235 protein-coding genes, 3 tRNA genes and 2 pseudogenes (1 of these 240 cut by a window edge) are annotated in these 221,266 nt (G+C 64.1%); 99 read left to right on the top strand and 141 right to left on the bottom strand.

What is annotated here, in order from left to right:
* Positions 1–550, top strand: the end of a protein-coding gene (locus tag D2V07_RS04830; RefSeq protein ID WP_119585316.1) for a putative bifunctional diguanylate cyclase/phosphodiesterase. It extends 1,763 nt beyond the left edge of the window; 550 of the gene's 2,313 nt are visible here — the last part of the coding sequence; the start codon falls outside the window, past its left edge; it ends in the stop codon at positions 548–550.
* 63 nt (positions 551–613) lie between these two features.
* On the opposite strand, the gene purQ is transcribed toward D2V07_RS04830, so the two are convergent.
* Both purQ and purS read right to left on the bottom strand, forming a co-directional pair.
* A complete protein-coding gene (gene purQ / locus D2V07_RS04825; protein WP_119585314.1) occupies positions 614–1,285 on the bottom strand; it encodes a phosphoribosylformylglycinamidine synthase subunit PurQ in 672 nt (223 codons plus the stop codon).
* The gene (gene purS / locus D2V07_RS04820) at positions 1,285–1,518 is read right to left on the bottom strand and encodes a phosphoribosylformylglycinamidine synthase subunit PurS (protein ID WP_119585312.1); all 234 of its coding nucleotides are present in this window, start codon (positions 1,516–1,518) and stop codon (positions 1,285–1,287) included. Before purS ends, purQ begins: the two co-directional genes overlap by 1 nt.
* Before the next feature lie 41 nt (positions 1,519–1,559).
* Here purS and D2V07_RS18530 point away from each other — a divergent pair, with 41 nt between their 5' ends.
* Together D2V07_RS18530 and D2V07_RS04815 are read left to right on the top strand one after the other, a co-directional pair.
* Entirely contained in the window at positions 1,560–1,718 is a 159-nt protein-coding gene (locus tag D2V07_RS18530) for a hypothetical protein (protein ID WP_158586767.1), read from the top strand.
* Between the two features lie 76 nt (positions 1,719–1,794).
* Positions 1,795–3,015, top strand: a complete 1,221-nt coding sequence (locus tag D2V07_RS04815) for a bifunctional alpha/beta hydrolase/OsmC family protein (protein ID WP_119585310.1) — start codon at positions 1,795–1,797, stop codon at positions 3,013–3,015.
* Between the two features lie 85 nt (positions 3,016–3,100).
* Here the strand turns inward: D2V07_RS04815 and D2V07_RS04810 are convergent, their stop codons facing one another.
* A complete protein-coding gene (locus D2V07_RS04810) occupies positions 3,101–5,950 on the bottom strand; it encodes a M16 family metallopeptidase (protein WP_158586766.1) in 2,850 nt (949 codons plus the stop codon).
* 163 nt (positions 5,951–6,113) lie between these two features.
* On the bottom strand, positions 6,114–6,935 hold the full coding sequence (gene purC, locus D2V07_RS04805) for a phosphoribosylaminoimidazolesuccinocarboxamide synthase (RefSeq protein WP_119585306.1): 822 nt from the start codon (positions 6,933–6,935) through the stop codon (positions 6,114–6,116).
* Between the two features lie 265 nt (positions 6,936–7,200).
* Here purC and D2V07_RS04800 point away from each other — a divergent pair, with 265 nt between their 5' ends.
* The 4 genes from D2V07_RS04800 (at position 7,201) to D2V07_RS04785 (ending at position 10,321) form a co-directional block, all read left to right on the top strand.
* Positions 7,201–7,947 (top strand): hypothetical protein, encoded by a 747-nt coding sequence (locus D2V07_RS04800; RefSeq protein ID WP_119586060.1) that lies wholly within the window; start codon positions 7,201–7,203, stop codon positions 7,945–7,947.
* A complete protein-coding gene (locus tag D2V07_RS04795) occupies positions 7,947–9,143 on the top strand; it encodes a M48 family metallopeptidase (RefSeq protein ID WP_119585304.1) in 1,197 nt (398 codons plus the stop codon). The genes D2V07_RS04800 and D2V07_RS04795 overlap by 1 nt, the downstream gene beginning before the upstream one ends.
* A gap of 5 nt (positions 9,144–9,148) precedes the next feature.
* Complete coding sequence (locus tag D2V07_RS04790) at positions 9,149–9,736, top strand: hypothetical protein (protein WP_119585302.1); 588 nt, start codon at positions 9,149–9,151, stop codon at positions 9,734–9,736.
* 183 nt (positions 9,737–9,919) lie between these two features.
* Positions 9,920–10,321: a hypothetical protein gene (locus D2V07_RS04785; protein ID WP_119585300.1), complete on the top strand. Its 402-nt coding sequence runs from the start codon at positions 9,920–9,922 to the stop codon at positions 10,319–10,321.
* An 84-nt stretch (positions 10,322–10,405) separates the two neighbouring features.
* On the opposite strand, the gene D2V07_RS04780 is transcribed toward D2V07_RS04785, so the two are convergent.
* Both D2V07_RS04780 and D2V07_RS04775 read right to left on the bottom strand, forming a co-directional pair.
* Positions 10,406–11,722, bottom strand: coding sequence for a cation:proton antiporter (locus tag D2V07_RS04780; protein ID WP_233548245.1), 1,317 nt, complete (start codon positions 11,720–11,722; stop codon positions 10,406–10,408).
* Positions 11,723–11,742: 20 nt separating this feature from the next.
* Positions 11,743–14,325, bottom strand: coding sequence for a DEAD/DEAH box helicase family protein (locus D2V07_RS04775; RefSeq protein ID WP_119585298.1), 2,583 nt, complete (start codon positions 14,323–14,325; stop codon positions 11,743–11,745).
* A 166-nt stretch (positions 14,326–14,491) separates the two neighbouring features.
* Between D2V07_RS04775 and D2V07_RS04770 the strand changes: the two genes are divergently transcribed.
* Positions 14,492–16,099 (top strand): FAD-dependent oxidoreductase, encoded by a 1,608-nt coding sequence (locus D2V07_RS04770; protein ID WP_119585296.1) that lies wholly within the window; start codon positions 14,492–14,494, stop codon positions 16,097–16,099.
* A 3-nt stretch (positions 16,100–16,102) separates the two neighbouring features.
* Here the strand turns inward: D2V07_RS04770 and wrbA are convergent, their stop codons facing one another.
* The 6 genes from wrbA to infA form a co-directional block, all read right to left on the bottom strand.
* Positions 16,103–16,708 (bottom strand): NAD(P)H:quinone oxidoreductase, encoded by a 606-nt coding sequence (gene wrbA / locus D2V07_RS04765; protein ID WP_233548244.1) that lies wholly within the window; start codon positions 16,706–16,708, stop codon positions 16,103–16,105.
* 161 nt (positions 16,709–16,869) lie between these two features.
* Positions 16,870–16,944 (bottom strand) — tRNA-Phe (locus tag D2V07_RS04760).
* A gap of 89 nt (positions 16,945–17,033) precedes the next feature.
* The gene (locus tag D2V07_RS04755) at positions 17,034–17,207 is read right to left on the bottom strand and encodes a DNA gyrase inhibitor YacG (RefSeq protein WP_119585292.1); all 174 of its coding nucleotides are present in this window, start codon (positions 17,205–17,207) and stop codon (positions 17,034–17,036) included.
* Positions 17,207–18,181: a ribonuclease E/G family protein gene (locus tag D2V07_RS04750; RefSeq protein ID WP_119585290.1), complete on the bottom strand. Its 975-nt coding sequence runs from the start codon at positions 18,179–18,181 to the stop codon at positions 17,207–17,209. The genes D2V07_RS04755 and D2V07_RS04750 overlap by 1 nt, the downstream gene beginning before the upstream one ends.
* Complete coding sequence (locus D2V07_RS04745) at positions 18,174–18,755, bottom strand: Maf family protein (protein WP_119585288.1); 582 nt, start codon at positions 18,753–18,755, stop codon at positions 18,174–18,176. The genes D2V07_RS04750 and D2V07_RS04745 overlap by 8 nt, the downstream gene beginning before the upstream one ends.
* 19 nt (positions 18,756–18,774) lie before the next feature.
* Positions 18,775–19,026, bottom strand: a complete 252-nt coding sequence (infA, locus tag D2V07_RS04740; protein WP_119585286.1) for a translation initiation factor IF-1 — start codon at positions 19,024–19,026, stop codon at positions 18,775–18,777.
* Positions 19,027–19,260: 234 nt separating this feature from the next.
* Between infA and D2V07_RS04735 the strand changes: the two genes are divergently transcribed.
* Positions 19,261–22,107 carry a TonB-dependent receptor plug domain-containing protein gene (locus D2V07_RS04735; RefSeq protein WP_233548243.1) on the top strand — a complete coding sequence of 949 codons (2,847 nt, stop codon included), beginning with the start codon at positions 19,261–19,263 and terminating at the stop codon, positions 22,105–22,107.
* Here the strand turns inward: D2V07_RS04735 and D2V07_RS04730 are convergent.
* On the bottom strand, positions 22,104–23,285 hold the full coding sequence (locus D2V07_RS04730; RefSeq protein ID WP_119585282.1) for a BaiN/RdsA family NAD(P)/FAD-dependent oxidoreductase: 1,182 nt from the start codon (positions 23,283–23,285) through the stop codon (positions 22,104–22,106). The two genes, D2V07_RS04735 and D2V07_RS04730, sit on opposite strands and share 4 nt — an antisense overlap.
* On the bottom strand, positions 23,285–24,562 hold the full coding sequence (locus D2V07_RS04725; protein WP_119585280.1) for an APC family permease: 1,278 nt from the start codon (positions 24,560–24,562) through the stop codon (positions 23,285–23,287). Before D2V07_RS04725 ends, D2V07_RS04730 begins: the two co-directional genes overlap by 1 nt.
* A gap of 98 nt (positions 24,563–24,660) precedes the next feature.
* Here D2V07_RS04725 and uvrC point away from each other — a divergent pair, with 98 nt between their 5' ends.
* Positions 24,661–26,604, top strand: a complete 1,944-nt coding sequence (gene uvrC / locus D2V07_RS04720) for an excinuclease ABC subunit UvrC (protein WP_119585278.1) — start codon at positions 24,661–24,663, stop codon at positions 26,602–26,604.
* 219 nt (positions 26,605–26,823) lie between these two features.
* Positions 26,824–27,066 (top strand): annotated as a pseudogene (locus D2V07_RS04710) (energy transducer TonB); the annotation flags it as partial.
* 87 nt (positions 27,067–27,153) lie between these two features.
* Here the strand turns inward: D2V07_RS04710 and D2V07_RS04705 are convergent.
* Positions 27,154–27,897, bottom strand: coding sequence for an EcsC family protein (locus D2V07_RS04705; protein ID WP_119585272.1), 744 nt, complete (start codon positions 27,895–27,897; stop codon positions 27,154–27,156).
* 251 nt (positions 27,898–28,148) lie between these two features.
* Between D2V07_RS04705 and D2V07_RS04700 the strand changes: the two genes are divergently transcribed.
* On the top strand, positions 28,149–28,781 hold the full coding sequence (locus tag D2V07_RS04700; protein ID WP_147366907.1) for a universal stress protein: 633 nt from the start codon (positions 28,149–28,151) through the stop codon (positions 28,779–28,781).
* A 24-nt stretch (positions 28,782–28,805) separates the two neighbouring features.
* Here the strand turns inward: D2V07_RS04700 and D2V07_RS04695 are convergent, their stop codons facing one another.
* From D2V07_RS04695 to hisG, 8 genes are all read right to left on the bottom strand, one after another.
* Positions 28,806–29,693: an acyl-CoA thioesterase gene (locus tag D2V07_RS04695; RefSeq protein WP_119586056.1), complete on the bottom strand. Its 888-nt coding sequence runs from the start codon at positions 29,691–29,693 to the stop codon at positions 28,806–28,808.
* 47 nt (positions 29,694–29,740) lie between these two features.
* Positions 29,741–30,625 (bottom strand): cupin-like domain-containing protein, encoded by an 885-nt coding sequence (locus tag D2V07_RS04690; RefSeq protein WP_119585268.1) that lies wholly within the window; start codon positions 30,623–30,625, stop codon positions 29,741–29,743.
* The gene (locus tag D2V07_RS04685) at positions 30,622–31,806 is read right to left on the bottom strand and encodes a GNAT family N-acetyltransferase (protein WP_233548242.1); all 1,185 of its coding nucleotides are present in this window, start codon (positions 31,804–31,806) and stop codon (positions 30,622–30,624) included. Before D2V07_RS04685 ends, D2V07_RS04690 begins: the two co-directional genes overlap by 4 nt.
* A gap of 159 nt (positions 31,807–31,965) precedes the next feature.
* Positions 31,966–34,119, bottom strand: coding sequence for a sodium-translocating pyrophosphatase (locus tag D2V07_RS04680; RefSeq protein ID WP_119585266.1), 2,154 nt, complete (start codon positions 34,117–34,119; stop codon positions 31,966–31,968).
* A 135-nt stretch (positions 34,120–34,254) separates the two neighbouring features.
* Entirely contained in the window at positions 34,255–35,124 is an 870-nt protein-coding gene (gene thiL / locus D2V07_RS04675) for a thiamine-phosphate kinase (RefSeq protein ID WP_119585264.1), read from the bottom strand.
* Positions 35,125–35,147: 23 nt separating this feature from the next.
* Positions 35,148–35,600 carry a transcription antitermination factor NusB gene (gene nusB / locus D2V07_RS04670; protein ID WP_119585262.1) on the bottom strand — a complete coding sequence of 151 codons (453 nt, stop codon included), beginning with the start codon at positions 35,598–35,600 and terminating at the stop codon, positions 35,148–35,150.
* Positions 35,600–36,892 carry a histidinol dehydrogenase gene (hisD, locus tag D2V07_RS04665; protein ID WP_119585260.1) on the bottom strand — a complete coding sequence of 431 codons (1,293 nt, stop codon included), beginning with the start codon at positions 36,890–36,892 and terminating at the stop codon, positions 35,600–35,602. Before hisD ends, nusB begins: the two co-directional genes overlap by 1 nt.
* Positions 36,892–37,572: an ATP phosphoribosyltransferase gene (hisG, locus tag D2V07_RS04660; RefSeq protein WP_119585258.1), complete on the bottom strand. Its 681-nt coding sequence runs from the start codon at positions 37,570–37,572 to the stop codon at positions 36,892–36,894. Before hisG ends, hisD begins: the two co-directional genes overlap by 1 nt.
* Before the next feature lie 42 nt (positions 37,573–37,614).
* Here hisG and D2V07_RS04655 point away from each other — a divergent pair, with 42 nt between their 5' ends.
* Complete coding sequence (locus D2V07_RS04655; protein ID WP_119585256.1) at positions 37,615–38,688, top strand: DUF2332 domain-containing protein; 1,074 nt, start codon at positions 37,615–37,617, stop codon at positions 38,686–38,688.
* A 2-nt stretch (positions 38,689–38,690) separates the two neighbouring features.
* Here the strand turns inward: D2V07_RS04655 and D2V07_RS04650 are convergent, their stop codons facing one another.
* From D2V07_RS04650 to D2V07_RS04630, 5 genes are read right to left on the bottom strand one after another with little or no spacing between them, the layout of a single operon-like run.
* Complete coding sequence (locus D2V07_RS04650) at positions 38,691–39,590, bottom strand: alpha/beta fold hydrolase (RefSeq protein ID WP_119585254.1); 900 nt, start codon at positions 39,588–39,590, stop codon at positions 38,691–38,693.
* A gap of 2 nt (positions 39,591–39,592) precedes the next feature.
* The gene (locus D2V07_RS04645) at positions 39,593–40,093 is read right to left on the bottom strand and encodes an FKBP-type peptidyl-prolyl cis-trans isomerase (RefSeq protein ID WP_119585252.1); all 501 of its coding nucleotides are present in this window, start codon (positions 40,091–40,093) and stop codon (positions 39,593–39,595) included.
* 26 nt (positions 40,094–40,119) lie between these two features.
* The gene (locus D2V07_RS04640; RefSeq protein WP_199698731.1) at positions 40,120–41,022 is read right to left on the bottom strand and encodes a pirin family protein; all 903 of its coding nucleotides are present in this window, start codon (positions 41,020–41,022) and stop codon (positions 40,120–40,122) included.
* Positions 41,023–41,037: 15 nt separating this feature from the next.
* Positions 41,038–41,745: a glutathione S-transferase gene (locus D2V07_RS04635; protein ID WP_119585250.1), complete on the bottom strand. Its 708-nt coding sequence runs from the start codon at positions 41,743–41,745 to the stop codon at positions 41,038–41,040.
* The gene (locus D2V07_RS04630; protein ID WP_199698730.1) at positions 41,742–42,020 is read right to left on the bottom strand and encodes a BolA family protein; all 279 of its coding nucleotides are present in this window, start codon (positions 42,018–42,020) and stop codon (positions 41,742–41,744) included. Before D2V07_RS04630 ends, D2V07_RS04635 begins: the two co-directional genes overlap by 4 nt.
* A 54-nt stretch (positions 42,021–42,074) precedes the next feature.
* Between D2V07_RS04630 and D2V07_RS04625 the strand changes: the two genes are divergently transcribed.
* Positions 42,075–42,665 (top strand): J domain-containing protein, encoded by a 591-nt coding sequence (locus tag D2V07_RS04625; protein WP_119585246.1) that lies wholly within the window; start codon positions 42,075–42,077, stop codon positions 42,663–42,665.
* Here D2V07_RS04625 and D2V07_RS04620 read toward each other — a convergent pair.
* The 6 genes from D2V07_RS04620 to D2V07_RS04595 are packed head-to-tail and all read right to left on the bottom strand — an operon-like array spanning position 42,662 to position 46,316.
* The gene (locus D2V07_RS04620; protein ID WP_119585244.1) at positions 42,662–43,540 is read right to left on the bottom strand and encodes an oxygenase MpaB family protein; all 879 of its coding nucleotides are present in this window, start codon (positions 43,538–43,540) and stop codon (positions 42,662–42,664) included. The genes D2V07_RS04625 and D2V07_RS04620 overlap by 4 nt on opposite strands.
* 39 nt (positions 43,541–43,579) lie before the next feature.
* The gene (locus tag D2V07_RS04615; protein ID WP_119585242.1) at positions 43,580–44,185 is read right to left on the bottom strand and encodes a glutathione S-transferase family protein; all 606 of its coding nucleotides are present in this window, start codon (positions 44,183–44,185) and stop codon (positions 43,580–43,582) included.
* Between the two features lie 52 nt (positions 44,186–44,237).
* Entirely contained in the window at positions 44,238–44,678 is a 441-nt protein-coding gene (locus D2V07_RS04610; protein ID WP_119585240.1) for an SRPBCC domain-containing protein, read from the bottom strand.
* Between the two features lies 1 nt (position 44,679).
* The gene (locus tag D2V07_RS04605; protein WP_119585238.1) at positions 44,680–45,165 is read right to left on the bottom strand and encodes a VOC family protein; all 486 of its coding nucleotides are present in this window, start codon (positions 45,163–45,165) and stop codon (positions 44,680–44,682) included.
* Complete coding sequence (locus D2V07_RS04600; RefSeq protein ID WP_119585236.1) at positions 45,162–45,956, bottom strand: VOC family protein; 795 nt, start codon at positions 45,954–45,956, stop codon at positions 45,162–45,164. The genes D2V07_RS04605 and D2V07_RS04600 overlap by 4 nt, the downstream gene beginning before the upstream one ends.
* Positions 45,957–45,959: 3 nt before the next feature.
* Positions 45,960–46,316 carry a DUF1428 domain-containing protein gene (locus tag D2V07_RS04595; protein ID WP_119585234.1) on the bottom strand — a complete coding sequence of 119 codons (357 nt, stop codon included), beginning with the start codon at positions 46,314–46,316 and terminating at the stop codon, positions 45,960–45,962.
* A 65-nt stretch (positions 46,317–46,381) separates the two neighbouring features.
* Here D2V07_RS04595 and D2V07_RS04590 point away from each other — a divergent pair, with 65 nt between their 5' ends.
* The 4 genes from D2V07_RS04590 (at position 46,382) to D2V07_RS04575 (ending at position 52,071) form a co-directional block, all read left to right on the top strand.
* The gene (locus tag D2V07_RS04590; protein ID WP_119585232.1) at positions 46,382–47,086 is read left to right on the top strand and encodes a winged helix-turn-helix transcriptional regulator; all 705 of its coding nucleotides are present in this window, start codon (positions 46,382–46,384) and stop codon (positions 47,084–47,086) included.
* 60 nt (positions 47,087–47,146) lie between these two features.
* Positions 47,147–48,127 carry an AAA family ATPase gene (locus D2V07_RS04585; protein WP_119585230.1) on the top strand — a complete coding sequence of 327 codons (981 nt, stop codon included), beginning with the start codon at positions 47,147–47,149 and terminating at the stop codon, positions 48,125–48,127.
* A 92-nt stretch (positions 48,128–48,219) separates the two neighbouring features.
* Positions 48,220–49,830 carry a M28 family peptidase gene (locus D2V07_RS04580; protein WP_119585228.1) on the top strand — a complete coding sequence of 537 codons (1,611 nt, stop codon included), beginning with the start codon at positions 48,220–48,222 and terminating at the stop codon, positions 49,828–49,830.
* Between the two features lie 75 nt (positions 49,831–49,905).
* Positions 49,906–52,071 carry a transglycosylase domain-containing protein gene (locus tag D2V07_RS04575; RefSeq protein WP_119585226.1) on the top strand — a complete coding sequence of 722 codons (2,166 nt, stop codon included), beginning with the start codon at positions 49,906–49,908 and terminating at the stop codon, positions 52,069–52,071.
* Positions 52,072–52,082: 11 nt separating this feature from the next.
* On the opposite strand, the gene D2V07_RS04570 is transcribed toward D2V07_RS04575, so the two are convergent.
* From D2V07_RS04570 to fmt, 3 genes are read right to left on the bottom strand one after another with little or no spacing between them, the layout of a single operon-like run.
* Positions 52,083–53,195 (bottom strand): alcohol dehydrogenase catalytic domain-containing protein, encoded by a 1,113-nt coding sequence (locus tag D2V07_RS04570; RefSeq protein ID WP_119585224.1) that lies wholly within the window; start codon positions 53,193–53,195, stop codon positions 52,083–52,085.
* Positions 53,196–53,199: 4 nt separating this feature from the next.
* Positions 53,200–53,949, bottom strand: coding sequence for a tRNA pseudouridine(38-40) synthase TruA (truA, locus tag D2V07_RS04565; RefSeq protein WP_119585222.1), 750 nt, complete (start codon positions 53,947–53,949; stop codon positions 53,200–53,202).
* Positions 53,946–54,851 (bottom strand): methionyl-tRNA formyltransferase, encoded by a 906-nt coding sequence (gene fmt, locus D2V07_RS04560; protein ID WP_119585220.1) that lies wholly within the window; start codon positions 54,849–54,851, stop codon positions 53,946–53,948. The genes truA and fmt overlap by 4 nt, the downstream gene beginning before the upstream one ends.
* A 114-nt stretch (positions 54,852–54,965) precedes the next feature.
* Between fmt and recR the strand changes: the two genes are divergently transcribed.
* Genes recR through D2V07_RS04545 form a run of 3 tightly spaced genes read left to right on the top strand, consistent with a single transcriptional unit; the run spans position 54,966 to position 56,374 of the window.
* The gene (recR, locus tag D2V07_RS04555) at positions 54,966–55,562 is read left to right on the top strand and encodes a recombination mediator RecR (RefSeq protein ID WP_119585218.1); all 597 of its coding nucleotides are present in this window, start codon (positions 54,966–54,968) and stop codon (positions 55,560–55,562) included.
* Between the two features lie 51 nt (positions 55,563–55,613).
* Entirely contained in the window at positions 55,614–56,177 is a 564-nt protein-coding gene (gene def, locus D2V07_RS04550; RefSeq protein WP_119585216.1) for a peptide deformylase, read from the top strand.
* Entirely contained in the window at positions 56,177–56,374 is a 198-nt protein-coding gene (locus D2V07_RS04545; RefSeq protein ID WP_119585215.1) for a hypothetical protein, read from the top strand. The genes def and D2V07_RS04545 overlap by 1 nt, the downstream gene beginning before the upstream one ends.
* Before the next feature lie 54 nt (positions 56,375–56,428).
* Here the strand turns inward: D2V07_RS04545 and D2V07_RS18985 are convergent, their stop codons facing one another.
* Together D2V07_RS18985 and D2V07_RS04540 are read right to left on the bottom strand one after the other, a co-directional pair.
* On the bottom strand, positions 56,429–56,563 hold the full coding sequence (locus D2V07_RS18985; protein ID WP_267899737.1) for a hypothetical protein: 135 nt from the start codon (positions 56,561–56,563) through the stop codon (positions 56,429–56,431).
* A 115-nt stretch (positions 56,564–56,678) separates the two neighbouring features.
* Positions 56,679–57,083 (bottom strand): four-helix bundle copper-binding protein, encoded by a 405-nt coding sequence (locus D2V07_RS04540; protein WP_119585213.1) that lies wholly within the window; start codon positions 57,081–57,083, stop codon positions 56,679–56,681.
* A gap of 84 nt (positions 57,084–57,167) precedes the next feature.
* Between D2V07_RS04540 and D2V07_RS04535 the strand changes: the two genes are divergently transcribed.
* Positions 57,168–57,554 carry a DUF1622 domain-containing protein gene (locus D2V07_RS04535; protein WP_233548241.1) on the top strand — a complete coding sequence of 129 codons (387 nt, stop codon included), beginning with the start codon at positions 57,168–57,170 and terminating at the stop codon, positions 57,552–57,554.
* 16 nt (positions 57,555–57,570) lie between these two features.
* On the opposite strand, the gene D2V07_RS04530 is transcribed toward D2V07_RS04535, so the two are convergent.
* Positions 57,571–59,232 (bottom strand): formate--tetrahydrofolate ligase, encoded by a 1,662-nt coding sequence (locus D2V07_RS04530; RefSeq protein ID WP_119585211.1) that lies wholly within the window; start codon positions 59,230–59,232, stop codon positions 57,571–57,573.
* Between the two features lie 169 nt (positions 59,233–59,401).
* On the opposite strand from D2V07_RS04530, the gene rmuC reads away from it, so the two are divergent.
* From rmuC to D2V07_RS04515, 3 genes are read left to right on the top strand one after another with little or no spacing between them, the layout of a single operon-like run.
* The gene (rmuC, locus tag D2V07_RS04525) at positions 59,402–60,844 is read left to right on the top strand and encodes a DNA recombination protein RmuC (RefSeq protein ID WP_119585209.1); all 1,443 of its coding nucleotides are present in this window, start codon (positions 59,402–59,404) and stop codon (positions 60,842–60,844) included.
* Positions 60,841–61,575 (top strand): hypothetical protein, encoded by a 735-nt coding sequence (locus D2V07_RS04520; protein WP_119585207.1) that lies wholly within the window; start codon positions 60,841–60,843, stop codon positions 61,573–61,575. The genes rmuC and D2V07_RS04520 overlap by 4 nt, the downstream gene beginning before the upstream one ends.
* A 32-nt stretch (positions 61,576–61,607) precedes the next feature.
* The gene (locus D2V07_RS04515) at positions 61,608–61,940 is read left to right on the top strand and encodes a hypothetical protein (protein ID WP_119585205.1); all 333 of its coding nucleotides are present in this window, start codon (positions 61,608–61,610) and stop codon (positions 61,938–61,940) included.
* Here the strand turns inward: D2V07_RS04515 and D2V07_RS04510 are convergent, their stop codons facing one another.
* The 7 genes from D2V07_RS04510 to D2V07_RS04480 all read right to left on the bottom strand — a co-directional run bounded on the left by D2V07_RS04510 (position 61,941) and on the right by D2V07_RS04480 (position 67,287).
* Positions 61,941–62,771, bottom strand: coding sequence for a TrmH family RNA methyltransferase (locus D2V07_RS04510; RefSeq protein WP_119585203.1), 831 nt, complete (start codon positions 62,769–62,771; stop codon positions 61,941–61,943). It abuts the gene before it with no gap.
* Entirely contained in the window at positions 62,771–63,046 is a 276-nt protein-coding gene (locus D2V07_RS04505) for an HPr family phosphocarrier protein (RefSeq protein ID WP_119585201.1), read from the bottom strand. The genes D2V07_RS04510 and D2V07_RS04505 overlap by 1 nt, the downstream gene beginning before the upstream one ends.
* 12 nt (positions 63,047–63,058) lie before the next feature.
* On the bottom strand, positions 63,059–63,463 hold the full coding sequence (locus tag D2V07_RS04500) for a PTS sugar transporter subunit IIA (protein WP_119585199.1): 405 nt from the start codon (positions 63,461–63,463) through the stop codon (positions 63,059–63,061).
* Between the two features lie 55 nt (positions 63,464–63,518).
* Positions 63,519–64,442, bottom strand: coding sequence for an RNase adapter RapZ (gene rapZ / locus D2V07_RS04495; protein ID WP_119585197.1), 924 nt, complete (start codon positions 64,440–64,442; stop codon positions 63,519–63,521).
* A gap of 66 nt (positions 64,443–64,508) precedes the next feature.
* Positions 64,509–64,916 (bottom strand): HPr kinase/phosphorylase, encoded by a 408-nt coding sequence (locus tag D2V07_RS04490; RefSeq protein WP_233548240.1) that lies wholly within the window; start codon positions 64,914–64,916, stop codon positions 64,509–64,511.
* Positions 64,917–64,955: 39 nt separating this feature from the next.
* Positions 64,956–66,524, bottom strand: a complete 1,569-nt coding sequence (locus D2V07_RS04485; protein WP_119585193.1) for a sensor histidine kinase — start codon at positions 66,522–66,524, stop codon at positions 64,956–64,958.
* Entirely contained in the window at positions 66,517–67,287 is a 771-nt protein-coding gene (locus tag D2V07_RS04480) for a response regulator transcription factor (RefSeq protein WP_119585191.1), read from the bottom strand. Before D2V07_RS04480 ends, D2V07_RS04485 begins: the two co-directional genes overlap by 8 nt.
* A 230-nt stretch (positions 67,288–67,517) precedes the next feature.
* On the opposite strand from D2V07_RS04480, the gene D2V07_RS04475 reads away from it, so the two are divergent.
* Together D2V07_RS04475 and D2V07_RS04470 are read left to right on the top strand one after the other, a co-directional pair.
* Positions 67,518–69,128 (top strand): phosphoenolpyruvate carboxykinase, encoded by a 1,611-nt coding sequence (locus D2V07_RS04475; RefSeq protein WP_119585189.1) that lies wholly within the window; start codon positions 67,518–67,520, stop codon positions 69,126–69,128.
* Positions 69,129–69,245: 117 nt separating this feature from the next.
* Positions 69,246–69,566 (top strand): hypothetical protein, encoded by a 321-nt coding sequence (locus D2V07_RS04470; RefSeq protein WP_119585188.1) that lies wholly within the window; start codon positions 69,246–69,248, stop codon positions 69,564–69,566.
* Positions 69,567–69,613: 47 nt separating this feature from the next.
* Here D2V07_RS04470 and D2V07_RS18525 read toward each other — a convergent pair whose 3' ends face one another.
* The 4 genes from D2V07_RS18525 to D2V07_RS04455 all read right to left on the bottom strand — a co-directional run bounded on the left by D2V07_RS18525 (position 69,614) and on the right by D2V07_RS04455 (position 73,865).
* The gene (locus D2V07_RS18525) at positions 69,614–69,772 is read right to left on the bottom strand and encodes a hypothetical protein (protein ID WP_158586764.1); all 159 of its coding nucleotides are present in this window, start codon (positions 69,770–69,772) and stop codon (positions 69,614–69,616) included.
* A 176-nt stretch (positions 69,773–69,948) separates the two neighbouring features.
* A complete protein-coding gene (locus D2V07_RS04465; protein WP_119585186.1) occupies positions 69,949–71,019 on the bottom strand; it encodes a polysaccharide deacetylase family protein in 1,071 nt (356 codons plus the stop codon).
* A 125-nt stretch (positions 71,020–71,144) separates the two neighbouring features.
* Positions 71,145–72,017, bottom strand: a complete 873-nt coding sequence (locus tag D2V07_RS04460) for a hypothetical protein (RefSeq protein ID WP_119585184.1) — start codon at positions 72,015–72,017, stop codon at positions 71,145–71,147.
* A 9-nt stretch (positions 72,018–72,026) separates the two neighbouring features.
* Positions 72,027–73,865 (bottom strand): DUF885 domain-containing protein, encoded by a 1,839-nt coding sequence (locus D2V07_RS04455; RefSeq protein WP_119585182.1) that lies wholly within the window; start codon positions 73,863–73,865, stop codon positions 72,027–72,029.
* A 98-nt stretch (positions 73,866–73,963) separates the two neighbouring features.
* Between D2V07_RS04455 and D2V07_RS04450 the strand changes: the two genes are divergently transcribed.
* On the top strand, positions 73,964–74,191 hold the full coding sequence (locus D2V07_RS04450) for a hypothetical protein (RefSeq protein WP_119585180.1): 228 nt from the start codon (positions 73,964–73,966) through the stop codon (positions 74,189–74,191).
* A gap of 23 nt (positions 74,192–74,214) precedes the next feature.
* Here the strand turns inward: D2V07_RS04450 and D2V07_RS04445 are convergent, their stop codons facing one another.
* Positions 74,215–74,901, bottom strand: coding sequence for a TonB family protein (locus D2V07_RS04445; protein ID WP_119585178.1), 687 nt, complete (start codon positions 74,899–74,901; stop codon positions 74,215–74,217).
* Positions 74,902–75,052: 151 nt separating this feature from the next.
* The gene (locus D2V07_RS04440) at positions 75,053–75,709 is read right to left on the bottom strand and encodes an alpha/beta hydrolase (protein ID WP_119585176.1); all 657 of its coding nucleotides are present in this window, start codon (positions 75,707–75,709) and stop codon (positions 75,053–75,055) included.
* Between the two features lie 108 nt (positions 75,710–75,817).
* On the opposite strand from D2V07_RS04440, the gene D2V07_RS04435 reads away from it, so the two are divergent.
* The 4 genes from D2V07_RS04435 (at position 75,818) to D2V07_RS04420 (ending at position 79,722) form a co-directional block, all read left to right on the top strand.
* Positions 75,818–76,894 carry a cysteine desulfurase family protein gene (locus D2V07_RS04435; RefSeq protein WP_119585174.1) on the top strand — a complete coding sequence of 359 codons (1,077 nt, stop codon included), beginning with the start codon at positions 75,818–75,820 and terminating at the stop codon, positions 76,892–76,894.
* On the top strand, positions 76,891–77,964 hold the full coding sequence (locus D2V07_RS04430; RefSeq protein WP_119585172.1) for a cysteine desulfurase family protein: 1,074 nt from the start codon (positions 76,891–76,893) through the stop codon (positions 77,962–77,964). Before D2V07_RS04435 ends, D2V07_RS04430 begins: the two co-directional genes overlap by 4 nt.
* 5 nt (positions 77,965–77,969) lie before the next feature.
* A complete protein-coding gene (locus tag D2V07_RS04425) occupies positions 77,970–78,299 on the top strand; it encodes a 2Fe-2S iron-sulfur cluster-binding protein (protein ID WP_119585170.1) in 330 nt (109 codons plus the stop codon).
* 130 nt (positions 78,300–78,429) lie between these two features.
* Positions 78,430–79,722 (top strand): class I SAM-dependent methyltransferase, encoded by a 1,293-nt coding sequence (locus tag D2V07_RS04420; protein WP_119585168.1) that lies wholly within the window; start codon positions 78,430–78,432, stop codon positions 79,720–79,722.
* Positions 79,723–79,745: 23 nt separating this feature from the next.
* Here D2V07_RS04420 and D2V07_RS04415 read toward each other — a convergent pair whose 3' ends face one another.
* Both D2V07_RS04415 and D2V07_RS04410 read right to left on the bottom strand, forming a co-directional pair.
* Positions 79,746–81,461, bottom strand: coding sequence for a mechanosensitive ion channel family protein (locus tag D2V07_RS04415; RefSeq protein ID WP_119585166.1), 1,716 nt, complete (start codon positions 81,459–81,461; stop codon positions 79,746–79,748).
* A 175-nt stretch (positions 81,462–81,636) separates the two neighbouring features.
* Entirely contained in the window at positions 81,637–82,188 is a 552-nt protein-coding gene (locus D2V07_RS04410) for a type 1 glutamine amidotransferase domain-containing protein (protein ID WP_119585164.1), read from the bottom strand.
* 106 nt (positions 82,189–82,294) lie between these two features.
* On the opposite strand from D2V07_RS04410, the gene parC reads away from it, so the two are divergent.
* Entirely contained in the window at positions 82,295–84,595 is a 2,301-nt protein-coding gene (parC, locus tag D2V07_RS04405; protein ID WP_119585162.1) for a DNA topoisomerase IV subunit A, read from the top strand.
* 9 nt (positions 84,596–84,604) lie between these two features.
* On the opposite strand, the gene D2V07_RS04400 is transcribed toward parC, so the two are convergent.
* From D2V07_RS04400 to D2V07_RS04370, 7 genes are all read right to left on the bottom strand, one after another.
* A complete protein-coding gene (locus D2V07_RS04400) occupies positions 84,605–85,462 on the bottom strand; it encodes a phytanoyl-CoA dioxygenase family protein (RefSeq protein ID WP_119585160.1) in 858 nt (285 codons plus the stop codon).
* Between the two features lie 130 nt (positions 85,463–85,592).
* Positions 85,593–86,099 (bottom strand): hypothetical protein, encoded by a 507-nt coding sequence (locus D2V07_RS04395; protein WP_119585158.1) that lies wholly within the window; start codon positions 86,097–86,099, stop codon positions 85,593–85,595.
* Between the two features lie 245 nt (positions 86,100–86,344).
* A complete protein-coding gene (locus tag D2V07_RS04390) occupies positions 86,345–87,526 on the bottom strand; it encodes a CCA tRNA nucleotidyltransferase (protein ID WP_119585156.1) in 1,182 nt (393 codons plus the stop codon).
* A 118-nt stretch (positions 87,527–87,644) separates the two neighbouring features.
* Positions 87,645–88,247: a CoA pyrophosphatase gene (locus D2V07_RS04385; RefSeq protein WP_119585154.1), complete on the bottom strand. Its 603-nt coding sequence runs from the start codon at positions 88,245–88,247 to the stop codon at positions 87,645–87,647.
* A gap of 10 nt (positions 88,248–88,257) precedes the next feature.
* The gene (locus D2V07_RS04380; protein WP_119585152.1) at positions 88,258–88,815 is read right to left on the bottom strand and encodes a DUF1285 domain-containing protein; all 558 of its coding nucleotides are present in this window, start codon (positions 88,813–88,815) and stop codon (positions 88,258–88,260) included.
* Between the two features lie 25 nt (positions 88,816–88,840).
* Entirely contained in the window at positions 88,841–89,359 is a 519-nt protein-coding gene (locus D2V07_RS04375; protein ID WP_119585150.1) for a GNAT family N-acetyltransferase, read from the bottom strand.
* Between the two features lie 60 nt (positions 89,360–89,419).
* Positions 89,420–90,622: a PQQ-dependent sugar dehydrogenase gene (locus tag D2V07_RS04370; protein WP_119585148.1), complete on the bottom strand. Its 1,203-nt coding sequence runs from the start codon at positions 90,620–90,622 to the stop codon at positions 89,420–89,422.
* On the opposite strand from D2V07_RS04370, the gene D2V07_RS04365 reads away from it, so the two are divergent.
* Both D2V07_RS04365 and D2V07_RS04360 read left to right on the top strand, forming a co-directional pair.
* The gene (locus D2V07_RS04365) at positions 90,621–91,256 is read left to right on the top strand and encodes a ribonuclease HII (protein WP_119585146.1); all 636 of its coding nucleotides are present in this window, start codon (positions 90,621–90,623) and stop codon (positions 91,254–91,256) included. The genes D2V07_RS04370 and D2V07_RS04365 overlap by 2 nt on opposite strands.
* The gene (locus tag D2V07_RS04360; protein WP_119585144.1) at positions 91,256–92,161 is read left to right on the top strand and encodes an oxidoreductase; all 906 of its coding nucleotides are present in this window, start codon (positions 91,256–91,258) and stop codon (positions 92,159–92,161) included. Before D2V07_RS04365 ends, D2V07_RS04360 begins: the two co-directional genes overlap by 1 nt.
* Before the next feature lie 15 nt (positions 92,162–92,176).
* On the opposite strand, the gene D2V07_RS04355 is transcribed toward D2V07_RS04360, so the two are convergent.
* On the bottom strand, positions 92,177–92,872 hold the full coding sequence (locus tag D2V07_RS04355) for a sulfotransferase family protein (protein ID WP_119585142.1): 696 nt from the start codon (positions 92,870–92,872) through the stop codon (positions 92,177–92,179).
* A 221-nt stretch (positions 92,873–93,093) separates the two neighbouring features.
* Between D2V07_RS04355 and D2V07_RS04350 the strand changes: the two genes are divergently transcribed.
* Positions 93,094–94,230 (top strand): site-specific DNA-methyltransferase, encoded by a 1,137-nt coding sequence (locus tag D2V07_RS04350; RefSeq protein ID WP_119586048.1) that lies wholly within the window; start codon positions 93,094–93,096, stop codon positions 94,228–94,230.
* 177 nt (positions 94,231–94,407) lie between these two features.
* Positions 94,408–95,520 (top strand): dihydropteroate synthase, encoded by a 1,113-nt coding sequence (folP, locus tag D2V07_RS04345; protein ID WP_119585140.1) that lies wholly within the window; start codon positions 94,408–94,410, stop codon positions 95,518–95,520.
* A 7-nt stretch (positions 95,521–95,527) separates the two neighbouring features.
* On the opposite strand, the gene D2V07_RS04340 is transcribed toward folP, so the two are convergent.
* Both D2V07_RS04340 and D2V07_RS04335 read right to left on the bottom strand, forming a co-directional pair.
* Entirely contained in the window at positions 95,528–96,115 is a 588-nt protein-coding gene (locus D2V07_RS04340; protein WP_119585138.1) for a hypothetical protein, read from the bottom strand.
* A 100-nt stretch (positions 96,116–96,215) separates the two neighbouring features.
* Positions 96,216–97,640 (bottom strand): sigma-54-dependent transcriptional regulator, encoded by a 1,425-nt coding sequence (locus D2V07_RS04335; RefSeq protein WP_119585136.1) that lies wholly within the window; start codon positions 97,638–97,640, stop codon positions 96,216–96,218.
* 168 nt (positions 97,641–97,808) lie between these two features.
* Here D2V07_RS04335 and D2V07_RS18980 point away from each other — a divergent pair, with 168 nt between their 5' ends.
* The 11 genes from D2V07_RS18980 (at position 97,809) to D2V07_RS04290 (ending at position 106,107) form a co-directional block, all read left to right on the top strand.
* Positions 97,809–97,931 carry a hypothetical protein gene (locus D2V07_RS18980; RefSeq protein ID WP_267899736.1) on the top strand — a complete coding sequence of 41 codons (123 nt, stop codon included), beginning with the start codon at positions 97,809–97,811 and terminating at the stop codon, positions 97,929–97,931.
* Positions 97,932–97,947: 16 nt separating this feature from the next.
* Positions 97,948–99,066 (top strand): NAD(P) transhydrogenase subunit alpha, encoded by a 1,119-nt coding sequence (locus tag D2V07_RS04330; protein ID WP_119585134.1) that lies wholly within the window; start codon positions 97,948–97,950, stop codon positions 99,064–99,066.
* The gene (locus tag D2V07_RS18975; RefSeq protein ID WP_267899735.1) at positions 99,063–99,191 is read left to right on the top strand and encodes a hypothetical protein; all 129 of its coding nucleotides are present in this window, start codon (positions 99,063–99,065) and stop codon (positions 99,189–99,191) included. Before D2V07_RS04330 ends, D2V07_RS18975 begins: the two co-directional genes overlap by 4 nt.
* A 2-nt stretch (positions 99,192–99,193) precedes the next feature.
* A complete protein-coding gene (locus D2V07_RS04325) occupies positions 99,194–99,475 on the top strand; it encodes an NAD(P) transhydrogenase subunit alpha (protein WP_119585132.1) in 282 nt (93 codons plus the stop codon).
* 2 nt (positions 99,476–99,477) lie between these two features.
* Positions 99,478–100,935 (top strand): NAD(P)(+) transhydrogenase (Re/Si-specific) subunit beta, encoded by a 1,458-nt coding sequence (locus D2V07_RS04320; protein ID WP_407641578.1) that lies wholly within the window; start codon positions 99,478–99,480, stop codon positions 100,933–100,935.
* Between the two features lie 152 nt (positions 100,936–101,087).
* Positions 101,088–102,239: a S8 family serine peptidase gene (locus D2V07_RS04315; RefSeq protein ID WP_199698728.1), complete on the top strand. Its 1,152-nt coding sequence runs from the start codon at positions 101,088–101,090 to the stop codon at positions 102,237–102,239.
* 107 nt (positions 102,240–102,346) lie between these two features.
* A complete protein-coding gene (locus D2V07_RS04310; RefSeq protein WP_119585130.1) occupies positions 102,347–103,039 on the top strand; it encodes an aspartate/glutamate racemase family protein in 693 nt (230 codons plus the stop codon).
* A 93-nt stretch (positions 103,040–103,132) separates the two neighbouring features.
* Positions 103,133–104,293, top strand: a complete 1,161-nt coding sequence (locus D2V07_RS04305; RefSeq protein WP_119585128.1) for a deoxyguanosinetriphosphate triphosphohydrolase — start codon at positions 103,133–103,135, stop codon at positions 104,291–104,293.
* The gene (locus D2V07_RS04300; protein WP_119585126.1) at positions 104,286–104,999 is read left to right on the top strand and encodes an NAD(P)H-binding protein; all 714 of its coding nucleotides are present in this window, start codon (positions 104,286–104,288) and stop codon (positions 104,997–104,999) included. The genes D2V07_RS04305 and D2V07_RS04300 overlap by 8 nt, the downstream gene beginning before the upstream one ends.
* A 53-nt stretch (positions 105,000–105,052) precedes the next feature.
* Entirely contained in the window at positions 105,053–105,511 is a 459-nt protein-coding gene (locus tag D2V07_RS04295) for an ABA4-like family protein (protein ID WP_119585124.1), read from the top strand.
* Complete coding sequence (locus tag D2V07_RS04290; protein WP_119586043.1) at positions 105,508–106,107, top strand: DUF938 domain-containing protein; 600 nt, start codon at positions 105,508–105,510, stop codon at positions 106,105–106,107. Before D2V07_RS04295 ends, D2V07_RS04290 begins: the two co-directional genes overlap by 4 nt.
* Before the next feature lie 56 nt (positions 106,108–106,163).
* On the opposite strand, the gene D2V07_RS04285 is transcribed toward D2V07_RS04290, so the two are convergent.
* The 3 genes from D2V07_RS04285 to D2V07_RS04275 all read right to left on the bottom strand — a co-directional run bounded on the left by D2V07_RS04285 (position 106,164) and on the right by D2V07_RS04275 (position 107,452).
* Positions 106,164–106,289, bottom strand: a complete 126-nt coding sequence (locus D2V07_RS04285) for an entericidin A/B family lipoprotein (RefSeq protein ID WP_119585122.1) — start codon at positions 106,287–106,289, stop codon at positions 106,164–106,166.
* Positions 106,290–106,330: 41 nt separating this feature from the next.
* Entirely contained in the window at positions 106,331–106,459 is a 129-nt protein-coding gene (locus tag D2V07_RS18675) for an entericidin A/B family lipoprotein (protein WP_119586041.1), read from the bottom strand.
* A 63-nt stretch (positions 106,460–106,522) separates the two neighbouring features.
* Positions 106,523–107,452, bottom strand: a complete 930-nt coding sequence (locus tag D2V07_RS04275; RefSeq protein ID WP_119585120.1) for a DMT family transporter — start codon at positions 107,450–107,452, stop codon at positions 106,523–106,525.
* 77 nt (positions 107,453–107,529) lie between these two features.
* Between D2V07_RS04275 and D2V07_RS04270 the strand changes: the two genes are divergently transcribed.
* A complete protein-coding gene (locus D2V07_RS04270) occupies positions 107,530–107,760 on the top strand; it encodes a hypothetical protein (RefSeq protein ID WP_119585118.1) in 231 nt (76 codons plus the stop codon).
* Positions 107,761–107,771: 11 nt separating this feature from the next.
* Here the strand turns inward: D2V07_RS04270 and D2V07_RS04265 are convergent, their stop codons facing one another.
* The gene (locus D2V07_RS04265) at positions 107,772–109,298 is read right to left on the bottom strand and encodes a CpaF family protein (RefSeq protein ID WP_119585116.1); all 1,527 of its coding nucleotides are present in this window, start codon (positions 109,296–109,298) and stop codon (positions 107,772–107,774) included.
* Between the two features lie 153 nt (positions 109,299–109,451).
* Between D2V07_RS04265 and D2V07_RS04260 the strand changes: the two genes are divergently transcribed.
* A complete protein-coding gene (locus tag D2V07_RS04260) occupies positions 109,452–110,600 on the top strand; it encodes a glycosyltransferase (protein ID WP_158586763.1) in 1,149 nt (382 codons plus the stop codon).
* Positions 110,597–111,547: a glycosyltransferase family 2 protein gene (locus D2V07_RS04255; protein WP_147366906.1), complete on the top strand. Its 951-nt coding sequence runs from the start codon at positions 110,597–110,599 to the stop codon at positions 111,545–111,547. The genes D2V07_RS04260 and D2V07_RS04255 overlap by 4 nt, the downstream gene beginning before the upstream one ends.
* Here the strand turns inward: D2V07_RS04255 and D2V07_RS04250 are convergent.
* From D2V07_RS04250 to D2V07_RS04225, 6 genes are read right to left on the bottom strand one after another with little or no spacing between them, the layout of a single operon-like run.
* The gene (locus D2V07_RS04250; protein ID WP_119585110.1) at positions 111,544–112,800 is read right to left on the bottom strand and encodes an oligosaccharide flippase family protein; all 1,257 of its coding nucleotides are present in this window, start codon (positions 112,798–112,800) and stop codon (positions 111,544–111,546) included. The genes D2V07_RS04255 and D2V07_RS04250 overlap by 4 nt on opposite strands.
* A complete protein-coding gene (locus tag D2V07_RS04245) occupies positions 112,797–113,693 on the bottom strand; it encodes a hypothetical protein (RefSeq protein WP_119585108.1) in 897 nt (298 codons plus the stop codon). The genes D2V07_RS04250 and D2V07_RS04245 overlap by 4 nt, the downstream gene beginning before the upstream one ends.
* Entirely contained in the window at positions 113,690–114,268 is a 579-nt protein-coding gene (locus D2V07_RS04240; RefSeq protein WP_119585106.1) for an acyltransferase, read from the bottom strand. The genes D2V07_RS04245 and D2V07_RS04240 overlap by 4 nt, the downstream gene beginning before the upstream one ends.
* A 28-nt stretch (positions 114,269–114,296) precedes the next feature.
* Positions 114,297–115,502 (bottom strand): dTDP-4-amino-4,6-dideoxygalactose transaminase, encoded by a 1,206-nt coding sequence (gene rffA / locus D2V07_RS04235; protein WP_233548238.1) that lies wholly within the window; start codon positions 115,500–115,502, stop codon positions 114,297–114,299.
* Positions 115,489–117,153, bottom strand: a complete 1,665-nt coding sequence (locus tag D2V07_RS04230) for a hypothetical protein (RefSeq protein ID WP_119585102.1) — start codon at positions 117,151–117,153, stop codon at positions 115,489–115,491. The genes rffA and D2V07_RS04230 overlap by 14 nt, the downstream gene beginning before the upstream one ends.
* Complete coding sequence (locus D2V07_RS04225) at positions 117,150–118,163, bottom strand: glycosyltransferase family 2 protein (protein ID WP_119585100.1); 1,014 nt, start codon at positions 118,161–118,163, stop codon at positions 117,150–117,152. The genes D2V07_RS04230 and D2V07_RS04225 overlap by 4 nt, the downstream gene beginning before the upstream one ends.
* A 158-nt stretch (positions 118,164–118,321) precedes the next feature.
* Between D2V07_RS04225 and D2V07_RS04220 the strand changes: the two genes are divergently transcribed.
* Positions 118,322–119,227, top strand: coding sequence for a DMT family transporter (locus tag D2V07_RS04220; protein ID WP_119585098.1), 906 nt, complete (start codon positions 118,322–118,324; stop codon positions 119,225–119,227).
* A gap of 3 nt (positions 119,228–119,230) precedes the next feature.
* Here the strand turns inward: D2V07_RS04220 and D2V07_RS04215 are convergent, their stop codons facing one another.
* Positions 119,231–120,724 (bottom strand): ArnT family glycosyltransferase, encoded by a 1,494-nt coding sequence (locus D2V07_RS04215; protein ID WP_119585096.1) that lies wholly within the window; start codon positions 120,722–120,724, stop codon positions 119,231–119,233.
* Positions 120,725–120,762: 38 nt separating this feature from the next.
* Between D2V07_RS04215 and D2V07_RS04210 the strand changes: the two genes are divergently transcribed.
* Positions 120,763–121,047, top strand: coding sequence for an HNH endonuclease (locus D2V07_RS04210; RefSeq protein WP_119585094.1), 285 nt, complete (start codon positions 120,763–120,765; stop codon positions 121,045–121,047).
* Here the strand turns inward: D2V07_RS04210 and D2V07_RS04205 are convergent.
* From D2V07_RS04205 to D2V07_RS04170, 8 genes are all read right to left on the bottom strand, one after another.
* A complete protein-coding gene (locus tag D2V07_RS04205) occupies positions 121,044–121,613 on the bottom strand; it encodes a methyltransferase domain-containing protein (protein ID WP_119586039.1) in 570 nt (189 codons plus the stop codon). The two genes, D2V07_RS04210 and D2V07_RS04205, sit on opposite strands and share 4 nt — an antisense overlap.
* Before the next feature lie 124 nt (positions 121,614–121,737).
* Positions 121,738–121,995 (bottom strand): ATP synthase F1 subunit epsilon, encoded by a 258-nt coding sequence (locus D2V07_RS04200; RefSeq protein ID WP_119585092.1) that lies wholly within the window; start codon positions 121,993–121,995, stop codon positions 121,738–121,740.
* Positions 121,996–122,000: 5 nt separating this feature from the next.
* Positions 122,001–123,458: a F0F1 ATP synthase subunit beta gene (gene atpD, locus D2V07_RS04195; RefSeq protein ID WP_119585090.1), complete on the bottom strand. Its 1,458-nt coding sequence runs from the start codon at positions 123,456–123,458 to the stop codon at positions 122,001–122,003.
* 50 nt (positions 123,459–123,508) lie between these two features.
* Positions 123,509–123,859, bottom strand: coding sequence for a hypothetical protein (locus D2V07_RS04190; protein WP_233548237.1), 351 nt, complete (start codon positions 123,857–123,859; stop codon positions 123,509–123,511).
* A 14-nt stretch (positions 123,860–123,873) separates the two neighbouring features.
* Positions 123,874–124,743, bottom strand: coding sequence for a F0F1 ATP synthase subunit gamma (locus D2V07_RS04185; RefSeq protein ID WP_119585088.1), 870 nt, complete (start codon positions 124,741–124,743; stop codon positions 123,874–123,876).
* 32 nt (positions 124,744–124,775) lie between these two features.
* Positions 124,776–126,305 (bottom strand): F0F1 ATP synthase subunit alpha, encoded by a 1,530-nt coding sequence (atpA, locus tag D2V07_RS04180; protein ID WP_119585086.1) that lies wholly within the window; start codon positions 126,303–126,305, stop codon positions 124,776–124,778.
* A gap of 29 nt (positions 126,306–126,334) precedes the next feature.
* Entirely contained in the window at positions 126,335–126,892 is a 558-nt protein-coding gene (locus D2V07_RS04175; RefSeq protein ID WP_119586035.1) for a F0F1 ATP synthase subunit delta, read from the bottom strand.
* 246 nt (positions 126,893–127,138) lie between these two features.
* Positions 127,139–128,728, bottom strand: a complete 1,590-nt coding sequence (locus tag D2V07_RS04170) for a S1 family peptidase (RefSeq protein WP_119585084.1) — start codon at positions 128,726–128,728, stop codon at positions 127,139–127,141.
* An 81-nt stretch (positions 128,729–128,809) separates the two neighbouring features.
* On the opposite strand from D2V07_RS04170, the gene D2V07_RS04165 reads away from it, so the two are divergent.
* Complete coding sequence (locus D2V07_RS04165) at positions 128,810–129,853, top strand: bifunctional transcriptional activator/DNA repair enzyme AdaA (protein WP_119585082.1); 1,044 nt, start codon at positions 128,810–128,812, stop codon at positions 129,851–129,853.
* A gap of 40 nt (positions 129,854–129,893) precedes the next feature.
* Here the strand turns inward: D2V07_RS04165 and D2V07_RS04160 are convergent, their stop codons facing one another.
* From D2V07_RS04160 to D2V07_RS04140, 5 genes are all read right to left on the bottom strand, one after another.
* Positions 129,894–131,471, bottom strand: coding sequence for a cryptochrome/photolyase family protein (locus D2V07_RS04160; RefSeq protein WP_119586033.1), 1,578 nt, complete (start codon positions 131,469–131,471; stop codon positions 129,894–129,896).
* 136 nt (positions 131,472–131,607) lie between these two features.
* Complete coding sequence (locus tag D2V07_RS04155; protein WP_119585080.1) at positions 131,608–133,233, bottom strand: tetratricopeptide repeat protein; 1,626 nt, start codon at positions 133,231–133,233, stop codon at positions 131,608–131,610.
* Between the two features lie 208 nt (positions 133,234–133,441).
* The gene (locus tag D2V07_RS04150; protein ID WP_119585078.1) at positions 133,442–134,641 is read right to left on the bottom strand and encodes a sensor histidine kinase; all 1,200 of its coding nucleotides are present in this window, start codon (positions 134,639–134,641) and stop codon (positions 133,442–133,444) included.
* An 86-nt stretch (positions 134,642–134,727) separates the two neighbouring features.
* Positions 134,728–135,738, bottom strand: a complete 1,011-nt coding sequence (locus tag D2V07_RS04145) for a phytanoyl-CoA dioxygenase family protein (protein WP_119585076.1) — start codon at positions 135,736–135,738, stop codon at positions 134,728–134,730.
* Between the two features lie 57 nt (positions 135,739–135,795).
* Complete coding sequence (locus D2V07_RS04140) at positions 135,796–137,967, bottom strand: primosomal protein N' (protein ID WP_119585074.1); 2,172 nt, start codon at positions 137,965–137,967, stop codon at positions 135,796–135,798.
* A 53-nt stretch (positions 137,968–138,020) separates the two neighbouring features.
* On the opposite strand from D2V07_RS04140, the gene D2V07_RS04135 reads away from it, so the two are divergent.
* The 5 genes from D2V07_RS04135 to D2V07_RS04115 all read left to right on the top strand — a co-directional run bounded on the left by D2V07_RS04135 (position 138,021) and on the right by D2V07_RS04115 (position 143,566).
* Positions 138,021–138,728 carry a DUF4197 domain-containing protein gene (locus D2V07_RS04135; RefSeq protein WP_119585072.1) on the top strand — a complete coding sequence of 236 codons (708 nt, stop codon included), beginning with the start codon at positions 138,021–138,023 and terminating at the stop codon, positions 138,726–138,728.
* Between the two features lie 55 nt (positions 138,729–138,783).
* Positions 138,784–140,604 (top strand): cobaltochelatase subunit CobT, encoded by a 1,821-nt coding sequence (gene cobT, locus D2V07_RS04130; protein ID WP_119585070.1) that lies wholly within the window; start codon positions 138,784–138,786, stop codon positions 140,602–140,604.
* Positions 140,604–141,104: a DUF2939 domain-containing protein gene (locus D2V07_RS04125; protein WP_119585068.1), complete on the top strand. Its 501-nt coding sequence runs from the start codon at positions 140,604–140,606 to the stop codon at positions 141,102–141,104. The genes cobT and D2V07_RS04125 overlap by 1 nt, the downstream gene beginning before the upstream one ends.
* An 87-nt stretch (positions 141,105–141,191) precedes the next feature.
* Positions 141,192–142,631, top strand: a complete 1,440-nt coding sequence (cysS, locus tag D2V07_RS04120; protein ID WP_119585066.1) for a cysteine--tRNA ligase — start codon at positions 141,192–141,194, stop codon at positions 142,629–142,631.
* On the top strand, positions 142,619–143,566 hold the full coding sequence (locus tag D2V07_RS04115; protein ID WP_119585064.1) for a D-2-hydroxyacid dehydrogenase: 948 nt from the start codon (positions 142,619–142,621) through the stop codon (positions 143,564–143,566). Before cysS ends, D2V07_RS04115 begins: the two co-directional genes overlap by 13 nt.
* A gap of 54 nt (positions 143,567–143,620) precedes the next feature.
* On the opposite strand, the gene D2V07_RS04110 is transcribed toward D2V07_RS04115, so the two are convergent.
* Positions 143,621–143,977 carry a hypothetical protein gene (locus D2V07_RS04110; protein WP_119585062.1) on the bottom strand — a complete coding sequence of 119 codons (357 nt, stop codon included), beginning with the start codon at positions 143,975–143,977 and terminating at the stop codon, positions 143,621–143,623.
* Complete coding sequence (locus D2V07_RS04105; RefSeq protein WP_119585060.1) at positions 143,967–144,155, bottom strand: hypothetical protein; 189 nt, start codon at positions 144,153–144,155, stop codon at positions 143,967–143,969. Before D2V07_RS04105 ends, D2V07_RS04110 begins: the two co-directional genes overlap by 11 nt.
* Before the next feature lie 144 nt (positions 144,156–144,299).
* Here D2V07_RS04105 and D2V07_RS04100 point away from each other — a divergent pair, with 144 nt between their 5' ends.
* Positions 144,300–144,932 carry a S24 family peptidase gene (locus D2V07_RS04100; RefSeq protein WP_119585058.1) on the top strand — a complete coding sequence of 211 codons (633 nt, stop codon included), beginning with the start codon at positions 144,300–144,302 and terminating at the stop codon, positions 144,930–144,932.
* Positions 144,933–144,996: 64 nt separating this feature from the next.
* On the opposite strand, the gene D2V07_RS04095 is transcribed toward D2V07_RS04100, so the two are convergent.
* Entirely contained in the window at positions 144,997–145,458 is a 462-nt protein-coding gene (locus D2V07_RS04095) for a GNAT family N-acetyltransferase (RefSeq protein ID WP_119585057.1), read from the bottom strand.
* A gap of 51 nt (positions 145,459–145,509) precedes the next feature.
* Here D2V07_RS04095 and D2V07_RS04090 point away from each other — a divergent pair, with 51 nt between their 5' ends.
* Positions 145,510–146,187 carry an MBL fold metallo-hydrolase gene (locus D2V07_RS04090; RefSeq protein WP_325048997.1) on the top strand — a complete coding sequence of 226 codons (678 nt, stop codon included), beginning with the start codon at positions 145,510–145,512 and terminating at the stop codon, positions 146,185–146,187.
* Here the strand turns inward: D2V07_RS04090 and D2V07_RS04085 are convergent.
* Positions 146,184–146,579: an MAPEG family protein gene (locus D2V07_RS04085; protein ID WP_119585055.1), complete on the bottom strand. Its 396-nt coding sequence runs from the start codon at positions 146,577–146,579 to the stop codon at positions 146,184–146,186. The two genes, D2V07_RS04090 and D2V07_RS04085, sit on opposite strands and share 4 nt — an antisense overlap.
* A 195-nt stretch (positions 146,580–146,774) precedes the next feature.
* Here D2V07_RS04085 and rpmF point away from each other — a divergent pair, with 195 nt between their 5' ends.
* The 5 genes from rpmF to D2V07_RS04060 all read left to right on the top strand — a co-directional run bounded on the left by rpmF (position 146,775) and on the right by D2V07_RS04060 (position 149,834).
* On the top strand, positions 146,775–146,957 hold the full coding sequence (gene rpmF / locus D2V07_RS04080) for a 50S ribosomal protein L32 (RefSeq protein WP_082126465.1): 183 nt from the start codon (positions 146,775–146,777) through the stop codon (positions 146,955–146,957).
* Positions 146,958–146,987: 30 nt separating this feature from the next.
* On the top strand, positions 146,988–148,058 hold the full coding sequence (gene plsX, locus D2V07_RS04075) for a phosphate acyltransferase PlsX (protein WP_119585053.1): 1,071 nt from the start codon (positions 146,988–146,990) through the stop codon (positions 148,056–148,058).
* Complete coding sequence (locus D2V07_RS04070; protein ID WP_119585051.1) at positions 148,055–149,023, top strand: beta-ketoacyl-ACP synthase III; 969 nt, start codon at positions 148,055–148,057, stop codon at positions 149,021–149,023. Before plsX ends, D2V07_RS04070 begins: the two co-directional genes overlap by 4 nt.
* A gap of 104 nt (positions 149,024–149,127) precedes the next feature.
* Positions 149,128–149,427: an integration host factor subunit alpha gene (locus D2V07_RS04065; RefSeq protein WP_119586030.1), complete on the top strand. Its 300-nt coding sequence runs from the start codon at positions 149,128–149,130 to the stop codon at positions 149,425–149,427.
* Positions 149,428–149,480: 53 nt separating this feature from the next.
* Positions 149,481–149,834, top strand: coding sequence for a MerR family transcriptional regulator (locus tag D2V07_RS04060; protein ID WP_119586028.1), 354 nt, complete (start codon positions 149,481–149,483; stop codon positions 149,832–149,834).
* A gap of 33 nt (positions 149,835–149,867) precedes the next feature.
* Here the strand turns inward: D2V07_RS04060 and D2V07_RS04055 are convergent, their stop codons facing one another.
* Together D2V07_RS04055 and D2V07_RS04050 are read right to left on the bottom strand one after the other, a co-directional pair.
* Entirely contained in the window at positions 149,868–150,401 is a 534-nt protein-coding gene (locus tag D2V07_RS04055) for a SixA phosphatase family protein (protein WP_119585049.1), read from the bottom strand.
* A complete protein-coding gene (locus D2V07_RS04050) occupies positions 150,398–153,145 on the bottom strand; it encodes an ATP-dependent DNA helicase (protein WP_119585047.1) in 2,748 nt (915 codons plus the stop codon). Before D2V07_RS04050 ends, D2V07_RS04055 begins: the two co-directional genes overlap by 4 nt.
* Before the next feature lie 258 nt (positions 153,146–153,403).
* Between D2V07_RS04050 and D2V07_RS04045 the strand changes: the two genes are divergently transcribed.
* A complete protein-coding gene (locus D2V07_RS04045; RefSeq protein WP_147366905.1) occupies positions 153,404–154,321 on the top strand; it encodes a hypothetical protein in 918 nt (305 codons plus the stop codon).
* A 16-nt stretch (positions 154,322–154,337) separates the two neighbouring features.
* On the opposite strand, the gene D2V07_RS04040 is transcribed toward D2V07_RS04045, so the two are convergent.
* Positions 154,338–155,213, bottom strand: coding sequence for a mechanosensitive ion channel family protein (locus tag D2V07_RS04040; protein WP_119585043.1), 876 nt, complete (start codon positions 155,211–155,213; stop codon positions 154,338–154,340).
* Between the two features lie 111 nt (positions 155,214–155,324).
* Between D2V07_RS04040 and D2V07_RS04035 the strand changes: the two genes are divergently transcribed.
* Positions 155,325–156,953: a lysine--tRNA ligase gene (locus D2V07_RS04035; protein WP_119585041.1), complete on the top strand. Its 1,629-nt coding sequence runs from the start codon at positions 155,325–155,327 to the stop codon at positions 156,951–156,953.
* 7 nt (positions 156,954–156,960) lie between these two features.
* Here the strand turns inward: D2V07_RS04035 and D2V07_RS04030 are convergent, their stop codons facing one another.
* The gene (locus D2V07_RS04030) at positions 156,961–157,644 is read right to left on the bottom strand and encodes a prolyl hydroxylase family protein (protein WP_119585039.1); all 684 of its coding nucleotides are present in this window, start codon (positions 157,642–157,644) and stop codon (positions 156,961–156,963) included.
* A gap of 74 nt (positions 157,645–157,718) precedes the next feature.
* Here D2V07_RS04030 and D2V07_RS04025 point away from each other — a divergent pair, with 74 nt between their 5' ends.
* Positions 157,719–158,273 carry a cytochrome b gene (locus tag D2V07_RS04025; protein ID WP_233548235.1) on the top strand — a complete coding sequence of 185 codons (555 nt, stop codon included), beginning with the start codon at positions 157,719–157,721 and terminating at the stop codon, positions 158,271–158,273.
* Positions 158,274–158,355: 82 nt separating this feature from the next.
* On the opposite strand, the gene D2V07_RS04020 is transcribed toward D2V07_RS04025, so the two are convergent.
* Entirely contained in the window at positions 158,356–159,360 is a 1,005-nt protein-coding gene (locus D2V07_RS04020) for an RcnB family protein (protein ID WP_199698727.1), read from the bottom strand.
* 173 nt (positions 159,361–159,533) lie between these two features.
* Between D2V07_RS04020 and D2V07_RS04015 the strand changes: the two genes are divergently transcribed.
* Positions 159,534–160,115, top strand: a complete 582-nt coding sequence (locus D2V07_RS04015; protein WP_233548234.1) for a PNPOx family protein — start codon at positions 159,534–159,536, stop codon at positions 160,113–160,115.
* A 36-nt stretch (positions 160,116–160,151) separates the two neighbouring features.
* On the opposite strand, the gene D2V07_RS04010 is transcribed toward D2V07_RS04015, so the two are convergent.
* Positions 160,152–160,661: a hypothetical protein gene (locus D2V07_RS04010; protein WP_119585035.1), complete on the bottom strand. Its 510-nt coding sequence runs from the start codon at positions 160,659–160,661 to the stop codon at positions 160,152–160,154.
* A 63-nt stretch (positions 160,662–160,724) separates the two neighbouring features.
* Positions 160,725–161,000: an acylphosphatase gene (locus D2V07_RS04005; protein ID WP_119585033.1), complete on the bottom strand. Its 276-nt coding sequence runs from the start codon at positions 160,998–161,000 to the stop codon at positions 160,725–160,727.
* Positions 161,001–161,038: 38 nt separating this feature from the next.
* Between D2V07_RS04005 and D2V07_RS04000 the strand changes: the two genes are divergently transcribed.
* On the top strand, positions 161,039–161,917 hold the full coding sequence (locus D2V07_RS04000; protein ID WP_119585031.1) for an amidohydrolase family protein: 879 nt from the start codon (positions 161,039–161,041) through the stop codon (positions 161,915–161,917).
* A gap of 32 nt (positions 161,918–161,949) precedes the next feature.
* Here D2V07_RS04000 and ettA read toward each other — a convergent pair whose 3' ends face one another.
* A complete protein-coding gene (gene ettA, locus D2V07_RS03995) occupies positions 161,950–163,623 on the bottom strand; it encodes an energy-dependent translational throttle protein EttA (protein WP_119585029.1) in 1,674 nt (557 codons plus the stop codon).
* A gap of 245 nt (positions 163,624–163,868) precedes the next feature.
* Here ettA and D2V07_RS03990 point away from each other — a divergent pair, with 245 nt between their 5' ends.
* The 6 genes from D2V07_RS03990 to D2V07_RS03965 all read left to right on the top strand — a co-directional run bounded on the left by D2V07_RS03990 (position 163,869) and on the right by D2V07_RS03965 (position 168,490).
* A complete protein-coding gene (locus D2V07_RS03990; protein WP_119585027.1) occupies positions 163,869–165,092 on the top strand; it encodes a GGDEF domain-containing protein in 1,224 nt (407 codons plus the stop codon).
* Between the two features lie 50 nt (positions 165,093–165,142).
* Positions 165,143–166,078: an NAD(P)/FAD-dependent oxidoreductase gene (locus D2V07_RS03985; protein WP_119585025.1), complete on the top strand. Its 936-nt coding sequence runs from the start codon at positions 165,143–165,145 to the stop codon at positions 166,076–166,078.
* Positions 166,068–166,433 (top strand): thiol-disulfide oxidoreductase DCC family protein, encoded by a 366-nt coding sequence (locus D2V07_RS03980; protein ID WP_119585023.1) that lies wholly within the window; start codon positions 166,068–166,070, stop codon positions 166,431–166,433. Before D2V07_RS03985 ends, D2V07_RS03980 begins: the two co-directional genes overlap by 11 nt.
* Positions 166,430–166,927, top strand: coding sequence for a DUF427 domain-containing protein (locus tag D2V07_RS03975; RefSeq protein WP_119585021.1), 498 nt, complete (start codon positions 166,430–166,432; stop codon positions 166,925–166,927). The genes D2V07_RS03980 and D2V07_RS03975 overlap by 4 nt, the downstream gene beginning before the upstream one ends.
* A 39-nt stretch (positions 166,928–166,966) precedes the next feature.
* Positions 166,967–168,349, top strand: a complete 1,383-nt coding sequence (locus tag D2V07_RS03970; protein WP_119585019.1) for a M28 family peptidase — start codon at positions 166,967–166,969, stop codon at positions 168,347–168,349.
* Between the two features lie 65 nt (positions 168,350–168,414).
* A tRNA-Ile gene (locus tag D2V07_RS03965) sits at positions 168,415–168,490 on the top strand.
* Positions 168,491–168,508: 18 nt separating this feature from the next.
* Here the strand turns inward: D2V07_RS03965 and D2V07_RS03960 are convergent.
* Entirely contained in the window at positions 168,509–168,895 is a 387-nt protein-coding gene (locus D2V07_RS03960; protein ID WP_119585017.1) for a thermonuclease family protein, read from the bottom strand.
* A 197-nt stretch (positions 168,896–169,092) separates the two neighbouring features.
* On the opposite strand from D2V07_RS03960, the gene D2V07_RS03955 reads away from it, so the two are divergent.
* A tRNA-Pro gene (locus tag D2V07_RS03955) sits at positions 169,093–169,169 on the top strand.
* A gap of 85 nt (positions 169,170–169,254) precedes the next feature.
* Here the strand turns inward: D2V07_RS03955 and D2V07_RS18520 are convergent.
* The 24 genes from D2V07_RS18520 to D2V07_RS03840 all read right to left on the bottom strand — a co-directional run bounded on the left by D2V07_RS18520 (position 169,255) and on the right by D2V07_RS03840 (position 194,419).
* Positions 169,255–169,422, bottom strand: a complete 168-nt coding sequence (locus D2V07_RS18520) for a hypothetical protein (protein WP_158586762.1) — start codon at positions 169,420–169,422, stop codon at positions 169,255–169,257.
* A gap of 37 nt (positions 169,423–169,459) precedes the next feature.
* Positions 169,460–169,834 carry a hypothetical protein gene (locus tag D2V07_RS03950; protein ID WP_119585015.1) on the bottom strand — a complete coding sequence of 125 codons (375 nt, stop codon included), beginning with the start codon at positions 169,832–169,834 and terminating at the stop codon, positions 169,460–169,462.
* Positions 169,831–170,292, bottom strand: a complete 462-nt coding sequence (locus tag D2V07_RS03945; protein ID WP_119585013.1) for a D-Ala-D-Ala carboxypeptidase family metallohydrolase — start codon at positions 170,290–170,292, stop codon at positions 169,831–169,833. Before D2V07_RS03945 ends, D2V07_RS03950 begins: the two co-directional genes overlap by 4 nt.
* Positions 170,279–170,701, bottom strand: coding sequence for a hypothetical protein (locus D2V07_RS03940; RefSeq protein ID WP_119585011.1), 423 nt, complete (start codon positions 170,699–170,701; stop codon positions 170,279–170,281). Before D2V07_RS03940 ends, D2V07_RS03945 begins: the two co-directional genes overlap by 14 nt.
* Positions 170,698–171,111 (bottom strand): hypothetical protein, encoded by a 414-nt coding sequence (locus D2V07_RS03935; RefSeq protein ID WP_119585010.1) that lies wholly within the window; start codon positions 171,109–171,111, stop codon positions 170,698–170,700. The genes D2V07_RS03940 and D2V07_RS03935 overlap by 4 nt, the downstream gene beginning before the upstream one ends.
* Before the next feature lie 100 nt (positions 171,112–171,211).
* The gene (locus D2V07_RS03930; RefSeq protein ID WP_119585008.1) at positions 171,212–174,187 is read right to left on the bottom strand and encodes a hypothetical protein; all 2,976 of its coding nucleotides are present in this window, start codon (positions 174,185–174,187) and stop codon (positions 171,212–171,214) included.
* Positions 174,184–176,631 carry a hypothetical protein gene (locus D2V07_RS03925; protein ID WP_119585006.1) on the bottom strand — a complete coding sequence of 816 codons (2,448 nt, stop codon included), beginning with the start codon at positions 176,629–176,631 and terminating at the stop codon, positions 174,184–174,186. The genes D2V07_RS03930 and D2V07_RS03925 overlap by 4 nt, the downstream gene beginning before the upstream one ends.
* On the bottom strand, positions 176,631–176,882 hold the full coding sequence (locus D2V07_RS03920) for a hypothetical protein (RefSeq protein WP_119585004.1): 252 nt from the start codon (positions 176,880–176,882) through the stop codon (positions 176,631–176,633). The genes D2V07_RS03925 and D2V07_RS03920 overlap by 1 nt, the downstream gene beginning before the upstream one ends.
* Before the next feature lie 18 nt (positions 176,883–176,900).
* On the bottom strand, positions 176,901–180,086 hold the full coding sequence (locus D2V07_RS03915) for a hypothetical protein (RefSeq protein WP_119585002.1): 3,186 nt from the start codon (positions 180,084–180,086) through the stop codon (positions 176,901–176,903).
* Positions 180,083–182,056 carry a hypothetical protein gene (locus D2V07_RS03910; RefSeq protein WP_119585000.1) on the bottom strand — a complete coding sequence of 658 codons (1,974 nt, stop codon included), beginning with the start codon at positions 182,054–182,056 and terminating at the stop codon, positions 180,083–180,085. Before D2V07_RS03910 ends, D2V07_RS03915 begins: the two co-directional genes overlap by 4 nt.
* Positions 182,049–182,501 carry a hypothetical protein gene (locus D2V07_RS03905; protein WP_119584998.1) on the bottom strand — a complete coding sequence of 151 codons (453 nt, stop codon included), beginning with the start codon at positions 182,499–182,501 and terminating at the stop codon, positions 182,049–182,051. Before D2V07_RS03905 ends, D2V07_RS03910 begins: the two co-directional genes overlap by 8 nt.
* Positions 182,498–183,043 carry a hypothetical protein gene (locus D2V07_RS03900; RefSeq protein WP_119584996.1) on the bottom strand — a complete coding sequence of 182 codons (546 nt, stop codon included), beginning with the start codon at positions 183,041–183,043 and terminating at the stop codon, positions 182,498–182,500. The genes D2V07_RS03905 and D2V07_RS03900 overlap by 4 nt, the downstream gene beginning before the upstream one ends.
* Positions 183,036–185,321, bottom strand: a complete 2,286-nt coding sequence (locus D2V07_RS03895; RefSeq protein WP_119584994.1) for a hypothetical protein — start codon at positions 185,319–185,321, stop codon at positions 183,036–183,038. The genes D2V07_RS03900 and D2V07_RS03895 overlap by 8 nt, the downstream gene beginning before the upstream one ends.
* Positions 185,306–185,908 (bottom strand): hypothetical protein, encoded by a 603-nt coding sequence (locus tag D2V07_RS03890; RefSeq protein ID WP_147366904.1) that lies wholly within the window; start codon positions 185,906–185,908, stop codon positions 185,306–185,308. Before D2V07_RS03890 ends, D2V07_RS03895 begins: the two co-directional genes overlap by 16 nt.
* 21 nt (positions 185,909–185,929) lie before the next feature.
* Positions 185,930–186,130 (bottom strand): hypothetical protein, encoded by a 201-nt coding sequence (locus tag D2V07_RS03885; protein ID WP_119584990.1) that lies wholly within the window; start codon positions 186,128–186,130, stop codon positions 185,930–185,932.
* Between the two features lie 107 nt (positions 186,131–186,237).
* Positions 186,238–186,708 carry a hypothetical protein gene (locus tag D2V07_RS03880; RefSeq protein WP_119584988.1) on the bottom strand — a complete coding sequence of 157 codons (471 nt, stop codon included), beginning with the start codon at positions 186,706–186,708 and terminating at the stop codon, positions 186,238–186,240.
* A 90-nt stretch (positions 186,709–186,798) separates the two neighbouring features.
* Complete coding sequence (locus D2V07_RS03875) at positions 186,799–187,728, bottom strand: phage capsid protein (RefSeq protein ID WP_147366903.1); 930 nt, start codon at positions 187,726–187,728, stop codon at positions 186,799–186,801.
* A gap of 212 nt (positions 187,729–187,940) precedes the next feature.
* Entirely contained in the window at positions 187,941–189,032 is a 1,092-nt protein-coding gene (locus D2V07_RS03870; protein ID WP_119584984.1) for a hypothetical protein, read from the bottom strand.
* Positions 189,019–189,378: a Bbp19 family protein gene (locus tag D2V07_RS03865; RefSeq protein ID WP_119584982.1), complete on the bottom strand. Its 360-nt coding sequence runs from the start codon at positions 189,376–189,378 to the stop codon at positions 189,019–189,021. The genes D2V07_RS03870 and D2V07_RS03865 overlap by 14 nt, the downstream gene beginning before the upstream one ends.
* A 253-nt stretch (positions 189,379–189,631) precedes the next feature.
* Positions 189,632–191,296: a portal protein gene (locus D2V07_RS03860; protein ID WP_158586761.1), complete on the bottom strand. Its 1,665-nt coding sequence runs from the start codon at positions 191,294–191,296 to the stop codon at positions 189,632–189,634.
* Positions 191,297–191,358: 62 nt separating this feature from the next.
* Positions 191,359–192,033 carry a hypothetical protein gene (locus tag D2V07_RS03855; protein WP_119584978.1) on the bottom strand — a complete coding sequence of 225 codons (675 nt, stop codon included), beginning with the start codon at positions 192,031–192,033 and terminating at the stop codon, positions 191,359–191,361.
* Positions 192,034–192,045: 12 nt separating this feature from the next.
* Positions 192,046–192,294 carry a hypothetical protein gene (locus D2V07_RS03850; protein WP_119584976.1) on the bottom strand — a complete coding sequence of 83 codons (249 nt, stop codon included), beginning with the start codon at positions 192,292–192,294 and terminating at the stop codon, positions 192,046–192,048.
* Between the two features lie 2 nt (positions 192,295–192,296).
* On the bottom strand, positions 192,297–193,832 hold the full coding sequence (locus D2V07_RS03845; RefSeq protein ID WP_119584974.1) for a hypothetical protein: 1,536 nt from the start codon (positions 193,830–193,832) through the stop codon (positions 192,297–192,299).
* Positions 193,829–194,419, bottom strand: coding sequence for a hypothetical protein (locus tag D2V07_RS03840; protein ID WP_119584972.1), 591 nt, complete (start codon positions 194,417–194,419; stop codon positions 193,829–193,831). Before D2V07_RS03840 ends, D2V07_RS03845 begins: the two co-directional genes overlap by 4 nt.
* Positions 194,420–195,566: 1,147 nt before the next feature.
* Between D2V07_RS03840 and D2V07_RS03835 the strand changes: the two genes are divergently transcribed.
* From D2V07_RS03835 to D2V07_RS03825, 3 genes are all read left to right on the top strand, one after another.
* Positions 195,567–196,571 carry an ArdC family protein gene (locus tag D2V07_RS03835; protein WP_119584970.1) on the top strand — a complete coding sequence of 335 codons (1,005 nt, stop codon included), beginning with the start codon at positions 195,567–195,569 and terminating at the stop codon, positions 196,569–196,571.
* Between the two features lie 116 nt (positions 196,572–196,687).
* Positions 196,688–196,966 carry a hypothetical protein gene (locus D2V07_RS03830; RefSeq protein ID WP_119584968.1) on the top strand — a complete coding sequence of 93 codons (279 nt, stop codon included), beginning with the start codon at positions 196,688–196,690 and terminating at the stop codon, positions 196,964–196,966.
* Positions 196,967–196,977: 11 nt separating this feature from the next.
* The gene (locus D2V07_RS03825) at positions 196,978–197,445 is read left to right on the top strand and encodes a hypothetical protein (protein WP_147366902.1); all 468 of its coding nucleotides are present in this window, start codon (positions 196,978–196,980) and stop codon (positions 197,443–197,445) included.
* Here the strand turns inward: D2V07_RS03825 and D2V07_RS03820 are convergent.
* The 7 genes from D2V07_RS03820 to D2V07_RS03790 are packed head-to-tail and all read right to left on the bottom strand — an operon-like array spanning position 197,442 to position 203,146.
* Positions 197,442–198,341 carry a DHHA1 domain-containing protein gene (locus D2V07_RS03820; RefSeq protein WP_147366901.1) on the bottom strand — a complete coding sequence of 300 codons (900 nt, stop codon included), beginning with the start codon at positions 198,339–198,341 and terminating at the stop codon, positions 197,442–197,444. The two genes, D2V07_RS03825 and D2V07_RS03820, sit on opposite strands and share 4 nt — an antisense overlap.
* 22 nt (positions 198,342–198,363) lie before the next feature.
* Positions 198,364–200,361 carry a hypothetical protein gene (locus D2V07_RS03815; protein ID WP_119584962.1) on the bottom strand — a complete coding sequence of 666 codons (1,998 nt, stop codon included), beginning with the start codon at positions 200,359–200,361 and terminating at the stop codon, positions 198,364–198,366.
* The gene (locus D2V07_RS03810) at positions 200,358–200,885 is read right to left on the bottom strand and encodes a hypothetical protein (RefSeq protein WP_147366900.1); all 528 of its coding nucleotides are present in this window, start codon (positions 200,883–200,885) and stop codon (positions 200,358–200,360) included. Before D2V07_RS03810 ends, D2V07_RS03815 begins: the two co-directional genes overlap by 4 nt.
* The gene (locus D2V07_RS03805) at positions 200,882–201,508 is read right to left on the bottom strand and encodes a hypothetical protein (RefSeq protein WP_119584958.1); all 627 of its coding nucleotides are present in this window, start codon (positions 201,506–201,508) and stop codon (positions 200,882–200,884) included. The genes D2V07_RS03810 and D2V07_RS03805 overlap by 4 nt, the downstream gene beginning before the upstream one ends.
* Positions 201,508–202,614: a DUF7146 domain-containing protein gene (locus tag D2V07_RS03800; protein WP_119584956.1), complete on the bottom strand. Its 1,107-nt coding sequence runs from the start codon at positions 202,612–202,614 to the stop codon at positions 201,508–201,510. Before D2V07_RS03800 ends, D2V07_RS03805 begins: the two co-directional genes overlap by 1 nt.
* Positions 202,614–202,853, bottom strand: a complete 240-nt coding sequence (locus tag D2V07_RS03795; RefSeq protein ID WP_119584954.1) for a hypothetical protein — start codon at positions 202,851–202,853, stop codon at positions 202,614–202,616. Before D2V07_RS03795 ends, D2V07_RS03800 begins: the two co-directional genes overlap by 1 nt.
* Positions 202,850–203,146, bottom strand: a complete 297-nt coding sequence (locus tag D2V07_RS03790; protein ID WP_119584952.1) for a helix-turn-helix domain-containing protein — start codon at positions 203,144–203,146, stop codon at positions 202,850–202,852. Before D2V07_RS03790 ends, D2V07_RS03795 begins: the two co-directional genes overlap by 4 nt.
* Positions 203,147–203,259: 113 nt before the next feature.
* Between D2V07_RS03790 and D2V07_RS03785 the strand changes: the two genes are divergently transcribed.
* The 15 genes and pseudogenes from D2V07_RS03785 to D2V07_RS03725 all read left to right on the top strand — a co-directional run bounded on the left by D2V07_RS03785 (position 203,260) and on the right by D2V07_RS03725 (position 209,992).
* On the top strand, positions 203,260–203,610 hold the full coding sequence (locus D2V07_RS03785) for a helix-turn-helix domain-containing protein (protein WP_119584950.1): 351 nt from the start codon (positions 203,260–203,262) through the stop codon (positions 203,608–203,610).
* Positions 203,610–203,795, top strand: coding sequence for a hypothetical protein (locus D2V07_RS03780; RefSeq protein ID WP_119584948.1), 186 nt, complete (start codon positions 203,610–203,612; stop codon positions 203,793–203,795). Before D2V07_RS03785 ends, D2V07_RS03780 begins: the two co-directional genes overlap by 1 nt.
* Before the next feature lie 71 nt (positions 203,796–203,866).
* Positions 203,867–204,271, top strand: coding sequence for a hypothetical protein (locus D2V07_RS03775; RefSeq protein WP_119584946.1), 405 nt, complete (start codon positions 203,867–203,869; stop codon positions 204,269–204,271).
* A complete protein-coding gene (locus tag D2V07_RS03770; RefSeq protein ID WP_119584944.1) occupies positions 204,268–204,606 on the top strand; it encodes a hypothetical protein in 339 nt (112 codons plus the stop codon). The genes D2V07_RS03775 and D2V07_RS03770 overlap by 4 nt, the downstream gene beginning before the upstream one ends.
* Positions 204,607–204,849: 243 nt before the next feature.
* Positions 204,850–205,317 (top strand): hypothetical protein, encoded by a 468-nt coding sequence (locus tag D2V07_RS03765; RefSeq protein WP_119584942.1) that lies wholly within the window; start codon positions 204,850–204,852, stop codon positions 205,315–205,317.
* Complete coding sequence (locus tag D2V07_RS03760; protein WP_119584940.1) at positions 205,314–205,664, top strand: hypothetical protein; 351 nt, start codon at positions 205,314–205,316, stop codon at positions 205,662–205,664. The genes D2V07_RS03765 and D2V07_RS03760 overlap by 4 nt, the downstream gene beginning before the upstream one ends.
* Positions 205,661–205,822, top strand: a pseudogene (locus D2V07_RS18970) (DNA translocase FtsK); the annotation flags it as partial. The gene D2V07_RS03760 and the pseudogene D2V07_RS18970, both read left to right, overlap by 4 nt.
* Positions 205,823–205,870: 48 nt before the next feature.
* The gene (locus D2V07_RS18790; protein WP_233548275.1) at positions 205,871–206,137 is read left to right on the top strand and encodes a DUF2312 domain-containing protein; all 267 of its coding nucleotides are present in this window, start codon (positions 205,871–205,873) and stop codon (positions 206,135–206,137) included.
* On the top strand, positions 206,137–206,301 hold the full coding sequence (locus tag D2V07_RS18515; RefSeq protein WP_158586760.1) for a hypothetical protein: 165 nt from the start codon (positions 206,137–206,139) through the stop codon (positions 206,299–206,301). The genes D2V07_RS18790 and D2V07_RS18515 overlap by 1 nt, the downstream gene beginning before the upstream one ends.
* The gene (locus D2V07_RS03750; protein ID WP_119584936.1) at positions 206,301–206,621 is read left to right on the top strand and encodes a helix-turn-helix transcriptional regulator; all 321 of its coding nucleotides are present in this window, start codon (positions 206,301–206,303) and stop codon (positions 206,619–206,621) included. The genes D2V07_RS18515 and D2V07_RS03750 overlap by 1 nt, the downstream gene beginning before the upstream one ends.
* Positions 206,621–207,187 carry a hypothetical protein gene (locus D2V07_RS03745; protein WP_119584934.1) on the top strand — a complete coding sequence of 189 codons (567 nt, stop codon included), beginning with the start codon at positions 206,621–206,623 and terminating at the stop codon, positions 207,185–207,187. The genes D2V07_RS03750 and D2V07_RS03745 overlap by 1 nt, the downstream gene beginning before the upstream one ends.
* Positions 207,184–207,792 (top strand): hypothetical protein, encoded by a 609-nt coding sequence (locus tag D2V07_RS03740; RefSeq protein WP_119584933.1) that lies wholly within the window; start codon positions 207,184–207,186, stop codon positions 207,790–207,792. The genes D2V07_RS03745 and D2V07_RS03740 overlap by 4 nt, the downstream gene beginning before the upstream one ends.
* The gene (locus tag D2V07_RS03735; protein WP_119584931.1) at positions 207,789–208,256 is read left to right on the top strand and encodes a hypothetical protein; all 468 of its coding nucleotides are present in this window, start codon (positions 207,789–207,791) and stop codon (positions 208,254–208,256) included. Before D2V07_RS03740 ends, D2V07_RS03735 begins: the two co-directional genes overlap by 4 nt.
* 84 nt (positions 208,257–208,340) lie before the next feature.
* On the top strand, positions 208,341–208,700 hold the full coding sequence (locus D2V07_RS03730) for a hypothetical protein (RefSeq protein WP_119584929.1): 360 nt from the start codon (positions 208,341–208,343) through the stop codon (positions 208,698–208,700).
* Positions 208,700–209,992 (top strand): hypothetical protein, encoded by a 1,293-nt coding sequence (locus D2V07_RS03725; protein ID WP_147366898.1) that lies wholly within the window; start codon positions 208,700–208,702, stop codon positions 209,990–209,992. The genes D2V07_RS03730 and D2V07_RS03725 overlap by 1 nt, the downstream gene beginning before the upstream one ends.
* 162 nt (positions 209,993–210,154) lie before the next feature.
* Here the strand turns inward: D2V07_RS03725 and D2V07_RS03720 are convergent, their stop codons facing one another.
* Together D2V07_RS03720 and D2V07_RS03715 are read right to left on the bottom strand one after the other, a co-directional pair.
* Positions 210,155–211,153: a polysaccharide deacetylase family protein gene (locus tag D2V07_RS03720; RefSeq protein ID WP_119584925.1), complete on the bottom strand. Its 999-nt coding sequence runs from the start codon at positions 211,151–211,153 to the stop codon at positions 210,155–210,157.
* 28 nt (positions 211,154–211,181) lie between these two features.
* Positions 211,182–212,951: a sensor histidine kinase gene (locus D2V07_RS03715; protein ID WP_119584923.1), complete on the bottom strand. Its 1,770-nt coding sequence runs from the start codon at positions 212,949–212,951 to the stop codon at positions 211,182–211,184.
* 209 nt (positions 212,952–213,160) lie between these two features.
* Between D2V07_RS03715 and D2V07_RS03710 the strand changes: the two genes are divergently transcribed.
* Together D2V07_RS03710 and D2V07_RS03705 are read left to right on the top strand one after the other, a co-directional pair.
* Entirely contained in the window at positions 213,161–213,625 is a 465-nt protein-coding gene (locus D2V07_RS03710; protein ID WP_119586022.1) for an Lrp/AsnC family transcriptional regulator, read from the top strand.
* A gap of 5 nt (positions 213,626–213,630) precedes the next feature.
* A complete protein-coding gene (locus D2V07_RS03705) occupies positions 213,631–214,062 on the top strand; it encodes a GFA family protein (RefSeq protein WP_233548232.1) in 432 nt (143 codons plus the stop codon).
* Positions 214,063–214,103: 41 nt separating this feature from the next.
* On the opposite strand, the gene D2V07_RS03700 is transcribed toward D2V07_RS03705, so the two are convergent.
* From D2V07_RS03700 to D2V07_RS03675, 6 genes are all read right to left on the bottom strand, one after another.
* Positions 214,104–215,108, bottom strand: a complete 1,005-nt coding sequence (locus D2V07_RS03700; RefSeq protein ID WP_119584922.1) for a calcium/sodium antiporter — start codon at positions 215,106–215,108, stop codon at positions 214,104–214,106.
* A gap of 20 nt (positions 215,109–215,128) precedes the next feature.
* Entirely contained in the window at positions 215,129–217,060 is a 1,932-nt protein-coding gene (locus tag D2V07_RS03695) for a S9 family peptidase (RefSeq protein ID WP_119586018.1), read from the bottom strand.
* A gap of 33 nt (positions 217,061–217,093) precedes the next feature.
* Positions 217,094–218,452 (bottom strand): acetyl-CoA carboxylase biotin carboxylase subunit, encoded by a 1,359-nt coding sequence (accC, locus tag D2V07_RS03690; RefSeq protein WP_119584920.1) that lies wholly within the window; start codon positions 218,450–218,452, stop codon positions 217,094–217,096.
* Positions 218,453–218,463: 11 nt separating this feature from the next.
* Complete coding sequence (accB, locus tag D2V07_RS03685; protein WP_119584918.1) at positions 218,464–218,967, bottom strand: acetyl-CoA carboxylase biotin carboxyl carrier protein; 504 nt, start codon at positions 218,965–218,967, stop codon at positions 218,464–218,466.
* A gap of 83 nt (positions 218,968–219,050) precedes the next feature.
* Complete coding sequence (gene aroQ / locus D2V07_RS03680) at positions 219,051–219,485, bottom strand: type II 3-dehydroquinate dehydratase (RefSeq protein ID WP_119584916.1); 435 nt, start codon at positions 219,483–219,485, stop codon at positions 219,051–219,053.
* Positions 219,486–219,553: 68 nt separating this feature from the next.
* Complete coding sequence (locus D2V07_RS03675) at positions 219,554–219,967, bottom strand: holin family protein (RefSeq protein ID WP_119584914.1); 414 nt, start codon at positions 219,965–219,967, stop codon at positions 219,554–219,556.
* Between the two features lie 205 nt (positions 219,968–220,172).
* On the opposite strand from D2V07_RS03675, the gene D2V07_RS03670 reads away from it, so the two are divergent.
* Positions 220,173–221,266, top strand: a 1,094-nt coding sequence (locus D2V07_RS03670) for a methylmalonyl-CoA mutase family protein (RefSeq protein WP_233548231.1), incomplete at its 3' end; no start/stop codon positions are given.

The raw sequence follows: 221,266 nt of genomic DNA, 5'->3' as shown, positions 1-221,266 counted from the left end.
TTGCCGAGAGGCAACGCGCTGGCCGGACGATATCAAGGTGGCTGTCAACGTGTCGGGCGAACAGTTGCTAGAACCCATGTTTGCGAACACCGTCGTGCGCGCCCTGGCCGATACCGGGCTTGCCCCGCACCGGCTGGAGGTTGAAGTCACCGAAAGCGTGTTCCTGCGCGATGGCCGCACCGCCCGGCAGACGCTGGAAGAGATCATGGCGCTCGGCTGCTCTGTGGCGCTGGATGACTTTGGCACCGGCTATTCCTCGCTGGGGTACCTGCGTACCCTGCGCTTCTCCACCATCAAGGTGGACAAGAGCTTCGTGCAGGGCGCCTCGCAGGAGAACCAGGAGAGTTTGGCCATCATCCGTGCCGTCGTCGCCATGGCTCGCAGCCTGGAGATGACCACCACTGCAGAGGGCGTGGAAGATGCCGACCAGGCCGCGCTGATCCGCGAACTGGGTTGCACCAAGATCCAGGGTTTTTACTTTGGCCGCCCGATGAAGGCGATCGAGGCCCGATCACTGGTGGTGAAGGGCCGCAACAGCCGGGCGGCTTGATCCGGGTCTGAACCTGTCCGTGAGGCGCGGGCTGACCCTGCAGGTAAGCTCACCCCGCGAATTCTAGGCGCCGACGAGCGAGCCGATCACGCTTTCGAACAAGCGTCGGCCATCGCTGCCGCCGTGATCGTCCTCGATAGCGCGTTCCGGGTGGGGCATCATGCCGAGCACATTACCCTTGGCATTCAGCACGCCGGCGATGTCGCGGCGCGAGCCATTGCAGTTCTCGGCGTAGCGGAAAGCCACGCGGCCTTCTCCTTCCAGCCGGTCCAGCGTCGCGTCGTCCGCGAAATAGTTGCCATCGTGATGGGCGACCGGAATGTGGATCGTCTCACCCTTGGAATAGGCGCTGGTGAACAGGCTGGTGGCGTTTTCGACCACCAGGGGAACAGTGCGGCAGATGAAGGTCTGCGCCGCGTTGCGCATCAGCGCGCCTGGCAGCAACTGCGCCTCGGTCAGCACCTGGAAGCCGTTGCACACGCCCAGCACGGGCACGCCGCGCTCGGCAGCGGTCACGACGGAGCGCATGATCGGGCTGTTCGCCGCCATGGCGCCACTACGCAGGTAATCGCCGTAGGAAAAGCCGCCGGGCAGGGCGATGAAGTCGAGGCCGTCCGGCAGGTCGGCATCGCCGTGCCAGACCTTCACCGGCTCCTTGCCCGATACGTCACGCAGCGCGACCCACATGTCGCGGTCGCAGTTCGATCCGGGGAATGTGACGACTGCGGTCTTCATCAGGCGACCTTCTCGATGCGGTAGTTCTCGATCACCATGTTGGCGAGCAGCTTCTGGCACATTTCGTCAAGCGCCGCGTCCGTCGTGTCGTCGGCCACGTCCATCTCGACAAGGCGACCGATGCGCACATCTTCCACGCCCTTGTAGCCCAGTCCCTCAAGCGCGTGGTGCACGGCGCGGCCCTGCGGATCGAGCACGCCGGGCTTCAGGCTGACATGGATGCGGACTTTCATGGATCGGGCCTTTCGAGAACTCGTCGGTTTCGCCGCAGCCTATGGCGATTGCCAGCGCGATGGGCAAGGGGCGGCGGCGCAATCCACCCGCGATTTGCAACCGAAATCCAACTAACCTGGAACACATGGAACAGTGTCCTGAAGCAGAAAAGCGGGTGGGGTATTCCGAGCGGACTGGCGGCTGCATCAAGAAGGATTGAAACGGTTGCATCGCCCCATGCATTGGTGTGCCATGGTGCGTGTAGGAAAGCCGCGCCGCAGGAGGGTTTGCAGCACATGATCGCCACCGAGAAGTTCACTTTCACCGGCAAGAACGGGCAGACGCTGGACGGGCGGCTGGAATTGCCCCTCTATACGAAACCGCGCGCCGCCGCGCTGTTCGCCCATTGCTTCACCTGCACAAAGCAAAGCCACGCTGCCACGCGCGTTGCCTCCGCCCTTGCGGCGAAGGGGCTGGCGGTGCTGCGGTTCGACTTTACCGGGCTGGGCGGCAGCGATGGCGATTTCGCCAACGCGGGCTTTGCCACCAATGTGGAGGACCTGACCTGTGCCGCGCAGGCGCTGGCCGACCGCGGCCTGCCTCCCGTGCTGCTGGTAGGCCATTCGCTGGGCGGAGCGGCGGTGCTGGCGGCGGCCGCGCACGTTCCCCAGGCGCGAGGCGTGGCGACCCTCAACGCGCCCTACGATGCTTCGCACGTGTTCGAGCATTTCGGCGATGCGGTCGACGATATCGAGGACAACGGCGAGGCGGAGGTGACCCTGGCGGGCCGCAAGTTCCGTATCGCCAGGGCTTTCCTGGAACAGGGCCGCGACCAGCCGCAGGGAGAGCGTATCGCCAATCTTGGCCTGCCGCTGATGGTGATGCACTGTCCGCAGGATGAAGTCGTCGGCATCGATAACGCCCGGCTGATTTTCGAGAAGGCGAAGCACCCCAAGAGCTTCGTCGCGCTGGATAACGCCGATCACCTGCTGACAGAGCCCGGCAGCGCCGAATATGCGGCCAACATGATCGCTGCCTGGGCAACGCCCTACCTCGCAGACCTGCCGATGGCGCCGCGTGAGGAATTCGCAGGTACCGTGGAAGTTGCAACCGCAGGGGGCAAGTTCGCCCAGTGGGTGCGCACCGCCAGCCACGAATTCATCGCCGATGAACCGGTAAGCTTTGGCGGAAGCGACCATGGCCCCACGCCTTACGACCTGCTGCTGGCGGCGCTGGGTACCTGCACCAGCATGACCATCCAGATGTATGCGGAGCGCAAGAAGATACCGCTCGATAGCGTGCGGATCGAGCTGGAACACAGCCGCGACCATCACACAGATTGCGTCGACTGCGAGGACAAGGGCGTGCCGATACAGGTGATTGACCGCGCGATAGAGCTATCGGGCGACCTGACCGGCAAGCAGCGCCAGCGGCTGATGGAAATCGCCGACAAGTGCCCGGTGCACAAGACCATGCTGGGCGAACTGCATATTCATTCGACGCTGATCGAAATCTGACACAAAGCGAAAAAAGGGGCGAAAAAACGGGCAAAAAAACGGGGGCCGAAGCACATGCCTCGGCCCCCGCAATTATTGTCCGATATTACTCGCCGTCGCTGTCATCTGCCGCAACGAGGATGCGCGTGTCGGCACGGCGTTCGGGCACGAGGTAGGTCTGCGCCAGTGCCTGCAGGTCTGCGGGCGTGAAGCTCATGATAACCTCGGCCTGTTCGCGAACGCGGTCGAGCCGGTCGGCCTCGCTCTGCGCGTCGGAAACCACGCCCATCCAGAAGCCGTTGTTCTCCCGCGCCAGGCGGATGCTTTCCAGCACCGGCTGGCGAGCGCGCAGCAGAAAGTCCTCGCTCACCGGCTCGTCACGCAGTTCGCTGGCGAGACGGTGGATGATTTCCCGCACCTCGTCTGCCTGTGCAGGATCGACGATGGCAGCCAGGCTGAGCGTGCCGAAGTCGTCGAAATCCGAACTGGTGGAGTTGGAGACCAGCGGGCTGTAGGTTGCTGCCAGTTCCTCGCGCAGGGTTTCCAGCCCCTTCAGCCGGACAAGGCCGGACAGCAGGCTAAGCCCCATGTCCTCGCGGAAGTCGCTGTCGTCGCGGGTGCGCCAGATGCTGCCGACCAGGGCCTGGTCTTCCTGTCCGGTATGGGTGAAGTCGTTCACTTCGTCGCCCGACAGGTCGAGGAAGCGCAACTCACGCTTGTCGGCGAAGGTCGAGAATTCCGCCTGGCGCTCTGGCAAAGCGCCAAAGGTCTGGGCGACCGCTTCGATAGCCGTCTGCGGGTCGATGTCGCCCACGATTCCGATCTCGATCGCACCGTTGCCTGCATAGGACAGGACCTTGTCGCGCAGGGCTTCGCGATCGACAGAGCCAAGCTGCTCGCGCGTCGGGAAGGCGGTGTAGGGGCTGTCGGAAATCTGCTCTCCCGTGCGCAGGCTGAAGACCTGTGCGGGCTGCGATTCCAGCTGACCCCAGACGGCATCGATCACCGCGTTGAAGCGGGCATCCGCCTCCGGACGAAGGCCCGGATCGGTGAGATAGGCAGCGCTGACCTTCATCTGCATCAGCAGATCGTCCGGCGTGGTGACCCCGGCAGAGGTGAAGGTATCGGTTCCGGCGCCGAGGCCGGTCGATACCTGCTGCCCGGCCAGCAGTTCGGTGATTTCGTCGAAACTGTGCTGGCCAAGGCCACCGACCGCAGAGGCAATCTGCAGGTAGAGGCTGGCGGCGGTGGAATTCATTCCATCCAGCGCCAGGCTGCCGCCGTCCATGTTGACGGTGAAGCGGACACGGCCCGGTTCGAAATCGGTCTGCTTGATGTTCAGCCGCACGTTGTTGTCGAAAGTAACGGTGCGGATGCCCAGGTCCTCGATCGTGGTGTCCGTAACGATCTGGCCGGGGTCGCCCCAGTTGGCATAGGCGAATTCCGTGGCGACCACGTCTTCCGGCTCTGCCACGGCGACCTGCATGCTGTCATTGTAGACTGCGGCGACGGCATCTTCTCCGCCTTCCAGTTCCTTTGCGGCGACGCGAACCAGCGGCTGGCCCTCGCTCCAGGCTTCGCGGAAGAATTCGTTCACCGCTTCCAGCGTCAGTTGCGGGCGGATCTGCTGGAACAGTTCGTAACGCCACTGCGGATCGGTGACGAAGTCGTTTTCCGTCGCAGCGTTTACCAGGGCCATCGCCAGCTGGGCGTTGTTGCGCGCACCGGCCTGTGCGGCACTGCGTTGAAGAGCGCTTTCGGTATTGGTCAGCGCGAAATCCAGTTCGGACTGGGTGAACCCGTATTCCAGCGCCCGGCGAAGTTCCTGCTCGGCGATCATCAGGCCCTCGTCCCACGCACCGTCGCGCGTGCTGATGCTGATGGCCGAATAGTCGGCTACGTCCACATCGCTGCCGATGCCGAAGCCGCCGCCCAGGATCGGGCTGTTTTCACGGTTGGCGATGCGGGTGATGCGCCGGTCGAACATCGCTTCTGCCAGGCCCTGCACCTGTTCGCGGGTGCGTTCCTCGATCGTATCGACCGGATCGGTGTAGGGGCGCATCTGGAAGATCGCCACGGCCTCGTTGATGGTGGGATCCACGAAGGTGTCGAACTCGGCATCGCGGTCGAAATCCACAGAGCCGGGGGCGGGAATCTCGCCTGCCGGCCCGCGACCCTGCCAGCTTTCGAACCGTTCCTTGATGGCAGCTTCCATCTCGGCGACGTCGAAATCGCCGACAGCGACGAAGGTCGCGTTTTCCGGACGGTAGAAGCGGTTGTAGAAGTCGCGCAGCCGCTCTGCCGGGGCTTCACGCAGCACCGCGTCCAGGCCGATGGGGAAACGCGTGGTATAGCGCGTGCCGGGAATGCGGAAGTCGAAGAGATCGCGGAAGTTGCGCAGCCCGGCGGTGTCGCGCGTGCGGCGCTCGCTCACCAGGATCTCGCGCTCGCGGTCGACCGCTTCGGGGGTGAAGGTCAGTTCGCTGGCGGTTTCGCGCATCAGGAACAGCGCGGTTTCCAGGCTCTCCTCGTTGGCGTTGGGAACATCCAGCATGTACACCGTCTCGTCGAAGCTGGTGTAGGCATTCGTATCCGGACCGAAAGCAAGACCCAGCCGCTCCAGCAGCGGGATCATCTCGCCTTCGGGCACATTGGTGGAGCCGTTGAAGGCCATGTGCTCGATGAAGTGCGCCAGCCCGCGCTCGTTCTCGGCTTCGCCCAGCGAACCGACATCGAAATGCATGCGGAACGATGCCGTGCCTTCGGGCGTGTCGTTCTGGCGGATGGCATAGCGCATGCCGTTTTCCAGCACGCCGTAGGTCACGGAAGGATCCTGCACGACATCGGTCGCCTCGGTCCCCCATTCGGCCTGCGCGGCAGCCGGAGCGGCGATCACCAGGGTGAAGGCCATCGCGGCCGATGAAATGGAAGCGGAAAGCGCACGGCGCATGGTCATGAAAATTGTCCCCTTGTCACAAATGGATAGGCGGCGAGAGTACGCCGTTGCAGTTGCAACAACATATGCACGGCATATGAACATGGCGCAACCGGTCACTAGGGCGGTGTGCCCATTCGTCGTTCGGCAAGGGTGGTGACGGCCCGCGACGGGCCGGGGGTGCCTATTTCTTCGGCTTGGGTGCGCCCGGCTTTTGCGGGGAGGTGCGCAGGCGGGAGCGGTGGGCATCCATGTCCAGCACTTCGCCGGGGCCGTTATCCTCGCCCGAGAGCACGCCCAGGCGACGGGCGACTTCCTGGTAAGCCTCTTCCTCGCCGCCCAGGTCGCGGCGGAAGCGGTCCTTGTCCATCTTCTCGTTCGTGTTGAAGTCCCACAGGCGGCAGTTGTCCGGGCTGAACTCGTCGGCCAGGATCACGCGGCTGAAATCGCCGTCATAGATGCGCCCGAATTCCAGCTTGAAATCGATCAGGCGGATGTCGACCGCGGCGAACATGCCGGAGAGGAAATCGTTGATGCGGATCGCCATGGCGGCGATATCTTGCATCTCTTCGTGGCTGGCCCAGTTGAAGGCGGCGATATGCTCCTCCGACACCAGCGGATCGCCCAGCGCATCGTCCTTCAGATAGTATTCGATCAGCGTGTGCGGCAGCATCTCGCCTTCCTCGATACCCAGGCGCTTGCTGATGGAACCGGCGGCTACGTTACGCACCACCACTTCGAGCGGAATGATCTCCACCTGCCGGACTAGCTGCTCGCGCATGTTCAGGCGGCGGATGAAATGGGTGGGGATACCGATGTGCGCCAGGCGCGTGAAGATATACTCGCTGATGCGGTTGTTGATCACGCCCTTGCCGTTGATCGTGCCCTTCTTCTGGGCGTTGAAGGCGGTGGCATCGTCCTTGAAATACTGGATCAGCGTACCCGGTTCGGGGCCTTCGTAAAGGATCTTGGCCTTGCCTTCGTAGATCTGGCGACGACGGGACATGGGAGAAACCTTTCAACAGCAAAAAAGCGAGCGCCCCGGCAACGCGATGGAAGTTCGCGAAGGTGCCGGGGCGCGTTTGAACGCGGCCTATACACTTATCCGCGCGAGGGGGCAATCGGGGGCGATACGACTCTTGTGCTCGTGGCACGCAAGGCCGTGGATGGCAGCTTTTGGCAAAGACTGTGGGTTAATGAAAATGACCGCAAAACAGTGGATTGACAGCGCCCTTTTCCAATTTACAGATTGGCCGAACGAAGGGGGCAAAATGACGAAATTTCTTACGATTCTCGGTGCTGCGGCATGCCTGTCGCTGGCGGCACCCGCTGCCGCGCAGGAGCGCGGCGCCGTGCGGCACGATTTCGATGCGACGCAGGTCCAGGGCGACGCGCGCATCCTGGTTTTCCGCCCCCGCATCCGCGTGGGAGAGCAGTCGACCGGCGGCATGTTCGAGCCGCGCGCCGACTGGACCGAACTCGCCCGCGACAATCTCGGCAATGCGCTGGACGCTTACCAGGTCCGGTACGGCAGCACCCTGGTCGAGGCCCCCGAGGCCTTTGGCGAAGATGCCCGCATCGTCGAGGATTACATGGCGCTGTTCAGCACTGTCGCCGAATCGATCGTCAGCTACCAGTTCTTCCCGGGCAACCGGCTCGAGACGAAGAAGGCCGACAATCGCAACGAGGTGTTCGACTGGACGCTGGGGCCGGGCGTCAAGGACCTGCCAGGCGCGGAGAACGCCGACTATGCGCTGTTCGTCAATACGGAGGACCACTACGGCTCCACCGGGCGCAAGGTTCTGCAGGTTTTCGCCGCGATGGGCGGGGTGAGTGTCACCTCCGGTCGCCACGCTGGGTTCGCCGCACTGGTGGATCTGGAAACCGGCAACATCCTGTGGGTGAATGCGGACATGCAGATGGGCGGTGACGTGCGCGAGGTCGACGGAGCGCAGCGCCGCGTCGAGCAGCTGTTCGAGGACTTTCCGCTGGTTCCTGCTGCCGCGGCTGGCGAATAATGCGCCTCGCAGCTCTGGTGGCTGCGGCCACCTCCCTTTGCGTGCTGGCCACTGCCGCGCAGGCGCAGGTGGATGAGGGCGAATTCGCCATCCCGCCGTATGAGGGCGTGTACCAGCCGCAGGACCGTGACGAGCGGGGCCTGTGGACCATGGCCGACGAGGACGAGCGCGTCCTGCGCGATACCGATGTGGTGATCCGCGATCCGGCGCTGAACGATTACGTGCGCGGGGTGCTTTGCCGCACCGTTGGCCAGGATCGCTGCGAAAGCGTGCGGGTCTATATCGTCCGTGTGCCGATCTTCAACGCGTCCATGACGCCCAACGGCACGATGCGGGTGAACTCCGGCCTGTTGCTGCGGGTTCGCTCCGAAGCCGAGCTGGCGTCGATCCTCGGCCACGAGTTCGCCCATTTCGAATTGCGCCACACCCTGGCCAACTACCGGCGCAGCCGTACCGGCAGCGATATCGGCGCGTGGGCGGCGGTGCTGGGCGCGGCTGCCGCCAATTACGGTGGCTACGGCTACGGCCATAACGCGCAAGTCGCGATCCTGGGAGGCGTTTACAGCTTCCGTCGCAACCAGGAGAGCGAGGCCGACGCTCTTGGCTTCAGCTATATCGCCGATGCAGGTTTTCGTCCGATCGCCGCTGCCGAGGTTTGGCAGGGCGTCATGGACGAGACCGACCGCACGGCTATCGACCGTGGACGGCGCTCTCCGCGCTACGACGGGGTCGCCTTCTTCGCCAGCCATCCCACCAGCATGGAACGTGCCGAAGCCCTTGCCGATCTGGCGACCCGCGTACCGGGCGGTGACTACGACGGGGTCGAAGAATACCGACGCGCCACGGCGGACTGGACACCCCGGTTCCTGGCCGACGAACTTGCTCTCAACGACTTCGGCGGCACCGACTACGTGATCGAGCGGCTGGGCGAATACGGCCAGACCGCCGACCTGCTTTACGCTCGCGGCGAACTGTATCGGGGGCGTGGCCATCCGCGCGATCTCGTCAACGCGGCGCAATTCTATCGCGGGGCGCTCGATCTCGATCCCGACCTGCACGACGCGTGGCGCGGCATGGGACTGGCCCTGCTGCGCAGCGGAGAATTCGCACAGGGCTCCGATGCCTTGCGCACTTACCTGGAACTGGCACCCGAGGCCAATGACGCGGCCATGCTGCGCATGATGATCAAGGAATAAAAGCTATGCGTAAATTCGGCCTCCTGATTGCTGCCGCCCTGCTGATCGCGCCGGGCAGCGCCATGGCCCATCGCCTTATCGACGCGAACGAAGCTGTCACCGTCGCCCGTTCCGATCTGGCGGTTGTCCCGCAGATCGAATGGAACCGCATCAGCCAGCGGCCCGGAAGCAATGCCGAACGCTGGACGCTGGACGGCGAACTGCTGAACGATGTGCTGTTCTTCGGTGAAGTGGCCTCGGGCGACACGCTGTTTCGCGAAGTGAACCGCCGCGAAACGCCGCTTCCCCAGTTCGCATCGGACATGCTGCTGGTGGACCTGCCGGACTTCGTGGAAAGCTCGCTGCGCATCGCCAAGGGTGCATCGACCTTTACGACCACTTCGGTGGAGCCGACGCAGTTCCTGGGGCAGGGCGGGGTACGCTTCGAATTCGAAACGCTGGGTTCGGACGACCTGCGGCGCAAGGGCATTGCAGTGGCCACGATCATCGATGGCGAACTGTTCATGATGCTTTACGAAGCGCCTTCGCTGTACTTCTTTGATCGCAACCGGGCAGACTTCGAACAGCTGGTGGCAAGCGCCCACCTCGGCTGAGGCCGGCGGCACGGGGGCCTCGCCAGTCGAAGCCCCGATTCGCCGGAAAGATTCGCCGCGTTGCCCCTCGATTGGCCGCATGGAACCGGCTTACCGGTGCAAAATCATGGCGTTGCGAAATGGTGCCGTAAAGCGGGCGAACCGTGATACCGTTCCCGTTCCTTAAACGGGGGGAATACCAACATGAAGAAGCTTATTTTCGTTGCCGCGCTTGCTGTTGCAGCCTGCGGGGAGACCGCCACCGAAGAACCGATGGTGGAAGAAGAAGTCGTTGCCGAGGAACCGGCGATGGAAACTGCCATGGCAGCCGACGGCATGGCCACTCCCGGCGTCTACGAAGTGACGCTGCCCAATGGTGACGTCTGGACCGAAACCGTAAACGCGGATGGGACATACACCTCGGCCGGGCCGAACGGCGAGGAGGAAAGCGGCACCTGGACGCAGGAAAGCCCCGAGCGGTATTGCACGACCAAGGAAGGCGAGACCGAGCCGACCTGCTATAGCGAGACCATGTCGGAAGACGGCGTATGGTCCTCGACCGAGGAAGGCACCGAAGACACGGCGACCGTGGTGCGGGTCAGCTGACAAGCATTACAGCGAAGCTAAAAGGGGCGGGGCCGTGCGGCTCCGCCCTTTTTCGTTCCGGCCCGAGACGCCTGGCTGTAGTCGCTAGCCCAAGCCCTTGGGCACGCTGCCATCTTCCGCGTCGTGCCCGCCGTGCGGCACTTTCCCGCGCTCGATCACCCGGCCCAGCGTCATCCGCTGCACCAGTACGCTGAACAGTACCGCCCCGAACGTGGCGGCCAGCAGCAGGTCGCGCACCGGTCCGGCGGGAAGTGAAAGGGCCAGCGCGATGGAAATGCCGCCGCGCAAGCCGCCCCACCACAGCACGCCCCATGCACCCGATGCCTTGGGCCGCGCGGCAGGCACCACGCGGGTGGAGACGGTGACTGCCACGGCGCGTGCGATCAGGGTGATCGGGATGGCAGCCAGCATCACGATGCTTTCATCGACGCCCGGCACCAGCACGATCATCTCCAGCCCGATCAGCAGGAACAGGACGGAGTTGAGCAATTCGTCCACCACTTCCCAGAAGCGGATCACGTAATCGCGGGTCACGTCGCTCATGGCGTAGGTCACGCCGTGGTTGCCGATCAGCAGGCCCGCCACGGCCATGGCCAGCGGGCCGGAGATGTGCAGGGCGGTACACAGGGCATAGCCTCCCATCACCACCGCCAGCGTGATCGTCACCTCCAGCGCATATTCGTCCATCGAACGCATGGCGCGGAAGCCAAGGTAGCCGAATACGAGGCCCACCATCAGGCCGCCGCCTGCCTCGATCAGAAACAGCCGTGCGCCTTCGCCAAGGCTGAAATCGGTTCCCGTCACCGCTGCGCCCAGCAGGATGGTGAAGACCACGATGCCCACGCCATCGTTGAACAGGCTTTCCCCGGCAACGCTTGCCTGCAGGCTTTCGTCGACCATCTCTTCCTTCAGCACACCCAGCACGGCCACCGGATCGGTGGGCGCGATCAGCGCGCCGAAGACGAAGTACCAGATCGGTGCCAGGCCAAGTCCCAGCAGCAGGCCAAGCCCCCATGTCAGCAGGCCCACGATCACGGTGGAAAGGATCACACCGACCGTGGAAAGCAGCAGCACCGGCACCCAGTCGGCCTTCAGCCGGTCCAGATCGACGTGCAGCGCGCCTGCAAACAGCAGGAAGCTCAGCATGCCCTGCAGCAGGGTCTCGGTGAAGTTCATTTCCTGCAACAGCCGCGCAACCGTATCGTCCAGCGTGACGCCCGGCAGGAAGGCGTTGGCCGCCAGCAGACCGATGGCCGCAATCGCGCCCATGACTGTCAGCCCGACAACGTGCGGCAGCTTGATGAAATGGTGGTTGAACCAGCCGAGCAAAGCGCTGGCCACCACCAGCATGGCGGCAAGATCGAAGGGGGAGAGTCCGGCGCTTTCGTGTTCCATCGGCATGGGTTAGCCGCAGTGCGCGATCAAAGCCACATGCTGCGCCGCTCGACCGGGGATTGCAGCCCGGCGGCCATGGACCTGGTCCGCGCGCGCAGCAGGACTTTTCGACCATGGGCAGAGCGGGTGAAGATCAGCCGCGCTGGCCCGATGCGCTTCGTCCACAGGTTGCAGAAGAGTTCTGCTTCCTCCTTGTTCGCGCCCAGCGGCGTGGGCACGGCGTGGTAATCCAGTTGCCGGAAGCCGAGCGATTGCCCCTCTCGCCGCAGGATATATCGCGGGTTCTGCACCGGGCCGAGCAGTTCCATCATGGCATCCACGAACCGGTGCTGGTCCGCGCGCGTGCCGCCTTCGATGGTGATGGCATGGCGTCCCTTCAGCCCCTCGTGCACGCGGACGGTATAGGCATCTTCCCCGCGCGACAGCTTGCCGCAGTGGCAAAGCCCCTCCACCAGCACTTCACCCACCTGCCGCAGGCGTTTTTCCAGGGTGCCGTTGCGCACCCACAGGCGGACGGACGTGTAGAGGCCGGGAGCGGCATAGAGCAGGGCGGCACCCCCGCCGATTGCCAGCGTATCGACCAGCCCCAGCCCGAAGACGCTGAGGCCCGCTGTCAGCAATCCGCCGCCGAGGCTGCCGATCATGGTGGTCTTCAGCGTGTTGCGCATGTGCAGCGTGGCGCTTCCCATGCTGCCGCTTACCTCGGCGACCTCGCGCAACTGCGAACGCGGCGTGCCTGCACCAAGCGACTTTTGCCACTGCCGCGCGGTGCTTGACCGGTTGCCGGCGCGCGCCATGGTGAGGGCGTTGCGGTCCTGCACGGGTACGCTCATCGCAATGTCCAGCCGGTCGATCCCGTTCTCGATCACGCTGGTGCCATCTTCCGCCACGCCATCGAACATGGAGAAGCGACGGACGAGGCGCGCGTAATCGGGACCGGCCTTGCCATCGAGGTCTGCGGGATCGACTGTGGCGAGGTGCCAGATGTTGGCGACCTTGCCCGGCGCATCGGGATCGGTGCGGATGGCGCGCCCGCGCATCTGGTTGGAAAGCATGTAGCTGGCAGCGTTGCTCGCCAGCACCAGCGAATTGATGGACGGCGCATCCCAGCCTTCGCCCAGCAGCGCCTGCGTGCCGACAAGCACGCGGATATGCCCCGCCGCCACCAGACGCGTAACCAGCCCCACGCGGCCCCTGTCCGCAGCGGCGGCAAGGTCGAGCTTGCAATAGCCGGGGCATCCGGGAAGCGCGGAGAAGGTGAGGTCTTCCGGCGGTATGCCACTGTCCTCCGCCGCTTCTCTAGCTGCCGCTTGCGCCGCATCCGGCACGATCACCAGCGAACCTGTCAGCACGCCGAGTGGCTGGCCGATTTCGACACGGCGCAGCGTCTCGAATATCGGAACAACGCCAAGGCGCTTGGGGGAATATGGTGCATCAGGTTCCCGCGGCAGTTCGGCAACGCGCACGTGGTCGCTCAGCACCGCCATGCGCAGTGCATCACCCAGTTGTCCGCTTTCCGCCCGTGCGATCTCCACCACAGATTGCAGCTTGCCCGTGCTTCCCGCCAGCACGCGTGCCAGGTCGAGGTTTTCCGAGAAATCGACGCGGTGGTTCGTGATGAGGCCCGCTTCGGACAGAGCCCGCTTCCACGCCTTCGCGCGCGTCTCTTCCAGCCGCCATATACCGATTTTGCGGTGGAGCAGGCATTCCAGCATCGGCTCCAGCCAGAAATGGTTGAACTCCGGCACGGCCTGGTGCCGGACACCCAGCATGGCCAGCGGTTCGTCGGGCAAGGCGATCCCGCGGCTGGAAAGGTAGAACAGCATGGCGGATAGCTGCTCCGGCGTTTCCAGGATTTGCTCCTGGTGCTGGTACGGTTCGACCAGGAATGGATGGGTGAGCAGCATGTCGGGCAGGTCAGGGTCCTGCCCGATTTCTGCAGCCAGCGCATAGACGGCATCGCGCCGTCGCAGCAGGGCCTCGACGATATCGGCATCGGGCTCGCTGAAATGCACGTGGTCCTGATGCGGCGCGAGATCGCCGTTGCGCACCAGTTCGGGCACGCCGATCTCGGCATCGATAGGGCCGCACAGCTGCTCGTAACGGCTCCATTCGGCGTGGCTGGAATCGTAGGGCGGGGTGGCGGTGAGAGCCACGATCACCATGTCCTCCAGCCTGTCTCGCAGGGCAAAGAGGGCATTCCACCATTCACGCCGCAGGTGATGGCATTCATCCAGCACCAGCGTGACCGGGCCAAGCCCGGCCAGGGCGGCGAATTCGGCATCGCGTTTATAGGCGGCGTGCAGCGCCTGGTACGTGCCTATCGTCATGTCGGCAGGCGCGGCAATATCGCGAGAGATATGCGCACGCTGCGCGTCCAGGGAAGGCAGGAACAGCGGCTCCAGCCGGTCGGCCCACTGGTTGCGGATCGTCAGGCTTGGCGAGAGGACAAGGGCGGGCCTGCCCACGCGTCGCATCGCCTCCAGCCCCAGCACGGTCTTGCCGCTGCCGGGTGCTGCCACGATGTGCAGCCGTCCGTCATCCAGATAGCCGTCCATCTCCGCCAGCACGCGCGCCTGATAGTCGCGCCACTCGCCAGAGAAGTGCATCGTTTTGAAAAGCGGCGGTATTGCGGTGTCCCCTGTCGTCACGCGACGCTAGGCAAGTTTGCGCCCGGAAGCCATAGACAAGCGGCATGCCTCGCCAGCAGCAATTGAAGGCTTGCAACCGGCGCGGTTTTCCGACCTTGATCGTGCATCAGCGGGAGAACGTGGCATGGAATCGATCGGCGCCGACCTGGAAACCATGAAGCGCGTGCCGCTGGCGGACAAGCACGTCGCCATGATCCGCGAGATCGCGAGCGAGCGAAGCTATGCCGCGGGCGATGTCATCGCCGAGGTGGGCGATCCGATGGACGAGTTTCTCTATGTGCTGGAGGGCGAGATAGAGATTGCCGATCCCTATTCGGGCGAGCGCATGATCGAAAGCACGCTGGGCCCCACGCAGTTCATGGGCGAAATCGGCTTCCTCAACGAAGGGGCCTGGACCCTGCCGATGCGCGCGGCGCAGGACACCCGCGTGATTGCCGCCCCGAGGGAGGAGATGCTGGCACTGATGCGCCGCGTGCCCGAACTGTCCGACCATGTGATCACGGTCTATGCCGCGCGGCGGCGGCGCATGTTCGAGGAGAGCCGCAGCTCGATCAAGCTGGTGGGGGCAGACAGAGATGCGGCGGTGCAGCGGGTGGAAAGCTTCCTGCGCCGCAATCGCCTGCCGTACCAGAGCTTCGATCTCGATGCTTCCGACAGGGAAAGCGTGGCACTGTGCACGCTGGCCGATCACACCCCCGCGGTTATTTTCAACAAGGACGAGGTGATCGAAAACCCGACGCCGGGCAAGGTCGCGCGGCGGCTGGGGCTGGATATCGATAGCTGCCGCGAGACTGTTTACGATGTCCTGATCGTGGGCGGGGGGCCGGGCGGCGTGGCCGCGGCGGTCTATGCAGGGGCAGAGGGGTTGTGCGCGCTGCTGGTGGAAGACACGGCCATCGGCGGCCAGGCGGGCACATCCAGCCGGATCGAGAACTACATGGGCTTTCCCACCGGTATCTCCGGCGCAGACCTCGTCTATCGCGGAGAGATACAGGCGCTGAAATTCGGCACCCGCTTTGCCATGCCGCGCCGTGTCGAGGGCCTGGAAAAGCGCGAGGACGGGCTATTCTGCGTCACGCTGGACGATGGTGCGCAGGTTTGCGCCAAAGCGGTGGTGGTGGGCACGGGCGTGCAATACCGTCGCCTGCCGCTGGACCGGCTGGTCGAGTTCGAGGGGGCGGGCGTCTATTACGCCGCCACCGACATGGAGGCGCGCTTCTGCAAGGGCTGCGATGCGGTGGTGATCGGTGGGGGCAATTCGGCGGGTCAGGCAGCGATGTTCCTCAGCCGCAGCGCGAACCACGTTCACTTGGTGGTGCGCGGCGACAGCCTGGCGACATCAATGAGCGACTACCTCAGCCGCCGACTGGAGAGCGATTCCGCCATTACCATCCACTACGAGACCGAGGTTTCCGCGCTGCACGGTGAGGACCACCTGGAAAGCCTGACTCTGAACGGCCCAGACGGAGAAACGCGCATCGATACGAACGGCCTGTTCGTCATGATCGGCGCCGCGCCCAACACCGAATGGCTGAAAGGCCATGCAATGCTGGACGAGCGCGGGTTCGTGATCACCGGGGAGAACGCGGGCGGGTGCAGCCAGTTCGAAACGTCCACCCCCGGGATATTCGCGATCGGCGATGTGCGATCAGGGTCGGTCAAACGCGTCGCCAGCGCCGTGGGCGAAGGCAGCGTCGTGATCAGTGCCGCCTGGGCACACGCAATGGCCTGACGGTTATGCTGCTAGTTTCGCTGCCGTATTCGCCACGCGCCGCCCGAGGTACTTTGCGCCGTCGATCTCGTCGTCGCTCGGCTGGCGACTGCCATCCGGTCCGGCGATGGTCGTCGCTCCGTAAGGCGCGCCGCCTTTCACTTCGTCCACGCCGTTCTGGCCTTCGAACCCGTAGTCGAGGCCCACGATGGTCATGCCGAAATGCAGCAGGTTGGTGATCATGGAAAACAGCGTCGTCTCCTGACCGCCGTGCTGGGAATTGCTGCTGGTGAACACCGCGCCGGGCTTGCCGATCAGGGTGCCGTTCGCCCACACGCCGCCGCAGGTATCGAGGAAAGCGGCCATCTGGCTGGGCAGGCGACCAAAGCGGGTGGGCGCACCCAGCACCAGACCATCGTAATCGCCCAGCACATCCGGTCCTTCGATCAGCGTATGCTCGTCATTCGTCTGGAAGCCGAAGTTCTTCACCACTTCTTCCGGCGCGGTTTCGGGCACGCGGCGGATATCGGCGTGGAGCCCGGCATCGCGAATCCCTGCGGCCACGGCTTCGGCCATGCTCGAGATATGTCCGTAGGAAGAATAGTAGAGAACGAGAATGCGAGCCATCATTGATCCTTTCATCGGGCGCATGGCGCCCCTGTTCGGTTGTGCTGAACCCATGATGGGGTCTGATGGATGCGGTGCAATGGTACCAAAGGCCATGCGTGGCCCGCCCGCGACAAACCTGCGCGGAAGGGACGCCGAGGGCTGACAGTCTTGCTGGAAGGAGATGGTGCCCGGGGGCGGATTCGAACCACCGACACGACGATTTTCAGTCGTCTGCTCTACCCCTGAGCTACCCAGGCATTCTCAGGCTGCGAGAGGAAATGGGCCTGCTCGCGGTCAAGGGAAGCGCGCCTATGGCGAACCCGTGCGGGCTTGGCAAGCCCCCAATTCAGTCTTCGTTGGCGATATCTTCGGGTGCTGCCGCCGGGCCGGGCACGGCATAGCCATCGTTGAACCACTGCGCCAGGTCGCGGTCGCGGCAACGGCTAGAGCAGAAGGGATGGAATTCCTCGCTGCGGGGTTTCTTGCAGATCGGGCAGGGCTTTTGCTTGGCGGTCGTCATCACGGCACGATCTGGGCGTGACACCCTTCGATGGCAAGGGCGGGATCGGGTCTCAAGGCCACCTCGCGCCCGCTGCGGCGGCGAAGCTGGGCCAGCCAGTCTTCGGCAAGCAGGGCGATCACGGCGGGGCTGGCCGTCAGCTCGATAGTGCGCCCCGTGCCTTCGAGATGCTCGGCGTCGCGCAGCAACTGCCGCGCGACCAGCGCCGGGCGCTGGAACCGGGCGCGGTGGAGGAGGGAGATACGTTCCAGCCGGGCGACGATCTGGACGAAGCCGAACCCGTTCATGGCGGTGCGCTCGTGCGGCCGGGATGCCAGCGCCTCGTCCAGCGCCTGGTCGACGGCGCGCCTGTCTGCCTTCGCGGGCAGGGTCGGGAAGTCGATACCGATGTTGCCGCCGATATCCAGCAGCGCGATCGCCTCGGCAACAGGAGGCACGGCGGCGAGAGCCAGATCGCGCGGTGCGAGGTCTCCGTCCACGTCGATCAGCGTCATCGCGGGCGTGGGGAAAAGCGAAATGCTGCCCCCTGCAAAGCCGCGCCCCGCAGCATAGGCGTCGGTCACGGCATCTACCCAGAACGGTGCCGGGATGCGGCGCACCGTCTTCACCGCGTGCCCCTCCGCCGCGAGGCTGGCTGCGAGTGAGGGGGGCGGCGCCTCCGGCAAGTCGCAGACCTCGGCCTGCGCCCACTTCGACCGGCCCTGTTCGTGGATGGCCGGACGGGTGATCCTGACGCGGTAACTGGCCCCTTCGGAAGCATTTGCGGGCAGCCGCTTCACCAGCGCCTGCTGACCGCCCTCAAAGCTGACCATGCCGCGTGCCGATCCTGCACTTCGCTGGATCAACCTGCCATCGGCGACCGTGCCGCTTTGCAATTCGCCGGGCCAGCGGTGCCGGGTTGCCACGGCTTCGCCGTCGCGGAAAAGGACGGCACGTTCCTCGCCGATCCCTTCCTCGACCAGCCACTCAGCCAACGGGAAATCCCGCCGCCTTTAGCAGCGCGCGTGTTTCGTAAAGGGGCAGGCCGACCACGCCCGAGTGGCTGCCCTGGATCCACGGGATCAGCGCCTCTGCCATGCCCTGGATGGCATAGCCGCCTGCCTTGCCGTGCCATTCGCCACTGGCGATGTAGGCGTCGATCTCCTCGTCGGAGAGGCGTTTGAACTTCAGCTGCGTCTCGCTCAGCTTCTCGCGTATCGTGCCGTCGGGCGCGGCCAGTGCGACGGCGGACAGCACCCGGTGCCGACGGCCCGATAGCAGCGCCAGGCATTCGCGCGCGGTCGCCTCGTCCTCCGCCTTTGGCAGGATGCGGCGGCCGACGGCGACCACGGTGTCTCCGGCCAGCACGAACCTATCGGCGGCATCCACGGCCAGCGCCTTTTCGCGGGCCATGCGCAGCGCATAATCGCGCGGCAGTTCGGCCTTGTGCGGGGTCTCATCGATATCGGCTGGCGAAACGCTATCCGGCGCAATGCCCAGTCGCGCCAGCCATTCAAGGCGGCGCGGGCTTGCGGATGCGAGGATGAGTTTGGGAGGGGTGTCAGCCACGGGCGCGCGAAACGGCGCCTTAGCCGTTGTATCCCGGCGGACCGCTGCGGCCCGGCATGAAGCGATAGGTGATGCGCGCCTTCGTCAAATCGTAGGGCGTCAGTTCGCAAAGCACTTCATCGCCCACCAGCACACGGATGCGGTTCTTGCGCATGCGGCCTGCGGTGTGACCCAATACTTCATGGCCGTTCTCGAGCTCGACGCGGAACATTGCGTTCGGCAGCAGTTCCACCACCTTGCCGCGCATTTCGAGAAGTTCTTCCTTAGCCATCCAGTATTCCGGTCCTTGTGCTTGTTGCTTGCAATTACGTTGTAGTCGGGCGCGCCTTTAGCGGCCTCTGCCGGAAAATGGAAGATGCGCCATGCACAGGGCCTGAAAAGCCCGGAAAGCTGCGATACATCTGCGACAAAATACGACAAGGGTCCGTATTGCCCGTTCGTGCGTTGCCAGCCATACGCGCCACCTCGGGGGGCGAACGCTGCTTTTGCTCGGAGATTTCCTAACTTGTCCAATTCGTTGTCTTGCAGTGCGCTGGCCATTGCCGTTTCGCTTTGTGTCGGTGCCGCAGCGCCCGCCTACGCGCAGGATGCTGCTTCGGCACCGCCGCAGGAGGGGGAAGGGCCGGACGCGCCGCCTGCTCCCGACGACGATATCAACACCATCGTCGTGCTGGGCGCCCGCCTGGTGGACCAGGTGGACGCGCCGCAGCCGCCGATCCTTGAGCTCGATAGCGAGGATATCGCGGCCTATGGTGCCGGTTCCATCGAGGAGCTGCTGCAGGCGATCGGTCCGCAGGTGAATTCCTCTCGCGGACGCGGCGGTGATGGCCGACCGGTGATCTTGGTGAACGGCGTGAGGATTTCCTCCTTCCGCGAACTGCGCAGCTACCCGCCCGAGGCGATCGAGCGGACCGAGGTGTTCAGCGAGGAAGTGGCCCAGCGCTACGGCTATTCACCCGATCAACGGGTGGTGAACTTCATCCTTAAGGATAATTTCACCAGCCAGGAGATCGAGCTCGAATACGGCCAGCCTTTCGACGGCGGCTTCTCGCAGCAGGAGGTGGAGGGCACCTACCTGCGGATCGATGGGCCGAGCCGCCTGAACCTGAACGTGGAATGGGACAACACTAGCACCCTGACCGAGGCGGAACGCGGCATCATCCAGGTGGATGACGGCGAGCAGCGCCTGGCAAGCGATCCCGATCCGGCACGGTTCCGCAGCCTGGTGGCCGATAGCGCAGGCGTGGAAGCGACCGCCAACTGGACCACGAAGCTGGGCGACGCGGGCCAGTCGCTGTCGCTGAACGCCACGTACGAAAGGCAGGATTCGCTGCGTCTGCAGGGCCTCGACACCGTGCTGCTGACCGACGACGAGGGCAATTCGCTGCTGCGCGCCTTCAATGAAGGCGATCCGCTGACGGTGGACAGCCGCAACGAGAACTACTCCTTCGGCAGCACGCTGAACCTTGGTGTGGGCGACTGGGAAGTGACCGGAACGCTGGATGGCACCTATGTCGATGCCATCACGCAAACGGGCAAGCGCATCGAGACAGGCCAGCTGGTAGAGGATGCAGCGCTGGGCCTGCTGCCCATCGACGGGCAGCTTGGCCCCTTTACCGATGCGGGGTTCGAGGAATCGCTGCTCGATACCTACACCTTCAACGCGCTGGCGACGGCGCGGGGAAATCCGCTTTACCTGCCCTCGGGCGATGTCTCTGTAACCCTGCGTTCCGGTTATCGCTGGAACCGTATCGAAAGCAGCGACACCCGATCGCTGGCTGGTGAAACGCAACTGACGCGCGGCCGCGTTTTCGGTGGCGCGAACGTTTCCATCCCCATCACCAGCCGTGACGAGGACTTCCTGGGCGCGGTCGGTAACCTCACGCTGAACCTCAATGCCGGGGTCGATCACCTTTCGGATTTCGGCACCTTGCAGGACTGGACCGTGGGTCTGACCTGGGGGGTTACCGACACGCTGACCTTCACGGTCAACCACATCAATCGCGAGGTTGCTCCTTCGCTCAGCCAGCTGGGCAGCCCGGCTATCGCGACCCCGAACGTGCCGGTCTTCGATATCGCCAACAACGAAACCGTGCTGGCGACCGTCATCAGCGGCGGCAACCCGAACCTGCCCGCGCAGGACCAGAGCGACTGGTCCTTCGGTGTGAACTGGGAACTGCCATTTCTGGAACGCAGCAGCGTTTCCATCAACTATTACGACAACCATTCCGACGACGTGACCAATGGTCTGCCCACGCTGACGCCGGAGATCGAAGCGGCTTTCCCCGACCGGGTGACGCGTGACCGGGTAACGGGCAGGCTGCTGCAACTCGATGATCGCTTTGTCACCTTTGCCGAGCGCGACCAGCGCCGGTTGCAGTTCGGGCTGAACCTTTCCGGCAACGTCGGCGGTGGTGGCGACGAGGGCGAACGCCGTGGAGGCGGTGGTCCGCCGCGCGGTCGCCCGGCTGGCGGAGCGATGGGCGGTGCCTCTGGCGATGGTGCGGGCGGACCGCCCAGCGCCGAACGTTTCGCCCAGATGCGCGCGACGTTCTGCGAGCGCGAACCCGCCGAACTGGTCGACCTGTTCAACCGCGCGCTGGCCGCACAGGCTGCTGGCGAGGAACCGCCGGTCGGCCCCGACGGCGAACCGATCAACATACCCCCGCAGATGCTGCAGCGTCTGGCCAGCGAAAACGGTCAGGTTGATCCCGAACGTTTTGCCGCCGTGCGCGAACGCGTGTGCAGCAGCGACGGTCCGCCCCAGCGCCAGGCTGGCGATGGCAATCGCGGCGGTGGCAACCGCGGTGGCGGCAGGCGTGGTGGCGGGGGCCGCTTCGGCGGCGGCGGCGGAGATGATGGTCCGCCACAGGGCCGCTGGTTCTTCAACCTCGATTACACGCTGGAACTCGAAAACACCGTGCTGATTGCAGAGGGCCTGCCGCGTCTGGACCTGCTCGATGGCGATGCGCTGTCGGGCGGGGGTGATGCGCGCCATAATGTGCGGGCGCGCGGCGGCATCTTCTACGATGGCTACGGCATGATCGCCTTTGCCAACTATACCGGCTCCTCCCGCCTCGAAGGCTCGGGCCTCGATGGCAGCACCGACCTGAACTTCGGTGACTTCGTCACCTTCGGCCTGCGCGCCTTTGCCGACCTTGGCCAGCGCGAAAAGCTGGTGGAGTCCGTGCCCTTCTTTGAAGGGACGCGGGTGGGGCTGAGCCTGGACAACATCTTCGATGCGCGCCAGCGGGTGACGGACAGCAACGGCGTGGTGCCGCTGCGCTACCAGCCGTTCCTGGTCGATCCGCGGGGCCGCAGTTTCGAAATCGAACTGCGCAAGATGTTCTAGAGCGATTGTGCGCAGGCATGGGCGCTCGCCCATGCCCATTGGAAATTGTAGCCGCCCAGCCATCCGGTCACGTCAACGGCCTCGCCAATGGCGTAAAGGCCCGGCACCTTGCGCGCTTCCATCGTCTTCGACGACAGCTCGCGCGTGTCGATGCCGCCCACGGTCACTTCGGCCTTGGCAAAGCCTTCGGTGCCGTTGGGATTGAACGGCCACGCCACCAGTTTCTCTTCTGCCTCGTGCAGGGCGTTGTTCGGCACGTTGCCGAGATCGCCCTCCACGGCCAGCCGCTCTGCCAGCACGTCGGCCAACCTGTGTGGCAGGCGTTCGCGCAGGACGCTGCGCAGGGTGAGCGATGGGCGGGTGCGCTTTTCCTCCAGCAGCCAGCCGGGTGCGGCATCGGGCAGGAAACGAATTTTCACCCGGTCGCCCGGCTTCCAGTAGCTGCTAACCTGCAGGATGGCCGGGCCCGACAGCCCGCGGTGGGTGAGCAGCGCCGCCTCGCGAAAGGTCGTCTTCCCGGCACTCGCTTCCACTTCGGCCGAGACACCCGAAAGCTCCCGGAACAGGACATCCTCCCCGCCTAGTGTTAGCGGAACGAGGGCGGGGCGCGGCTCCACCACTTTGAGGCCGAACTGCCTCGCCAGCCCGTAAGCGAAGTCGCTCGCGCCCATCTTCGGGATGGAGGGGCCGCCCGTCGCAATCACCAGAGAAGACGACGTGAAGGTGCCGCTCCGGGTGGTGACGCTGAAAACTTCGCCTTCGCGGGCAACGCTTTCTACGTTCTCATCGCAGCGGATGTCCACCGCGCCCGGACCGGTGGCACATTCGTCCAGCAGCATCTGTACGATCTGCTTTGCCGAGCCATCGCAGAAAAGCTGGCCTAGCGTCTTTTCGTGCCAGGCGATGCCGTATTTTTCCACCAAATCCAGGAAATCGCGCGCGGTGTACCGGCTGAGCGCGCTCTTGGCAAAATGCGGGTTGGCGGAAATGTAGTTGGCCGGGCCAGCGCCGATATTGGTGAAATTGCACCGCCCGCCGCCTGAAATCAGGATCTTCTTGCCCACTGCTGCGGCACGTTCGAGCACCAGAACATCGCGCCCGCGCTGCCCGGCCTGGCCTGCACAGAACAAGCCCGCCGCCCCGCCGCCGAGGATGATCGCATCGTACTGGTTACGCATCACGCTGGCTCTGCAAGGGGCCGCTCTCTTGCGGCAATGAAGTAGAACAGCGTGCCCACGGTAACGATGCCTGCCAGCACGACCCACGCCTGTAGCGGAGCAAAGCTGCCGACGAACAGCGTCCCTGCCACGGCAATGACGACGCAGACCATGTGCAGCGGCACCACGCGGCCATCGCGTTTCTCCAGCACCGGCAGGGCAAGAGTGGTGATCATGTAGGTGATGAGGCGCACCAGCGTTCCCGCCACTGCCAGCGCGGCAAACCCTTCCCACAGGCCGAAGCCGATGGCCGCCGCGCCGTAAAAGAGGATGGCGTTGGACGGCGTGCCGAAACGCGGGTGAACCCGCCCGAACCATCGCGGCAGCACGCCTTGCTCTGCCATGCCGAAGCTGAGCCGGGGCAAGGCCACGCCGGATGCGAAGTTGTTCGCCGCGCTGCTGACGCTTGCAGCGATCACGATGGCAATGGTGCCTGCCGTGCCCACTGCGTCTCCCGCGACGGTGGCTAGCGCGTTCTCGCTATCCGCGCCGTCAGCGCCAAGGGCAATGTAGGCCCAGATGATGAGCACGTAGAACAGGGTGACGCCGCTCACCATGGTGACGATGGCGCGCGGCACATCGCGGCGGGGGTTCTTCATCTCGCCCGCGGCCTCCACCACGCCTTCGAATCCGATGAAGGCGTAATAGGTGGTGAGGATGACGGCTTCGATCTGGCTGAACTGCGGCAGCACCACCTCACCGCGTGAGGAGCCGACAATGGCCCCGGCGATCACCAGTCCCGCCAGTGGCAGCAGCTTGATCACCGTCAGCGTTCCCAGCGTGCCGATGGAGGCGCGCATGGAATAGACGTTGATCGCGGTCATCACGGCGATCACGAAAGCCGCTGCCCAGGGAGTGATCGCAGGATCCTGCAAGGCCGGAAACAGCGCGCCGAGGTAGGTGATGATCACATGCGTGTTCGCCGCCGCAGTAACGATGGCGGAAGCATAGCGTGCCCAGCCGGCCTGAAAGCCGACGAAGCGCCCGAAGGCGGCTGCGCCATAGAGCATGGAGCCGCCGCTGTTATCGAACCGCGCGGCCATCCAGCCATAGCAGAGCGCCAGTGGCAGGAAGCAGATGCCACCGATCAGCATCATCCAGGGGGCGAAATTGCCGACCGCCGCATAGATACCGGCGGGCAGGGCAAAAATCCCCGCGCCGATCATGCCGTTCACCGGGAACAGCGCCGTGCCCCAGAACCCTACCGTGCGCGGCAGGGCGGCGGGTTTGTCGTCCATGCTATTGCCCCTGTGGACCCGAAAAGATGCAAGCTGCCCTGTGGGGATTGGAAGCGCAAGCTTTGCCAAGCGGCGCGTCACCACCTATCTCGGGCACCATGTCGCGAACCGAAGCCGGATCCCCTTCAGACCCCCGCGGTGCGGAGCGTTTCAACGAGGAACGCGCCACCTACACGGTGAAAGGCAGCACCCAGCCCGATCTCGAGGCGGGCGTCACCGCAATCCGCGAAGTGGTGAAGACGCTGAAGCCCAAGCCCGGCGTCTACCGCATGCTGGATGCGCGCGGGGACGTGCTCTACGTGGGCAAGGCGCGCAGCCTGAAGGCGCGGGTGGCAAATTACACGCAGGTCAAGAACCTGACGAACCGGCTGCAACGCATGGTCAGCCAGTGCCGCGGCATGGAGATCGTGACCACCAATTCCGAAGCCGAGGCGCTGCTGCTGGAAGCGCAGTTCATCAAGCGCTTTCGCCCGCCGTACAACGTGCTTTTGCGCGACGACAAGAGCTTCCCCTTCATCCTGCTGCGCGAAGGGCACGACTTCCCGCGCATCATGAAGCATCGCGGCGCGAGGAAGGCCAAGGGCAATTATTACGGCCCCTTCGCCAGCGCCGGTTCGGTGAACACGACAATTAACGCGCTGCAGAAACTGTTCCTGCTAAGATCCTGTACTGACAGCTTTTTCTCCCGCCGAGACAGGCCGTGTTTACTCTACCAGATCAAGCGGTGCAGCGCGCCGTGCGTGGGGCGGATCGACAAGCAGGGCTATGACCAGCTGCTGGCCGAAGCGAAGGACTTTCTGGGCGGAAAGTCCGGGGCGGTGCAGACGCGGATCGAAGAGCAGATGAAGAAAGCGGCGGAGGACCTGGACTTCGAAACCGCCGCCCTGCTGCGCGACCGACTGCGCGCTGCAACCTTCATCCAGGGTTCGCAGGCGATCAACGCCGATGGCGTGGGCGATGCCGACGTATTCGCGCTGGCGGCGAAGGGCGGGCAGATCGGCGTGCAGGGGTTCTTCGTGCGCGGCGGGCAAAACTGGGGCCACAAGGCTTTCTTCCCTACCCATACGCAGGACCTCGATAACGCAGAGATTCTCGCCCGCGTGCTGGCGCAATTCTACGAAGAGGTGCCGCCGCCGCGCATGATCCTGGTCGATCGCGAACTGCCGGAGCAGGCTCTGCTGGAAGAAGCTTTCGGAGAGCTTGCCGGGCGCAAGGTGGAGATCAGCATTCCCCAGCGCGGCGACCGGCGCAAGCTGATGGAGCAGGCCAGCCGCAACGCGGTGGAGGCGCTGGACCGGCGACTGGCGGAGAGCGGCACGCAGGCCAAGATCATGCGGGAAATGGCAGAGTTTCTCGAACTGCCGGACATTCCCGCCCGCATCGAGATTTACGATAACTCGCACATACAGGGCAGCAAGGCCGTGGGCGCGATGGTGGTGGCTGGGCCGGAAGGGTTCCTGAAGAACCAGTACCGCAAGTTCAATATCCGCGAAGCGCAGACGAACGACGACTTCGCCATGATGCGCGAGGTCATGTCCCGCCGTTTCAGCCGCGCGATGAAGGAAGATCCGGACCGTGAAGGCGGCATGTGGCCCGACCTCGTCCTGATCGACGGCGGCAAGGGGCAAATGTCGAGCGTGCGCGATACGCTGGAGGAACTGGGGATCGAGGACGTGCCACTGATCGGCATTGCCAAGGGCCCGCATCACGGCCGCGAGGGGCGCGAGGTGTTTCACTTCCCCGACGGGCGCGAAAAGATGCTGCCTACCAATTCGCCGGTGCTGTTCTACCTGCAGCGCCTGCGCGACGAGGTGCACCGTTTTGCCATCGGCGCCCACCGCGCCAAGCGCAGTCGCGCGATTTCCGCCTCACCGCTGGACGAGATTCCGGGCATCGGCCCTTCGCGCAAGCGTGCGCTGCTGCTGCATTTCGGCACGGCCAGCAAGGTGCGCGCCGCCGCGCTGGACGACCTGAAGCGGGTGCCGGGCGTCAGCGAAAGCGTGGCCCAGACGATCTACGATTTCTACCACGCGGGAGGATGAATTGAGCCGGACAGGAATTGGGACGAACGGCGTGCGCGCCATGGCCGGTGCGGGGCTTGCACTCGCTGCCCTTACAATCCCCAACCCTGCCATCGCCGTACAGGCTGATGAAAATGCTTCGAAAGAGATGGGGCGCCCCGCTACCCCAGTCGATCAGGCGGAATGGGCTAGACGGATTATCGAGAATTATCCGATGGAGGCCCTGCGAATGATGCGCAGGGAACGGTCGGTGTCGCCCTTACAATCGATACGCAGGGAAAGGTCGCGGTATGCAGAATTAGCAGGAGCAGCGGCCATCTTTCTCTGGACGATGCCGCTTGCGACGGAATGATCGAACACGCCCGATTTACACCTGCCATCGACGATGATGGCAAGCCGATCGAGGGCAGCTGGTCGACGAACGTCGTCTACTCGATTAGTCACACCTATCATGTTCTGCCGGACGATGGCCCAACTGTCTGAGGCGTGCAGCTTCGGTAAATTACCCTCTTTGGACCAATTTGCCGCCTTTGATGACGGCGATCTTCCTTTCGCTCCGAGTTTCGTGGCTCACACCGGCGCGGTGGCATCGTTCCCCTGGGCGCGCAGCCGCCGTTCCTGGAATGCAAAGCGGGCGGCCTTGCCGACATCGTTCTGGAATGAAGAGTTTACGATCCCGCCGATGGCGGACCCGGCTACCGGCACCAGCATGCCCATGCGCTTGCGGAAAGATGCCAGCGCGACGGCGCGCGATACGCGCTCCACCATCTGGTCGACCACCGGGGTGATTTCCTCGTGGTCCGCGTCGACCAGCTCTCCATCGGGACCGATGGCCGCCTCCAGCGCGGCAATGCGCTTGTGGCGGTCTTCCGGCTGGTCCAGCGCGGACAGTTCGAGGATTTGCAGGCGAAACAGCTTTTCGCGCGGGCCTTCACCGGAATAGCCATAGGCACGGCCCGTATCGCGGATCACCCGCAGCGCGATGCCGATTGTCGCGGGAATGTCGACGCCAGCGGTCACCACGCCGCCGAAGCCCGCCGCAGCACCACTGGCCGCGCTAATGCCGCTGGCAGTACGCGCCACGCTTTTGGCAGCCTTGCGCGCCGCGACGATATCTGCGGGATCGTGCGAGAACTTGACCAGGGCCGGCTTGGCGACGGCGCTATCCAACCCCTTCAGCACCTGTTCGACCAGCCGCTTTGGAACCACGCTGGCAATCGCCTTGCCGAATGGGTGGGTGAGCCGTTCGATACCGCGACCGAGCCGGGAGGGCTTGCTCCGCCGAAAGCGGGCCTGTTCTTTTTCGAGATCCATGCCGCAATAACGGAATTAGCGCACCGCTGTTCCTTCGTTGACGCACATCAATGACCCCGCAGCAGTGGTGGCGCAGTGTCGCGGTGAAGAGGAGAAGTAATCATGCGCTCTATTCTTGTACACGCGGGGGCTGACGGCGGGTTCGACGCACGGTTGCAGGCAGGGCTTATCTTGCCCGCCGCTTCGACGCCCATCTCACGGTACTGCAGACCATTGTCCACGACCTCGTCATCCCGACCGATCCTTTCGGAGTGACGGCAGTCGATTGCTCGCCCGAGATGCGCGAGCAGGTCGAGGCGTTTCGTGACAAGGTGGAGGCCGAGCTGGAGCAGGAGGACGTGCGCTGGGACTGGCAGGTGGCCGCTGGGAACGAGGGGCAGGGGCTTGCCCGGCAGGTCGCGCTGAATGACCTCGCCATCGTTGGCGGATCGGTGGCAGGCTCACTGGCGATCCACTGCCGTACCCCGGTGCTGGTGATGCCAGACAGCGCGCGCAGCTTCACGGCAGACGGTCCGGCGGCAGTATGCTGGAACGGGTCGATCGAGGCGGCGCGCGCCCTGCGCTGCGCAGTGCCGCTGCTGGCCGGAGCAAGCGCGGTCCATGTCCTGTCTGTCGGCGATCCGCTATCCGAAAGCGAAGACAAGTTGGCCGCCATCGCCGCCGCCGATTATCTTGCGCGGCACGATATCGTTTGCGAGATCGTCGAATTGCCGCGTGGAAGCGAGCCGGTGCACGAACTGCTGTTCCACGCCGCAAGGGCGCGCAAGGCGGCTTTCATGGTGATGGGTGCCTATGGCCAGCCGCGCATTGTCGAGACGCTGTTCGGCGGGGTCACCAAAGGCGTGCTGGCAAGTCCGGCGATGCCGGTCCTGATGGCGCACTGACCCGAACGGCACTCGGCGCTGCTTTCACGAGTGGCGCAGCATGCCTTCCTGCGCGACGCTGGCGACGAGCCGGCCATCGCGGGTGAAGATCTGGCCACGGCCGAACCCGCGGGCGTGACCGGTCCACGGGCTGTCCGTTACGTAAAGCATCCAGTCGTCGGTGCGAAACGCTTCGTGGAACCAGATTGCATGGTCGAGGCTGGCGCTTTTTACGCGCGGATCGAGGATCGCCTTGCCGTGCGGCTGCATGGCCGTGGCCAGCAACTGAAAATCCGAAATATAGGCCAGCACCGCGCGGTGGACGGCGGGTTCTGCCGGCAGGTGCGCGACCGTTCGGAACCACACATGGCTGATCGGTTCGCGCTTTTCCGGGTTCCACCAGTCGCGCGGTTCGACAGAGCGGAAATCGATGGGCGAGGGGCGTTCTGCCAACTGGCGCAGCGGACCTTCCGGTAGCGACTTGGCAATCTGGCGCTGTACCTCGCTATCGGGAACGAGGTCTTCCGGACCTGGCACCTCCGGCATTTGCGGGGAGGTGTGGGACGGGCCATCGACCGGGATCTGGAACGAAACCGTCAGGTTCAGGATCGGCTTGCCTTCCTGGCTGGCGACCACCCGGCGGTTGGAAAAGCTGCGCCCGTCGAGGTCGCGCTTCACCCTGTATTCGATAGGCAGGTCGTCGTTGCCCGGGCGCAGGAAATAGGCATGCAGCGAGTGCGCCTCGCGGTCGTCATCCACCGTGCGCCGCGCAGCGCCCAATGCCTGCGCGATGGCCTGGCCACCGAACACGCGGCCCGTCCCGTCCGGACGACGACGGCCGATGAAGCGGTCCCCGCCCTTGGGTTCGAGATCCAGCAGCAGGACCAGGTCCGCCACGAGCTGTTCAGGGGTTTGGACTGATTGCGCTGCCATCACGCGCGGCATTGCGCGACCAGTCCGCCTTCGTCAAGCACGCGAAATTACAGCAGGCCGGGAATGCGGCGGGCAATCCGGCAACCCAGCGCCCGTGCCTTGTTGCGCTGTGGCCAACGCCCCGTAGGGCCGGGGTTCACGCCAAAGCGCCTCAGCAGGTGATTGAACGCACGCGCATCGGCCTCCTCGTAGCTCCATGTGGAGCGCCAGGTGATCGACAGCGAAATGGAGGGCACGGGACCGTTGCGAACGTGGTGCGGCGCCATCACCGGCACATATAGCGCGTCGCCAGGTTCCAGCTGGTAGGTGAGCCCGTACTGGGCGAAGCTTTCCTGCCAGGTCAGCTCGCGCGCACCGCCGGTGTGATAGGCCTCGTGCACCTCGTCCGGGGCGAAGCGCGCATCGCCGGCCGGGAACACCGTCATCGCCTTGGTGCCGCGCAGTTGCAGCAGCACGTTGTGTTCCGGATCGAAATGGTAGGGCGTTACCGCATCGGGGCTGGAGATGAAGATATAGCCCTGCGGCGTCAGCATCTCGCCGGTCGCGCTTTCGATTTCCTCGCGCAGTTCATCCAGCAGTTCTGCCAGCAGCGCCCCGTAGGCCGGGTTCTGCTCGACGTTCTTCAGCACCGCCCAGCTGTTCGCCGTGTCGATCTCGCGGATGGTTTCGCCGATGGACCTGCCGGTCGCCCCGGGTTTCGCATTAATGCCGATGGGCAGGTCGCCGCGGTTGTATTCCACGCTGCCCGGCGGCAGGCTTTCACCCAGCAGCGCCAGCGTATCGAGTTCCAGCAGCGGATGTTCGACAAGGTCGTGCGTCAGCTTGTGCGGGCCTTCCGGGTAGGATGCGGCGAAATAGGCGCGGCTGCGCGCCGGGAAAATCTGCTTTCCGCCGATGGATCGTCCGTGAAGGTTGCCGACGTAGTGGCTCATTGTATCCCTCTTGCGCCGTGCCCGGTTTCCATCCGGATCAGTGCCGAGAAGGCGGCGCGGCGCAGCCTGCCTCCGATGCCGATGGAACGGCGCTGGATCACCCGGCGTTCGCGCCAGAAGTGGTCGATCATGGGATGGTCTTGCGCAGCGCAGCTATCGGCCCATTCGATGCCGTCGCGCTCCAGCAGGGCCAGGTTCTCGCGCTGCAACAGCACGCCGGGGGAAAAACGCGCGAAGTCCTCGTCGAAGGCGGTCTTGTAGGAATAGGCGCCCGGCTGGGTCACGAAGTTGGCGAGCATGGCGATGGGCCTGCCATCCAGCCGCAGGGCAATGCGCTCCAGCCGTCCGCGCGCGGCGGAACCCGCGATGGCGTGCTGGAACAGCGAGCGGGTGGCGGGGTCGCTCTGCATGGCGGAGCCCGCCTCGCCCTTCCAGCCACGCGCCTCCAGTTCCAGGAACTCGCGGGTCCATTCGGCCACCATGCTGTAGTCGGTGATGCGTTCGACCGTGTAGCCGCCTTCCTCGCCCAGCCGGCGTTGCTGGCGGCGCAGTTCCTTGCGTTTCTTGGCCGAGAGGGATTGTTCGAAATAGGCCTCTGCTCCGGCGGAGGACGAAAGCATGGCGCGCTCTTCCTGGAATACGGTGGCGGCAGGGCGCGGATCCTCGCGCATTACCGCCGACAGCGCATCGTGCAGACGACCCTGCGCGGGAACATGGGCAAGGTGCAGGAACAGCGGCGTGCGGGTGGACCTGTCGCACCAGGCCAGCAGGGCGCGCCAGAACTCCCGCTCCAGGCCCCGGGCCACCAGCGGTTGGCCAAGGAAGGCATTGGAATGCACCCAGTTGGACAGGTGCGGAACGGGATGGCCGTAATAGCTTTTCGAGCGCACGAGCGGCATCAGCCCGGCAAGTTGCCCGTCCGCCTCCATGGCCAGGATGGTGACGTTTTCCCGCGGATCCAGCGCCCGCAGGGAAGGCAGCAGGTACCAGCTTTCGTAGAACGGGTTGGGTTCGCTCGCCCATTCGGCCAGCGCATCCCACGCGCCGATGCGGTCCCGACGATCAAACTCGCGCCAGCCCCGTTCCCGTATCACCACCTGCGGCGCGGCCACATCGCGCACCGCGGCAATGGTACCGCCGTCGAAGGCGCCTAGCCGGGGGAGGGGAGCGTCATAAGCCAAGGAAAAAGGTTAACCTCTCATCGCGCAGTCCTCTGGGGACATCCGCGTTTCTAGGGGAAACGCCACAAGAAAGGTTTAAGCGCATAGGTAAAGAAAACCCTGCCCGGCGCGAACCGGACAGGGTTTTTGTTAACCTAACAGTATTGATCGGAGGGGGTTTTAGGCACCCCCCGCCAGCGCGGCGAGCAGCAGCAGCGCCACGATGTTGGTGATCTTGATCATCGGGTTCACGGCCGGACCCGCGGTATCCTTGTAGGGATCGCCCACGGTATCGCCGGTCACCGCGGCCTTGTGGGCTTCGGAGCCCTTGCCGCCGTGATTGCCGTCCTCGATGTACTTCTTCGCGTTGTCCCACGCACCGCCACCGGCGGTCATGGAAAGCGCCACGAAAAGCCCGCCCACGATCACGCCCAGCAGCAGCGCGCCAAGAGCGGCAAAGCCGTTCTCCTCGCCTGCCACCCAGGTGATGACGAAGTAGACCACGATCGGAGCCAGCACCGGCAGCAGCGAGGGAACGATCATTTCCTTGATCGCTGCCTTGGTGACGAGGTCCACCGTGCGGGCATAGTTGGGACGGCTGGTGCCGGCCATGATGCCCGGATCGCCCGCGAACTGTTCGCGCACATCCTTCACCACGTCGCCCGCAGCGCGGCCCACGGCGGTCATGCCCATGGCCCCGAACAGGTAGGGCAGCAGGGCCCCCAGCAGCAGGCCGACGATGACGTATGGATTCTCTAGCGAGAAATCGACGTCGGCATCGGGGAAGAACTCCGCCAGGTCGGTGGTGTAGGCTGCGAACAGCACCAGCGCTGCCAGACCGGCAGAGCCGATGGCATAGCCCTTGGTCACGGCCTTGGTGGTGTTGCCCACGGCATCGAGCAGATCGGTCTTCTCGCGTACCGAGTCGTCCAGGCCCGCCATTTCGGCAATGCCGCCCGCGTTGTCCGTCACCGGGCCATACGCATCCAGCGCCACGACCATGCCAGCCAGCGCCAGCATCGAGGTTGCGGCATAGGCAATGCCCATGAGACCGGCGAGCTGGTACGTGGAGATGATGGCTGTCACGATGGCCAGCGTCGGCAGGGCGGTGGATTCAAGGCTGATGGCAAGCCCCTGGATCACATTGGTGCCGTGGCCGGTTTCGGAAGCCTTGGCGATCGAGCGCACCGGGCGGTATCCCGTGCCGGTGTAATACTCGGTAATCCAGATGATGATGCCGGTCAGCAGCAGCCCGATCACCGAACAGAAGAACAGGTCCATGCCGGTAAACGGTACCAGTGATGCCGTGCCTTCTTCCGCCAGTGGTGCGCCGGGATCGACAGCGCCCAGGTTGGCGCCACCGATTGATGTATTCATGTCGCCCAGCGCCATCTGCATGACGACGTAGATCAGCGGCACGGCCAGCACGGCGGTGACGATGAAGCCCTTGTACATCGCGCCCATCACGTTCGTGCCGCCACCCAGGCGGACGAAGTAGGTGCCGATGATGCTGGTGACGATGCAGGCACCGCCGATCAGCAGGGGCAGTGCCATCATCGGCAGCAGCAGGTCGCCAAGCGAGGTTAGCAGCAAGGCGGTGAGCACCATCGTCGCGCCCACGGTCACCACGTAGGTTTCGAACAGATCGGCAGCCATGCCGGCGCAGTCGCCCACGTTGTCGCCCACGTTGTCCGCGATCACGGCGGGGTTGCGGGGATCGTCCTCGGGAATGCCGGCCTCGACCTTGCCGACAAGGTCAGCGCCCACGTCTGCGGCCTTGGTGAAGATACCGCCGCCAAGGCGTGCAAAGATGGAGATGAGTGAGGCACCGAACGCCAGCGCCACCAGCGCATCGATCACCGCGCGGCTGTTAGGCGCCAGCCCCATCGGGCCGACGAGCACGTAGAAGAATACGGCAATCGCAAGCAGGGCAAGGCCCGCCACCAGCATGCCGGTGATGGCGCCCGCGCGGAAGGCGATGGTAAGGCCCTGTTGCAGGCCCTTCATCGCGGCCGCCGCCGTGCGCACGTTCGACTTCACCGAGATATTCATCCCGATATAGCCCGCCACGCCCGAAAGCACCGCGCCGATTACGAAACCCACGGCGGAGATCACGCCGAGGAATACGCCCACGAGAATGGCAACGACCACGCCGACAATGGCGATGGTGGAATACTGGCGGTTGAGATAGGCCTTGGCGCCTTCCTGGATGGCGCCTGCGATTTCCTGCATTTTCTCGTTACCGGCATCGGCACCGAGAACCTGGCGACTGGTAATAAAGCCATAGACGATGGCCAGCAGTCCCAAGACAATAGCGATGATTATTAGGTCCATGACCTGCTATTCCCCTCTTCCCAAAATGAAAACGGCCCGGTTCTGCCGGGTCCGCCTAGGGGCATAGGGCTAACACAATGCCGGGCTTTCACAAGCGCCATTGCGCGTTTTCCCCGCGCCAGGGCGATATGGGGTCTATCGGTGGCTGTACCCAAGGCCCTGCGGGTTGGTGACAGGCTCCCCGTCCACGAACAGCGCGGAGAACCCAAGAGGCTCTACCGTACCGATCCGCGCCGCCTTTACCGGCAGTTGGGCGCCCGCGGGCAGTGCGAAGAGCAACTCGTAGTCGTCGCCCCAGGTGAGGCACTCCATCCGCCGCGCGGGATCGGCGACGGGGCAGGCGGCGGTGTCGATGGACAGGCTCACTTCGCTCGCCTCCGCCATGCGGAACGCGTCGAGCAGCAGCCCATCGGAGACGTCCATCATCGCGGAGACATTCGGGGCAAGCAACGCCCCTTCCGCCACGCGGGCCATGGGCCGGGCATAGGCAGCCGCATCGCCGCCCGTGCCATCACGCATGGCTTCGAAGCCGAGCATCGCTTCGCCCAGAGTGCCGGTCACGTAAAGCCCATCGCCAACCTGCGCGCCTGCGCGGCTGGGCACCGGGGTGTGCGAGGCGCGGCCAAGGGCCGTGAGGCTGAGCGTGCGCGGGCCGTTGGCGCCTACCGTATCCCCGCCAAGGAGGCCCACGCCGTAATGCGCCAGCACGTCCTCCAACCCGGCGACGAACGCCTCGGTGGCATCGCCCAGCGAATAGCTGAGCAACACGCCAACAGGCTGCGCGCCCTTGGCGGCGAGGTCCGAGAGGTTGCTGGCGACCAGCTTCCAGGCGACATCGCCCATGTCCTGATCGGGCAGGTAGTGGATACCCTCGACCATGGTATCTTGCGTCAGGACCAGGGTCTCCCCGCCGAATTCCAGCACGGCGACATCATCGCGCAAGTCGCGCGCAGCGGGGTGGAGCGGCAGGCGGCGCAGGGCGGCGATGAATTCGGCTTCGTTCACACCAGCCTCCCCGCCAACCTGCTTCAGCTCCGCACCTCTTTCGCCACGGCATCGAGAACGCCGTTCACGAATTTCGCCTCGCGCTCGTCGAAGAAAGCATGGGCGACGTCCACATATTCGCTGATCGCGGTGGCCTTTGGCACATCCTGCCGGGCCATCAGTTCGTAGGTGCCGCAGCGCAGGATCTGCAGCATGGTCTTGTCCAGCCGGGCAAGCGTCCAGCCCTCGGCCAGTTTTGCCGTCAGTGCCGCGTCGATTTCCTCGTCCCGCGCGATGACGCCGGACACGATATCATCGAAGAAGTCGACTTCGGCTTCCTCGTACTGCTCGTCCTCGATTTCCGCGCCCAGGCGGTGCTGGTGGAATTCGTTGAGCAGGCGCGCGGTCGGCGTCTTTTCCATGTGGCGCTGGTAGAGGGCCTGCACGGCGGCAAGGCGGGAGGCGGAGCGGGCGCGCGAACGCGCGGGAGTGTTCATTACAGTCTGACCTTTACGCTGGCGGCATGGGCGGGGAGGCCTTCGATCTCGGCCAGGGTCACGGCGGCAGGGCCCAGTTCGCCCAGTGCCTTTTCATCCAGCGAGATAAAGCTGGTTCGTTTCATGAAATCGAGCACCGAAAGCCCGCTGGAAAAGCGCGCCCGGCGCCCGGTAGGAAGCACGTGGTTCGGCCCGGCGACGTAATCGCCGATGGCCTCTGGCGTATGGCGACCAAGGAAGACGCTGCCCGCGTGGCGAATGCAGTCGAAGATTGCTTCGGGATCGTCGGTGGCGATCTGTACGTGTTCGGCGGCCAGGCGGTCGGCAAGGGCGGGCGCATCGTCCAGCAGGCTATCCACCACGATCACGACGCCGTGCGTTTCCCAACTCTGCCGGGCCACGCCCTTCGTGTCGATCTGGGCGAGCAACACGTCCACCGCGTCTTCCACGGCGGCGGCATAGCCTTCGTCGTCGGTGATGAGGATGGACTGGCTGGAGGGATCGTGTTCGGCCTGACTCAGCAGGTCCGCGGCGATCCAGTCGGGATCGTTCTCCTCGTCGGCGATCACCAGGATTTCGCTGGGCCCGGCCACCATGTCGATGCCGACCACGCCGTATAGCTGGCGCTTGGCCTCCGCCACCCAGGCATTGCCGGGGCCGACGATCACGTCGACCGGCTGGATGCGCTGCGTGCCGTAGGCGAGCGCGGCAATCGCCTGCGCTCCGCCGACGCGCCACACCTCGTCCACCCCGCAGATATGCGCGGCGGCCAGCACCAAGTCGTTCATCTGACCGCGCGGAGTAGGCGTGGTGACGACGAGGCGATCGACACCCGCAACCTTCGCGGGGATGGCGTTCATCAGCAGGCTGGAGGGATAGGCTGCCCGGCCACCGGGCACGTAGAGGCCCGCCGCTTCCACCGCGCTCCACCGTGCGCCGAGACGCACGTTCTTCTCGTCGCGATAGTCGCGGTCCTGCGGAAGCTGCCCTTCGTGGTAGGCACGGATACGCTCCGCCGCCATCACCAGCGCCTGGCGCACATCGGGTATCAGCATGTCGAAAGCGGCCCTGCACTGGTCCTTGCCGATGCGCCAGCTGGAAAGGTCGGCGGTCAGCGCGTGCTTGTCATAGCGCATGGACAGATCGACCAGCGCATCGTCGCCCTTCTGGCGCACCTGCTGGATGATCGCGCGCACATCGGTCGCGACATTCTCGTCGCTTTCGCGCCGGTCGTTCACGATGCGGGCGAACTGCTTTGCAAAATCCTCGGAATTGGCGTTCAGGCGGCGCATCAGGCGGCCTTCCTTTCGGCGCGCTCGCGAAAGCGTTCGACCAGCGCAGAGACGCGCGGATCGGTTTTCATCGCGGCGCGGTTCACGATCAGGCGGGCGCTGACCTGCATGATGGTGTCCTTTTCGACAAGGCCGTTCGATTTCAGGGTGCTGCCGGTGGAAACCAGGTCGACGATCCGCCCGGCCAGTCCGCAAGAGGGGGCCAGCTCCATCGCGCCGTTTAGCTTGATGCACTCGGCCTGGATGCCCTTCGCCTCGAAATAGCGGCTGGTTATGTTGGGATACTTGGTTGCCACGCGCAGATGGCTGGCCTTGCCGTACTTGTAATCCACCGGCTCCTTCGGCTCGGCAATCGACAGCCGGCAGGCGCCGATGCCGAGATCGACCGGGGCGTAAAGCTCCGAATAGTCGAACTCCTCAATCACGTCGGAGCCGACGATGCCCACCTGCGCGGCGCCGAAAGCGACGAAGGTGGCGACATCGAAGGCACGCACGCGCAGGATGCGCATGGTGCCGGTTTCGTCGGCAAAACTGAGCGAGCGATCCAGCTTGTCGTGAAACGCGCTTTCCGGCACGACGCCGGCTTCTGCCATCACGGGCAGGGCTTCATCCAGGATGCGGCCCTTGGGCAGGGCGAATATCAGCGGCCCAAAGCGGTTTTGGTCGGAACTCTCGGTCATGGCCGCGCGATTTAGGGGCACGAGGCGAAAAGGGCAATGCGAATGGCAGACGGCGACGAAACGATGGCGATGGAAATCGAAAGCGTGCCAGGGGCGCTGGAGTGGCACGCCAACTATTGCGAGCGATCGAATGCGCCGATCACCGCCCGCGTGATACGCAGCCTGCTGGCCCTGATGGAAACCGACACCGCCAGCGGGCGGCGCCTTGCCCAGTGGGCTGGGCGCGGGATCGAGGATGCTTTGGCCCTGCGCGTGGTCGGCGGCCTTCACAGCCTCAGCCTTTCGGGCGAGGAACCGCGCCTCGAACCGGTGTTCCAGGGCCTGATTACCGACCAGGCCCAGGTCGATGCCATCGTGTGCGATGCGGCACGCACCTTCGACCACCGCCTGTTGCCGTGGTTCGATGGTCCCCCGCAGACCAACGAGGCCGGGCGGTCCGCCAGCGTGATGGGCGCGCTGCTCTGGCTTTCCCGGCAACTGGGGCCGCGCTTCGAACTGAACGAAATCGGGGCGAGCGCCGGGATCAACACCATGATGGCGCGTTTCGTGTTCGACCTTGGCGGCACGACTGTTGGACCCAGCCTGTCCTCTATCCGCATCGAGCCGGAATGGCGCGGCGATGCTCCGCCGCCGGGCACGGTCGAAATCGTAGAAGCCACGGGCTGCGACATTGCGCCTGTCGATCTCACCGATGAAAGACAGGCCGAGCGGCTGCGCGCCTATATCTGGGCAGATGCGCATGATCGGATGGCGCGCATGGATGCAGCCATCGCCATGGCCAAACGCATGCCGCCGGAGGTGCAGCGGATGGATGCCGCCGAATTCGTGGCTGCGCGGCTTGCGCGCCCGCAGGAAGAAGGCGTTACCCGCGTGTTTTTCCACACGATCATGTGGCAGTATCTGCCCCAGCCGACAGCCGACGCGATAACTGCCGCCATCGAGGCCGCGGGGGATCAGGCGACATCCGAAAAGCCGCTGGCGTGGATCCGGCTGGAGACCAACCGCGAGACCTTCAGGCACGAATTGACCGTGCGATACTGGCCGGGCGGGGCGGACGAATGGACCCTGCTTGCACAGGCCCATCCGCACGGCGAGTGGGTGGAGTGGAACGGGTAGGGCTAGTCCGTCCGGCGGAGAAACCCTTCCAGCGCGGCGTTCACCGCATCGGGTGCTTCCCACGGCACGAAATGCCCGGCGCCTTCGATCCTTTCGATCGTCAGGTCCGACACTACTTCGTCCAGCCCATCGATATTGCCGGGCAGCAATGCCTCGTCACCGGTACCCCAAACCACCAGCGTCGGAATTTCGATCTTCGGCATCGGCGGCGGTGAATACTCGGGCGGCAGGCCGAAGGGATCATCCATAGACGGCACCGAAACGGCGCTGGCACGATACCAGTTCAGCATGGCGAAACTGGTTTCGGGATCGGTCCACTGCTGCATCAGCAGCGGCAGTTCGGCAGGATCGTACTGCGGTCGGGCATCCCACGTCAGCGCAGTCTGCAACAGCCCGGCAAGGCCGAACTCGGCGATCACCGCATCGTGCGCCGGATCGCGGAAGGTGCGCATGTACTGGCTGGCTCCGCGCTGGGCGGGATCGGTCAGCAGCAGGCGCTGGAAGATCACCGGGTGCGGCGCATTGGCAATTACTGCTCGGGTCACATGGCCGGTCGCCTGTCCGAAGGCTGCCACCAGCCACGCCAGCGCGCCGCCCCAGTCGTGACCGACGATGGTATAGGTGCCCAGTTCCAGCGTCTCGGCAAGGTGCGCGATATCCTGGATCAGCGCCATCGTCTCGTAGTGCTCGGCACCCTGGGGCTTCGAGGAATTGCCATAGCCGCGCTGGTCGGGCGCGATGCAGCGATAGCGATCGGAAAGGTGCGCGATCTGGTGCCGCCAGGTGCGATGGTTTTCAGGAAAGCCGTGCAGGAACACCAGCGCAGGCGCATCGCGCGGGCCTGTGTCCCATACGTCCAGTTCGATGCCGGTGGGCAGCTTTACGCGGGCAAGATCGCTCATGCTCAAACTCCCTTGCTGGGAATGGCGAGCAGTTCGATGGTGAACAGCAGCGTCGCGCCGCCCGGTATCGGGCCGCGACCCTGAACGCCGTAAGCCGAGGTGGCAGGGATGGCGATCTCCGCCGTGTCTCCCACGCCCATGTACGGGATGGCGACCTGCCAGCCACGGATCAGGCCGGAAAGAGGGAAGGTGGCGGGTTCGCCGCGTTCCACCGAACTGTCGAACACCTCGCCATCGATAAAGCTGCCGGTGTAGTGGATGGTAATCTGGTCCTGTACCGTGGGCGCAGGGCCGCGGCCGTCGCCCGCCACGCGGCGAAACTTGATGCCGCCGTCCAAGGTGGCCCAGCCGTCCGCGCTCGTGCGTGAGTGCAGAGCGGCCTGCTGGTTATTGTGCCATTCGATGCTGCCCGGTTCGCCCGGTGCAGGTTCCATCCGGTCTTGCGCGATGGCAGCGGTGGTAAAAACGATGGCGGCGGCGAGGGTGTAGAGTGCTGTCTTCATGGCCGCGCTTCTAGCAGCAAAATCGCCTACGGGTAGCTGACAGTTTTGGGCTGGCCATCGGGCAAAGGAATGAATTCCGCGTCGTCGCCCGGCACCGCGGCAAAGCGCCGCTCGCGCCAGTCTTCCTTGGCCTGCTCGATCCGCTCCCTGTCGGAGCTGACGAAGTTCCACCACACGTGACGCTTGGTGGCAAAGGCTTCGCCGCCCAGCAGCATCACGCGCCCGCCATAGCGGCTCGCCAGTTTCATGGCCGCCCCGGGTTTCAGAACGACAAGGTCGTAGAGCTGCATCGCCGCGCCGTCGATGGTGGCATCGCCGCCCACCAGCATCACCGCGCGCTCGTCCGCTTCGGCGTCGATGGGCACGGAGCCGCCTTCCTGCAGCAGGATTTCGGCATAGATCGTTTCGGCATGGCAGGTGGTGGGCGCGCGTTCGCCCCACAGCTTGCCCATGATCACCTGTGCGCGGGCACCATCGCCATCGATCCAGGGCAGGTCGCTGACAGCTTCGAAAGCCGGGTCGATCTCCTCCTGGCCATCGGGCAGGGCAAGCCAGGTCTGCATGCCGTACAGGCTTGGACCCTTCTCACGCTCCGCCAGCGGGCTGCGTTCCGAATGAACGATGCCGGTGCCGGCCGTCATCAGGTTCACGGTGCCGGGATGGATGGTGGAGAAGGTGCCGATGGAATCGCGGTGGTCGATCGCGCCCTCGAAAAGCCAGGTGACGGTGGCAAGGTTGATATGCGGGTGCGGGCGCACGTCCATGCCGCTGCCTAGATCGAGCTGGGCCGGGCCGAACTGGTCCACGAACACGAAGGGGCCGACCATCCGGCACTCCTTCGAGGGCACGGCACGCCGGACGGTAAAATCGCCAAGATCGTGGCTGACGGGGGTGACGGTCTTGAGGATATTGTCGGTCGCTATATTCATGACCAAGAGACGCTCCTATTGCTCGTCCAGTTCCTCGTAATGGCGGAAGATGCCATCCTCGTTGAACTCCATCCGCCGCTCGCTGGCGAGGTAATCGGCCAGCGGCTCGATCTCCGGCACCGCGCCCTGCAGCCCTTCCAGGTTGACCCAGGTGCCCTGCATTTCCTTCATGTAATTGGGGAACATGTAATCCAGCCCCTCCATGATCTGGAACAGGCTGGTGTCGACGTGCGTAGGCTGCTGGCCCAACATGAAGGGGCCGCCGTTGGCCGCCAGAGCATTGTCGAAATGGATGAGGTATTTCGGGATGCGCTGGCCGCGGAAATGGGCGGCCTTCTCGAAGGCGGCCTCCATCTGGTCCGCGTAATAGAGTTCATTCGCAACCGGGTGGTGGACGGAGTGGATCTCTTCCACGAAATCCGCGATGTCGAGTTGCAGCTGGAAGAGTTGCAGGTCAATCTCCATCTCGCCCGAGCCAAGTCCCTCCTTGTCGGAAAGGTACTGCAGGATCAGCGCGGTCTGGCCGATCACCACCTCGTCATCCACGATATAGGGCGGTGCGAAGGGACGGATGCCTTCCAGGCTGTGCATGTGCTCCACCAGGGCGTCGGCGCTCTGCTCGCGCGCCATGTCGGTATAGTCGAGCTGGAACGCCTCGCAGAACAGGCGCACGAATTCGCCGCGACCGGGGATCTGCGGCCAGTACCACAGTTCGATGCTCAAGATGCCTCTCCCGGCGCGATACACTTCATGGCGAAGGCATGGACGCGCTCGCCCGGGATGTCGCCTAATGCGCCCAGCACCATGCGTTGGCGGGCGAGGCGGTTCTTGCCTTCGAAATGGGGGCTTTCCACGATCACGGTGAAGTGCGATTCGCCGCTGCCGTCGTCACCGGCATGGCCGTGGTGCCTCGCGCTGTCGTTGATGACTTCCAGCCGCGTGGGAGCCAATGCGCCGCGCAGCAGCGTTTCGATTTCTTGTGCAACAGGTCCGCTCATGCGCCCCAATTGGGGGTTCCAATCGCGCGGTGCAATCCCCATCAAGGGGCGTTCATGCGTAACCAACGATTCTACGGCCGATACGAGAGCGAGGGAAGGGTGTGCGAGCACCCCACCTGCCGCGAGGCGGGCGAATTTCGCGCTCCGGGCACACGGGGCAACAGTTTCGACGGGCCGGGCGAATGGCGCTGGTTCTGCCTCGAGCACGTGCGCGAGTTCAACGCCGGGTACGACTGGTTCGAAGGCATGAACGCGGACGAAATCTATGCCGCCCAGGCTCCCGGCTCAGGCTGGAATACCGAAAGCGCGGCTTTCAGACCGACGGCGGGCATGGACGGGATGCCGCGCTGGGCGGACTTCCACGATCCGCTGGACGCCATCGGCGCGCGCGCGGCGGATATTCGCAGGGCGGCGCAGGGGCGCAGCTATGCCGAGCACAGCCGTTTTACACCCCGCGAGCGGGAGGCGCTGACCGTGATGGGGCTGGGGCCGAAAGCCGACAGGCCGGAACTGCGGCGGCGCTATTCGGAACTGGTGCGGCGCTATCACCCCGATCGCAACGGCGGCGACCGTGCTTACGAAAACCGGCTACAGCGCGTGGTGGAGGCCTACCAGTTACTTCGCCGGGCGGAGGCCTTCGGCTAGGCGGAGCCGCCACCGGGCTTCTGCCGGAACGCCCAGCGAAGGGTCCTGCCCATCGCGTTAGTCACCAGCTTTGACGGGGTTGCCTGCCAGCCGGGCCGTTCCAGCGCCAGCATGGTGCGGGCAAACGGCGGGATCAGGTCAACCGCCGCATTGGCGAGGAAAGGCTGCACCGCGCCGCTGGCGCCTTCGATGCGCTTGTTCACGATCAGGTCGGCGACCTCGCGCGCTTCGGGTGAACTGCGCAAGTCACCGCGCAATTCCCGGAAGATCGCCATGGCCTCTGCCTTCGTTTCCGGCACGGGGTCAGCGCCCAGGCCGCGGGCGATGACGGCGAACTGGCGGAAGTACTCGTCCTGCTCCGCCATCGGCATGTTCGGGCGAACGTGGGTGAGCCATGCTTCGAGGAACATCAGCGATTCCGTCACATGCACCCATGCCAGGGTGCGCGGATTGGTGGCGGAATAGGGCGTGCCATCGGGCAGGGTGCCTTGCACCTTGGAGTGGATTGTGTTGACGCGGGCGATCGCGGCCTCTGCATCGTCGCGGTGGCCATAGGTGGTGACCGCGATGAAGCGGGCCGTGCGGCGCAGGCGGCCATGCATGTCGGCGCGGAAGTTGGAGAAATCCAGCACGCCGCGCAGGGCATGGGGATGCAGCATCTGCAGCAGCAGCGCGGCCATCCCGCCCACCATCATGCTCACCACGTCGGCATGGACCATGCGGATTGGCGTATCCTTCGCGAACAGCGCCTCGTCCGAGGGCGGCACCGGGGTTTCCCCCTTGGCCGTATCGTTGAATGCGGCGCGCACGCCCTGCACCAGCTTCTGCCGGGCGAATTCAATCGGGCCAAACTGAGGGGGATCGGGCCTTGCCATCCCGGATATGTGGGGCAGGGCGCTGCGAAATGCGAGGGCTCAGTCGCCCAGGCTACCCAGCGTTGCCTTGTACGCCGCGCGCTCCTGCAGCCGCGACTGGTAGGCGCGGAAGGACGGCCGATCTGTCAGCGTGCTGAAATTCAGGCCCCAGTCGATCTGGCTGCCGACATAGACATCGGCCATCGTGAAGCGGTCTCCGCAGGTGAAATCATGGCTCTGGAACCAGATATCCAGCGTATCGACCACGCGTTCGAAGCTGCCGAAGCCGGAGGTCATCTCCTGCTTCGCATCCTTCGGCTCCCATCCCATCGCGCGATTGGTGATCGCGGCCTCGGCAGGCCCGGCGGCGAAGAACAGCCAGCGGAAATAGTCGGCCTTTTCCTCTGCGCGCGGCAGCAGGTCGGGCGCTTCCATCTCGGCGAGGTAGTGACAGATAGCCGCAGCCTCACTCACTACCTTGTTACCGAATTCGGCATGATGAATGATGGTGGGGATCTTGCCCATCGGGTTGGCCTCGAGCAATTCGGCGGGCTTGTCCTCCCACTCCACCATGGCAAGTTTCGGCTCCACACCCGCTTCGGCAAAAGCCCACTGCACGATCAGCGCGCGGCTCATCGGATTGAAGAACAAGGTGTAGTCGCTCATCGGTCATCTCCCCGGGATTTCGTGCGGAACAATACAGGAACAGGCAGGAAGGTCAATCGCCCTCGCAGATCGCCTTCAACTGCGCGGCGCAGGCCTCCCACCCTTGGATGAAACCCATTTCCTCGTGCGCCTTTCGATCTTCCTCGCGCCAGTGGCGAGCGCGAGCGGTGTAGCGCGTGCCGTCGCCTTCCTGCTCGATTTCCCAGATGCCGATCATGAATGGGCCGGCGGGCTGCAGATCCCCCGTCACGGCATCGGTGGAGGCGAAGCGACGCCCTTCGTCCCATGCGAGATACACGCCTTCTTGCGGCATTTCCTCACCATCGGGCCCGCGAAACACCGCCTTGTTGATGCCGCCCGCGCGCTTCTCCTGCTCCACGACGTCGCAGCGCCAGGGGCTGGGGCAGAACCATTCGCCCTGCCGGTTGGCCATCACGTCCCACACCTTGTCGGTGGGGGCGTCGATATAGGTCGTTACGCTCAGTTCCTGCATGTCATTCTCCGGCAATTGCCGCCTCTATCTCGGCGTGGTTGATCTTGCGCATGGCCGACATGGCCTGGAAAGCGCGCTTTGCAGCTGCCCGGTCGGTGCTCGCAATTGCGGCAGTGAGGATACGCGGCGTAATCTGCCAGTTCACACCCCATTTGTCCTTGCACCAACCGCACATGCTTTCCTGTCCACCGTTTCCCACGATGGCATTCCAGTACCGGTCGGTTTCCTCCTGCGTATCGGTCGCGATCTGGAAGGAAAAGGCTTCGGTGTGAGGAAAGCGGGGTCCGCCGTTGAGACCAAGGCATGCCACCCCGCAGACAGTAAAGTGCACAGTGATGACCTGGCCCTCACGGTTGCCGGGATTGTCGGCAGGCGAAAGGTTTACGGCCTGCACGGCGCTGTCCGGAAAGACGGAGGCGTAGAAGCGCGCAGCCGCCTCCGCCTCGGTATCGTACCAGATGCATATGGTGTTTTTCGGGATCGTCATGCCGCCCTCCGTCCGACAAGCCCGACCGCCGCGCCGGCCGGGTCGAGTGCGACAATGATGTGATCGTCGTTCGGCACTTCGTGCGGGCCGTGCATGACACTGCCGCCATTGGCCTCGACCGCTGCCTTTGCCGCGTCGATATCGGCCACGCGGAAATAAGTCATCCAAGCACTGGGCATGCCTTCGGGTTTCATCGAGCCGATGGCGCCGATGCCGACATCGCCGTGCATGATGAACTTGTAGATGTGATCGCCCGGCATCCCCATCTCCCCGTCCATGTGCCAGTCGAACAGGGCGGTGTAGAACGCGATCTGTTCGACCGCGGCATGGGTGTTCAGCTCGTTCCACGCGGCGTGACCGGGCGCGTCGGGTTTGAAAACATCGCTTTGTGCGTCGGGATCGTCCGCAGGCGGTGTGGGGGCCATGACGTAGAATGGCGCGCCTTGCGGGTCGGCAAGCATGGCGATGCGACCTATGCCGTCCATGCTGGTTGCTGCCATCAGCACGGCCGCGCCCATGCCCGTGGCCTTGGTAACGCTGGCGTCGACATCGGTCACATCGAAGTAAATCGCCCAGAATGGCTGTGCGCCGTGCTCTGCCATTTCCTTCGTCAGCGTCAGCAAGCCGCCTGCATTCGCGCCGTCCGCGCGCTTGATCTCACGGTATTGCGAGCCGTTGGGAATGTCATTGCCCTCAGCCGGAATGTCCCAGCCCATTACCGCCTTGTAGAAGGGAGCGACTTTCGCAGGGTCGGGCGCCATCAGTTCGTACCAGATCGGAAAACCGCCCATCGCTCAGTCCCTTCCGTGCGTGAAGATCGGAGAGAACCCGCCCCAGATCATGCGCATGCCGTCGAACGGCATCTCCATGCCCTCGGTCCAGAACTCGTCCTCCTCCATGCGTTTGTGGGAGGCTTCGCAGGTCGCCTTGTCGGGCCAGATCATCCACGAGAATACGATCTTTTCGCCATCCTTCGCCTGCGTAGCCTTGCGGAAGTCGGTAACCTTGCCATCGGTGACATCCTCTTCCCATGCCTCCATGATCTCGATCACACCGTATTCGGCGAATTTTTCCGCGGCCTTGGCAGCAAGGGCGCGATAGGCCTCCTTGTTGCCCTCCGGAACGGCGATCAGGAATCCCTGCACATACATCGGTTCTCTCCTTCCCAACGACTCGACTTGCCAAAACATCCTCCAATGAGTTACTAAAAGCAACTATGAAGTTACAAAAAGAAACCAAAAAGGATCTGGCACACGGGAAATGGTATGGCGACGCTTGCGGTACGGCTTTCGGGCTGGAGGTGCTGGGAGAGCGGTGGTCGATGCTGGTCGTGCGCGAATTGATGCTGGGTGCGCGCCGCTTTTCCGACCTGCGAGCCAGCCTGCCGGGCATCAGCGCCAAGGTGCTGACCGAACGGCTGGAAACGTTGGCCGTGTGGGGCGTGCTGGAAAGGAAACAGACGCCCCCCCCCGCATCGGTGCAGGTCTATGAACTGACCGAGTGGGGTTATGCGGCGGACAAGGCGATCAATGAACTTGGCCGCTGGGCTGCGCGTTCGTGCCACCACGACCCGAATCTGCCGCTGTCTGCGTCGTCCCTGATGGCATCCATGCGCACGATGCAATTGCCCGCGCTGGCAGACGCGCCGGACATGACGATCGGCTTCGATCTGGGCGGGGAAGCCTATCAGGCGACTGTCCGTGAGGGGCAGTTCAGCACGCGGCGAGTGGCTGAGGCATGCGGCGACGCAGTGCTGCGGGCTTCCAGTGCGCGGCCTGTGGCGGGTGCTCTCTATTCCGGCATGACACTGGAGATGCTGGAAGCCGAGGCGGGGCTGGTGATCGAAGGGGATCGCGCGCTGGCAAAGCGCTTTACCACCATGTTCGCGCTGCCGCCGAAACTGGATGCTAGCGGCGACTGACCCCATGGGCCTATATCTGTGTTGCAGCCGCTTCCTCTCCCGTCTAGGCAGCGCGGCGAGATGAATGACATGACCAGCACCGAAACCGGCAGCACCCTGATGGCTGCACCCGACACGCAAGTGGACGTTCGCGAGACCTTCGGGATCGACGTCGACATGAAAGTCCCCGCCTTTACCGAGGCGGACGAGCGCGTGCCCGATACCGATGACAGCTACGTGTTCGATCCCGACACGACGCTGGCGATCCTGGCGGGCTTTGCCCACAATCGCCGTGTAATGATCCAGGGTTATCACGGAACCGGCAAGTCGACCCATATCGAACAGGTCGCCGCGCGCCTGAAATGGCCGACCATCCGCATCAACCTGGATGCCCATATCAGCCGTATCGACCTGGTGGGCCGCGATGCCATCGTGCTGCGCGATGGCCTGCAGGTGACGGAATTTCGCGAAGGCCTGCTGCCGTGGGCGCTGCAGCACCCGGTTGCGCTGGTGTTCGACGAATACGACGCTGGCCGGCCGGACGTGATGTTCGTGATCCAGCGCGTGCTGGAACAGGCGGGCAAGCTGACCCTGCTGGACCAGAACCGCGTGATCCGCCCCGATCCCCATTTCCGCCTGTTCGCCACGGCCAACACCGTGGGCCTGGGCGATACTAGCGGCATGTATCACGGCACGCAGGCGATCAACCAGGGCCAGATGGACCGCTGGAACATCGTCGTCGGCCTGAACTACCTGCCCGCCGAGACCGAGCGCCAGATCGTCGGCGCGAAGACCAAGCTCGACGAGAAGACCGTGGCCGACATGATCCGCGTGGCGGACCTGACGCGGCAGGGCTTCATGAACGGCGATATCTCCACCGTGATGAGCCCGCGTACCGTCATCACCTGGGCGCAGAACACCGAGATTTTCGGCAACGCGGGCTACGCCTTCCGCCTCAGCTTCCTCAACAAGTGTGACGAGGCCGAACGGATGCTGGTGGCCGAATACTACCAGCGCGTGATGGGCGAGGACCTGCCCGAAAGCGTTGTCGGCAAGGCGTAAATCTGCGCGTATCCGCGTTTCGTCGATTGTTCACTTGCCAGCCACGCACTTGTGGCTAGCAGTTGCCCTTTCTTCGAACCGGGGACGTTCACTTGATCAACCGACTTTCCGCAGCAGCGCTGGGCGTTGCCGCTTCGCTGGCCATTTCCACTGCCGCCGCCGCCGATACCGTGGACCGGGAAGCGCTGGAACGTGACACGACGATCCTTGCTGCCGACGACATGGAAGGGCGGGAGGCAGGAACGCGCGGGCATGAACGGGCGGCGGGCTATGTCGCCGGGCGCTTTGCGTCGCTGGGGCTGCGTCCGGCGGGCGATGACGGGACCTACTTCCAGAACGTGCCGATGCGCCGGTTCGAGCGCGCGGAAGAGGGCAATTCCATTGCCATTGAGGGGCTGGGCGAACTGGAAATGTTCGTCGACTACACCGTGTCCGGTACGGCGCAGCAGGAAAGCGGCACCATCACCGCGCCGCTGGTATTCATCGGCTATGGCCTCGACCTGCCGGACCGCGACGACTTTGCCGGTGTCGATCTGGAAGGCGCGGTGGCTATTCGCGCCTACGGTGCGCCCGAAGGCCTGAATTCCGAGGAAAATGCCCACTACCGCTCCACGCTCAACGAGCGCCTTTCCGAGCGCGGCGCAATCGGTGTCTTGCTGCTGTCCAGCCCCAAGCTGGAAGAGGTTTACGATTGGGAGCGCATGGTGGAGATCACCAGCCACGGTTCCTCGATGACATGGGTTGGCCCGGATGGCCGCGCCAATTCGATCGGTCCGAACATCCTCGCCTCCGGCTATCTCTCTCCCACGCTTTCGCGCCAGCTGCTGGAGGGGCAGGCATTCGATTACGATGATCTTGCCGCCGCAGAAGAAACTCCTGAAGCGATCCTTCCCAGCTTTGCCCTGGGGCGCGAAGTTACCATTTCCTTCGCCAGCACCTTCGAGGATATCGATACGCCCAACGTCATCGGCCTGATACCCGGCTCCGACCCGGACCTTACCGACGAATACGTGGTGCTGACCGCGCATCTCGATCACGTCGGCGTGCAGCCGACGGCGGAAGAGGGCGATGACGAGATCTACAACGGCGCGCTCGACAATGCCGTGGGCGTTGCCAGCATGATCGAGGTCGCTCGCCTGCTGGAACAGGAACCGCCGCGCCGCCCGGTGCTGGTGGTGGCGCTGACCGCAGAGGAGAAGGGGTTGCTCGGCTCCAGCTATAACGCAGCCAACCCCACGGTGCCCGGCGATCAGGTGGTGGCCAATGTCAATCTGGACATGCCCATTGCCACTTACGACTTCGCAGACGTGGTGGCCTTTGGCGCGGAGCGTTCGAACCTCTACCCACAGGTTGTCGCGGCGACGCAGGCCCACGGGCTGACGCTCAGCCCCGACCCGCAGCCGGAACAGGGGTTTTTCACCCGGTCCGACCAGTATTCCTACGTGCTGCGCGGCATCCCGGCAGTCTATCTCGACCTGGGCTTCGCTAATGGCGGGGAAGAAGCGCAGGGCGTGGTGCTGCGCGACCATTACCACCAGGCATCGGACGAGGTCGACCTGGTCGATTTCGCGGTCCTCGAACGGTTCACCGCGGTCAATCACGACATCGCACGCAATGTCGCCAACATGGATGAAACGCCCGCTTGGAACGCCGATGATTTTTTCGGCGTGCATTATGGCGGGCGGCTGATCGGGCAGGATTGAGGCTGGTTTCATCGCAGTTTCATCTCCACCCTCGTATTGCGTGTGTTGTTTTGCTAACACACTGATGTGACTCGCATGTGGCGCAACCCCTTCAAGCGGCCAGAGCCGGAGCAGGATCGCTGGACCGAGCGTGATCTAGCGCTGGAGTCCGCCCCCTGGACTCCGCTGCACGGGCTGGACGACGACGACTTCGGCCCGCAGGCTGCGCCGCCCCGCCACTATGACCGCGAACGCTATCGCGAGGGGTGGCGACGATTCCTGCCCGAACGCGCGCGGGGCCGGGGAAAGCTCTGGTGGGCCAGCCGGATTTTCGCCGCGATCATCGCCGTTTTTATCTTGCTTGTGGCCTGGCTGGCCATCACCGCGCCGCTATCGAAAAGCCTGGAGCCGATCGCGCCGCCGCAGATCACCCTGCTGGCCGCTGATGGCACGCCCATTGCGCGCAACGGTGCCATGGTGGACGAGCCGGTACAGGTGTCTGAATTGCCCGAACACGTGGTGCAGCCCTTCCTCGCCATCGAGGACCGGCGCTTCTACGATCACTGGGGCATCGATCCGCGCGGGGTGGGCCGGGCGCTGTTCATGGGCGTGGGCGGCGGCTCCACCATAACCCAGCAGCTGGCGAAGTTCACTTTCCTGACCCCTGAGCAGACGCTGACCCGCAAGGCGCGCGAGGCCCTGATTGCGCTGTGGCTGGAAAGCTGGCTGACCAAGGACGAGATCCTCGAGCGATATCTTTCCAACGCCTATTTCGGCGACAACATGTACGGTTTGCGGGCCGCGTCGCTGCACTATTTCTACCGCCAGCCGGAAAACCTGCGCCCCGAACAGGCCGCCATGCTGGCCGGGCTGTTGCAGGCACCCAGCAGGCTTGCCCCCACGCGCAATCCGGATCTTGCCGCGCAGCGATACGCGCTGGTGAAGAATGCCATGGTCGCCGCCGGATACATCACGCAAGGCCAGGCCGATGCGATGCGCGTGCCCGAACTGGACGTGCGCACCCGCAACGACGTGCCCACCGGCACATATTTCGCGGACTGGGCGCTGCCCGCCGCGCGCGAGCAGAGCGAGATGAACTACTCGCGCCAGACCATCACCACGACGCTCGACAGCAACCTGCAGGCCGCTGCCAACCGCGTGATCCAGCGTGCGCCGCTGGGCGGGGCGCAGGTGGCACTGGTGGCGATGCGGCCCAACGGAGAGGTCGTTGCGATGGTGGGCGGCAAGGACTATTCCGAAAGCCCGTTCAACCGCGCCACGCAGGCGCGCCGACAGCCCGGCTCCACCTTCAAGCTGTTCGTCTATCTGGCCGCACTGCGCAACGGCTGGAACCCGGATGACCGGATTTCCAACGCTGAGTTCACCGAGGGCAGTTACCAGCCGAGCAATTCCAACGGCCGCTATTCCGAGAGCCTGACGCTGCGCGAGGCCTTCGCCCAGTCGTCGAATGTCGCCGCCGTGCGGCTTTTCAACGAAGTGGGCAGCGAAGCGGTGATCGAGACTGCGCGCGAGCTGGGCGTTTCCTCCCCGCTGCCCGAAGGCGATCCCAGCATGGCGCTGGGAACTTCCACCATGAGCCTGCTGGAACTGACCGCCGCCTATGCCGGTGTGGCCGCCAACAGCTTTCCCGTCGATCCCCATGCCTTTGCTGCCGAGGAAGGGGGCTGGTTCGACTGGATACTGGATGGGCAAGGCAATCTTGGATCGAGCGATCACGAGGCCATCGAGGACATGCTGCGCACCGCGATCAATGCGGGCACCGGGCGCGCGGCGACGCTTTCCATTGCCAACTACGGCAAGACCGGCACCACGCAGGACAACCGCGACGCGCTGTTCGTGGGCTATGCAGGCGAGGGGGAGAACCGCCTGGTGGTGGGCGTGTGGATCGGCAACGACGACAACTCGCCGCTGGGCAACGTCTACGGCGGCGGACTGCCCGCGCGTATCTGGCGCGATTTCATGCGCGCCGCGCTGGGTGCCAGCGCCGCTCCGCCGCGTGCCACGCCATCACCCGATCCCAGCGGCCCGGTGCAGCCGCAGGACGTGCCCGAGCTGCAGGATATCCCGCTGGGCGATAACCGCCGCCTTATCATCAACGATGAAGAGGCGGTGCTATCGACCGATATCGAAGGCGTGCCGCTGGAAGTGCGCGTGCGCGACGGGGCCTTCTCGTTCGAACTGGACGAGGAAGCCGCGCGTCGCGAGGTGGAGCGGCGGGTGGAAGAAGCGGGGCAGCAGTAGCGCGAAGGCGCTCAGCCGTGCGGCGTGACCAGGTATTTCTCTCCGGTCGACATTTGCGCGTAGTCCATCATGGCATCCTTGGTGAGCATGCCTTCCAGATCGACCCGGGTCTTGTAGGAACTGGCAAAGGTCGTCTTCAGCCCCTGCTGCACCCGCTGGCGCAGGGCCATCATGGTCTGCATGTCGCAGCTTTCGAGGAAGGGCATCAGCAGCCAGCCCGAGACGGTCCAGGAAAAACCATAGCTGGGCGTCAGGATCGTCGGCGCCAACTCCAGCCGGCCGTAGATGTACATCTTCTTCTGCTTGTTCGAGCCGTAACGGCTGTACTCGGTCATTTCCTTCGCCGCGACGCGCTCCATCGCGCGCAGGCAAGTGTCGGTGGTCTGTCCGCCGCCGATGGGATCGAAGCCGAGGAACGCCCCGGTCGCGCCTACGGCTTCGGCCAGCTTTTTCTCGAAATCACCGTCCGAGCTGTTCACGACATGCGCCGCGCCCTGGTCCTTCAGCAACTGCGCCTGTTCTTCCTTGCGCACGATGTTGACGAGGCCAAGCCCGTCTTCCTGGCAGATGCGGTTCAGCATCTGACCCAGGTTCGAAGCGGCTGCGGCGTGGATGATCGCGCTGTGCCCCTCGCGCTTTGCGGTTTCGGCAAAACCCAGCGCAGTCATGGGGTTGACGAAGGAACTTGCGCCTTCTTCGGAGGTGTGATCGCCCAGCGGCAGGCACATCATGGCATCGGCGATGGCATATTCGCTGAACGCGCTGCCCGGTACGCAGGCCACGCGCTGACCCAGCAGCGCCTGCGCCATTTCGCCTTCACCCGCAGCGATCACCTCGCCCGCGCCTTCGTTGCCGACTTTCTGCGGCTTGCCCTTTCGCGCGGCCTGTCCGGCGGCGACTTGCGGGGCAACGGGCATCACCACCTTGCCCGGCGAATATTCGGCCATCTGCAGATCGGCACCGGTGGTCATCAGGAACAGGTCGGACGGATTGATCGGCGCTGCTTCCATCTTCACCAGCACCTGGTTTCCGGTCGGCTGGGGGAAGGTCTTCTCCTCCAGCTCCAGCACCATGGTGTTGTCGGCGGTGAGCGTGGATGTGAGCTGGCGTCCGGTGGTAGTCATGCGGTTATTCCTCTTCCGGGTATGTGGCTTTTACGAAATACAGCCCCTCGGGCGGGGCGTTGAGACCTAGCGCGGAGCGGTCTTTCGCTTCCAACGCCTCAGCCATCTGTTCTATCCTCCAAGTGCCTTGGCCGACAAGCGCAAGACACCCCACCATCGAGCGGACCTGGTGATGCAGGAAGCTGCGCGCGGCGGCACGCACGATCACCGCGTCGCCCTCGCGGGTGACATCGAGCCGGTCCAGCGTTTTTTCCGGACTGGCCGCCTGGCAGTGCGCGCTGCGGAAGGTGGTGAAATCGTGTTGTCCGACCAGCGCCTGCGCCGCCTCGTGCATGGCCTCGGCATCCAGCGGGCGGGCGACATGCCAGGCGCGGCCTCTTTCCAGCGTGAGCGGTGAGCGGCGATTGCGGATGCGGTATTCGTAGCTGCGCCCGATGCAGGAAAAGCGCGCGTGCCAGTCGTCGGGTTTTACCTCGCAGTGCGTGATGGCTACCGGGTCAGGCCGCAGCCTTGCATTGAGCGCTTCCATCAGCCGGAATGGCTCGATGTTCTTCGCGATATCGAGATGGCTGCGCATGGCAAGGGCATGGACGCCGCTGTCGGTACGCCCGGCGCTGTGCAGGGTGACGGTTTCTCCGGTCACGGCCAGGGCGGCCTCCTCCACGCTCTGCTGCACGCTGGGGCCGTCTGCCTGCCGTTGCAGGCCAAAGAACGGGCCGCCGTCGAATTCGATCGTAAGCGCGAACCGGGTCATCCGGCACTCATGCCTTGCGAAACGGCATTGCCGCGTAGGAAATCGTCCAGCGCCATGGCAGGCTTTCCGGCGCGTTGCAGGGTCACCGGGCGGATCGCGCCGGTGCCACAGGCGATGGTCAGGCGCTCGTCCAGCACGGTTCCGGGCGTTCCGCTCACGTCCGCCAGTTCCGCGCGCAGCAACTTGATGCGCTCTCCATCCAGTTCGAACCAGCTGCCGGGGAAAGGCGAGAAAGCGCGCACTTCGCGCTCCAGCACTTCGGCAGGCTTGGTGAAATCGAGTTTCGCTTCCGCCTTGCTGATCTTGGGAGCGTAGGTGGCAAGCGTGTCGTCCTGCCGTTCGGCCTCCAGCGTGTCGATCTGCGCGAGCGCCTGCACCATCAGCCGCGCGCCCATCTGCGCGAGTTCGTCGTGCAGTTCGCCGGTCGTCTTGCGATCAACCGGCGTCGCACCTTTCAACAGCATCGGGCCGGTGTCGAGGCCAGCCTCCATGCGCATGATGGTGATGCCGGTCTGCGCATCGCCTGCCTGTATCGCCCGGTGGATGGGTGCCGCCCCGCGCCAGCGCGGCAGCAGTGATCCGTGGACATTCAGGCAACCGTGTATCGGCGCGTCCAGGATGGGCTGGGGCAATAGCAGGCCGTAGGCGGCCACCACGGCCACGTCGGCCTCCAGCGTGGCGAACGCGGCCTGTTCGTCGGCGCCTTTCAGGCTGGCGGGATGGCGCACTTCGATCCTTAGTTGCTCTGCCCGCGCGTGAACGGGGGAAGGCCGCTCCTTCTTCCCGCGACCGGCGCGGCTGGGCGGCTGGCTGTAGACGGCCGCCATCTCGTGCCCGGCATCCACCAGCGCATCCAGCGTCGGCACCGCGAAATCGGGCGTTCCCATGAAGATTATGCGCACTACTTCTCTTATCCGTGACCCTGAGCTTGTCGAAGGGCTGTCCTTACTTCAGTGCGAGGGAAAAGGAAGGGCAGGGCTTCGACAAGCGTGGCCCATTCGGTCTAGGAAGTAGCAATGGCCTCTAGCGAAATCGAAAACCTGGCCTCTGCCCTGGCGCGCCTGCCGGGCCTCGGCCCGCGCTCGGCGCGCCGCGCAGTGCTGTGGCTGGTGAAACACCGCGAAACCGCGCTCGACCAGGTGCTCGATGCGCTGGGCACGGTGAAGGAAAAGCTGGTGGAGTGCGACACCTGCGGCAACGTGGATACGCAGAACCCGTGCACCATCTGCGCCAATCCGAAGCGCGACCCCAAGTCCATCTGCGTGGTGGAGGACGTGGCGGACCTGTGGGCGCTGGACCGTGCGCGGCTGTTCACCGGCACGTTTCACGTGCTGGGCGGCAGACTTTCCGCGCTCGACGGCATCAGGCCCGAGGACCTTGCGATCGACAGCCTGCTGGGCCGCGTGGAGCAGGGCGGAGTGGATGAGGTGGTGCTGGCAATGAACGCCACGCTGGAGGGGCAGACCACCGCGCACTACATCGCCGAGCGGCTGGAAGGGCACCCGGTGCGCATCACCCAGCTTGCCCATGGCCTGCCGGTGGGCGGAGAACTGGACTACCTCGACGAAGGTACTCTGGCCCAGGCGCTGCGGGCGCGGCGCCCCTTGGGGTGATCGTGCAACCGGCAATTGCAGGTTAAGCACAGGCTCCCTATACTTGCAGGCATGGCTATTCGTGAAATCCTGGAAGCGCCGGATCCCCGGCTGAAAGTCGTCTCGTCTCCGGTGGAGACATTCGACGATAACCTGAAAACCCTCGTCGATGACATGTTCGAGACGATGTACGCCGCGCATGGCATCGGGCTGGCCGCGATCCAGGTGGGCGAACCGATCCGCCTGCTGGTGATCGACCTGCAGGAAGAAGACCCCGATGCAGAGCCGGTGCCCTGCGATCACGATGGGCATGCCCATACGCACCAGCCGATCATCAACGATCCGCGCGTGTTCGTGAATCCCGAAATCCTCAATCCGTCGGACGATACCAAGAGCTACCAGGAAGGCTGCCTTTCGGTGCCCGACATTTACGCCGACGTGGAACGCCCGTCCAAATGCCGGGTGCGCTGGCAGGATCTCGAGGGGAACACCCACGAAGAGGAAATGGACGGCATGCTGGCGGTCTGCATCCAGCACGAGATGGACCACCTCAACGGCATCCTGTTCATCGACCACCTCAGCCGCCTGAAGCGGTCGATGGCGCTTAAGAAGCTGCAAAAGGCGCGTGCTGCCTGATGCAGCGGATGAGCTGGAAGCAGTCAGCGATCAGTGGGCTGCTTTTTGCGGTCGGCATTTCGCTGTGGGATTTGTTTCGCCATTCTCCGGAGATGGGTGAACTGGCGACCCGGTTCGCGTTCTCGTTCGTCACGTTCACCGTGGGTTACCGGTTCATCCTGAACAGGCTCGCCCGGCGCGAGGCGCAAGACCGGTAACGGGGTATCGAAGCCGATAACAGAAAAGGGCACCAGCACGGCGCCCTTTTTCGTTCAGTCGATGGCTTCCTCGCCAGCGTCGGCAACGGACTTCAGATCCTGGCCGAGACCGCGAACGGCGTTGCAGGCGGGAAGCGCCAGCACGGCGCTGCCCAGCAGCAGGCCAAGAAGAGCGGTTTTCAAACGCATTGCATGTCCTATCCAGATAGCGGGCCGCGGCCTGCCGCCGCGGTTCCTGCCAATTTCTTATGAAAAGATGATAGGCCCGTCTATCTGAATGGGAGTGGAATTGGCCGGTTCGCGCTTAAGCGGTGGCGGTTTCGACCATGCCCTGCAGCGCCTTCGTGCAGTCTTCCATGCACTCGCGGCACATCCGCTCGCACCGGTTGCAGTGCGGGTTGTCGTGCTTGGCGCACTCTTCCGCGCAGACCTTGCACGCGATGATGCAGGCTTCCAGCAGCGACTTGATCACCACTGTGTTGCCGTGGGTGCGGCGGGCGGCCACGCGGCTTACGGCCTGGCAGATGTCCGAGCAGTCGAGGCATTTGCGAATGCATTCGCTCATGTCGCCTTCCTCGGCATTGCAGGCGTCGGCGCACGAATTGCAGATCGCCGCGCAGTACATCGCGTGCTTTACCGCCTCGCCCAGTTGTTCGTTGTAGTCGCTGCCCACCTGCGGGTGGTCCTTGATCATTTCCTTGATCGACATTGTAATTCTCCTTCGCCCTACTGACGAACGACGGAGGCTTCGCGTTCCTCGGAACCGGGACGGGCCGTGGCCGATTGAGGACTTATGATCACCGACGCACAGATGCTGGAGTTCGCCGTAGCGGTATCGCGGCTTTTCGAAATTGCCGGCATCGCCGTCATCATTCTTGGTACCCTGCTGGCGATTGCCCGCTTCGGGCGTGGCCTGTTCGGCGGCGGCAGTCCGTTTGCGGACGATGGCCATGATCTGGTGCCCGCGTTTCGCAAGACCCTGGGCCGCTCGATCCTTACCGGCCTGGAGCTGCTGGTCGCAGCCGACATCATCCGCACCGTTTCGGTCGAACCGACACTGGCCAGCATCGTGGTGCTTGGCGGGATCGTGCTGATCCGGACGTTCCTGTCGTTCAGCCTCGAAGTCGAGATCGACGGCAAGTGGCCCTGGCAGCAGCGACCTTCCGAAACAAAGAACTGATTGGTGCCACTGCGGGCTAGAACAGCCCCTCTATCTGGCCATTCTCGTCCAGATGGATGCTTTCTGCGGCTGGCACCCTGGGCAGGCCGGGCATGGTCATGATGTCGCCGGCGATGGCGACCACGAACCCGGCCCCGGCGGACAGGCGCACTTCGCGGATCGCCACCTCGTGGTTTTCCGGCGCGCCGAGCTTGGCCGGGTCGGTCGAGAAGCTGTACTGCGTCTTCGCCATGCACACCGGCAGCTTGCCGTAGCCCATTTCCTCCCACTGCTTCAGCTGCCTTGCGGTGCCGCCGTCGAAATGGACAACGGACGCGCGGTAGATTTCCGTTGCAACGGTGGTGATCTTGTCCGCCAGCGGCATGTCATCGGGATAGAGCGGGCTGAACCCGGACGCGCCCGCATCGGCCTTGGCGGCGACGATCCCGGCCAGTTCCTCAGCGCCCGCACCGCCCTCGGCCCAGTGCTTGCAGATAACGGCATCGGCGCCGAATTCCCCGGCCATTTCCCGGATCACGGCGATTTCCTCGTCCGTATCAAGATGGAAGTGGTTGATGGCGACCGTAGGGGTGACACCGAATTTCTTCAGGTTCTCGATGTGCCGCTTGAGGTTTACCGCACCCGTGCGCACGGCATCGGCATCGGGCTCGCCCAGATCGGCCTTGGCAACCCCGCCGTTCATCTTCAGCGCCCGCACCGTGGCCACCAGCACGATGGCATCGGGCTTCAGGCCCGCCAGCCGGCACTTGATGTCGAGGAATTTCTCCGCGCCAAGGTCCGCGCCGAAGCCCGCCTCCGTCACCACGTAGTCCGCCAGGGTCAGCGCGGTGCGCGTGGCGATCACCGAATTGCAACCGTGGGCGATGTTGGCGAAAGGGCCGCCGTGCAGCAGGGCAGGGCGGTTTTCCAGCGTCTGCACCAGGTTCGGCAGGATGGCGTCCTTCAGCAGCACGGTCATCGCGCTGTCGGCCTTGATGTCGCGGCAGTAGACCGGCTCCCGCTTGCGGGTATAGGCCACGACGATATCACCCAGCCGCCTTTGCAGGTCCGAAAGGTCGCTGGCGAGGCACAGGATCGCCATGATCTCGCTCGCCACGGTAATGTCGAAACCGCTCTCGCGCGGGAAACCGTTGGCAGCGCCGCCTAGCGGGCCGACGATCTGGCGCAGCGCCCGGTCGTTCATGTCCAGCACGCGCTTCCAGGTGACGCGCCGCACGTCGATGTCGAGCGGATTGCCCCAGTAGATCGAGTTGTCGATCATCGCCGCCAGCAGGTTGTGGGCGCTGGTGATGGCGTGGAAATCGCCGGTGAAGTGCAGGTTGATCTCGTCCATCGGCATCACCTGCGACTTGCCGCCGCCAGCGCCGCCGCCCTTCATGCCGAAACACGGGCCCAGCGAAGGCTCGCGCAGGCACAGCATGGCCTTCTTCCCGATCCGGTGCAGCGCATCGGACAGGCCGACCGAGGTGGTGGTCTTGCCTTCACCCGCAGGCGTGGGATTGATGGCGGTGACAAGGATCAGCTTGCCCTGCGGTGCATCGGGCAGCAGCGCCGTGTCGATCTTGGCCTTGTGCCTGCCGAACGGGATTACGGCATCGCCGGGGATGCCTGCCGCGCCAGCTACCTCGGCAATGGGTTTCAGCGTCGCCTGGCGGGCGATCTCGATATCGGTGGGCATTGTTTCCCCTGTCAGGCACGCATCACAATTTGCGGCTAACGCAGACGATTTGGCGGAGCCTGTCCACCATAATCACCGACATCTTCGTGGATTACGCGTGGGCCTGCTTGCGGGGTTCGGTGCTGGCAGCTAGGTTCGCGTTTCGTTCCTATCTGTTGCAAGGCCTCTTATGGATCCCGTCATTCTGGTGCTTTTCGTGGTGGTGGCCCTGGCCACCGGCGCAATCGGTTATTTCCTCGGTGCCCGCTCGGTTGCCGACTGGCGAGAGCGGCATGCGGAGCGGGATGCCGCGGCAAGAGACCTGGACGAGAAGTTTCGCCGCGCCGTGATCGACCTGGAAAACGCCACTGTCCGCGCGCAGCGGGCTGACGGGCTGGAAAGCCAGCTCGATGCCGTGCGGGAGGAGCGCGACAGCGCGCGCAACCGGCTCGCCACGTTGGAGGCCGACAAGGCCAACCACGACCGGCAGATCGCCCTGATGAAGGAAGCGCGAGAGGAACTGCTCACCCAGTTCCGCGCCGCGGGCAGCGAAGTGCTCAGCAAGGCACAGGAGAAGTTCATCGCCGATGCTGCCGAGCGTTTCGGCAATTCGGAAAAGGCCAACAAGGAAGCCGTCGCCAACCTGCTCAAGCCGGTGAACGACCGGCTGGAGAAGTACGAGCAGCACGTCGGCGCGCTGGAAGCGCAGCGCAGCGATGCCTTTTCCAAGCTCCACCAGCAGATCGAGACGATGCGGCTGGGTCAGGAAGAAGTGCGGCGCGAGGCGCAGCGGCTGGGCAACTCGCTGACCAATGCCCCCAAGGCGCGCGGGCGCTGGGGCGAGCGGGCCTTGCAGAACCTGCTGGAACAGTGCGGGCTGGCCGAGCACACCGATTTTCACCTCGAACAGTCGATGGAAACGGAGGAGGGGCGGCTGCGCCCCGATGCCATCGTCAATGTGCCGGGGCAGAAGAAGCTAGTGATCGATTCGAAGGTCTCGCTCAATGCTTACCAGGCCGCATTCGAGGCGGACGATGACGAGGAGCGCAAGCGGCACATGGCGCTTCATGCCAAGTCGATGCGCAACCACGTGCAGACGCTGGGCGCGAAGAGTTACCAGAGCCAGTTCGAGGAAGCGCCCGATTATGTGGTGATGTTCGTGCCGGGCGAACATTTCGTGGCCGCCGCGCTGGAGGCTGACCCCACGCTGTGGGACTTCGCTTTCGACAACAAGGTGCTGCTGGCAACGCCCACCAACCTCGTCGCCATCGCGCGTACGGTGGCGCAGGTCTGGCGGCAGGATGCGCTGGCGAAGGAGGCGCAGGAAATTGGGCGGATGGGCGCAGAACTGTACGACCGCCTGCGGGTAGCCTCGGAGCATCTCAAGCGCGTTGGCGGCGGGCTGGAAAGCGCGGTGAACAACTACAACAAGTTTGTCGGCAGCTTCGAGCGCAACGTGCTGTCCTCCGGTCGGCGCCTCGCCGAAAAAGGTATCGAGATCGGCAAGAAGGAGATCGAGGAGATCGAGCCGATCGAGAAAAATCCTACCTACGGCTTGTCCGATCTTGCGGAACCGGAAGAAGCCCTGCTTATTGATAGCAAAGAGAGCGAGGAGGCTTCGGAAACATCATGAAAATCGCGCGCGCCATCGGCGTCACCCTGCCGTTGCTGGCCATTCTTGCCGCCTGCGACCGTAGCGATCCACCATCGGACCGGCTGGAGCGCGGGGTGGAGGAACTGGTAGCCGAGGTGGAGAGCACCCCAGCCGCCGAGGCTACGCCTGCTGGGCCGTGGGCGCCGCGAAACGAATGCAACGACATGCCCGGCGCGGTCGATTTTCTCGCCAGCGTGCAAGCGGCCATCGACATGCGCGATGCCGATGCTTTCCTGGCGCTGGCGGCGGACGACGTGAAACTCGATTTCGGCGGCGGTTCGGGCAAGGCCGAACTGCGCAAGCGGCTTGCCGCAGACGATGGTGCGTTCTGGGATACGCTCGCCAAGATGCTGGAACTGGGCTGCGCCGCGGACAATACCGGCGGAATCACGATTCCCTGGTATTTCGCGCAGGAAATCCCCGTCGATCCCTATGCCGGGGCTATCGTCACCGGCGAGGATGTGCCGATCTACGAAGGGCCGGGCAGCGATACGGAGACGCAGGAGCAGGTATCCTGGGATGCCGTTATCATCCTGCCGGAACCGGGCGGCAACGAATTCGCACCGATACGCTGGACCAACCCCGATGGCGGGGCCGAAGTGGAAGGCTACATCGCCCGCGACAAGCTGCGCAGCATCATCGACTACCGCCTGATCGCCAGCCGCCGCAACGAGCGGTGGCGGATTACCGCGTTGCTGGCGGGGGATTGAGAACGCGTCTTAGTCTGGAGGGAATGCGTCGCATGAACGCGGTCGAAATTATCTTAATGTTGGCGTTCCTCGGGCCACTGCTGTTCGCAATTTCGTGGGTTCGCGAAGCGTTGCGCCAGGTCGAACCAAACATCCGTCTTGCGATCGGAATTGCGGCGTTGATTGCGGCGGTGGTTACCTTTTTCGCGATGATGAAAATACTTCCAGAGCCGGCAGCGATCCAAAGCGATCTGTTTCTCCTGACGGTCCTGATGGGAGGAATGTCGGCTTTTGCTGGCGGGATTGTCCTGTCGGGGGCGTTAATCGGCAGCGCTGTTTGGCAAAGCTACAAGCGATGGAAATTCCACCGTAGCAATGGCAGCTAATCAAGTTCGTAGCGGCCGCTCCCCCTCCAGCCCGTCCAGAACCTCGTAAGCCAGCACCGCCGCTGCCACGGCAGCGTTCAGGCTGTCCGCGCGGCCGCGCATGGGCATGGTGACGCGCAGGTCGCAGGCCATTTCGTAGGTTTCGGGAAGCCCTTGCGATTCGTTGCCCACCATTACGAAACACGGGGCAGCATAGGGCGCGCCGCGATAGGGCACGGCATCGCGCAGAGATGCTGCGACCAACTGGCCGTTACCGCCCCGCAGCCAGGGCAGGAATTCATCCCAATTGGCGCGCGCGATTTTCTGCGTGAAGACAGCGCCCATGCTGGCGCGCACGGCTTCGACGCTGAAGGGATCGGCGCAGTCGTCGATCAGGATGAGGCCGCCGGCGCCCACCGCGTCTCCGGTGCGCAGCATGGTGCCAAGATTGCCCGGATCGCGCAGCGCCTGGGCCACCAGCCAGATTTTCGACGCACCCCGGTCCAGCGATGCCAGCGAGGTATCGAACTCGGAAAATACGCCCGCCACGCTTTGCGGATTGTCCTTGCCGGTGATCTTCGAAAGGATGTCGGGCGAGGTGACGATAACTTCGCCGCCGGCTTCGGCGACGGCAGTTTCCAGCGCACCGATCAGCGGATGCGGGTCGCGGCCGGTGGCCATCACCAGCATCTGCGGCACGTGCCCGCACTCGCGCGCGTCGGTCAGCAGGCGCAGCCCCTCGGCAAGGAACACGGCCTCGCGCTTGCGGTGCTTTTTGTCCCGCAGGCTGCGCAGGTACTTTACCGTGGGGTTGGAGAAGCCGGTGATTTCACGCCGGATGGGGGAGGGCATTATTCTTCGCCGAACTTGCCTTCGACGAGCGCGACCAGTTCCGCCAGCTTTGCTTCTGCGTCGTCCCCGGCGACGCGGATCGTTACCGTGTCCCCCTTGGCTGCGCCCAGCATCATCAGGCCGAGGATGGAGCCGCCGGCAGCTTCCTGCCCGTCCTTCTCCACGAACACGTGATGGCCTTCCATCGCGGAGACGGCGGCCACGAACTTCGCGCTGGCGCGGGCGTGCAGGCCGCGCTTGTTGGGGATGACGACTTGCTGGCTCACTTCACTCATCGCGCGCGTCCCTCAGGCATCCTGGCCGAGAAATTCGGACGCGAGGGTGATGTAGTTGCGCCCGGCCTCCCGCGCGGCGGCGGCTGCCGGGCCAAGCGCCAGTTCCTTGCGCGCACCCGCAAGGCGGATCAGCATGGGCAGGTTGATGCCGGCGATAACTTCGGTGCGGCCCTGTTCGAGCAACGAGATGGCGAGATTGGACGGGGTGCCGCCGAACAGGTCGGTCAGCAGGATGGCACCGGAACCGGTGTCCACCTTCGTTATGGCATCGGCGATTTCCTGGCGCCGCTCTTCCATGTCGTCGTTCGGGCCGATGCAGATCGTGGCGATCGCATCCTGTTTGCCGACCACGTGTTCCATGGCGGAAACGAATTCCTCGGCCAGCTGGCCGTGGGTAACGAGAATCAGACCGATCATTGGGAAGATGTGCTTTTCCGGCTCTCAAATTTCACGGTGCCTGCTGACAGGATGGTCACGGTTGCTGTGTCCCTTCCACCAGGTCTTCTGCCCGCGATCCAAGGTTGCGATGCAGCACGGTGGGCGAAAAGCCGCCCTCGCGCAAGACCTGCGCCATCTTCTCCGCTGTGTAAACCGAGCGGTGTCTCCCCCCGGTACAGCCGAAAGCGATGTTTACGTAGGCTTTTCCCTGCTCTGCATAACGCGGCAGCAGTTCCAGCAGCAGGGCACGAATCTTGTCGAAGGTGGAGGCGAAGACCGCGCTGCGTTCTATGAATTCGCCCACGGGCGCGTCGAGCCCGGTCTGTTCGCGCAGCCCCTCTTCCCAGTGCGGATTGTCGAGATAGCGCATGTCGAACACCAGGTCCGCCGTGGGCGGCTTGCCGCGTGCGAAGCCGAAGCTGGAGACGGTAACGGTCATCTGCTGCGGGGCGGTCTGGCGGAACTGCTCGCGAATCGTCTGCTTCAGGTCGTTGGTGGAAAATTCGGTGGTGTCGATCAGCACGTCGGCCCAGCGGCGCAGCGGCGCAAGCAGTTCGCGCTCCGCCGCGATGCCGGATGACACGGGCAGGTCGCCAGCCAGGAAATGGCGGCGGCGGGTCTCGTTGAAACGGCGTTCCAGCTCCGCCCCGGCGCAATCGAGGAAAAGCGTGGTGATGGCGAGTCCGTCACCCTCAACCCATTGTTTTACCTGCTCGATAATGTCGCCGGGTACGAAGCCGCGGGTGCGGCAGTCGAAGCCGATGGCCAGCGGATGCCCGTCGCTGTCGCCTCCCACCAGGCGGTCCAGCAGGCGAATGGGGAAGTTGTCGATGGATTCCCAGCCCAGGTCCTCCAGCTCGCGCAGGGCGGTGGTTTTCCCGGCCCCCAGCATTCCGGTGACCAGCAGGATTCGCTGTGGCGGGGGCCTATGCTCTTGGTGCGACGCTGTGTCTGCCATCGGTGCGCGGTGTGCGCGTTTGCCGCGCAAAAGGAAAGAGTGGACTTGGGACCGTACGAGAGATCGTCAGTCCAGCCCGTGCATTTCCAGCGCCGCCTCCGCGCGCAGGGCAAGGTATGGCGTGTCGGGATAGAGATCCACCTGAGGCACGTCGCGCCCCAGCAGCGATGCGGCGGCGTGGCCCAGCGGCAGGCGCTCGGCCTCGGGCGTCAGGTTGATCACGATGGCCACCGGCGCGCGTGCGGTCGGCACCTCCAGCAGGCCGACATTGCGGATCTCGATCAGCCCCTCCGTATTGGGCGGGGGAGTGGCCACGATCAGTTCGCCCACCTGCGCCAGGGTCACCCCATCATCGCCGATCAGTTCCGCCCCGCGATCCATCAGCGCCAGCGCCAGGCTGGATTTGCCGACGCCAGAGGGACCGGTAATCAACAGCGCGCGGCCCCGCATGGCCACGCAGCTTACATTTGCCATGACCTTGCTCATCGAAACACTTCACTCATCGTGCTGTTCTCACGCAGCGGGCAGTTCGAGGACGAGGCATGCACCGGCAAGCTGGCTGGACGAATCCGCGACCCGCAGGCTGCCGTCGTGGGCTTCGGCAATCGTTCGCCCGATGGCAAGGCCAAGGCCCGAATGGTTGCCATATTCTTCGCCTTCCGGGCGATGCGAATGGAACCGGCGGAAAACCTTCTCGCGCTCTGCCTCGGGGATTCCCGGGCCTTCGTCACAGACGGTGGCGGAGACCCGGTCTGCCGTGCGCGCGATGGTGACTGTGATGCGACCTCCCTCGGGAGAGAACGATACCGCGTTGTCGATAAGGTTTTCGGCCACCCGTTCCAGGCGGATCGGCACGCCCATCACCAGGTCGTCACGAGTGTCCAGGTCGATGGAAATGATGCAGCCGCGGTTCTCGTTGCGCTCCATCTTGCGGGACACGACGTTGGCGAACAGCTGGCCCAGTTCCACCGGCTCGAACGTGGCGCGGCTCAGTTCGGCGTCGATGCGACTGGCTTCGGAGATTTCCGTCACCAGCCGGTCGATCCGGCGCACGTCGTGCGCGGCGATATCAACCAGCTGAGCGTGCAGGTCCGGATCCTCGACGCGGGGTAGCGATTCGGTGGCGCTGCGCAGCGATGCGAGCGGGTTCTTGATCTCGTGCGCGACATCGGCGGCGAAGGTTTCCACCGCGTCGATACGGTGGCGCAGTGTCGCGGTCATGTCGGACACGGCGCGAGCGAGCAGGCCGATTTCGTCGGCGCGTTCGTCCATGCGCGGCACTTCCACCTCGCGGTCGCGGCCCAGCCGCACGCGCTGGGTGGAGATCACCAGCCGTCGCAGCGGCTGGATGATCGTGCTGGCGAGGTAGAGCGAGAGGATGATCGACACCAGCAATGCCAGCAGGATGATGGTCATCAGGCTGGCGCGTGCATCGCGCACCGCCTGGGTGATGTCGGAAGCGTTGCGGGTGGTCAGCAGGCTGGCACCGTTGATGCCCACCGGCGCGGCGGCATTGATCACCGGGGTGCCATCCGGCGCGCGGCGAAGCTCGATCTGCGAGAGCCCCTGCTGCCGCACACGGGCGAGTTCGGGCCAGTTGTCGGCGGCAGTATCCTCCGGCTCGACATAACGCGGGGGCGAGGGTGCACCCACGGCTATATTCACGGCATTGTCGGTCCAGCGGGCAAGGTCTTCCAAGAACGGCTCGGCCACGGGGTCGTCGAACACAAAACTGGGCGCGTCCAGTTCGAAGCTGTCGGCAACCAGCGCGCCTGCGGCATCGTACATGCGTAGCCGCATGCGCTGTTCGCGGCCGATCTGGCTGAGCAGGGCTTCCTGCCGCTCGCGCGTGGCACCGGCCAGCGCCTCGGCCGTGATCTGCGCCTCGATCCGCGCCAGCTTGAAGCGCTCGTCCAGCAGCTGGCGGCGGTACGAATCGAGGAAGAACAGGCTACCCGCCAGCACCAGCAGCGGGATCAGGTTGACGGCCAGGATACGGGCGGTGAGCGAACGGCCCACGGGGAAAGCCAGCCGTTCCAGCCGGCTGGCCTGCAGCGCGCCATCGCCGCTGTCATCAGCCATCGGAGAAGCTGTAACCGGCGCCGTAGAGTGTCTCGATCGCACCGAATTCCGGGTCCACCGCGCGGAACTTTCGCCGCAGCCGCTTGATGTGCGAATCGACCGTCCGATCGTCGACGAAGACATCATCCGGATAGGCGGCATCCATCAACTGGTTGCGGCTTTTTATCACGCCCGGTCGGATGGCAAGCGCCTCCAGAATCAGGAACTCGGTAACTGTCAGGCTGACCGATCGGCCATCCCAGGTAACCTGGTGCCGCGCGGGGTCCATGGCCAGCCGTCCGCGCTCGATCACCGGGCTGTGGGAGGTAGGCGGGGGGGCGGTGCCTTCCGCCGTTTCGGATAGCGGCGCTGCACGGCGCAGGATCGTGCGGATGCGGGCCAGCAACAGGCGCTGGCTGAACGGCTTGGCGATGTAATCGTCCGCGCCCATGGCAAGGCCGGCTTCCTCGTCTTCCTCTTGGTCCTTGCTGGTCAGGAAGATCACCGGCAGATCGGACGATTCGCGCAGTTTCTGCAGCAATTCCATGCCATCCATCCGCGGCATTTTGATATCGAACACCGCGAGATCGGGAGGATTGTGCTGTAACGCGGTCAGCGCTGCCTCCCCATCCGAATAGACGCGGGTGGCATAACCTTCTGCCTGAAGCGCGATGGAAAGCGTGGTCAGGATGTTGCGGTCATCATCCACCAGCGCAATCGTGCGCTGTCCGTCGGCCACGGAATTCTGCGCTTCTTCAGCGATATCGTCTGGTGCCTGCGTCATGCCTCTCCTTGCCCCGATCCGGGCCCTGTGGCGGAGTTAATCGCTTGCCAGCGAGGTGACAACCGGGGTGATTGCGCACGGTGGGCACAACGCAGCGTGATGGCAACTTTTTCTGCGCCCAACTATTCGTTCGCTGGTAAATTGACCTAGCCTGACAACGCGCTTATGCGAGCGGCACTGTCACGCATACGAATGCGCGGCTGCCATCTTGACCGTAATGAGGAGCCTACGTGTCATACGAACTTTCCACGTCGCTGTCCGATCAGGGCATCGCGACCAAAGCCATTCTTCATGCCAATCTGGGCACCGCCGCGCTCGTAGAGCACGCCATCGAAAAGGGCGAGGGCAAGCTGACCCGGCATGGAGCCCTGCTGGTCGACACCGGCAAGTTCACCGGCCGCAGCGTGAAGGACAAGTTCATCGTCCGTGACGAGGTGACGCAGGACACCATCGACTGGGGGAAGATCAACCAGCCGATGACCCAGGAACACTGGGACAACCTGAAAGCCGATTTCCTCGCCGCTACTAACGACCAGGAAGAGCTTTACGTTGCCGACCTGTTCGGCGGCAGCCAGCCGGAATACCGCGTGAATGTGCGCGTGATTACGCAGATGGCCTGGCACAACCTGTTCGCCCGCACGCTGCTAGTGCGGCCCACGGCGGAGGAAGTGGCGAACTTCGACCCTGAATACACCATCATCAACCTGCCCAGCTTCAAGGCCGACCCGGAGCGCCACGGCTGCCGCAGCGACACGGTGATTGCGGTGAACTTCACCGAAAAGCTGATCCTGATCGGCAACACCGAATACTCGGGCGAAATGAAGAAGGGCGTTTTCGGTCTCCTCAACTTCCTTCTTCCCGCGCAGGGCGTGATGCCCATGCACTGCTCCGCGAACATCGGCCCCGATGGCAAGAGCGCCATCTTCTTCGGCCTTTCCGGAACCGGCAAGACAACGCTTTCCGCAGATGCCAGCCGCACGCTGATCGGTGATGACGAGCACGGCTGGTCCGACGATGCCGTCTTCAACTTCGAGGGTGGCTGCTACGCCAAGATGATCAACCTCTCGGCCGAAGGTGAGCCGGAGATCTATGCCACGACAAAGATGTTCGGCACGATCATCGAGAACGTGATCATGGACGAGGAAACGCGAGAGCTGGACTTCACCGATGGCAGCAAGACGGAAAATACCCGCGGCGCCTACCCCATCGAATACATCCCCAACACGAGCGAGCAGAACCTCGGCCCGGCACCGTCCAACGTGATCATGCTGACCGCCGATGCCTTTGGCGTGCTGCCCCCGATCGCGCGGCTGACCGCCGACCAGGCGATGTACTATTTCCTTTCGGGCTACACCGCCAAGGTGGCCGGAACAGAAATCGGCGTGACCGAGCCGGAAGCGACGTTCAGCACATGCTTCGGCGCGGCCTTCATGCCCCGCCACCCATCCGTATACGGCAACCTGCTGAAAGAACGCATTGCCAAGGGCGACGTGCAGTGCTGGCTGTTCAACACCGGCTGGACCGGAGGCAAGTACGGCGTTGGCAGCCGCATGCCGATCAAGGCCACGCGCGGCCTGCTGAACGCGGTGCTCGACGGCAAGATGGACGAGGTGGAGTTCCGCAAGGACGAGAACTTCGGTTTCGACGTGCCGGTTCATGTTCCTGCGCTGGACGAGGCTGGCATCGACCAGTCCGTGCTCGATCCGCGCAGCACCTGGGCCGACAAGGCAGAATACGACGCCACTGCTCACAAGCTGGTCGAACTGTTCGTGGAAAACTTCCGCCAGTTCGCCGCGCATGTGGATGAAGGCGTACGTCAGGCGGCTCCGCAAGCCGCCTGATTACCAGTTTCAGAGCTGGAGAGGAGAGACCCCGCCCGGCGCAAGACCGGCGCGGGGTCTTTTATATCCGGGATCGGCGGCTTACCCTGTAGTCCAACCTGAAGAGGAGGATTCGCGATGAGTATGTTTGACCAGATTCTGGGCGCAGCCCACAATCATCCCACGGTAAAGAACATGGCGGACAAGCTGGGCATCGACCAGGCGACCGCCGAACGCGCCATTGCCGCACTGACGGAAGGACATCACGCCGATGCCGATACGCTGGAAGTGGCCAGGGAAAAGAGCGGCATCGAGACCGGCATCCTGAGCCAGGTGATGGAACACGTAGGCGGCGAAGGTTCGCTCGCTTCTTTCATGCAGATCCTCGACCAGGACCATGACGGCAACCCGCTGAACGATCTTACGGACATGGCCGGCAAGTTGTTCGGCAAGAAGTAACCGCCCGGTTCGGCAGGCTGGGCGACCGGCATGCCGGAAGTGGCGCGCTAGGTCGACATCACCGAGAAAACGCTGCCGAACAGGCCAAGCCCGAATAGCATGGCAGCGCCGCCGCGCGCGGAAAGGCGCTGCCAGCGCACCTTCGATTCAGGCACTATAAGCAGCAGCAAAAGTCCGGTCCCGGCTACTACGATATAGTCCATCATCACAAAACACCCCTCGTCGAATGAACGAAAGGTGCAGCACGCTGGTTAAGTGGATCTTGCGGCTGATGGTTACTGCGGCTTGAACCACGCTTGTCTCTCAAACGATGAGCGTTTTTCTTGCCGTCCGTAAGGACCTGGCAGAGGCATCACCGGTGCAGCGCCGCGCCGGACGGGAATCACCCGATGCGGGCCCTGTTGGCTATTTCGAGATAGCGCAGCGCCTTGGCAACGGTCATCGGCTCGGCCCCTGATCCTTCGTCGTCATGCGGTACTGTGTTGCGTCCGTACAGCGCGTTGGCGACGACCTGCTCCACGATGCGCGTTCCGTTCAGCAGCGGGGCAGGGGCAAGGACCGGCGCCGGAACCGGCTGGCGGCTGGGGCTGGGCAGACAATCGGCATAGGTAGCAGTGGTGACACCTTCCATCTGCTCCACATGCTCGCACACCTTTGCAAAGCGGCGCTGGACGATGCGGTTGATCCGCGTGCGCTGGCGGCAAAGCAATTCGAAGCTGTGGGAGACGACGGTGAAACTGTTCAGGTCATTCCCCCGCGCGTGGCGAAGGGCGGCCACGATCTCGCGATAGGACAGGGCCGTAAGCTGGGCATGGCGCAGTCCGCCCAGGGCATCGCCGATGCAGCCAATGGGCACCTCGATCACGCCGTGCCGGCGCAGCGGGCGGCGGTGCTCCTGCCCCAGACCGATCGCGCACTCGCCCGCAGCAAGCGCGGGCGCGTGGCTGGTGTCGTGGGTCAGGCCCACCTTGGCGAGGGCGCGCAGGGTGTCGTCGTTGGCGCCGTAATTGCCCGCCCGAAATGCCACAGGTCGGGGGGCACCGGCACGCATCAGCAGATCGATAGCCGTTTCCAGCAGCACGACCTGTTCCGCGCGGGTGAAATCCTTGATGTTCGCGCCAGTGCGAGAGCCCAGCGGATTGGCGTTGCCCAGCAGTTCCAGCCACTCGGTATGCAGGTGCAACTGCACGTCGTGGCCGCGCTTCAGGATCGGCTCCACGATGTCTGCGATGGCGCGGGTGCCCCACAGCAGCGCGGGCAGGGGATCGACGAAGAACACCGCCTTCAGGCCGTGCCGGTCGAACACGTCCATCTGATGAAAGATGCCGACTTCGCCTTCGGCCGTGGCGCAGCGGATCGAACGCCGGAAGTTCTCCTCCCGCGAGGAAAGACCGCGATGGCGCGTGAAGCCGAACTCGTATTCGGTGTCTATGGTTATGTACAACGCAACCATGCAACGCTGCCTGCAACGGCTCCCCATACCCCAGCAAGCCGCGACGCGCGGCTGGCCTGAACGGGGACAGTTAGCAGGATGGGGTTAAGGGCGGGTTTGCTTTGGGCGCAAGCTGGCGCCCGCTTTCAGGTACCGTCGGAGGCCGACCTGGACTGGCGAAAGCGGGAGATATCCTCGTCCAGCTCGCCCGACGTGCAACGCTGCGGCAAGGGTGCGCCATCCTGCTCCAGCTCAACGCAGCGAAATGCGGCCTGCGTGTCCGGGATCATGGCCACCGGCTCGCTCTCCGCATTCTCCTGCGCGATCAGTTCACCCAGTTGGGGAATGTCCTTTGCCAGCCACTCCCGCCAATTGCGCTGTTGGCGCTCGCTGGTGTCGTCTTCGAACGTGGCAGCGGCGGGATCCGCAATGCCCGACAGGACTTCGCCAGCCCGTTCGAATTCGCCCAGTTCCCGCCAGGCATTGGCGGCCCGAAAGGCGAGCGTGATGTGATCGGCGCTATTCGGGGCGCCGGAGAGCTCCGCCACGGTCTGCGCAAACTCGCGCTGGTAGCGGGCCTTCGCCGCCTCATCACCGTCCACTTGCCAGCCCGCGCGCATCAGCAGCCATAGCGGCGCAAGATCGCCTTCCGCCTCCAGCCGACGCGCAATGTGAGCAGCACGGTAATAGCTGCTTTCCTGCCGGATCCCGGCAAATTCCTCACTGGCGAGATAACTTTCCAGCACGGCAATCTCTTCGGGCGTGAAAGTCCGGTACATGACCAGTCCATTGCCCGGGCAATCGGGCATGGGGAGCGGGAAGACCCAGCTGCCGTATGGCTTGCCATCGGGGCGCGAACCAAAAACGGAATAGGAGCCGGTGGTGGTGAAGGTGAATTCCTCCCCGCCCACCGCGCATGTTACCAGCTCGGAAACCGGAAAACCCGCCCAGGCGGGCGCATTCGACAATGCCAGCGCCGTGCCCGCGGCAAGAGCGGCCAGGGGTAAACGGCGCGGCATGGGCATCTCCTATCCGGCGGTCGCGATGTACCTGCCGACGTTCCCGGCCAGCACGTCCAGCGGAGCGTTGCCGCCATCCACTACCGCCTGGTTGAAATCCCTCAGGTCGTAGGCGCTGCCAAGTTCGCTGATTGCGCGCTCGCGCTGGCGCAGGATTTCCAGCTTGCCGACCATGTAGCCGGTCGCCTGGCCCGGCCAGCTGCAATAGCGATCCACCTCGCTGGCGATCTGTTCGCGTTTGTTTCCGTTCCTTTCCATGAAGAAGCGAACCGCCTGCTCGCGACCCCAGCGCTTGTGGTGCAGGCCCGTGTCGACCACCATGCGGCAGGCGCGGAAGGCGGCATCCTGCAGGTAGCCCAGTTTCCACGCCGGGTTTTCGTCGTAGGCGCCCAGTTCGTCGGCCAGTTGTTCCGAATACAGCGCCCACCCTTCGGAGAACGCGTTGAAGGCGAGGATCGAGCGGATCAGAGGCAACTTGTTGGAATATTCGCCTTCCCAAACGTGGCCGGGAATCGTCTCGTGATGAACGAGGGTGGGCACATCGTACTTGCGGTGCAGATCGGTGGTGCGCAGGTTGATCCACATCTTGCCGGGCACCGTGCCATCCACGCTGCCCGCGCCGCCATAGGCGGTAGGCGCGCCCGGTTCCTCTGCCGGGGGCAGGCGGCGCACTTCCAGGTTTCCGCTGGCCAGTTCGCGGAAGGCGCGCGGCATCTGCGCCCTGATCCAGGCAACGCGGTCCTCGATGAAAGCCATGATTTCCGCCCGGCCCGGATCGCCTTCGGCAAACATGAAGCGCTCGTCTTCCGAAAGCGCGGTCATCCGGTCGCCCACGGTGCCCTGGGTATAGCCGATGTCGCGCAGAATCGGATCCATCCGCGCATGGATGTTCTCGAGCGTTTCCAGGCCCAGTTCGTGTATTTCATCGGGCGAGAGATTGGTGGTGGTGCTGGAGCGGAGCGACCAGTCGTACCACTCATCCCCGCGCGGCTGGGACCACATGCCCGGGTCGCTGTCGGCGACGGCGCGTTCGCGTTGGAGTTCGGCCAGCTGCGCCTCCAGCGCGGGAGCAATCCGACCGGTCACAATTTCGGTCGCGCGCGCTTCCCAGTTGCCGGGAATGCCTTCCTCGTTCGTGCGCCGCACCAGCGATTCCACCATCGCTCCGCCTGACCGCACATCGTCCAGCTGGGCGCGCATCTGGTCGATGGCCTTGTCCAGCAGGAAGTCGGGCGGCACCACGCCCATGGCGCGGGCGCTGGTGATCTTTTCCAGCTCGCCCTCCAGCACGCCGGGCATTTCCTCGAGCCGGGCGATATAGGCTTCCGCGTCGTACTCGTCGGCGATGGGGTGGTCGGAATCGAGGAAACGGGGCAGGTCGATATAGGCGCCCACGTTCTGGATGACGGCGTAGGGGGCCGTGCGCCAGCTGCCGACCGGGATATCGCCATAGGGAAGGGCCATGCCGTCGATCGCGGTGGAATAGGCGCTTTCGACCACTTCGAAGCTGGTGCGGGTTGCCGGGTCCAGCCCCTCCTTGGGAAAGGCGCGGGCGCGTTCCAGATCGGCGCGCAGGGTGGCGGCCTTGGAATCCTGTGCCTGCGGCCCCGCCGGGCCAAGCTGCCGTCGCAGCGCGGCGTGGGCACCGGTATCGACCCCAAGGCCGGTGGCGCGCGTGGGCTCGTACCGCAGCAGGTTCCAGGCGATGTCGTCCAGCAGCGCTTCTGCCCCGGCCTGGCCGCCCGTGGGCGTGGTGACGCAGCCGGGCAGGACGGTAAGCGCGGTGGAAGCGCCCAGCGCTCCGATGAAGGAGCGGCGGGAGAGCGAAGTGTCGGTGATGTTGTGCATGATCAGGTGGTTGCCGATGCAACCTGCCCTAGTCAAGCGGGATGGCATCAGTCGCGTTAGCGCTGGCGAGGCGACGCTCGGCGCGTTAGGGGGCGTATATGTTCGATCTCGTCATCTCGATCATCGTTCTTGCTGCCATCGCGCTGGGCGCGGGTGCTTTCGTGCTGTGGCGCAAAGGAATTACAAAGCAGGCCATGCTGATGGCGCTGCTCGCCTTCGTGATGCTGGCCAACGCGGCTATCTGGCTGGTGCCGATGGATGACGGACAGACCCCGATAGAAGCCGCCGACAGCGCTGTTGCCGAAGCAGAGGCCGGACAGGAGTAACCCGGCCTCTACCGGAAGCTCGTTCAGTCGGGAATCTGCCAGGTGACAGAGCCGGTGTAAGTGCCGACGGTCCTGTCGCCGCGATTGTTCGTGGCCGGTTCGAAGCGCGCCCGGCTTTCGATGAGGCGACAGGTGTTGCGATCGAGCGAAGCGTGGCCGCTGCTGCGGGTGATCTCGCAGGCATCCACCCGCCCGTCGCTGCCGATCACCAGGCGATAACCCGCCGTGCCCTCGCGCTCTCGCACAAGGTCGCTGCGGCTGTAATCGTTGGTAGTGATCCACCCCGTGGGTCCGTTGCGGGGCCGCGCGCCAACAGGTTCGATGGCAGGCGTCACACTGGGCGTCACTGCGGGACCGGGGATATTTATGGTCTCGGGCAGAGGGCGTAATGTCACGTCCGTGGCGATGTTGGGGCGTACCGGTTCTGCCTCGACAGGCGCGGAACGTTCCAGTTCGATCGGCGGCTTGGGCGCCGTTACCGGAGCGTAGGCCTGCTCGGCCGGCTCTGGGACAGGCTCCGGCCTGGGCGGCGGGGGCGGCGGCTCGTCCTTGATGTCCCAGGTGTCGACGATGACACCGGGCTTGGGGATGGTGCCGGTAATCGTGAGGCCGATGACGACCCCGGCGCCGACGAGGGCGTGGATCGCGACGACCCCTGCTGCCGCGCGCATGCGGGCCGCGGGGCTGGCTGTGGCATTGGCATAAGACATGGGGTTCTTCCTCTTCCATGTGCTCACTCTTGAAACGGTGAGTCATGTTATACTGTTACACATAAGACGAGGAATTGCAAGTGGCATGAAAAACGCGCGCCGGAACCATGGTCCCGACGCGCGCTGCGTTACTGAATTTGAAGGCCTGCGATCAGGTGATCGGGCAGCTCGGATCGAGGCGGAAGTCGAGGTAGTTGTCGACCGACTTCATCAGCTCGTCCTGTTCGTTCTCGAAGAAGTGATTGGCGCGCGGGATCTCGTCGTGGTGGATGGTGATGTGCTTCTGCGTGCGCAGCTTGTCGACCAGCTTCTGCACCGACTGCGGCTGCACAACGGTATCCGCCGTGCCCTGGATGAAGATGCCGGAGGCCGGGCAGGGGGCGAGGAACGAGAAATCGTACATGTTCGCAGGCGGGGCGATGGAGATGAACCCGCGGATTTCCGGGCGGCGCATCAAAAGCTGCATGCCGATCAGCGCGCCGAAGGACACGCCGGCGACCCAGGTGGTCTGCGCTTCGGGATGGATCTGCTGCACCCAGTCGAGCGCGCTGGCCGCATCGGACAGTTCGCCGATGCCGTTGTCGAAGCTGCCCTGGCTCTTGCCCACGCCGCGAAAGTTGAAGCGCAGAGTCGCGAAACCGCGCGCAACGAAAGTCTTGTACAACTGCTGCACGATCCGGTCGTTCATGGTGCCGCCGCCCTGGCTGTGCGGGTGCAGGATCATCGCGACAGGCGCGCGGGGGCGCGGGGCGGGGGAGAAACGGCCTTCGAGACGGCCCTCGGGGCCGGGGAAGATAACGTGAGGCATGGGCGTTGTTTGCTCTGCTGGAATGTGGATCGCCAACGCGGGTAGCGCGGAGGAAGTGGGCGGCTATATAGGGATTATGCCAATTTTCGCAATTGTTACCTGAGCGCCGTGCCAGCCCAGCGCATCTATCTCGATCACGCCGCCACGACTCCGCTGCGCCCCGAGGCGAAAGCGGCGATGGACGAGGGGTTTGCGATGTGGGCCAATCCGTCCTCTCCCCACGCCGAAGGGCGCAAGGCCAAGGCAGCGCTGGAGGACGCCCGGACCCGGTGCAAGGCTGCGCTCGGCTGGGACGGGGAACTGATATTCACCAGCGGGGCGAGCGAGGCGGCGGCGCTGGCCTACGAGCAGGTTCAGGCGATCCACACCGCAATCAGTGCAATAGAACACGATGCCCTGCACCGCTACGTCGGCGAGGGGGAGGCCAAGATACCGCTAGGCGAGGATGGCGAAGTCGATCTCTCCCTAGTGGCCCGGGCTTGCGAACCGTCTGCGAAGCTTGAGACTGGCGGAGAGAACAGGACGCTTGTTGCGGTTCAGCACGTCAATTCCGAAACGGGGACGATCCAGGATATCGCAAAGGTGGCGCAAGCCGTGCATGGTGCCGATGGATTGCTGCTGGTCGATTGCGCGCAGAGTGCAGGAAAATATCCCATTCCCGACGGCGCGGATATGGCCATCGTGGCCGCGCACAAGTTTGGCGGCCCTATCGGAATCGGCGCCCTGCTCGTCAGGGATTACGCGATGCTCAAACCCACAGGTGGGCACGAACGGGGGTATCGGAGGGGAACCGAAAATCTACCTGCGATCATGGGCATGGTTGCCGCACTGGAGTGTGGTGGTATCGAAAGCTGGGCGACAACGGTGGAACAGCAATTCGATTTCAAGAATGCGCTTTATGCCGGAGGCGAAGTCCTGATGCCTGGCCTTCAGGCCTCGCATATCTATTCGGTAGCGCATCCACGCTTGAGCGCGCAGGCGCTTCTGATCCGCCTCGACGCGATGGGCTTCGCCGTTTCCGCAGGCAGTGCCTGTTCGTCCGGCACGCTCAAGAAAAGCCGCGTGCTCGATGCGTTCGGCGTGCCGGACGATGTGGCCAGCCGCACCATCCGTGTATCGTTGGGGTGGAACACCACCGCTGAGGAACTCGATGCTTTCGCGGCCGCTTGGAAATCACTGACATGATCTACCTCGACTACCAAGCCACCACTCCGCTGGCGCCCGAGGCGCGCGATGCCATGCTGCAATGGCTCGACGGGCCGGACGGCACAGCCTTCGGTAATCCGCACAGCCCGCACCGCATGGGACGCATGGCGGCAGCGGCGGTGGACCTTGCGCGCGAACGGGTGGCCGCGCTGTTTCCGCCGAACGGCCAAGTGATCTTCACCAGCGGCGCGACCGAGGCGATCAACCTCGCCATGCGCGGGTGCCCCGGCAAGGGCGCGATCAGTGTCTCTGCCATCGAACACGCGGCCGTGCTCGATACCGCTCATGCCATCGGCAAGGCGCACGAACTGAACGTCGCCAAGGACGGGCAGTGCAACGTGAAGCAGGATATTCCCAGCAACACCAAGCTCGTCTGCGTGATGCAGGTGAATAACGAGATCGGCGTGATCCAGCCCACGGTGGAATTCCACCGCAAGGCGAAGGAAGCAGGCGCGCTCTACCTGTGCGATGCGGTGCAGGCCTACGGCAAGATGCCGCTGGCGGGCGCGGACATGATCGCCGTTTCTGCGCACAAAATCCACGGGCCGAAGGGTATCGGCGCGCTGTGGGTGAGGAACGGCATCGAGCTGGAACCGCAGCAGACCGGCGGCGGGCAGGAGGCGAACCTGCGCTCCGGCACGCTCAGCCCCGCGCTGTGCGCCGGGTTCGGCGCGGCGGCCATGGTGGCGAAGGAGCGGATGGAGGACGATGCCGCCCACGTCGAGGCGCTGTGGCACCGCGCGCGCGAACTGTTCGCCGATTGGGAGTTGAACGGCAGCGCCGAGGCGCGCTGGCACGGCAACCTCAACATCCGCAGGAAAGGTCTGGATGTCGCGCGCCTGATGTCGGATTGCCGCGACGTGATGTTCTCTGCAGGCTCGGCTTGTGCCAGCGGATCGGGCAGGCCCAGCCACGTGCTGCAGGCTATCGGCCTGGGCGCGAAGAAGGCCAAGAGTTCCATCAGGCTGGGTTTCGGGCGCTACACCAGCATGGAGCAGCTTGAACTGGCCGCTGAAAAGCTTATCAATGCTGCATCGCAGCAAGGATAGGCGCCATCAAAGTCACCTTCATTACGCGCAAGGGCGAACGGGTTGAGGCGACGGCTTCCCCCGGCGATCGCCTGCTCGAGGTAGGGCAGGCGGCCGGAATGCCGCTGGAAGGGACATGCGAGGGACAGATGGCGTGCTCCACCTGTCACGTGATCGTCGCGCGCGAATGGTTCGGCAAGCTGCCCGAGGCTGCCGAAGACGAAGAAGACATGTTGGATCTCGCCGCAGACGTTCACGCCACCAGTCGCCTGTCGTGCCAGATAATGCTGAGCGATGATCTGGACGGTCTGGAAGTGCGCATTCCCAGCGACAGCAACGACGCGCAGGGGTTCTGACCGGCCGTTCGTGATCGGCCGTTCATGATCGACCGTTCATGACTGGGCGAGAATCCGTTGGCTAACAGGCGCGTTCGATTCTACCAGCGCCGGGCCTATCCCCGCGCCTAGCTGCTCCGGACCCTTTCGAATGACATCTCGCAACACCACGCCGCTATTCTCCCTCGCCAGCGACGAGGACGAAGCGCCCGCTTCCAGCACCCCGGCATCCGACGTGGCCTATCGGCTGGCGTTCGGTGCAATCGGATGGCCGTGGCTGCTGTTCAGCCTGTGGGGCGGGCGCAAGGCCGAGAAGCGCCGCCTGCTGGAACGCGTGGGCCTGCGCGAGGATGCCCTGCCGAACCTCGGAAGCTGGAAAGCGGATACCGGCTTCCTGCATCGCATCGTAGACGCGGTGGAGGAACTGCGCCCTGCCAACGTGGTCGAACTCGGCGCGGGGGCGACCTCGCTGATCTGCGCGAAAGCGATGGAGCGTAATGGCGGCGGCACCCTGCACAGTTATGACCAGCACCCAGGTTTCGTCGAAGCGACGCGCGAGTGGCTGGGCGAGGAAGGCGCAGAAGCGCGGATGGCACATGCGCCGCTGACCGCCAGTGTACCGGGCTGGCCGGGCCGGTGGTACGACCTGTCGAACTTGCCCGAGAGCATCGATCTGCTCATAATCGACGGCCCGCCGTGGTCGGTGCATCCATTCGTGCGCGGCGCGGCGGACTGCCTTTTCGATCGCCTCTCCTCCGGCGCAATCGTGCTGCTGGACGATGGCGCGCGTCCGGGTGAGCGGATCGTCGCACGGCGCTGGCGCGAACGCTGGCCGCAGATCACATTCGAGCGGGTGTCGGGCAGCACCAAGGGCACGCTGGTCGGCCGTAAGCGTCGCAGCGGCGAGGTGATTGCATTCCCGCAGAAACCCGCGCCCCCGCGCGCCGGTGATTGGCGCAGGGCAGCGATGCTGGCGATGGCATTTGCGGGTGGTTGGGTCGTGCACGCCGCTGCCGACCCGTCCGAACCGGCCAGCGCGTCCTCCTTCATCGAGGAAGCCGACGCCTCCTACGATGCATCGCAGGCACGCCTGCGCATGGCATCGCAGATTGAATCACAAAACCTTGATCGGGGCGAGATTGCTGCCGCGACCGGCATAGACTTGCCGGCGCTACCGGCTGGATGGACTGTGCGGGATGTGCAGGTCTACCCATCGGATCTTGGCCCTGCGGTCGCCATGGTGATGCAAACCCCGCAAGGCGAAAGTGTGTCGCTGTTCGCCACACGCGCGGAAACGCCTGCCGAGAAGCTGCCGCTGGTAGAAAGCCGCGAGGGGCGTTCGCTGGCCTACTGGGAAAGCGGGCCGTTCGCCTACGCGCTGACCGGCGAGGTGGCATCTGCGCGTATTTTGTCGCTCGCATCCGGTCTCGCCCCTGCCGATTAACCCGGACGGCACAGGGCGAGGCCTCAGCCCACCTCTTCCTCCACCGACATGTCCATCCGCACTTCGCGTTCGCGCGGCAAGTAGGCCGGGGCGGGTTCGTTGCCAGATGCGGCATCCAGCCGGGCTGCGGCGGCCAGCATGTGTTCTCGCATGCGGCAGTGCATTTTCCAGCCGACCTTCGGATCCTGCGCACGGGCCATGAAGCGCACCACCATGGCGCGGGAATTCTGGCCGACGACTTCGCACACGGCATCCTCGGGATCGATCACATCCTCGTCGTTATCGGCAAATTCGCGGAAGGGCTCTCGCAGCGCGTCCACGTCGGCGCGGTGATCCAGTTCCAGCTCGACATGCATCATCAGGCTGGGATCCTGCTTGGTCCAGTTTTCGAAACTCTCGCTGGTGAAAGCACTGACAGGGGCAATCACGCGGCGTTCGTCCCAACTGCGCAGGCGCAGGTGGGTGAAGCCGATCTTTTCGACGTAGCACCACTGGCCATCGTAATAGACGGCATCGCCAATCCGCGCGCTGCGGGCGAAGGCGATCTGCACGCTGGCCATGATGTCGCCCAGCACCTTGCGCGCGGCGAATGCCAGCACCAGTCCCAGCACCCCGGCAGAGGCGATGATGGAGAAGCCCAGCGTGTTCGACATGTTGCTGGCCACCAGCAGGAAGCCGATGCCCGCCAGCAACAGCACGGCTGTCAGGATGCGTCGGATCGCGCTCATCTTGGTGTAGAAATCGCGGTCCTCGTTGTTGTCCGGCGCTTCCAGCTTGTCGGTGCGGCGGGTGGTGGCAAAATCGAACAGGAAATCGAGCGCCGCCAGCATGATGCCGATGACCGCGGCGATGATCAGGAGCAACTGCAAAGGATTCAGCAGGTCGCTGACCGGGCCCGACAGACGGAAGAACGTACTGCGGATGACAGCGAAGGTGCCTGCGAAGGCGAGCAGCGTTGCGGGGATCTGGATCGCCTGCAACACGCCGTGGAGCTTTCCGTCCTCATCCATCCGGTCGCGCAGGTGGCCGATGCCGCGGTAGGTGAGCGCAGCTGCGAAGGCTCCCAGCAGCAGGATCAGCGGGAGTGCGATGATCTCCCACCAGGCCAGCGTCCAGAAGGCCTGCTTTCGCAGCACCGGCGGCAGGGATTTTTCGAACTTCGTCGGGCCATAAAGGGCGTAAAGTGCCGGCACGTTGGCCACCGTCTGGCGGCTGAATACCCATAGCGGCTCCCCGCCAGGCGCCTGCACGCGGGCGAGCCGGATCGGTACGGAGCGGCCATCGAGGTCGAGCGTGGCCAATCGGATCGAGCGGCGCGCGACGCCCGCCATCGGGTTCTTGTCGCTGGCCAGGGTATCCACCGCGTCGGGACGGTCGGGCAGGTCGGACCAGCTGATCGAGATCGAGCGATGCAAAAGATCGTAAAGCTGTGCGGCGAGTTCTTGCCGGGCAGTGGAATCAGCGTCCGTATTTGCGAAATCCATCGCGGCAGAGGCGGCCTGCCAGTCCTCCTCCTGCCCTGCGGCCATGAATGTCTCGATCATGCCCATTGGCGTGTCGAGTTCCAGCGGGGTGCCTGCACCGCCGCCGTTCTGCAACTGCTCCACCTTGTAGACGTACGGCTCCGAACTGGCGGCGACCGTGCGCCCGTCCTGCGCCTGCGCCTGCGCGGCGACGCCAACAACCAGGATCAGGGTTAGCAAAAGTGCGCCGATTTTCAGGCGGATGATATCAAGCATTGTCTTCCCCATGCTGATCCCAATGCGCGAACGCGTGCATGGGTCCGGCCATCACGTTTGCGCGGCACAAGAAAAACCCCGCCGCACCTGTTCGGCGCAGCGAGGTCTCTTGAAGTCCGATATCCCCGGTACTTTGGGGGGGACGGGTCGGGTCCGGGGATCAGACGGCTTCGGATCAGGCGGCTTCGGTAAGCTTGGCGCTTTCCTTCTTCAGCGCGGAAATAATCGCGTCGGAGAAGGCGGGAATGTCATCGGGATTGCGGCTGGTAATCAGGTTGCCATCGCGTGCGACTTCCTTGTCCACTACGTTCGCGCCGGCATTCTTCAGGTCGGTGCGGATGGAATGGTAGCAGGTCGCCTCGCGGCCCTTCACGATGCCGGCCTCGATCAACAGCCACGGCGCGTGGCAGATTGCGGCGATGGGCTTACCTGCGGTGTTGAAGTCCTTGACCAGCTGAACGGCCTTGTCTTCCACGCGCAGCAAGTCAGGGTTGATCTGTCCGCCCGGCAGCACGAGAGCGTCGAATTCGTTCGCGCTCGCTTCCGCCAGCGTCAGGTCGACATCGACCGGGCTGCCCCAGTCGTCCTTGTCCCAGCCCTTGATCTGGCCGTCTTCGGGGCTGACGACCACGACTTCGTAACCGGCGTCTTCGAGGTTGCTTTTCGGGCCTTCGAGTTCCGACTGTTCGAAGCCATTGGTGGCGAGGATCATTACGCGTTGTGCCATGAGGGATGCTCCTGTTTCATGATTTGCTGTTTGACCCTCTAACGGGTGGGGAAAGCGCAGCGTTCCGCGCTGTCCGCCGAGTGGAGACGGTGATAGGGCAAACCGCATGGCAACCGTTGAAGAACCCGATGATTCCGGCGCGGGCATCACCCGCGAACCGTTTGAAAGCGCGCTTTCGGAGCGCTATCTCGTCTATGCCCTGTCGACGATTACGGCGCGTTCGCTGCCGGACCTGCGCGATGGCCTGAAGCCGGTCCACCGCCGCCTGCTGTGGACGATGCGGCAGCTGCGCCTATCGCCCGATTCCACCTTCAAGAAGAGCGCCCGCGTGGTGGGCGACGTGATCGGCAAGTATCACCCGCACGGCGACGTGGCGGTCTACGATGCGATGGTGCGCCTCGCCCAGCCGTTCACGCTGCGCTATCCGCTGGTGGAGGGGCAGGGCAACTTCGGCAATATCGACGGCGATAATGCCGCCGCCTACCGCTACACCGAATGCAAGCTGACGCGCACCGCGATGCAGCTGATGGACGGGCTGGACGAGGGCACGGTCGAGTTCATCCCCACCTACAACAACGAAGAAGAAGAGCCGGTCATCATGCCGGGCCTCTTCCCCAATCTGCTGGCGAACGGCGCCAGCGGGATCGCCGTGGGCATGGCCACCAGCATCCCCAGCCACAACGTGGCAGAGGTGCTGGACGCGGCCGAAAAGGTGATGTTCAACAAGGACGTCACCCATGAAGAGCTGATGACCGTGTTCAAGGGGCCGGATTTCGCCACCGGCGGCCTTGTCGTCGACAGCCCGGAAGCGATCTCCAACGCCTACGAAACAGGGCGCGGTTCCTTCCGCGTGCGCGGGCGCTTCTTTGCTGCGGAAGCGGAGAACGCGCAGGATCGCGATGCGGGGATCGAGCGCCAGAAGGGCGGGGGATACCAGCTGGTCATCTCCGAAATTCCCTACCAGGTGCCCAAGAGCAAGCTGATCGAACAGATCGCCGCGGCCATCGGCGACAAGAAGCTGCCTATCCTGGAAGACGTGCGCGACGAGAGCGACGAGCAGGTGCGCATCGTGCTGGTGCCGCGCAGCCGCAATGTCGATCCCGAACTGCTGAAGGAAAGCGTCTACAAGCTCACCGATCTGGAAACGCGCTTCAGCCTGAACCTCAACGTGCTGGATCACACCCGCACGCCGATGGTGATGGGGCTGAAGGAACTCCTGCAGAACTGGGTTACGCACCAGATCGAGATTTTGCAGCGGCGTACCGCGCACCGGCTGGAGAAGATCGCGGACCGGCTGGAACTGCTGGAAGGCTACATCATCGCCTTCCTCAACCTCGACCGGGTGATCGAAATCATTCGGACGGAGGACGAGCCGAAGCCGGTGATGATGGCGGAATTCGGCCTTACCGACCGGCAGACCGAAGCCATCCTGAACATGCGCCTGCGCAGCTTGCGCAAGCTGGAGGAGATGCAGCTTCGTACCGAGAAGGACGAACTGCTGAAGGAGCAGGAGGAGCTTACGAAGCTACTCGAAAGCCCGGCTCGCCAGCGCACGCGCCTGAAGCGCGACATGGCTGCCCTGCGCAAGGAATACGGCGAGGATACCGCCATCGGTGCGCGCCGCACGACCATCGCCGAGGCTGCGCCTACCGTGGAATTCAATCCCGATGCCATGATCGAGAAAGAGCCGGTGACGGTGATCCTCTCGGCCAAGGGATGGGTGCGCGCGGCCAAGGGGCACGTGGACCTTGGCGAGGACGGCTGCGGCGATTTCAAGTACAAGGAGGGCGATGGCCCGGCCTTTGCCGTCCATTGCCAGACAACGGACAAGCTGCTGCTGTGCGGTGCGGACGGGCGCTTCTTCACGCTGGGCGCGGACAAGTTGCCCAGCGCGCGCGGCTTTGGCGAACCGGTGCGCAATACGCTCGATATCGATGCCGCCACCCAGATCATCGCGGTGGTTGTGCACGAAAAGGACAAGCAGGTGCTGCTCGCTTCCACCGTGGGCAAGGGCTTCGTCGCCATTACCGATGAACTGCTGGCCGAAACCCGCAAGGGCCGGCAGGTGGTGAACCTGAAGGGCGATGCGAAACTGATCGTCGCGCGCGAAGTGGCGAAAGAGCACGATCACGTGGCCGTGGTGGGCGAGAACCGCAAGCTGGTGGTCTTCGCGCTGGAGGAAATGCCGGTGATGACCCGCGGGCAGGGCGTGACCCTGCAACGCTATCGCGATGGCGGCCTGTCCGATGCCACCACCTTCAAACTGGAGGACGGCCTCAGCTGGCAGATGGGCGGCAAGGGCGACCGCACCCGGACGGAGAACGAGATCGGCATGTGGAAAGTGGCGCGCGGGGCCGCTGGCCGGATGCCGCCGCAGGGCTTCCCCAAGGATAACAGCTTTACCTGAGGCGCCAGCCTAATCGAGCTGGGCCGCGATGCGGTCGAAACAGTAATTGGCGGAGCGCAGGAACCGGGGATGGGCCGCGATTTCCGACAGCACACGGCCGAGAGGCTGGTGGCGGTCCCTCGGTGACGGGTCACGCTGACGCGGCTTGAAGCAGCTGGCCGCAGGGAATGTCTCACGCCGGTAGCGACGCGCAGCGAAGAGCAGGCGGCGGCGGTTGTCGATCACGTCGCGCGGATAAATCTCCTCGCCCAGCGCCAGTTCGGCAGCCATGAATTCCAGGTAGATCACGCGGCGAATGGCGTTGCCTTCCATAGGCTCCGATGAATGGGCAACCATCATGTCATGAAGGATCGCATCGCCCGCCCTTGCAGGAACCTCCACCGCGGGGAGCGCGGCCAGATCGCAGATCGGTTCATCCCGCAGATGGCTGCCCGGTACGTAGCGTAATGCGCCGTCACCAGCGTCGGCATCGTCGAGATAGATGCCCATCGTGAAGCATGGCGCAGTGCGGCGATAGACCATGTCCTGGTGCCACAGCACCGGGTTGCCATCGCCGCGATGCTTGATGACGGCAAATTCCTGCGCGACAAAGACGTTCTCGCCGCAGATTGCCGTGGCTATCTGCATGACCTCGGGCAGGGCAAGCAGTTCCAGCGGGGCAGGATCGCCCCAGGCGAACAAGTCTCCGACATTTGTTACGACCTTGCCGCCAGGTGCCGTGCGAAGCGCCTTGCGAGGCACCGTATCGGCAATCAGAAGCGGTTCGAAGAAGTCTCGAAGTCGTTCGATAACAGGCTGCGGAAGCAGGTCTGGCACGTGGCAGAACCCGTCTGTATCCAACTGTTTGCGCGCGACCTCATCGAACATGCGCCGACGTTTCGCCAACCGTCACGACGGGTCAAGCCAAATTGGTTGGAGAACCGAGCCTTTGCACAAAAGAAAAACCCGGCAGGATCGCTCCTGCCGGGTCTCTTGGTGATTTGGGTAAGCCGAAAGCTTAGCCGGCATCGGCCTGCGCGGCGAGCGCAGCTTCGAGGTCCGCCATCATGATGCGGGCAATCAGCGCGCCGTTGGGGTCCACCGCGAACATTTCACGCGGCAGGGCCACCTTGGTTTCGTCTTCGCGAACGATCACGACGTTGGCTTCGTCCACGGTTTCGATGGTGCCCAGCGGCTGCGGGTCGGCGGTGACGACAGCTGCGCCTTCGACGAGGGCGGCAGTCAGCGCCGCTTCGGCTGCTGCAAGCTGCTCTTCATGCATCTGCACAAGCTGGTCGCGGCTGATGTTCAGCGTCGGGCCGGCTTCGCTAGTGCCAAAGGCACCGGCGGGGATGGCGATCTGGTATTCGCCCACGGTCAGCAGGACGCCCTGTTCGTTCGCGTCGGCGACAGTGCCGATGGCATTCCCGTCATTGCCCATCACGGTGTCGCCCACGTCCTGCGCCAAGGCAGGATTGGCAGCGAGTGCGGCAAGCGCGGCGGCGGTGAGTGCGATCTTCTTCATGCAAGTAATCCCCTTCCATCCAGACCGCTTCGCATGACGCGGGTCCGGGAGTTCAAAATCGTCCGACATGGCCTGAAGTGGCGCCGGAAATGGCAATCGGGCGGCAAGCACCCGGCAACGCGCCGGGGCAGACACAGACGGCGCAAGCAGCGCCGATCCCGATATAAGACTACCTAGCAGGCGGCCTCTGAACCTTACCTGCACCAGCCCTGCAGAAAATTTCAAGGACAAACTGCGAGTCGCGCCTATCGGTCGCGGTCGTCCAGTTCCTCGTCGAGGAGGACAGCAACGCGGTCCTCGCCGGGAAAACCCTCTGCCAGCCAACGATTTTCCACCGCTTGCAGGATGCGCGCCACCTCGGGCCCGGCATCGACCCCGCGCGCGACGATTTCTCCGCCGCGCAAGGGGAACCGGGGGATTTCCCAGCCGTCCAGCGGTGCGACGGGCTCATCTGCCAGCAGCAGCAGGTCGCGCGCGACTTCGGTGCCTTCGCGGTAGGCGAGCACCCGCGGGTCGCCCGGCCTGCGCTGCCGGTTTGCCAGGCGCGCAAGGCGTCTCCTGATGGCGTTGGAAAGCCGCAGGCGCGCTGCCACCTGCTCTGCGTTTTTTGCATCGGCGGGCAGCATGGCGGCAAGGCGGCGGACGGGGTCCGGCGCGACATCCTGTCTGCGCTCTGTCCCAATCAGGGCGGCCAGCCGCTCCAGTCCCTCGGCGGTGACTTCCGGCAGGATTACCGGCAGCACCCCGCGATCGAACATCCGCTGCACGGTGCCCAGCGGATCGGGCAAGCCCAGCAGGGAAAGCAAATCCATCGCCACCCGTTCGCGGCTGAGGCCCTTCAGCATCGGGGCAAGCGCGGCGCAGGCATCTTCTCCTTCGGGATCGAGCGTGGAGCCGAAGCGCGCCTGGAAGCGGTAATAGCGCAGGATCCGCAAATGATCCTCGCGAATACGCTCCTGCGCGTCGCCGATGAAGCGCACGCGGCGTGCCTCGAGATCGTCGAGGCCGCCAAAATAGTCGGAGATCTCCAGCGTTTCGGGATGGGCGTAAAGCGCATTGATTGTGAAATCGCGCCGCGCGGCATCGTCCTGCCAGTTGTCGGCAAAGGCAACGGTGGCGCGCCGGCCGTCGGTCGCGACATCCTTGCGCAGGGTCGTCACCTCCACCGGGCCGCCATCGAGTACGGCGGTGACGGTGCCATGATCGAGGCCAGTGGGGACGACCTTGATGCCCGCCTCTTTCAACCGCGCCATCACCTTTTCGGGATGCAGCAGCGTGGCGGCGTCGATATCCTTTACCGCAAGCCCCAGCAGCGTATCGCGCACCGCGCCGCCTACCCAGCGCAGGTTATCCGCACCAAGCGCGCCGACAAGCTGCGCAAGGTCCGCGCGCTGCGTCCATTGGGTTGGGGGAAGTTTGTCTGCCAATTCCGGATACCCTGAGCTTGTCGAAGGGTTGCCCCTCCGATTTTTGTTGTTGCTAGAAGACAAAGCAGTCCTTCGACAAGCTCAGGACGGTCGGATGGTGGGGGTTTGCGGAGCTAACTCACCCAAGCAGGTCATCCACGGTGAACCGGTGCGAAAGATGCGCGATGATCCCCGCCGTGATGCCCCAGATGCGGTGGCCGTCCCAGTCGATTTCGACATAGGGCCGCTCGTGACCGTTGAACATGCCGATCTTGGGCTTGTGATTGTCCTGGTCGAGAAGGTGGCGAAGCGGCGCTTCGAACCAGCCGGCGACCTCGCGCGGGTCGGGGCGGATTTCCATCTCGGCAGGAATGACGCCCAATACCGGTGTCAGGCGATAGCCGGTGCCGGTCACGAACGTCGTTGCCTCTCCCACCACGCGCACGCGGGCAGGATCGATGGCCAGTTCCTCGTGCGCTTCGCGCAAGGCAGCTTCGATCACGGTTTCACCCGGCTCCAGCTTGCCGCCGGGGAAAGAGACCTGTCCGGGGTGGCTGGGCATGGTATCGGGCCGATGGGTCAGCAGCACGCCGGGCTCGTCACGCTCGGTAACAGGGATCAGCACCGCGGCATCGCGCAGCTCGGGCAGATCGACGAAATCGCTATCGTCCCGGATACCGGCCATGCCGACATGCTGCGTTTGGGCAAAGTGGCGTTGCAGCCGGTCGAACAGCATGCTCATCCGGCCCCCGTCACGCTGACGGCCTCAGGGAAAAGGTCTCGCCCTGGCTGGTAACGGCCAGATCATCGCCGCCACGCTCCAGCGCGAACTCTGCCAGTTGCATCCAGGTGGAACGGTCCAGCTTCGCCTCGCACCCGTGGCGCACCGCCAGGTAGATGGACGGGGCATCGGGATCGCCTTCTGCGCGCAAGGGATTGTCCGGTCCGGCGATCACCAGTTCATCGGTGTTGAGCCGGAAGGCGAGAGCGCCATCATCGTCACGCATGTCGGTAGCGATGAAGGCGGCGTCCTCCACCTCTATCGTCTGGCGATAGTGCGGGGTGACAAGGTAATGCTGCCCGTCCGCCGGATCGCGCCACAACAGGCTGGCAAAGGCGCGCACCATCGCCGGGCGCGTTACCGGGCTGCCGTCGTGATACCAGGTGCCGTCGGCGGCGATGCGCATGCGGCTGTCGCTGGTGCTTTCGGGCTTCCACGTGTCGACGGGAGGCAGCTTGCGCGCCTGCACCTGCTCGGCGATTTCCAGCAGGTTCATTCCGGCAAGGTCGGGTGGGATATCGTAGGCCATGGTTCGTACCAGATGGCCATTGTTGTCACCCAAGCCAAGGGCCCAATGTACCGTGGTCGGGCAAAATGCCCGGATTATCGCTACGCACCAACAGGCGGTGACGCTCGAACGGGCCGGGCAGGTCCCAGCCTTGCGTGGGTGCGGCGTGGAAACCGAACCGGCCATAATATTCGGGATCGCCGATCAGCACCTGGGGCAGGGCAGCAGCGGGGTCCATCGCGTCGAACATGGCCGCGAACAGCGCCTGGCCAAAGCCCTGGTTGTGGCGTTCGGGCACGACCGCGACCGGCCCTACCATCAACAGCGGATGGCGACGACCGCGATCGTCGGTCAGCGCGACAGGCCACACCTGGATCGACCCGACGAGATACCGGTTCTCGTCCACCACGGCGAAGCTCAATGCGGGCAGCCAGTCGGTCCCCTCGCGCACCTTGTAGGCCGTGCGCGAATGCCGGTCCTCGCCAAAGGCACCGTCGAGCAGCGCCTCGATCATGGCGGGGTCCACTTCGGCGAGTGGAATCAGGGTAGCGGTTACATCGTCCATGGGCGCGCGCCGATAGGGCCGCAGGCTGGCGGGCGCAAATGTTTCGCGCGTTACCTTTGCCTATTCTTTCGGCGTGAGCCGCAGCAGGCGACCGTTTTCGCCGTCCTCGATCACCCAGATTGCACCGTCGGGCGCCACGGCGATATCGCGCAGGCGGCCGGGCATTTCGTAGCGCGCAGCCTCGTCGGCGGAATTTGCGGCGGCATTTACCGTCACCCGGCTGATCGACTGGGTGCGCAGGTTGGCGATCAGGAGCTGGCCCTGCCAGTCGGCAAACATGCCGCCCTGGTAGAACACCATGCCGCCCGGCGCGATTACCGGGTTCCAGCCAATCGCGGGTTTGGCAAAGCCATCGTCCGGCGAGTGATCCGGAATCGGCGTGCCATCGTAATTTTCGCCATTCGAACGCTCCGGCCAGCCATAGTTGCTGCCGCGCTTCACCAGGTTGAGCTCGTCACCGCCTGCCGGGCCATGTTCCAGCGCCCAAAGGTTGCCGGAGGAATCGAACTCCAAGCCCAGCATGTTGCGCTGGCCGTAGGTCCAGATCTGGTCCGTCGGGCTGCCCCGGTCGGCGAAGGGATTGCCCGCGGCGGGCGTACCGTCGAGGTTCAGGCGCACCACGGTGCCAAGGTTGTTCGACAGGTCCTGCGCGGGTGTTTGCGCCTGTCGGTCTCCGCTGGAGACGAACAGGTATTGCCCATCGGGCGAGAATGCGATCCGGTGTGAATAGTGGCCCGGGCGCGGCATGGTCTGGCTCTGTTCCCAGATCTCGGTAAGGCCGTCGACGGAGCAGGCATCGGCCTGCTCGCACACCAGCGTGCCGCGTCCGACCACGGCCTTCGTGCCTTCGCCGTCCTGCTTGGCCCACGAGAGGTAAATCATGTCATTCGTTTCGTAGTCCGGCGCAAAGGCGAGCGAACCCAGGCCGCCCTGTCCTTCATAAGCGACCGAGGGCATGCCGCTGACGGTGCCCATGCGACCGCTGGCGGGATCGAAGAACTTCATCGTGCCCGGCTTCTCGGTCATGAAGATCACGCCTGTTCCCGGTTCGAGGGCCAGGGCCCAAGGCTCATCGAATGCGCCGTAACTGGCGACGTCGAACGGCGACTGGGACTGGACTTCCACCCGTTCGCCGCCCACGGGCACCCCGCTCTGCATTTCCGTAGACGAGGGTGAGGGGGCGGTATCCCCGGTTGCGGCGCTGTTGCAGCTTGCGAGCGCGGCAGCGGGCAATATGATGGCGGTCAGGATTTTGTATCGCATGCTCTCGGGAACTCCTTCGAACGAATTTTGTGCCACACTGGCACCTGGTCCGCTAGTCGCCGGTGTTGACGAGGCCGGGCGCGGACCGCTTGCGGGGCCGGTTGTGGCCGCTGCGGTGGTGCTCTGTAAACCGAGGCCAAAGGGGGTAGGCGATTCCAAGGTGATGAGCGCCAGGGCGCGGGCGGAAGCCGAGCGCGCAATCCGGCGCCGCTGCGCCTTCGGTATCGGTGTGGTGGATGTGGAGGGCATCGACCGGCTCAACATCTTCGGTGCTACCATGCTGGCGATGAGCCTTGCCATGCAGAACCTGTGCGCCGCGCTGGGGCAGGACCGGCTGGAAGCGCTGATCGATGGCAATCTCACCCCGGCGGGTCGCTGCGCCGAATGGCGCTGGCCCGCGCGGCCCATCGTGGGCGGCGACGGGAAAGAGGCCTGCATTGGCGCTGCCAGCATCATCGCCAAGGAATACCGCGACCGCCTGATGGCCGAAGCTGCACGGGAACACCCGCACTACGGGTGGGAGCGGAACAAGGGTTACGGATCGAAAGAGCATCTCGAAGCATTGCGAACATACGGACCGACGCCGCTGCACCGCCGCAGCTTCGCGCCGGTCGCGCAAATGGAGATGTTCTGATGAGTTTCACATTCGGCGATATTCCGATCCAGCAGGGTCGTACAGCCGTGGTCACCGGTGCCAACACCGGTATCGGGTTCGAGATTGCACGCGCTCTGGCTGCCAAGGGCGCCCGCGTGCTGCTGGCCTGCCGTGATGGCGACAAGGCAGCAGAGGCCATCGCCCGGATCGACGGCGGTCGCGAACAGGGCGGAGAGACCGAATACCTGCACCTCGACCTTGCCAATCTCGCCACCGTGCGCGAGGCGGCAGAAACCGCCAGGAAGGAAGAGCGGATCGACATGCTGGTGAACAATGCCGGCGTGATGATGCCCCCGTTCTCCACCGCCACGGCGGGCTGCGAGCTTCAGTTCGCTGTGAACCACCTTGGCCACTTCGCCTTCACGTCCCTGCTGCTGGACAAGCTGGCGGAGGGCGACGGCGGCCGCGTGGTGATGCAGTCCAGCATTGCCCACCGCAACGCCGACATCGATTTCGACAATCTCGACGGCAGCAAGGGTTATGAAAAGACGAAGTTCTACGGCCAGAGCAAGCTTGCCAACCTGCTGTTCGCCAACGAACTGGATCGCCGGTTGCGCAAGGCAGGTTCCAAGGGCGTGGCGCTGGCCAGCCACCCCGGCATCGCGGCGAGCGAGCTGACCCGTCACCTGACGGGCGGGAAGATTTTCTCGTCCGTCGTGGGCGCGGTGCTCAACACCTCGGAAGAGGGCGCGTTGCCCGCGCTGCAGGCCGCTACCGATCCTTCGGCGCAGGGCGGCGACTATTACGGCCCCTACGGTTTCAAGGAAACGCGCGGAAAGACCTCCGGCAGGGCCGTGCAAAGCAAGCGGGCACAAGACGAGGAGCTGGCCGCGCGCCTGTGGGACAAGTCGGTCGAGCTGACCGGCGTCGATCCCGAAATCTGACTCCCGCCCCTCCGCCTAGCCGAAGGCCTTTGCCTTCAACTGCGCGATGTATTCCCTGCCGAAACGTTCCGCCGCGTCCGGATCGGCGGGGATACCGCCCATCTCGTCACTCGCGGCACCCAGTTCATCGCGACTGTTTACCCGGGGGAAGGGCACATCGGGCACGTCGACGCCCAGGAAGTCGCAGAGCGGTTGCCAGCCCATCTTCGGATGAAATTCCAGCAGCCGCTCAGGCGGCAGGGCGTCGACCACCTGCTGGTTCCGCTTCACGTACCAGTCGGTCATGAATGCGCGGTCGGTGATATCGCCCCCATCGAAATGATCGAAGATCACCCCGTTCATCATCACTTCCACCGGCGTACCCTTCAGCGAATCCTGCATCCTGGGAGCAAAGATCGTCTCGCTGACGGAATCGAACCAGCTATGGGGTTCGCGCGTGGTCAGAACCACCTTGGCATCGGGATAGTAATCCGCCAGCTCTCGCCAGTAGGTCGCAGAAGGGTAGTCGCTGGAGGAGCGAAACCCCTCGAAAATTGCATCCCAGTCGGGATTGCCCTGGCCCGCCGCAATCCACAACGGCACCTGCCTGCGGCCATCGGCGAAAACCTCGCTCATGTGGTGGCACGGGCCGAACCCCAGATGCTCCAGTGCGAATTTCATCGAGAACGTGGCATTGCGGCCAAGCCCTGCTGCGATCACTTCCAGTGCCATAGAAAACCCCCCTGTTCGCACCGTTGTGCCACCGGTGAGTCCTCTTGGCCACACCCCACCATATCGAGTCCTGCAAAGGGCAGGGGACTCAACATCTTGTGACGGACTCTTTTCGTTCTCTCTCAGGATCCTGATAGTGCGACCAAATTGCCGCTTGACCCGGGACTCGTGAGGACTCACACCCCTGTGGATAAGTGAGGGATACTCTGTTCATGGGCGAAATGACGAAACTCCGCACCGCGCCGCGCGTGCGCAAGGGAAAGGCTCCCGCAGTCGACAAGGCGGACCTGCCGCTGGGGCAGATCCTCGATGGCGACTGCGTGGCAGCCATGCGGCAGTTGCCCGATAACAGCGTGGACCTGGTCTTCGCCGATCCGCCCTACAACCTGCAACTGGGCGGCGATCTGAACCGCCCCGATGGCAGCCACGTCGATGCCGTGACGGACGAGTGGGACCGGTTCGACAGCTTCGGCACTTACGACGCCTTTACCCGTGCGTGGCTGGCCGAGTGTCGCCGCGTGCTAAAGCCCGACGGCGCGCTGTGGGTGATCGGCAGCTATCACAATATCTACCGCGTGGGCGCGATCCTGCAGGATCTGGGCTTCTGGATCCTGAACGACATCGTGTGGCGCAAGACCAATCCCATGCCCAATTTCCGCGGCACCCGGTTCACCAATGCCCACGAAACGCTGATCTGGGCGAGCCAGGGCGAAAAGGCGCGCTACCAGTTCAATTATCGCGCGATGAAGACGCTGAACGATGAATTGCAGATGCGCAGCGACTGGACCTTCCCCATTTGCTCTGGCGGCGAAAGGTTGAAAGACGAAGAAGGGCACAAGGCCCACCCCACGCAAAAGCCCGAGGCGCTGCTTTACCGCGTGCTGCTGGCAACGACGGAGGCGGGCGACGTGGTGCTCGATCCGTTCTTTGGCACCGGCACGACTGGCGCGATTGCCAAGCGGCTGGGCCGCGAATGGATCGGCTGCGAGCGCGAGGAAAGCTACCGCAAGGTGGCGCGCGCCCGGATCGAGAAGGAGCTGCCGCTGGATGAAAGCGCGATCACCACGATGCAGAGCCGCAAGACCCAGCCGCGCGTCGCCTTTGGCGCGGTGGTGGAAGCGGGCTTGCTGAAACCGGGCACCGAGATTTTCGACAAGAAACGCCGCTGGAAGGCCACGGTGCGCGCCGATGGCTCCATCGAATGCGGCAAGGAAAGCGGTTCCATCCACCACGTGGGCAAGACATTGCAGGACGCGCCCAGCTGCAACGGCTGGACGTTCTGGCATTACGAGGCTGGCGGGGAGGTGAAACCCATCGACGCTGCACGCGGCCTGTACCTGCTGGCGGCGGAAGACTAAGGTTTCCTACCTGGAGTGCGGCGGTGCAGATGGCTGGCATGACCAATGCCTTCCCGATCAACGCCAGGTTTCCCGCTGTTGCGGGTGTGCTTTACAAGGCTGACAGAGGGGCGATTTTCCACCCCAGGACACTGTTCCATGTGTTCCACATTAGTTGGAAATGACGAGGGTATCTGAATGGCCGACCAGATCTACATCCAGCCGCTGACCTTCGTGCCCGGCCCGCAGGCCGTGGAGGGCGAGGCGGTGCGGCTGGCAGGCGGCATGGTCTATGCGCGCGAGTTCGCGGTGATGCTGCGCCGCAATGGCCAGGTGATCGAACGCCACGTCGCCACGAAATCGACCATCGACGATGTGCTCGCCGGGCTGCCCGAAGAGGTGGGCGCTGAAGGGGAGGCGCAGTGGGCGAATCTGCGCATGGCGCACACCGCGCTGCAACTGGGCGAACGCACCGTAAGGCTCGACCAGCCGCAGGTCATGGGCATCCTCAACGTCACGCCCGACAGCTTCAGCGATGGTGGTGAGTTCATGGACAATGCCGAGGCCATGCAGGCGCAGGCCGCCGCCATGCACGAGGCCGGCGCGGCAATCATCGACGTGGGCGGCGAAAGTACGCGGCCGGGCGCGAAGGAGGTGTGGGAAGGCGAGGAGATCCAACGGGTCGAACCCGCCGTGCGTCATTGCGCCGGGATGGGCGCGGCGGTCAGCATCGACACGCGCCGCCCGGCAGTGATGGAAGCGGCGCTGGCGGCAGGGGCGCATGTGATCAACGATGTCTCGGCACTGCGCTATGATCCGCGCAGCCTTGAATTCGCTGCCTCGTCAGGCGCTCCGGTGGTGCTGATGCATGCGCCCGGTAACGGGGAGGACCTGCACGCTGGGCCGGACTATACCAGCGTCGTGTTCGACGTCTTCGACTTCCTGAAAGGCGCGCGCGACCGGGCGCTGAATGCGGGAATAGCGCGCGAAAGGATCGTGCTCGATCCCGGTATCGGCTTCGGCAAGTCGCTCAGCGATAACCTCGCGTTGCTCAATGCGCTCCCCCTCTTCCACGCGCTGGGTCAGCCGCTCCTACTGGGGGCCAGCCGCAAGCGGATGATCGGCGCGCTCTCGAACGAGGCGCCCGCGCACAAGCGGCTGGGCGGATCATTGGCTATTGCGCAACTGGGCATGGATGCAGGGGTGCAGCTGCTGCGTGTTCACGACGTCGCGGAGACCGTGCAGGCGCGCAACGTGTGGCGCGGGCTGCGCGATGCGGCGCTGACCGACTTCGCGATGTTGGCGGATTAGGCAGGCCTCAGCCCGCGGTGTCGGTTCGGCGGTGGAGGGACTTGGCAAGGCTGCGAATCACATCTTCCATCGCCTCTTCGGCACCGGGAGCGATTGAGCCGTCGAATTGCCGGGCGAGGAGGATCGTGCGGTCCTCCAGCCCGAAGAAATGGTACTCCATGCCCGAACCTTCGGCCTGCGCGGTGAAGGAGAACCCGTCGACCCCGTCAAGTTCGACGCGATCGAGGCGCTCGTTCTCGAACGCCTGGCGATATTCGGCGACCGGGCGTGGCAGATAGGCGATGGCCAGCCCGATCTCCTGGGCGGCATTGCATTCGCTGGTCTGGCCCGACTGGCCGTATGTGCAGGCCATCTGCCCCAGCAGCCGGGCGCGTTCGCGCGGGATAAGCTTCGTGGCCAGCTGGTTTGCCTCGTATTCGGGCGGGATCGCGATCTCCACATCGGCCGCGGTCAACGTGGTCGGATCGAACTGGTAAGTAAGGGGCCCAAGGTCGGCCTCCTGCAGACCGGTGTCGGACTTGTGGTTCGTAACCAGAGGTTCGGGCTCGCTGGCGGTCGGCCCCCCGTCGCCGCAGGAACCGAGGGCCAGTCCCATTGCCGCGAGGGCGATTGCGGATCGAAAGTCGAGCATACTGGGGAAGCGCCCCAGTAGCGCGGTAGTTCCGCAGAAATCTGCGGGTTTCGACAATGTTCGCCTAAGCGGCGTTGTCGATCCCCAGATCGCTCAGTTTGCGATAGAGTGTGGAGCGGCCGATACCCAGACGCCGCGCGACTTCCGTCATGCGGCCACGGTAATGACCGATGGCGAGACGTATGACATCGGCCTCTATATCCTCCAGCGGGCGCAGGTTGCCGTCGCCGGTATAAAGCTGCACCCCGGCGCTCTCACGGATCGGGCCGTTGCGCACGGGCTGTTCGGTCTCGCCGATGATCTCGCGCAGTTGCGGAAAGTCGTCCGCGGTCAGCGCGTCGCCATCGCAGAACACCGCCGCGCGGAACAGTACCGCCTGCAACTGTCGCACGTTGCCTGGCCATTCGAATGCGCCCAGCAGGCGCAGCGCATCGCCGGTGATACCGAGCGGGCGTAAACCCGGCTGCTGGCCGATCTGGTGGAGGAAATATCGCGCCAGCGCGCCGATATCGCGGTCGCGCTCTCGCAGGGGCGGCAGTTCGATGTAGGTTCGCGCGAGGTATTCCAGCAATTCACCCCGGAAATGGCCGGCCGCCACCAGGTCGGCAAGCGGAAGATTGCTGGCCGCGATTACACGCACGTCAACCTTGAAACCGTACTGCGCGCCCAGCGGTCTGACGCTGCCGGATTCCAGCACGCTCACGAGCCTGTCCTGCACCTCCAGCGAGAGCCGGTCGATCTCGTCCAGCACAAGAGTGCCGCCATCGCATTGCTGGAATGCGCCCACCTGCTGGTCGAAAGCCCCCGCGAAAGCGCCCTTTTCATGTCCGAACAGCTGCGATTCGAGGCTGTTTGCCGAAACGCCTGCGATGTTGATCATGCGGAAACTGGTCTTCGCGCGCGGGCTGGCTGCATGCATCGCGCGCACCAGCATTTCCTTGCCGGTGCCGCTTTCGCCTTCGATCAGGACATTGCCGTGACCGCGCGCCGCCTTGGCAGCCTTGGCCAGCGCATCGCGGAAGGCGGGCGCGGTGCCGACCATCGTGTCGAAATCGAGCTGCGAGGTCATCTTTTCCGACAGCGGGATGAGTTCGTCGCCGGGTGCCTCGCGGGTGGTGGAATTGCGCAGGGCCTGCATCAGCCGGTCGGGCGAGACAGGCCTTACGAGGTAATCGGTCACGCCTGCACGCATTGCCTCTACGGCCAGTTGCGGGCTGGTGCTGGACGTCAGCATCACGATGGGCAGGGCTGGGCGGCGCTCTTTCAGTTCGGCGATCAGTTCGCAGGCGCGATCGCCTGGCACGCCTTGGTCGAGGATAATAGCGGAAAGCTGCATACCCTGGCGGGTGCCCAGCGTGGCTATGGCTTTCTCGCTATCGTCCACGCTCAGCACGCGCCAGCCTTCACGGCCCGCCAGCGCGCCGATCAGCCGGCTTTGTGCCGGATCGTTTTCAATAAGCATCAGCAGCCGCTGTTCAGGCTCTACCATGCGCAACTTATCCCTGGCCCCGGCGCTCGCCGGTTGTCGAACGACGGGCCTAGCAGTGCGGGGTAAAGAGGCGATTAAGGCCGTTCTTTCGCTTTGTGCTCTTGAGCGGGCGGGAAACCGGCGATAGGACATCGGGCAACAGTTCAAACCCCACAGGGAAGGCATACAATGAGCAACCCGCACGACATGAAGGCGGCCAAGGGCACTTACGAAAGCTTTATCGGCACCCTCAAGTGGTCGGTGCCGCTGATCAGCGTCATCGCTCTTATCGTCATCATCCTGATCGCCTGAGGCACAGCGCGGGGGGATGAAAATTGCGGTTCTGAAAGAGCGCGCTGCGGGTGAGACCCGCGTCGCTGCCACGCCCGAAACGGTCAAGAAGCTCGCTGCCCTGGGTGCGAGCCTGGCAGTGGAGGAGGGCGCTGGCGAAGCCGCATCTATCTCCGACGCCGCTTATGCCGAGGCGGGAGCCGAGGTCGGTCCGGTGGCCAAGGTGGTCGCCGATGCCGACATGGTGATGGGCGTACAGGCGCCTGATGTCGCCGCGCTCTCCGGCGCGAAGCCGGGTGCCTGGGTGGCAGCGACATTCGACCCCTTCGGCCAGCGCGAGCGCGTAGATGCTTATGCGAAGGCTGGCTTCGAGGCGCTGTCGCTGGAATTCATGCCGCGCATCACCCGTGCGCAGAGCATGGACGTGCTCTCTAGCCAGTCCAATCTTGCTGGATACAAGGCGGTGATCGCGGCGGCGGACCAATATGGCCGCGCGTTCCCGATGATGATGACGGCAGCCGGCACGGTTTCGGCTGCCAAGGTGTTCGTAATGGGCGTTGGCGTTGCCGGCCTGCAGGCCATCGCCACGGCGAAGCGCCTGGGCGCGCAGGTTTCCGCGACCGACGTGCGCCCCGAAACCGCAGAGCAGATCAAGAGCCTTGGCGGCAAGCCGGTGTTCGCCGAAGGCCTCGAAGCATCGGGCGAGGGCGGCTACGCGGCCGAGCTGACCGATGAGCAGAAGGCAGCTCAGGCGGAAATGGTGACAAACCACATTGCCAAGCAGGACATCGTCATCACCACCGCGCTTATTCCCGGACGGGCTGCGCCCCGGCTGGTCAGCGATGCGCAGATCGCCAGCATGAAGCAGGGCAGCGTGATCTTCGATCTTGCCGTGGCGCAGGGCGGCAACGTGGAAGGTTCCGTGCCCGACCAGCTGGTCGAGAAGCACGGCGTGACAATCATGGGCTTTTCCAACACGCCCGCGCACCTGCCCGCGGATTCCAGCGCGCTGTTCAGCCGCAACCTGTTCAATTTCCTCAACGCTTTCTGGGACAAGGAAGCGAACAAGCCGGTCCTCGATGAAGAGATCGGCAATGCCATCCGGCTCACCAGGGGCGGCGAGGTAGTGAACCCGCGACTAAGCGAAGCGTCGTGAAGGGGAAGGGCATCGTGGTGGTGTTCGTCATCGTGCTGATTCTGGTCGCGATTGTCGCCTATCTTGGCGGTAAGAACCTTGGCCGGTGGATGACTGCTACCGAGAGCGCTGAAGGGGGCGCCTGATAATGGACTTCATATCAATCCTCTCGATCTTCGTGCTGGCGTGTTTCGTCGGCTATTACGTGGTCTGGTCGGTTACCCCCGCTTTGCACACGCCGCTCATGGCGGTGACCAACGCGATTTCCTCGGTGATTATCGTGGGCGGTCTGATAGCTGCGGCGGAAGCGGGAAGCGATGTGGCCAAGTGGCTGGGGCTGGCGGCCGTGGTGCTGGCCAGCGTGAATATCTTCGGCGGCTTCGCCGTTACCGAGCGGATGCTCGCGATGTACAAGAAGAAGGATAAGTGAGCATGATGTCCTTCCTCGCTCCCGCGGCCGATGCCGCAGCGCACGGCGGCGGCACCCCGGCCTGGGCGATGCTCGCGTACCTCATTGCAGGCGTGTTCTTCATTCTGGCGCTGCGCGGGCTTTCCAGCCCGGCAACCAGCCGCGCGGGCAATCGCAACGGCATGATCGGCATGGCGATTGCCGTCATTACCACGCTGGTGACGCACGACATCGCCAACATCGTGGAAATCGGCATTGCCATTTTCCTGGGTGGTATCATCGGCGTCACCATCGCCCGCAAGATCGCCATGACCGCGATGCCTGAACTTGTGGCGGGCTTTCACTCGCTGGTGGGCCTTGCCGCCGTGCTGGTTGGCTGGGCGGCCTACCTCAATCCGGGTGCTTTCGGATTGCTGACCGGCGATGGCAGCATCGGCGCGGTGAGCAAGATCGAGATGGGCCTCGGCATCGCTATCGGTGCCATCACCTTTTCGGGTTCCGTGATCGCCTTTGCCAAACTGTCGGGCAAGATGAGCGGATCGCCTATCATGCTGCCCGGTCGTCACGTCATCAACCTGGGCGTGCTGGGCGCGATCATCGTGCTGACCGCGCTGTTCGCCCTTGCAGGGCCCGGCGACACCATGCCGCTGATCGTGGCGGTGACGGTGCTCGCCTTCGTCATCGGCTTCCTGCTGATCATCCCCATCGGCGGCGCGGACATGCCGGTCGTGGTTTCCATGCTGAACTCATATTCCGGCTGGGCGGCAGCCGCGATGGGCTTCACGCTGGGCAACACGGCGATGATCATCACCGGCGCGCTGGTCGGTTCGTCCGGCGCGATCCTGTCCTACATCATGTGCCGCGCCATGAACCGCAGCTTCATCTCCGTGATCGCGGGCGGCTTTGGCGCCGATGACAGCGGCGGGGGCAAGGGCGAGCCGCGCGAGCAGCGCCCCTACAAGCAGGGGAGCGCGGCGGATGCGGCCTACATGCTGGAACAGGCGGAAAGGGTCATCATCATTCCCGGATATGGCATGGCCGTGGCGCAGGCGCAGCACGCCCTTCGCGAAATGGCCGATGTGCTGGAAGCCAAGGGCGTGGAGGTGAAGTACGCCATCCACCCCGTGGCAGGGCGCATGCCGGGGCACATGAACGTGCTGCTGGCCGAAGCCAGCGTGGAATACGACAAGGTGTTCGAGCTGGAGGACATCAACTCCGAGTTCGCGCAGGCGGACGTAGCCTTCATCATCGGCGCGAATGACGTGGTGAATCCGGCGGCGAAGACCGACAAGTCCAGCCCCATCTACGGCATGCCCGTGTTCGACGTGGACAAGGCCAAGCAGGTCTTCTTCATCAAGCGTAGCATGGGCGGCGTCGGCTACGCAGGCGTCGACAACGACGTGTTCTACATGGACCAGACGATGATGCTGCTGTCCGACGCGAAGAAGATGGTCGAGGAAATCGTGAAGGCAATGGATTGAGGAAGAGCCCCAATCCTTTCGCGATTAACCAGTTTCCTCGACTGGTGCGTTCGAAACGAGTGGATTTCGCGACTAGTTGATTTGACACCCCAAATCCGTGCGACATGATACCCGAACCCGATCGGGGTCGCTTTGGATGTGGAGTGGGACTTATGAAATTCGTGAAGACGCTGGCGCTGGCCAGTGTGGCAGCCGCTGTCGCCATGGGTGCGCCGGCGAGTGCGCAACGCGGCGCGGCGCAGGCAGACGGGCCTATCGCCGGGCAATATATCTGCGTGTTCAATGCGAACGTCGTGCGCCGCGGGCAGGTGACTGCCGCTGCCAACCGCGCGGCCAATGCCCAGGGCGGCCAGGTGCTGCATACCTACCAGAACTCGATCCACGGTTTTGCCCTGCGCGCATCGGCGCGCGGCATCGCCAACATGGAACGCGCAAATCCGCACATCTCCTTCTGCGTGCAGGACGAGGTCGTCAGCCTTGCCCCGCCTCCGGGCCGTGGCCCCGGCGGGGGCGGCAGTGATGGCGGGAGTGGCAGCGGGCAGCAGACACCCTGGGGTATCACCCGCGTAGGCGGCGCGGTGGACGCCTCCAGCCTGACACGCCGGGCATGGGTGCTCGACAGCGGGATCGACCTCGATCACCCGGATCTGAATGTGGACACGGGGCGCAGCCGTGATTTCACCGGCAGCCGCAGGGGTGCCGATGACGAGAACGGCCACGGCACGCACGTGGCGGGCACCATTGCCGCGAAGAACAACAGCATCGGTGTGATCGGCGTGGCCGCAGGTGCTCCTGTGGTGGCCGTGAGGGTTCTGGACCGGCGCGGTAGCGGTTCGTATTCCGACATCATCGCGGGCGTCGATTACGTTGCCGGTGCTGCCGGGAACGGCGATGTCGCCAACATGAGCCTTGGCGGCGGAGCCAACGCGGCCCTGAACGCCGCGGTAGAGGCAGCAGCGGCAAGGGGCGTGCACATGGTCGTCGCCGCTGGCAACGATGGCGCGAATTCGGCGAATTACTCGCCCGCCAGCGCCAGCGGCAGCCGGGTCTACACGATCAGCGCGATCGATCAGAACGACAACCTTACCAGCTGGTCGAACTACGGTGCGCCCGTCGACTGGGCAGAGCCGGGTGCCGGAATTCCATCGACCTGGAAAGACGGCGGTTACAACACCATCAGCGGAACCTCCATGGCCGCGCCGCACGCTGCGGGCGTGCTGCTGGCTACCGGCGGAACGCTGCGGGTAGACGGCTATGCCGGGAACGACCGCGACAATCAGCCGGACCCGATCGGCAGGCGCTGAGGGGCGTTAACCTGACCGTCACCCGGAACAAGTCATGACAGTGGCTCGTTCCGGGGACGGCGCAGGTTGGCACGACCGCGCCTTGCACACATTGGGGGCAACTGATCTTGCGCAAACTTGGCCTAATTGGCGGCATGAGCTGGGTTTCGACCCGCACCTATTACGAACGCATCAATCGCATCGTACAGCGGCAGGTGGGCGCGACTGCGTCCGCCCCGATGCTGATAGAGAGCCTGGATTTCTCGCGTGTCTATCGTGCCCAGAGCAAGGAAGACTGGGAAAACGCAACCAACGTCATCGCCGACAGCGCGCAGCGCCTGGCCGATGCCGGCGCGGAAATGATCGTGATCGGCGCCAATTCCATGCACAAGGTGTATCGCGATGTGGAAGCCCGCGTGGCGACGCCGATCCTGCACATCGCGGAATGCGTGGGCGAAAAGATGAAGGCCGACGGCATCGAGCGCGCCGCGCTGATCGGCACACGCAACGTGATGACCGAGAGCTTCTATCGCCGTCGCCTGGTATCGCACGGAGTGGACCTGCTGCCGCCCGACATGGGATATGTCGATGAACTGGACCGCATCATTTACGAAGAGCTGATGCTGGGCAAGGCCACGAAGGATGCCCAAAGGTCCCTGCGATCCATGTTCACCAACCTTCAGAAGGACGGCGCGCAGGCGGTTATCCTTGCCTGCACGGAATTGCAGCTTGTGGTGGACGTGGACGCCAATATCCTGCCCGTCTACGATTGCACCGGCATTCATGCCGATGCTGCGGCAGAATGGATCATCGGCGAATAATCAGCGGATAATCGGCGTTCGGCTGCGCCAAATTCGCAGCGTTCCCGCGCTGTTCCCGTTGCCTGCCTGCCTGCGCTCACCTAGCCAGCAGCCATGTCCCGCGCGCCCTATGCTGCCGATCCCGCGAACTCCCGCGGTCGTGAATTCGATCAACCCGGCCATGGCGCGCGCGGTCCGCGCGGTGCGTTCCAGCGTGACCGGGACAGGATCATCCATTCCATCGCCTTTCGCCGCTTGGCGGGAAAGACTCAGGTCTTCGTCGCCCCTGACGGCGATCACTACCGCGTACGCCTTACCCACAGCCTGGAAGTCGCGCAGATCGGGCGGGTCATCGCCCGCGCGCTGGGGCTGGACGAAGACCTGACCGAGGCACTGTGTCTCAGCCATGATCTGGGCCACCCGCCCTTCGGCCACCCCGGCGAGGATGCGCTGAACGCGTCGCTCGCCCCGCGCGGCGGTTTCGATCACAACGAACACGCCTTGCGCACGGTCATGCGGCTCGACACGCCCTATTGCGATTGCCCCGGACTGAACCTGACTTGGGAAACCCTCGAAGGGCTCGCAAAGCATAACGGTCCGGTATCGCAGCCGGGCTGGGCGCTGGCCGAACTCGACGCGGCTTTCCCGCTGGAATTGCAGCGCTGGCCATCGCTGGAGGCGCAGGTGGCGGCGCTGGCAGACGATATCGCTTACGACAATCACGACATCGACGATGGCCTGCGCGCAGGCTTCCTGCAGCTCGATCAGCTGCTGGAACTGGATTTCATCGCCGACCTGTGGCGCGATATCGAAAAACGCTTTCCCAATGCCCGCCGGGATGAACAGTTGCGCGAAATGGTCCGCACGCAGATTGGAGTGATGGTGAACGATCTGCTGGAAACGACCCGCGCCAATCTGCAGGGCATCGACAGCATCGCACAGGTGCGCAGCGCTGGCTGCGCGCTGGCGACCTTTTCGCCTGCAATGGCGCAGCAGGAACGGTCGCTCAAGGCCTTCATGTATGCCAACCTTTACCACCACGAGGCGCAGAACCGCACGGCGCAAGCGGCACGCAGCGTAATTGCCCGCCTCTACGCCGCCTACGACCAGGACCCCGCGTTGATGAATTCCGGCTGGAGCGAGACCCTGCCCGCATCCGAACCCGAGCGGGCGCGGCATATCGCTGATTACATCGCCGGCATGACCGATCGCTTCGCCATCAACCAGTATGCGCGCATCTATGGCGAAAGGCCGGAAGGGTTATCGAATGTCTGACGTGCGGCGCATCCTGCTGGTGGGGGCGACCGGCCTCATCGGCCGCACCATCATCGCACGCTCGCCCGATCTCGCCGACGTGACCTTGCAGGGCCTTGCAAGGCGCGAGATACCGTTTCCCGCCGGGGTGCGCATGGAACTGGTGCTGGCCGACAGCGGGGAATGGCCGGGCATCATCACCCAGCTTGAACCCGATGCGATTATCAGCGCCTTGGGTACCACGCATAAGAAGGCTGGCAGCAAGAGCGCGTTTCGCGAGATCGATCACGATCTTGTGGTGGAAGTGGGCAAGGCGGCCAAGGCTGCCGGCGTGCGCAATTTCGTGCAGGTTTCCTCAGTGGGCGCAGACCCCTTTTCGCGCAATTCCTATCTCCAAGTGAAGGGCGAGGCAGAGAAGGACTTGCGCGCGCTCAAGCTGAGGCGGCTCGATATTCTCCGTCCCGGACTTTTGCGCGGACGGCGACAGAACGATCCGCGCCCGATGGAGAAGCTGGGGCAGGTCGCTGCGCCGCTGGGCGACCTTTTCCTGCACGGTTCGAAAGAGAAATTCCGCTCCATCAAGGCAGAGGACATCGCCGATGCCGCCATTGCCTGCACGGGGCAGAAAGCGGGCGGGCAGTTCGTGCACGAGCATGCGTCGCTTATCCGGCTCGCACGTGATTTTCGGCGGGCGCTTGCCGGCAAAGCGGATTTGCAGGCCGGTTGAATAGCGCTCCGGCTGCCGCCGGAACGTGTTGCAGCAACGAAGGGACAAGAGCGATGTGGGATAGCCTATTCGGATTGGCCAACCTGTGGGCCATGGCGTGCTGGGCGGCGCTGATCGTCCTGCCGCGCGGACCTTTCGTGCAAAGCGCCATATTCTACGCCGGGATCGGGCTGCTAAGTCTCGCCTACGCTGTTCTGCTGGTGTTAGTGACGGGCGGTTTTGTCGACTCGGGGGCCGTGGAAGGCGGGGGATCGGCCAGTTTTACCTCTATCGAGGGCGTTCGCGGTATCTTCATGTCCGATGGCGGCGTTACGGTGGGGTGGATACATTACCTTGCGCTTGACCTGTTCGCCGGTCTCTGGATCGCCAAGGATGCCGACCAGAAGAGCTTCTCGCGCTGGTTGCAGGCGCCTGTCCTGCTGCTGACCTTCATGGCCGGGCCAGCTGGCCTGGTGCTGTGGTTCATCATTCGCGAGGGCAGAGCGCGCAAGGGCGCACGGTGGAAGGCATGACGAAGAAATACGCCCCGGCGACCGAGCGCAACCGCGAGCCAATACGCGACGTGCTGAAGGCGGAACTGCCTGACCGCGGCGGCCTGCTGCTGGAGATCGCTGCCGGCACGGGAGAACACGCTACGTTTCTGTCGCGGGCATTTCCGCAGTGGCAGTGGCAGCCAACCGACCCCGACCCCGATGCGATCGCCTCCATCGCCGCATGGCGTGACGAGCAGGGCCCCGCGAACCTGCTGCCGCCCTTGCGACTGGACGCAAGCGAAGCCGATTGGCCCGTCGCAAGTGTGGATGCCGTCTTGTGCGTCAACATGACCCATATAAGTCCGCCCTCTGCAACCGAGGGGCTGTTCGCCGCCGCTGGGCGCTCGCTCGGCAAGGAAGCCCCGCTGCTGATCTACGGTCCGTTTCTGGAGGCGGAACTGGAAACGACCCAATCCAACCTGGATTTCGATGTCAGTCTCAATTCCCGCAATCCGGAATGGGGGCTGCGTGATGCAGCATGGCTGGACAGGCTGGCAGGGGAGAACGGTTTGCGTCGGACGGCGCGATACCAGATGCCCGCCAACAACCTGACGCTGGTGTATCGCAAAACGTAAAATGCCCGCCGACGCCAGTCGACGGGCACCTTGCGACCCTTAAAGGGTAATCGGCATCAGATTTCTTCGTCGACTTCCTCGCCGACGGATTCGATGTCTTCGCCCGCACCTTCGATGGTGTTGCAGGCGGCGGCCGACAGGGCGAACACTGCGGCGGTTACTGCTGTGACTAATTTACGCATTGGCGGGGGCTCCTACACTATCGTCGAGAAGCGCAACCAGGTCAGGTTGCGTCGTCAACGCCGTCGGCTGCGGATTCAAGATCCTCACCCACGCCGCGAACGGTGTTGCAGGCAGTGGCTGTCAGGGCCATGACGCTGGCAGCGAGTGCCAGAATGATCTTGCGGGTCATCGATCGTTCCTTCTTCCATGCCTGCATGGGCAGGCCATTGGGATAGAAACCTATCGAGGGGCTTCAGGTTCCTGTGGCCTGCCTCTGATCCACGAAGGCCCTGCGCGCCAGTACGTGTTCGCGCCAGCTGATGATCAATCCCGCCAGCACAACCAGGGGCGCGCCGATCCAGGTGGTTACGGCGGGCAGGTTGGCGAAGAACAGCCATCCGTAAAGGGTAGCCCAGACGATGCTGGAATAGTCCATCACGATCACGCTCGACACCTTGCCGAAGCGCAGTGCCGCCGTGATCATGACCTGTCCCCACGTCCCCGCAACGCCGATCCCTATCACCAGACCCCACTGATAGGCCGACAGCGGTTCGTGGACGATGAGCATGAAGGGGAAAGCCACTACGGAAGAGCAGGCGGCGAACCAGAACACGATCGTCAGTGGGGTTTCGGTGCGAGAAAGGTCGCGAAGCTGGATGGCGATAAGCGCGATCATGAAGGCTCCGCCCAGCGCCACGGCTGCGCCGAACAGGGGCAGGTGCCCGCCGCCCGGCTGTGAAATGATGAGGATACCGGCAAAGCCCGCAGCGACGGCGGACCAGCGCCAGATGCCGACGCTTTCCTTCAGCAGAACGATGGATAGCAGCACCGCGAACATCGGCGCGGTGAAACCCAGCGTGGTCGCCTCTGCCAAGGGTAACAGGATCACGCCGCCGAAATTCAACACCATGCCCACGATGCCGAACAGGGCGCGGGTGCCGTGTTTGCCCGGTCTGCTGGTCGAAAGCTCCTTCACGATGCCGCCAGCCAGCATGGCCCAGGCCAGCAGGATCGGGACCGAGACGAGCTGGCGCCAGAAGATCAGCTCGGCAATATGGATACCGCTATCGGAGGCCAGCTTTATCAGCGCTGCCATGAAGGCCAGACCGGCGACGCCCGCCAAGCGCATGAGCAGAGCCAGCAAGGGCCGGTCGCTGGAATCGTCGCGCGCAGGGGAAGTCATGCCTGGCGCCATAGGCTTCACGCAAAAGCGATCAAGCGTTGTTAGCGTGCGCTAGGTTTCCCATATGCGCGCTCGCGATGCACACGCCCGACTTCATCACCTTTGCCAGCGATGCGACGCTGTATGGCCTGTGGGGCGGTGCGCTGCTGGCAATTTCCGCCTTCGCCACTTGGCGCGACCGCAGGCGGCGCACCCGCAAGGACATCGACCGTGTGGGCATAATGCCGTGGCGCGACATTGCCGCCCTGACGGCCTTTGCAGGCTTTGCCTTGCTGGGTTTCGCCTGTGTGGGCTGGTTGCGCGGATAGGCGCTGTGCGCCTAGAGGCAGGCTTCCAGATAGGCCTGGTCGAAACCGAACTGGCGGGCCTTTTCCAAAGTGTAGGGGCGGAGGCCGGAGGACCGGTGTTCGCCGATGATCTTGCCGTCGTCGCCTTCGTCCAGATACTCGAAGCTGAACAGTTCCTGCGTCACGATCACGTCGCCTTCCATGCCGATCACCTCGGTGACGTTGGTAGTGCGGCGCGAACCGTCGCGAAGGCGCTTCACCTGCACGATCAGGTCCACCGACTCGGCAATTTGGCGCGAAATGGCTTCCTTGGGGATCTTGATGTCGCCCATCAGGATCATGTTCTCCATACGGCCCAGGCATTCGCGCGGGCTGTTGGCGTGAAGCGTACACATGGAGCCGTCGTGGCCGGTGTTCATGGCGGCGAGGAGGTCGAAACACTCCGCGCCGCGAATTTCGCCCAGGATGATCCGGTCAGGACGCATACGCAGGGCGTTCTTCACAAGGTCACCGATGGTGATGGCGCCCTGGCCTTCGAGGTTGGGCGGGCGCGTTTCCAGCGGCAGCCAGTGCGGCTGTTGCAGGCGAAGTTCGGCCGCGTCCTCGATCGTCAGCACGCGCTCGCCCGGGTCGATCATTTTCGACAGGGCGTTGAGCATGGTCGTCTTACCCGAACCCGTACCGCCGGAGATGACGATATTCATGCGGCAGGCACCTGCGATCTTCAGCGCGGTACACATCTTGTCGTTCATCGAGCCCCAACCCTTGAGGTTGTCGAGAGTGACGGGCTTTTCGGAGAACTTACGAATCGAGATCGCGGTGCCGCGCAGCGACAGCGGCGGTACAATCACGTTCACACGTGAACCGTCCTTCAAACGGGCGTCGGCAAGCGGCGTGGTCTGGTCGACGCGGCGGCCAACCTGGTTCACAATGCGCTGGGCGATCTGGAACAGGTGGTTTTCGTCGCGGAACTTGATCGGGGCAAGGGTCAGCTTGCCGCCCTTTTCGATGTAGGTCTGGTCCGGCCCGTTGACCATGATGTCGGACACGTCGGGGTCACCCAGCAACTCTTCCAGCGGACCAAAGCCAAGCAGCTCGTCGATCAGCACCTTTTCCAGCGCGAACTGTTCGCGCCGGTTCAGCGTGACCTTCAGCTCGGCCAGCACTTCCATGATGATCGGGCGGAATTCTTCGGAAAGTTCTTCCTTGGTCAGCGTGGCCGCTGCTTCGGGATCGACGCGTTCCAGCAGGCGCGGCAGCACCTGTTCCTTGATCTTGTGAACGGAAGCCTCGAAGCCGCCGAGCTCGCTGACATTGTTGTGCGTCGCGTTCGTGCGGTCGGCCAGGCGGCTCATCGCGTCGCCGTGGCGGTTGTTGCCTGCGTCTACCGGCGTTCCTTCGGAAGGGACGGGCGGAAACTGCTCACCGCCCTGTTCATCGGGGACCGGCTTCGAACCCTGGCCCGGGCCGCCGCCACGCATGGGCTTTGCCACGCCAAAGCTCGGACGGGCACCCTTGGCCATGCCGCCTGCGCCACTCTTGCGTCCGAATGCGCTCATCCTCGCAATCCCCCTAAAAAACCAGCAATGCCGTCTTCATCAAGAATTCGGCGGATTATCCACACAGCGCTTCTTGCGAATTTAGGTGAAGAACTGGTTAAGTTTGTGCGCCTAGGATCGCTTTCGGCACGGGTTACGAGGGTATGCGGATCAGTGACGAACAGCGATAATCCTGCGATGCGGGTCGTCCTGCTGGGTACCTACGACCTGGGCAAGCCGCGCACGCGCCTGCTGCGCGAGTCCCTGCGGCAGATCGATCCGCAGTTGCAGGAACTGCATTTCAGCATCTGGCACGGTGTAGAAGACAAGTCGGTTATGACCGGCGTGACGGCAAGACTGGGCATCGTTTTCCGGCTGCTGATTGCCTACCCGGTCTTGGCGGCGCGCTATCTGATGGCAGGGCGGCACGACGTTGTGGTGATCGGCTATATGGGCCTGTTCGACATGCTGCTGCTCGCTCCACTGGTGAAAGTACGTGGAAAAACAGTGGTCTGGGATGCCTTCCTGTCGGTTTACGACACCTATGCGCGCGACCGGGCAACGTCGTCGGAAGGCGGCTGGAAAGCGCGGGCGCTGCGTTGGATGGAACGGCGGGCGTGCAGGATCGCGGACCGGGTGGTGCTGGACACGCAGGCCCATGCCGCGCTGATGGGCGAACTGCACGGCGTGCCCGATGCAAAGCTGGATGCCGTTCTGGTCGGCGCAGAAGCAGAGGTGTTCCCCGCAGCCAATCCCGGCGCGGGGGATAGGGGTGGTCCCATCGAAGTGCTGTTCTACGGCCAGTTCATTCCGCTGCACGGGATCGATACCATCATTGCTGCCGCGCTCGATCCTCGGGGGCACGAGTTTCGCTGGACAATCGTGGGGCAGGGGCAGGAGGCGGCACGTATCGATGCGGCGCTTTCCCGCCAGCCAGCGTCGCACATCACCCGCATTCCGTGGGTCGATTACGAGCGCCTGTCCGGGCTGATGGCGAAGGCTGACGTTTGCCTTGGAATATTCGGCACCAGCGACAAGGCTGCGCGGGTGATCCCCAACAAAGTTTACCAGGCCTTGGCGGCGGGCAAACCCCTGATCACGCGCGCTTCGCCGGCGATGAGGGAACTCGCGGATGGTGACAGGGCAGGGCTCTACCTGGTCCCGGGCAACGATCCGGATGCCCTGCTGGCAGCGCTGGAACGCTTCTCCGGCGAGCGCGATGATTTGCCTGCCAATCTGCATGCCGACCTGTGCGAGCGGTTCTCTTTCCCCGCGCTGGTTGCACAGTGGCGCGGCGTCCTGCAGAGGGCGGCGAAACGATGAGCCGCATCGACATCCTTCTGGCCACGTATAACGGGGCGCGGTTCCTGCCCGAACAGCTGGCCTCACTGTCGGCGCAAAGCCATTACGATTGGCGCTTGCTGGTGCGCGACGACGGGTCGAGTGACAATTCCCTGGCGATCGTGCGCGAATGGGCCAAGGGCATTTCCCAACCTGTCGAAATAATCGAGGACGGGCGAACGGGTCTGGGCGCCTCGCTGAACTTTGCAACTTTGCTGGAAATCAGCGACGCGCCCTATTTCGCCTGCTGCGATCAGGACGACGTGTGGTTGCCCGAAAAGCTTTCGATAATGCTGAGAGCCGTCCAGTCGGCAGAAGACAGCGCCGGGTCCGACATGCCGATCCTGGCCTATTCGGATTTGCGCGTGGTGGACGGCGGTCTGAACCTGATTGCCGAAAGCTTTCGCGATTTTTCTCGCAGGCCGCGCCTGCCCCGCGGGCGCGAGCTGCGCCAGGTGATGATGCACAATGCCGTGACCGGGTGCGCATCGCTCGGCAATGCCGCCCTGCGCGCGAAGGCGCTTCCAGTTCCGCCACAAGCGAGCATGCACGACTGGTGGCTGGGATTGGTAGCGGCCGGTCTGGGAAAGCTAGTCTGGGTGCCGCATGCGACGATCCTCTATCGCCAGCATGGAGGCAACACCTTGGGCGCGAACGCCGCCGATCCCCTGTCCCAGTTGCGTTATGTCGCAAGCAATGCGGGGGAGGCGCTTGGGCGGTCGCGGAAACTGCTGGTGGCTACGCGCAGGCAGGCCGGCGCCTTTGTGAACCGGTATGGCGATGCACTGGGCGAACAGGACAGGGTCATTCTGCAAAACTACGCACGGCTGGGGCAGATGAGCTGGGCGAGCCGCAAGGCGTTCTTCTTGCAGAACCGGATGTTGGCCGACAATGCACTGAAAAACATGCCGTTTTTCCTGCTCGCCTAGATTCTCGCGAGCTTGTGCGACAATATCCAACCCGGTGCGATAATAAGCACCGCTCGCAGCAGCCAGGATGCCATGACGATCTGCAAGGCCAGCATCGGACCGATCTCCGCCCGAAAGGCCGTGAAGCCTGCCAGCACGGCAAGACACGCAGCGAGGCTGGCCGTCAGCGGCTTTGAAAACTGGTCCTCGAGCATCAACAACTGCAGAAAACCCTGAGGCAGCAGGATGATGCCGGCAATGACAATCGTCAGGGTCGTCAACTGCCGCCCAAGTTCATATTCGGCACCAAAGAAGGTATCGAATACCACCGGCGAAATCATGTGCCACGCCCCGGCAAGGATAATCGTGGCGGAGGTGGAAATGGCTGCCACGATCCAGCCGTAACTGGCGACGCGGCTGTCCCCGCCTGCGCGGGAGCGTGCCAGCACGGGAACTGCCGTGGCGACGAACGCAGAGCCAGCCGCCAGCAGAAAGCCTGACAGTTGTACGGCGATGCCCACCTGGCCCAGTTCGGAAAAGTCGCGGGCCAAAGGTTTGTAGAGGACCAGTGGGGCGGCCATCAGAAAGCCTGTGGCCAGGTCGTGAAGTCCCAAGGGGACTCCCTTGCGAAGCAGGCTGCGCGCCTCTTTCCAGCGAGGGATGGCCAAACGAATGTCGTAGCGGCCCTTGATGGTACGCCACGACAGCGCCGTTTCTATTGCCCAACTGATCCAGTGGAGCGCCAGCAAAGCAGCGATCCCGGCTCCATTGACAAGCATCAGCAGGCCAACTGTCAGTTCTACCACCCGCGCGACGAGAACATTGGGCACGTTGCGCATGACTTCCATCCGGCCGGTGAAAATGCTGCGGTTGAGCAGTGCGACCCCGCGGAATAGCAGCGCGGGAGCTACAAACAGCAGCATCAGCGCCTCGCTGGTACCTTTCGCCGCAACCAGAACGTAGACCAGAAGGCCAAACGTCGCGCATGCGCAGCATGCCATCCGCAGGGTGAACAACCGGCTGGCTTCCGCGTCCCCTTCCTTCTGACCTTTGCCATAGCCATAAGGGACCAGCGTCTCGAACCCCAGGGAAGCCCCGGCCAGGATGAAGCCGTAGAAGGCAAGGGCCCAGCTGAAGATGCCGTAACCGTCCGGCCCAAGCAGCCGCGTTATGACGACGAAATACACGGCACGCACTACTGTTTCGGCAGCGGTAAGTCCGCTGGCGCCAAGCCCGTTGACGGCGATGTTTCTGATACCGGCGCCGAGCTTCATCCGAAACGAGCCTGCGTGGCTGTGATAAAGCGTTTGACGGTTTCGACCCCCTCTGCCTCCTTTTCGGCCAGAAGCCCGTCGACCAGGTGTCGTGTCTTGCGGGCGTGGTCGAGGTCATCGAGCCCGTAGGCTACGCCGTAGCGTGCAATGGGGTGCTGTGCGGTCCATTCGTTCCGGCTTGCAAACAGTCCCGGGATCACAACGCTGTCGCAGCCGCACACCGCTGCAAACTGAGAGTACAAACTGGCTTCATCGTACGAGTAGAATGTCTTGCACGCATTGAAGATGGCGGCGATTTCCGCGTGCGATTTGCCATCGATCCGAATGGCGTTGGCAGTCTCGGGTATGCGGGTTTTTGCAGCGCCTTTCCGAACGAGGTAGCACGCCCCTTTGCGTTCAGCCTGGTTTTCGTTGCGATATGCAGGATCGCGCTGCCAGACATACAGGTCCTGCGCGCCGCCGGTTATTTCAGGTATGTCCGACATGGCCCCGGCGCGAAAAAACATCTCCCCTGCCGTGAACTTGAAAGGGTTCTGCAACCCCGGCTTATACAGCAGCCAGCGAACGACATTGCGTGCGCCCATCGGATTGCCGAGGCGTATCTCCGGATAGATAACGATGCTGTTTTGGTGAAAATTGTCCCGGTGCGCGACTGGCGTATCGAGTTGGCGGTTCAGGAAATGCCGCGAACTCCCGAATAGCAGGGAGGGTTTGCGAAGGATGGATTTCGCCACACCTCCTGCCCCGGGCACCGGATCGCGGTACCACGGCCAGATGAAGGCCTCCTCTCCCAGCGATCTCAGAACATGAACCAGCCCGTGCAGGAAGATGCTGCCGCCGCTGTTCGGATTCCAGGCAGGCGCGTGAACCAGGTAATTTGGCCGAGAGGTCACGGGTTCGACGGAGCGCTGGAAGACTGGGCGAGATATTCCTTTTCCAGCTCCAGCAGATCCTTGTGGCGAGCCTTTACCCGGCGTGCGGGTGAGCCGGCATAGATCGACCATTCCTGTGTGGACTTGGAAACCAGCGCGCGCGCCCCGATTGCAGTGCCGTCTGCCAGTGTGACGCCCGGAAGAACGATCGCTCCTGCGCCCACGATCACGTGCCGCCCCAGTGTTACGGCGCGCTTCGTCTCCCGCTTGAATTCATCGGGTACCGTGGGGTTCGTCATCGTCCGGCCGCTGTAGTCGTCGGACTGCGAGAAAACCTGCACTCCGTAAGCCAGACCGGAGAAATCCGCCATCGTGATGCCCGGTTCTCCGCCTGCCAGAAGGCAGAAGGGGGCAATGTGAATGTTGCGCCCCAGTTCGAGCTTGCCGGACAGCACGCAGAAATCGTCCACCCGGCAATAGTCACCCAGGCGCATCATGCCCGGATCGTAGATCGAGGCGCGATCGCTGATGCGAACGTGTCGGCCCAACGCCGCAAATCCCATCCGGTCGAGCTGGTCCTGAGTCAGATAGGCCATCGTCCCCTCCGCGTTCTTGGGTGCAGGGTTATTCCCCGCCCAGCCAGCGCGCGGCGACTTCGATCACGCGGTCGGCATCCTGCCCGAGAGTAAAGAACATCGGAAGACGCACAAGCCGGGCGGCGATGTCGTCGGTGATATCCATCTCGCCGCTTGTGCGCGAACAGGATCGACCGAACGGAGAACTGTGCAACGGCACATAGTGAAACGGGGCCAGTATCCCGTTAACCTTCAGGAATTCGATGAAATCAGTGCGAGCCTCCCGGCTTTCCAGCAGCAGGTAGAACATGTGGCCGTTGCCGGTCGTATGATCTGGAATGCGAGGCAGTTCGAACGGGCGGGCTGCATCGATCCCGGCAAAGGCATCGTAATACTGCTGGAACAGCGAAAGGCGGCGGTTGCGGATGCGTGGTTCATGCTCGAGCTGGGCATAGAGAAACGCCGCAATCAGTTCTCCCGGTAGGAAGCTGCTACCGATGTCGACCCACGTGTACTTGGCGGTTTCCCCGCGCATGAACTTGCTGCGATTTGTGCCCTTTTCACGGATGATTTCGGCGCGCTGGACGAGGTCGGGCCGCATCAGGGTGAGTGCGCCGCCTTCACCGCTGACGATGTTCTTCGTCTCGTGGAAGCTGAAGGTCGCCATGTCCCCCAGCGACCCCGCCGGGCGACCCTTGTAGGTGGATCCCAGCGCCTGGGCAGCGTCCTCTACCAGCAGGAGATCGTGCTTCCGGGCGATGGCGGCGAGGGCATCCATGTCCGCCGGGAAACCGGCATAATGCACGGCGAAGATCGCACGGGTCCGCGGTGTAACAGCTTCGGCAACGCGACGCGGATCGATATTCAGCGTGGCGGCATCGATATCCACGAACACCGGCGTCGCCCCACGCAGCACGACGGCATTGGCGGTCGAGACAAAGGTGTAGGAGGGCAGGATCACCTCGTCGCCGGGTTTGAGGTCCGCAAGTATGGCGGCCATTTCCAGTGCCGCGGTGCAGCTATGGGTGAGAAGGGCGTGCGCGGCACCGGACATTGCGCAGATCGCCGCATGGCATTTCTGCGTATAGGCGCCGTCGCCGGAGAGTTGCCCGCGATGGATCGCATCGCGGATATAGTCGAACTCACGGCCGACGACTGCAGGCTTGTTGAAGGGGATGGAGCGCAAGGCCTCGGCAGGCGGGACGAGCGCTTCCATGGAAAACCTGGTGGACTGTGCGAGGCTAGAATCCGACATAAAGCGGTCCTTCTTCCCAAATTCGGGTGGGCTGCGAAAGATTGTCGCCCCACTGCAAGCGGACAGAGCCATCGACGGCTTCGACCGTATGTGATCCGCGAGACATGTGCATGACGCTGCCTTGCTGATGGAACTGCCCGTCGATGACGGCGCTTCCGCCCAGCACGGTGTACTGGCCGGGTACGAGCCATTCGCTGGTCCTGACCTTGCCACTCGCGATGTCCGCGCCGGCAAGCATGATCGGCCCCCAGAAAGGTACGTAACTGTCCCGCAAGGCCGAAGCGTCTTCCGGCACCAGAATGTCACTCCCCCCAGTCAGGCTGGATGCAATGATCTCATCGTTCACGAGCAGCATCGGGATCGGACGTGCTTCCATCGCTTTCCGGAAGCTTGCCACGCCGTTCTGCCGGTAGGAGAACATGGCCGAGGGGGTCATCAGATAGTTCGCCTTCACCAGCGAAGGCAGCATGCCATTGTGATCGAAATAGGCAATACCCTGTGGCAGCAGCGTTTCCGCAGTTTCCACAAGGGCGCGCTGGCGGTGGATGGTATCGCGGTCCTCCATGGCGAATGCGCCGGTTGCCAATAAAGCCAGCACTCCGGTGACAAGCGCCAACGGATAGCGTGATACCAGCGAATGTGCGGCCACGGTCACACTCACCGCGACAGGTGCCAGCATGAAGACGTAAAAGTACGCCGCCGTATTCGTGTAGAACAGCGGCAGCGTCAGCGGCAGCCAAAGGCCGGAAAGACCCCATTTCGCCGAATTGGGCAAAGCGCTGCGCCAGATGGCAAAGGGAGCGGCCAGTGCCAGCAGGAACAGCACAGGGGCGGTCAGCGCGGCCTTGACGCCCATCTGCCAATAGGGCGGGACGCCGAGGAAAAACATCCAGCGAGAGGCGGAGGCTGCCATGGCCGTGCCTTCGGTCGCGGTCGTCAGCGAAGCGGCATGCCACGCGTAGAGCAGCGCGAATACAACGCCAGCACCCAGACCGGCAGCCGCCATGCGCAGCGCGGTGGCGGGGGAGAAACCGTCCGCGCTCCAGCGCATCCAGGCAAGGCCGATGAAAGCGGGCGCATAGAGCACGGTCTTGATCGTGATCATCCCGGCGATGGCGACCAGCGCGGCGAAAGCGGCGAGGGGCCAAAGGCCGAGGCGGCAGCGACCAAGGATTACGAGCGCGCTCATCAGAGCGGCCGTGGCCATGGGGTCGGTACGGAAGGAGAAGCCGTGCTGCAGCACGAACCCTGCGGAGAGGTAGAGCAGCGCTGCAAGGACAGCGACGGGCCGCTCCACGAACCGGCGGGAAAGGGCGTAGATGGCTGCCAGCGTCACCGCTTCGCATGCCAGCATTACCAGCCTTGCTGTCAGGATCTTGTCCACGCCACTGCCGGGCAGGGCGGGCAGCCAGGCGAACAGGCGTACGTGAAGGCTCTGCAAAGGCTGGGCAAGGGTGCCGCGCGCGAAGTCGGCAACGTGGTAGTAGAACCAGAACTCATCCCAGTTCACGGCGCGGGTGAACACCATGGATAGCTGCATGGCCAGCAACAGGCCAAGCGCGGCCAGCGGCCAGGCGGCGCTGTTCGCCGCAGGCAGGGCAAAGGACCTTGCCGGGCTGGAAAGTTCAGCCGAAGCCGCCCGGGCTGTCATGCGGCATCCTTGCGGCGCGGACTTGCCTGCGTGCCCGATTGCGCCGCGTGCTGGTGATGGAGCGCGGCAACCATGTCCTCCAGCTTGCGGGTGCGGACGAGGTTCTCTTCCATCAGCTTGCGGTTGGCGGCGACAAGGTCTGCCACCATGCCCATGATTGCTACCAGCGTGCCCAGCACCAGCAAGGCCCCGCCGATGACCAGCGATTGCACGTGCCCGCCGCCATCGCCCTGGCTCCAGAACCACAGGAAGCGCACGATCGGGATCATGCCGACAAATGCAATCAGCGATCCCGTGCCAACAAACGCACGCAGCGGTTTGTAGGCGGTGAAGCTGCGCGCCATGGTAATGCCGGTCTGCATCACGAAGCGCGGGACGGATTTGAACAGGCGGCTGGGACGCGCGGCGGCATGGGTGCGCACGGGAACCGTGGCAATCGCCATACGCTTGCGCCCGGCCTGGATCAGCATGTCCGTGGTGTAGCTGAATTCGGTGGTAATGTTGATGCGCTGCGCGGCATCGCGGCTGATGGCACGAAACCCGCTGACCGCATCGGCAACGGTGGTTCCTGCCAGATGCTGCACCACGCCGCTGCCCACGCGCTGCATCAGCCGCTTGATCGGAGAGAAATGCGCGTTGTCGGAAACGCCGCGATCGCCGATCACGATGTCCGCCTGTCCGCGCAGGATGGGCGTGACGAGTGCTTCGATATCGCCACCTTCGTACTGCCCGTCACCATCAGTGTTGACGATAATATCGGCGCCTTCAGCCAGGGCCCGGTCCACGCCGCTGCGAAAGGCTGCCGCAAGACCCCGGTTGCGCCGATGGGACACGACGTGATGCACGCCCCACTGGCGCGCCACCTGGGCAGTGCCATCATCGCTGCCGTCATCGATGACGAGAAACTCCACCACGTCCACACCGGCCACGCGGCGGGGCAGGGCAGCCAGCGTTGCTGGCAGCGTAGCGGCCTCGTTCAGGCAGGGAATCTGGATAATCAGCTTCGTCATGTCGCCCCCGGCTCGAGTGCCTGTGCAGGCACGCCATAGGGCTTTGTTAAGCATGACCGTTTAACGCTTCGTAAAATTCGGCGACTGTCCGATGGAAAGATTGCCCGCCTCGCAACGAAGCCCTAAGCGCCCTGCTTCGATAGCGGGAGCCACAGGGCATGCAGGAATCACATCGGTCAGGGCTGCTCTTCGCGCTTGCCGGTTTCTGCGCGCTGACGATCGGCGATTCCATCGTGAAGGGGATCGACCAGGCCTGGGCCCCGACCGCCGTCGCTGCACTGCGCTACGTGCTGGGCGCCCTCGGCCTGACCGCGCTGCTCGTCTGGAACGAGGGCACAGCGCCCCTGCGCCGCATTCCCAACCCGCGGATCCAGTGGCTGCGCGGTGGAGCCGTGGCGATGGCGACGATCTGCTTTTTCGCGGGCGTCTGGCTCATGCCGCTGACAGAGGCGATTGCGCTCGTCTTCACGCAGCCGATCTTTACTGCAATCCTCGCCGCTGCTTTTCTGGGAGAGAGGCTGCGCTGGCAGACCGTGGCAGCGACTCTTGTCGCCTTTGCGGGCGTGCTGATCGTCCTGCGGCCCAACCTTGCCGAGATCGGGCTTGCCGCGGTGCTCCCGCTTGCCGCTGCCTTTGGCATGGCGGTGCTTGTCACGGCCAATCGCGCGGTGGCCGGGCGGGGCAGTTCTCTGGCCATGCAGGCCTATGTCGCGCTGTTTGCAAGCATCTTCCTGCTCGCCGGCATGGTCATCGGTCATTTCAGCGGACTGGCGCAGCTACGCCTGGAATGGCCGGAATGGCATGTTCCTGCGCGCATTGCGATCATCGCGGTAACCGCCAGCACGGCTCACTGGCTGATCTACATGGGTACAGAGCGTGCCGGCGCGGCGACCGTCGCCCCCATGACATACGGCCAGCTGATCGCCGGCTCGCTGATAGGCTACGTGTTCTTCTCGGAAGTGCCGGACCTAACGGCGATGGCCGGGGCCGCGCTGATCATTATTTCGGGTCTATGGCTGTGGCATCAGGGCCGGACGAAGCGCGGGGCCAAGCTGCCTTCCTGATGGCTAGCGAGTAGTCCGCACCCACGCGGTAAGCTGGCGGCCGTGCATCGTTACCGTCAGGCGCGGTTCGTAACTGCGTGCAAGCTCGTCTTCGACCAGCGCCTTTGCTTCTGCATTGCGAACGGTCATCCCCCTGTCGGCGGTGACGATGGCTCCGGGCCGCATGGCAAGGATGCGCGCGATTTCCTCCGTCTGCTCCACCTCCAGCGCGTCCGTTTCCAGCGCGTTGTTGAGGTGATCGGGATAGACATATCGCGTCGGTACGCAGCTTCCCGTCAGGCGGTAGAGCACCGTCGGCCCATCCCACACCCACAGGCAGTTGTCCTCGCCGCCGACATGCGGAGCGATTGCTGCAGCCAGCGTGCGCGCCGCGTCACGTTCCTCGAGCGATTTCTCATGCCGGTCGGGCAGCGAAAGCAGCGCGAACAGAATGGTCGTGAGCACTACGATCGGCCCGATGTTCAGAGGGCCGTGACGGTCCAGCAAGGGCAGGGCAACCAGCGCCACCGGGGCTGAAAGTGCTGCATAGTAATACAGATACACCGTTCCCGGCATCAGCACACCCGCCAGCGCGGCGAGCGTCCAGGCGAGATAGAACAGCCACGCGGAAAGCGGTGCCGGGTTCTTTACCCGCAGCGCTGCGTAAATGCCGCTGAGCATCAGGACCACCACCGGCGCAACGCCCACCACGTAGCTGGGGGCCCAGCGCCCCTGCGGTGCGGCTGCCCTGTTGAAGAAACTCTCGAAATTGGCGAACCAGAATGCGTCGAACTGGCCGATGGCGGCGTAGAACAGGCCGACTGCGATGGTCGGCAACAGGCCGAGAAGGGCGAAAATTGCCGCAATTGCGGCGAGTTCGGAAAGCGCCCTGCCGCGCCGGTATTCCGCGTAGAGCGCCCAAGCCCCGAAGAACACGCACTGTGCGACGACGGTATACTTGATCTGCAGGGCGAGGCCGCCCAGCACCATCGCCCACATCGCCCGCCGGGTGAAATGCGGGTGCTGCCCGTCAACCAGCAGGGCCGCCATGCCCAGCGTAAGCGGCACGAAGAACACCTCGCTGTTGGCGGAATAATTGGCATAGGCGGACAGCAGCATCACCGCGATGGCGGCAACGAAAGTCGCGCTCACCCGGTCGACACAGCGGCGTGCAAGGCGGAAGGTCAGCCAGGCGGTGGCGCAGGCGAAGACAGCGGCAACCACCTGGTAGGCGAAGGCTGTCGGCCCGAGCAGGGCGTGGGCCAGGCCGAACAGGGCGAAGAGGCCAAAAGGCTTGCGGTCCCACCAGTCCACGAACGGCAGTTCGCCATATTGCATCCGCCAGCCGATGAAACTGTAGAGCTGCTCGTCGAAATCGGCCACCGGATCGCCGAACCAGATCGCGCGGTGACCCACCGTGAAGGCCACCAGCAGCAGGAGGCACAAAGCGTCGCCGCGTGGCAGCCCGGCGGGAAAGGGGGCGGCCTTGGCGCGGGTCATGATCACATCGCCGGTCATGGTGGCCAGCCATGCCCCAACATGGTTAAGAACCGCTTATGAGTTCGGAGAAACCTGAAACCTGCTGGCTTTGCGACAGGCCGCTGGGGCGCCGCGTGCAGTGGCATCACGTTGTTCCCAAGGCGAAGAAGGGGCGGGAGACCGTGCCAGTCCATCCTATTTGCCACCGGACGATCCATGCTCATTTCACCAATGCCGAGCTGGCGCGGATCGACGGCGCACGAGCGCCCCTGGTGGCAAATCTGGAGGTCGCGAAGTTTCTCGACTGGATTGCCGACAAGCCGCCGGATTTCCACGCGCCAACGCGCCGCCCGAAAGGTTAGCCGCCGCTCTCCGCAGTGGCATCGGCAGCAGGGAACCCGTCGATGAAAGTTTCGGGAACGGTCCATTTGAAGACCTTGCGGTTCTCGACCGTCTTTTCGACATCGGGCTGCCAGCCGCCCATGGCGAAAGCATGGCTTACGACCCGTGAACCGGGTTCCATCTGCTCCATGATCCGGGCCCGCAGGCGCAGGTTCTGCGTCGGCCCCAGATACAGCGCCAGGGTGTCTACGCCTGACAGATCTGTGGTGAAGAGGTCCTGCTTGCGGAACTCCACGAGATGTTCGACCCCAGCGGCGCGGGCATTGGCGCGCGCTTCTTCAAGAAGCCCGTCGTCAATTTCGATGCCGACCGCGCGGATGCCGTACTCGCGCGCGGCGGCAATCGGGATACGACCGTCGCCCGATCCCAGATCGTAAAGGACATCGCCGTCCTCGATCTCGGCAAGCCGCAGCATCTCGCTCACCACGGCGGGCGGTGTGGGGATGTAATGGATATCCTGGCTGGTATCGACGCAGGAGGTCATCGCCAGGCTGGCCAGGGCGGAGAAGATGAGGTGAGGTCGCATCCCTGTTAAAACGCCGTTGCGCTTGGTGCGATCCACAGGCCGCAGAATACTCTGCCCCAAACACAAGGGGCCGCAGCTTGCGCCGCGACCCCTCGAGTAATTCGGTGTCCGATCAACAGGACGATCAGTCCTCGACGTGCTCCGCCAGCACGGTCAGGCCCTTGTCGCCCACTTCGGCAAAGCCGCCGCGCACTTCGATATTTTCAGGCGCGGCGCCCTCGGTCTTGTAGACCTGCACCGTGCCGTCGCGCACGGTGGACATAAAGGGCGCGTGGCCCTCCAGCACGCCGAATTCGCCCTCGGCACCGGGCACGACCACCATGTGGACGTCCTCGGAGCGGACCAGCTTGCTCGGCGTGACCAGTTCGAAATGCAGTGCCATGTGACTTAGGCGTCCTCAGCCAGCTTCTTGGCCTTCTCGACCGCTTCGTCGATGCCGCCGACCATGTAGAAGGCGCTTTCCGGCAGATGGTCGTACTCGCCATCCACAACCGCCTTGAACGAGCGCACGGTGTCTTCCAGCTGCACGAACTTGCCGGGGATGTTGGTGAACACCTCGGCCACGTGGAACGGCTGGGACAGGAAGCGCTGGATCTTGCGGGCGCGCTGCACGGTCAGCTTATCTTCTTCCGAAAGCTCGTCCATGCCGAGAATGGCGATGATGTCCTGCAGTGACTTGTACTTCTGCAGGATTTCCTGAACGCGGCGAGCGGTTTCGTAGTGCTCCTGGCCTACGACGCGCGGTTCCAGAACGCGGCTGGTCGAATCCAGCGGGTCCACCGCCGGGTAGATGCCGAGTTCGGAGATGGCGCGGTTCAGCGTGGTGGTCGCGTCCAAGTGGGCGAACGAGGTTGCAGGGGCAGGGTCGGTCAAGTCATCCGCGGGAACGTAGATGGCTTGCACCGAGGTGATCGAGCCCTTGTTGGTGGAGGTAATGCGTTCCTGCAGGTTGCCCATGTCGGTGGACAGCGTGGGCTGGTAGCCCACGGCCGAAGGAATACGGCCAAGCAGTGCGGACACTTCGGAACCGGCCTGCGTGAAGCGGAAGATGTTGTCCACGAAGAACAGCACGTCCTGGCCTTCCTGGTCGCGGAAATATTCGGCCATGGTCAGGCCGGACAGCGCCACGCGGGCACGCGCGCCCGGAGGCTCGTTCATCTGGCCGAATACGAGAGCCACCTTGGATCCTTCGGAGATGGCGTTGCCTTCCTCGTCCTTGGCGATAACGCCGGCATCGAGGAATTCGTGGTAGAGATCGTTACCTTCACGGGTACGCTCACCCACACCGGCGAACACGGACACGCCGCCGTGGCCCTTCGCGATGTTGTTGATGAGTTCCTGGATCAGCACGGTCTTGCCCACGCCGGCGCCGCCGAACAGGCCGATCTTGCCGCCCTTCGCGTAGGGCGCGAGCAGGTCGATCACCTTGATGCCCGTGACGAGAATGTCGGCTTCGGTCGACTGGTCGACGAATTCCGGTGCCTCGGCGTGGATCGGAGCGGTCATTTCGGCGCCGATGGGGCCGCGCTCGTCGATCGGGGCGCCGACCACGTTCATGATGCGGCCCAGCGTCTTGGGGCCGACGGGCACGGAAATCTGCGCGCCGGTGGCGATCACTTCCTGACCACGCGTCAGGCCGTCGGTGCCGTCCATGGCGATGGTGCGAACGGTATTTTCACCCAGGTGCTGCGCCACTTCGAGCACGAGCGTCTGGTCACCGTTCTTGGTCTCCAGTGCGGAGAGAATGGCAGGCAGCTCGCCCGGGAAGGTCACGTCGACAACGGCGCCGATGACCTGGGCAATGGTGCCGTTGGTGGTCTGGTTGAGTGCAGGTGCGGTAGCCATGATTGGTATCCTGTGGCGTTCAGAAAAGGATCTGGTTCGGGTTCAAAAAACTATTGCGAGCAAACGGCGTCTGCATCGGCGATGGCCCATGCTTCGCCGGTTTCGTCGAGTTCGAGTGTCGCGTCGTTACGCAGGTATTCATCCTCGCCCAGGCCGAATTCGCACGAGACGGTCTCGGCGCCCATCGCGCGGCGGCATACCGAGGTGCTGACGGGCTCTGCTTCAGGGCAGGCAGCGGCATAGAGCTGGGCGAACAGCTCTTCGTCGGGTGCGGGGGCAGAAGGCGTGGGTTCGGGCGCTGCAACCTCGGCAGGCGCCGGTTCCGGAGCAGGTTCCTCGCCGCACGCGGCCAGCGCGAACATGGGGGCGATCAGGGACAGGGTGAGAGTAAGCTTTTTCACAGTGATTTCCGGCGTTAGAGCGCTTCAGCGCCCGCAATGATTTCAATAAGTTCGGTGGTAATCGCGGCCTGGCGGCTGCGGTTGTACTGGATCGTCAGCTTGTCGATCAGTTCACCGGCGTTGCGCGTTGCGTTGTCCATGGCGGTCATCGAGGCACCCTGTTCGGAAGCCTCGCGTTCCAGCAGGGCACCGAAAAGCTGCGTCTTGATATAGCGCGGCAGCAGGTCTTCGAGGATTTCCTCCTCGTCCGGCTCGTATTCCACGGCTGCATCGGAGGCGGGCGTGTCTTCGGGAGCCGGCACGGGCAGCAGCTGCACCGTGGTGGGGTCCTGCGCCAGCGCGCTCTTGAACACCGGGTAGACGAGGTGGGCGATGTCGAATTCGCCCTTCTCGAACCGCGCCACCAGGTCATCGGCAATCTTTTCCGCTTCCTCGAAGTCGGGATTGCGCATGTCGCTGGTGTCGTAGTGGTGCTCGATCTTGCTGGCGTAGTCGCGCTTGATCGGTGCGCGGCCCTTCTTGCCGACGAGGTAGAAGGTCACGTCCTTGCCCTCTGCGATCAGCTTGCGCGCCTGCTTCTTGGCCTCTTTCACGATGTTCGCGTTGAGACCGCCGCACAGGCCCTTGTCGGTGTTCACCACCACCAGCAGGTGACGCTGGTTGGAACCGGTGCCGCGAAGCAGCAGCGGGGCGCTGTCCCCGCTCACCTTGCTGGCGAGCGAGCCCATGACCCCTGCCAGACGCTCCGCATACGGACGCGCAGCCTCGGCAGCAGCCTGTGCCTTGCGCAGTTTTGCCGCCGCGACCATCTGCTTGGCCTTGGTGATCTTCTGCGTGGACTTGACCGACTTGATCCGGTCCTTGAGTTCCTTGAGGCTAGCCATTTCGGCTCCCTATTGTTCTCGATTTACCGGACTTAGGCGAACTGCTTGGCGAAGGTGTCGAGCGCGCTCTTCACCTTGTCACGGGTGTCGTCTTCGAACTTGCCGGTGTCGGCAATGGTCTTCAGGACATCGGCGTGTTCGTTGCGCATGTAGCTGAGCATCGCGGCTTCGTATTCGGTCACGCGGTCGACGGCGACGCTATCGATGTAGCCGTTGGTGCCCGCGAAGATCGACACGACCTGCTCTTCCACCGGCATCGGCGAGAACTGCGGCTGCTTCAGCAGCTCGGTAAGGCGCGCGCCGCGGTTCAGCAGCTTCTGCGTGGAGGGATCGAGGTCCGAACCGAACTGGGCGAAGGCCGCCATTTCGCGGTACTGCGCCAGCTCCAACTTGATGGAGCCTGCCACCTTCTTCATCGCCTTGGTCTGTGCGGCACCGCCCACGCGGCTAACCGACAGACCCACGTTGATGGCGGGACGGATGCCCTGATAGAACAGGGCGGTTTCGAGGAAGATCTGGCCGTCGGTGATCGAGATCACGTTGGTCGGGATGTACGCCGACACGTCGCCGGCCTGCGTTTCGATGATCGGCAGCGCGGTGAGCGAGCCGCCCCCGTTTTCGTCGTTCATCTTGGCGGCGCGTTCCAGCAGGCGAGAGTGCAGGTAGAACACGTCACCCGGATAGGCTTCACGGCCCGGAGGACGACGCAGCAGCAGCGACATCTGGCGATAAGCCACGGCCTGCTTGGAAAGGTCGTCGTAAACGATCACGGCGTGCATGCCGTTGTCGCGGAAGAATTCGCCCATGGCGGCGCCGGTGTAGGGCGCGAGGTACTGCAGCGGAGCGGGCTCCGATGCGGTAGCGGCCACCACGATGGTGTAATCCATCGCGCCGTTTTCCTCGAGGCTCTTCACGATCTGCGCGACGGTGGAGCGCTTCTGGCCCACGGCAACGTAGATGCAGTAGAGCTTCTTCTTCTCGTCGTCGCCGGCGTGCGCATCCTTCTGGTTGATGAAGGTATCGATCGCCACGGCGCTCTTGCCGGTCTGGCGGTCACCGATGATCAGTTCGCGCTGGCCACGGCCAACGGGCACGAGAGCGTCGATGGCCTTGAGGCCGGACTGCACGGGCTCGTCAACCGACTTACGCGGGATGATGCCGGGAGCCTTCTGTTCCACGCGCATGCGCTTCACGTCGGAGATCGGGCCCTTGCCATCGATCGGATTGCCAAGCGCGTCCACCACGCGGCCCAGCAGGCCCTTGCCCACGGGCACGTCCACGATGGTACCGGTACGCTTTACGACATCGCCTTCCTTGATCTCGGCGTCAGAGCCGAAGATCACGACACCGACGTTGTCGGCTTCGAGGTTCAGGGCCATGCCCTGGATGCCGTTGGAGAACTGCACCATCTCACCGGCCTGAACACTGTCGAGGCCGTGGATGCGGGCGATACCGTCACCCACGGAGAGGACGGAGCCGACTTCGCTCACTTCGGCTTCGGTGCCGAAGTTGGCGATCTGGTCCTTGATGACCTTGGAAATTTCTGCGGCGCGGATATCCATTGCAATCAGCCTTCTTTAGATATGGCTACTCAGGCGGTCTTCATGGCCTGGGCGAGGGAGTTGAGACGGGTGCGGATCGAGCTGTCGATACGCTTCGAACCGATGGTGACGACGAGCCCGCCCAGAAGTTCGGGATCGACGCGCGATTTGAGTTTCACCGTGCGGCCTTCGCGGGCGCGCAGCTTGCTTTCCAGTTCCTGCAACTGGAGATCGGTGAGAGCGTGGGCGGAGGCGACTTCGGCCTGCACCTCGCCGCGCTGGGCGGCGGCAATCATGTGAAAAGCGCGGATCATGGCCGGCAGTTTCGACACGCGGCGGTTGTCCGCCAGCACACCGAGGAAGTTTTTCGTCAGCGCCGAAAGGCCAAGATGATCGGCAACACCTGCCATGATGGCAGACAGCTGCGACCGGCTGATTTCGGGGTTGGCAATAACCGCTGAGAGGTCTGCCGATTCGCGCAAGGCGGCATCGAGCGTGTCGAGATCGGATTCGACGGCGGTTACCGTGCCAGCCTCACTGGCAAGATCGAAAAGGGCCGAGGCATAACGCCCTGCTAGGCTGGCCTGAATACCGGCGGAAAGCTCCACGCGCGTGTGTCCTTCAAGGTCCGAGTAACGGAAAAAACTGGTCGCAAGGGAATCGGGGCGCGCGATGCACCCCTCCAAAGCTGGCGCGCGACTAGCATCGGGTGGCGGGGGATGCAACCCGGCGGAGGGGAGGTTTTCGGCTGCGTTGCCCAGACTCGCAAGGGTTGCGCCCGATATCCATCGCAGTGACGGTTTCGAACGGGATACGATAACTTGTCCCGAAGACGAAAAGTCGCCTTCGTTTGGTCAGCCTTCGCCCGCGCCCTGGGGCGCCTGCTCCATGGCCGGTCCGCATCTATATACAAGCCGTTCGTTAGGTCTCTGCGGAATGGCGTCCATGATGGCCGCCTGATCATCTGCCAGCTTGATCGACGCCTGCTGATCGGCGCCGCATTCGGGGGCGACGAACTGGCCGCGTGCGGTGCGCGCCTGTCGCATCGCAGCAAGATCCAGCAGATACCGTTCCATCACCAGCTCGCCGGCATCCGGGTCGAAGCGGTTGACGGAAACCGCGGCTTCGTTGGCGGGCACGAACACGCGGGTCCAGCGTCCGCTGGTAAAGCCGTACTGGGTGCGGCCATTGATGCAGCCATCGCCGGACCATTCGATGGCGATATCATCCTCGGGATCACCCACCACGCGGCTGCGGTCGGTATCGAGTACGCAGGAGAGGCTTGTCGCGCCCGAAGTGGTCGCTTCGGGCGCGGCAATGGCGCCGGTGGGGCCTTCTTCCTCGGCTCCTTCGCGCAGGGTCTGTTCCACCCGCTCGTCGATTTCGGCAAAGGCAGGGCGCGAAACCCAGGCGATGAGGGAACCAACTACCGCGACCAGGGCCGCCGCGCCGCCGATGGCGCGCAAGCGCATGTCGCGCTGAATGTGGCCGAACGCCGCCACGCCGCCTGCACCCAGTGCCACGATCAGCAGCAGCAGCGACAGAGCCATGCCGTTGGTCCGCGATTCCATCACTTCATATGTAATGGTGCGGCGGGTTTCGGCAGTCTGCTGGGCCAGCGCCTCTGCCTCCCGCTCCGCGCGGTCGGCTTCGGCACGGGCCTGCGCTTCGGCGCGGGCGATCTCTTCTTCCTCCAGATCGGCGAGACTCCGGCACGGCAGCGAGTTCAGCCGCGGCTGCACGTCGTTGGCGCGCAGGAAGGGCAGCAACTCGCGGGTGCTGATGGCAAAGAAGAACTCCGCATCGGATCCCGCGCTTTCGGTACCGAAACTGTTGACGCCGATCACCCGGCCGCAATCGTCCAGCAGGGGGCCACCGGAATTGCCGCGGGCGATGGGGGCCGTGTGCAGGATGGTGTCGAACTCCCGGCTTGGCCGTCGGCCCGAGAGGAAACCGGTGGCGGTAACAGGGGGCTGGGCGCGGAAGATGTCCGACTGTCCAAGGCCCTGTGCCCGGTCTACGTTGAGCGGATAGCCGACCGCGGTCACCGCGCCCGACTGCGCCGGATTGCCCGAAATGGTGAGCGGCGGCAGGCCCAGCGGCTCTGTCAGTTCCAGCAAGGCAAGGTCGTTGCGCGGGCTGACCGAAACAATGCGGGCATAGACCGCCTCTGCGCCTTCTGCCGGTACGACACCGATATTCAAGCGCTGGTCGTCAATTGCTTCCTGCACCACATGGGCGTTGGTGACGACGCGGGCGCCGCCAACTGCAAACCCGGTGCCGTGCGACACGGGGAAAATCTCGTCCCCGTCCTTTCCTATGATAATGACTCGCACCACGCCGCGCGCCGCCGCCTCTATGTCTGCCTGATCGGCTGCGGCGGGGGCTGGGCTGAGCGCCAAAGCGGCAAACCACAGGACGAGAAGGGCAGCAATGCGATGCATATGGCTGCGGCTTCTATACCAGTGTGGATTGACCGCAAGCTTCGGGACGCGCAGTTTCGAGGCTTCTGACATATCCGTGGCATGACCGACAAAGACCTCACCGATGAAGACCGCTGGCGAATCGCGCTGGCCAAGGACCGACGGTTCGACGGCGTGTTCGTGACCGGCGTACATTCCACTGGCATTTATTGCCGTCCCTCGTGTCCGGCCCGTGCGCCGATGCGAAAGAATGTCCGGTTTTACGCCACCCCCCTCGATGCAGAGGCTGTGGGCCTGCGCGCGTGCAAGCGCTGCGCGCCGGACCAGCAATCGCGTGAGGAGGCCGCCGTGCTGCGGACACTGGAAATCCTGCGCGATGCCGAGGGGCCGGTTTCACTTGAACGGCTGGGCGCGGCGACAGGATATTCGTCCACGCACCTGCAACGCGTGTTCAGCCGCGCCGTGGGGATGTCGCCAGCAGTCTATGCCCGCGCTCTCAGACGCGAACGCGCGGGCGAGGCCCTGGCCCGGCAAGAGCGCGTGACCGACGCCATTTACGAGGCGGGCTATTCCGCGCCCTCGCGATTTTACGACGACATGAAGGGACAGGCCATGACCCAAGGCATGAGCGCCAGTGATCGCCGCGATGGCGGGCAGGGACACACGATCCATTACGCCGTGATCGACACCACGCTGGGCACCATGCTGGTGGCGGCCACTGAAAAGGGTGTATGCCGCCTATCGTTCAACGAGGGGAAGGCTGACTTGCACGCCCGCTTCCCGAAGGCGCAACTGGTCGAGGGGGGTGAGCAGTTTCGCACCCTGTTCGAACAGGTGGTCGCAGCGGTCGAGAAACCCGGGACCGGACAGGATATTCCGCTCGACGTGCAGGGAACCGCCTTCCAGCAACGCGTGTGGGAGGAACTGCGGCGCATTCCGGCAGGCGAGACGCGCAGTTACGGCCAGCTCGCTGCCGCGCTGGGCAAGCCGAAAGCCAGTCGCGCGGTAGGCGGCGCGAACGGCGCCAACAATATCGCAGTGCTTATCCCCTGCCACCGCGTGATCGCGACAGGCGGCGGGCTGGGTGGATATGCCTACGGTACGGATATAAAGGCAGAACTGCTGCGGCGGGAGAAGGGCGAATAGCCTCTACTGCGGAGGGCCGGGCGTCCAGCGCGACAACCGGTCAGCCGTTTCTTGCCCATGTCTTCTTCGCAGGCTCCAACACATCGAGGAACGCCTCCGCGCTGTCGAGATATTTGCGCTGCTTCTCCTCACCCATGCGATCCCACGTGGAATAGATGCGACCGATCCGGTGGTTCTGCTCCAGCCGGTCTCGGTGGCGGTGCATGAAGTGCCAGTAGAGCGGGTTGAACGGACAGGCACCTTCGCCGGTTTTCTTGGCTGGCGAGTATCTGCATTCCTTGCAGTAATCGCTCATCTTGTTGATGTAATTGCCGCTGGCCGCATAAGGTTTCGACGCCAGCTTGCCGCCATCGGCGTAGAGGATCATGGCGCTCACGTTGGGAAGCTCGACCCATTCGTAGGCATCGGCATAGACGACAAGATACCAGTCCTGCACCTCGCGCGGGTTCACGCCTGCCAGCAGGGCAAAATTGCCCAGCACCATCAGCCGTTGGATGTGATGCGCGTGGGCATTGTCGCGGGTGGAGCGCACGCAGTCGGCCAGGCAGCGCATGTCGGTCTCGCCGGTCCAGTAGAATTCCGGCAGGCCGCGCTGGGCGTTCAACTGGTTCGCGCTTTCCAGGCCGGGCATGAAATACCAGTAGAATCCGCGCACATACTCGCGCCAGCCGATCAGCTGGCGGATGAAACCCTCCACGCTGTTGAGCGGTGCCTTGCCATCGCGATAGGCCTGCTCCGCACGCCGGCAAAGCTCCAGCGGATCGAGCAGGCCCAAGTTGATGCTGGTGGACAGCATCGAGTGATAGAGATCGTCCTGCCCGTGGACCATCGCATCCTGATAGGGGCCGAACTTCTCGATCCGTTCGGCGAAGAAGCGGTCGGCGGCTTCCTCTGCCTCATCGCGGGTGACGGGCCAGCAGAATGTCTCGAGGCTGCCGAAATGTTCGCCGAACTGTTCCTCCACCAGCGCGATCACCTCGCAGGTGATCTCGTCCGGTTCGAACTTCGCGCGTTCGGGCGGGTCCATATCATTTTCGGGGCTCTCGCGGTTCTGCTTGTCGAGATTCCACTCGCCGCCTTCGGGCTTGTCGTCCGCGGTCATCAGCAAGCCCGTCTTGCGCCGCATCTCGCGGTAGAAGAATTCCATCCGGAAAGTGTCACGATCCTCCGCCCATTCGCGGAATTCGGCGATGGAGGCGACGAAGCGATCGTCTGGCAGGATATCCACGTCGCAGTCGAACTTGTCCGGCCATTCCTCGATGGCCTGCTGCACGCGCCACTCGCCCGCTTCCACCACGTGGATGGCGCGAGGGTCGTGACGCTCCACGGCGCGGGCGACTTCGCCGGTGAAGCTGCCGGAATTGTCTTCGTCGTCCAGACGGATGTAATCGACCTGCCAGCCCGCGTTGCGCAATTCGGCGGCGAAGTGGCGCATGGCGGAAAAGATCAGCGCGATCTTCTGCTTATGGTGGCGCACGTAAGTCGCCTCGTCCCACACTTCCATCATCAGGATGACGGTGTCATCCTTGGTGCGGCCCCTGATGGAAGCGAGGGCGCGGGTTAGCTGGTCACCCAGGACGGGGACAAGGACGGGACGGTTATCTTGCGAGGAGGCCATGCCGTTCAAATGCTAGCGGAGGCCAGCGGTGCCGGAACATGGACCAAAGCCCGATGCCGCGCCCTGAATGCAGAGCGGGCGCCGCGTGGTGCCGAAACACCCCGCGACGCCCGCCATGTGTTACGCTGAAGGCTAATCAGTCTTCGTCGCAGCCGTAGGCTTCCACTTCTGCTTCGTATTCCTCCTGCTCGGCATCGCGAGCGGCCTCGTCCTTGTATTCGCCCGGATGATCGGGGCGCAGGTCTTCCAGCAGTCCTTCGCGGTCGCCCGCCTCGAACTCGGCGAACTTCTTGCGCATCAGGCAGGCGAAGCCGCCGTTACCCGTGAGATAGGACGCGCCGACGACGCGCGCCTCTGCTGCCCGGTCTTCCTCCAACAGCATGTGGACCAGCGTACGGCGAACCGTGTCGTCGAACGGCGCGTACCGGAACGAGGCTTCCAGAGCCATCTTGGCCTGATCCGGCACTGGCTCATCGTCGAACAGGTAGGTGAGGTAATAGCCGTAGAGCGGATAGGCATGGTCGGTTTCCATCCGGTTGGCCGCGGCGAAACGGCTGCGTGCCACCTCAAGCTGGGACGGATCCTGATAGGAACGACGCAGCGCCGCATCGGCATAATAGTTCGCCGCATCGGTCGAATCGGGATCGAGTTCAAGCACGCGCTGGGCCAGTTGTTCGGCCTCGTCATAGTTGCGCGCGTCGAATTCCGCCTCGGTCGCGGCGAGAAGAACCGGAGCACTGCTGGGGTACTGCTGCACCAGCGCGCGGGCTTCGCTCACCAGGCGTGCGGCACCCTCTTCGTCAACGCCGCGCTTGGACTTGATCATCAGGTCCATGCGGGCTTCCTCGTCTGCCGACAGGCGACGGATGTCCACTGCCGGATCGGCATTGACCGCATAGGGCACCCGCAATGTGCGTGCCGCGCCGCGGCGGAAATCTTCCAGTTCCTGCCGCAACACTTCAAGGTCGCCAAAGGCACGCTCTGCAGCTTCCATCGGGTCGGCGCCTTCGCCGATGGCAACCATGTATTCGCCCATCTGGCCCCGGCGTTCGGCGTTGAGGTTGAGATGGCTCGCGATCAGCCAGCCGTGTGCATAGCGGCGGCCGATGGCCTCGCGCCCATTTTCGCTGCGGGGCGGATCGAACGTCTTTTCCAGGTCGATCGGGATGGTTGCAAGCGAAGCGCTGCGCCACGGCGGCACTTCACCGATGACGAAATTGTCTTCGTTGAATTCGAGGTTGGAAAACAGCTCTGCGAAGCCTTCGCTGTACCACAGGGGGTAGGGCGCATCGCGGTGCTGGAACATGAAGTAGTGCACATATTCATGAAACAGCGTCGCCTTGGGATCGAGCATCATGTCCGTGTCCATCGCTTCGCGGGCGCTGCGTTCGCGGCGCTTGTTGCGCTGGCGCGGAACGAAGGCGACGGAACCGTTTGCACGGCCGATGAAGAAACCGCCCACGCCGGTGTTGCGATTGCCCGCCAATAGCACTGACATGTCCGAAGTCTCGCCAAAGCGGAAAACCGATACCTTGCTCGATTCCGGCAGTTCCTCGTCCATGGCGACGCCCGTGAGGATGCTCAGCACCTCGTCCAGCCGTTCCAGATCCTGCGCGAACTCGCGCGTGTCTGTTTCAGAGTCCTCGGCGTAGACGATGAAATGTTCTGTCTCTGCACGATACCAGTCAGCAGCGGAGGCGCTGATGGGGGCAAAGAGAAAGGTGATTGCCAGAGAGAGTCCGGCAAGCGCGCGTTTTGTCATGTGTTACTCCAGTCCTGATCGGAACGGTAATGGAGCACACTCTTCAACTCAAGCCGCAAAAGTCCGAAATTGCGCGCCATCCACACACGAAGTATTCTTGCAAGAACAGCGGGATAAGTGAAATCTATACGAAGTTGGGCAATGCAGATCGGCCAACAACCCGATTCCGTGGCGGAGGACGTCAAGCGCCGACCTTACAGAAGCACGCCTACTGATCCCCTTTGAGAGTGGCGGCAGAAAACGAAATCGTCACGGCAGTGCCGTCCTTGCCCGATTCCACCTCGAGATCGCCGCCCAGCCGATTGGTCAATTCGCGAACGATGCGCGCGCCAAGGCTGCCTTCGTTGGGCCAGTCGACATCTTCGGGCATGCCGTTGCCATTGTCGGTGACCCGCAGGCACACGGTGTTGCTGTCCTCGCTGTTCCAGAGGCGGACGTTCACCATGCCATCACCTCCGGCTTCGAAGGCATGCTGCAGGGCATTGGTCAGAAGTTCGGACACCAGCAGACCCATCTGCGAGGCGGAGTCGATGGAAATACGCAGTTCATCGGTTTCGAGGTTCATCCGCACCTCACGGTGCCCATCCAGCATGTTGAGGGCGCTGCAAACGCGGGAAATGTAGGCCCCCAGCGCAACCGTGTTGCCTTCGCTTTCGCCCGGTCTGGAGAATTCGTCATAAAGCAGGTTCAGCGCCTCGACCCGGTTTGCCAGGACTTTCAGCGAACCCTGCGCGTCGGCGCCTTTGCGGGATTCCATCCGGATCAGCGAAAGCAGCAGCGACAGGTGGTTTTTCACCCGGTGCTGAACCTCGCGTAACTGTTCGTCCAGCCGCGCGGCGCGTTCGGCAAAGGCGCGGTCCTTGGGCTGTTCGGACTGGATGCCAAGGAAATGGGTGATTTCACCGTTCTGCTTCATCGGGGAGATCAGCAGCCGGTTGATGAACTCCTCTCCGGTCGAGCGGTAGTTGAGGATATCGATGGTGATTTCCTCACCGGCGTCCAGCGCCTTGCGAATGGCCTCGGCATCCTTCTTGTCAGTGAGCGGACCCTGCAGGAAGCGGCAGTTTCTCCCCAACACCACGTTGCGGCTGTATCCGCTCACCCGCTCGAACGCGCTGTTGACGTAGATCAGCGGCATGTCTTCCATCTGGGCATCGGCGATCACCAGCGAAAACGGCAGGTCTTCCATCGTCTCGCGCGAGATGCCATCGGGGATGGGGGGGGGATCGTTCGCATCGAATGCGGCGTTCCGTTTGGCATTCTTCACCTTATCGGGAAACTCGTCGCCCAGCACGTCTGTCGTCCTCCAGTCCTTTTCGCGGTCGCCGCAAGCTGCCGCCGGCAGGATCGAGATCGCGGGTACGTCGCAGACGAACTGCAGGGGTGGATGTGAATCCCTTTGCGCCACCCATGGCGTATGCTCGATCGCTGCAATTCAAACGCGGATCGCCTGCCGGGGTTCCGCGTCGCATCGGGCTGCGAAGCGACTTTAGGCTAGAGCCAGCGCGGATTTGTTTCCAGGTCAGGCGAATAGAAGTTCACGTATTGCACAAGGCGCGGCGATGCTGCGCGGTTCGGGCTTGCGCCGTGCGGAAGATCCTGCCGCCAGATCACCAGGTCACCCGCCTTTCCCGGCACCGTGATCTGCTGGGCGCCAAGATCCACCGATCGTGGCGGTGTGCCGTCCAGGCTGTCGAGCCATTTGTCTATCCGGCGATGAAAGCCTGGCACGCAGCGAAATGCCCCTTGATCGGCGGCCGTATCCGTCAGGTACAGAACGCCCTGTGTCGCGAAGGGTATCGGACGTGCGAGGCTGACATCCCAGTGAAGATCGGACCCGGCAAAGGGATAGTCCGGGCGCTCGGGCGGGTTGAAACCGACACGGTCGATCGTGACCCAGAGATTGGCGGTGCCCCAAAGCTGGGCGAAGGCCTTGCGAATGCGCAATGAGCGGCGAGCGAGTTCCAGCGCCGGATGCTGGTAACATGAGATCATGATCCCGTCCTCGCGCGATGCATACCAGCTATCGGTATGGTCCGGCGTTCCCCCGGCCTCAGCCCAAACAAGGTCGCGGACGGCCGCGACCTCTTCCGCCGGGATGGCGTCGGGTAGCACAACAAAACCGTTTTCGTTCCAGAGGCGCATTTGCGCGTCGTCCAGAACCGGTTCCATGTCGTCGATTACTGCGATTTGCGCTTGCGCTTCCGGTTCCAGCGGTAGTTCGTAAAGCCAGCTGTGGAACCGTGACACCAGCACCGGATCCGGGAGGCCTGCTGTCTCGACAATCCAGTGGCGAAACTGGTCGAAATCGAGCCCCCCATAAAGCGCGAAATAGGCCTGCTTGTTGCCGATGCCCAGGGTATCGAGAAGCAGCCTTTCGACCTGCGGCTGCAACTGTCGGCCTCCATTGCCGTGCGCTGCCCAGAATTCGTGCAAGCACGCGATGTCGGGTAATGGCGCAGCGTTCTCCGGCAGCGAGGCTTGCGAGTTGGGAGCCGAGGTCATCGCGCTATTTCTAGTTGCTCCTTGTGTACCGGCAAGTTCCGTCCCTCGCCCATGATGTCAGACGAAACTGTAGGGGTCGATATCCACGCCGATGCGCACGCCGGGCGGGTGGTTGATCCGGGATAGCCAGTCGCGGATCACCTGCTGGAGTTCCGCACTGCGTTTCGCATTCAGCAGCAACCGGTAACGGTAGCGCCCGCGCAGCAGCGCCATCGGGGCAGGGGCGGGGCCCAGCACCTGCACATCGTCGAGTATCGGACGCGTGTCGCCCAGCCGGTGTGCCGCTTCGCGCGCCTCCTTCTCGTCTTCGCTGGAAATGATGATGGCGGCCCAGCGTCCGAAGGGCGGAGCATTGGCGTAACGGCGGGCTTCGGTTTCCGCTTCGTAGAAAGCATCGCGGTCGCCCGCTTCCAGCGCCGCGATGACGGCAGCTTCGGGATGGCGTGTCTGAATGAGCACCTCGCCCGGCTTCGCGCCGCGCCCGGCACGGCCCGCCACCTGTGCCACCTGCTGGTATGTGCGCTCGGCGGCGCGCAGGTCTCCGCCTTCGAGGCCAAGATCGGCATCGATCACGCCGACCAGTGTAAGCTCGGGGAAGTGGAACCCCTTTGTGACAAGCTGCGTTCCAACGATCACGTCGATGGCCTTGGCCTCTGCCATGGCAACGAACTCGGCCGCCTTCTCCGGCGAGTTGAGAGTGTCCGAGGTCACGACCGCCACCCGCGCCTCGGGCAGCATTTCGGCTACCTCGTCTGCAATCCGCTCCACGCCGGGGCCGCAGGCGACAAGGCAATCTGGCTCGCCACAGTCGGGGCATTTCTCGGGCGGCGCGGTCTCGTGGCCGCAGTGATGACAGGCGAGGCGCTTCGACAGACGATGTTCCACCAACCACGCACTGCAATTGGGGCACTGGAAACGAAAGCCGCAGTGGCGGCACAGCGTAAGCGGTGCGTATCCGCGGCGGTTGAGGAAGAGGAGCGACTGCTCGCCCTTCTCCAGCCGGTCGAACAGCGCGCGGCGCAGGGGCGGGGCGATCCATGCGCCGCTGCCGGGCTTCTCCTCGGTCAGGTCGACAAGCTGGATATCGGGCATCTGCGCGCCGCCGAAACGGCTTGGCAGGACCAGCTTCTCGTAAATCCCGGTGTCGGCCATGTGCAGGCTTTCCAGCGCCGGGGTGGCGCTGGCGAGGACGACGGGCATCCCCTCGAACCGGGCGCGCATCACGGCCACGTCGCGGGCGTTATAGCGCACGCCGTCATCCTGCTTGAAACTGATCTCGTGCGCTTCGTCCACCACGATCAGGCCGAGGTTGGCATAGGGCAGGAACAGGGCCGAGCGCGCACCAACCACCACCTGCGCTTCCCCGCTGGCGATCGCCCGCCAGGCGCGGCGCCGCTCTGTGCTTTTCAGCGAGGAATGCCAGACCACCGGGCCTGAACCGAAGCGTTGCTCGAAGCGGGAGAGGAAAGCCTCGGTAAGCGCGATTTCGGGGAGCATCACCAATACCTGCCGGTTTGCTGCAATGGCCGCGCCGATGGCTTCGAAATAGGTCTCCGTCTTGCCCGACCCGGTAACGCCGTCGAGCAGGACGGGGGCAAATTTCCTCGCCTCTACCAGTTCGACCAACCGATCGGAGACTTCGCGCTGGTCGTCGGAAAGGTCGGGCAGGTGGAAGTCGGCAGTGGCGCGGGGGTAGGGGCGGTCGACGTCCACTTCCACCGGCTCGAGCACGCCGTGGTTGACGAGGCCTCGCAATACGCCTTCGGATACGCCCGCGATGCCCGCCAGCTCACGGATGGTCGCCTGCTCCCCTTCCAGCGCATCGATGGCGGCCGCGCGTTGCGGGGTCATGCGTTCGGGCGTCCCGCCGGTGAGCCGGTATTCGGTCATGGTGGCAGGGCCGCGCAGCGCGCCGCCGCTGGCGATTACCATGCGCGCCACTGCCGCTAGCGGGGCGACATAGTAATCCGCCGTCCACTCGATCAGGCGGCGTAACTGCGCGCTGATCGGGGGCACGTCGAGCACGGCGAGCAGCGGCCGAAGTTTTCCCTCGGGCACCGGATCGGTCGGCAGGCGTTCATCTTCCCAGACTATGCCAGTCACCTGACGCGGCCCCAGCGGCGCGACGACGACGGAGCCATGTTCGATAGCCATGCCCTCGGGCACCCGGTAATCGAGCGGGCCGAGCGCGGCGTTCATGACGAGGAGGCGGGCACGGGTTGCGGGCATTGCCAGCCATATGGGCAATGCCGTGGCCAGCCTGCAAGAAGAGGAAGAGCCTTATGACCGAATTCGCATCATCGCAGAGCAATCCCGGCCTCATCGGTCGCCGCCGCTTCATGGGAGGCGCGCTGGCTTCCGGCGCGCTGTTGCTGCCTGCCTGCCAGTCTTTCGGCGGGTGGAGCCTGACCGACGCGATCCGGCAATTGCTCTACCTTTCGAGCGAGCGGGCCTTCATGCGTCTCACCGCGCCCGGCGGTTTCTGGGACGAGCAGGTGGCGCAGCTTGGCCTGCCGAGCCTGATCGGATCGCGCGGCGGCGTAGTTGCATCCATCCTCACCTCCTCGCTGTTCAAGAGCCGGCTGGAAGGCGCTTTCGCCGATTTCGCCATCGAAGGTGCGGAACGCGCGGCACCCATCGTGGCCGATGCCGTGCGGGTTATCGGCATCCAGAACGCAGTCGCCCTGGTGAACGGCGGGCCCAACGCCGCAACGTCGTTCCTGCGGGGCAGCATGGGTACGACCCTGGTGGAAGCCATGGTGCCCGAACTGGGCGATGCGATGCGCCTGGCGAACGAGCCGCTGGTGGGCGAACTGCTGGCCGGCCTCACGGGCGTCGATGTGGGCGGCGTGGCGCGCAATCTCGCCAGCACAGTGGACAATGCCATCTGGAACGAGATGGGCGCGGAAGAAGCCGACATCCGCCGCAACCCGCGATCCACGAACGATCCGTTGCTGATTGGCGTATTCGGCGCACAAGGGGCACTTTAGTCCCTTGCGCCGGGTGCCGGACTGTCTCTAGGCAGCGCGCAGAAGAAAGCTGCTGATGTCCGACGAATCTCCACTCGACCGTTTTAAGACCGCGCTTACCGGCGCGGCGCGTGCCATCGCGCGTGATCGGGAGGCGGAGATTGGCTGGACCGCGGACAAGCCGAGCCAGCAAGGCAAGATGGCGCGCGTGCCCATGCCGGGCCGCGATATCTCGGCCCAGCAGGCACGCGAGGCGCGCGGCTTTGCCGACAGTTTCGCCTTGCGGATGCGCCATCACAACGGCGCGCTTCATGCAAGGATGCGGCCCGGAGATCCTGCTGCCAGCGCCTGCTACGATGCTATCGAGCGCGCCCGCTACGAGGCGATCGGCGAGAGCGAATACACCGGCATGCGCGCCAATATGGAGCTGATGCATGAAAGGCGGCTGGCCGGCGATCCGATAACCAGCGCAGAAACGGCAGACGACGTGCCACTTCACACGGCGCTTGGCCTGATGCTGCGCGAGCAGCTGACCGGCCAGCCCATTCCCGAGGCTGCACGCCCGGGCGTGGAGATGGTGCGCGAATTCGTCGAGAGCCGCACCGGCGACGATTTCGAGCAGCTTTCCGACGCACTGCATGATCAGTCCGCCTTCCAGAAGCTGGGTCTCGACATGCTGCGTCACCTCGACATGGTGCCGATGGAGCCGGAGAACGACGACGGCTTCGACGACGACGATTCCGAGGACGGGCAGGACGAACAGGAAAAAGACGAGCAGGACGAGGACGGGGCCGACCAATCCGACCAGCCCGAAACCCGCGCCGAGGGAGCCGAGGGCGAGGAAGGCGAGGGCGACGAGAGCGAACAGTCCCCCGGCGACGACGAACTGGCCGAAGGCGAGCCGGGCGACGACGGCGAGGAAATGCAGCTGCCCCAGCGCAAGAACGCGCCGTGGCAGGACATTCCAAACAGCTTTGATTACAAGCCTTTCACCGAAACATTTGACGAAGTGGTTGAAGCCACGGAGCTGTGTGATGTGGAGGAGCTCGACCGGCTGCGCGCCTATCTCGACAGCCAGCTTGCAGGCCTTGCCGGGGTAACGACACGGCTGGCTAACCGCCTGCAGCGCAGGCTGATGGCGCAGCAGAACCGCAGCTGGGATTTCGACCAGGAAGAAGGCCTGCTGGATGCTGCACGGCTTGCCCGCGTGGTCGTAAGCCCCGGCCATTCGCTCAGCTACAAGCAGGAGCAGGAGCAGGAGTTCAAGGACACCGTCGTCACCCTGCTGATCGACAATTCCGGCTCCATGCGCGGTCGTCCCATTTCCATCGCCGCGATCAGCGCCGATATCCTAGCCCGCACGCTGGAACGCTGCGGGGTGAAGGTGGAAATCCTCGGCTTCACCACCCGCGCCTGGAAGGGTGGGCAGAGCCGCGAGAAGTGGCTGGCGGACGGTCGCCCGGAAAACCCCGGCCGCCTGAACGACCTGCGCCACATCATCTACAAGAAGGCCGATGAACCGATGCGCCGCGCGCGCCGTTCGCTGGGCCTGATGATGCGCGAAGGCCTGCTGAAGGAAAACATCGACGGAGAGGCGCTCTTGTGGGCGCACGACCGCCTGCTGGCACGCCCCGAAGATCGCCGCATCTTGATGGTGATCTCCGACGGTGCGCCGGTAGATGATTCAACGTTGTCGGTGAACAGCGCCGGATACCTTGAGGCGCACCTGCGCAAGGTGATCGAGTGGATCGAGAAGGCATCGCCCGTCCAGCTCGTCGCCATCGGCATCGGCCATGACGTGACCCGCTATTACAAGAAGGCAGTAACGATCATGGATGCAGAACAGCTTGGCGGCACGATCATCGAGCAGCTGGCGGACCTGTTCGAGGTCGATTGATGAAGAAACTGATCGCCCTCATTCTCGCCATCGCCATTGTCGTTCTCGGCTGGTGGTTCGCTTCGCCTTGGATGGCCATGCGCGGGCTCGCCGGTGCGGCACAGGCTGGCGACACTGCAGAGCTTGAGGAACGCGTTGATTTTCCGGCCTTGCGCGCATCGGTCAGTGACCAGATAACCGAAGCCACGCGGCGGCGGCAGGGCCAGGGCGGCGGACTGATCGATGCCTTGGGCGGCGCCGTGGCAGAGCGGATCGGGCGCGAGATCACCGATCGTGCTCTTACGCCGGAGGCGGTCGGCACGCTCGTGGTCTCGGGAAGTCTGGCGGCTGGCATGCTGCCAGAACGCCTGCGCGGACAGGACATCGACTGGGACGTCGAGCGCAACGGTTTCGATCATTTCCGCGCCGTGGGAACGTTCGAGGATGGCACCGGTGGCCCGACCCTGCTGTTTGCGCGCGATGGGCTGGGGTGGGACCTTACGGGAATCGAATTGCCGTAAAAGGAAAGTGTCCGTTTCGGGTGGCTAGACATGCGGCGTACCACACGGCTTGTCCGCTGCCACACACCGCTCTAAGCGACACCGGCAATGGCAGACCTCACGCTCTTCAATTCCCTCACGCGGCGACAAGAGCCGTTCGTGCCCGTTCACCCCGGTGAAGCGCGAGTCTACACCTGCGGGCCGACGGTGTATAACTACCCGCACATTGGGAATATGCGCGCCTACGTCTTTGCCGACGTGCTGGGCCGCACGCTGACCTTCAAGGGCTACAAGCTCACCCACGTCATCAACATCACCGATGTCGGCCACCTGACGGACGATGGCGACGCGGGTGAGGATAAGATGGAGAAGATGGCTGCGGAGAAAGCGCAGTCGATCTGGGATATCGCGAAGCACTATACCGAAGCCTATTGGGCGGACGTAAAGGCGCTGAACATCCGCCAGCCGGCGCACTGGTCCGTCGCCACCGACTATATCGAGGAGATGCTCGATTTCGCGAAGTCCATTGCGGACAAGCACTGCTACGAGCTTGAAAGCGGCCTCTACTTCGATGTCTCGAGTGTAGAGGATTATGGCAGGCTAGCCCGTGCCGTGACCGAGGAAGGTGAGGGCCGCATCGATGCCGTGGAGGGCAAGCGCAACGCTGCCGACTTTGCCATCTGGCGCAAGACACCGGCAGGCGAGACGCGGCAGATGGAATGGGACTCACCTTGGGGCAAGGGCGCGCCCGGCTGGCACCTGGAATGCTCTGTCATGGGCGGCAAGCTGCTGGGCTTTCCATTCGATATCCACACCGGCGGCATCGACCACCGCGAAATCCACCACCCGAACGAGATCGCGCAGAACCAGGCCTTCTGCGGCTGCGGTGGACTGTCGGATGCGACCAACTCCGGCGCGAAAGTGTGGATGCACAACAACTTCCTGGTCGAACGCTCCGGCAAGATGAGCAAGTCATCAGGCGAGTTCCTGCGCCTGCAACTGCTGATCGACAAGGGCTACCACCCGCTCGCCTACAGGGTCATGTGCCTGCAGGCGCACTATCGCAGTGAACTGGAGTTCAGCTGGGATGGACTGGGCGCGGCGTTAACGCGACTCAAGCGCATGGTGATGCAGGCCGAGCGGCTGAAGGGTGCCGGGGCTGGCGAGCCTATGCATCCGAAGTTCGCGCCGCTGCTCGAGAAGTTCGACGCTGCCATCAGCGACGACCTGAACACTTCCATCGCTCTCACCGCGCTGGAAGAGGCACTGGCGTTGAAAAAGGTCGACGCCGGTGTGAAGCGCGCCGTGGTGGAGCGGATGGATGCGGTGCTGGGCCTTGGCCTGATGGACCTGGCGCGTGCGGACCTGCGTATCCGGCCGAAGTCCGCCGCTATCACCGAGACGGAGATCGAAAACGCGCTGGAGCGGCGCAAGGCGGCACGGGCGGAGAAGGATTTCGCCACATCCGATGCCTTGCGCGACGAACTCGCCGAAAAGGGTGTCGAGGTGATGGACGGCGATCCGCTCGGTTGGGAATGGGCACTTTGACGACGGCTGTCCTGCCGCAGTGGATGCGAAAGCGTCTGGATGGGCGTTTGCCCGATTACCTTGATGTCAAATGGTGGCGCGACGAGGACGAACTGGTCGAACTCGCGCCACTGGCCGAAATCGGCTGGTTCGATCTCCACGTGAAAGCCCCAGCGCTCGAAGCGATAGCACGGGCGGAAAAGCTGCGGTGGCTGTCCAGCGCCTATGCCGGGGTTGACTGGATGCCGCTGGAAGAGCTTCACGACCGGGGCGTGGTGCTCAGCTGCGGGGCGGGGCTGGCAGCCAACCAGGTGGCCGAATTCGCGGTGATGTCGATGCTGACCGTGGCGCGCGGGTACCGCGAGATCGTGCGCGCGCAGGATCGGCACGACTGGCTGCCCAAGCCGCCCGCCATGCGCGAACTGGCAGGCAGTCGCGCTATGATCCTGGGCTACGGGGCCATCGGACAGGCAATCACCCGGATCCTGGGCGGGTTTGGCGTCGATTGCATCCCGGTGCGCAGCCGACCCGGCGATGGCGTATTGGGCCCGGATGAATGGCGCTCGCAGTTGCCAACGGCCGATTGGGTGATCGTCAGCTTGCCGTCCACTCCCGACACTGCCGGTATGTTCGGCGCCGACGCGCTGGCAGCGATGAAATCCGACGCATGGCTGGTGAACTACGGCAGGGCCGAGGTGGTCGACCAGGATGCGCTGCTGGATACGCTGGAGCGCGAGGCGATCGGCGGCGCCATCCTCGACCTCACCATGCCGGAGCCGCTACCGCCAGACCATCGGCTGTGGGACCTCGACAACGCCCATGTCACCATGCACCTTTCCGGCTATCCCAGCCATGCAAGCCGGGCGCGGTCGGCGGAGCGGTTCCTCGACAACTGCGAGCGCTTCAGGAACGGCAAGCCACTGGAAGGGCAGGTCGACCTCCTTCGCGGCTATTGAGAAGCAGCCAGTAGCGGACGCGACCTCACCGATCCGAAACGCGGTCGGCCTTTTCTAGCCTTCTTCGAGCAACAGGATTTCGCAGACTACAGAAAGCCTTGGCGGCTGGACGGTGCTGCTGGCCTCCACCACGGCAGCATCGGCAACCAGCTGGCCCTGAATGGCGAACTCGTGCTCCGGCAGGAAGGCGATGAAGCATTCACCTGCGTCGATCGCATCCTCACCTTCGAAAACCAGCTGCACCCGGTGGCGTGCGCCGGCAAAGGTGATGCTGGCCCAGCTCTTTTCCGAATGGTTCGTGATCTGCCCTTTCCCCCTGGCGAGGGCGCAAAGGGCATCGGCGAGCCGTTCACGCGTTCCGCGCGCACCCCGACGTTTCGCCGGGGGAAGGTTTGCAGGGTCAGTATGCACCAGATGTCTCCCGATATTTGTTCATGAAATGTTCCACCCGTTTTTCCGTTGATGCGCGCGGCGTGCGTCCGTTGCGCAGATCCAGCACGAATCGCGGATCGCGAGTCGCGAGGCGGCCAAATTTGGTGGGCGGCATGCGCGTGTGGCGCAGAAATACTTCGATCTTGCGGATGAGCATGGTGCGAACCCCTCTTCCAGTTTTTCCATGTCCGGCGAACCACTTATGCGATTCGATGCCCCTTGTTTTGCTGCCGAAATCCTACTTGTCTAGGAAAAATACATCGTGTAGGAGGAAATTGGGCAACAGCATAGGAAGGGCCTTATGAACCCGCGTGAAAAACTGGCAGAACTGGCAAGGGAGCAGGGCGCGAGCCTAGCCTCGCTGTCGCGGATGCTATCACGTAACCCTACGTATCTTCAGCAGTATATCACCAAGGGTAGCCCGAAGAAGCTTGAGGAAGACGATCGCAGGGTACTGGCCCAGTTCCTTGGGGCGTCAGAATCGGACCTTGGTGGGCCCAAGGAAAAATCCTACGATCCTCACGATCGCCGTGAGTGGGTGGAAGTACCTCGGCTTGAAGTCGATGCCTCCGCCGGACCAGGGGCGGCAGGCGCGCAGGAACAGGTCTTCGACGCATTTCGTTTTTCGAAACGCTGGCTGACCGAGCAGGGTTTGGACGGCGCAAGGCTTTCCGCCATTCGCGTGGTGGGCGATTCGATGGAGCCTTTGCTGCGCGAAGGGGACGAGGTTCTGGTCGACTGCCGGGAGCAGCCCTTCCGCGATGGAGTGCACGTTGTACGCCTGGACGAACTGTTGCTGGTGAAGCGCGTGGCCAGCAAGGGCGGGGGACGTTTCTCGCTGCTGAGCCAGAACCTTGCCTACCCGCCAATCGACGTCAGCGCAGACGAGTTCGCCGTCATTGGACGGGTCGTATGGAAGAGCGGACGGGTATGAGCCCGTCAGTCCCGGTTAGTTGAAGGCAACTCCTGCGAGTTTCCGCTTTGCGAGGTTTCAGTCCCTAACCCAGCCGCATCTTGAAGCCCGTGTGGGTCGGCTCGTAGCCCAACCGCTTGTAGAACCGATGCGCCCCCTCGCGTTGGTTGTCGCTTGTCAGTTGCGCCACGCCGCACCCTTTTTCCTCGCACCGCTTCACCGCCCAGCGCATCATTGCCTCGCCGATGCCCTTTCCCCGAACGTGCGGCATCACCCGAACGCTCTCGATCTGTCCGCGCCACGCGCCTTTTCGCGAAACGCCGGGCAGGTAACTCAGGTGAAAGCTTGCGATATCCTCACCCTCCAGCGCGACGATCCACAGTTCGTGACCGGAATCGGCCGTGATGGCGCGTAATGCTTCCAGTTGCTGCGCGTCATTGTCGGGCGGGGCGATATCCCGCGCGGCGGCAACCTCGTCTGCCCCGATCAGGGCGTCGAGGAACGGGAGATCGGTTTCGGTAGCTTGGCGATAGGTAAGGGCGGTCATTGCTGCTCTCTACGCTTGCATCGCGTCCGCGTCACCGCCACTTAGCAAGCCATGACGCAAGAAGCCCCGAACCCAAGTCCCATCAAAGCCGCCATCATTCCCGTGACGCCGTTGCAGCAGAACTGCTCGCTGGTATGGTGTTCCAGGACCATGCGCGGGGTGCTGGTCGATCCGGGCGGGGAACTCGACAAGCTGAAGGATGCAGCGCAGCGCGCCGGGGTGACGCTGGAAAAGATCCTGCTGACCCACGGTCACGCCGATCACTGCGGGCAGGCCGGCATGCTGGCGAAGGAACTGGACCTGCCGATCGAAGGGCCGCACGAGGACGACCGGTTCTGGATCAGCCGCCTCGAGGACGATGGCCCGCGTTTCCAGATGGCCTGCGAGGTTTTTGAGCCCGACCGCTGGTTGACCGACGGCGACACCGTGAGTTTCGGCGAAGTGACGATGGAGGTGATCCATTGTCCCGGCCATACTCCCGGACACGTCGTGTTCTTTCACCGGCCTACCGGCTTTGCTTTCGTGGGCGACGTTATCTTCCAGGGGAGCATCGGCCGCACCGATTTCCCGATGAGCAACCACCAGAGCCTGCTCGATGCGATCACGCAGAAACTCTGGCCGCTGGGCGACAACGTGACTTTCGTGCCGGGCCACGGTCCCACCAGCACCTTCGGCCAGGAGCGGAAGACGAACCCTTACGTGTCCGACGCCGCGATGGGCCAGTCCTAGAGCAGCTTGAGACCCACCAGGGCAGCCCACACGCTCCACAGCAACAGCAGGCCGAACGTCAGCATGATGCCGATCTGGCGCGTCTTGGCGGGATGGTCCGCCTGCATGCCGATGGGGTGGAGCACCCTGCCGGCGAAATAGGCAAGGGCAGTGAGGCCAAGCAGCCAGCCATCCTGGTTGGCAAGGTCCAGCAGTACGATCAGCATCAGGGCGAAGGGCGTGTATTCGACATAGTTGGCCTGTGCCCGCATGTGCCGTTGCAAGGCCACATCGCCGCCGTCGCCGTGCAGCACCTTGCCGCTGATGCGCGCCTTGCCGCACCTGACCGCGAGCCACAGGTTTATCAGTGCTGCCAGCGCCGCGCTGATAAGGCTGATATGCATGTCTGCCATTGATAGTACCCCCTGTTGGACCCATGTTCTCGCTATAGCTGGGCGCGCGCGCTTGCAACCGTGTGAGAAATCGCTATAGCGCGCGCCTTCGCCGCATCCTCGATTGGGCTGCTCCGGCGCGCTTGCGCAGCGGACTGGCTTGGCCTAGGGCGGCTCCGATATCAATTTTGAACGAATTCAAGGAACAGGTGCCGCATGGCTGTCCCTAAGAGAAAAGTATCTCCGCATCGCCGGGGCAATCGCCGGTCGCATGATTCGCTGAAGGTCGAAGCCTTCCACGAATGCTCCAACTGTGGCGAGCTGAAGCGCCCGCACATGCTTTGCAACGCCTGTGGCCACTACAATGGCCGTCAGGTGATCGAGCCCAAGGGGCTGTAAAGTCCAAACCGGACCAAGGAGCGTACGCCCATGAGCCTGCCCCGTATCGCGGTTGATGCGATGGGCGGAGATCATGGCGTGCGCGTCATGGTGTCCGGCGCGGCGCTGGCAAGGCGCCAGCACGACAAGTTCAAGTTCCTGCTGGTAGGTGATGAAGAGCGCATCAAGAAGGCGCTCGAGGATCACCCCGGCATGCGCGAAGCATCTGAAATCCTGCATTGCGACGACGTGGTATCGGGCGACGAGAAGCCCAGCCGCGCGCTTCGCCGTGCCAAGACCACCAGCATGGGGCTCGCCATCCAGGCGGTGAAGGACGGGTCATGCGGCGCTGCTGTCAGTGCAGGCAACACCGGCGCGCTGATGGCGATGAGCAAGCTCGCCCTGCGCACGATGCCGGGGATCGATCGGCCCGCGCTTGCGGCGCTGCTGCCCACGCTGGAAGAGCATGACGTGATCATGCTGGACCTGGGCGCCAACACCGACTGCGATGCTCGCAACTTGGTTCAGTTCGCCATCATGGGCGCGGCCTATTCGCGCATCGTGAACAAGGGGCGCACACCGCGCGTACGCCTGCTGAACATTGGCACGGAAAGCATCAAGGGAACGGATGACCTGCAGCGCGCCGCGCAGCTGCTGAGGGACGCGGAAAGCCTCGACATGCAATTCGATGGCTACGTCGAAGCCGACAAGATCAACCGAGGCGAGGTCGACGTGGTCGTGACCGACGGTTTCTCCGGCAATATCGCGCTCAAGGCGATCGAAGGGTCTGCGCGTTTCGTGACGGACCTGCTGAAGGCTGCCTTTACCAGCTCGCTGCGCTCCAAGGTCGGCTTCCTCGTGTCGCGCCCGGCGACCGAACTGCTCAAGCATCACCTCGACCCCAATAACCACAATGGTGGCGTTTTCCTCGGCCTGAACGGCGTGATCGTGAAATCGCACGGCAGCGCGAATGCGCAGGGCGTGGCCAATGCCGTGGCCGTCACCGCGCGCCTGCTGGAGGACGATCTGACGGACCGGATTTCGGCCGATCTCATCAAGATGGGCGAAGAGGCTCTCGCCGCGAATGGCTCCGGCATGGACGAAACGGTGCTGGGCAAGTGATCCGCTCGGTCCTGATCGGTACCGGTTCGGCTCTGCCGAGGGCGTGCGTCAGCAACGAAGAGTTGGCAGAGCGGGTGGATACCAGCGACGAATGGATCCGCGAACGCACCGGCATCACGCAGCGCTATATTGCGGCAGAGGACGAGACGACCGGATCGCTGGCAGCAGGCGCTGCGCAAGCGGCGCTTGACGATGCCGGCGTGACGATTGCCGATATCGACCTGATCGTGCTCGCCACCGCCACGCCCGATAACACCTTTCCCGCCACGGCCACGCAGGTGCAGAAGCGGCTGGGCGGCAAGAGCTTTCCCGCCTTCGATGTTGCCGCTGTCTGCTCGGGCTTTCTCTACGCGCTGACCACGGCAGACGCGATGGTGCGATCCGGCATGGCAAAGCGCGCCATCGTGATCGGGGCGGAGACGTTCAGCCGCATCCTCGACTGGGAAGACCGCACTACCTGCGTTCTCTTCGGTGACGGCGCGGGCGCTTTCGTCATCGAGGCGCAGGACGTTGCAGAGGCCGACGGTGCCGGCATCATCGCCTCACGCCTTCACGCCGATGGCGAGCACGGCGAAATGCTCTACGTCGATGGTGGGCCTTCTACTACCGGTGAAGTGGGCAAGCTGCGGATGAAGGGGCGCGAAGTGTTCCGGCATGCGGTGGCGAATCTTTCCAGCGTGCTGGGCGAAGTGCTGGCCGAAGCCGGACATGAGCCAGGCGATATCGACTGGGTGGTGCCGCACCAGGCGAACTTCCGCATCCTCGATGCCACGGCCCGCAAGCTGGGCCTGTCGATGGACAAGGTGGTGGTCACCGTGGACCAGCATGCCAACACTTCGGCTGCGTCCGTGCCGCTCGCTTACGACGTGGCCAAGAAGGACGGGCGTATCAAGAAAGGCGATCTCGTGATGCTGGAAGCCATGGGCGGCGGCTTCACATGGGGAGCTAGCCTGCTGCGCGCGTAGGATTTTTCCCCCGGTTGGGCCAAGTCGACCTTGCGTTCGCCACTGATTTCCTACATAAAACTTTCCGGGTCGAGAGCTAATTAGGAGTTGGACGCATGAATGTTATGCGATCCGTGGGTACGTTGACACGTGCCGACCTTGCCGAGACCATCAATCACAAGATGGGTTTTTCGCGTGCCGAGAGTCTCGACATGGTGGAATCGATCCTCGCCAAGATGTGCGATGCCATGTCAGACGGCGAAAATGTGAAGATTTCAGGATTTGGCAGCTTCGTGTTGCGCGACAAGAAGGAGCGCATCGGCCGTAATCCCAAAACGGGTATCGAGGTGCCGATCACGCCGCGTCGGGTGATGACCTTCCGTGCCAGCCAAAAACTGAAAGAGCGTATCGCGAACGCTTCGTGAGCAAAGCACCGCCAGGTCAATCGCGCTTCGATGACAGCAAGGCGCCTGACGCCATGCGCACCATTGGCGAAGTGTCGGCGGCGTTCGGTATCAAGCCCCATGTGCTGCGTTACTGGGAGCAGCAGTTTCCCGTTCTCCAGCCGCTGAAGCGCAGCGGCGGGCGCCGCCTCTACCGTGCCGAGGACATCGCCCTGGTGGAACGTATAGACCGGCTGGTGAACCAGCAGGGATATACGCTGAAGGGTGCGAACAAGGCACTCCTGGAAGGGCAGGGTGGTGACGGCCCTGCCGAGAGCGATTCTTCTCCGCAATCGCGAGAGCAGGCAACCCGCGATGCTACATCGTCGGAAGTTCTGGTGCGTTTATATGCGATCCGCAACCGGCTGTCCGGGGCGCTTGCCGACTAGGTTCCCGGATCGGCGGTTGCCGCAGTCGTGATTTCAGCCAACTTCCTGCGGGCCAAGTTCGGGATCGAGATCGCGCGGGCGTGCGAAGTGTGTCAGCCTTCCGCAACCGGGGGACAGGTCTGCCCAGCTATCGATATCGAGCTCCAGCATGGCGAACGCGGCAGTCGGGTACTTCTGCATCACCTCTGAATAGAGGTCGTTCTCGGCATCGGCGGCAACCAGGTCCAGCGCCAGTTCCTGCATGCCGGGATTGTGGCCCACCATCAGCACGGCATCAACCGTGTCATCACACGAAGTCAGCAACTGGATAAGCGTGGGACTGTCTGCGAGGTAGGCGGTTTCCTCGAACCGCACGGGTATGTCCAGTCCGGTCGCCGCCAGCGTCAGCTTCACGCGCTCGGCCGGGCTGGCGACTGCGAGTTGCCATTTGCCGCCCTGCTGCCTGATGTGTTCACCCATCAGCGCCGCGCCCTTGCGCCCACGCTCGTTCAGCCCGCGATCGAAGTCGCGCAGGCTCATATCGTCCCAATCCGATTTGGCGTGGCGCAAAAGGCCAAGGCGTTTCACTGGGGCGCATCCTCTTGCGTGACCGGCTGCGGATACGAAACACCGGCAGCGACGCGTTGTAAAGCCTCATCCAGTGTCAGACGGACCACTTGCACGCCCGGCGGGAAGGCAGTCAGCAGCCGGGAGGGGAAAGCCGGGGAGAGGACAATGAACTGGCCGCTGTCCTCGCGGCTGCGAATCAGGCGGCCGAATGCCTGGGCCAGGCGTCCCCGAATGATCGCATCGTCATAGGCGCTGCCGCCGTGTGCCGCACGGCGCGCGCGGTGCAGGATGCTGGGTTTTGGCCATGGCACCTGTTCCATCACCACGCAGCGCAAGGAACGGCCCGGCACGTCGACCCCGTCGCGCAGGGCATCGGTGCCCAACAGGCTGGCATGCGGATCGTCACGGAAGATATCGACCAGCGTGCCGGTATCGATCGGGTCGACGTGCTGCGCAAACAGCGGCAATCCTTCCCGCGCCAGTCTGTCCGCGATCCGGCCATGCACGGCGCGAAGGCGCCTGATCGCGGTGAACAGGCCCAGCACGCCGCCGCCGCTCGCCTCTATGATACGCGCATAGGCCCCGGCGAGGCCGGCGAGGTCTCCCTTCTTTATGTCGGTCACGATCAGGACTTCGGCGCGCGAGGCGTAGTCGAAGGGACTGAGCGCGTCGGCAAGCCTTGGTTGCACCTCGATATGCGGGGCACCCGATTTCGCCACCGCGCTCGGCCAGTCGGGACCGTTCTCGAGCCGGTCTGTCAGCGTCGCACTGGTCAGCATCACGCCGTGCGCGGGCTCCAGCACCACGCGGGCAAAGGGCTTCATCGGATCGAGGAAGCGGCGGTGCAGGCCGATATCGAATTCGCGCGATTCGTTGCGCTCCACAGATAGCCAGTCGACGAATTCGGGGTCTGCGGGGCCGCCCAGACGCCCCAGCAGCGCCTCCCAAGCCGCCAGCGTGTCGATCCGCCAGCTGAGCGAGAAGCGTGCTCCCTCGATCCGCGCGCGGCCCTGGCTGTCCAGCCAGTCGGGCGGGTCCTCAAGCATGGCTTCCAGCCGCACGCCTAGCTTGATGAGCGGGGTGCGGATCGCGGCCAGCGCCTGCGCGGCGGCCTGCGCGCGTTCGACGAAATCGCCTTCGAGCCCGGCGGCCTCGGTCTCTATCCCATAGCCCGCATCCAGCGCGCCGCTTTCGTCGCGGGCGTAAGTAACGGCGCGCACGGCGGCCAGCAGGGTCTCGACTTCTCCCGAGGGGGCGTTCTCGGCCAGCCGGGCGATCCAGCCCTCGCCGGGAAGTGCATGGGCGGCCTCGCACGCAGCATCGATGGCCGCGCCTCCGGCCTCGTCGTAACTGGCAACGTCGGCAAGCCGCGCGGCGAGTCCGCGCCTGCGGCCCTTGGACCCGCGTTCGGGACCGAGGATCCAGCGCTTTAGCTCGATGGCTTCCTGCCCGGTCAGCGCGGCGGCGAAGGTGGAATCGGCAGCGTCGAATACGTGGTGTCCTTCGTCGAAAACGATGCGGGTAGGCCGCTGCGCATGGTCGCGCCCGCGGGCGGCGTTGACCATCACCAGTGCGTGGTTGGCGATTACCAGATCGGCCTGCGCGCTGGCTCTGGCAGCCCTCTCGATGAAGCATTTGCGGTAGTGCGGGCACCCGGCATAGATGCACTCGCCGCGCTGGTCCGTCAGGCTGCGGATCGCACGCTGGCGGAACAGGGTGCCCAGCCAGCCGGGCAGGTCTCCGCCGATCATGTCGCCATCCTGCGAATAGGCGGCCCAGCGCGCCACCAGTTGGGCCAGCACGGCAGCACGACCGCCGAAGCCGCCTTGCAGCGCGTCTTCCAGGTTCAGCAGGCACAGGTAATTCTCGCGCCCCTTGCGCACCACCACCGGCTGCGTGCCGTCCGGGCGGCGGTCCGGCCAGGCCCGCGCGGCTTCGCTGCGAAGTTGGCGCTGCAGGTTCTTGGTATAGGTGCTGACCCAGACAGTGCCGCCCGATTTCTCTGCCCATAGCGAGGATGGCGCAAGGTAGCCGAGGGTCTTGCCGATGCCCGTGCCCGCCTGTGCCAGCAGGACGTGCGGCTTGTCGCGCCGTTCGCGCGGGGCGAAAATTTTGCCCACATCGGCGGCATAGGTGCGTTGCCCCTCGCGCTGCTCTGCCCCTTCGCCGGTCAGTCGGGTAAGCTGGCCGTGAATGGCATTTTCACCCAGCAGCACTTGCCCCGGCTGCGGACGCTCGCCGCTGTCTTCCCACTCCGGCAGGCGCGAGAAGAGCCACTTCTCCGCCCTCTCGGGTCGGGCGATGTGGGGCGCAAGCACCGGCGCCCACGGCCAGCGCAGGCGTGAGAGGGACTGGAGCACACTCCACGCGCCTTCGCGCGCAGCCCATTCCGGGCTTTCGCATGTGGCCAGCAACACCCCGGCAGCCTTTCGCAGCAGGGCTGGCACCTGCGCGCCGTCTTCCGGCTCCGGTAATCCCAGCGCATGGGCGAGCCCTTTGGGTGTGGGCACGCAAAAGACGGCGGGATGCACGAAAGCGAACAGCTCCAGAAGGTCCAGCCCGGACAGATCGGGATAGCCCAGCCGAGTGGCGACCAGCGGCGCGTTGAGAATCAGGTGCGGGGTATCGGCGGCGGCCATGACCGCCTCTCCCTTCGACGCACCGCGCACGGTGCCGTCCGTCCCGCAAAGCCAGCTGCCCGCATGACTGGCATGGAGCGAGGGCAGGGGAACGTCTTCTGCTGGGAGGGCGGGATCGGCCATCGCGCTCCACTATCGCCAACGAGAACGAAATGTAAACGAAAGGCTGGCGACGAAGCCGTGGACGAGCAGGAATGCGTCGTTCACGGAGGGGGTCGTTACAGTGAGGTGACAATAGCAATCGTCCATCGGCGGCAGCGCATTCTGCCGCAACATCGGAGCAATTTGTCGCTTCCCGGCCACGATGTTGCGAAAATCGGCTTGTTCGCAGCATCCATTCAGTCGCGCTAAAGACAGCGGACCCCTATGGCGGTTGGCGCAATGATCCACGTGATACGAACCGCTTCGGCAACGGCATTCCTGCTCATCTCCGTCGGCGCCCATGCGCAGGACGGTACAGGACAGCCCACACCTACGCCGACGAGCCAGCCTTCGGGAGTGGAACGGGTGGAAGGCGTTCCGGATGACTTCAGTCTGGAACCGACCCCCGGAACCGCCCGCCGCAATCGCATGGAGCCGATGGTGCAGCCGCTGCCAACGGCGACGGCGACTCCGCGGCAGAGGCAGGACACGCCCACACTGGTCGTGCCGCAGCCGACTCCGGTTCCGCAAACCACGGTGCCCGTTCAGCCCCAGGAACGCGAGACTGCGGCACGCCAGCAACCCGCACCGCTCGTATCGGACGAGCCGCAGGACGCCGCACCGCCGCCGCAGTTTGAGGCCCAAGACAATGCCGCTGTCGACATTGCACCTTTTCCGGTCGAGACGGAAGCGCCATCCCGGCCGGTGGTCGACCAGGCGCTAGCCGAAAGCGATACTGTCAGTTCGACTGGCGGAGCCTGGATCGTCTGGCTCTTGGCAGGGCTTGCCTTGCTGGCGGCAGCCATCGTGGGGTTTGTCTGGTTCCGTCGCCGCGGCGGGACAGGAATGATGGTGGTCGAGAAGATCGAACCCTATCGTCCGACCCCGGTGCCGGAACCGGCTGCAGAACCGGGCCCCACGCCGGAACCTGTATCCCGACCCGAAGAACAGCCCGAACCAGCCCCGGCTCAGCCTTCCGGTCTGGTCCAGGCGAAGCGCCCAGCCGCGGCCACCAGTTCGGGAGGGTTCGTCACCAGCAGCATCGCCGCACGCCCGCGGGGCGTGGCAAATGCGTCGGAACAGGCGCCGCGCAGCTACAAGTCTGCCGATGGCCGGATCGTTACTTCGCTGTCATCCGGGCGCCGTCCGCGAAGCTAGGCGAACGAACCGCGGCTCAGGCAGAAGGTTTTTCCGAACTCACCTGCTCAATCCGCAGTGGTTCTGCGAAGTAATTAGTCTGGATCGGGAAGGGGATACCAATGCCCGCAGCATCAAGGCCCTTCTTGATCGCCTTGATCGCCTCGCTCTTGGTAAGGCGCAGATCGCGCGCGGCGGACTGGGCATACCACTGGACAAGGAAATCGATCGAACTGCCGCCGAATTCCTGCGCGTAGACGATGATCGGCTTATCATCGACGATGGCATCCACGGTCTGCATGGCTTCCAGGATAACCTGCTGCGCCTGCTCCAGATCAGCATCGTAGGAAACGCCCACGACAACTTCGTTACGGCGTACGGTTTCGTCCGTCAGGATCTGCACCGCGTTCTTGAACAGCATGGAATTGGGCATGATCGTCAGCTCGTTGGAAAGCTGGCGAACATAGGTTTCGCGAAGGGTGATCTTCTCCACCTTGCCCAGCACGCCTTCCACTTCGATCAGGTCGCCAATGCGCATCTTCTCGCGCAGCATGATCAGCACGCCGGCAAGGAAGTTCTCGAAGATGTCCTGAAAGGCAAAGCCGATTGCGAGTGCGCCGATGCCAAGCCCGGCAATCAGCCCCGCGGGGGTAAATCCGGGAATGGCGACGACCAGCGCCAGGATGATCCCGGCGATCCAGATGGCCAGCCGCACGACGGTTTCTACCAGTTGCCGCAAATCCTCGCGCATGTGGGACTTGCCGGTTGCCTTGTTCGCGATGCGCACGGCAAATTTTGCCACGATCCACGTCACGACAAGAACGACGATGGCAATCGCCAGGTTGGGAAGGATGGCGATGAAGCCAGCCCACATGCCTAGGACCTGGCTCTGCAGTATTTCGATGTAGTTCAAATGAACCCCCGGTGTGGTATGGTTTTGTTATAAAATGTTACGGCTCGCTTCGGGTTCCGGCCCAGACTTCGCGCTTGCGAAATCGCGCTGCTTGGGCGATGGGCGCAGCCCATGTTCAGCACCGATCTTATCGAAGCCGCCCGCAACTCCAAGGCGTGGCCCTTTCAGGAGGCCCAGCGCCTAGCAAAGCGGTATCGAGACGGTAAACCCGGCGGAAAGCCCGTGCTGTTCGAGACCGGTTATGGCCCAAGCGGTCTTCCGCACATCGGCACGTTCCAGGAAGTGCTGCGCACCACGCTGGTGCGCAAAGCCTACGAGATCGTTGCCGCCAGCGACGATGGTACGCCTGCGCCCACCCGCCTGATCGCCTTTTCCGACGACATGGACGGCCTGCGCAAGGTGCCCGACAACATGCCGAACAAGGCGCTGCTGGAAGAAAACCTGCATAAGCCGCTGAGCCGCATTCCCGATCCCTTCGAGAAGTACGAAAGCTTTGCCGCGCACAACAACGCCATGCTGCGCGAATTTCTCGACCGCTTCGGTTTCGATTACGAATTCGTCGCGGCATCGGACAAGTACAACTCCGGCGCTTTCGACGAGGCGCTGCGCGGTGTCTTGGCCAACAACCAGGCGATCCTTGATATCATGCTGCCCACGCTGCGCGCCGAACGCGCGGCAACCTATTCGCCGATCATGCCGATTTCGCCCAAGACCGGCCACGTGCTGCAGGTGCCGGTCGAGGTGGTGAATGCCGAAGAAGGCATCGTGCGCTTCACCGACAGCGATGGCGAAGTGATCGAGCAGAGCGCCCTGGGCGGCATGGCCAAGCTACAGTGGAAGGTGGACTTCGCGATGCGCTGGGTGGCGTTGGGTGTCGATTACGAGATGTACGGCAAGGACCTTACCGACACCGGCGTACAGTCCGGCAAGATTGCCCGCGTCCTCGGGGGGCAGAAGCCCGAAGGCCTGATCTACGAGCTGTTCCTCGACGAGAAGGGCGAGAAAATTTCCAAGTCGAAGGGCAATGGCCTGACGATCGAGGAATGGCTGACCTACGGCTCCGAGGAGAGCCTGGGTTTCTACATCTTCCCCAATCCCAAGAGCGCCAAGCAATTGCATGTCGGCGTCATCCCGCGCGCCGTGGACGACTATTGGCAGTTCCGCGAGCGTATCCCCGAGCAGGACGTCGACAAGCAGCTTGGCAACCCGGTGTGGAACCTGCTGCGCGTGAAGGATTCCAGTGGTTCGCAGCCGCCCATCGGTGCGGGCGACAGCCTGCCTGTAACCTACGGATTGCTGCTGAACCTGGTCGGCGTGCTGGGTGCCACCGCGACGCACGAGCAGGTGTGGTCGTATCTGGGCAACTACATGCACGATACGGACCCGGACGATCATCCGGACCTGTTCCGGCTGGTGGAAAAGGCGCTCGCCTATAACCGCGACTTTATCGCCCCCACCCTGGTGAAGCGCGCGCCGGAGCCGAACGAGGCGGAGGCACTAAAGGCTCTCGATGCGAAGCTTGCCGAGGTGCCCGCCAATATGCCAGCCGAGGACCTGCAGACCATCGTCTACGAAATCGGCAAGGACGAGGCGTTCGGGTTCGAGAGCCTTCGCGACTGGTTCAAGGCGCAGTACGAAACGCTGCTCGGCTCCTCGCAAGGGCCGCGCATGGGCAGTTTCATCGCGCTTTATGGTGTCGAGAATACGCGCAAACTGATTGCCGAGGCACTGGCGCGCTGATCCTGCCCTAGTTCCATCGCCGGGTGCGATACCATTTCGTGATGATGTATTTCGCCCCGGCAATGACCGGGCGCCCGGCGTGAATGGTGCGGGGATTGGTCAGCCCGTCCGGTGCCGCGTTGTTCCAGATCAGCAGCACGCCGGGCTTGGGTTCCAGCGAAATGCCCAGTTCGGTGAAATCGGTGGTGCCGCCAGCCTCCACATCGTTGAGGAACGCCATCGTGGTAAAGCTGCGCTGCCCGCCGCGGCTCATTTCGAAGTCCCAGTAACTGGTGCCGGGATGGAACCAGTCATGGTGCGGCTGGAATTCCTGCCCCGGCATGTATCGCTGGCCCTGGATCGTTTCGCCCCACGCGGGCTCTATGCCCAGCAGGTCGTCGATCCGGCGACCGATCTTCTTCACGAAAGGATCGTTTGGATCGACATCGCCCGAATAGCTGGTGCGATAGCCCGATTCGTATGACAGATCGAAGACCTTGCTTGGCTTTGCCGTTGCATCGATCAGTTCCATCATCTTCCCGCATTCGGCGGGGGACATGAATTCGCCGACGGCGAACAGTTCCACGTCCTCGCTGGGCACCTTGTAGACCGAAGGGTTCGCCGCGAGACGCTCGCGCACCTGCCTGCCAAGCGTCCTCAGGCGCGCCTGGTCTGCGTTGGGGGGAATCTTGCTCTTGGTATTGGTTGTCATCACGCAGAATGCTTTTCCATTGCTTGAGGATGCAGACAAGAGCAGTCTCGCGCAACCAGCAAGGGAGAATGCTTATGACCGAGGCTCGCCGGTATTCCGCAGTCGCGATGATCTTTCACTGGGCGATTGCCGTCCTGGTAATCTGGAACTGGCGTTTAGCGGAGAATGCCGAGCATGCGAGCCGTGCAGAGGCGACAGCGATCTTCGCCGATCACAAGGCCATCGGCATCACTATCCTTGTCCTGACCCTCGGTCGCCTTGTCTGGCGCTTGACGCACAAATGGCCGCCGCTGCCGTCAAACTACGCGGGATGGGAACGCGTATTGGCGCGCGTCACCCACGTCGTCTTCTATGTCCTGCTGATCGGCCTGCCGCTAGGCGGCTGGCTCGCCAACTCGTTCAACGGGCGCGAGATCGAATACTTTGGCCTGTTCACGATCCCTGCCTTGCCCGTGGGCGAGAACGAAGGCCTGGGAGAAACCATCTACGATGCGCACAAGCTCGGCGGGCAGATCATCATCTACCTGGTGGCTCTGCATATCCTGGGCGCGCTCAAGCATACCTTCATCGACAAGGACGGCGGCATCTTCCGCATGCTGCCTTTCGGCAGGGTCGGAAAGGCGCGCTAGGCCGATCGAAAAACCCCCCACCCGGTTAGGGGCGGGGGGTTCCATCGCCGGCCACTCGCTCCGGCAACAGGGGTGTTCGTCCTTACCAGAAGAAGTCGTAGATCACGTCCACCACTTCGCCGGTGTAGATGTCCACCAGCACGACATCGTCGTAATAGCGAACCCAGCGGTAGGGGCCGTAGACCTCGGGCAGACGATACTGCCAGGGGTCAGAAATCCAGTAGCGGCTGCCGAAGAACAGGCTGTCGAGGCTGAAGCCGATGCTCAGGCGACGATAGCTGTAGTTCCGATAGGGCGAATAGTAGCGGCCCAGGCGGTAAAGGCTGCGGTTGTTGGTGCGATAGTGGCTCCAGTTATACCGGCGGTCGCTGCGCCAGGCGTTGCGGTTCCACCGGCGGTAGTCCCGGCGTGTCTCCCGGCGATCCTGCCGATAGTCGCGGCGTTCACGATAATCGCGACGTTCGCGGTAGTCGCGCTGGTCACGGTAATCGCGGCGCTGGTCACGATAATCACGTCGCTGGTCACGGTCGCGGTAGGTGCGGTTGCGATCGTTGTCGCGGTAGCTGCGATTGCGGGTCACGATGTTCCGGTCACGATCGCCGCGGTCGCGGGTTACCACGTTGCGGTTGCCATTGCGGATGTTCTCGGCCCGACGGTCACCACGATCCTCGATGCGGTCGGCACGGCGTTCGCTGCGACGGTCGACCTGGCGGGCGGCCGCTTCACGGGCCGCACGGGCACGCGCCATATCGGAATTGCGGTATTGCTGGTTGTCGCTGCGACCAGCGCGGCGCGCTTCGACGCTTTCGCTGGGCGCACGGCGGTTGCCGGCGTTACGGTCGATACGCGCTTCGCGGCTCTGGCGGCGTTCGGCACGCGCTTCGCCGCGGTTGCCGCGACGTTCCTGGCGGGCCTGGCCACGGTTGCCACGACGATCCTGACGCGCATCGCGGTCGCGTTGCTGGTCGGCACTGGCTTCGGCACTAGTATTGCCTGCTGCTTGCGCTGCTTCGGGCAACATCGGCACCGTCATGGCGACGGCAAGGGCAGCAAGGCCAACGGATTTGAAAAGGTCTGCGAGTTGCATGGCAACATCTCCCCTAGATTTGACCATTACCGCTCGAGTGCTGCGGCCATGAGTGTCGTTACGTTTCATTCGATGTCACAAGTTGTAACGATTCGGCATGAGCGTTAACTGAACCACTTAGTTAGCTTAACGTTCATGTTCGAAGCAGCTTTTATGAACGACGTTCGGAAAGGATGCAAGCCATCGAAACCCTTGAGAACATTCGCGATGATATCGCATCTCGCCTGAACGAGGGCGCAACCAACCGCCGCAGCGCGATGCATACACCGGTGGTGGCAACCGCCGATGCCGATGCGCGGGTGATGGTTTTGCGCGGTTTCGAGCGGGCCGGATGGCGGCTGCGGTTTCACACCGATGCGCGGTCCCCCAAGTGCGAGACGATAGGAGATGGGGCTCCCGTCGGCGTGCTCTTCTATGATCGGGAGGCGAAGTTGCAGGTCCGCTGCCGGGGGCGCGGGTGGATCGAGACCGACACGCTGCTGGTGGATGCCGCATGGCAGGAAAGCACCAACTTCGCGCGCCGGTGTTACCTTGGCGAAGGACCGGGCGCCGTGTCCGACTCGCCGACATCGGGCCTGCCTGCATGGGCGGAGGGGATAGAGCCGGAAGACGAGCAACTGACCGGTGCACGCAAGAACTTCGCTCTGCTTTTGGTAGAGCTGGTGGAGGCCGACTGGTTCAGCCTGGCCCACACCGGCCACCGTCGCGCGATCATCCAGCTGACGAGCGGCGAGGGCCGCTGGGTCTCGCCGTAATCCGGCAACCGCCTCGAGGCAGCAGGGAAGTCTGTCCTAAACGTCGTCACCCGGCGTGATCGTGGCGATGATCTGCCGCAACGTGCGGTATAGCACGGTAACGGTGGCCGCGATCAGGCCGACCATGATGACGCAGGCCGCAAACAGCACGTTGTAGAGGTTGTCGAACCATGCGGCAGGCAGTTCCTGAAACTCCCCCACCGGCAGGGTGAAGGCGAGGAGTACGACCAGCCCAAGCATCAGCGACACTGTGGATAGCCGCGCGATCAGTTCCACCCCGCGGTAGGTCGTATCGCCGAAATCGCTATCCATCCGCCGCATCATGCCGATCATGGTCAGCATCAGGGCCAGGGTGGTGGCCGACGCGGTAACGATGGCCGAACCCAGGTAGAGACCGGCGCGGCTGAGCGCCTCTATCAGCAGTGTGGCTTCGGCGGACGAATAGATCGTGCCGATGGCCTGCCGCGCGCCGAATCCGATAAGGCAGAGCACGACGAACGTGCCCGCAGCCCAGATGTGATTACTGTGTTTCTTCTGTCCGGACATGAAAATGCAACGGCCGGCAGGCGCGGTGTTTCCGTTTTCAACATTTCTCAAGGTGGCCGGTGGTCACCGTCGCCGGAAATGCTCGCATCCCTGTGCCTCGGCCTCGGCCCGCTCGATCCGCTCGACCTTCGCGGCGGGCGGTCCGTCCTGCATCCTGCCGATCATCGCCTCGATGGCGTCACGCTCCCCCTCGAGGTGCGCTTCCACCGTGCCATCGGGCAGGTTGCGCACCCAGCCGCTCACGCCCAGTTCCTGCGCCGTCGAAACGGTCCAGTCCCGGTAGAACACGCCCTGCACGCGGCCGTGGATGATGAGGTGGGAAGCTGACTGATCTGACATGGTTGCAAGTTGCAGCGATCAGGACATAATCACAAGCCATGTCAGTCCTGCTTGCGCTTGCCACGGCCGCAGTTGCCGTGCCGATCATCGATGTGCACCACCATGCCATCTATCCGGGGATGAATGCCGACGATTCTTTCGATCGGGTGATGGAAAACCTGGATCGGCGCCCAGTCAGTCGCGCGGTGATCGAAGTGAAGGACTACGACCAGATCGATCGCTGGCTGGAGGACGAGCGCTTCATAATCGGTGTTCCGGTTGGCTGCGGTCGAAATGCGGCAGAGCCCATCTACGAATGCTTCCCGGAGGATGAGGGCTGGCCGGACATCGGATGGCTGGAAGAGCAGATCGCTTCAGGTCGCGTGCAGGCTCTGCATGAAATGCCGCCATTCTACAGCGGATGGCAGATCGGTAATCCGCGCTACGATCCGTATCTGGCGCTGGCACACCGATACGATATCCCGGTTGGGATACATATAGGCAAAGGACCTCCGGTCTTCGCGCACGAGCCGGGAATGCACCTGAACTACGATCCGGCGGCGGGCAATCCTGCCACGCTTCGGCCTGTCCTGGAGAAGTATCCCGGATTACGCGTATGGCTCCAGCACGTCGGCGCAGGTGTGGGGATGGAAGGTATCGAACCCTACACCCAGGAAACGATGGCCCTGCTGGCCGATTACCCAAATGTCTACGTCGACCTGTCGGTGACGAACGCCACGCACCCGCTGGAAGTCTATTCAGACGAACTTCGTCGCCTGTTCGATGCCGGATTCGGAGACCGGGTGATGTTCGGCACCGACAACTACTTTTCCGACGAGATCATCGCCCGGATGGACCAGATCGCGTGGCTGACGGACGATCAGAAGCGAGCGATCCTGCACGATAATGCAGCGCGGTTTCTGCGCCTCGAAGACTAGGGGGCGGGGAGGGCAGCCTCCCCGCCAGAATCCTAGCGAGTCAGCTTCTTGTAAGCCACCCGCGTAGGCCGGTCCGCAGCATCGCCCAGGCGGCGGCGCTTGTCTTCCTCGTAGGCTTCGAAGTTGCCTTCGAACCATTCCACGTGGCTGTCGCCTTCGAAGGCGAGGATATGCGTCGCCAGGCGATCCAGGAAGAAGCGGTCGTGCGAGATCACCACGGCGCAGCCGGCGAAGTTCTCGATGGCCTCTTCCAGCGCGCCCAGCGTTTCCACGTCGAGATCGTTGGTCGGTTCGTCCAGCAGCAGCACGTTGCCGCCCTGCTTCAGCATCTTGGCCATGTGCACGCGGTTGCGTTCACCGCCCGACAGCTTTCCGACGTTCTTCTGCTGGTCCGCACCCTTGAAGTTGAACGCGCCGACATAGGCGCGGGTGGACGTTTCGTGCTTGTTGACGGTCATGTAATCCAGACCGTCGGAGATTTCCTGCCACACGTTGTTCTTGGGGTTCAGGTCGTCACGGCTCTGGTCGACGTAGCCAAGGTGAACGGTCTCACCGATCTCGATGGTGCCGCTGTCGGGCTGTTCCTGCCCGGTGATCAGCTTGAACAGCGTGGACTTGCCCGCGCCGTTCGGGCCGATCACGCCCACGATGCCGCCCGGCGGCAGCATGAAGGACAGGTCTTCGAAAAGCAGCTTGTCACCGTATGCCTTGGTGATGTTCTTGGCTTCGATCACCTTGCCGCCAAGGCGTTCGGGCACCTGGATGACGATCTGCGCCTTGCCCGGCTTGCGGCTGGACATGTCGTCCTGCAGCTGGTCGAACTTGCGGATACGGGCCTTGCTCTTGGTCTGGCGCGCGGCAGGGGTCTGGCGAATCCACTCCAGCTCGCGCTGCAGGGCCTTCTGCTTGCCGGATTCCTCGCGGTTTTCCTGCTCCAGGCGCTTGGCCTTCTTCTCGAGGTAGGTCGAGTAGTTGCCTTCGTAAGGGTAGTAGGTTCCGCGGTCGAGTTCGAGGATCCAGCCCACCACGTTATCGAGGAAGTAGCGATCGTGGGTGATCATCAGGACGGCGCCGGCATATTCCTTCAGGTGGTTTTCCAGCCACTGCACGGATTCAGCGTCGAGGTGGTTGGTCGGCTCGTCGAGCAGCAGGATGTCCGGCTTCTGGATCAGCAGGCGGGTGAGGGCGACGCGGCGCTTCTCACCGCCCGACAGGTTGCCGACTTCGGCATCGGAAGGCGGGCAGCGCAGGGCTTCCATCGCGATTTCAAGCTGGTTGTCGAGCGTCCAGCCATCGACCGTGTCGATCTTGGTCTGCAGCTCGGCCATTTCGTCGCCCAGCTTCTCGTAATCGGCATCGGGTTCGGCCATCTGCGCGGCGACCGCGTTGTAGCGGTCGACAAGGTCGGCGGTTTCGCGCGCGCCGTCCTTGACGTTTTCGAGCACTGTCTTGCTCTCGTCCAGCTGCGGCTCCTGCGGCAGGTAACCGACGGTGATGTTCTCACCCGGCCATGCTTCGCCCGAAATGTCGGTATCGATCCCGGCCATGATCTTCATCAGCGTGGACTTGCCCGCACCGTTGGGCCCGACGATGCCGATCTTCGCCCCGCGATAGAACTGCAGGTTGATATCGTGGAGCACCGGCTTCTGCGCACCGGGGAAGGTCTTCGTCATGTTCTTCATGACATATGCGTATTGGGCGGCCATTTTCGGTCCTTGTCGCGGAATCTGGATATGGATTGGATTTGTCGCGCAGATAGGGGTTTGGCCTGCTCTGGGCAAGCGTCCAGAGGAATGGCGGCGTTGCCAGCGGCCTCTATGGCCGCATTGCACGGGACGCCGAAGAAAGGCCCGTTTGTCCTTCAGCCTGAAAGATTAGGCCAAACGGGCAATGTTTTAGCGGTGCATTTACCTTTTATTCCTAGTGCGGGCACGGGGAGAAAAGGTACCACATGCGCGAACAGATTCTCGGGCTGACCACGCCGCTGACGGCGATCGTCTTCATGACGACGCTGCTGCTGCTGTGGCAGCGCGGGGGTGTCGGCCGCCATGTCCTGGCCTTTGCGTTCGGCTATTTTTTCTTCGGCCTCGGCTTCGGCATCACGCATCTTTTCCCTACCGATTCCCCGTTTCTCTTCCACGCGACGCAGCTGTTTTACGCGCTGGCTTCGGGCTGCCTGATCTGGGGCGTGTGCGACCGTATCGGCGTGGCGGTAAGCCTGCCGGCGCTCGGCATGACCTATGGCGCCGCGGCGCTGGCGCTGGTGGCCGCGGTGGTGCTGTCGCAGGATGCCGGACCGCGGCTGGTTATCGTGAACACCGGATATGGCGTGATGTTCGTGATCGGTACGGTGACCCTGCTCGGCTCCACCCGCCGTGAATGGATCGACCGGCTCATCATCGCGGCGCTGGCTATCAACGCGGCAGACTTCCTCCTGCGGCCCAGCCTGACGCTGCTTGCCGAAGGGGCGATCCCCGTGGCGGAATATCGCCAGTCGATCTACTATTCCGTCATCAACCTTGTGCTGACGGTGAAGGCGCTGGGCATGGCCATGGTCCTGCTTGGCGCGAGTTTCCACGACCTGGTGCGCAACGTGCGCGAGCGCGGCAGTTTCGATTCCATGACCGGCCTCCGGATCCGGCACGCGTTCGAGAAGGAAGCCGACAGACGACTGGCCACGGCAGCGCACGACGGGGTGCCGGTGTGCATGGTGGTGGCCGATATCGACCACTTCAAGCAGGTCAACGACCTGTGGGGGCACCAGGCAGGCGACAGCGCCATTGCTGCTTTCGGGGAGCTGCTTGGCAGCATGATCCGCGAAGAAGATCTCGCCGGGCGCGTGGGCGGGGAGGAGTTCTGCGTGCTTGTATGGGATTGCAGGGGCGATGCTGCGGCGCGCCTGGCAGAACGTGTGCGCCTGACGTTCTCGCATCTGGTGCATCCGGCACTGGGCGAAGGAATTTGCCTTACCGCCAGCTTTGGCGTGGTGCAGCGGCAGGGGCGGGAAAGTTACCACACGATGTTCGCCCGCGCCGACGCTGAACTCTACCGTGCCAAGAACGGCGGCCGCAACCGCGTCGCCAGCGAGGGCGAGGCCGGGCAGGCGGATCGGCCCAACGGCGATGGTGAGGGCGACAGCACAGTGCAAACCATGCCCCGCATTGCAGCGGCCTAGGCCGAAATCCGGTATTGGTCGCTTGGCGCCGCGCGCCCAAATGACCTTTCATGGACATTGCGATCATTGGCGCCGGTATGGCTGGCCTTACGTGCGCGCGCCGCTTGACGGACTCCGGCCATACCGTCGAGGTGTTCGACAAGGGACGCGGGCCGGGCGGGCGCATGTCTTCCCGCCGGGCCGAGGCGAATGGTCACACCCTGCGGTTCGATCATGGAGCGCAGTTTTTCACCGCGCACGATGATCGGTTTCGCAGACAGGTGGAGGCGTGGCACGCCGATGGCATGGTTGCGCCATGGCCTGCCGCGAAGGACGGCGCCTGGGTCGGCACGCCCGCGATGAACGCGCCGATCCGGGCGATGGCGGCGGCGGCTAACGTTTCATTCGGTACCCGTGTCGAAACGGTGCGCGCCGTGGGCACGGGATGGAAGCTGGTCGGCCCCGACGTGCCGCGCACGATCTTCGACGCGGTCATCTCTGCCGTGCCGGCTGAGCAGGTGACCCCATTGCTCGCCGGCAGTGCGCCGGACATGGCCGCGCTGGCCGGGCAGACCGTTTCGGATCCCTGCTGGACCCTGATGGTGACATTCCGCGACCGGCCCGACCTGCCCGATACCCTTCGCAGCGCAGGAGCAATCGGCTGGGCGGCGCGCAACAGTTCCAAACCCGGGCGCGGCGACGGGGAATGCTGGGTGGTACAGGCATCGAGCGAATGGTCCCGCCAGCATTTGGAAGAGCACGCCGCTCCGGTCATCACCCTGCTGCTTGATCAATTGCGCAAGGAAGCGGGCGGCTCTCTGCCCCGCGTGCGCCACGTCGATGCCCACCGCTGGCGCTATGCCATGTGCGGCAATGCGGGCGAGGGCGCGCTGTGGGATGCGAGCAGGCACATCGGGGCGTGCGGCGACTGGCTGCTGGGCCCGCGCGTGGAGAATGCCTACCTGTCGGGCTGGGAACTGGCCCAAAGGGTGATCGATGGCGCCTGATGTTACGGTGTGGTACGATGGCGCCTGTCCGCTGTGTAAGCGTGAAATTCGCGGCCTGCGCAGACTGGACCGGCGCGGGGCCATCGAATTCATCGATGTGAACTATGGCGAGCCGGATAGCTGTCCGCTGTCGCAAGGCGAGTTGCTGGCGCGCTTTCACGCCCGCGAGAAAGGCCGCCTCTTGAGCGGGGCGGCGGCTTTCGCGGCAATGTGGCGTGCAATTCCGCTGCTGAGACCTTTCGGAGAGGCTGCGCGGCTGCCGCCGGTCCTCTGGCTGATTGAGCGGCTCTATCGCCAGTTTTTGCGCGTCCGTCCGCGCCTGCAACGCCATTTCGCCCGAAAGGACGCCGTATGAGACATCCCGAGCCAGACCCCGTCGAACCCGGCCAGGAAAGCGTGTGGGACTTTCCCCGCCCGGCCATAGCCGAGCCGACCGACGCGCACATCGTGATCGAGCACGGGGGCCGCGTGATCGTCGATACGCGCAATGCGGTGCGGGTGCTGGAGACCAGCCATCCGCCCAACTATTACATCCCGCCTGCCGACATTGCCGATGGCGTGCTGCGCCGGGCTGGCGGAACGTCCTTCTGCGAATGGAAAGGTGCTGCCAAGTACTGGGACGTTGTGGTGGACGACGACGTGCTGGAGAGGGTCGGCTGGTCCTATCCCAGTCCCACCGCGTCCTTCGCCATACTGACGAACTTCGTCGCCTTCTATGCCGCGCCTTTCGACCGTTGCCGCGTCGATGGCGAGGACGTGAAACCGCAGCCCGGCGAATTTTACGGCGGCTGGATCACCAGCAAGGTTGCGGGGCCGTTCAAGGGCGTGCCGGGAAGTCGTTTCTGGTAAAACTTGGCAAGGACGCTTCTTGGCGTTAGCTGAACGGCCATGCAAAAACATCTACTTGCGGCCGTCGCCGCTGCCTCGCTTGTCCTGCCCGCAGCCGCACAGGCCAACCATCACGAAAATTCCGTCGCCGGCCAGGCCGATCACGCGCTGGATCACGATACTGCGGCGTGGGATTTCCTTGAGGGAATCACCACGGAAGTAGGGCCGAGACAGGCCGGAACGCCGGACGAGGCGCGCGGCCGGCAATGGGCGGTGGACTGGCTGAACGCTCACGGCTTCGACAATGTGGCGGATGAGCCGTTCACCATGCGCACCTGGGTGCGCGGCGAGGAAGAGGCGCGCATTACCGCACCCTTCGCCCAGCCCATGTACATCACCGCACTGGGTAACACCGCCTCCACCGGGGCCGAGGGTATCACCGCAGAGGTGGTCTATTTCCCGACCTATGCCGACCTGGTGGCCGCGCCGGGCGGAAGCCTTGCCGGAAAGATCGCCTTCATCAGCCATGACATGCGCCCGACGCAGGACGGTTCCGGTTACGGCTTTGCCGGTCCCGCGCGTTGGACCGGGCCGAGCGTTGCCGCCAGTAAGGGTGCCGTAGCAACCGTAATCCGGTCCATCGGCACGGAGCGTCACCGCACCCCGCACACGGGCGGCACGACCTTCGCAGAAGGCGTGGAGCCAACCCCGGCGGGCGCGCTGTCGAACCCCGATGCGGACAACCTGGAACGCATGTTCGCGCGCGCCGATGGCCAGCCGATCATGATGCACCTCACGCTCACCCCGCAATGGCTGGGAGAGACGACCAGCGGCAACGTGGTGGGCGAGATCGCGGGTCGTGACCCGTCGCTCCCTCCCGTGCTGGTCGCCTGTCATCTCGATAGCTGGGACCTGGGTACCGGCGCCATCGACGATGCGGCTGGATGCGGCATCGTTGCTGCCGCCGCGCTCAACGTGGCCGAGGCCGGCCAGCCGCTGCGCACGATCCGCGTACTGATGGCAGGGGCGGAGGAAACGGGCCTGTGGGGCAGCGAAGCCTACAGCGCTGCGCATATCGACGAGCCGATTGCCGTGGGCCTGGAAAGCGATTTCGGGGCCGACCGGATCTGGCGCTTCGAAAGCAATTTCCGCGAGAGCAATCCGAACCTGCATGCCCGGCTGGCCCAGTCGGTGGTACGCTTCGGCGTAGCCAATTCCACCAGTGTCGCCACCGGCGGTGCGGACATCAACATCTCGCGCGACCAGGGCGGGGCGATCATCGACCTGCAGCAGGATGGCACCCGCTATTTCGAACTGCACCACACGCCCGACGATACGCTGGCTATGGTGGACCCCGAACAGCTGCGCCAGAACGTGGCAGTATGGACGCAGGTGGTCGGCATTCTTGCCAACGAGGCCGATGATATCCAGACTGGAGAATGAAGCTTCTATCCGCTTGCCCGAAAACGGGCGGGCGGTTAGTGGCGCATCTGCACGCAAGGTAACGTGGGCCTGTAGCTCAGCGGTTAGAGCTGGCCGCTCATAACGGCTAGGTCGCGGGTTCGAATCCTGCCGGGCCCACCACCTTGCGTGTTTCGCGATCTAGACCCTGCGCTGCGCCGCGACTTGCGGGCAATCTGCGGCGACCAATCCGTCATCATCCCACCGCTCGATATAAAACGCCTGTCCGGCGGCAAGCTGCGTGCAGGCGACATTCTCTCCGTCGGCATAAACTACGCCCAGGGTCCGGCCATAGCGATCACGCCCCAGCCGCACGATTGTCAGGCGCTTGCCTTCAACGGCGGCCTCCATGGCGCGGGTGGATGCGTGTCCGTCGCCCGGCACGCACGTTCTCCCCTGGCGGCAGGCGCGCGTTTCGGGAGCGTCGATGCCGGTAATCCGGATTCTTTCGTCGCCGCAGCGAATGGTATCCCCGTCGGTGACAGAGCAGGAAAGGGTCATGGCGATGGCAGTTGTGAGTGCAAGCATGGCGCCTGCCTAGGCTGGCCAAGCGGCGGGATTCTCCCCGTTCTGCATCCGTTGCGGACCCGTAACGTCAGGTGGAAATACGTAGTCGCCCTTCGCCGGGAATTGCCCGCCAAGTCGGTGGAGGATCGATTTTCAGCGCGCCGACATGGATTGGTGCTTGCACCGTTTCCGCGTAAAACCTAAGGGCGGTCGCGGTCCGGGGAGTGGCGCAGCCTGGTAGCGCATCTGTTTTGGGAACAGAGGGTCGCAGGTTCGAATCCTGTCTCCCCGACCATTTTTTCAGGCACTTAGGACGGTGCCGCCCTCGTAATTCCAACATCGTCCATGTTGGAATTCCAACATAGGCCGACTCGGCGGGCCTAGAGGATCTTCCACCACGGCCGACGCGCGGCCTCGATCACGGCGCGATCGCGCGCTTCGCATCGCTCTATAATGCCGATGGTCGACACGGTACGATCGTTGGCCTTGTCCAGCTGGCCGGTCTGCGCATCCCCGAAAGAGATCCACGCGCCCACGGTCATTTCCACCGGCAACGGCGCACCCTCGACACCTTCGCGCCAGTCGTCAGGGATCAGGCTGCTGCACGCACCTGGGGTCGCTTCGATAGGCGGCCCGCCTGCACAGCCCATCAAGGCCAGCGCCATGCACAGAGGGATTAACGGCATCACTAGCGCCTTCGGCCTGGTCGATCGCATCGGCATTACTCCTGGTTAGATCATCGCTGTCCTGCTGGCGGCCGCTCACAGCGCCCACGGTGCCGATCGCGTCGGCCGCGCTGTCAGACACCGCCTCGGCCTGCTTTTCGTTCAGGTTGGCCTGCTGGCCAGCCCTGCGGGCATTCTGGCACTGGTTAAGGGTGACAAGCACCAGGCCCACCACCAGCGCCACCATCACCACGCGGCCCAGTGCGCTGGCCAGGAAAGCCCCGACGCGGTTCATGCCACCAGCCCCGGCAGGTAACGCACCCGGCCGCCGACGCGCACGGCGCGCAGCTCCATGTTCCGCATCCGGTGCTTGTCGAAGCTGGCATGGATCCAGCCCGTCTCCCCGAACTCGTAAATCAGCTGGTCGTAATTCAGGTTGACTTCCATCCACTGGCACACGGCCAGGTTGCTTTCGCCGGGAACCGTGAAGTCGGCCGCCTCGCCCTGGCAATGCTGGGAGCTGGTACTGCCGCCGATCGCGGTGTTGAGCCTGGGCGAACGATAGCCGCTCGATACCACCACCGGCTTGCCGAAGTGCGCGCGCACCGGCTCCAGCACCTTTTCGCACAGCAGCTTGAGCGCGGCGACTTCCAGCTGGCCCGGCGAATTGGCGATGCCGCGCCGCGCGGCCGTTTGCGACCGAACCATTTCAGCCAGGGTGAAGTGCGGCGACAGCCGTTCATGCAGGTCCATTGGTATCCTCCGAAGGATCGAGGGGAGATTGTTCACGGTGCGCGTTGTCGAGGGACAGCATCACCGCCACGTGGGCGATCATCGCGTAGTGCGCGAAGTCGAGGAAATAGATGTAAAGCGGCAGCTGGCTTGGCCACAGGAACCACATCAACCGCCCGCTGCCGAAACCGATTACCGCCACCGCAGCCAGCACCCACACCGCACGGTGGCGCCAGCTCTTGCGCGCGTCGGCCAGGCGGGGCAGCGTCATGCAGGCCAGCACCGCGTAACCCAGCCACACCAGCGCGGCCAGCTCCAGCATCAGCCAGCCCAGCACGGCACCGGCAATGGCCAGCCCCACGCGCCAGGCGCGCCCGCGCTGCCATGTCGTTTCCAGTAGATCGAGGATCCTGTTTACTGCGCTTTTCATTGGCCACCTTTGTTCCACGGCAGAGAGAAATCCCCGTTGGACAGCTTGCGAGCGACAAAGCGCGACACCAGCCCGGCAAGGCCCATCACAGCGGGCAGCAGTTCTTCGTTCGATACCCATTCGGGCACCATCCAGACGCCGCCGATGTGCGGCTGCAACATTCCGGCAATGCCGCCGATGAACCAGGCCGCCAGCAGCGTGCGGCAGATACCCCACAGCATCCGTTCGTCCTGCTCGGCCACCGGCAGGAAGGCGAGGCCCACCACGCCGCCAACCGTGGCAAAGACAAAACCGGCCGCCACCACGGAAAGCGGCGCGGCAAAGCCGAACGCGCCCAGCACCGCAGCCAGCAAGGCCATGGTTGCCTGGAACGGCTCGGGATCGACGGGCGGGGGATGGTGCGGCATCATGCTTTCGCCCCTTTCATACCGCCCACACCTCGCAAATAACCATCGGAGTCGAACCGCAATACCGGGCTGACGAGGTGCGTCAGTAGGTCGCCAGCGGGCATCATGCCGACCGAAACAATTTCATCAGCAGGCGGAAGTCCTGATAATCGGTGTAGTCACCTTCCGTCACTGCCACTGCATACCCACTCCGAACCGCGTCTTTTACCGGGAACGGCATCCGCAGCACCTTGTCCGAAGTCAGTAGCGTGTTGGTGCGCCAGCTTGCGCCTTTGTTGCGCGTGTCGAGCTGCTCCAGGTATTGCACCGCGCCGCTGCTTTCATTGCGAGTTCGGAACACGCGAATGCCGCGCCCTGTGTCTTCCCGACTGAAACAGGCGCCGGGGAAATAGTTGATGCTGTCGGCGCGCTGCCCCGTATCTTCCGGCAGGCTGATCTTGTCCCAGCCAGAAGATGCGAAGCGGTCGCCGCCGTTGTAGAGCAGCATTACATGGGCGCCACTCGACCCGTCGCCGGGATTGTCAAACTCGCATCCGATGATCGCATCACCGCCACGTGCCATATCCATCAGGCGGAAACTCTTGCCCGACGGCGGGGTATAGATCGCGGGCAGGCCGGTAATCGTGGCAAGGTTCGAGCCAGTAGTGAACGGGTCGCCAAGGTCGGTCTGCGCGGTGTCCTTCCAGCTTGTTCCCGCTTCCATATCTAGCGCCATCAAGCGCAAGGGGTTTTGCACGTTGGTCGGGTGCGCGGTGAAAACAAGATACACCGTGTCACCGTCCTGGTCGCCACGGCAATAAAGCTGGTTCTGCCCGCCACCTGGTGCCGATGCCTGGTAAGCCAGCGCGCGGCCCTTTTCCACGTCGCCAATCACCTTGTCAGGGAAATGCACGGCGTTCCATGTGCGCGCCACATCGTCATTGGTAAGTAGGAAGAGGTTACTTTCGCTCTCAAACCACTGGCCATAATTCCACCCCGCACCGGGAGAGGAAAACGTGGTGTCCAACGCGAGGCTGGCAACCGTGCCATCTTCCGAAGTGAAAAACCGGATTTGATCGTCGCTGCCGGGGGAAATGCTGAAATTGTGCGGTAACAAGGCTGCGATCAGCGTGCCATCGTCCAGCACATGCGGAGCGACCATCAGGTGTTCGTCGCGGTCATGCAAAGCCTCGGTCAGCACCTGATTGCTAACGCGCGCGCCAGTTTCACCGTTGAACTCGGCGGCGGCCCACTGGCCGGAATAGGTGCCGTAACCCACTGCGATATTGCCGCTGTCGGGAAGGCGCGTTGCGATGTCTGCCCACCACGTTGCTGCGCCGTCCTCGATAATGTCCGATTGGTTGCCTTCCACCATCGCGAGTTGGTCTGCCAGCAAGGCATCGTGCAAGGTGTCGTTCCATGCAGTGTTCCATGCCGCTACCTCGAAGAAGGTTACGCCTTCGGGAATGTCGCTGTTGATGTTCGCGTTGGGCGTGGTGTTGCTGAAATTGCCAGCACCGCCTAGCGCAACGTCGCGGATCGTGCGCCCGTTGCGAGTGTTGCGCGCACGGTTGGCACTGGCATTCACATTCCAGCCAATGCTTTCAATCCCGCCTGTGATCGTTCCCGGCGTGTAGGACACTGCGCTGTCGCCGTCCAACCGGCGCGACTGGCAGGAGATTGCCCCACTTACGGACCATTGCAGGGCAACGCGGCGCAAGGATGAGGACGAGGTTGAAACAAAAAACAGATCACGATTGGCTGCCGGTGCGCCAAATTCCGGGAAGATCGCCGTGTAAAAACCGGCAATACCCGGCACGTTCTGGAAAGACGAACGCAGGGCGGACGAACTTAGCATGTTGATCGCGCCAGAAGTGTTGTTCTGTGCGGCGGGCAGACCTCCTACGTTCACGTAATCCAGTTCGGTCGAGAACGTCTTGAGCGCCCCGCTGATCTGGTTGTAGATGCCCACCACCTTAAGGATGGAGGGGGCAGCAAATGCCTCCGCTTCCGCTGCGGAAGAACAATCCAGCGTGGCGCTGTCACTGGTGCGGCGCACCCGGAACAATTCGCCGGAATAGGCGCTCGAAAACTTGCGGATCATGGAATAGCCAAACACAGGCGCAGCGCCGATGGCAGCCGTGATGAAGTCGGGGGTAGCCCGGATCACTTTCGCGCTGTCCTGCCAACCTTCCGGCGTCCAGACGAGATTATCGCGCAGGTTGTCATCGCGAAAGATTGCCGTCCGACCCGCTGCAATCGTTGGCCGCGCCCATGATGTGCCGGATTGATCCACCGCAGCCACCACGGCGGCCCCAGCCAAGGAAAAACCTTCATCCTGCGCTGCGCTCGACTGCGTGGTGTAGTAGTCCAGCGCATCGCCATTAATCAGCCACCAGCCATCATCATCGCTGGGATTGGCAGCAACACCCGCTGCCGTAGTGTTGTAAATCTTGCCCGCCGCTAAGGCTGCGGCTGCGGCTGAAGAAGCCGATGTTGCAGCAGTGGAAGCCGTTGCTGCATAGCCTTTCGTGGATGCTTCCAGAGCGGCAACATTTTGTTCACTCGCCGCCGCGCTGGTCGCCGCCGCCTCTGCCGCATCCACATCAGCCGCCACCGCTGCCGTGCTGTTCTCAGTGCTGCCAATATCGCCGTTCGCGTCAACGTAGAGAGCATGACCAATGGTTAGCGCGCCGATGCTGGGCGCGGTCGCACCGCGCGCCACCTGTGGCGCACGCGCAATCTCGCGGTCCTGCTCTTGCGCAACCATGGCGAGGATATCCAGGCGCAACTCATGCGTCTCGGCCGGGAACCTGTCGCTGGTGGTGTAATCGGCCGTCTGTGCGCGAGCGGTTTCAGACCACACATTCAGCTCGACCCCGCTGGCAGCCGCCGCCGTGGTGGTCAGTATACCGCCGGCATCGGTGTCGCCGCCCGTCACCGTGAAGTCGGTCCCGTTTAACAGGGCCGTTATCGTGCCATCGGGCGCCCTGCGCTGCGCGCGGATATCGGCAGGCGTGAAACGCCAGGGCAGCGCCCACTCTGTCGTGGTGCCGTTCTCGGCATAGTCCCTGAAACGTGGCAGCGCAGCTACGGTCATTCGGGTGTCTCCCCTTCAATGGCATTGGCATAGTCGGGCGATCGGTATGGGGCAGGCGAGCCGGGCCGCCACCAGAAGCTGGTGCCTTCCTCGGCCGCAAAGCGTTGCTGGCCGCGCTCGCGCTGGCCGAAGCGGGGATTGATCACCATGTCGATCTGGTCGGCCACCATCCGGTCCAGCGCCAGGCGCACGTACCAGAGGTTGTTGCCGGGCACCCAGCCCTTGGCCTCGCGCACCAGCTGGGTGCGCGGATCCTCGGCCGTTGCCAGGTTGTAGGCACCTTGCGCGTCGTCGGCCAGCGGCCCCATCATGGTCTGCGCGAAGCTGCCGCCGTAGCGGTTCTGATCGGCAAACAGGAAGTCCCCGAAGATCCCGAAGCCGCCGCCCTGCATAACGGCCGCGTTCCAGAATGTGCCGTCGTCCATCGGGCGCGGATCCTTGCCCGCTGCCAGCGCTTTCAGCTGCAAGCCGATCGCTCCGGTCAGCGTGGTGCCCACCACCAGCCCGATGGTGTAGGGCGCGGCCCTGGCAGGCGTCATGGCCATGATGCGCTGCCACTGGGCCAGGATCACCGAAATGCCGAAGCCCTTGAACTGGAACGCGCTGCGGCCCAGCTCGCCTTTCAGGGTGCCGCGCGGCAGGCCGGTGTTGATCGCTGCGCGCGTGGCCAGGTCCGACACCGGCACGGCAATGTCGGTGTCCTCCAGGATCACTTCCATGAACCGGCTTGCCAGCGCGTCGTCGCCCGCCTGCGTCGGGTCCATCCACTCGACACCGCGCTGCGTCTTCATCTTGGCCTTGCGCAGCGTGTCCCATTCGGCAGCGTCGATCCCACGCCGCCCCAGCGCCTCGCGCAGATGGTCGGGCAGGTTGTCGAAAGTGCGCTCGGCCGCCACGGTGAACTGCGACAGCCATTCCATGCCGTTCACCCAGCGCATGGTCTGCGTGTGGCGGGATAGCAGCGACAGGCGCAGCACGCCTTCCGCCAGGCGGCGCGAGAAACCCCCGGTCAATTCTTCCGTCAGGTAGCGGCTCTGCGCGGCCGTGCGGCTGCTCCATTCTTCCGCGATCAGGCCCAGGCGCACCGCCAGCTTCTGGTCCTCGATCGAACCGGGCACGAACAGCTTGAGGTACTGCGGCAGCATCGTGGCCTGCGACAGGCCGTTGAACGCGCGGCTGCTGCGCGAAAAGGCAAAGTCGCTCATGGCCGAAAGGAACGCGCTGCCCAGCTTGGTGCTGGTGGCAAAGGCGCGATAGGTGGAAAAGCCCAGCGCCAGCGCCTCGTTGCGCGCGCCCCAGTTGGCCCCCGAATACTCCTGCCACAGTTCGTCTATCTTCTCGCCCGCGTTCTCCGCGCGCTTCACGCCCTTGCTGCCGGGATCCATGTCACGCTGGGCACTGGCCAGGATCGTTTCTTTGAGCCAGTTGATCGTGGCATTGGGATTGGGGCCAAGGATCTCCAGCGCCGCGATATCGCGCGCCATCCCCTCGATATGGCCCATCATCGCGTCGTAGGCGGTGCCCTGGCCGTACGCCTCGGCATATTCCATCCAGGCGTCGGCATCCCTGAACACGAAAAACCGCGCGTCGGCGCGGCGATTGGCCAGGCTGGCGACCTTGGGCTGGCCGCCCGGCGCGCGCTTGTCCCACCCCTCGCTGCGGATCTGCCGGAAGATATCGGGCAGCAGCTGCTCCAGCTTGGCCCGCGTCATGGGCTTGCCGGTGTCGAGGTCGACCATCTTGCCCACGTCCAGCCTGTCGCGGATGAAAGCGGCCCATTCATCGAACCCCGCCTTGCGCACGGCTTTCCAGTCGTGGCTTTGCGGCATCCCCCAGTCCGAACGGAAGCCGATGTTGCCGCCCGCCGCGTTGAAGCGCTGGCGCAGCATTTCGGCTGACTTGCGCCAGGCCGTCGCCATGCCAGCGGCCGCCGCGTCCCCGGTGCTTTCCCCGAACAGCTCGCGCGTCACGTTGCGCAGCTGGGCCTTGTTGCGCACGCTGCCCGCGATGTTGGTGGAGAACCGCTCCATCATGTCGTCCAGCAGCCGGTGCGCGGCCGACACCACCGACTTGCGCCGCGCTTCCACGTTGGAATAGGGCGCGCGCGGATCCCGGTTGAAAAAGGCAGGCCCGGCGCGCGGGTCGATCGGCCCGCCACCACCGCCGCGTCCGCCCATACCGCGCTGGCCATCGTAGCGCAGAAGATCCCCGGCAATCCGGTTGCGCACCTTGATGGTGCGCCCGGCAAGAAACTCCTTGCGCGTCACCATCGTTTCCATGGCGTCGATCAGGTCGCGCGTCGCCAGAGCCTCGGCCGCCTCGCGCGATCCGCTCTGCCGGTACTCGGCCAGCAGCTCGTCGTAGAGGGCGCGGGCATCGGCGGCGCGCGCGGCGTCCAGCACGCCCTGGGCTTCCAGGTCGGCAAGGCACGCCCCGGCGCTCATTACGCGGTCGTGGTCAGCGAAACCTTGCCGCTATCGTCAATGGCACGCGCCCACACGTTGGCGTTGTTCACGTCGATACGATCGCGCGGCCCCAGCACGGTGCCGCTCTTGCCGGTGGGGGTACCAGCACCGCCTTCGACAACGGCCACCGCGCCTTCGCCTACGTTCTGCACGCGGGCAGCGGCAGAGGCGATGGTGGTGAGTTCGGTCCAGTCCTGGTCCAGCGAAACGTCTGCAAGCGTCGTGCCCATGGGCGGCTCCTTCCGGCGCTATTTGATGCACTGTCGTAAGGCTTCGATCGCTGTCCTGTCTCCAACGATCTCGGCCCGGATATCGTCCACGCTGCGCGGCCCCCGGCCGTCCTGCAAATCGAACAGGTCGCCGGTGGTGTCCTGGGTGTCGAACAGGCCGCCATCGCTGCCAGGTTCCTTCTGCGGAACCTTGCCCTTGATCCGGCCTTCGGTCCTATTCTCCAGCCCGGTCCGCGCCTGGTCCTGCGTTGGGCGCGCGAAATCGGCCTGCGGATCAAGCTCTTGCCGCTGGGTCGCCCATTCCGATGTAAGCAGCCGTTCCTCGCCGTTGCTGTTGGCGCGGTATTTGGTTGACGCCGCCTCCAAGCGATCACCGGGCACGTCGACATAATAAATCTTGCCCAAGTCGCCCGCATACGCGCGCGCCGTCTCGAGATCATGGGTGAACCAGTGCCCACGCGGTTCATCGGGGCGGCTCGGCAGCGAGACAGCGGAAGGATCGCCCTCGGCCGCTTCTCCCCGAAAAAGCCTTACAAACTCCGGCTTTTCCGCCTCGATATCGTGCCAGTCGCTTTCGGCCGCGCGCTGCACGCCTTCGCCTGCCGGGTCGGCAAACTCGGCAAGCCGTTCGGGATCGGGTGGGGGAAGCGTGCGATCGTCGGCCAGCTCGTCCAGCTGGCGTTCGGTCAGTTCTGGCGGTCGAGCATTTCCTGCGCCATCGCCGCCGACTTGGCCAGCTTCTCCCGCGTTGCCTTGCTCAACCGGGGATCCTGCGCGCCCTGCTGCGCGCGCTTCACCTTCTCGGCCAACGGCATCTGCAAATTGCTCGGCAATGGCCTCATAAAAATCGTCCTCGGTTTCAGCGAAGGCATCGGCCAGCGCATCGTCCAGCTGGCGGTTTACCACCTGCACCAGCGCGTTGTCGAGAGCTTCGTCCTGGTCGAGAGGATCCAGCACGCGCCAGTCGTCCGGCAGGTCGCCTATCGCCATGGCCGCGTCCAGCTCGTCGTCGGTCAGCTCGCGGCCCAGCACGCGCTCTGCCGCGTCGTTCCAGCGGGTGCGCTCGAAATACTCGTGTTCGTCGGACTGGAAACGCCCCTCGCGCGTCTTGGGCGCGCGCGGCTCCGGCGCTTCGCTGGGCTGATAGACCTTCTCGCCGCGCCGGATCACGCCGTCCAGCCAGTCGATCACTTCGGTTTCGGTGGGGCGCGGGGTTGCTTCGGGCGGGCCAAGGTAGCCTGCCTCCCATATCAGTTCCCCAACTTCCTCCAGGCTGCGGCCTTCCGGGCGCAGCAGCGGGCCACGGCCGGGCACGAAATGGTCGAGGCTGCCCGAATTGCGCAGATCGTGGCCAGCGGATCCTGCCTTGCGACCCTGGGCATTCAGGCCATCGTAGGCAATGCCGCCCTTGCCAACGATATAGGCCAGCGCGTCGTCCGGCCCGCTCTGCCGCGCCCGGCGAAAACTGCCGGGCCACACGCCGTCATTCTCGGCAATGATTTCCGCGTTGGTGCGGTCGCGCCAGCGGCGAGGGCTGATTTTCACCCGCCCGCGTTCCTTGCTCCCGATAACCAGGTCCAGCTCGCCACGGTCGGCCATGTTGGTCAGTGCCTTGCGCAGCTCGCGTTCGGACACGCCCAACTCCGCCGCCCAGTCACCAGGACGGTTCAATGGCACCGCGCGCGCGTCCACCAGCGGGCGGATCGCTGCGGGAAGGTCGCGCACGATCACGTCTTCGTTCAGCCTGGCGGCGTCGATCGCGCTTTCCTCGGCCTCGATCCCCGCCAGCTCGTCTTGCGGCTCGCGCGCTGCGGGCGGTGCGGGGGCACCCTGCGGTGCATCGCCCACGCGCGAACGGATCTCGGCAATGGCCTGGCCAACCGACTTGCCGCCGCCCAGGTATGCCGGGTTCTGCGCGATCGCCTCGCGGCTGAAAAAGCGCGAAACCGGCGTCGATGGGTCCGCCTCCAGCATCCGCACGGCCGTCGAACGTCCGGCAAAGTGCGCGAGGTAGAGGTTGCCGGTGTCGGCCGTGAAGCCCGCGCGTTGCAAGCCCGCCGCGTTTTCGTACAGCAGGCGGTCCATCAGCCGTTCCTGCACGTTTACGTCGAAGCGATTGGTGCGCCAGGCTTCGTTCGCGGCCGCCGCGTTCACGCCGAACTCGCGCTGGTACAGCTCGGTGAAGGTCGACCGGATAAACTGGTAGCGGCCGCTGGCGCTCGATCCCATGCCGTTCGTCGCGCCGTCGCGGCCGCCGCTTTCGGGCACGGCAATCGCGCGCTTCACCGCGTCATAATCGGGCACGGCAGCCGGAGGATCCAGCGGCCGGCCGTTTGCAATCGCGTTCACTGTCTCGTTCACGCGGCGCACGTGCAGATCGTCGCCGTCGATCGTTCCCGCGAACGGGCTATCGGCCACCGCCTGGCGTTCGGCAAAAAAGCGGGCGAACCGTTCGCGCACTTCCACGATCCCGGCGCGTCCGGCGCGCGTCACGGCAGGCGCGGAAGCCAGACCGCCGCCGATCACCGCCCCGCCGACAAAGCCGCCTGCCACGTCCACCAGCGCGTCCTGCGCCGTGTATTCGCGCCCCGCCGCCTCGTAACCGCGCTGGCGGTCGAACACTTCCAGCCCTTCGTCCGCCGCGCCGATCGCGCCTTCGCGCATGGCAATGCCCAGCACCGTGCGCCCGCCAAGCCCGAACTGGAATTGCAGCGGGCCAAGGTTGCTTTCGGCCATGCCCACCAGCGAACCGCCGACAAAGGGCGCCACCACGCTGTCGGATCGCGCCAGCGTGTCGAAGTCCTCGGCCGCCGCGCCTTCGCGGTTGACGATATCCTGCTCGAAGGCCTCGCGCGTCTGCGGCAAGTCTTTCAGGCCCGCCCGCTGCGCCTCGCGCCAGATCGCTTCATGGTCCAGCGGCGCACCGCCCAGCCATGCAGGCGCTTCGTACCAGTCGGTTTCGCGGGTGAAGCTGGCAGGATCCACGCCCATGTCTTCCAGCGTCTCGGCCAGCTCGCGGTATCCCTCGCGCAGGCGGCCGCGCCGCGCGTCGGGGGTAACGTCTTCCTCCAGGCGCAGCGCCGCGCCTGCCGTCTCCAGGAAACCCGGCTCCGGCCGTGCGTCCCCCGGCGCTCCGGCCGTCGCGTTTACCGCCTGGTCCCTGGCCGGGCGCAGCGTGCCCAGGACACCGCTTTCCTGTGTCACCGGTCAATCTCCGAAATGTACAGGCCGCCTTCGGCATTGCGCAGACTGTTCCCGCGCGAGGTTTCCCAGCGGTAGAAATTGCCGCCCAGCCACACCGGATAGGCGCGGTTGAGGTCGCCCACCGCCAGGGCGCTGCCGTCAGGATTGACCGGCGCTGTGCCCGCGCGTTGCTGGCGGGCGAAGTCGGTGCCCACCGCCCGCGCGAAGTCGGTGCGCGTCATGCCGTCGGGCAGGATATAGGGCTTGTCGCCAGGCCACAGGCCAAGGCCGCCGTGCGGCACCCCGTTGCGGCGTTGGTAGCCCAACGCCGCGTTCGCCCCGATGGCAAAGACGCCCGCCGCCTGTTCATCGACCGCATAGCCCGACGTAACCACCGATCCGGCGATGTGGTAGCGCATGGCATCCACCACCGCTTCGGTATCGGCCTGGTCGATTTCCACCAGCGCCTGGCGCAGCCGCGCCTCCCATAGCGCCATGGCCTCGCTCGCTTCGCCCAGCTCGTTTTCCGGTTTCAGCAACCGCGGATTTTCCTGCAACGCAGTCCGGCCGCGCAGCATCCGGGCACGGTACTGCGGCCGCATCACCGCCATGCGGTGCAGGAAAGCATCGTCCGGCGCGACGACTTGCGCCGCGTCGATCCGCGCGAAAGGATCCGCGAAGCCATCCAGCACGCCCAGCACGTCTTCCAGCTGGCGCTTTTCGTACAGGTCGCGCAGCGGCGCGGCCTCGATATCCGAAATGGGCGGCACGTGGCGGCCGTTCGCTGCCGACTGTCGCTGCGCCCATACAGCGCGCGCGGAAAGGCTATCGGGATTTTCCCAGTCAATCTCCGGCGCTCCGCCCGACTGGATCAGGAACCCGGCCGGGTCGCGGTCGAAGTCGCCGCGCACCCCGTCGATATTCCGGCGCAGCCATTGCAGCTCGCGGTTCTGCGCCTCGCTGCGATTGGCCATGCCGGACAGCTCGCCAATGCGCCTTTCCAGCACGCTGGGCGGCATCGGCTCCGGCCCCTGGTAGATCCGCACGAACCCAGCATCGGCGCGCGCCTGCCTCACGTCTTCCAGCAGCGAGGTGTCGCCCGACTGGGCCACCTCGGCTTCGACCAGCTGCCATTCCTCGTCCGCCAGCGGGTTGCCGCCTTGCTGCCGGGCAATCTGCGTCCGCGCGTTCTCGACAATCGCGGCGCGCTGTTCGGCCGCCTCGCGGCGCGCGGCCACTTCCAGCGCGCGGATCCCCACGTCGCTGGAATTGAGCAACACGGTGATATCTTCCGGCTCCAGCGCCTGGTCGAAAAGCCCTTCCGCGATCATCGCGCGGGCCAGCTGCGGATCCTCGTCTATCCGGCCGCGAAGGAACGATACCGCCAGCGTGCGGTCCAACCCTTTCAGCGCCTGCCGGTACTGCGTCTCGTCCTCGATCGTGGTGCGCAGGAATTCGGTGCCGATTTCCAGTTCTTCAAGGTAGGCGTCGTGATCGTCCAGGCGGCGCACGCGGTTGCTCGCCAGCTGCTCGTAATCGGCAACGTCCAGCAGCGCGTTCTCTACGCGGCGCAATTCCTCGAACTGGCCTTCGCGCTCCAGCAGGCTGGCCGAATAATTGGCCAGGCTGTCCTGCGCGCGGCGCTTCACCCCTTCGTCGGTCAGGCTGCCCAGCAGCGTTTCGCCCAGCTTGGCCCAGTCCTCGCCCAGCGCCTCGGCATGGCCAGCGCCTGCCGTCTGCCGCCGCTCGCGCGCGGTTTCCCCGATGGTAACGCGCGCCTCGGCAAAGCCCCGCTGGAAGCCGCTCCATTCTTCGTCTGCGCTGCGCTGTCGCTCGCGGCGATAGGCGGCGATATCGCGGCTGTGGATCTGTGCGCCGATATCGGCAATCTGCGCGCCCAGCTGCGACCCGAAAGACGCGGGACTGGATAGCGGCATCGGCTCGGCAGGCTGCGGCGCGACCTGGCGACCATATCCGGTTTCTTCAGCCATAGCTGTCGTTCCTCGCTTGCGCCCAGTCCTTGGAAGCGTCGTAGGCAGACGCGCCCGCACCAAACAGGCCCGTCGCCAGGTCGAAATAGCCCTTGATTTCGGCGTCCTTGCCGCTCCGGCGCAACGCCTTGGCCCGGCCTTCGCCCTGTCGGCGCAGCTCGCGCACGTCCAGCACCTGGTCCAGCAGGCTTTCGCGGATGGCGTCGATCGCCGTGCCGCTGTTGGCAACCATGCCGTTGCTGGCCTGCGCGGCGAACTGCGCGCCGATCGCGCGGCGCGCGTCCTGTCGCACCAGGCGCTGGCGTTCGTTCGATACGCGGCGTTCCTCGCGCGCCTGGGCGTAATACCCGTCCTTGTTGCGCTGTCCCGATACGAAGCCGCCGACGCCGCCGATCAGGCTGCCGATGGCCTGGATTGCCCCGCCTATCCCAGCGCCGCCGCTCATGGCAGGATCCTTTCCAGCAGCATGTGATCTTCATGCGCGGCGCCGTAGGAACGCAGCACCGCGCTTGGCTCCAGCCCCACCTTCATGGCCCAGCGCACTTGCGGCGAGGCCTCGCGCGCGGCCCACTCCACCATGATGGCGCTGCGGATCTTCGGGCACGGTTCGTCCGTCACCCAGTCCGGGATATCCTGGCATCGCACGATCGCTTCCAGGCGCTTGAGCGGGCTTTCCATGATAATATGATCGCGGGCGAAATCGGTGATCGGCAGCCACGCGCGGCCCAGGGCAGGCGCGAACAGGCCGAACGCGGTGCCCTGGCAACCGGCGAACGTCTCCACGATCCCCATGCAGGCCAGCACCTTGTCGCCCTGCATGGCGGCAAAGGTCAATTCGTTGTCCGCCACGCCCTGCGCTTCGGACCATGCCAGCTCGCTCACCGGAATACCGTATTGCAGCACCTGGCTGTCCTGCGGATCCAGCGCGAACAGATGTTCGGGTTGCAGCTTGTCGAAGCGGATCTGGTCGAAGGGATTGCTAGACATCTTTCTCGTCCACTTCCATTTTCAGGATGGAGGCCGTCACCACCGCCGCCACCGGATCGTCGGACACCCAGCGCGGGCGGCCGTCGCGGTCGAAATCTGCATCAACCTCGCCGCCATAATCGCCGGTCTTGAGCGGAATGGGTTCGTCCATGAAATCGTCCGCCTCGCGGTCGATGATCGGCTCCAGCGGATCGTCCGGGTCGGGCGTGCCCACCTTGATGCCCATGGTTTCCAGCAGGCGCAGCGTCAGATAGACCAGGCGCTGTTTTACGCCTTGGCTCGACTGTCCGCCGCGCAGCTGGATATTCGGGCGAAGGCCCACGGCTGTCGCGGTGAAGGGCAGGCCTACGATGACGGTAAAGGCCCGGTCACCGGGAACGCTGGTGGCGGGCAGGGTCAGCACGCCGTTGCCGTCCACGCTCTGGCCGGGCACCACGCCGCCCGCTGCCAGCACGGCCACGTCCTGGTTCGCCAGGTGATCGAGGCCGGTAAACTCGGTCTGTCCGGCGCTCGCCGCGATCCGCACGCCGCCGTCCACGAAAAACTGTTCTTCCTGCGCGGTGCCCAGCTGGCGCAGCGGCTCCTGTTTCCACACTTCCTTCACCGTCGCGCCGCTGCCGTCCTCGCGCTGCACCAGCACCCACAATTCTTCCGTGCGGCCGTCGTCGGCGGCGATCGACACGGCCGACAGCACGCGTGCGCCGCCGCCCAGCACGAAACGGCCGAAGCCCTTTATCTCCAGGCGGCTCTTGGGGTGCGCGGCAATGTGGCCGTCACCCGATACCGCGTAAATCATCGCTTCCGGCTCGCGCTGGAAAGCCAGCTGGATAAAACCCGCGCTGCCGCCGATATGCTTGGCGGCCGCCGTCAGGTCCGCCGCGTCGTAACGGTCGCGCGCGAAATCGAAATCCGCCGCGCGCAGCCGCTTTCCACCGCGCTGCACGAAAATGGTTTCGGTGCCCAGCTGCACCGGTGCTACCGCTTCGCTGCCGTAGCTGCTCTGGTCCTGCGCCTCGATATTCTCGCCCGATAGCGCCGCCGCTGCGTTGACCGGCCCGATGGCCAGCTCGCGCGTCGGCGTGCCCACGATCAGCTGGCGATCCTTCGCCACCCATATCGGCGCGTCCTCGGTCGCGATTTGCCTGCGAAATGCCAGGTCCGGTGCCAGGCGGCCAAGGTTGCTGAACGTGGCGAAGTTCACCCGCCCGCCGCCATAGTCGCCCACCACGCTGCCCACGATATCGTACCCTTTCAGGTAGATCAGGCGGCCCGCGTGCAGCACGTTGAGGTGCGGCCAGCCATGGAAGGCATTGAACGCCCCCAGTCGCCAGCGCCACGTCGCATTGCCGGAACCCACCACGCCATCGGGCATTCGCCGCGTCACGCTGACGGTGGCGCTTGTCCCGCTGGCAACCGCCGTGATCGTGCCCACCCCGAAACGATCGTGCAGGTACGTCCATTTCACGCCGTAGGGGCCGGTGTCGTTCAGAACATCATTGCTGTTCGCACCGTCGTAATAACTGCCTTCGCTGTGCGTCGGCTGCGTATCGCCGGTGTTGCCTGCCGTGGCGGCCTGGTACACCTTGTCCTCGTTGTAGCACTTGTCGCCAATGGCGATATCTTTCATCCCGGAAGCCCAGGACACGATATCGCCAAAGTCGATTGCCTCCAGCATGACCGGCGAACCCACCATGCCAGCGTCAAATAGCGCGCTGTTCGCCGTCAGTGTCGCCGTGCCGCTGGCGCTGCTGGCATAGACCGTCACGCTTTCGTCGCCGTTCGGATCGGCAAACGGTCCGTTTTTCAGCTCCAGCGTCTCGATCGTGAAAAGGGCGGCACCGTCCCGCCGCAGCGCGCCCGGCGCGTAATCGCCGTGCGCGATGTATTGCCGGTCGAAACTCTGCTGCAAGGAAAGCGTCGGCGCGTCTGCCGCCGCATAAGGCGTCGTGATTTCGTAGGCGACACCGGGTTCAGTCTCGATGCGGCCGCCGTTGGTGTAGAACCGCGCCTTTTCCTCGCCCCATTCCACCACGTATTCCTGTGTCACCAGGCGGCGAAACGCGGTCAGCCAGGTGCTTGTCGGGTCGGCCTCGCGGATCATGGCAAAGCCCGAACGCTTCACCAGCGGGCCTTCGATCGTCGGAATGAAGTTCTCGCAGGTGTCGAGGCCGTAGCGGTACTGCTCGGTTTCGATGCGACCGGAAAGGAACGGGGACAGTTCCCCCGCAAGCCACCCGGTCAGGATCTGGCGCGCGACAGCCATCAGGCTTGCGGCCACCAGGAAGACGACGCGTGGCGCGCTTCAAGCCAGCTGCTTTCTTCGCGCTCCTGGATCTGGTGCGGGCTTTCCAGCGCGTCCACCGTCTGCGCTGCGCCCAGCGCGTCCCGGTAATCCTGCCACACCTTCTGCTTGTCGAAGCTCGATCCGGCGATGCGCGTGCCGATGTTCCAGGCGATGCGCAGCGCGAAGGCGTGGGCAAAGGCTTCGTCCCACTCGGCCGGTTCCGCGATATCGGCAAGGAAGCGGATATTCAGCGGGCCGGAGACGTTGCAGAGGATTTCGCGGCCTTCCACCTGGTAATCGCGGTACGCCACCAGGTCGTGGATCTCCAGCAGCCGCAGGCACTCGGCAGGCAGTTCGTACTTGTACTCGTAACCGTGCTTGGGCGGGGCGGCCAGCGCGCCGGGACTGGCCCGGCGCACCGCGAAGTTCCATGCCCCTTCACGGATGGCCGCGCGGCGCGACAGGTCCCACACCGCGTTGATGTTGCGGGCCAGCGTGCGGTTGTCGTTCGGGTCGGTAATGCGCGTGGTCGATCCGATCGCGGCACCGGCCATGTTCATCACTTGCACCTTGGACGACATTGCGCCGCTCTCCCGTCAGGATCAGGCCAGGGGCGGCCAGGGCGCGGCGTGGATGCGATCGACCATCTTGCCCAGCAGGTGCAGGGCTTCCGCCTTGCCCATGTTGGTAATGTCCATGTTGATCGAGATAGTGTCCGACTGCGCTTCTTCGTCACCGGCCTCGATCGCGATATCCTCGATATCGTTGCCGCCAAAGCTGCCGGTAGTCTTGAACTGGAACATGGGTCAGGCTCCCCTGCCGGGTTGGGAGAAATGGGGCGACGGGTGCCCGACACAGCCGCGCCGCCCCATCCGCTGCCCGGTACGCGCCGGGCGCGGGCTTTCCCGCCTTACGAAAGGCCGGAAAACTCGATTTCGATGGTCGCCACCGTGGCTGCCGCGATGTTCGCCGCCGCGATGGTCGCCCACAGGTGTACCGGCTCTTCGCTCGGCGCGTCGTCCGCCACGGAAGCCTTCGGCCCCAGCGAGGTCGGCTTGTCGACAACCGTGTGCGTGGTGGCCGCCACCAGGGCAGCCGCCGACGTGACCGTGCCGCCGTTGCGCGGATCCCCGCCCGTGCCGATGGCAATGGTAGCCGAACCGAAACTGGTGCCGGTATTGACCTTGATATCGGTGATCTTGGTGCCAGCGGGCTGCTTGCCCAGGTACACCACGTCGCCGCTGTCCCAGGCCACGCCCGCTTCCTTGGAAGCGAGGAGGCTGGTTTTTGCACCGCAGACTTCGCGGCCGTCGGCCTTGTCGGCGGGAACGGCGCTGCCGTCCATCACGCCCTGCTGCTGGATTGCGTACTTCGTCGCCACTGTCTTTCTCCTTTGCTGCCTCGCCGGTCATTCCATCGGCCGGGTCATGGGCGAAAACCCGCCGCACCGGGGCGCGACGGGCGCGGGCGGTTAGCCCTTCTGGTTGAGGATGATGCCCGACATTTCCGCCTGGGTGCGCGTTGCGCCCAGCGTCGTGCCGACGAACCAGCCTTCGTTGAACAGCCGCTCAGGGATCAGGCCGACGTGCGGGCGCAGCTTCTGCCACCAGTTCACGCACATGCCGCCTTCGGTCCAGAACGGGGTCTTGCGGTAACCGCTGGCATCGGTGGCCAGGTCCGGGATCGTGGTCAGCTTGGCGTTGTCCAGCTCCAGGTGGATGAAGGTCCAGCCCAGCATCGAAAGCAGGCGGCCCTTGTCGTCCAGGCGTGCCGCGAACGAGGTCTTGAAGTCCGAGCTGGTGGCCGGCACTTCGGACAACAGCGCGTCGTTGTCGTCCACGGTCAGGATCATGTAGCGATCCATTTCCATGTCCACGTGATCCGCGCCCAGCAGCTTGTTGGCCTCGCGCAGCTTCTTTACGTTCATCTTCTGCGCACCCGACGCACCACCGGTCGTAACCGGGATGATCTGGCCCGACGGGAACGCCGTGGTGACGGTGCCGCTCTTGCCGCTGATGATGGGGCCGTAGAAGCCTTCCAGGCGACGGCGCACGCGAGCGCGGGTGATCGTCTCCGCGCCGCGCTTGGTGCCCGCGCCTTTCAGGCTGATCGCCGTGGCGAGCTGGTCGGCGTTGTCGATGATATCGGCGTCGTACAGCTCGTTGGGCTTGGGGATCCATACGCCGTCGAAGTCGGTTTCGGTCCATTCGGTCTTGCCGTTGCGGCCCTCGGCTTCCTTCGCCTCGGCTGCGCCGACAAGATCTTTCACCTTCACCTTCTCGGCGCCGGTGTCGAACTGTTCCATCATGGTGCCTTCCAGCGGATCCTTTTTCAGCTGGAGGCGGGTTTCGACATTATTCTTGAACTTGACCTGGAAACTGTTGGGAATGGTGCTGCTCATCGCATCCTCCATCAAAAAAGCTGTGCCATTGGCTTGATTGCGAAGGGCGAAGGGGCACCATTGCCCGGCCTCTCTATCGTTTTACGCCTGCGGTCGGCGGCCGTGTCCACGGCGGGGGCTTGAGGCCGGACACCCGGCGAGGCCAAGACTTGACGGGGGCCACCATCGCCCAGGATGGTGGCCCCCGTCTCCAACGATTTTACTGCGTTGTATCAGCTCGCCAGCGCGCGGGCCTGGTCGCGGTCGGCCGCCTGGCCAATCTGCGCCAGCAGGCGCTCGTACTCGGCATTCTCCGACGTGCCCGGAACGTCCGCCTTTTTCAGCCAGTCCATGTTACCGCGCCGCTCGTCCAGGGTCTTCTGCGCCTCGGCCGCCGACATGCGGAAGCCCCTGCCGCTGTCGCCCTGCACGAAAGCGTCTTCGCCCAGGCGCGAACCGTGCTTGCCCATGATCTCGATCGTGCGTTCCGGCCCCAGCGCGGCGCGCAGCGCCTTCTGCTCGTCAGTGGTCAGGCCCAGGTCGCGCGCGGCCGCATTCATGTGCGCCATGGTCTGCGCCTTCTTGTCACCCATCTTGCCCAGCAGCTCGCCCATCTTGCTGTCCAGCTCGGCTTGCTGGCCCTGCATGTCGGCAAGGTCGGCCTCGGCCAGCTCCTGCAAGGTGGCATCCAGCGCCCCCTTGGGAACGCCGTGGCGGTGCGCAATCGCGTGGATCGCGCGCAGCCGCGCTTCGTTGATCGGCACAGGTTCGCCGTCGTTGCCCAGCAGCGGCTTGCCGTCCTCGCCTTTCAGCTCCGGCAGGGCGTAGTCTTCGGCCTTTTCGGGCACGCCGATCGCCTTGGCATAGGCGGCGCGCTCCGCGTCGCTGGCATCCTCGCCGGGCACCTTGATGCGGCCGCTGTCGCGCAACGCGGCCTGGTTGTCGCGCGCGCTCTTGGCGATATCCTCGATCGACTTGAACCCGCGCGATTTCACCCAGTCCTGCAAGCTGGGCTTGTCGCCGTCACGGTCGGTGGAGAATTGCGCCAGGAACTCGGCGCTCGCGCCACCATCGCCAGCACCTGTGCCGTTGTTGTCGCCACTGGCAGCGCCGTTATCGCCGCCACCGGAGCCTTCGCCGCCCGTTCCCTCGCCTGCGCCAGAGCCAGCACCGCCGAAAAAGCCGCTGGCTTCCCCGCCGCCGCCCTGGTTGCCGCCGCCCTGGCTGCCGCTGTCGCCGCTACCGGAGCCGCCTTCGCCGCCCGCTGCACCAGCGCCAGCATCCTGTTCGGTGCCACCGGCACCCTGTCCATCATTCAAGTCCATCGTCGAGCCTCATAAGTGTTTGGACGGTATTCTCGTCCAGGTGGAGATAGTTGAAAATGTCTTCCAGCACTTCGCGCTGGCCCACGCGCCGCGCCATCACCAGCGGATCGGTGGAAAAGGCCGTGCCGCCCATGTAGCGGTCGCGCAGCTCTGCCAGCACGATTTCGCCGGAACGGTGCAGCTCGCCCTTGCTGTCCAGGAACAGCCAGCGCAGCACCGCCCCGAACAGCCAGCGCCGCAACACCGCCTTGGCAAAGCGATCGGGAATGCCGCCGAACAGGTGCTTCACCTCGCGGGCGATCAGGATGGCGCGATAGCGGATCCGGTTGGCTTCGGTGATGGCCATCAAGCAGCCCTTTTCGCCTTGCGATGCCTGCGGCGCAACCGCTTGCTGGTATGCTGCAAGTTGCGGTGCTTCGACGGCTTATTGCCGCGCCGCTTGTTGCGGTAGCGCGCCGGAGCCTGTGCCGAGAAAATCCGCTTTCTCTGCTGCGCGACCACCATGGGTGTGATTTCGGTCTGCGCTCCGAATGCTCTCGGAGCCGACATGCCGCAAGCCATCAAGGCCGACGCCACGGCGAACGATAATCTTGAAACCACTACATGCCCTCCTGCAATGCGCCTGCCTGCGCGAAATCCTTGGTCGCGCTGCCGATGTTTTTCAGCAGCTCGCCGTCCAGCGCGGCGCTCTGCGCGGCCTGTTCCTCGCCTTTCAGGCGGGCCACGTCTTCGTCGCTGCGGATATACTTGGTGGGCACGCCGGTTTCCTCGGCCAGGCCCACGGCAATCGCCTCGGCATCGACGCGGAAGCGCACGTTGGGATCGAGGTCCGCCAGCACCGGCAGCGCCTGCACGTAGCGCAGCGTCTTGCCACTGCTTTCCGCGCGCGCCATCGCGGCCAGCGGGTTTTCGTAGTCGATCACCGGCCAGGCACCGGCTTCCTTCACTTCGGGCGGGAAGTCGGGGATCTGGCGCGGCATGGCTCGCAGTGCCATATCCAGGTCGCGCTGCGTCATTACGTGCTGTTTCTCGGTGGCGTAGCGGTCGGCATAGGGGCGCACCAGCACGCCTTCCTTGGCCATCCGCTCGTACACTTCGACCGTCGTCATGCGCGAATTGGGGTTGGTCAGGATCGAATAGAACTCTTCCAGGAACTCCACCCGGATCGTGCTGCGTTCGTCCTGGATCATTTCCAGCGCGATCGGCAGGCCGTTCTCCCCGCCCGGCATTCGCGCCACCATCGGGCGGCCGTCCTCGCCCATCAGGCCGGGATTGAGGCCGCCCGGCTTCGTCACCAGCTTGGTCACACCCATGTCGCGGTTGAACAGCAGCGCCGGATCCACCGCCTTGTGCGCGGCGCGGAATGTCGTCGTCCGCATCGCGTTCAGGCCGTTGATGTTGGGCAGCTGGTTGATCGCCGGGCTGCGGCCGTAAACCTCCATCGCGCTGGTCATGTGGCGTGACACCGAAATGGGCATGGTGTTGTAGCCCCTGCGCCGCAGGTAGATCTTTTCGCCCGTCACCAGGAAGCGGCTCGCTATGGGGAAGCGGCGATGGTCCAGCCTCTCGCGGTCCCAGTCCGTATTCGGGCAGACCACGTGCAGGATCTCGAAGTCCTTGGCATCGGCCTTGTCGCTATCGTGATGGTCCAGCGCCTCGATCATCTTGGGCGACAGCGCCTCGCGCCCGAATTGCTCTTCCAGGTCGCTCGCGCTGGCCATCCACTTGCGATGCACCGTGTCGACAAGCCCCGCGAAATTCACGTCGATCCACACGCTGGACAGGTGCAGCGTGCGGTAGAAAATCCCGCTGCCGTCGGGGTAGGGTTCCTGCCACACCGCGCTGGTGCCGTAGCGGCCCAGCTGGTCGAAATCCTCGTGTGCCGAAATGCCAAAGCCGGTGTGCGGCGCGTGCCGGATCGCCTGCAAGCGCTTGCCAGCGTTCTCGCGCCACAGCTTCACGCTGCGTAGCTTGTTCAGCTCCGGGTCCAGGAACCTGGGCAGGATATATTCTGTTTGCTCCGGCGTCGTGATCGCGCGCAGCGCGGCGGCGAAGCGGGCATTGGCGGTAACATGCGTGCTGTCGGTGTTGCGCTGGCCACGGATCTGGCCCGGCGTCTGCGCCAGGAAGCCACCCGCGCCGGTGGGGAAACGCTCGTCAATCTGCTGGTAGGTATCTTCCCAGTTGCGACGAAGGCTCACCAGCTGCTCATGCTTGCGCAGGTCCGCCTTGGCGAGGTCTTCGTCCTGTATTTGCTCGATCACGCCTGTCGCCTTTCCCGGTGGCAACGGCGGGCCGGTGTATCATCCACCGGCCCGCCCGCCTGTCACAGAACCACGTCGCCTTTCAGCTCGTAGGTAACGCCCGGCCCGATCAGCAGGACGCCATCACCGCGCGCACCATGCACCAGCAGCCTGCCGTCCGTCTCCAACGCATACCCGGCAAGGCGATAGGGGGCACCGGCCTGCGGTCCGATCACCGTCATGCTGTCCACCTTCATGGCCAGGCGGCCGAAACGATCGCGGGCGAAGGCCTTGGCCGAAAGGTTGCGCGGCGCGAGGCCCGCAATTTCCGTGCCGTCTTCGTCCAGGAACACCAGCTGGATTTCGTCGGCCGCGTCCAGCGCTGCCAGCATTGCGGTGGTTTCCGGCCGCTCGGCCTTGTCGAACGGACCGACCTTGCGCGGGCGCGGGGGCAGCTGCGCTTCCACCGCTTCCAGGTCGTTGCGCGCGCGCGTCGTCTGGCCCTTCTGCGCGGCGAGGCTGCGCTTGGTCGCCTCCAGCTCGTCAACGATGCCCTCGGCTTTCGGTCGCAGCTCGATCAACAGGCGATTGGCATGGTCCGTGGCGCTTTCTTCCGCATTCAGCGCCGCCACTTCCATGTCAGGCGCAAGCACCGCCACCATGGCCACCACCTGCTGCAAAACCTCGGAGCTGTCCGCTTCCTGCGTCTTCGCCCCGGTCTTGCCGTTATCGCTATTTGTTCCTGTTTTCGTGTTCATAATCGTATCTCCTTAACTGCCACTCACCACCCGGCCGACGCCGGAACCCACTTCCGCGCCGCCCGCGCCTGTCACCATGTCGGCGGCCGCACCGCGACGGCGGCGGAAATCGTCCTGCGCCTCGGCTTCCTCGCGCGCGCTGTCGCGCTGCACCGGGCGCGGCAGGCGCTTCTGCTTAGACTTGCCAAGGCCCAGCAGCTTCGCCGCGCCGCCGAACAGCAGCCCGCCAATGCCGGGCAACAATCCACCAAGAAAACCCATCGTCATGCTCCTGTAAAAATGTCGAAATCGCTTTCCACCACGAACTTGGAAGGGTCGAACTGCGGCAGGCCGCGCAGGTCCGTAATGATGTGATCGCCTTCCAGCGCCGCATATTGCTCGGCATCGCAGATGTGGGTGTAGGCGGTATCGGCAATGCGCAGGTGCCCGCGCGTCTCGCCGTCCTTCATGTCGCCTTTCATGTAGCGATAGCCGCCTAGGTGTCCCTTGATCAGGTGCTTGCACTTGGGGTCCACCGCATAGCCGCCGCGCTCGTCCAGCGCCTGCCAGATCGCGCCGTTGCGCAGGGAAGGGCTGTTGCTCTTGGCCTTGTTCAGCCACAGGCCCAGTGCCTTGCGAACCTGGCGCACCCAGTCCATGTTCTCGTCTGCGTTGTCCTGGGCCTTCCACGCGGCCGGATCGCAGACCACGCGCACGTATTCGGGATGCACGTCGGGGAAATTTTCGTTCAGCACGTAGCGCACGAATTGTCCGAACGCCTTGCCGCCCACCTTGGCCAGCGTGCCGTTCTCGCTGAACAGCACTGCCTCACGCAGCGTGCGCAGCCCGCCTTCGGGCGTGCGCTGGCAGAACGTCGCGGCCGCGTTCAGCCCCTGGTCCATGCCGATTATCAGCATGGATTGCTTGTCCCACTCCAGCGGGCGCACGTGATCCTGGTAGTCGAACTGCGGATTGACAGGCTGGCCGTGCCGCATCGGCACCGGCTTGTTGTCGATCATCCGCGCCACGTAATCGGGACGGCTCTTGTTGAGCGCGGCCTGCACCTGGTAATAGCCCTTGGGCAGGTTGTGCAGGTTTTCCGCGTCGGGCTGGCGGCCGCCCGGCTGCACGAACACTTCCATCAGCGGCCGGTCGCCCAGCAGCTCCAGCAGCTCCGGCGTCTCCAGCTCCTTGATATCGCCTTCCATCGCCAGCTCGTACACCCAGTTGTCGGTGTACGGCATGTTGAGCGACAGGATAATCTGCGGATCCACCATCTTGCTGGTATCGGTGCCGCCGCGACCGACACGGCCGGAAAGGAAGGCCAGCAGGTCGGGCGGCTGCAAGTCGGCCTCGTCCACCATCACCGCGCACACCTGCCAGCCACGGCAGGCTTCCTCCACGCTCCGGTCGCCAATCGCGCGAAACTCTATCTCGAAGTCGCACACGTCGTTCGGCTTGCCGGTTTGCGGATCCACGCCCAGGATCAGCACCAGCTTGTGCGTGTAGGGCGCCTTCCAGGTAAACTTGCCGTGCGCTTCCGGGTGGATATCGAACCAGCTGGGCAGCGTGTTCTTCTCGATGTTCGGGTAGGTTTCACGGATCACGCCCACGCGCGCCTTGCGCCGATAGACGCCCTGCGCGTCTTTCTCGCCGCCCTGCTTTTGCCCCACCTTGCGCAGCGCCCGCAGCGCGGTTATGGTCTTGGCGGAGCCGACCGGGCCGATAATGATTTTCAGGAACGCCCGGCTTTGCAGGAACGCGTCCGATATCGGCCCCGGCGAATTAAGCCGCTTGATCTGCAAGTCGCGGGTGGTCATTCGCCGCGATCCTCGCTGTCGTCGTCCATCGCCACGCCCACGATCCCGTCGATCGTCACGCCAGCCTGGTCACGGTGGCCGCCCACTTCCTCCACCAGCATGATCCCGCGCACGGTCGCGTCGACCGAAACGGGTTTCTTCCCGTGGAAATACGGCATCATGGTTTCCGCCGCGCGAATGCGCATCGCCCGCGCCTCGGCGTAGCTCATTCTTTTTTTCGGTGGATCCAGCTGCCGCGATCGCGCGATCATCGCATCTTCGCTTTCCCCGATTATCCGCATCAGCGCCACGCCGGGATCCGGCCCGAATTGCGACAGGTAGTTTACCGTGTCGTCGGTGCGCCGGTTCTTGCTGCCGGGTTTGCGGCCCTTGCGCTTCTCGCGGGCATGGCGAAGCACGCTCATGGGTCCGGCGCATGGCCCCAGATCTTCCTGGGCTTCGGCCGCTTCCTCGGCCGTCAGCGGCTCCAGCAGGTGCAGCTGCTCCTCTTGTTCCTCGGTCGCAGCGTCGTCCACAAGCGCCTTCGTCTCGGCCGCGAGAGCGGCGAGGGCTGCTTTTCCACCGGGTTCTGGCGCGTCAGTTGACATCGGGCCTCCGCGCTCTAGCGTAGCCCATCCCGACGCAGCCGATCTCCAACGATCTCAGGCCGCCTCCCCGACCCGCCGCGCGCGGGCTGGATTGGCTCGATCCGGTCCACCCAACCCCGACCCGATGCTGGCACTCCAACCTTGTCGCGCCATTTTCCGCTGCGCTTCATCCCGAAATGCTTCGCAGGGGCGATCCGCGCCCGTTCGGAAACGGGATCCAAATGCCGACACGGTAGCGCGCGAGCATCCTAGAGGACGCGCAGCGGCCGATGGGGGCACAGGGGGTCCGCCTGGCCGCGCGCGCCCATCGACGCCGCGCGCGAGGCCGGAAACCTTATGCGGCAGTGGCCTAAGCGCCTGAAATCACAGGCACTATCGGCACCCTTCCAACATCACCCTTCCAACATCGCACCAGCTCTATCCGTAAACGCCCGCTCGACCAGCACCCCAGCAGGCGCGCGCGCCCAGGCAAAAACCCGGAAACTTTCGCCGGTCGCCCCATCATCGGACCCCGAAAGCGGCCACCGTCGACCAGCTCGCCACGATCGAGGCCCAGCTACCGGCCAAACAATGCGCCTGGACGAGCTGCACCAGGCGAAGCGCAGCACGGTTGCAACGTGCAACCACTTTGCAACCGCTCCACAACCACTAACCATCTGACAGACAACAGAAAGGTTGGAAGGTTGCAGGGTTGCAGCATTCGACACACCCCATACGCGCGCGCCTACACCCACACAGGCGCGCGCGTATGGCCACCGACGAACAGCCGCAACCGCACAACCAAGCGCGATTGTCCAGCGATAACAAGAGGATAGAGGTTGCCAGATGGTTGCAGCAAGGTTGCGGGTTGCAACCATCCGAACCCGATGCGCAGCCGTCAATCTGGAGCGACCAATTACTGGCACCGCCAACGGGCCGGGGTCAAGCACAATCGAGAGACACGCGCGCCAGGCAGTCAGAATGAGCGCCCGCGCACCGCAATCGCTACGCGATCGCTGCGGCCGCAATCTTTGTTAGGCAATGGCGGAAATCCGCCATTGCAGGAAAATCACCAGGCCGGGGTTGACAGACTTATTAGAACACGTTTATAGGATCAATTACCGCAAGGGCATCAGGCCCGGCGAAGGGTTAGAAAGGACCGCACACAATGGCAAAGTTTGACACCTACCAGGAAGTGACCGACCGCGTGATTGCCGCGCTCGAAGCTGGCACCAAGCCATGGGAAGCCGGATGGGACGGCGCAGGCAGCTTGCAAGAGCCGCGCCGCGCCAACGGCCTGCCCTATCGCGGCATCAACGTGCTGCTGCTGTGGATGGCCGCCGCCGAAAATGGCTGGAACGGCCAGCACTGGGTTACCTTCAAGCAGGCGAAGGCCTGCGGCGCGAAGGTCCGCAAGGGCGAGAAAGGCACGCGCATTGTCTTCTTCAAGCAGCTCGACGTAGAGCGCGAAAACGACGCGGGCGAAACCGAACAGGCCCGCATTCCGATGCTGCGCACGTACACCGTCTTCAATGCCGACCAGGTGGACGACCTGCCGGAAGGCATCGCCACCGCGCCGATCGCACCGACACCGGGCCTGGAGCGTGACCAGGAACGAGAGGACGCGCTGCGCAGCTGCGGCGCGCGCATTACCGAGGGCGGCACCCGCGCGTTCTATCAGCCGGTTGCGGACTGCATCACCATGCCGGACTTTGAACGCTTTGCCGATGGCGGCCAGTACCTGGCAACACTCGCCCATGAGCTTTGCCACTGGACCGGGCACAAGAGCCGCCTGGACCGCAACCTGACGGCGCAAGGCCCGTTCGGCTCCCCCGGCTACGCGCAGGAGGAATTGGTTGCAGAGCTGGGCGCGGCATTCATCGGCGCGCGCCTCGGCATCGCTGGCGATCACATCGAAAACCACGCCGCCTATCTCGGCAGCTGGCTCAAGGCGTTGAAGAACGACAAGCGCCATATCTTCAAGGCAGCCGCCGCCGCGCAGCGCGCCGCCGACCTGGTGCTGGAAAACGCGGGAGACATTGCCAGCAACGCGAAGCCCGCCAGCCTGGAAGGCCGCGAGGACGCCGCACCGGCACCGGCACCGGCCAAGCCTGCACCGGCCAAGCCTGCACCGGCACCGGCAGCACAGGAGCAATTCCAGCTCGCCCTGTGACGGTTGCGAACGCGGCCGGGTTTCACCAGTTCGGCCGCCATCGCAGGCGCCACCAGGCACCCGCAACACAAGGCCAGGGCACGAGGCCCGGCCAATGGTCAAAGAAAGGACCGACAATGGCTTACGAGGTAATCAAACACAGCGCGCGCGGCCTGCACGATTGCGGCGCATACATCGAAACCGGCCGCGAATTCGATACGTACCTGCGAGCGGCGCAATATGCCATGACAGTTGAATTCTGCGCTCTAGGTACCCTCCACCACGGCCGCAGGATCCTTTGCAGCCCAGCACCGGCCGGAACCGTCACAGACAGCGCCAGCTTTGCCGCTTGGTACAACGAAAGCCAAGGCCACCGCGCCGACGCTTTCCCCGTTCACGCAGTGGAGGCGCGCTAATGTCCTGCTGGATGATAACTAACGCGCACGCGGACCTGCTGGCGACAGCCTACGTGCAGCAAAACCCCGATGCAGACCCGCAAGCCGTGGGCCATGCCATCCTGGTGGAGAACGCCCGCGCGGTACGTTCCACCTATGAGGACCGCCACGGCGCGGCCGCCGATGGAGAGGCCCAGGCGCGGCGCTACCGCTACCGGCCATGGCGCGGCAACATCGAGCCGGACTTTCTCCACGTGCAGGCCTGTTGCGCCAATTACCAGTGCAGCGACGGGCTAGGGTTCCACACCACCTTCGCGGGCGAAGTGATTGCCCGGTTGATAATCCGCACAGGCGGCTTTGAGCGTGAAATGCCGGAAGGCTACCCCTGGGGCGTCGATTGCCACCCGGAGGACGGCCCCGCGCTGAAAGCCCAGCTTGCCGCGATGGAACGCACCGCGTCCATTGTCGAACAGCTCAAGCTCAACCTGGAATGGAGCTAAGTGCGAGGCACCTTGAAGCCCGCCGCGTTCCGGTGTCCGCCGCCGCCAAACTTTTTGGCGATGGCGGACACGTCTGCGCGATCGTCGCGGGAGCGCAGCGAATAGCTAACGGAATGCTCGCCGCGCACGATCGCCGCTGCAAACTCCGTATCAGGCCAATCGCTCAATAAGCGATGGCCCACATCGCTGGCCAGTCCATACGGGCAGTCAACGCCCATGCCATATTTGCCGTCAATCACGACGCAGACAGCGCGCTCGCAGATCTCGTCCACCAGCTGATCGCGGTACGCAGCGATAGCGCGGCCGATCTCGATAAAGGCATCAATATCGCGGTCGACTTCATCCCAGCGGTCGAACGCGGCAGGGCCGCTCGTAAGCGCCAGGTGCAGGAACTTGCCGCCGTCACCCAAAGCGAAGCGCCACAGGTCGCGGTCTTGCACCAGCGCCACCAGAGGCGGCTTTTCATCGTAGGGAAAGGCAAAATCCCAAGCGAGGCCTGCGCCGCTGCGCTCCATATCGAACAGCGCGAGAATAGCAGGATAGCCGTTCTTTTTTAGATCCGCACACATCGCGGCCACAACCCGCGCCTTGAAACGCTCCGGCTTTTCTTTGAAGCATCGGAACGGCTCTAGATCCGCAGCAGCTGTCTTGTGGTGGTCAAGGACGATGATCGAGGCAGCGCCGTCCGTCGCCAGCGCGCGCAACTGTTCTTCCGGGAATGAGAAGTCGACAATCAGCACATGCTTGCCGTCGGCGTCGATATCGGGGGCCATGCCATAGTTTCGGGCTACGTAGTCAGGCGCATTGCCCCACCGCTTCCAGATTGCCCAGGCAGCGGTAAAGCCGTCCATGCACTTGTCATGATAAATCACGATATCGGGCGCGTACTCACTCATTTCCGTTTGCTCCTGCACTCTATCAACCCTCCTGTCCGTATTCCTCGGCCCATGCTGCGAACCATGCAGCGTGGGCCTTTTTCTGGCTCGCGTTCGGCAGCTCGTCTTCGTCCAGCACCAGGTACAGCGGCACCAGCACCGCGCGCTGCGTACTGTACCGGAACTTCACGGCGGCAACGCTTTCGATGGCGTTCTCGCAGCGGCCCAGCGCGCGCATGTGGTTGCCTTCCTGCCAGGTCGTAGGGGCGAACAGGCGCTTTACCGCGTTGTGGCTGGCGCTCACCGCCAGAAAGCCGGGTTCTTCATGGTTGTATGCCGCCGTGCCCCAGCCACCTTGCCCCTTGTTCGCGGCCGGGTTCCACTTGGCGTTCACGATCTTTAGCCCCAGCTCCTGCAATCGCCGGTCGGCGTTCTCGTCGCCGGGCCGTTCATCGCTGGGAAGCAACGGGGCCATGGCATAGCGCACGCCGCCGCCTATCCACGTGCCCAGCGTCACCCTTTCGTCGCCGCCGCGCGCCTGCACTTCCTGCGTCATAAGGTGGCTAAGGCACAGCATGTCGTCGCTGTCCTCGTTGCTGATTTCGGCCATGCGCTCCGGCCTGCAATGGTCGGCCCAGTGCTGCACTTCCTCGTCGTCGGCCGCGCCGTTGCGGTCAAAGATCAGCGCGTCGGCGCACGCCAGCAGCCAGCCAAACTGGTCGCACGCGCGCGCGTCGTGCCCGGCCGCCTGCAATCCAGCGTGAAACTTCGCCTTGGTCGCTTCCAGACGAAAGAGCTGGTCCAGCATCCGGCGCTGCAACTTGCGGCCCAGCTGCGGCAGGTTCCAGTCCGCCAGCACCAGCGGCTTGGCATCCTTGGGCAGCTTTTTCAGCTCGCAGATAGCCAGGCGGCTGCGGTCCTGCGGTTTCAGCGGGGGCGGGTTAATCATGCTCATCCAGAACACGCTGCGAAGGGTAAATTCCTTCGTCTTCTGCTCCGCGCTCGATCGCGTGATCTTGCCGCCGCTCGATGAAACGCGCGCCGTCTCGATAACCTCGATCACGCGCCGACTGTCCACCTCGGCTTCCAGCTCGTCCAGCATCACCGGCACGGTGGAATTGAGCAGGCTGGAACGGATCGCGGCCGCGCTGGTGTTGTCGGTGCGGAATTGCCCGGCACCCAGCAGCTGGTCCAGCACGCCGTTTTCACCGTTCAGTGTCGACTTGCCGGTGCCCCGGCTGCCGGTAACGATGATGTTGGGGCGCCAGGGCAGCCAGCCCCCTATCAGGCTGGCACCGATGGCACCCAGCACCAAGCGCGGGTCCAGCGTCTTGCGCTTCCAGTTCCACGTTCCCAGCAGGCTCACCAGGAATTTGCGCGCCGCTTCCGGTTCCACCGGCTCGTGCCACGGCCGGGGAATGGGAGACTTGGCGGTGTACACGTTGTCTTCATGGCGGCCGGGATCGCGCCAGGTCCAGCGCTTGAACTTGCCGGTGGTCACGTCATGCTCGCTCGCCATCAGCTTGTCGCCGCAATGCAGCACCATGCCGCCGCCGCGCTGGCGATGGGCACCGGGGCCGCGCATCTTGCCAGCGGGGTCGAAAATTCCGCGGTTGGAACATTCCTCGATCAACGCGCGCGAGGCCTCGGCCTGGTCGAAGCCCACGATCTGCGACGGCCGCACCATCCTGCGCGCTTTGCCGGTGCCTTCGTACACCGGCTTGGAATACTGCGGAAAGTTCGCCTCCAGCCAGTCGCTGGCGCGGCCGAACAGGGCAATCAGGCTGTTCTTGCCGTGGCGATGCCCGGCTTCCAGTCCCACCAGCTGGCCGTTCACGTCGAGGTAGAAACACACCTGGCTGCCGTCCAGGCCGCTGGCAATGCCCAGCGGCGTCACCGGGCAGCCGGGCGGGAAGGGCGGCCGCTCGCGCTGCTCCAGGTCGGCCGTATGGTCGCCCGCCTCGGCCATGGTCGGCGCGTCCTGCGGATTGTCCAGCGCCGCGCCGATTGCGGCAATGCCGCCTTCGCCAGCGCTGCTCATGGGTTCCTCTTGACGACGGCGCGTACGAGGCAGGGCAGCCGCTCGATGCGGGCCGGATCGGCGCGCAGCCAGCGCAAATAGGCTTGCTTGGCGCGGTGGCCCTGGTCGGTCAGGCGCACGACGCGCAGCGGCGACGGCACGGCGGGATTGATCGTCTCGCTTTCTGCCAGGCCCATGTCCAGCAGGCCGCGCAGCGTGTCGCGGCTCACCTGCAAGCGCGTCACCAGGTAATCGTCCAGCACCGGTAGGGCCAGGTCCAGCAGCAACAGCGCGCGCAGCTGCGCGGCCGAGTAGGGCGGCTTCACCGTGACCCGCATTGTTTTCATCCCCCTGATCCAGTCACAAAGATTGCGCGTCACCCGCGCGTTCGGCGTGCGGCCGTTCTTCAGGTCGAACACCAGGCGGGTATCGTTCGCCGCCTCGACCCCGATCCGGGTATAGGTCAGCGCCGGATAGCGCTGCATCAGGGTGGCAATCTCTTGCAGCAGCGCGTGGCGGTCGGCGTCCCTCGCAAGCAACATCAATGCAGCTCCTTTTTCAGCGGGCAATCGCCTTCGATGCAGTCTTTTCCGAACCAGGCGGGCACCGGCCCGGTACTGTTCGCGCCCTTGCCACCACACCGGCACAGCGCGGTTGCGCCGTCGAACCGGCGCGGGGCCGGGGCCGAGCTGGGGGTGTCCTTGACGGACAGGCGCACGCTTTCCTCCATCAGGCTCTTTGCGCCCGATAGATCTATGCGCCGTCCGTTCGGCATGGGCCTGGTATGGTTGCGCGGTTGGCAGGCTTTCCGGGGTACACGCCCTGAGACTTCCACCGGCCCCTTTGGTCCTGCTGGAGCCTGCCCTTCGCAGCCGCCCGCGCTGTCGGCTGTTGAATTCTCCGGTGGAAGTATTGGGTTGTTCTTTCTTGGTCCCTCATGCGCCGGGCGCGGGCGTCCGCCCGCTTGGCTCGTCGCATTGGCTCCGGCGCGCGGCTGCGCTTGCGGCGCTTCGCGCCGTTCCGGCTCTGCCTCGACAGGTTCGGGCGCGGGATCCGGTTGCAGCTGCTCGATCGCGCGCGCGCGCTTGGCCTTCTTTTCCAGCCTGGCCTTGCGCTTGCGTTCCTCGCGCTCGTAATCGGCCCAGCTCCAGGCGTACTCCTTGCCCACTATGCTGCCTCCCCGCGCGCCGCGCGCACCCAGTCGTTGATATCCTTGATGGCCTGCCCGCCCACGGTGGCCGGTGGCATCACCAGCTGCACCCGCAGCCCGCGCGCCTGCTGCGCGGCGATGGCGCGCTCCAGCGCAGCCTGGGCTTTCTCGCCCTGGTCGCGGTCGGCCACGATCACCAGTTCGCGCACGCGCTCCGGCAAGATCAGCGCGCCGATGTTGCCCAGGTCGATCGCCGCCACGATCCGCTTGTCCGGCCGCAGCCCGCGCACGCACAGCGCGTCCTCGATCCCTTCCGTGATATAGACAGGCTCGCCTTCGGGCATGTCGCGCATCGACTTGCCGCTGCTGCCCTGGTGGATGGGGATGAACCCGCCCGCCTTGTTGCCCAGCATCATCTTGGCCGGTTCGTGGTCGATCTTCCGCCACGCGCCGTCCCGCTGCGCCAGGAACGTGCGGTGCGTCCCGATCTGCTCGCCCTCGGCGGTGAATACCGCGCCCAGCATGGCCGGTGTCTTGATACCCAGCGGCTTGTACGTGATCGCCTCGACAAAGCGCAGCGAACCGGGCCAGGGCTTGGCACCGGGCAGCGCGGGGATCTGGCGGCCCAGCAGGTATTGCTCCGCCCCGGTGCCGACAATGGGCACGCCATGCAGGTACAGCCGCTTGGCATTGCCCGCCTTCTTCGCGCGTTCGGCCGCCAGCCTTTCTTCCTGCGCCCGCGCGCGCTCCTGCGCCTCGCGCGCCCGGCGCTCGCGTTCCTCCGGCGATAGCTCGGTGCGCTGGCCCGGCCGGAAATCGTCCTCGATCCCCAGCACGCTCTTGGCCTCGGCCAGCGCCGCACGCATGTCGCCACCGTGCTGCGTCAGCCGCAACAGGTCCAGCAGGTCGCCCTTTTCCTCGTCCCGGCTCGCCGCGTTGCCATGGTCCTGCCAGTGCCCCACGGCCGGGCCTTTCAGATAGACGGCCAGGCTGGCGCTGCGGCCGGTGTCGGCAATGCCGCTGGCCATCCAGTAATTGCCCGAACGGTGCCCGTTGGGCAGCAGGCGCGGCGCTTCTGTCTCGGCCAGCTGGTTGTAACGGTCGGCAATCTCGGAGACTTCCATCACCGGCTCGCCTCCTGCTCGGCCGCATGGCGTTCAAGCGCAGCGTGCTGGCGTTCACAAACTCCGGCGTACTCTTCCAGCTCGGCCGCAAGGCTGCGCGCTTCGGCAGGTGAGAACTCGAATTGTTCCAGCTTGCCGGGCGGCGCGCTGACCAACACCAGCACGCGCCAATCGCTTTCGCTGGATCCATGCTGGCCAGCGGGCGGCCGCGATCCGACAATGGCAATCCCGCCAATCACCGCGCCGCTCCCGCAGCCTTAACGTATCCTTCATCCTTTGATTTCAAACGGTTGTTCGGGGTAATTGGGGAGGGTACGGAATGACGGCAATCGTCGTCGTTTTTTCCACAGTAAAAATCGTCGGCGGTCACTTCGCCGCCCGTCACGTGCTTGATACGCGGCATGAACGTGGCGCTGGGAATGCGGCGGCGTCCTTCCCAGTCGAACCACACCTGGCGCGACGTGCCGACGCGCTGCGCCGCCTGGGCCAGTGTCAGGTTGTTCGCCAGTCGCCATTCTTTAAGGGGGTGCATCGCGCGCTCCGGTGGTTGGACAGCCGGTGTAAGCGATACGCTAACAACTTGACAAGCGCACGTAAGCGATTAGGCGTCTAGCCGTGTCAGCGGAAATCTTACACTTCTCCTGTGTGGACAAAGCACCCAACAGGATCCGCGAGTTGCGGAACGAAGCTGGCCTTTCCCAACAGGCCGTTGCCGATGCCATTGGCGTTTCCAAGGTGACGATATCGGACCTGGAACGCGGCAAGATGCGGCTCGATACCGATTACATGCGCCGCATTGCCCAGGCGCTGGGCGTCCAGTCGGCCGATCTGCTTTCGCGGCAGGACAATCCCTATGCACTCACCGCGCAGGAACGCGCGCTGATAGACCAGTTGCGCGCCGCCTCGGACGACCAGCGCGATCAGGTGCGCAAGGTGGCCGACGTTATCGTTCCCTGGAAAGGCCCGGAAGACGAGCGCGACGAAGCGGCCGCCTGATGCCGCACCTGTCCGGCGCCCAGCTGTTCGTCTGCCTCGCTGTCACCTTCGGCCTCTGGCCCGTCGCCTACCTGCTGCTGCGCCTGCGCACCGTGCCCACCACCCGCGCGCGGGATCTCGCGTGCCATGCCCTGGCGGTATTGATCGCCCTGCCGATCGCGCTGGGAGTAGCTGTTAGCATATAGCTTACATTTTTGATTGACACTGTAAGCGTTATGCTTACAACTCGGCTCCGTCACAACGAACGGAGGCCGTCTTGCCATCGCATCCCGACACCTGGCCCATCACCGATGCCGACGAGGCACCGCCCACCATCGGCTTTCATAAGCTGCGCGTGCGCTTCGGCCGGGCCGACTATTCCGATGATCGCTTCTGCGCCTATCTCCAGCTGCTGATTGACGATCAGGGCTTTCCACCCCCGCTTCCGCGCCACGTGCAGCCCCGGCGCAAGGATCGCAGCACCCCGCTGCCGCGCGCCCGGCTGTGCTGCGAACCGCACCCGAAAAGCCAGTGGCCTGCCCACGCGGTCGATGCCTGGTTTGAAGACTTCCTGCCGCCCGCCAACGCTGCCCAGGTCGAAGCCAGCGCGATGCGCGAGGCCGCCAACGACATGGACGAGGCCGCCTGCCACCTGCACCTGGTCGGAGGGCGCGAGGGATGAACGCGCACAACCCCCGCTATCCCCTCACGTTCAACGGCGCGGCCGTGCGCCCGGCACTGGTCAAGGTGCTGGTGCAGCAGGGCATGGCGGAACCCCTCGCGATCGAGACGGTGGACTGCGCGCTGTTCGCGGCGGAGCAGGCTTTCGAGACGCTGGAAGACAAGATCATTACCGCCCGCCCTGATCTGCGCATGGCCGTGCGGCAAACGGCCTGGGCTGCGCTTGCTAGCTTCCTTGAATTTCAGGGCAAGCGCCTGACCGAAGTGCTGGATGCCGTCCAGCAGGCTGGCGGCGATGCCGCAGAGGCCTTGCGCAAGGCAGCGCAGCGGCCGTGACCCAGTTTCCCCGCCCGTTTCAACCCCGATGCTCAAAGATAGCGAAAGCACCGATCCCCGGTGCTGGCGGGCGGGGAGCCATACTTGACCGACGCGGCGATTACGACCCGGCCGCGCACGGCAAGTCGGCCATTCGGGCCGACCTCGCGCCGCCCGGCTTTACCTCCAGTTGGGCCGGGCGGCGCACTTTGTCTTTCCGGTGGCCACTGTCCCGGTGCCCACTTCCCCGTTGCAGGCCGTGACATGGGCAAGCGGCAGCACATTTGCGACGTGCCCGGCTGCACCCACCAGCGCGAACGCTGGCAGCGCTTGTGCCCCTCTTGCTTCCGCACGCTGCCGTGGAAGCTGCGCAACCGCATTCTGTCCGCCTGGAAGATCCAGAACCGTCCCGAACATCGCCGCGCCTGCCGCGATGCGCGCGACTGGCTGGCCACCAACACCACCGCGCAGCCCGATCCGTCCCGATGGGATGCGCCCCACATGATGCGAGACTGGCTTATGGAAGATCGAGACTACCCCGAATGGCTCCAGCGCGAGGCCGACGAATACCTGGTCGGCAAGGGCCGCGACCGCATGAGCGATGCGCTGTGCGGCTGCATGATCCTGATTGTCCTAGCCGCCATCTTCGTCGCCGGGGTGAAAGGCTACGAGCTGCTGACGCACGACGACGCCGAAACATTCCCCAGCACCATCGCAGAGGCCGGGGAATGAAAAAGGATCCAACGCCCGTTCTCAACGCCGTCGAAGATCCGGCCGCTATGAAACAGATCCTCGACTACATCACGCTGATACGGATGGTGGTCGGGCCAGCGCTGGAACGCGCCGGGCAGCAAAGCGCGGATGCCTTCGCCATGCACCAAAGCTACCTGATTACCGCAGGCGCGATGTTCTCCGGCTACACCGTCGGCCACATGCTCACCCTGGGCGCGCTCGATGAAGACGCGGACCTGGAACAGATCCGCCATACCGTAATGGCCGCGATGGAAGCCGGGATCGCCAACGGCCGCGCAGAGGCACAGAAAGCCATGGTGGCAGCCGGGATGGGGAGCCGGGCATGACCGACCCGCAAGACCTGTTCGACCGCGCCCGCGCGCTTGTCTTGGAACGGCAGGAAGCCAGCGCTTCCATGCTCGCGCGCGAGCTGGGCATTCGCAAGCAGACGGCCATGGATCTGATGCAGGAGCTGGAGCAGGCCGAGGTTGTCGGCCCGCAACCCGGTGCCCGCCAGATCCTGCTGGACGCAGAAGGCAACCGCCGCCCCGGCATTGGCGACAATTCCGGTCGCAAGCCCGCGCGCGACACCGCCGCCGATGATCGCCTGCGCCTGCTGCTGGAGCGGATCGAGCGCCTGGAGGAAGAAAAGAAGGGGATCGCGGACGATATCCGCGACGTTTATTCCGAGGCCAAGGCCGTGGGCTACGACACCAAGATCATGCGCCAGATCGTCCGCCTGCGAAAGATGGACGCCAACGATCGCGCCGAACAGGAAATGATCCTGGACACCTACAAAGCCGCGCTGGGGATGGGCTGATGCACGCGCCCGGCACCGACACCGACACCGTGCTGTTCGACTACTGGCGCAACGGCACCAGCATCGGACAGACGATCAAGCTGGCACGCAAGGCCCATGGCCTGCGCCTCGCATTCGAGGAAGTGCGCCAGCGCTTCGCCGCATTCAGCTGGGGGAAGGCGTGATGGGCCTGGGATCCAACGAACAACGCATCTGCGACCTGACTTCACAGGGCAGGCACTACACTTCGATCGCCCGCGAGCTGGGTATCAAGCCCGCCAGCGTGCGCCGGATCCAGGGTTATCTGAACGACAGCCCGATGCCCGATATCAAGCGCGACAGCCTGGTGCGGGAAGGATCCATTGCCATGCTCGCCGCCCTGCGCGCCGCTGGCCATTGCCCCGATCCCAACCAACGGCCGGCCGATGAATGCAGCACCTGCGGCAACACCGACGCCGAATGCAGCTGCCCCGGCGAGCTGGAAGAATACGGAGTGAACGACTGATGGGAACGAGCTACGATATCGAGGCAGTCAGGCAGCGAGCGCGCGAACATTACAACGGAGCCGATGGCTTCGAAAACGCGAAGCGCAAAAACGCCTATCAATGTGACGACTGCGCTTCCTTCATCGTCACCGTGGATCGTGAGCCGGGCGTTACACCCTTCATGGTAGGTTGCGGTAACTGCGACGCAATGGCTAAGTCCAAGTTCTACCGCGTAGCTGGCTGGATGGAGCCGACGCACGAATGGTATCGGCCCGACACGTTGGACGGCCTTTCCGAATGGTCCGCCGAACACGTGAAGAAAGGCGGCCTGATGCTTCGCCAGATTGGCGGCGGCGATGCCAAGGCCGGGTGGCAGTCCCCGGAAGATGGGCTTTCCTCTGCTTTTGAAACCGTAAAGTCGCAGAGACTGGCGGAGTTACAGCGCGAATTGGCTGAAATCGACGCACAGAAGGAAGCGATCCTGCGAAAGTTGGCCGAACCGTCGCCAATCAAGCGCGAGGATTACCCCTCTCGTCAAGCCTATCGGCACGCGCAGACACAGCACCGCAAGGGGCGGTTGACGTGACCCCCGCGCACCGCTTCTTCCCCGCCGTCACGCTGGCCCAGGTCCGCCGCGAGGTCGCGCGCGAGCTGGCCCAGCGCGAGCGCGTCTATCCCGGCCGCGTCAGCGAAGGGCGGCTGCACCAGGACGAGGCCGACCGCCAGCTGGCGATCGCCCGCGCCTGGCTGGAGGATATCGACCGGGTGGAGGCCATCCACCGCACGCCCGGCAAGCGGGTGGAGCCGACGCACACCCTGCCGTGGAAGGCCCGCCGCGTGGGCTTGCTGCGCGAACTGGAATGGCGCGGCAAGGTCTATCCGCGGTTGATTGCCGAAGGCCGCCTGGCGGCCGACGACGCCGAAAGCCAGAACACCGCGCTGCGTGCCTTGCTGGCGATCTACGAGGATGGTTTCGACTGGATATCCGCCACCGGCGCCCGGCCGAGGATCTGGCTGACGAACGATCGCACCCCGGCCGAGGCCGAGGCCCGCCACGAATGGCTGCAATTCCAGCTCGCCCGCGCGCTCGACCAGCAGCTGGACGAATGGGAACGCACCGTGCGCGACGAAATGAAGGTGGAAAGGATCCACCCCGCCGCCGTGGGCGGCCAACAGGAGCTGGCGATATGATCCCAAACGAAGCGCGCGTTGAGGCGGCGGCGAAGGCAATTTGCGAGCGGGATTGGAAGGGAACGCCCGGCTACAAGTGGAACCACATCGGCGATCTTGAACAGCAAGAATATCGGGAAGCGGCCCGCGCAGCACTAGGCAGCACAGATAGCGCCGATGCGTTGCTGCGGGATAGTCTAGTTGCCTTGGAGCGGCATTTGTCCGCCCGTCGCAACCACACCTTGGCAATGCATCGTGGTGCTTCTGGTGCCATGCTGTCGATTCACAACGCGGAACACAACGAAGCCTCCTTATGGCTTGGCGTGGTTCGTAAGGTTTTGGCGGGCAAATGCTTTCAGTGTTCGGGCCCTGCCGTCACGGTTTTAGACAATGACGCGCTATGCAAGCGCCACGCCGACGAATGGGTTCGCGCCGAGGGAATAGAGGCTGATAATGGCACCGCCCACCTTGCCCAACAGTCTTGAACCACCTTGCCCAACAGCCACCACCGCGCTAACACGTTTCACGCCAGGGCATGAGGCCCGGCGATTGGTCGAAAGGACCCAACGATGCCCGACACATCACCATTACCTGCCGAACCCAAAGACCAGCTCGACCTGTACCGCATGGCCGTCCAGGCGCTGGGCGGGATCGCCAAGCACGCCCGTTTGCTGAGCTTCTCCGATCGTCACGGCCGCTTCCTCTACGCTGGCGACAAGCCCGTTAGCGCCTCGATCCTGGCCGACACCGCCAAGGCCCTGGAACAGCACGCGAGGATCTGCCGCGAGCTGGAGCGCCGCCTGTCTCCCGCCTTCACCGGCAACATGACCGAAACCCAGCGCCAGCAGGAAGCCGGCAAGAGCGCCCACGCGCGCGGCCGCAAGCGGGGAGGCACGTCCTCAAGTAGCGGAGCGGTAGGACACGACTGATGGCTAAACTATCCATCCCTCGCCTGGTGCCCAAGCACAGCAAGACCAGCGGCACCAGCTGGTACTGGCAACCGTCGAAGACCCTGCGCGATGCCGGTTTTGAACCAACTGCCCTGGGCAAGGACGAGGGCAAGGCGATCATGGCCGCGCGCCAGCTCAACGAGGACGTGGCCCGATGGAAGGCAGGCGGCGATATCCGCGCCAAGGTGGAGAAACGCCGCGCAGCGGGCACCGTCGCCGCCTTGGTGGCGCGCTACCGCAAGGAATATGTCAACGGCACGAAGCCGGGCACGCGCATTCCCCGGCTCAAGCCGAAGACGCGCGAGGTCTATGAAACCGGCCTCAAGCGCATCGAAATGTGGGCGGGCGACAAGCCGCTGCCTTACGTCACCCCGGCGCGCGTCGGCGTGCTGCGCGACAAGACCGCCAAGCCGATCGAGGAAGGCGGACTGGGGCACTCGGCCGCGTTCAACCTGCTGTCGGTCCTGCGCCAGCTGTTCAAGTTTGCCGAAAGCGTGGACCTGATCCCGAAGGGCACCAACCCGGCAACCGAATTTGGCCTGGCGAAGCCGCCACCGCGCAACATGGTATGGACCGTGGAAGACGACGCCGCTTTCGATGCGGCCGCGCGGGAGCTGGGCTGGCCCTCGATGGCGCTGGCCCGCGAACTGGCACTTTACTCGGCGCAGCGCGAAGGCGACCTTATCGCCTTTACCGAACCGCAGCTGCAACCGCTGGATATTCTGGAGCCGGTACTGCGCGAACGCCTGGAAGACGAGAACGGCAATGTCATGGGCTGGTGCCTGTCGCAGGCCAAGACCAGCAACGAGTACAAGAGCGTCAACCTGGAAATCCCGATCGAGCCGGATCTTCTCGGCCGGATCGAGCGCGCCATCCGCACCAATCGCGCGCGCGATCGCGCGGCCGATCCGCCGCGTCTGCTCACCCATGTCATAGTCAACGACAAGACTGGCCTTCCGTGGAAGCAACGCCACTTCATCGACGTGTGGGGCAGGATCCTCGCCCACGCCGCGAAGGCAACCGGGCGGCCGCACATGCGCGAGCTGGTCTGGCACGACTTGCGCCGCACGCGCGTTGTCCGCCTGCGCCGTCGCGGTATGCCCAAGGAAATGATTGCCTCGCTCACCGGCCACTCGCTCCGGTCGATCGAGGAAATGCTGCGCGTCTATGGTCCGGTTGATCCGACTATCACCGCCAACGCCGTGGTCGCCAGCCTGGAGCCTCGCATTGCAAAGAAAGACCCTTCCAACAAATCCGAACAAATCGGCTAAAGTTGGAAGGTTTGCGGCACGGAAACCCGCAGAAATCCGTCATTCCGACTAATTTGGGAACAGAGGGTCGCAGGTTCGAATCCTGTCTCCCCGACCATTCTTGCAAAGCAATCGACGAAATGCCGGGGCAGTCCCCGCTGTCATCGGCCGTTTTGCTTCCTGCTATCTCTGAACGCTTGCCATCACGTCACGCACGCAGCTGGGCTTCACCCCGCGCTGCGCGAGGTAGGCGAATATGCGTCGCCACCAGTCGTAAAGCGCGTCCAGGTCGTCATCGTCGCGCACGTAGGGGGTGGAACCCGGCCGCAGCGAAGGGCTGTGGAAGGAGAGGACCAGCATGGGCACCGCGTCATCCAGCGCCATATCGATGCCCCGAATGGCTTCCTCCACGCTCACGCCCTCGGGTGTCAGCGGAACGCGCTCCAGCAGCCCAAGCCGCGCGAGCGCGCCGCGCATGGAGGGCATGCGCCACAGGCGGGGATAGATCATGTCGCCCTGCCGTCGCAGCATCCCCCAGAACGAGCTGGTGAGTGGCAGTTCAAGAAGGGTCCTGTCCGCATCCACCCAGTAGGGGTGCAGCGGATGCCCGCGGTAATCAGGGCCCCCGGCGCTGGAATAGTCGAACAGCGGGCGCACCGAACTGTCGATGGCGATTCCCTGGTCTGCCAGCAGGTCTGCGGTATTGGGCCCCAAGCCATAGCGCCCCGCGCGATAGATCAGCGGCGCGACGCCGAAATTCGTCTCGATCGCATCGCGCAGGGTCGCCAGCTTCTGCTCCTCGAGTTCTCTCGGCAGGTTGCCGGCAAAGGAGTTGTGCTGGTTTACCTCTTCCTGGAAGGGCGGGTTCACCCACGGGTGCAACTGCACGCCGATTTCGGCGCGTCCTGCCAGGACCGGCTCTTGCAGCACTTCCTGCGCAGTGCGCGAATTGGCGATGGGCCAGTCGACCAGGTAGATCGGCACGACCCCTTCGTTTTCGCAGAATTGCTGGAATTTCGCCAGCCGCGGGACGTGACGCGTATCGTGGCTTTCGCGCGACAGCGGCAAGTCCCAGTCGAAATCCTCTTCCGTGTCGACCGTCAGGATGAAGCGCGGGAGATCGTCCGCGAAGCGCGCCCTTGCGCTTGCGGATGGCGGGTCGAGCAGGTTGCCCATCGCCATTATCATTCTCCCCGACTTGCGGCCCTCGTCAGCCTCCCGTTCCGTTCTCGCTGCTATGGGCCACAACCGGAGAGGTCAAGGCGGGCAATTGCAGCGATACCCGGTCTTGCTCGCACACCAGCGTTCCCCCGATAGCGCGAGCTTCTGCCTCGGCGAGGCGGAAGGTGAAGCGCGGGCCGAACATCCCCGCGCTGATCGCACGGCGGCGCTGCCCCTCGCGCGAGGTATCGGGCGCAGCATTGCGCAGGCTTTCGGGCACGTCGAGGAGCAGGGTTATCGTCTCGCCATCGCTGGAGAGTTCGAGACAGGCCTCCTCGCCCGGCGTAAGCGCGCCAGCGGCGGTTGCCAGCAACCGCCAGCACAGCGCCATCGCATCGGGGCGATCCATTGCCACATGGAAGGGGGAGCCGGACACTTCCAGCCTGAAGCCGGCGTTGCGTGCGCGAAGCACCTTGTCCAGCCGGTCCACCGTGGTCACCAGCGCCTCGCGCAGGTCGCAGGTGCCCTCTTCCAGTTGCATGGCCGCGCTTTCCAGCTTTACCAGCCGGTCCACCTCGTCGAACCCGGCAAGCAGCATTGCGGCATCGCCCGCGATACTGGCGGCATGGGCGCGGTATTCGTGCGGCACAGCGCCGAAGATCTGTTGCTGGATTATCTCGGCAAAGCCCTGGATGGCGTTCACCGGTGTCCTGAGTTCATGCAGCACCTGCCGCATGGCATCGGCGGCGCTCTCTTCCTCCGGTCTGGCGGGCCGATTCGGCCGGTAGAGGCGAACTGCGTAGCCGGTGAAGTCTCCGGTTTCGTGAGTGAACAGGGGCGCTGCGTCCATGCGCCATTCGCCGCTGATTTCAGGAGCAGCATCGATGGCAAGCGAGGCGCCGCGCAGGGGCAAGCGGCGGCGCAGTTGCACCGCTACGTCGTCGGCAAAGTCGACCAGGTCGCCGGGCTTCGGCGCGGTGAGGGCTAGCCCTGCAAGCATGGGTGCGGCGAATCCTTCGACCCTTGTGACGATTCCGGTCGCATCGGTGAACAGGTCGAGTATGTCCCTGGTGAAGGGTTCGGTACTTGGCGCCACGTCGCCAAGTGGCAGGCGCGGCGCGGTACGGCCAAGCTGGCGTCCTTCCCGAAATGCTTCGATGCGCCGCCGCAAGGCGCCAATGCCATCCTCCGCCGTTTCGGCCTTGGCCGGCGCTGGGGCCTCTGCGCCGACTTTGGCGGGGGCGGAAGGTGATACGGGAGTTTCCTCTGCGGCGACGGCGGTGTCCGATGGCAGCACGAGATCTTGCACGCCCAGGTCCTGCAGCAGGCGCTTGACCCTTGCAGGCAGGTCGCGTCGATGGCGCATGAAGCCACGCGCCGTCACCGGCAGGCGCGGGATCAGGTCGAGCCAGTCGTCCTCGCTCAGCCGCGCGGTGGCCACGACGGCCGCGGCGGGCTTGGCCTCCCCCTCGGCAAGGAAGGCAACGAGCTCGGGATTGCGGAGCCGCAGGCCGGACATCCGCAGGATCGCCGACTGCTCCTCCTGCGGAATGGCGCCCTGCAATTGGTGGAGCCGTACGAAGCCGTCGAGTGTCACGAGGTGAAACTCTTCGTTTTCGGGAGCCGGGCGCAGATAGGCTTGTGTCTGCCGTTGCCCGGATGGATCGTTGATGGCGCGGGCAAGGCGGGCCAGCTCTTTTCCGGGCATGTTCGTGGGACGCATGCCGAGCAGGTCCAGCAACTGCCGGAACTGGGTCCGCATGCTCGCCTCGCTGCCGGCGCGCATGCGCAGCACGGTCGCTAGGCGGTCATCGAACAAAGGGCGGCTCCAGTCGGCAGAAGGTTAAGAAATTACCAACTTTCCCATTAGCCGCGTCGCCCGGAGCAAGCATGGTTAAGGACCGATGCGTTGCAAAAGGGGACAATTACATTCATAAGGAACTTTGTTATGCAGAAACACGTTTCGGCGTGGTAGAAGTTGCGCAATCCGCACTGGAGATTGCGGAAGAGGCCCCAGGGGGATCAGTCATGTCCACACTCGACAAGATCGACCGTCGTTTGCTTGCCGAATTGCAGGCGGAAGGGCGCGTGACGAATGTCGATCTCGCCCGACGTGTCGGCCTGACAGCACCGCCTTGCCTTCGCCGTGTAAGGGCGCTGGAGGAGGAAGGGGTCATCCGCGGCTATCATGCGGACCTCGACGCTTCCAAGCTGGGCTTCGCCATCACGGTGTTCGCCATGGTCAGCCTGCGAAGCCAGGCCGAGGAGGCGCTGAAGGCGTTCGAGGATCACATCGCCACGCTCGACGAGGTACGCGAGTGCCACATGCTCAATGGCGAGATCGATTTTATCCTGAAGATCGTCAGCCGCGACCTGCAAAGCTTCCAGGAATTCCTTACCAGCAAGCTGACACCTGCGCCCAACGTGGGAAGTGTGAAGACATCGCTGACGATCCGCACGTCCAAGCACATGCCGGGCGTTCCGCTGGAATAGCCGGGGTGGGGCAGGACACCATCGAAGGCCATTGCCTCTGCGGCGCGGTCCAGATTGCCCTCAGTTCGCCATCAGGTCACATCGAAGTCTGCCAGTGCGACATGTGTCGCCGGTGGAGCGGAGCGTTCTATCCGGCAGTAACGGGCGAAAGTTTCGCAATCACGGGCGAGGATGCAATCGGCACCTACCAGTCGAGCGAGTGGGCGGAACGGGCCTTCTGCGCCAAATGCGGGTCGGGCCTGTGGTACAGGTTCCTGCCAACGGGGAAACGCAGCTTCCTCGCCGGGCTGTTCAGCGATGCCGACAACTACCCGGTGGAAAAGGAAATTTTCTGCGACGAGGCACCTGTGTGGTGCAAGCTGGACAGCGACCATCCCCGCCAGACCGGCGCGGAGGTGATTGCCGAGGCCAGGGCCGCCGGATTCACTTTCGACTGATCGCAGGACAGGTCAGCAACTGGCCGACCGGCACCTGACCTTCAAACCAATCCCGACGTGAAAGCGGTGTAGACGATGTAGGCGAGCAGCAGCGCGCCCCCCTCTCGCCGGGACAGGCGACCTCCCGTGAAGGCGAACACCATCACCACGAAGGCGGCCAGCGTGGCCAGCGGCAGGTCGAAGGCAATGATCTTCTCGGGGATCGCGCCCGGCGCGACCAGTCCGGTCACCCCGCCGATGAAGAGGATGTTATAGATGTTGGAACCGAGCACGTTGCCCAGCGCAATGTCGCTCTGCCCGCGAATTGCAGCGATGACCGATGTCACCAGTTCCGGAGCGGAGGTGCCGATGGCGACGATGGTAAGCCCGATCACCGTCTCGCTGACCCCCATGGCCGACGCGATGGACACGGCACCGTTTACCAGCAGCGTGCCACCACCCACGATCAGGACCAGTCCGACCACGAAGAAACCGAGCGCCTTTCCAAGGCTCTGCTTCGGGCTGTCGTTGGGATGCAGGGCCGGATCTAGGCCTTCCGACGCCACCGCGCGATCATAGGCGGCGGTATGATCGTATGGCTGGTCTGCCGGGGCCAGCCTTTCCTGCTGGTAGGCATACCAGATGTAGGCGGCGAGGCCGGCAAGGAAGATGGCCGCAACGGTGCGATCCAGCCCCAGGGTAAAGCTGGCGGCAACCATGGCCAGCGCGGCTGCCAGGCCGACGCCGCCGTCGCGCCACAGGGCCGTGCGGTCCACCGCCATCGGTGCGATCAGCGCCGAAGCGCCAAGAACCATCAGCAGGTTGGCAAGGTTGGAGCCAACGATGTTGCCGATGGCCAGCCCCGGAGATCCGGCCAGCGCGGCCTGCACGCTGGCGGCGAGTTCGGGGCTGGACGTGCCAAGCCCCACCACCACCAGGCCGATCAGCATGGGCGACAGGCGCAGCCGTTCGGCAATACCGACAGCGCCGCGCACCATCACGTCGCCGCCAACCATCAGCAGCGCAAGCCCTGCAAGCAGGATCCCGATATCGGTAATGGAAGGCATCTAGGGTTTCCGGCTTTCGCTCAATTGTCGGACAGCAGGTTTTCGCGCACGAAGGTCAGGAACGTCCAGTAGTAGTAATCGGCGTTCTCCTTGCGAGCGAAGCCGTGGCCTTCGTTCTCGGCGAGGAAATGCCACGCCTCCCTGCCGTTGGCGCGCACGGCCTCGATCACCTGGTCCGCTTCCGAGGCGGGAACGCGAGGATCGTTGGCACCCGTCGCCACCAGCAGCGGGATGTCGAGTTCGTCGATGCGGGTCAGCGGGCTGATCTCGATCAGCTTGGCACGCTGCTGCGGATCGCGCTCGTCGCCGTATTCCACCCGGCGCAGGTCCCGGCGGTAATCCTCTGTATTTTCCAGGAAAGTGACGAAGTTGGAAATTGCAACGACGCAGGCAGCGGCATCGAAACGGTCGCCGTAACGCAGGGCGCTGGCATAGCACATGTACCCGCCGTAGCTGCCGCCGGTCACCATCATGCGGGTCGCATCAATGGCGCGATCGGCCTCCAGCACGTCGAGGAAGGCACCGATGTCGCGCACCGAATCCTCACGCTGGAAAGGGCCGTTGTCGAGGCTGACGAAGCGCTTGCCGTAGCCGGTGGAACCGCGCACGTTCGGCTCGAAAATCGCCACGCCCCATTCGTTGATGAGATAGTTCGCGCGACCCTGGAAGCTGGCCGAGGACTGACCTTCAGGACCGCCGTGGATATCGACAATCAGCGGACGCGGGCCGGGGAAGCGCTCCGGGTCCGGGCGGTAGAGGAAGCCCGACATGGGCTCCCCGTCGAAACTCTCGATCTCGACCAGTTCGGGCAGCACGTTGGCTGTCGGGTCAAGGCCGCCGGTCTCGCTGACGGTCCAGCGCGTCAGTTCCAGCGTTTCGGGATCGAGGCTGTAAGCGTCGGATGAAGCCTGGTTCGAACTGAAGGTAAAGCCGACATCACCCCAAGGCGCGATTTCGAACCCGCCCACGACGCCCGGCGGCAAGTCGGCTGCGCGTATCGCACCGCCTTCCGTGTCGTAGATCTTCAACTGCGAGCGACCGGCTGCGTTGACTTCGTAGGCGATGAAGCTGCCGTCTTCGGAAATGTCGAAAGAGGCGATGTCCCACTCTTCCTCTACCACCGGCGTGAAAGCGCCGGTCGAAGGATCGAGCGTGCCCAGCCGCTTGAAATCGGATCCCTGGTCTGTCGAAATCCACAGGCGGCCATCGGGGGCATATTCGATCCCGCTGAAGGCAATCGGATTGCCGGGATCGGTGATGCGGGTTTCCTCACCCGTGGCAAGGTCGATCCGGTAAAGCTCGATATTCTGGACCGAGATGTAGTTGGCCACCAGCGCGGCGCTGTCGTCCGGCGTGAAGTCGACGACGAACCAGCCGCCGCCCTGCCGCTCCGCCAGCATGCGCGTGGTCGAAGGATCGCGCGGATCCATCACGTAGAGATCGGTATCGCGGCCATTGCGCTTCGTGGAACTGAAAGCAACCAGCGAGCCGTCGCTCGACCATGCGCCCAGGCCGTTGCGGCTCGTGCCATCGGTCATCAGGACCAGCTGGCCATTTTCGTAGCGGAAAATCTGATCGAACTCGTTACCGCCGATGTCCTTGGAAACCAGCAGCACGCTGCCATCCGGAGAGTAGGTTGCCCCGCCGATAGGCTCGGCCTCGAAAGTCATCTGCATTCGCGCGCCGCCGGGCGTGGCCACGCGGTGGACCTGGGCCGTGTCGGCAAAACGCGTGCGCACGATCATCGATCGGTCCGCCGCGTTCCAGCCACCAAAGCTGGCGGTGCGGTACTCGAAATAGGGGCGCGTCTCTTCTGCCAGGGATGCCGGGATGGCCGGTATGCCGTCCGCGACGATCGCCGCTGGCTTGTCGACCACCGCCTCGGCATCGTCCTGCGCAAGCGCGGGGCCGGAGAGCGACACGATGGCGAGGGGCAGGCTAATCCAGCGCATATTGATCACTCCGCTAAGGCAACAAGGATCGTTCTATTCGGTACCGGCCTCTCGCTCGGCCAGCCATTCCTCGAGCCACTTGATGGTGTAGTCGCCGCTGATCACGTCCGGCTGCTTGAGCAGTTCCTGGTGGAGCGGAATCGAGGTCTTCACTCCAGAGATCACCATCTCCTCCAGCGCCCGGCGCAGGCGCATCAGGCACCCTTCGCGCGTTCGACCGTAAACGATCAGCTTGGCGATCATCGAATCGTAATAGGGCGGGATCGTATATCCGGCATAAAGGCCACTATCGACGCGCACGTGCATGCCGCCCGCCTGGTGATAGTAGTCGATCTTGCCGGGGCTGGGGGCGAAGGTGAACGGGTCCTCGGCGTTGATGCGGCATTCGATCGCGTGGCCCTTGAATTCGATGTCTTCCTGCTTGACCGACAGGTCCTTGCCGTCGGCGATGCGGATCTGTTCGCGCACCAGATCGAGGCCGGTGATGGCCTCGGTCACCGGATGCTCCACCTGCAGGCGGGTGTTCATCTCGATGAAGTAGAACTCCCCGTTCTCCCACAGGAACTCGATAGTGCCCGCGCCGCGATATTCCATTGCGGCCATGGCATCGGCGACGATGCCGCCCATCCGCATGCGGTCTTCGTGCGTGATGACGGGCGAGGGCGCTTCCTCGAACACCTTCTGGTGACGGCGCTGGAGCGAGCAATCGCGCTCCCCCAGGTGAATCGCGTTACCGCGACCATCGCCGAATACCTGGAATTCGATGTGGCGCGGATTGCCGAGATACTTTTCGAGGTACATCGTGTCGTCGCCGAAGGCGGACTTCGCCTCGTTCATCGCCTGCTTTACCAGGCTTTCCAGCTGGTCCTCGCTGGGAATAACCTTCATGCCCCGGCCACCGCCGCCCGCAGCCGCCTTGGCCAGGACCGGATAACCGATTTCCTTGGCGACCCGCTTCATCTCGTCGAAATCGGAGACGGCCCCGTCGCTGCCCGGCACCAGCGGCAGGCCCAGCGCGCCGGCGGTCTTTTTCGCCTGTACCTTGTCACCCATGGTGCGGATGTGTTCGGGCTTGGGCCCGATCCAGGCAATGTCGTGCGCTTCCACGATGTCGGCGAACTTCGCGTTTTCGGACAGGAAGCCATAGCCGGGGTGGATTGCATCCGCGCCGGTGATTTCGGCAGCCGAGATGATCGCGGCGTGGTTCAGATAGCTTTCGCTGGCGGCCGGCGGACCGATACACACGGCGTGATCGGCGAGGCGCACATGCATCGCATCGGCGTCGGCAGTGGAGTGCACCGCGACGGTCTCGATCCCCATTTCATGGGCGGCACGATGGATGCGCAGCGCGATTTCGCCGCGGTTGGCAATCAGTATCCGGGAAATGCCCATTCGATGAACCCCTAGGCCACGATGACGAGAGGCTGGTCGAATTCCACCGGCTCGCCGTTGCCGATCATCAGATCCTTGACCGTGCCATCCTTGGGCGCGGTGATCGGGTTCATCACCTTCATCGCTTCCACGATCAGCAGGGTGTCACCCTTCTTCACGCTGTCGCCAACGGCGACGAAGTTGGGGGATCCCGGATCGGGAGCGAGATAGGCGGTGCCGACCATGGGCGATTTCACGGCGTTCGCCATGTCGACGGGCGCGGATTCGGGAGTCGTGGCACCCTGACCTTCCGCAGTCGCGGGGGCTGCAACGGCAGGCGCTGCCATCGCCATCGGGGCGGGTGCAGCCATCGACGTGGCGACTGCCCCGCGAGAGACGCGGATCTTGCGATCGTCGTCCTCAACCTCGATCTCGGTAAGGCCGGTCTCGTTCAGGATATCGGCAAGCTCGCGGACCAGCGCTGTATCGACGTTCAGACCACCCTTGCGGGCCGGTGTGCCTTTGTTCTCAGGCATGCATTCCCCATTCTGCGACCAATTTGCAAATAGACTGTCCGGCTAGAGCCTGCCGCGCGGCAAGGCAAGCCTGACGGCCCAGATTAAAGCTTGGCAGCCGCATCCAGTGCCAGCTCGTATCCGTAAGCGCCAAAGCCCGCGATGGAGCCCAGCGCAGCCATGCCGACATAGCTCTTGTGGCGATAGGCCTCGCGTCCGGCGGGATTGGAAACGTGAACTTCGATCACGGGCGTCTTGATCGACTTGATCGCATCGTAAAGCGCGAGCGAGGTATGCGTCAGCGCGCCGGCATTGAGAATGACGGCCTTGGCGCCGGAGGACTGGGCTTCGTGCAGCCAGTCGCACAGGTGGCCCTCGTGGTTGGACTGGCGCATGTCGATCTCGATATCGAGCGGGCGTGCCCGATCCTCGAGGCGAGAGGCGATGTCGTCGAGCGTTTCGGCTCCGTAGATTTCGGGCTCTCGCACGCCGAGAAGGTTGAGGTTGGGTCCGTTGAGTACAAAAATGGTATCAGTCATGCATCAGCCCTTAGACGTTCGAGCGGGCCCGGGCCAAGGGCTGATTGCATACTTGCGTCGGGCTCGCCCTATTTCTCCACTCCCTTGACCTTCCCCCACTGGCGCGCGGCGGTATAGCCGAGATAGCCCGTGCCGAAGAGGGCGTAGAGCGGTTCGGGGAGTCCGCCCAGGTAGGCGTTCATCCCCTGCGCGATCTCGCGCGCGGTGACGGGGGAAAACGCCGAGAGCACGCCCATCGGCAGGGCGGTCAACAGCAGGATGTACATCACATAAAGGAAGCTGGGCCGTGCGCGGCTGGTCCAGGGGTCGGCGGAACTGGCTTCCGCGACGATGGCGGAAAGGCGCGCTTCGATCTGCTGCATATCCTGGGTACCTTCGAGCTTGATCAGCTCTATCTTCGCCCGTTCCCGCGCCTCCTTGTCGGGGACCACCTTGTCGATGATCGAGGCGATAGGACCGATGAGCGATTCGAGAATTGCCATGTATTTGATTCCGTTACAGTTTGATTCGCAGGCGGTCGTGCATGCGGCGCGGCCGCGTAGGAAAGCCCTAGTGCGATAGGGGCGCGATGATCACCGCGCCGGTGCCGCCTGCAGGCGGCGATATTCGCTGCGTTCGTCCCAACATCCTCGTGTTTTCTGGTGTCGTGCGTTGAAACGGCGGGGCGCGTCTGTATGAACCCTGGTCATGACCGAAAAACCGACCAAGGCCGACTGGCATTCGCGCGCTGACAGGGAAGTGAAGGGGCGTGATCTTGTGTGGCATACGCCGGAGGGGATTGCGGTGCAGCCGCTGTATGCGGCGGGGGATGCAGAGGGGCTGGATCCGGGTTTTCCGGGGTTCGCGCCGTTCACGCGCGGGCCTTATGCGAGCATGTATACAGGCCGTGCCTGGACGATCCGGCAGTATGCGGGGTTCTCGACGGCGGAGGAGAGCAATGCCTTCTATCGCCGCAACCTGGCGGCTGGGCAGAAGGGGCTGTCTGTCGCCTTCGACCTGGCGACGCACCGGGGCTATGACAGCGACCATCCGCGCGTCGTTGGAGACGTGGGCAAGGCCGGCGTTGCCATCGATACCGTGCGCGACATGGAGATCCTGTTCGACCAGATCCCGCTGGACGAGATGAGCGTCTCCATGACGATGAACGGCGCGGTGATCCCGGTGCTGGCGTTCTATATCGTTGCGGCCGAGCGTTCGGGCGTTGCGCAGGAGAAGCTCTCCGGCACGATCCAGAATGACATCCTGAAGGAGTTCATGGTCCGCAACACCTACATCTATCCGCCGGAACCCTCGATGCGGATCGTGTCGGACATCATTGCCTATACCTCTGCCAACATGCCGCGCTTCAACTCGATCTCGATCAGCGGCTATCACATGCACGAGGCAGGTGCGACGGCGGTGCAGGAGCTGGCCTTCACCATTGCCGACGGCAAGGAATACGTGAAGCGGGCGATGGCAACGGGCCTCGACATCGATGCCTTTGCGCCGCGGCTGTCGTTCTTCTGGGGCATCGGCATGAACTTCTTCATGGAGATCGCCAAGATGCGCGCAGGCCGCGTGCTGTGGCACGACGTGATGGACGAGCTTGGGGCCAAGAACCCCAAGTCGAAGATGCTGCGCACCCACTGCCAGACCTCGGGCGTGTCATTGCAGGAGCAGGACCCCTACAACAACGTGATCCGCACCACGCTGGAAGCGCTGGCCGCGGTGCTGGGGGGCACGCAGTCGCTGCACACCAATGCGCTGGACGAGGCGCTGGCGCTGCCGACCGACTTCTCCGC

It is taken from the genome of Aurantiacibacter zhengii (assembly GCF_003584125.1).
Classification (GTDB): domain Bacteria; phylum Pseudomonadota; class Alphaproteobacteria; order Sphingomonadales; family Sphingomonadaceae; genus Alteraurantiacibacter; species Alteraurantiacibacter zhengii.
Note: the sequence above shows the minus strand (reverse complement) of the source record. Positions and strands in the feature narration are given on the sequence as shown.

Coding starts and splice junctions, on each gene's coding strand:
- D2V07_RS04145 (WP_119585076.1), bottom strand. CDS start 135,738: ATGACCTCGGCTCCCAACTCGCAAGCCTCGCTGCCGGAGAACGCTGCG.
- folP (WP_119585140.1), top strand. CDS start 94,408: ATGGCCGACCAGATCTACATCCAGCCGCTGACCTTCGTGCCCGGCCCG.
- rpmF (WP_082126465.1), top strand. CDS start 146,775: ATGGCTGTCCCTAAGAGAAAAGTATCTCCGCATCGCCGGGGCAATCGC.
- D2V07_RS03975 (WP_119585021.1), top strand. CDS start 166,430: ATGAGACATCCCGAGCCAGACCCCGTCGAACCCGGCCAGGAAAGCGTG.
- D2V07_RS04520 (WP_119585207.1), top strand. CDS start 60,841: ATGAAAATCGCGCGCGCCATCGGCGTCACCCTGCCGTTGCTGGCCATT.
- D2V07_RS18985 (WP_267899737.1), bottom strand. CDS start 56,563: ATGCGTTTGAAAACCGCTCTTCTTGGCCTGCTGCTGGGCAGCGCCGTG.
- D2V07_RS04025 (WP_233548235.1), top strand. CDS start 157,719: ATGACCGAGGCTCGCCGGTATTCCGCAGTCGCGATGATCTTTCACTGG.
- D2V07_RS03920 (WP_119585004.1), bottom strand. CDS start 176,882: ATGGGCACGACGCTTGCAGACGTTTCGCTGGACCAGGACTGGACCGAA.
- D2V07_RS04290 (WP_119586043.1), top strand. CDS start 105,508: ATGACGAAGAAATACGCCCCGGCGACCGAGCGCAACCGCGAGCCAATA.
- D2V07_RS03885 (WP_119584990.1), bottom strand. CDS start 186,130: ATGTTCCAGTTCAAGACTACCGGCAGCTTTGGCGGCAACGATATCGAG.
- D2V07_RS04650 (WP_119585254.1), bottom strand. CDS start 39,590: ATGAGCGATCTTGCCCGCGTAAAGCTGCCCACCGGCATCGAACTGGAC.
- D2V07_RS03875 (WP_147366903.1), bottom strand. CDS start 187,728: ATGAGCAGCACCATTCCCAACAGTTTCCAGGTCAAGTTCAAGAATAAT.
- D2V07_RS04265 (WP_119585116.1), bottom strand. CDS start 109,298: ATGAGCGCATTCGGACGCAAGAGTGGCGCAGGCGGCATGGCCAAGGGT.
- D2V07_RS04585 (WP_119585230.1), top strand. CDS start 47,147: ATGAATGACATGACCAGCACCGAAACCGGCAGCACCCTGATGGCTGCA.
- D2V07_RS03985 (WP_119585025.1), top strand. CDS start 165,143: ATGGACATTGCGATCATTGGCGCCGGTATGGCTGGCCTTACGTGCGCG.
- D2V07_RS03675 (WP_119584914.1), bottom strand. CDS start 219,967: ATGGCAATTCTCGAATCGCTCATCGGTCCTATCGCCTCGATCATCGAC.
- atpD (WP_119585090.1), bottom strand. CDS start 123,458: ATGGCTACCGCACCTGCACTCAACCAGACCACCAACGGCACCATTGCC.
- D2V07_RS04000 (WP_119585031.1), top strand. CDS start 161,039: ATGTCAGTCCTGCTTGCGCTTGCCACGGCCGCAGTTGCCGTGCCGATC.
- D2V07_RS04375 (WP_119585150.1), bottom strand. CDS start 89,359: ATGGACGATGTAACCGCTACCCTGATTCCACTCGCCGAAGTGGACCCC.
- D2V07_RS03820 (WP_147366901.1), bottom strand. CDS start 198,341: ATGAGTGAGTACGCGCCCGATATCGTGATTTATCATGACAAGTGCATG.
- D2V07_RS03845 (WP_119584974.1), bottom strand. CDS start 193,832: ATGACCACCCGCGACTTGCAGATCAAGCGGCTTAATTCGCCGGGGCCG.
- truA (WP_119585222.1), bottom strand. CDS start 53,949: ATGACCCGGTTCGCGCTTACGATCGAATTCGACGGCGGCCCGTTCTTT.
- D2V07_RS04795 (WP_119585304.1), top strand. CDS start 7,947: ATGCGCCTCGCAGCTCTGGTGGCTGCGGCCACCTCCCTTTGCGTGCTG.
- plsX (WP_119585053.1), top strand. CDS start 146,988: ATGAGCCTGCCCCGTATCGCGGTTGATGCGATGGGCGGAGATCATGGC.
- D2V07_RS03990 (WP_119585027.1), top strand. CDS start 163,869: ATGCGCGAACAGATTCTCGGGCTGACCACGCCGCTGACGGCGATCGTC.
- D2V07_RS03750 (WP_119584936.1), top strand. CDS start 206,301: ATGGGCCTGGGATCCAACGAACAACGCATCTGCGACCTGACTTCACAG.
- D2V07_RS04020 (WP_199698727.1), bottom strand. CDS start 159,360: ATGCAACTCGCAGACCTTTTCAAATCCGTTGGCCTTGCTGCCCTTGCC.
- D2V07_RS04620 (WP_119585244.1), bottom strand. CDS start 43,540: ATGGCAAGGCCCGATCCCCCTCAGTTTGGCCCGATTGAATTCGCCCGG.
- D2V07_RS03765 (WP_119584942.1), top strand. CDS start 204,850: ATGGGCAAGCGGCAGCACATTTGCGACGTGCCCGGCTGCACCCACCAG.
- D2V07_RS04545 (WP_119585215.1), top strand. CDS start 56,177: ATGCAGCGGATGAGCTGGAAGCAGTCAGCGATCAGTGGGCTGCTTTTT.
- D2V07_RS04680 (WP_119585266.1), bottom strand. CDS start 34,119: ATGGACCTAATAATCATCGCTATTGTCTTGGGACTGCTGGCCATCGTC.
- D2V07_RS04655 (WP_119585256.1), top strand. CDS start 37,615: ATGGCAGACGGCGACGAAACGATGGCGATGGAAATCGAAAGCGTGCCA.
- D2V07_RS03930 (WP_119585008.1), bottom strand. CDS start 174,187: ATGACCGTAGCTGCGCTGCCACGTTTCAGGGACTATGCCGAGAACGGC.
- D2V07_RS04085 (WP_119585055.1), bottom strand. CDS start 146,579: ATGGCAGACATGCATATCAGCCTTATCAGCGCGGCGCTGGCAGCACTG.
- D2V07_RS03835 (WP_119584970.1), top strand. CDS start 195,567: ATGGCAAAGTTTGACACCTACCAGGAAGTGACCGACCGCGTGATTGCC.
- parC (WP_119585162.1), top strand. CDS start 82,295: ATGGCAACCGTTGAAGAACCCGATGATTCCGGCGCGGGCATCACCCGC.
- hisD (WP_119585260.1), bottom strand. CDS start 36,892: ATGCGCCGCCTGAACGCCAATTCCGAGGATTTTGCAAAGCAGTTCGCC.
- rffA (WP_233548238.1), bottom strand. CDS start 115,502: ATGTCGGATTCTAGCCTCGCACAGTCCACCAGGTTTTCCATGGAAGCG.
- D2V07_RS03815 (WP_119584962.1), bottom strand. CDS start 200,361: ATGAGCAGCGCTGGCGAAGGCGGCATTGCCGCAATCGGCGCGGCGCTG.
- D2V07_RS04505 (WP_119585201.1), bottom strand. CDS start 63,046: ATGAGTGAAGTGAGCCAGCAAGTCGTCATCCCCAACAAGCGCGGCCTG.
- D2V07_RS04105 (WP_119585060.1), bottom strand. CDS start 144,155: ATGCTCATCCGCAAGATCGAAGTATTTCTGCGCCACACGCGCATGCCG.
- D2V07_RS04135 (WP_119585072.1), top strand. CDS start 138,021: ATGACCGAATTCGCATCATCGCAGAGCAATCCCGGCCTCATCGGTCGC.
- hisG (WP_119585258.1), bottom strand. CDS start 37,572: ATGACCGAGAGTTCCGACCAAAACCGCTTTGGGCCGCTGATATTCGCC.
- D2V07_RS04090 (WP_325048997.1), top strand. CDS start 145,510: ATGACGCAAGAAGCCCCGAACCCAAGTCCCATCAAAGCCGCCATCATT.
- D2V07_RS04185 (WP_119585088.1), bottom strand. CDS start 124,743: ATGGCTAGCCTCAAGGAACTCAAGGACCGGATCAAGTCGGTCAAGTCC.
- D2V07_RS04465 (WP_119585186.1), bottom strand. CDS start 71,019: ATGGTTGCGTTGTACATAACCATAGACACCGAATACGAGTTCGGCTTC.
- D2V07_RS03870 (WP_119584984.1), bottom strand. CDS start 189,032: ATGGACTTGAATGATGGACAGGGTGCCGGTGGCACCGAACAGGATGCT.
- D2V07_RS03725 (WP_147366898.1), top strand. CDS start 208,700: ATGGCTAAACTATCCATCCCTCGCCTGGTGCCCAAGCACAGCAAGACC.
- D2V07_RS04480 (WP_119585191.1), bottom strand. CDS start 67,287: ATGACGCAGGCACCAGACGATATCGCTGAAGAAGCGCAGAATTCCGTG.
- purQ (WP_119585314.1), bottom strand. CDS start 1,285: ATGAAGACCGCAGTCGTCACATTCCCCGGATCGAACTGCGACCGCGAC.
- D2V07_RS04200 (WP_119585092.1), bottom strand. CDS start 121,995: ATGGCACTGCATTTCGAACTGGTCACGCCGAGCAAGCTGGTCCGCTCC.
- D2V07_RS04810 (WP_158586766.1), bottom strand. CDS start 5,950: ATGACCATGCGCCGTGCGCTTTCCGCTTCCATTTCATCGGCCGCGATG.
- D2V07_RS04030 (WP_119585039.1), bottom strand. CDS start 157,644: ATGACAACCAATACCAAGAGCAAGATTCCCCCCAACGCAGACCAGGCG.
- D2V07_RS04500 (WP_119585199.1), bottom strand. CDS start 63,463: ATGATCGGTCTGATTCTCGTTACCCACGGCCAGCTGGCCGAGGAATTC.
- D2V07_RS04215 (WP_119585096.1), bottom strand. CDS start 120,724: ATGACCGGCGATGTGATCATGACCCGCGCCAAGGCCGCCCCCTTTCCC.
- D2V07_RS03790 (WP_119584952.1), bottom strand. CDS start 203,146: ATGCACCCCCTTAAAGAATGGCGACTGGCGAACAACCTGACACTGGCC.
- aroQ (WP_119584916.1), bottom strand. CDS start 219,485: ATGACTGATACCATTTTTGTACTCAACGGACCCAACCTCAACCTTCTC.
- D2V07_RS03855 (WP_119584978.1), bottom strand. CDS start 192,033: ATGAACACGAAAACAGGAACAAATAGCGATAACGGCAAGACCGGGGCG.
- D2V07_RS04730 (WP_119585282.1), bottom strand. CDS start 23,285: ATGCGTAACCAGTACGATGCGATCATCCTCGGCGGCGGGGCGGCGGGC.
- D2V07_RS04445 (WP_119585178.1), bottom strand. CDS start 74,901: ATGTCTTATGCCAATGCCACAGCCAGCCCCGCGGCCCGCATGCGCGCG.
- D2V07_RS04690 (WP_119585268.1), bottom strand. CDS start 30,625: ATGAGCCACTACGTCGGCAACCTTCACGGACGATCCATCGGCGGAAAG.
- D2V07_RS04530 (WP_119585211.1), bottom strand. CDS start 59,232: ATGCCCACCGATATCGAGATCGCCCGCCAGGCGACGCTGAAACCCATT.
- ettA (WP_119585029.1), bottom strand. CDS start 163,623: ATGGCCGCCCAATACGCATATGTCATGAAGAACATGACGAAGACCTTC.
- D2V07_RS04800 (WP_119586060.1), top strand. CDS start 7,201: ATGACGAAATTTCTTACGATTCTCGGTGCTGCGGCATGCCTGTCGCTG.
- D2V07_RS03700 (WP_119584922.1), bottom strand. CDS start 215,108: ATGCCTTCCATTACCGATATCGGGATCCTGCTTGCAGGGCTTGCGCTG.
- D2V07_RS04275 (WP_119585120.1), bottom strand. CDS start 107,452: ATGACTTCCCCTGCGCGCGACGATTCCAGCGACCGGCCCTTGCTGGCT.
- D2V07_RS04770 (WP_119585296.1), top strand. CDS start 14,492: ATGGAATCGATCGGCGCCGACCTGGAAACCATGAAGCGCGTGCCGCTG.
- D2V07_RS04640 (WP_199698731.1), bottom strand. CDS start 41,022: ATGAATATAGCGACCGACAATATCCTCAAGACCGTCACCCCCGTCAGC.
- D2V07_RS04315 (WP_199698728.1), top strand. CDS start 101,088: ATGAAATTCGTGAAGACGCTGGCGCTGGCCAGTGTGGCAGCCGCTGTC.
- D2V07_RS04420 (WP_119585168.1), top strand. CDS start 78,430: ATGACATCTCGCAACACCACGCCGCTATTCTCCCTCGCCAGCGACGAG.
- D2V07_RS04165 (WP_119585082.1), top strand. CDS start 128,810: ATGACCGACAAAGACCTCACCGATGAAGACCGCTGGCGAATCGCGCTG.
- D2V07_RS04705 (WP_119585272.1), bottom strand. CDS start 27,897: ATGGATCTCGAAAAAGAACAGGCCCGCTTTCGGCGGAGCAAGCCCTCC.
- D2V07_RS04115 (WP_119585064.1), top strand. CDS start 142,619: ATGGGCACTTTGACGACGGCTGTCCTGCCGCAGTGGATGCGAAAGCGT.
- D2V07_RS04355 (WP_119585142.1), bottom strand. CDS start 92,872: ATGGCACTGGAAGTGATCGCAGCAGGGCTTGGCCGCAATGCCACGTTC.
- D2V07_RS04125 (WP_119585068.1), top strand. CDS start 140,604: ATGAAGAAACTGATCGCCCTCATTCTCGCCATCGCCATTGTCGTTCTC.
- D2V07_RS04395 (WP_119585158.1), bottom strand. CDS start 86,099: ATGAAGAAGATCGCACTCACCGCCGCCGCGCTTGCCGCACTCGCTGCC.
- D2V07_RS04365 (WP_119585146.1), top strand. CDS start 90,621: ATGCTCTCGGGAACTCCTTCGAACGAATTTTGTGCCACACTGGCACCT.
- D2V07_RS04450 (WP_119585180.1), top strand. CDS start 73,964: ATGTTCGATCTCGTCATCTCGATCATCGTTCTTGCTGCCATCGCGCTG.
- D2V07_RS04380 (WP_119585152.1), bottom strand. CDS start 88,815: ATGGCCTACGATATCCCACCCGACCTTGCCGGAATGAACCTGCTGGAA.
- rmuC (WP_119585209.1), top strand. CDS start 59,402: ATGGATCCCGTCATTCTGGTGCTTTTCGTGGTGGTGGCCCTGGCCACC.
- D2V07_RS03905 (WP_119584998.1), bottom strand. CDS start 182,501: ATGAGCGGCGGCGCTGGGATAGGCGGGGCAATCCAGGCCATCGGCAGC.
- D2V07_RS04360 (WP_119585144.1), top strand. CDS start 91,256: ATGAGTTTCACATTCGGCGATATTCCGATCCAGCAGGGTCGTACAGCC.
- D2V07_RS04790 (WP_119585302.1), top strand. CDS start 9,149: ATGCGTAAATTCGGCCTCCTGATTGCTGCCGCCCTGCTGATCGCGCCG.
- rapZ (WP_119585197.1), bottom strand. CDS start 64,442: ATGGCAGACACAGCGTCGCACCAAGAGCATAGGCCCCCGCCACAGCGA.
- D2V07_RS04605 (WP_119585238.1), bottom strand. CDS start 45,165: ATGACGATCCCGAAAAACACCATATGCATCTGGTACGATACCGAGGCG.
- D2V07_RS18525 (WP_158586764.1), bottom strand. CDS start 69,772: ATGATGGACTATATCGTAGTAGCCGGGACCGGACTTTTGCTGCTGCTT.
- atpA (WP_119585086.1), bottom strand. CDS start 126,305: ATGGATATCCGCGCCGCAGAAATTTCCAAGGTCATCAAGGACCAGATC.
- D2V07_RS18515 (WP_158586760.1), top strand. CDS start 206,137: ATGCACGCGCCCGGCACCGACACCGACACCGTGCTGTTCGACTACTGG.
- D2V07_RS03780 (WP_119584948.1), top strand. CDS start 203,610: ATGCCGCACCTGTCCGGCGCCCAGCTGTTCGTCTGCCTCGCTGTCACC.
- D2V07_RS03935 (WP_119585010.1), bottom strand. CDS start 171,111: ATGATGCCGCACCATCCCCCGCCCGTCGATCCCGAGCCGTTCCAGGCA.
- D2V07_RS03980 (WP_119585023.1), top strand. CDS start 166,068: ATGGCGCCTGATGTTACGGTGTGGTACGATGGCGCCTGTCCGCTGTGT.
- D2V07_RS04300 (WP_119585126.1), top strand. CDS start 104,286: ATGTCTGACGTGCGGCGCATCCTGCTGGTGGGGGCGACCGGCCTCATC.
- D2V07_RS04155 (WP_119585080.1), bottom strand. CDS start 133,233: ATGACAAAACGCGCGCTTGCCGGACTCTCTCTGGCAATCACCTTTCTC.
- D2V07_RS04540 (WP_119585213.1), bottom strand. CDS start 57,083: ATGTCGATCAAGGAAATGATCAAGGACCACCCGCAGGTGGGCAGCGAC.
- D2V07_RS03720 (WP_119584925.1), bottom strand. CDS start 211,153: ATGGCGATGGGCAACCTGCTCGACCCGCCATCCGCAAGCGCAAGGGCG.
- D2V07_RS03910 (WP_119585000.1), bottom strand. CDS start 182,056: ATGGCTGAAGAAACCGGATATGGTCGCCAGGTCGCGCCGCAGCCTGCC.
- D2V07_RS04630 (WP_199698730.1), bottom strand. CDS start 42,020: ATGAGCGGACCTGTTGCACAAGAAATCGAAACGCTGCTGCGCGGCGCA.
- D2V07_RS03825 (WP_147366902.1), top strand. CDS start 196,978: ATGATAACTAACGCGCACGCGGACCTGCTGGCGACAGCCTACGTGCAG.
- D2V07_RS03945 (WP_119585013.1), bottom strand. CDS start 170,292: ATGGACCTGCATGAACGGCTGTCGCCGCACTTCACCCTGGCTGAAATG.
- D2V07_RS04240 (WP_119585106.1), bottom strand. CDS start 114,268: ATGGCCTATCTGACTCAGGACCAGCTCGACCGGATGGGATTTGCGGCG.
- D2V07_RS04535 (WP_233548241.1), top strand. CDS start 57,168: ATGATCACCGACGCACAGATGCTGGAGTTCGCCGTAGCGGTATCGCGG.
- purS (WP_119585312.1), bottom strand. CDS start 1,518: ATGAAAGTCCGCATCCATGTCAGCCTGAAGCCCGGCGTGCTCGATCCG.
- D2V07_RS04220 (WP_119585098.1), top strand. CDS start 118,322: ATGCAGGAATCACATCGGTCAGGGCTGCTCTTCGCGCTTGCCGGTTTC.
- D2V07_RS03925 (WP_119585006.1), bottom strand. CDS start 176,631: ATGAGCGCCGGGGCGTGCCTTGCCGACCTGGAAGCCCAGGGCGTGCTG.
- D2V07_RS04170 (WP_119585084.1), bottom strand. CDS start 128,728: ATGCATCGCATTGCTGCCCTTCTCGTCCTGTGGTTTGCCGCTTTGGCG.
- D2V07_RS04595 (WP_119585234.1), bottom strand. CDS start 46,316: ATGTATGTGCAGGGATTCCTGATCGCCGTTCCGGAGGGCAACAAGGAG.
- D2V07_RS04015 (WP_233548234.1), top strand. CDS start 159,534: ATGCAAGCCATCGAAACCCTTGAGAACATTCGCGATGATATCGCATCT.
- D2V07_RS18530 (WP_158586767.1), top strand. CDS start 1,560: ATGGCGATTGCCAGCGCGATGGGCAAGGGGCGGCGGCGCAATCCACCC.
- D2V07_RS04060 (WP_119586028.1), top strand. CDS start 149,481: ATGCGCACCATTGGCGAAGTGTCGGCGGCGTTCGGTATCAAGCCCCAT.
- D2V07_RS04270 (WP_119585118.1), top strand. CDS start 107,530: ATGCACACGCCCGACTTCATCACCTTTGCCAGCGATGCGACGCTGTAT.
- D2V07_RS04515 (WP_119585205.1), top strand. CDS start 61,608: ATGAACGCGGTCGAAATTATCTTAATGTTGGCGTTCCTCGGGCCACTG.
- D2V07_RS03770 (WP_119584944.1), top strand. CDS start 204,268: ATGAACGCGCACAACCCCCGCTATCCCCTCACGTTCAACGGCGCGGCC.
- D2V07_RS04250 (WP_119585110.1), bottom strand. CDS start 112,800: ATGAAGCTCGGCGCCGGTATCAGAAACATCGCCGTCAACGGGCTTGGC.
- D2V07_RS04255 (WP_147366906.1), top strand. CDS start 110,597: ATGAGCCGCATCGACATCCTTCTGGCCACGTATAACGGGGCGCGGTTC.
- D2V07_RS03850 (WP_119584976.1), bottom strand. CDS start 192,294: ATGGGTTTTCTTGGTGGATTGTTGCCCGGCATTGGCGGGCTGCTGTTC.
- D2V07_RS04590 (WP_119585232.1), top strand. CDS start 46,382: ATGAAGTTACAAAAAGAAACCAAAAAGGATCTGGCACACGGGAAATGG.
- D2V07_RS18980 (WP_267899736.1), top strand. CDS start 97,809: ATGAGCAACCCGCACGACATGAAGGCGGCCAAGGGCACTTACGAAAGC.
- D2V07_RS04430 (WP_119585172.1), top strand. CDS start 76,891: ATGATCTACCTCGACTACCAAGCCACCACTCCGCTGGCGCCCGAGGCG.
- D2V07_RS04350 (WP_119586048.1), top strand. CDS start 93,094: ATGACGAAACTCCGCACCGCGCCGCGCGTGCGCAAGGGAAAGGCTCCC.
- D2V07_RS04325 (WP_119585132.1), top strand. CDS start 99,194: ATGGACTTCATATCAATCCTCTCGATCTTCGTGCTGGCGTGTTTCGTC.
- D2V07_RS03830 (WP_119584968.1), top strand. CDS start 196,688: ATGGCTTACGAGGTAATCAAACACAGCGCGCGCGGCCTGCACGATTGC.
- D2V07_RS04485 (WP_119585193.1), bottom strand. CDS start 66,524: ATGGCTGATGACAGCGGCGATGGCGCGCTGCAGGCCAGCCGGCTGGAA.
- D2V07_RS04205 (WP_119586039.1), bottom strand. CDS start 121,613: ATGCGACCTCACCTCATCTTCTCCGCCCTGGCCAGCCTGGCGATGACC.
- D2V07_RS04045 (WP_147366905.1), top strand. CDS start 153,404: ATGATCCACGTGATACGAACCGCTTCGGCAACGGCATTCCTGCTCATC.
- D2V07_RS04050 (WP_119585047.1), bottom strand. CDS start 153,145: ATGGCCGATCCCGCCCTCCCAGCAGAAGACGTTCCCCTGCCCTCGCTC.
- D2V07_RS04780 (WP_233548245.1), bottom strand. CDS start 11,722: ATGCCGATGGAACACGAAAGCGCCGGACTCTCCCCCTTCGATCTTGCC.
- D2V07_RS04225 (WP_119585100.1), bottom strand. CDS start 118,163: ATGACGAAGCTGATTATCCAGATTCCCTGCCTGAACGAGGCCGCTACG.
- D2V07_RS03840 (WP_119584972.1), bottom strand. CDS start 194,419: ATGTCAACTGACGCGCCAGAACCCGGTGGAAAAGCAGCCCTCGCCGCT.
- D2V07_RS04785 (WP_119585300.1), top strand. CDS start 9,920: ATGAAGAAGCTTATTTTCGTTGCCGCGCTTGCTGTTGCAGCCTGCGGG.
- D2V07_RS04335 (WP_119585136.1), bottom strand. CDS start 97,640: ATGGTAGAGCCTGAACAGCGGCTGCTGATGCTTATTGAAAACGATCCG.
- D2V07_RS03800 (WP_119584956.1), bottom strand. CDS start 202,614: ATGGAAGTCTCCGAGATTGCCGACCGTTACAACCAGCTGGCCGAGACA.
- D2V07_RS04415 (WP_119585166.1), bottom strand. CDS start 81,461: ATGCTTGATATCATCCGCCTGAAAATCGGCGCACTTTTGCTAACCCTG.
- D2V07_RS04725 (WP_119585280.1), bottom strand. CDS start 24,562: ATGGACGACAAACCCGCCGCCCTGCCGCGCACGGTAGGGTTCTGGGGC.
- D2V07_RS04285 (WP_119585122.1), bottom strand. CDS start 106,289: ATGCGTAAATTAGTCACAGCAGTAACCGCCGCAGTGTTCGCCCTGTCG.
- D2V07_RS03890 (WP_147366904.1), bottom strand. CDS start 185,908: ATGTCGTCCAAGGTGCAAGTGATGAACATGGCCGGTGCCGCGATCGGA.
- D2V07_RS03695 (WP_119586018.1), bottom strand. CDS start 217,060: ATGCGCTGGATTAGCCTGCCCCTCGCCATCGTGTCGCTCTCCGGCCCC.
- D2V07_RS03950 (WP_119585015.1), bottom strand. CDS start 169,834: ATGAACCGCGTCGGGGCTTTCCTGGCCAGCGCACTGGGCCGCGTGGTG.
- D2V07_RS04455 (WP_119585182.1), bottom strand. CDS start 73,865: ATGCACAACATCACCGACACTTCGCTCTCCCGCCGCTCCTTCATCGGA.
- D2V07_RS04695 (WP_119586056.1), bottom strand. CDS start 29,693: ATGGCAGCGCAATCAGTCCAAACCCCTGAACAGCTCGTGGCGGACCTG.
- D2V07_RS04330 (WP_119585134.1), top strand. CDS start 97,948: ATGAAAATTGCGGTTCTGAAAGAGCGCGCTGCGGGTGAGACCCGCGTC.
- D2V07_RS04005 (WP_119585033.1), bottom strand. CDS start 161,000: ATGTCAGATCAGTCAGCTTCCCACCTCATCATCCACGGCCGCGTGCAG.
- D2V07_RS04320 (WP_407641578.1), top strand. CDS start 99,478: ATGATGTCCTTCCTCGCTCCCGCGGCCGATGCCGCAGCGCACGGCGGC.
- D2V07_RS03960 (WP_119585017.1), bottom strand. CDS start 168,895: ATGCTTGCACTCACAACTGCCATCGCCATGACCCTTTCCTGCTCTGTC.
- D2V07_RS04460 (WP_119585184.1), bottom strand. CDS start 72,017: ATGCCGCGCCGTTTACCCCTGGCCGCTCTTGCCGCGGGCACGGCGCTG.
- D2V07_RS04230 (WP_119585102.1), bottom strand. CDS start 117,153: ATGACAGCCCGGGCGGCTTCGGCTGAACTTTCCAGCCCGGCAAGGTCC.
- D2V07_RS04400 (WP_119585160.1), bottom strand. CDS start 85,462: ATGTTCGATGAGGTCGCGCGCAAACAGTTGGATACAGACGGGTTCTGC.
- recR (WP_119585218.1), top strand. CDS start 54,966: ATGGCCTCTAGCGAAATCGAAAACCTGGCCTCTGCCCTGGCGCGCCTG.
- D2V07_RS03940 (WP_119585011.1), bottom strand. CDS start 170,701: ATGAAAAGCGCAGTAAACAGGATCCTCGATCTACTGGAAACGACATGG.
- cysS (WP_119585066.1), top strand. CDS start 141,192: ATGGCAGACCTCACGCTCTTCAATTCCCTCACGCGGCGACAAGAGCCG.
- D2V07_RS03900 (WP_119584996.1), bottom strand. CDS start 183,043: ATGTCTAGCAATCCCTTCGACCAGATCCGCTTCGACAAGCTGCAACCC.
- D2V07_RS04340 (WP_119585138.1), bottom strand. CDS start 96,115: ATGGGACTGGCCCTCGGTTCCTGCGGCGACGGGGGGCCGACCGCCAGC.
- D2V07_RS04100 (WP_119585058.1), top strand. CDS start 144,300: ATGAACCCGCGTGAAAAACTGGCAGAACTGGCAAGGGAGCAGGGCGCG.
- D2V07_RS04140 (WP_119585074.1), bottom strand. CDS start 137,967: ATGCCCGCAACCCGTGCCCGCCTCCTCGTCATGAACGCCGCGCTCGGC.
- D2V07_RS04755 (WP_119585292.1), bottom strand. CDS start 17,207: ATGACGACCGCCAAGCAAAAGCCCTGCCCGATCTGCAAGAAACCCCGC.
- D2V07_RS04065 (WP_119586030.1), top strand. CDS start 149,128: ATGCGATCCGTGGGTACGTTGACACGTGCCGACCTTGCCGAGACCATC.
- D2V07_RS04775 (WP_119585298.1), bottom strand. CDS start 14,325: ATGCACTTCTCTGGCGAGTGGCGCGACTATCAGGCGCGCGTGCTGGCG.
- D2V07_RS04010 (WP_119585035.1), bottom strand. CDS start 160,661: ATGTCCGGACAGAAGAAACACAGTAATCACATCTGGGCTGCGGGCACG.
- D2V07_RS04570 (WP_119585224.1), bottom strand. CDS start 53,195: ATGACTACCACCGGACGCCAGCTCACATCCACGCTCACCGCCGACAAC.
- D2V07_RS03745 (WP_119584934.1), top strand. CDS start 206,621: ATGGGAACGAGCTACGATATCGAGGCAGTCAGGCAGCGAGCGCGCGAA.
- D2V07_RS04035 (WP_119585041.1), top strand. CDS start 155,325: ATGTTCAGCACCGATCTTATCGAAGCCGCCCGCAACTCCAAGGCGTGG.
- D2V07_RS04410 (WP_119585164.1), bottom strand. CDS start 82,188: ATGGCACAACGCGTAATGATCCTCGCCACCAATGGCTTCGAACAGTCG.
- D2V07_RS03710 (WP_119586022.1), top strand. CDS start 213,161: ATGTCCACACTCGACAAGATCGACCGTCGTTTGCTTGCCGAATTGCAG.
- uvrC (WP_119585278.1), top strand. CDS start 24,661: ATGTCGCGAACCGAAGCCGGATCCCCTTCAGACCCCCGCGGTGCGGAG.
- def (WP_119585216.1), top strand. CDS start 55,614: ATGGCTATTCGTGAAATCCTGGAAGCGCCGGATCCCCGGCTGAAAGTC.
- infA (WP_119585286.1), bottom strand. CDS start 19,026: ATGGCTAAGGAAGAACTTCTCGAAATGCGCGGCAAGGTGGTGGAACTG.
- D2V07_RS03730 (WP_119584929.1), top strand. CDS start 208,341: ATGCCCGACACATCACCATTACCTGCCGAACCCAAAGACCAGCTCGAC.
- D2V07_RS03760 (WP_119584940.1), top strand. CDS start 205,314: ATGAAAAAGGATCCAACGCCCGTTCTCAACGCCGTCGAAGATCCGGCC.
- D2V07_RS04615 (WP_119585242.1), bottom strand. CDS start 44,185: ATGAGCGACTACACCTTGTTCTTCAATCCGATGAGCCGCGCGCTGATC.
- D2V07_RS04575 (WP_119585226.1), top strand. CDS start 49,906: ATGTGGCGCAACCCCTTCAAGCGGCCAGAGCCGGAGCAGGATCGCTGG.
- cobT (WP_119585070.1), top strand. CDS start 138,784: ATGTCCGACGAATCTCCACTCGACCGTTTTAAGACCGCGCTTACCGGC.
- D2V07_RS04490 (WP_233548240.1), bottom strand. CDS start 64,916: ATGGCAAATGTAAGCTGCGTGGCCATGCGGGGCCGCGCGCTGTTGATT.
- D2V07_RS04160 (WP_119586033.1), bottom strand. CDS start 131,471: ATGGCCTCCTCGCAAGATAACCGTCCCGTCCTTGTCCCCGTCCTGGGT.
- D2V07_RS03735 (WP_119584931.1), top strand. CDS start 207,789: ATGATCCCAAACGAAGCGCGCGTTGAGGCGGCGGCGAAGGCAATTTGC.
- D2V07_RS04625 (WP_119585246.1), top strand. CDS start 42,075: ATGCGTAACCAACGATTCTACGGCCGATACGAGAGCGAGGGAAGGGTG.
- D2V07_RS04610 (WP_119585240.1), bottom strand. CDS start 44,678: ATGCAGGAACTGAGCGTAACGACCTATATCGACGCCCCCACCGACAAG.
- D2V07_RS03970 (WP_119585019.1), top strand. CDS start 166,967: ATGCAAAAACATCTACTTGCGGCCGTCGCCGCTGCCTCGCTTGTCCTG.
- purC (WP_119585306.1), bottom strand. CDS start 6,935: ATGTCCCGTCGTCGCCAGATCTACGAAGGCAAGGCCAAGATCCTTTAC.
- nusB (WP_119585262.1), bottom strand. CDS start 35,600: ATGAACACTCCCGCGCGTTCGCGCGCCCGCTCCGCCTCCCGCCTTGCC.
- D2V07_RS04305 (WP_119585128.1), top strand. CDS start 103,133: ATGTCCCGCGCGCCCTATGCTGCCGATCCCGCGAACTCCCGCGGTCGT.
- D2V07_RS04385 (WP_119585154.1), bottom strand. CDS start 88,247: ATGAGCATGCTGTTCGACCGGCTGCAACGCCACTTTGCCCAAACGCAG.
- D2V07_RS04095 (WP_119585057.1), bottom strand. CDS start 145,458: ATGACCGCCCTTACCTATCGCCAAGCTACCGAAACCGATCTCCCGTTC.
- accC (WP_119584920.1), bottom strand. CDS start 218,452: ATGGGCATTTCCCGGATACTGATTGCCAACCGCGGCGAAATCGCGCTG.
- D2V07_RS04600 (WP_119585236.1), bottom strand. CDS start 45,956: ATGGGCGGTTTTCCGATCTGGTACGAACTGATGGCGCCCGACCCTGCG.
- D2V07_RS04370 (WP_119585148.1), bottom strand. CDS start 90,622: ATGCGATACAAAATCCTGACCGCCATCATATTGCCCGCTGCCGCGCTC.
- D2V07_RS04295 (WP_119585124.1), top strand. CDS start 105,053: ATGTGGGATAGCCTATTCGGATTGGCCAACCTGTGGGCCATGGCGTGC.
- D2V07_RS04210 (WP_119585094.1), top strand. CDS start 120,763: ATGAGTTCGGAGAAACCTGAAACCTGCTGGCTTTGCGACAGGCCGCTG.
- D2V07_RS04510 (WP_119585203.1), bottom strand. CDS start 62,771: ATGCCCTCCCCCATCCGGCGTGAAATCACCGGCTTCTCCAACCCCACG.
- D2V07_RS04815 (WP_119585310.1), top strand. CDS start 1,795: ATGATCGCCACCGAGAAGTTCACTTTCACCGGCAAGAACGGGCAGACG.
- D2V07_RS04440 (WP_119585176.1), bottom strand. CDS start 75,709: ATGCCTCACGTTATCTTCCCCGGCCCCGAGGGCCGTCTCGAAGGCCGT.
- wrbA (WP_233548244.1), bottom strand. CDS start 16,708: ATGATGGCTCGCATTCTCGTTCTCTACTATTCTTCCTACGGACATATC.
- D2V07_RS18675 (WP_119586041.1), bottom strand. CDS start 106,459: ATGACCCGCAAGATCATTCTGGCACTCGCTGCCAGCGTCATGGCCCTG.
- D2V07_RS03865 (WP_119584982.1), bottom strand. CDS start 189,378: ATGGCCATCACCGAAGCCAACCGGATCCGCTATCGCGCCATCCTGATC.
- accB (WP_119584918.1), bottom strand. CDS start 218,967: ATGCCTGAGAACAAAGGCACACCGGCCCGCAAGGGTGGTCTGAACGTC.
- D2V07_RS04470 (WP_119585188.1), top strand. CDS start 69,246: ATGAGTATGTTTGACCAGATTCTGGGCGCAGCCCACAATCATCCCACG.
- D2V07_RS04645 (WP_119585252.1), bottom strand. CDS start 40,093: ATGAAGACAGCACTCTACACCCTCGCCGCCGCCATCGTTTTTACCACC.